This window comes from Allorhodopirellula solitaria, assembly GCF_007859855.1.
Taxonomy (GTDB): Bacteria; Planctomycetota; Planctomycetia; order Pirellulales; family Pirellulaceae; genus Rhodopirellula; species Rhodopirellula solitaria.
This window is the reverse complement of record NZ_SJPK01000004.1, coordinates 546,422-720,255: the sequence shown is the minus strand read 5'-3', so window position 1 is coordinate 720,255 and position 173,834 is coordinate 546,422. Positions and strand designations below refer to the sequence as shown.

Genomic DNA, 173,834 nt, shown 5'->3' with positions numbered 1-173,834 from the left:
GCAGCTTCTCGCTGGCAAGAAGCGTCGAGGCCCTCAATCGATCGGCGACTTGCTGATCGGCTTACTAATTCGTCTTGGAGTGAACCAGGAAAACACTGTAGAATCGAAACCGTCCGAAGCTCTGAAGCCTTAGGCTGAATTGTCGTGCTGCCAAGCACACTAACAACGTCGTCGCATGCCGAGGGTATCGGTGGAGCGTAGCTCTGCTGAGCAAGCCCGTGCTCGAGTGAGATGCTCTGTTAGCGGTTCAAACGCCGGATGAGACAGTGTGGGGCTCTCAGAGCTTCGGATATCTACCAGGGTGGCGAGACTGAACCACCAAAGCTAACCGAGCCGTGCTGGCTGGCCGACAAACAGTGGACTTTGAGTGTCGAAAAAGCTACCCTACTGGTGGTGCCGCTGAGCGTACGCACGCACTGCAAATTTTCGTTCTGGATATGACAGTACTCAAAAAACCTTCCGCTGGGCTCTGCGCACGCTTCCGTCGGATGAACCCCGTTTTCTCCGGCATCTACAAATGTATCGGAGTCGTCCCTGAAATGCAAAATTACTCAGCGCAGGAGCCCATGCCTGGAAAATCCACCACGTAGGATCCGAGAATCGATCGGTCCGACCGCGACTTCCATGCCACTAAATTCCGAGAAGAACCCTCAATGACAATCCAACCGAGAAGCCGGCCGGAAACAAGATCGACGATCCATCGCGTGCCCAGCAGATTGAGCAAATGCGTGACGAGTATTTAGAAATTCACAACAGCCGCCAACGCACTGTACCGGAGACTGAAATTTGATATCGAAACTAGCCTTTGCCGCAACGTTACTCGTTCTACTGTGCCACACGGCGGCAGATGCGGCGGAACGCCCCAATTTCATCTTCATCCTGACCGACGATCAATCGTTTGGCATGATGGGGTGCGACGGAAATGAAACAGCGCAGACGCCGAACCTGGACAAACTCGCACGCGATGGCGTGTTCTTCGATCGGGCTTACATCACGAGTGCCATCTGCACGCCCAGCCGCATCTCGATCTTGCTGAGCCAGTTCGAGCGGAAGCACGGGGTTAACTTCAATTCCGGGACAAGTGTTTCTCCGGAAGCCTGGGCACAGTCGTATCCAGTCGTGATGCGAGAGGCGGGCTACTACACCGGGTACGTGGGCAAAAACCACGCTCCGATCGGAAACGGTGGCTACAAGAGTGGTTTGATGGAGACATCCTTCGACTACTTCTATGCCGGTCACGGCCACATTCGGTTTTACCCCAAAGATCACCATGACATTTTCAAGACTGCAAAACGAGACACCCAGGTAGAGATCGTGGGTGAAAGCATCGGCGACTTTCTATCAAACGAGCATCGGCTCGAGGGAGCGTTGCGGTTTCTCGATTTACGTCCCAGCGACAAGCCCTTTTGTCTGAGCGTGTGTCTGAACCTGCCTCATGGTGCTGGCACGAGCACGATGCAGATGCGTGACAGCGACGACGAGATTTACAAGACGTTGTATCGAGATATCGAGGTGCCGTTGCCCGAGAACTACGTGGCCAAGGCTGACATCGAGAATCCGAAACTGCCGGCTGACGTATTGAAGGTGGAGAATCGACAGGCGGGCTACAACTGGGTCGACACGCCGGCGACAGCGCGCGAACGTATCACACGACAAATGCAAGCGATGACCGGGATCGACCGCATGGTGGGACGAGTCCGTGAAAAGCTGGCCGCTGAACGGCTGGATCAAAACACCGTCATCGTCTTCACGTCCGACCATGGTCTCTATTCGGGACAGCAAGGTCTCGGCGGGAAAGCGTTCTGTTATGAACAAACGACGCACGTTCCGTTGATCATTTACAACCCGTTGGTCCCCGAGACCGCTCGTGGACGACGTAGCGATCAACTCGTGCAGTCGATTGACATTGCACCAACACTCTTGAACTTCGCCGAAATCGAACCGCCAGAAGCATTTCAAGGGAAGACACTTCGCGGCTTGATCGAAGGAAGCGATCAGCCGATTCATGATTACATCTTTACCGAGAACCTGTGGTCTACCCACTTTGGCAATCCGCGAATTGAATCGGTGCAGGACTAACGATGGAAGTACATTCGTTATTACAAGAACGAGAACTTCCCGGCGTCCTGGAAGATTCGCGTCGCAAAGGAACTTGGTATTCCACAAAACAAGATGCTGTACGGCGTACACGATGATGCCATCGCCGTCTACCGCTACTACGCCGAGGCATCACTCGCCGGCGAGCCACCTGTCTACGAGGAGTTGTATGACATTCAAGACGATCCCGGTGAGCTGCAGAATGTCATTGACGATCCAATTCACGCGGCGACTTTGCAGCGGCTCAAGGTGGCGTGGAAACAGAAGCTAACCGAAGCACGTGGCACGGGATCCCCCAAAGTGCTTCGCTACACCGCCGACAGCGAAGAGGATTACAAATCAAAATGACAAGCATGAACTTGCCCAAATACGCGTTCCTCGTTGCTCTCGCTACGACGACCTATGCAATCGCCTTGCCTGCCGCCGAGCGTCCCAACATCATCTTGGTCTACGCCGACGATATTAGCGCTCGCGAGCTGCCCATCTACGGATCTTCTGTCTGGAGCAAACCGGAGAAAGGCGACACGACCGATGTTGCCTTTCGCGCAAAGACACCGGTACTGGATCAAATGGCCACCGAAGGTTGCTGGGTGAAGACAGCGTGGGCAGCTTCACCGAAATCACCAATTGGGACGACGTTTCCCCGGCTCATCGTGAAGAACGAGACAAGCTCAAGGCTGTGCTGCCGCGATTCGATCTATTTGAAACGGAGCAGGATGCACCGGGATCGGAGATTCCTCCCAGACCAGCGAAAGGTACTGCCAACAAAGCCGCGTCTAAATCAACGGAACCGAAATTAACGAGACCGAGCGGTGAAGCCCAAAACTGGAAGGTGACCTTTCAGGACGACTACGAGAACCGATCGGAACCTGGGGCGAGATACACAACCGCTCGCGGGCACGAGGATTCTTGGACGGTCGTCGATGGTGTCTTGGTTGGCAAACAAACCAAAGACGACCACGGTGCTGTGATCCGTACGGAGCTTGACTTTGATGACGTTGATATCCAGTTCGATTTTCGCTTCAATGGTGGAAAGAGTTTCAATCTTGTCATCGATGATGCGAACGAACCATCCGTTCATGCGGGACACGTCTGCCGCGTTTCAGTCTTCCAAAAATCGCTGAGAATTTCCGACGACAAAACAGGCAGCATGAATCTAGAAGTCCGAAAGCAACGGCAGAACAAGAACCTACCAGCAATGCAGGCCGAAGCACTTCGGAAGCTTCTAGCGCGAACTCAGTCCTCTGCCACGATTGACATCCAGCCCGCGGCTTGGCACACGCTACGAGTACGCATTCGAGGCGACATCATGAAGGCTTTTCTGGATGGCCAAATGGTCACCAATCGACGTTCACCGGGATTCGCCCATCCCACGAAAACGAAATTTGGCTTTACCGTCAACGGACAGTCGATCGAGTTTGACAACCTGCATGTGCGCCAGTTGAAGTAGCCTGCCGCCCACGCCTTGGGTGAATCGACGGTACACACCGTCTTCCGCGTCAACGACTACTTCTACTTCGAAGTTGACATTAAGGCCGCGCCTTCCTGCAGTTCACGGGCGACGGTGAGATAGTAGTTTCGTGCCGTCGCATTGACCATGTTGCGAGCCAGCTTCGTAAGCGCATCGGCTTTGACTTGCTTGGCATCGGCGTCGTCCCCATCGATCGCCAATAGATGATCGGCAAGCTGGGCAGCCCATTGATTGTCATCGGCAGCGAGCGCGTCAGCGGCAGATTGCAGCAATTTGTCTCTTCCACCAACGAGCTCAAGCATTCGCTCCGCTTCTGCCTTGGGCGGCAGCGGAAACAGGTTGGACGGATTGCCGTCGAACCAGCCCAAGTAGTAATGGAAGGTAGTGCGTACGCCCCAGTCGGGATGCCCGTAGAACGGTTGCAGATAGTCTTTCTCGGCAAGCTCTTTCGGAAGCTGCACGAACTCAACTAACTCGTCCGGAGTCAGCCCCTTGTTGATTCCTTCAATTGTTTTGTCGTGGATAAATTCAACGGCGTCACGGTAGTCGGTCAGCACTTGCTTGACTTGATCGGCTCCGACGATCGGGTTCGTGTGACCGCCGACTAAGACAGCAGCATTCGTGTCGGCCATCTTGCCCAGGCTTTCGGCCCACAGCCGGGTGCTGCGATTGGGAGTACCACGAATCGCATACAAGTTCGGAAATGATCGGTAGAAGTTGTCGCCTGCGAACAGGACTTTTCCCGCCGGATACCAAACGAACAGTTCGTCGTTGGTCTCGCCCGGCGCGGAAACCAGTTCGATCTCCGCTCCGCCAACGTCGATAGTTTGCCGGTCGCCTTCGAGGAAGTGGGTTGGGTTGGTTGAGTTTTTCTCCGAGAAGACCGCTCCACCACGCTTGGGATACCGAACAGGGGCCACGCCGTTGTTGATTCGTTGATCACGAGGCAGTTTGAAACCAGCTTGTCTTGCACCGCGAACCTTCTGAAACGTCAGTCCGCCGGCTTTCCACGGACGGGCTTCACTACCAAAACTCGCGTGCGCCCAAATCTTCGGTCGCTCGTCGCCGAAGAACGCAGCCGCACCTCCGGTGTGATCGCCGTGCGAATGGGTGAAGATGATCGCCTTGACCGGCTTGTTCGTGAGCTTGCGAAATTCCGCTAAAATTTGATTGCCGTCGTCGATCGACATTCCGGTGTCAATGATGACCACTCCGTCATCGCCCTCGATCATTGAAACATTGGCGGGACTGAAGCCGACAGCCACGTGAACTTTGTCAGCGACTTGGATGACTTGCCGCTCGAACTGTTTGGCCTGAGCGGCCAACGTTCGCCCTGCATCGGTATCCTGCGCCAGTAGCGGAGTCGCAACAAACAGAAAGAAATAGGAAAGCCAGAGTCGCTTCATTTGAGTCACCTCGATTGATGTGTGGATTCGGATGCCGATTGCTTCGCTTAGGTCAGATTGCGTCGGTTTTCAATCGCTTGAAGAAAGCTGGCCAACGTATGTGCTCACGACCTGCCGCGAGTGCATAGTGGCTTGCGTTGTTTGCCGCTCCGTTTCGTATCCCCTCGTAAATCCCCGCGATAATGTTCCCGAGAAATTCGCCAAGCTCCGTGATACGCTCGTCCCGATATTCCGCGACCGTCATGGTGCGATAAGTCAGGTTCGTACCGAACGCGTCGTTCAGGTGGCCGGCCAACTCTTGCTGTGTGATCGCTTCACCGTGCAAGTTGTAGGTCTGGCCGTCGTGTTTCGACTCCGTCAACATGCGGATGTACGCGAACGCTAGTTCAGTGCGAGCCGTGTACCCACACTCCGCATCACCGGCACAGTTGGCGATTTCGCCTCGCTCTTTATAAGTGTCGATGTATTCAATGTCTGGCTCGATGTAAATTCCGTTGCGACCAATCGTCCAAGACAGTCCGCTGTCACGAATATCCTGTTCGGTCTGCCGATTGCTTTGCACGATTGGGGAAAATGCCGTTCCCTCCTCCGCCCCTTGGATGCTGGTGTAGACCAGCTTGCTGACGCCCGCAGCCTTCGCGGCCTCGATGACGTTGCGATGCAGGCCTATCCGTTTGTCGGGTGCGTCCATGGCCGAGACAAGAAGCAAGCGATCGACGCCTTGCAACGATGACTCCAAGTCACGACGCGACGCATAATCGCCGGGGCGAACTTCAACACCTAACGACTCGGCTTTGCGGGGCGTTCTTGCCAGCCCAACAACGTATTCCTTGCCGACAGTATCAACTGCCGCACGGACGATTGCCGATCCAAGCTGGCCGCTGGCGGCCGTGATTCCGATGGTTTCTCTTGCTTGCACGATTGATTCACTTGAATTGTTTGGATTGCGACGATTCACGAACGTTTCTGGCACTTGAGAGGAAAAGGCGCGTGGGCAACCACTGAAAGGTGGCTGCTACGAGTTATCAATAACCACTTTGCCCATCGCCTTTCCGCTTTCCAGCCGAGCGTACGCTTGGCCAGCTTCTTCAAGCAAGAACTTGGATTCATCGAGCACCGGTTGTAGCCCGCCGGACTCAACGATTGTTGCCAGATCACTGAGTATTCTCGCGTGCTCTTTGCGTTGGAAGTTGTGCAACATCGGAATCAGCATGAAAACGACGTGCAGCGAGAGTCCTTTGAAGTGAGCCGTTGTCAGATCGAGTTCCACCATCGCGACGGTTGTGGCAACCTGGCCGTTGAGTGCTGCTGCCTCAAACGAGTTGGCTAAGTTCGCCCCGCCGACCGAGTCGAATACCAAATCGAAACCGACCCCATCGGTATGCTCATTGACATACTGCTCGATCGACTCCGTTTTATAGTTGATTGGTGTCGCACCAAGTTTTTCAATCAATGCCAGTTGCCGTTCGCCTCCACCAGTGGAATACACCCTGGCACCCCAGTGCTTGGCAAGTTGTACAGCGACATGGCCGACGCCGCCGGAGCCACCATGCACCAAAACTTTTTGGTCTGGCATGATGCCGGCTCGCTGCAATCCTTCATAAGCCGTGATCGCGACCAGCGGCAGTGCGGCTGCTTCACGCATCGAAAGGTTGCTTGGTTTTTTAGCGATCAATTCGCAGTCGGCGACGATGTAGTCGGCCAGCGTACCGGGCAGATCAGCAAGTCCGCCTGCACAACCGTAGACTTCATCGCCTCCGGCGTAGTCGTTTACGCCCCCGCCAACGGCTTCCACCGTGCCGGCAAAATCCATCCCGAGAATTGCCGGCGCCTCGGGTGAAAGCGGCAGTTCGTTACCCATCTTGCGGATCATGGTATCGACCGTGTTAACGCTCGACGCAGCGATCTTCACCAGAACATGACCTGCTTTGACTTCCGGTTTCTCAACTTCGGCGACTTCAAACTTTGCGTCTTCACCGTAAGATCTAATTTGCATCGTTTTCATCGTTCATGCTTCCGTGGAGAGAGAGTTTGTTGCAGTTGATGATTTTTGACCACGCGGCTAGCGGGGCGATCATTACGTTACGATCTGTCTGGTTAGGTTCTCTTGCATTGTTCGCAGAACCTTTTGAGTCGCGTCTAAGTCTGACTTTGAGATACTAGTCAAGGTTGAACTTCGCAGGTCGTCGAGCAGGGGAGTGACCGCACGAAGCTTTTCCTCGCCTTGGCGGGTCAGTCCAACCATCACCACGCGAGCGTCCTCGTCGCTTTGGCTTCGCCTAACGAGTTTCTGTTCAACTAAACGATCTAACTGCCGCTTCACCGTGGTCGGGTCGCGAACCATCTGCGTTGCAAGCTCGTTCATGCTGAGCGGCTGGCCATTGTCGAGTAACGTGATTAAAGTCTGCGTTTCTTCGGGCGAAAACGGCCAACCGGCATTTTTGAGAACCACCGCCATCGCTGAGCGGATGAGGTAGGCAACGCGGCCGATCGCAAACCCGGGCGAAGACTCGGAACCAAATGATCTATTCATCGCGATGCCGCTTTTGCTGGGATAGATGTCTGTTCCAGACACCCTGGTAGCTGTATCTTACAGCTAGTCAACAAACTGTATTCTACAGGCAGCAGCGTTTCTGACAACCGCCTCCCCGTGATAAATCACAAGAAGCAGATCAATGGCGATAGACAAAGTTCTTCTCAGGATTTTGCGGCATCCTTTTTTAGCAACGGCACACCTTGCAGTCCGCCGTGGCGACGAGGAACTCCGCTTCTTTCTGTGGGTCGGGTTGAGGAAGCTGGTCCAAGAACTCGCCAGCGTCGACGCCCATGCTGAGATTGACCTGCTCCATCGTGTCGACCGAGAACTTGCCACCGAGAACCAGTTCCAAATGGTCGGCTGCTTGATTAAAGGCCGCCTCGGCACAGAATGCCTGTGAAATCTCTTGAAGCAAGAAAGACCAAGCGAGTGGGCGGTAGTTGCATCCGAGCACTCACTGGTCGCAGTTGGATTGCTTTGTTCTTTCCAGGGGCGTAGGTGAACTCGTCGAAGGTGTGCATCCCACCGGCCCTTATTGGTCTCAAACCAATGGACCAGACCTCTCGCTTAATCCAGGCGAGTTGAAGATCCTTTCGTACACGGTCACGACGGCAAGCGGCGTTTGGCTTGGCCGCCACTTTGTTTTGCTAAGAATTCTGGAAGGTGAACAGGTTCGCGTCCTCGATCCGACCCGTCCGTTCAAAGACTACCAATACGGAATTCAGTTCAAGGGCGACGATACAGCTCCGAAGGGAACCGTCATCCTGGACAACTTATCGCGGAATGACGAAAACGAGCCGATCTATGAATTGAATACCGTCTTTACGATCAAGATCGTTGGTGCGCGGGACCATGGGAACAATTCGTCGACGGTCTCGGTCGAGCAGATTAAGACCGAAATTGACCGGCTCGCGAAAGAGCTGCAGGATGAAAAGAAGCTTACCTCGCCGAAAGAATGGCGACGGCGCGGTGCTAGATTTGGATTGCCCGGATTGGATCTGCCTACATCGGTAGGCGGCAGCGACTGGTCCGCCGAACAAATGCTGGAGGTCTTTCGTCACGCCGGGCGTTACAACTTAAACCTGCGTGATGTTGTTGGTGGCGCTCACGGTAGACCGGCTATCAATCTTGAATCCAACTTTGCCAAAGCAGCCGTAGACGATCTGATTGCCGGTCGCGCTTACTTTGCCGTCGCCATCACAGAAGAAGGAGCGGGCACTCACACGAAGAACATCCAGAGTCGAGCAACCAGGGATGGCAATGGCTTCAGGCTCACAGGATCAAAGCTCTGGAACGCCCGCTTGCGACAAGCAACTTACGTGGTTCTGTACGTGCAGGCTCCCAACGGTAGGCCTGGCAAGCAGACTGCGTTTCTTTTGCCGATCAACCACCCGGGTTTGGAGATTGTCGATCGGTATGCGCATGGGCTGACCGGGAATTCTTTTGGCGGACTCAAATTCGACCAAATGTATGTTGGCCCAGAGCACTTGATCGGTGAGGACGGGGACGGTGGCGATCTTTTTGAGGAGCATTTCCTCTACTGGCGATTGATGCAGTCCGCGGCGGCAATCGGATGTGGCGAACGACTGCGAAAAACGGGGCAGAAACGAAAGACGCCCGCTGGCCGACATGCGACCAACGGGCGTTAACTGGTTTGCGAGAGCTTTCGCGATTTCAAATTTTGCTCAAATTTGGTTTGGCTTGCCGGCGACAGGCGGGTTATCAGCCGCTTGCAAAACCACAGGTTTTTACGTGCTTTCTGTTCATTTGGCCGCGATCATGTTTGTCGGACGCAAACTTTCTGTTTCGTTTATTTCGCTTGCGTGTTAACCTGTTGGTGGAGGTTTCCGATGAATGCACCACTTTCTGATTCGCCGATGACCCTTTCACCCAGCGGCAATGATGCTGAAATGGCAAAGGCGTCTAGTCTCGTCATGACCGAACTCTTGGCCTGATCGTTGTTTACGACGCGTGCGTTTTGCATCCCGCACCGCTAAGCGACTTGCTGATGCAGATTGCTTTGTATGGTCTCGTTCGTGCTCGCTGGTCGGCGATGATTCACGATGAATGGATGCGAAGTGTTCTGCGTGACCGTCCGGATCTGACGGCGGAACGTTTGGATCGCACGCGAATATTGATGAACCAACATGTGCTCGACGCCGTGGTGACAGGCTTTGAATCCATCATTGAAAGTCTTGAACTACCCGACGTGGATGATCGACATGTTCTGGCTGCCGCGATTCATTGTGGGGCCGACAAGATTGTCACCTGCAATCAGAAAGACTTTCCGGCCGAAACGCTTTCGCAGCACGGAATCGGGACGGCTCACCCTGATGATTTTCTCGTTGGTCCGCTCGAAGCCGATTCGAAAACGCTACTTGCTGCGGTAAAACAGCACCGAGGACGGCTACGCAATCCGCCCAAGTCCGCTGATGACTACCTGCTATGCCTGGAACAACAGCGGTTGACGCAAACGGTCGTGAAATTGCGGCAGTCCATCGAGTCGATTTAGAAACTGGTCGTCGGCTGACGAAGTCTGATTGACGTGGGAGAGCGAAGCATGACGAACGATGATTCGTCCGCGTCCGCAAATTTGACGGTGGTGTACACCCGCCAGTCTCGATCTTCCGACAGTCACTTCAGTTCTTGTGACGCTCAATACGCGATTTATGCCGATACCGCCGCGTCAATGCGGTTCGCTGTCCACGACCATTTTCGCGATGAAGGTGAATCAAGCGAAACGCTGCAGCGACCGGCATTGGAAGAACTGATTCGGACTATTCGTGCACGGAATGAGCAGCGGCAGTGGCTACCGCGATTGCTGACCCGAGTGGTGTTCAATCCGGACCTGGGAACAGTCGAGATTCAGTGCAATGAAGACCGAGGTGAGAACGTTGATCAATGACTCGGCTCGGTCGCTGGATTGAGGACTTCCAACGCGGAAACTTGCGGCCTGCCCAGTCTAGTTTCGCCCGCAGCATTTCTTGTGTTTCTTGCCGCTGCCACAGGGGCACTTTTCGTTGCGGCCGACCTTTGTTCCCGCGCTACGAATCGTCGTTTCATTTTCTGATAGGAATCCGGCGCTATCGATATGGCTGTCCTGGGGGCCAAATGATTCTGATTCCGATGAATGTTGGTCGCGGTCTTCGTGATCTTGAAATGCGGCCCACTTGCTTAGATACGCGATCACGTCAGTTGGACGATGTAACTCGTTCATTGTTTGCTGGAAAGCTTCGTCGCCGCGAGCAATATCTCGCTTGACGCTCTCCAGTGTCGCCATCTGCGGATCAACAAGGCCGCTATTGAATGCGGTTTCGATCAGTGGCAAGGCGGACTTCGCACCGAGGCTTTCTAAGCGAATGATGATTCCCTCTGCGACCTCGTCGCCGTCTTGAAACGCTTTTTGGAGGTGGGCGGTCAGCTTCTCCACGACCGAATCACGAGTCATGCAGCCGTCACGAATCTGGTACAGCAGCGTATCGACGGCTTGCCAGCGGACGTAGAGATTAATCCGCGGGTCAGCAATCAAAGCGTCGAGCGCGTCGCAGCGATCACCAACAAGCGAGGCGAGTATGAATCCGAGATCCTCCGTGATTGCATCGCCAAAGAGGCCAAACGGCTTCTCACCGGGCAGTGAAATAGCAGCTAAAACGGCTGGCCACGCCTCGGTTGCGCCAAATTCCGCAAGAATATAGGTGGCGTAGAAGTGCCCGTTGTCCTCGACGTTCAAGCCTTGACGGCAATTGCGCGTGGCGTCTTCGATCAACCGAATGAGCAGTGGCGTGATCGCGTCGCGGTTTTCCCGTGCCGCTTCAATCGCTTCAGTGGGAAGCTTGATATCGGGGTCGACCAACCGATCAATGATCGCCTCGAGTTTATTGACTTCCTCAGCTTCCGACTTGGATTCAATTTCGTCCATGGTATCTCCGTGAGAGTTGGGGCGACAAAGTGATTGGTGTGTTTGGCTAGCTTTCAAGCACCGACTCAAGCAAATCAACGACACCAATTCGTTCAGCCCAGTGGTTCAGGTAGTCTCGCTCCAGTTCGTCGCCCGATACGAGATAGATGCCTCGGGCGTCGGTAAGCTGGCGGTCCGTTGGGCTAATCGTGTGCCAACGTAACTTGTTCAGCAACACGCCTTTGGCTGTTGCATTCCAGGCGGGCTGATCGACCAGAGTCACCCGTCTGCGACGGCGGAATCTTTCGAACTCGTATTCGTCACCGGCGAGGCGAAAGAAGCCCACTTTCAAGGCGGAACGATTCTCAAGGGCGTTGAATCGATGGGGTGGTCGCACCTCAGAAGCGACGCTGATGGGTTGAATGAAGAAGTTATCCTAAAACGCTTGGATGATCGCGTCGATTGGCGTTTCGTCGTATTCGATCACAGAGTCGATATCGTGCGTCGAGCGGGACACGCCCCAGTAGTTGCCTGCCATCGATCCGACCAATGTGTAGGCGATCCCTGCCGTTTCAAGTCGGCGGTAGGCTTCCAATTGAATTTGGTCAAGATTCGGCATCCTGTTCACCTATTCGTTGGCATTGGGCACGACTTCCCCTAACGGCCTAAGTCTTTCGTAAACCGGTTTGCCAAGCCAAACGGAGAACCCGAGAGTTCTCGGGGTTGATTTGACCAGACCGGACCCAAACCAGTGGGTTGGATTCGGCACTCCGAACCGAACTTACAAAACCGAGACATTTTGACGACCGCCAGAAAATCGCAAAACCATCGCGAAAAACGGGGCAGAAACGAAAAACGCCCGTGGGTCGCGGAAGACCAACGGGCGTTGACTGGTTATGCGAGAGCTTTCGCGATTTCAAAAAGCTCCCCCGGCAGGACTCGAACCTGCGACAAGGCGGTTAACAGCCGCCTGCTCTACCAACTGAGCTACAGGGGATTGGGACGCGAGGTTGTCGTTTTGCTTCAAAACGATCGCGCTCACGTGAGCTGGGAATGTTAGCGGGCGCGGCGTGTCGCTTCAAGGCGGGTTGGGGCACCTGGGGCCAACATTTTTTGTGGGCAAGTTTGTTTTCGGGTTTGCAGGTCGTTTCCTACAGCGGTTTTGCAAAATTTTCACAACGCCAGCCGGTCGGGGTGACCAAACGTGTCATCGGGTTCGCTGATACTAAGGATGTCGAAAGGGAGTTCCCACTGAAGATGAGTCTGTCTCACGTTGAGACGCCCTCTCGTTTTGACAGAAAAACTCCGTGAATTGCACGGCCATCGACCAGTCTGTCCGGCACACTTGTCGGCCAGCGACCACCAAATATTGAGTAAAACTTAGCGAAATGACTGTGTTTTTCGCAAGCAGCCCCAAGATTCGGAAGAAAAGCAGGTCGATGAGCGGTGTTTGGCCCGGTAAGTGCATTACCGCTCAGTCACGAAGTTTGAGATTAGTCCCGCACAAACAGAATTACTCGAAAGGATTCAGATATGTTGGTTCTCAGTCGTAAAGAAGGCGAAAAGTTGGTGATCGGTGACGACGTTGTGATCACGGTCAATCGCATTGCCGGGAATCGCGTGGCGATCGGAATTGAAGCCCCTCGGGAAGTTGCCATCGTCCGTGGCGAGCTCGCCCCACAGGTCACGAAATCGCCGAAAGCTGACACAAACGCTCCTTCAGCCGCCGCCTCGATGCTCGAGCGTGGCGTCTCTGTTGCTGGCCAAATGGATCGGTGAGTCCGCGTGGCGAAGATTCCGATTCTTGCACGCGAGCGCCCCATAGTACTGACCCATAGTACTGACCCATAGTACTGATACGGGTGTGCAGCTGGATAGCGTGCGAGTACGGCGTTGGCCCTCCTGTTTGGGCGGACACTGGTGTGAGTTCACGAGACCGCTTTCGTATTAGATTACCGGAGTCACGTAGGTGAAATTGACGAGTTCGGCGTTCGAAGATGGCCAAGCGATCCCTTCCCAGTACACTGGTGTCGGCGACGACGTCTCCCCTCCGCTGCAATGGTCCGATGTTCCTGAGAACACGAAGTCGTTTGCGCTCATTTGCGACGATCCAGATGCCCCTAGCCGAGCGAACCCGCGCCCAGAGGGGCCTTGGGTGCACTGGGTAATCTACAATCTTGCCGCCGATCGACGCAGTCTGCCTGAGGGCGTCGATTCCGCTGCGGAGCTAGCTGGTTTGGTCCCTGCGCGATAGGGGACCAATAGTTTCGATTCGAACAATGTAGGGTATCGAGGGCCGATGCCACCACCAGGTAGCGGCCCCCACCGCTATCGGTTTCACTTGTATGCGGTCGATCAGATAATCGACGTGGCTGCCGCCGAAGCGACGAAGGCGTCTGTGCTCGAAGCGATCGACGGGCATGTGCTCGAACAGGCTGTCCTGATGGGGACATTCGAGCGGCAGGATTGAAGGCTTGCCCTCACCCCGAGAAACTCTCGGCCCTCCGCGTATTGATCCTGCGGTTCTCCCATTTCGAAACGTCGCTTCGGTAGGTGGCTAGTACGCGAGGGAGGAAATTGGCGGATGGTCGTCGGTTCGTCGTAGACGATCTTCGGGGTCGAATGGGGTTGGCTCCTGCGTTTCGCGGGCGCTCCCCGGGGTGTTCGCTTCGTCCAAGTCACAAGCGATTTTCTGGAACGCCTTTCGGCGCTGGAAGCCCGTGTGGGTAAGGGGCAGCCCGTCGCTTCAGCTATCGCGAGACGAGGTTTTTTGAGAGGACTCGTCGCCTCCTTGTCATTACCCACAAAACCGGATCCCCTGTCAGCTTGTCTGACAGGATTCTCCGTTTTGTGATTAGATAAAGGTGGAGCATTCACCGCGCTCCCATGCGGGCTTGCCCCGCATGACAGCAAAGTTGATCGACTTGGTTTCCTGTCAGACAAGCTGACAGGGGAACATGTGTCGATACCGCGGTTTTCTAATTTCAAAACGTCGCTTCGGCGTGTGACAAGCACACGGGGAGCAAACTTGTGGGCTATGACCGCCTCGTCCACCACGGTTTAGGGGCTGTTTGCGACGTATCGGTCGAGTCGCTCGATCAGATCGTCAGCGAGCAGGGCGCGGTGGTCGAGCACGACGCAGCGTTTACCCAGTTCGCTGGCGTGGGGCAGGGGGACCGGTTTCTGGCTTCGCCGGTCGCTTGTGCGATGCATGCTGCGAAATCCTTCGCCGATCGGAAATCCGGCTGCTCGTAGCCGCCGCAGCAACGCGGGACGGTCTTGGGATTCGTCGGCCTGCATCGCAAATTTGTAATAGGCGCGTCGCTGTCCGAGTGTTTCGCTGGCGAGTGGTGATAGTCCGAACTGTGACCAATCCCACTCTCTTAAGCGGGTGACCGTCCGGCTGCGACGGCGATTGAACTCGGCGAGCGTTTCCCATTGCGGCAGCAGTACGGAGCATTGCAGGGCCGAGAGTGGAAACGTGTCACTGGGGCGATCCAGGTACGAGGGGAGGCGGGCGGCCACGCGGGGATTGCGAGCGAGCAACGCGCCGCCGTTTCCGGCCGACAATAGCTTACTTCCACCAAAACTCAGGGTCGCGCAGTCGCTGAGGCATCCCACGGGCAGAAAGGCGTCGGCAGTATCCCCTTCGAGTTCCCATCCCGCCCCAGGGACCTGGCAGGCATCTTCGATGAGCATCCAGTTCCGCTGATCACAGATCTCCCGGATGGCTGGCATGTCCGCCAATTCCCCGTAGAGATGCGACACCACGACGGCTTTGACTCTCGCGTTTTCGACCTGTCGCAGCGACTGTGGGTCCAGCGTGCTGCCGCCAGCCTTGACATCGACGAGGACGGGCGTGGCACCGAGCAATTCGATGGTGCGAAAATTGCCGGGGTAGTCGTAGGCGGCTACTGCGACTTGGTCGCCTTCGGTGACGCCACAGCACCGCAGAGAGAGTTCGATGGCAGCCGTGCCGCTGCTGCACAACCGCGTCAGTGGAGTAGCATGGATCCGAGAAGTGTCACGATCCCAGGGCGAGGGCAGTTTGGACGGTAGGTTCGAAATCGACATCGCCCGGGCGACCGCCTCGGTGCAATGTGCGTGAATTTCGGCGGCGTACTTGCCCCACTGCCCACTCGCCCAGAGTTGCTGCAGCGACTCCCAGATCTCCGGAGATTGGGGCGGCCAGACTGGCCAGCCCTGTTCATCTCGCTCCAGCGGGATCACAGTCCGCTGGTCTCATCGAGACCAAACATGACGTTCATATTCTGAATCGCAGCGCTACTGGCACCTTTGGAAAGATTGTCGATGGCGCACACGATGACAGCTCGACCGGGGGTCGTGGGTTCGCCTGAAACCCGTACCGTCATTTGAACGTGATTGGTCATCTTCACATGCTTGGTCGCCGGTAGATGGTCGACAACATGCACGAAGGGCTGGCCCTCGTAGGCACGGCGCAGGGCATCGCTCAACTTCGATTGAACTGATTCGGTCGTGTCACCGACGCTAAGTGTGGGACGCACATAGATGGTTGACAGAATGCCACGATCCATTGGGGTCAGGTGCGGTGTGAACAGAATCTCGACCGGGGTGCCCGCAATCCGGTGTACGAGATCTTCCATCTCGGGACCATGACGGTGGGCCGCGATGGCGTAGGCTGCGATGGATTCGTTGGTCTCGCAGTACAGGGTGCCTAATTTTGCAGAGCGTCCGGCTCCGCTCACGCCGCTCTTGGAGTCGACGATGATGTCGTTCGTTTCGATCAAGCCTTCTCGAACGAGAGGAGCGAGCGGCATGATCGCCGAGGTCGGATAGCAGCCTGGGTTGGCAACGACGTCGGCGGTCGCGATCTGGTCGGCAAAGAATTCTGGCATTCCGTAAACAACGTTCCCGATCCGCTCGGGCCACGGATGGGTCACACCGTACCAGTGTTCGTAGAGTGGCACCGAGGAAAGCCGGAAGTCGGCGCTGAAATCGATGACCCGTACGCCGGCAGCGGCCAATTCGCGGACGCTTTGGGCGGAAGCGCCGTGGGGAAGGCAGCACATCGCCACATCGGCTTGTTCGGCAATCTTTGCGGCATCAAACGGCTGCAGCGCGACGTTCGAACGGCCTGTCAGGAAGGGGTGGATCTCAGCCAGTGGTTTCCCTTCGTCCGAGCGGCTCGTTGCGACTGTCAGTTCGGCTTGTGGATGAGCCAGTAGCAACCGGGCAACCTCGAGGGCCGTGTATCCGGTCGATCCGATCAGGGCAACGCGTATCATAGAAATATAGTCTCAGCGACACAGGGATGAACGAAAAAACGGCTGCCGGTTTTTGGAGAGGTGCTAGGGAGTCAGTAGCCGTGGGGACAATCCTAACCGATAGGCGGCCGCAGCATCCAGCCTCCCCGTTCGGTAGATCGGTTCCGCACCGCAGCAATCCGCTCGGCATCGGATTGGGCGTACCTGTGCCGGCGGGCAGCAGGTGGGTGTGCTGCGTGAAGCGAACTAGTTTTCGCTCGGCGAATTTTTGGCTTTCAACCACCGGCGAAAGCGGTCTTGAAGCACGACGAAGCTCGGAACCAAGACAGTCCGAACGTAGAGGGTATCGATCAGCACGCCCAAGGCGAGAGCGAAGCCGAGTTCGGTGATCCCACGTAGAGTTGTTTGTTGGGATGCATCGGGTGTGGGTGGGGCCGCCAGTCCAAGCGAGGCACTCAGCGGAGGCCACCAAGCCGACGCCGTCATGCTGAGAAAGGTTGCTGCCATGACGATTCCACAGGCGGTGACGATGCCACCGGTCCGAGCCACGGCCCTGCGAACCGCGGCGAGTGATCCCAAACGCCGGCGTTCCTCAATGATTCGCGTCACGAGGTAGACGTTGTAATCTTGCCCCACGGCGACCAGGATCACGAACAGGAACAGCGGCAGCTTCCAGTCGAGTCCGAGGAAATCCGGACCATCCAAAGTGCGGAAGAACCAGTACGTTAGCCCCAGCGTGGCGTAGTAGCTCAGTAAAACTGTGGCGATGAGATACACCGACAGCACGACTCGTCGCAGTACGAAGATCAAGACGGCGAGCACCGCGAGGATGACGGCCATCTTGATCCGACCGGTATCGCGCAAGGTGACCTCGCGCAGGTCGACAATCGATGCGGTCGTTCCGGTGTAGAACAACTCCCAGGCGGTATCGGTGTCTCGCTGACGTTCCGCGAGCACCCCCCGCACCTTGGTGGCAATCTCCTCTAATTTTTGCGCGGCCGCTTGGGAGAACGGATCTTCTCGAACGATCACATCAAGCCGAATGAGGCGATGGGTAAAACTCGGTTCGTTGGCGACGAAGTGCATGCGGGCCAAGCGGTGATTCTGCAATGCTCTCCGCCGCCACGCCTCTTTGCTGAGCAACCCCATTTCACGGTCGGGCGGGAAATCACCGAGCGGATCGCTCAGTGACCGCACCCTGCGGACGCCATCGACGTCGTAGAGCGCGTCGGTCAAGAGCAGGCGAGTGGCGGCGAGAGACTCTTCGTTCTGGTCCGATTCGGCCAGCGTGAGCACGGAGATTGGGGCCAGTTCACCGACGCCGAAATTCTTGTCGAGAATCCTCATGCCCTGGCGGCTGCCCGCGGATTGTGGCAGTTGACCACTGAGGTCGTAGGTAACATCCTGTTCGTGGCGTCGCCCCTCGATCGCTGGCAAGATGAGCATCAGCCAACCCGCCGCGAGTGTCCAGATTGGGTAGCGAGTCAAGGCAATCGATGCCGCATTCCACGCTCGACTGCCGCTACTCAGGCGGGCGCTCGAAGCTGACCTCGCGCCACGAGAATCGACTTCGGTGAGGTTGCGGTTGGAAAGGAGCGAGATCGCCGACGGTCCCATCTCACTGGTGATTCGAGTCGGCCAAAAGACGACCGGGCCGATCAGGCGCAGGCATGCGGGAGTCAAGGTCATGCACACCAGCAATCCGACACTGAGGCAGATTGCGATAATCGGACCGGTATGATGAAACTTACCAAAATCCGCGAACCACAGCATGCCGAGCCCCACGATCGTCGTCATCGCGCTGCCGAGGAGCGCGCTACTGACGCTGCGGAGCGCCCGTTCGCAGGCGATCGGCCACGCGTGATTGACGGCTTCCTCACGTAGCCGCGAAATCAAGAACAAGCAGTAATCCGTGCCTGCACCGAACAGGATCACCACCACGAAAATGCGACTCGTCGTGTAGACCTTTAAATCGAGTCCGGGCCATTGGGCGTGCGCTGAAAGCTGGGTGAGCGCGGTGACCAATCCTGTGGCAACCATCACAGCCACTGCGATTGTGACCAAAGGGACGGCGACCAAGAGCGGCGCCCGGTAAACGATCGCGAGAATGATCAGGATCATGACGACGGTGAACCACTCCGTATAGGAGATCGCGGATCGGGCCGCGAGCAAGGTTTCGCCGCCGATCGCTGCCGATCCCGTGATGCGAACCTCTAGCTCGCGGGCCAGCGTGAGCTCATCGTCACTGAGATAGTCGCGGCGGTACTGAACGCATTCATCGACGATCTGCCGCAGCTGGGTGAGCAGCTCGATATTCCCCGTCGCAGCCAATTCGTTGGCCAGAGAAAGGACTGCGATCCGGGCATGGCCACGGCGCAGTTGCGGGCCGATTTCAGATTCTTTCCAGCTGTAGACGTCGAGCAAAGATTCCCACACCTCGAGGTCGCGTTCGGTGATCGGACTGGCAGTCGCTTCGATGCTGGGATCGAGGACCTTGGCCGACGCGATGTCCTCCTCGACTAATGTTGGGTCAGGGCCGCGGGCTTGGGCCAAGTGGCCGCGGTCCCAGTAAGCGATTGCCAACCGCGGTTGATAGGCAGTCGGTTGGCGCTGCGGCACGCGGTCGCCGAGCAGCTTGTAGAAGTCGGCATCGATCTCGATGGCTTGATCGAAGGCCGCCACAGCCACACCGAGCCAGCGCTGCGCCGACAGAGCGGTCGCGAGACCATCGTTGCCCGGGGGCCGCGGATGGGCCTCTTGATCGTCGCGTTCTCGCTCGGCGGCCGCTCCGTCATCGGGCACCTCTCGGTTCACCGCCGCAGGACTGGGCCGTTGTCCGTCGCTAGTTTTGCCGAGAGCGCTAGTTTCGCCGAGAGCGCTAGTTCCGCCGAGGGCGTTGGCTTCGCCGAGGGCGCTGGGGAGCCCGTCGGGCTGCGGGACCAAGATGTTGGCTGAGTCGACATCGCCACCGGCGATCCGTTCGGCCCGTTGCCAGCAGACTTCGCCTAGACGGTGGTAGAGCCGCCTCAGGATGTCGAGGCCGAGGAGGTGGTCGCTCGTCGAAAAACCCTCGCCATCTTTGGCAAAGACGAGCACCATCTGGCTGCGAGCTCTCGTGCCCATGAAGGCTTGATCGAGCAACCTCCCGCCAGCAACACTGACTTGCGATGCGGGTAGGTAGTCGAAGTCCCCATCCAAGGCGACGGACTTCCACGACGGTGCCAGTCCCTTGGCGAGCACTGCAGCGACCAGCCAAGCGATCAGGATGACGCCAGCGTGCTTGATCACGCCGTGCGCGAATCTCGCCGGGAGTGACTTGGCTTTCAATCGAGGTTCCTTCTCGCTCTTGTGATCGACATGAGATCGCAGTGTTTGACGTCGGCGTTGAATCGGGTCAACCCATCATACTGAATTCATGTCGAATCTTCGCCTACCTGTCGCGGCCTCGATCCCGGTCCCGGCCCCGATCACGATCGCTGCCGCGATCGTAACGTCGGTCCGAGCCCTGACGGCCCGAACGGTTGCTGCTGGAGGATTCACCCATGGATGTCGACCCCAGGGCCGACATGGCCTGGCGAAGCGTCTCGGCGGAGACATCGCCTGAGAACTGGACAATTTCAATCTCGCCTCCTGGCTGGGCAGCCAGATCGAGCTTTTCGATCATGGAGACAATCAAGTCGAGCAGTGACTCACCCTCGGCACTGACGAGTAGGGTATTGCCAATTTCGTCGACCCCGAGCGATAGTTTGCCGTTAAACGAAAAATCGCTTCCGCCGCCACTGCGACCGCTATCGGAGTCCTCGAGCCCTGAGCCTTCACTGCGATTGCTTGACCGCCGCCCGCCACCGTTACTCCCGCCGCCACCGCCCGAAAACGCTTTGTCATTGCTACTGAGCAAGTCCCGGTAGGCTTCCTTGACAGTCTCAGCGATCTTCTCGCTACGGCCGTAGCGAATGGTCACGAGTTTGGTGAAGCGACTGAGTTTCGGATTGACCGGTTCAGCCACATCCCAAAGCTCGATCAATTCACTGATCGTTCGCAATTGGCCACTGGTAGCACCTGTGACGATGATGGTCCCCGTATCAGAGTTGGGCAAGAATCGCAGTTCACTGCCCTTGGCCAAACCAGTGGGGCTGTTGTCGTCATCCTCCTCATCAAAGATCCAGCGAAAGAAGCGATCAGAATCATCGTCCTTGTCATCGGGATTCTCGAAATAGTCCTCGAGGTCGAGCGTGAGCAGCATCACCGACGCGTTTTTGATTTTGAAAACATGGTAGGACTTACTCGGCGGTTTGATATCGAGCATCAGGTTCTCGAGTCTGTCGAGTGCTTTAGTATCGCTGCTCGAGAGCACGAGATTCCCGTTCTCATCGAGCCGAATCTGCACCGGGGCGGGCTGGTCTTCGCTCGAGTCACTCTCCGGCCGTTGTTCGGTCGTCAACATGACCGCTGGGTTGAAATCGCGATACGCGGGAAAATCCTGCAAATTCTCTTGCGTGACAATGGGCTCGTCCTCGAGAGTCTCCTCCTCATCGTCGTGCGTACCATTGTCCGGTTTTGCAGGATCGGTGGAGGGACGATCTTTCGCAGCGCGATCGCTGCTTTCATTTGCGTTCTCTTCCTCCTCAGGCTCATCGAGGTCAGGTTGCTCGAATGCCTCGTCGCTGGGCAGCACCAATTCATTGGGTGACATCGCTTCCCAGCGGGCTTTGAGTTGTTTCAGGTATTCGAGAGTTTCTGGATTCGCCGAAGCTTCGATCACGCGCACGGTCTGGCCGCTGCCGCCGGGAGGTGGCAGTTCCCCCAGTTTGATTAACAGCGACCGCACCTCTTCCATTTCGGACTCGTTCGCCCACAGCAGCACTTGGCGGTAGCTCGTGTTGGCGGCGACACGGAATTCATCCTCTTCCTCGTCGTCGTCGTCATCGCCTCCCCAATACGAGTAGCGGCTGCGCCGACTGTCACCATCATCCTTGTTGTCTTGCCCCATTAGAAACGAGATCGAGTCGGCGACCGCGGTCGCATCGAGCCGGCGGAGCTGGAGGACTTCAAATCGGCGTTTGCCGCCGTCGAGTCGCTCGATCAAGGACTTGATGATGAATCGATCTGCCGCAGCCCCCGAGACGATCACTGCGTTATTGTCTTTGTCGACCCGGATCCGGGTTGTCGGTTCGAGCACGTTCATTTCCTGAGCGATCTCGATCAGCTTTTCGGGATCGAGGGACACCAGACGATAGACCTCCACGCGGCTGGTGGCATCGGTGAGTGAGCGTAGTGATCCGCCGGGGACATCGATCCGCTTGATGAATTCGGCGGCGATGGCAACTCGGTCAATCGGCGCCCGGACGAGCACGGAGTTTTGTCGGACGTTGGCGACGATCGAGATCTCGACTTCTTTGTCGGCCGCCGGCGGCTTGCCCCCATTCTGCTGCTGCATCCGCTGCATCATCTGCATTTGCTCACGGCTCATGGGGGCTGCGTCTTTCTTCTGGACGCCGAGAAACTCTTCGAGCAGCGATTTGGCTTCCTGGGCAGGGATGTGCCGCAAGCGGAATTCGGGTGCCAAGGCATCGCGACTGGCCGAATCACGCTCCTCGGCGAGCAAGCGGGCGACCTCGCGTAGATTTACCGCAGCGTCCATGGCCTCGATCCGGTTCGTCGTCGCTAGAGCTGTCAATTCTCCGGAACCGCTGAGCATGGGTGCCAATTCTTCGGCCAATTTCTCCGCTGATAGCCAACCGGCGTCAAGCATCGTTCGCACGAAGGAATGGTTCGGTAGGTTCTGCAGCTCTGCGGGACTCACCCAGTGCACCATCCCCGGATTGATCGCGTCGGTTTTGACAACCGTGATCCCACCTTCGAGTTCCAACATCGTGTAGCCTCGAGCGAGCAGGTGCCGATTGATCAGATCGGCGGTCTCCTCGACCGTCAGCCGGCCAGGGCTAACCAAGTTCACGACGTCGCCGGGGAGTTCCTGCCAGTCGATCGGCTGCTGGGAAATATCCGACAGCCAGCCGATCAGATCGACCCATCCCTGATTGCGGAAACGGAATCCGACTTTACCGTCGTCGCCAACGGCCGCGCGGAGTTCAGCCGGATCCCCCTCGGGAAGTTCCAGTCCATCGCGGCGGACTACCTTAGGGGCCTCGGACTGCTCATCCTCAGCCCCGTCTTTTTTCTCCGCGCCGTCATCGTTCGGAGCTTCGGGCTTGGCGTCCTCTTGAGCGGCATCGCTCGGGCCACCTGAGCTACTTCGTTCCGGGCGGCTTCCTCCTCGCGACGGCCGCGACATCCCCGGAGGACCACCGAACGCAGGGTCTTGCCCGTGGCAGGGCGTCGTCAACGGAAACGCGACGGCGCAGCCCGCCACCACGAGAGCACCCGTTAGGAGTCGTTTCCAAATTAATCGCACGGCTGAAGCAATTTGAGAGGAGTTCAAGAGCGAGGCCAAACAGAATCCTGTCTGGAACGAGCGTTCCATTATGCCTCAGCCGTCGCCATAAAACAAACGTTTTTGCGCAACGATCTCCCCATAGCGAATTCAAACCAGACCCCTCCGAGGAGGGAAGGCAGCTAGCGGCGCGGCAACCAGCCTGCCACCGAGGGCTGTTTCTTCAGGCCGATCTCCGATTCGCAGCGTAAATCACGCTTTTCGGTTACCAGCCGTGCAAAAAAGACGACCGCCTCGCCGGTGGGAACTTTCTTCTGCCAGCGAATCGGCACGGTGATGCCGTGACCGCTGGTCGGAACGGCGAGACTCGATGTTTCCAGCTCCCGTAGTTTCTCGGTGTCGAATTCCCAGCGACCGAGCTGTGCATCCTCTCCCGTTTTCGTCGGATCAAGGGCGAGAATGCTGAGCCGGGTTTTTCCGTCGGGGAGGGGACGAGGTGACGCGGTGTCGGGCGATCGCAATGGATCGGTCGGTGTGTGCGTCCGCCCCAACACCGCGATGGGATGCCCGTACTGGTCGTTGGCGCGAATAGTGAGGTCGACCCCTTCGGTCATCACCGGCGGCGCCTCGTCCGCGGAATCGTCCGGGGCAGCGGTGTTCTTGAGTTTGGCTTGCTGCTCAGCATCCACGCGGACGCGGCTGGTGGCAGCATCGATACTGATTCGGGCGGGCTGCAGTTCGATCTCGGGAGTCGCTCCGACGACCTCGCCGAGTCCGCCGAGCATGCTGACGCCGGGCAGTTCGATTTTGCTAGGGTCGTCCTCTGATTCGCCGTCGTTCGTGCCTGGCGGCATGGGGGTCCCCGGATCGATAGGTTCGACGTCCAATTCGGAGGCTCCCGGCGGTACGGGGCCACCCGGTGGAGGCAACAGATAGGAATCCGGGGCGGTTGGATCGCTTTGACGCGCGCCGCCCGCTGGATCTTTCTCAGGTGTGGGGATGGGGCGTTCGAGCGTCCCCGGCTCAACCAATGTCCCCGGATCGACGAGCTCACCCGGATCGACCAAATCGTCGGGTTCAACCAAATCGCCTGGATCGATCAAGGAGTCCAGGTCAGGCAAGCCATCGTCACCGTCGAGTGAATCGGTACTATCGTTCGGTGTGGCGCCCGATTGACCAGGATCCTCGAGCGGTTGGTCGCTGCCGTATTGTTCCCGCGCAGAATTCGGGGATTGCGACGAACTGCCCGATGATCCCGCCGCATCATCCAAGGGGAATTCCGGTGACTGGGCTGGCACGTAGCTGGGGTCGAGTTTCTGCGGATCGGCGGCCCGCCCCGATGTCGAGACGCCGCGGTCGTCGAGTTCATCGACCTGCGGTTTGGCTTTGCGTTCGCGGCGGAGTTTTTCAATCAGGATGCGATTTTCGTAGTCGGCTTCGTAGAGTTGGTCCTCGAGTTGGCGGACCTCACGCTGCAACGATTGCCGGTACATATCCTCTTGAGCCCGACCGCGACATCCTGTCGCAGGAAGCAGCAGGATCGCGCAGACGCATCCGGCGAACAGCCACGACCAGGTCGCCTGGGAGGCGTTGATGTCGGCTCCCTTCGCAGCGAGCGGGCGGTAGGCGGTGAGTCGTTTCAAGAGATGGGTTCGCGGGGCGAGTTCGCGGGCAAGTCAGCTGATGATTCATGTGGCTAGACTGCGAACTATCAAATTTCGCACCCTGCCGTCAACGCGGGTTGGGCGTTGACCTCTGCGGATCCCACTCGACGCCCGGCAGCCGATTCCACAGGCGGCAGAAAAGTGCCGCCACGCCCTTGACGACACCACAGACGACTCGATAAACTTCCCCGCTCAAAGGCAATCCAGGGCCACTTGGATCGCTTCACCCTCGGGGGATTAGCTCAGTTGGGAGAGCGCCTGCATGGCATGCAGGAGGTCATCGGTTCAAGTCCGTTATCCTCCACTTCGAGATTCAAAGCCGCCGATCAAATATGATCGGTGGCTTTTTTTGTGGGCTCTTCGAACGGAAAAGTAGCTCTCGATAGTTCAGTCCACCTGTTCGAAATCGAACCAGAACACGACAAGCGACCGCGAGTGAGAGACTCACCGAGTCCGACGGTCTGCTATCCTCACCGGCACTGCATGAGCTGTTTTCGGGCAGTTCGAGCCATTTTCAGGTAGCTTGCTGACGGGCAGGTCCTCCGTCACATCATCTTGTCGCCGGGTGCGACGGTGCTGTTCTTTCCCCATCGGTTTGCTCCCTCGTGCGCTCGTTACACGCCGAAGCGACGTTTTGAAAATAGAAAACCTGAGAAATACGCATGAAGAACACGATCAGTCCTGCCAGCGTCGTCATATTGTTGGCATTGCTATTTGCTCCGACGTTCGGAGTATGTGCCGAGAAAGACGTCAGTGCCGTCGCTAAATCGCCGCCGCTCATTCCAGCTCGATGGGATGCCGCTCTCGCTGGTGATCAGGTGATCAACGGGCTCGTCCGTGTATCGGCTCCGCAGGTCCAAGGGGCTCACGATGCCGAGTTCGTCTGCGTGGGGGACCACGCCTACATCGTAGAGCACGACAACGATGTGCAGCCAGGACACAGTGCGGGCCAGCGGATGTATTGTGTCCTTTCCATCGTGAATCTGACGTCACTGGAAGTTGAAGAGACGATAGCGTTCGCGAAAACGGAACAGGTTTTTGAAAACGTGACGCTTCCCGCCGGCGCCTGCTTCGTGCCGCGGATCCTGAAACTCGATGATCAGACGTTGCGCTGTTATTTCGCCAGCGAGAACGGAAGCCGACGCGAGGCTCAGACCTGGTACCGGGATTTTGATCTGCGGTCGGGGGCTTTTGAAGGCGACATCCACAAGATGAAGCTGAAGACTGCCGCCGGGGTGTTCGATATGCAGCCCCAGTACTTTCACGCCGATGCTGAGGCGCAGGGCTTTTCGAAGCCAGCGAAAGCATTCGGTCTGTACCTGTTCGATTCGTTCAAAGAGTTCGCAGGCAAGACCTACGTAGCGATCAACAACTGGCCTGGCAAGCAGAACGCTCTCGCGGTGCTGAATGAGGATCGAGATACCGTCGAAGTGATCGGTCATTTCAACGAACCACAGTCGCAGCAGCTCAGCGAGGCCGCCGTCAACCGTCTTCCCGATGGCACGTGGATGGCAATTTGTCGAAACGATGGTGGCAACTACCACTTCACAACGAGTTCAAACGGCGTGCAGTGGAGCGTGGCCAAAGAAATGCCGTTTGTAAAGAAAGGGCTCAATTCCAAGCCGACCTTCGACAAGTTCGATGGCGTCTATTACCTCGGCTGGCAGGAGAACACGCGCATCAATGGATGCAGGCGCAGCGTCTTCAATGTGGACATCTCCCGCGATTGCGTAACCTGGGAACGCAAGTATCGGTTCGAGACGCCGGAGTCCTTCCAGTACCCCACATTTCACGAACATGACGGGGCCATCTGGCTTTCCGTTTCACAGAGCGATCATGGCGGCTCGACGGATCGCATCATGTTCGGAAAGCTGGAAGACGTCGGCGTCTTTGCGTCTCAGCAAGGTCTCACCCGAAAACCAATCCCGCCGATGCCACCGGCGAAGATGGCTCTCGGCGCGAAACTGTTCAGCGATCGTGACTACACGCTCATCGAGGCCCCCAAGATTCTTCTTGGACGCAAATTCCTCCGAACCAGCATCGAGGGTTACACCCTCGAATGTGTCACGCCAGGCGACCTCTACGTGATGACGCTCAGCAAGGATCATTTCTCCAACCGACGCGGCGATCTGCTGGACCAGGGCTTCGAGCAAGTCGACACGCCCAAGTTCCAGCTCTTTCGGGGCGACCTCAACCGAGTCTTCGCTTACCGCAAGCGACTTGAGAGCGGCGAGCAGGTAACTTTTCGCAAGCTCGCCTTTGCGGTGCTCGGCGATGGGTTGCAGGTCAAGCTGCTGGCCGCCGGCAGACCGTAAACCAACGGCTGCTCTACCGAGAATTCTCGGCGAGCAGCGGGATCACGCTTCTGCTGCACGGCCCCGTATCTTGCATCGCCCGGTAAAAAAGACGTGACCGGACCATCGGCCGGTGCAACACGGGCTGTCGATTCATTGAACCGAGACGTGTAAGCGGCCGGGTGGGTGAGTGGCGTTACCCGGGGCCTTACAGCCTATGCCATCTATGTTGCCCCCGTTCGGGGCATCATCACGATGGTAACCCGACGCGTCAGCGAGGAAGATGCAGTTTTTCACGTGGCGAACAAGTGATCCTCGCTGACGCGTCGGGTTACCAAGACCGCTTCGCGGTCGAAAGTAGATGGCATTGGCCTTTCCGGCCCTCGGCTCACCATCGCGGGGCCAACGTCGATTGAATCGACAAACCGAACAGCGACCGGATGAAATCAAGGACACCGTTGCCGAGCACCTCGCGGTGATAAAATTTGCCGCCAACTGCAGACCGACGTGATTGGCTTGCGTTATCATAGGCCGCCATCATGAATACACTCTTACGACCAGGTCTTTTGACCGCCACTTTCTGTCCGCTACTGTTACTCGTGACAAGTAGCGGCAACGTGATGGCACAAACCACAGCGCCGAAGCCGAACGTAGTTCTCATTCTGGCCGACGACCTCGGCTGGAGTGATACCACTTTGTTCGGCACGACGAAGTTCTACAAGACGCCCAATATCGAACGTCTGGCGGCGCGCGGAATGACTTTCTCGCGAGCATATTCGTCGAGTCCTTTGTGTTCGCCAACGCGAGCGAGTGTGCTCACCGGGCTCAGTCCGGCGCGTCACGGAATCACGGCGCCGACGTGCCATTTGCCGAAGGTGATCCTGGAAGCTGTTCCAGCGACGAGCGGCCCGTCAAACCGATTTGCGACGCTTCCCGAGAGTGTCTCGCGACTAAACACCCGGTACTACACGCTGGCCGAGATGTTCAAAGACAACGGTTACGCGACCGGGCACTTTGGGAAATGGCACCTCGGTCCAGAGCCATATTCGCCGCTCGAACATGGTTTCGATGTCGATGTGCCACACCATCCCGGCCCTGGGCCGGCGGGCAGTTACGTCGCTCCGTGGAAGTTCAAAGACTTCGATCATGACCCGCATATCCCGGACGAACACATCGAAGACCGGATGGCGAAAGAAGCGGTCGCGTTCATGGAAAAGCACAACGACGAGCCATTCTTCCTCAACTACTGGATGTTCAGCGTTCATGCTCCGTTTGATGCCAAAGAAAAACGAATCGCCGAGTATCGAAAGCACGTCGACCCGGGTGACCCGCAGCGGAGCCCCACCTACGCTGCAATGATCGAGAGCATGGACGATGCCGTCGGGACTCTGCTTGATACGCTCGACCGGTTGGAAATCGCGGACAACACGATCATCCTCTTCGCGTCAGACAACGGCGGGAACATGTACAATGCGGTCGACGGCACGACCGCAACTAGCAACGCGCCGCTACGTGGTGGCAAGGCGACGATGTATGAAGGAGGGGTGCGCGGCCCAGCGATCTTCGTGCAAACGGGCTCGATCGAGCCCGGTTCCGAAAGTAGCGAAATCATTCAAAGCGCTGACTTCTATCCGACGCTACTGGAGATACTTTCGATCGATGCTCAGCCGGATCAGGTTTTTGATGGGAGCAGTATCGTGCCGGCCTTGCATGGCAAGTCACTCGATCACAAAGCCATTTTCACCTACTTCCCGCACGCCCCTGGTGTCCCCGATTGGCTGCCGCCATCGGTCAGCGTTCACCGAGGAGACTGGAAACTCATCCGCATTTTCCACGGTGGCAAGAATGGAAAGCACCGTTACAAACTATTCAATCTCGAAACGGATATCGGCGAACAGAACAATCTCGCTGACAAGTTCCCGGAGCGTGTCGAGCAACTCGACAGTCTGATCGAGCAACACCTCGTCGACGCTCAGGCTGTTCGCCCGTTGCCGAATCCAAACTTTGATCCCTCGAAATACGACCTGACTCTGGAAGGCAAGGCGACGCTGAAGGGTGGTGCGAACAATCCGAGAAAAACGAGACCGAAGGCTGCCGGCAAACGAGTCGCGGGCTGGCAACCTGGTGTTACGTGCACACTATCAGCCCCCGAGAGTACGCTGCTGGTCACTAGCACGGGCAGGGATCCTTATCTCGCCCATCGCCTGCCCAGGCCAATCGCTGGAACATCATTCACGTTACACGTCACGATGACCTCGGATTCAAGCGGTGAGGGTCAGGTCTTCTGGCAGACGCAGGATTCCGGTCCTTTCAACGCCAAACGTAGCCGGTTCGTCGCTGTCGAGCACGACGGCAACCAGCATGAGTATGCCGTTGGCTTCACAACGAAGAGCCCATTGCTGGCCGTCCGGATTGATCCGTCGCGAGGCCAGGGCAAGATCGCAATCGCCGACATTCGACTAGTCGGCGAAGACGGCACGACGCATTACCGATTGAAGTTAGGCGATTAGAAATTCGCCGAATGGAATCTGGGCGATCTGAACTTGGCGATGCAGTCCGATGAGACGAGTAGTCCGATGAGAAAAATCTTGGGCTGGAATCTCGACGAGAGGCGGAACATCCCAGCGTCATCGACAGGGCGGACCTGGAAGTTCAAGGAGCGAGTTGTCAGCTTGTTTCAACGAACTCAGGCTTCCCTACGTAATACACGAGTAACATGCAGCGTTGCTGTGGAGCTAAGAATACAATGGTACGAGAAGAAAACGTCCCAACCTATTCGAAGAAGTGGAATCCATGATGAACAGACTGAGTCGAATGATAAAAATCATGTTGCTATGCACCATCGCTATTTCGGCTACCGCTGCCGCAGAGCCACTGAAGCCTCGCATCGTGGTATTGACCGATGTTTCGACCTGGGAAACCGACGACAGTGAATCGTTGGTGCGACTCATGGCTCATGCGGACCTACTCGAGATCGAAGGACTGGTTTTCACCACTGGATGGAGCCTCGATGAAACGCGTGATGACTTCATGGATTTGATCCACGATGCAGTCGACGCATACGAAAGCGATCTGCCGAACCTGCGAAAACGATCGAGCCAGACGGAGCACGAGCAAGACGAATCGCAGCAGAGGATCGGTTACTGGCCGAGCCCAGAGTACCTACGTACGCGCACCCTGACGGGCAGCAAGAAACGCGGGGCCGAACATGTGGGTGAGGGCAACGACTCTCCAGGCAGCGAACTGATCATCAAGTTGGTGGACGAAAGCGATGATCGGCCGTTGTGGGTCACCGCCTGGGGCGGAGGCAACACGCTGGCTCAAGCGATATGGCGGGTGCAGCAGGATCGCAGCGCCGCAGAACTGAAGACCTTCCTGCAGAAGATCCGCGTGTACACGATCACCGATCAAGACCGTGACCAGAAGACTCCCTATGCGGACAGTTCACATCAATGGCTGCGACGTGAGTTTGAGAAAGATCTGTTTTTTATCTGGGATGAATGCGCTTGGAAGTTCCACAATGGCGCCGGCAAGAAGAACTGGGATCAATATGCAACTCATATTCAGGGGCATGGCAACCTTGGCAAGGTCTATCCGAAATACAAGTATGGTGTCGAAGGCGATACGCCCGCATTTCTACATCTGATCCCAAACGGGTTGAGCGACCCCAATATTCCGACCCACGGAGGCTGGGGCGGCTATTCATCGTGGGGCGTTAGTGCGGACGGTGAAACCCGTTGCTTCACCAATCACTCCGGTGAAAGTAAGACAACCTGCCAAACGCTGGAGAATCACCTTTACCCGGCCACCTTCAACAACTTTGCCGCGAGGATGGATTGGGCCGCAGGGGGAACCGGAAATCGAAATCCCATTGTTGCCATTGGTGAAAATAAGACACGCGAAATTCTAACCAGGAAAGCCCAGCAAGGGTCCCAGGTCACGCTCGACGCGTCAAACTCGTCAGACCCCGACGGCGATCGACTCACATTCCGCTGGTGGGTATCGCCCGCATCCGGCACGTTGAACCAGGATGTTCCGATTTCAAATAGCCAGTCGGCAATCGCCACCGTTGAGATTCCGTCGGGCTCCGCGGGGAAGACCATTCACGTCATTTGCGAGGTTACCGACGACGGCACACACAACCTGTCGGCATACCGTCGAATCATCTTGGAACCCACCAAATAATTTCGTTTCGGCTCGGTTCCATTCGTGTTCCTACGCTACGAAGCGACGATTGTTTCGTGCCGCCGATCTGTCGGCAGAAGGCGACAGAAGCGTTCACGTGAGAAGGGATCATTGCGCATCAGCGCTGTGAAAATAGCCGGTGGTTTGAACGCAGCGAGCACCACCGAAAAAATGCTCGGTGAGTTGCTTCTGCCGATCGGCGCTACCGCTTGTATCTGGTGTTTCGATCGTCAAAGTGCGTCGTAACTCGCTCTATGCACGAGCAACCCCGCAGAGTAGACTCGATCGTGACGCTCTCGAATTCCTCGCGACGACGATGTCGATGAACCGACTTGTTTCACTACTGCTGATTCCCATGTTCCTGCTGGGGCCTACGGCGCTAGTTGCGTTCGCTGGGGGTCATTCGCATTTGGGAACCGGCGTCGGGGAACCCAGCGGCCACGCACTTCGCCCGCATTTCCACCTCTCTGGGCATCATCACCACGATCACGGTAGCTGCGACTGCGATCACCGTCATGCGGACGACCGGAGTGATGCGGAGCATTCGAGCACCGCATCACCGGCCGCATTGTCGGTTCCCATCGACCATGACGCCGATGCGGTGTATGTATCGGATTGCGAATGGACGTCAAGCCGTACCTTTGCAGCTTCGCAGGATGAATCGGCGCCGCTCTTCTGGACACCGCTTGCGGTACCGTTGGTTGGCGCTTCCCGGCTGGCATTTCGGTGCAGCGATCCGCCGGACCGGTACGCTGGGCTAGCGATCTATCTTCTCACAGCCTCTCTCAGGCTATAGCGGACGCTCTTCACCGCAGGTGCAGCCATTGGTCATGCACTTTCTGCGGTGAATACTCGTGTTTCCCTAGCAGTGTGTCAATCTGTCTCGGCAGGTTCGTGCGCGCACCCCCGTGGTCTACCCCGGCCAGCGTCCCTTTGTGAAGAATTGAAATCGAGATGAGTCGTCCTCTAAAAGCACTCCAATTACTCATCGGTTCCGCGGTGGTGGTTGGCGGTATCGCTGCGATCTGGTATCTCCGCGATCGTGTATTCAGTATTGATGAAGTCTCCGCCGATCGAGCAGCCGACACGACCAGTTCGCCGGACGAAAAGCAAACGATCCTGGAAATCAGCTCGCAAGCACGAAAGAACTTGGGGCTGGTTTCCAAGCCTGTTCGGAAACAAGACTACTGGCGCAGCGTTTTGATCCCGGGCGAGATTGCGGATCGACCGGGACTCTCTGACCGCGGGATCACTTCGCCGGCGGTCGGGGTCGTGACGGAGATCCATGCGTTCCCAGGCGACACGCTACGACCGGGCAAGTCGCTGTTCACACTGCGATTGTTCAGCGAGTACCTGCAGTCGACGCAGACGCAGTTGTACAAAGCGACTCAGGAAACCGAGATCATTCAAGCGGAGATCGAGCGGATCTCACAATTGGCTTCGGTCGGTGCGGTATCCAAAAGCCGAATGATCAATCTGAGGAGTGACATCAGTCGGCAGAGCACACTGATTCAGTCCGCCAAACAGGAGCTGCTCACTCGCGGGCTCAGCCCCGATCAAGTTGCCCAGATCGAGAGTGGTACGTTCATTTCGACGGTGGAGGTAGTGGCCCCTCCGGTCAGGGAGATGAACGTTTCCGGCGAACGTACGGTGCCTCAGGCAAACTCGCCAGAAGACGTAGCATCAACGAGCGAAATCGCGTACGAGGTTCAGGAGCTGTCTGTCGAGCTTGGACAGCAAGTCCAGGCCGGACAGTTGCTGGCGAAATTGTCGAACCATCACTCGTTGTATGTCATTGGTCATGCTTTCAAACGCGAGGCACCGTTCTTAGAAAAGGCGGCGCAGGAACGTCGACCGGTTGACATCGAGTTTGCCGAAGACAGTGAGGGGCATTGGCCTGAGTTTGACCAGAAGTTTGAAATTCGTCACCTTTCAAACTCCATCGATACGGAGAGTCGAACGTTTGATTTCTTCATCCCGCTCGCCAATCAATCTCGTGTCTATGGCACGCAAGGGGAGTCGTTTCTTGTCTGGCGATTCCGTCCTGGCCAACGAACCCGGCTGCATGTGCCGGTCGAGAAGTATGAAGACGTATTCGTTGTTCCCGCCTCAGCGGTGGTTCGCGAGGGCCCAGAGGCATACGTCTTTCGCCAGAACGGCGACCTGTTCAAACAGATTGCGGTTCACGTCCTCTACGAAGATCGTCAGTCCGTCGTGATCGCCGACGACGGGAGCATTCAGCCGGGGACCTACTTGGCACAGAGTGCGGCGGCGTCATTGAACCGAGTCCTCAAGGCACAGACCGCCAGCGGCGAGCAGCCCGGTGTGCACGTCCACCCTGACGGCACCGTTCACGCTGCCCATTGATCGCCGACCCATGCGCCTTGCCCGGTTGACCGGGCTTCTCCCCAGTCCATTGGCATCCTTCCATCGACACGGTTCCATGCTTGATTCCATCATACGTTTTTCGCTTCGTTACCGGATGCTGGTCATCTTCGTCAGTCTCATGGTGCTGGTGTATGGATCGTATTTGGCGACCCAGATGTCGATAGACGTGTTTCCGGACCTGGATCGGCCCCGTGTTGTCATCATCACGGAGGCGCCGGGTTTGGCAACGGAAGAGGTGGAAACGCTCGTCACGCAGCCGATCGAGATTGCCCTGATGGGTGCCAGCGGTGTGCGGGCGGTCCGCAGTCAATCAACGGCGGGTTTGAACGTCATCTACATCGAGTTTGGCTGGAGCACTGAAATCCGCTCGGCGAGGCAGACCGTTCAGGAGCGATTGACGACGCTCGAGGGAATTCTGCCTGAGGGGATCCGCCCACAGATGACGCCGCCTTCCTCGATCATGGGCCAGATCGTGGTCGCGGGCATCTATCGCCAAGACGGCCCCAGCGGCGGCCGCCTCGCCCAGGTCGGCAGCACGGCGATGATGGCGGAAAGGGTGATCGGCGATGACGGGCAGAGCTTTCACGTGTGGCAGCCCGCCGACCGTCACGACGTCTCGACCTGGAGGAAAATTGAGGCCCAATCGATTCACTGGACGGACGATCCGGGGACCGATCTTTCATCGCACGAAAGCCCCGCCGGAACGGTGACCCTTGATATCGAAGGCAAATTCTACGAGGCGAGATTTGACACGGATGCGAAACGACAACTCGAGCTTCGCACCGTCGCCGATTGGGTGATTCGCCCCCATCTGCTGAAGACGACCGGAGTCGCAGAAGTGTTTATGCAGGGCGGCGACCGCAAGCAGTATCAGATTCTGATCGATCCCACCGCGCTCTTGGAGTACGACGTCACGCTCCAGGATGTCGAGCAGGCTTTGCGAGCGAGCAATCTCAATACGAGTGGTGGGTTCGCGGTGACGGGCGAGACGGAACGACCGATCCGTGTGCTCGGACGACTGGGTCCGTCGGCCAGGATCGTTGTCGAGGATCTCAAGAAAATTCCCATTGGCAATCACCCGAAACGCTCCGTGCTGCTCGAACAGGTCGCCCGGGTCGCCGAGGGGGCGCAGTTCAAACGCGGCGACGGCAGCGTCGATGGTCACCCTGGGATCGTATTCACGACCGTCAAGCAACCGCACATTGACACCCGCCAGCTGACCGACGACGTGGCTGCCGCTTTCGCTGAGGTCGAAGCGTCGCTACCCGCCGATATCGTCGTCAACTCGGAGCTGTTCCGATTGAAGAACTTCATCGACCGTGGCATCTTCAACGTCGCCGAGGCACTGGTGATTGGTGCGGCCCTCGTCATCGTTGTGCTATTCCTGTTTCTATTGAACTTTCGCACGACGTTTATCACCTTGACTGCGATTCCAATGTCGCTCGTCTTGACAACGCTCGCTTTTCGCTTGATCGGATTCCTCAGCGGTAGCGAGCTTTCGATTAATGTCATGACGCTTGGGGGCATCGCGGTCGCGATGGGCGAGTTGGTCGACGATGCGATCGTCGATGTTGAAAACATTTTCCGGCGACTGAAAGAAAACAACAAACTACCGATCTCCGACCAGCAAGCCGCGATCCGGATCGTGTTCAGTGCCAGCAAAGAGATTCGCAGTTCGATCGTGTTCGGGACGGCGGTCGTTATCCTATCGTTCTTACCGCTGTTCGCTCTATCTGGGGTAGAGGGTCGATTATTCACGCCGCTTGGTTTTGCCTACATCACGTCGATCCTAGCATCGTTCGTCGTTTCGATGACGCTCACGCCGGTGTTGTCGTACTACCTGTTGCCGCAATCCGGAGCCACTCACCGCGAGGGCGATGGCTTCCTGCTGCACGGCTTGAAGCGGATCGCTACCTATTGGATTCGCCTGAGCATGGCGATACCTCGGACGCTGTTGGTGTTGACTTGGCTCACGGTCGGGATCGCAGGCTGGCAAATGTCGCATCTCGGTAGGAATTTCCTTCCTCCGTTCGACGAAGGTAGCATCCAGGTCAATGTGACATTGCCGCCCGGGTCGTCGCTCGACGCATCGAACCGGGTTTCTAGAGCGATCGACTCGGTGTTCCAGTCGATGCAGAAAACCGACGACCGTCCGGGCGGTGAAATCTTGCATTTCGTCCGCCGCACGGGTCGAGCCGAGATGGACGAGCATGCCTCACCTGTCAATGTCGGTGAATACATATTGAGCATGAATCCAGAATCGCAAACACAGCGGGAAGAAATTCTGGCCGAGCTCCGCGAAAAAATCAGCGACGAGGCACCGGGCGTTGACATTGAAGTCGAACAGCCACTCGCGCACCTGATCAGCCATATGGTCTCGGGCGTCTATGCGCAGATTGCGATCAAGATCTATGGTGACGATCTCGATACGCTGCAGCGAGTCGCCGAGCAAGTCAAGACGACGATCCAGACCATCGACGGGATCACGCCGCCGATCGTCGAGCCGATCCGGGAAACCTCTGAACTGCATATCAAGTTGCGAGCAGATGACTTGGCGTTCTACGGATTGACTCGCCAGTACGTTGCAGATGTCTTGCAGACGGCATTGCAGGGGGAAGTCGTCTCGCAGGTACTCGAGGGCCAGCGGCGATTCGACTTGCTCGTCCGACTCGAAGAGGAATATCGAACGGACTACGCCAATTTAGGCCGGCTTCGAATTGACCTGCCCGACCGGGATGGTGAGACCGAACGCGGGCAGATTGAACTTCGCGAACTCGCCGACGTCGGTGAGGGCACGGGACCGAACTCGATCAACCGCGAGAACGCGCGGCGACGGATCGTGATTCGTTGCAACACCGAAGGCCGTGACCTTGCTGGGGTGGTGGGCGATATCAAACAACGAGTTGGCAACCAAGTACCAATGCCGGTCGGATATTTCATCGAGTATGGCGGGCAGTTTGAGAGCCAGCAACGGGCAACTCAACTGATCATCGTTCTGGCTGGCGTCTCGATCCTCGGTATGTTCGTCGTATTGCTTTTGCTGTTTCCGTCCGTGCGAGTGGTGCTACAAATCCTCAATGCGCTGCCGACCGCGTTCATTGGTGGTGTGATGGCATTGGTCATCACGGAGCAAACACTGACCGTGGCGAGCCTGGTCGGATTTATTTCGCTCGGTGGTATCGCTGTTCGCAATGGCATCCTGCTGGTCACGCACTACTTTCACTTGATGAAAGAGGAGGGCGAGGAGTTCAGCGAAGCAATGATTTTGCGCGGCAGCCTCGAGCGATTGGCTCCTGTGCTGATGACGGCACTCACGGCGGGTATCGGATTGATTCCCCTAGTCCTTGGTGGCCAGGAACCGGGACGCGAGATCCTCTATCCGGTCGCGACCGTCATTCTCGGGGGATTGGCAACCTCCACGTTCTGCGAATTCCTGATTCACCCTGGACTATTTTTGAGATTCAGCGGCAAGGATGCTGCGAGATTAGCGCAACAGGCAGACCTCGGAGAGGAAAGCCTGCTTGCCAATTGAGTGGATGCAATGGTTGCAGGCCACGGTGGTCTGTGCCACACACACGTTTCGATGGAGAAGTTTGATGAAGAGATTACAACCGTTTTTCGCACTGATGAGCGTCGTATGTTTGGTTGGCTTGATTGGCTGCCAAGGGAAGAATGATACGTCAACGGCAGGCTCTGAGTCCTCCGCAACCGCGTCCTCTGATGATCACGGGCACGAACACGCCGATGGCGAGGAAGGCCACGACCATAGCGTGGAAGGCCATGCTCACGGCGCCGGACCCCATGATGGAACGATAGCAGATTGGGGCGGCGGAAAATATCATGTCGAATTCACTGTCGATCATGACGAGCAGGAAGGTACCGTCTATGTGCTTGGCGGCGATGAGAAAACGCCGACGCCGATTGCAGCCGAGGAGATTCAATTGAGCATCACCGATCCCGAGATGCAGGTCACCCTCTCAGCGGTTCCCCAGGAAGGGGACCCGGAGGGATCTGCGTCCCGGTTTGTCGGTAACCACGAGAAGCTCGGTGTCGTGCAAGAGTACGCTGGCACGATCACGGGCGTGATCGACGGCACACCATACTCGGGTGACTTTGCTGAGGTAGCGCACGGGCACTAATCAACGCGTGATCAATTTCTGTCGCAGTGGACGAGGCGACGAGCTGGTCATTACCCACAAAACCAGATCCCCTGTCAGCTTGTCTGACAGGAATCACCGTTTTGTGATTAGATAACGATGGAGCATTCACCCCGCTCCCATGCGGGCTTGCCCCGCATGACAGCAAAGTTGATCGACTTGGTTTCCTGTCAGACAAGCTGACAGGGGAACGGGTGTCGATGCCGCGATTTTCTAGTTTAAAAACGTCGCTTCCCGTGTGACAAGCACACGGGGGAGCAAACTTGTGGGTAATCAACAGGAGGCGACGAGCTGTTGAGCCCCGCAAGTCTGGCTACGCCGAAGGCGTTGAAGACGTATCCGGTGGTGTTCGCTTGCGCTCAAACCGCCGGCTATTTTCTATCATCCCTGACGGGATACTCCTGGGGATTGAACAGTCCACCTACGGTGTATCCGTGGGTTGTATCGAAGCGAGGGTGGAAAGAATAGAATCTGGGCGAGGGGAACTCAGTGGTGTTTTAAGCCGACTCAATTGAGGATTTGCTATGAAGAACAGATACACAAAATATGCGTTTGCCTTGGCATCCTGGATGTTTCTTTGCCTGCCTCCCGCACTTGTGGCGCAGGACGAAGATACCCCGTCCCCATTGACCATCAGCGATGGCAGTCGTTTTGAGAAGAAAGATTTTTTCCCCAAGTTCAGTTGGGACGTGACGCCGCAGTACTTCATGTTTGGCGATACGAGGCGAGTTTTGCAGCCCGGTGAAGTCAAGTCGATCGCCGCGAAGACAGACTTTCTCTGTATCGAGAAATCACATGGATCTAGGCAACTCGGCTTCGCCGAGCTGGGGGCCAAGCACGAGGCTGCCGCCTTTAAAAAGATCAAGCCCGAGATGAAGGTGCTGTTCTATTTCAACTCGGCTTATGCTTGGCCGTTCACCTCATACAACCAAATGTTTCGGCGCAGCAAAATCGACGACCACCCGGAACTGAAGTCGTTTCTCATCGTTGACCCCGAGACTGGTGAACTGGCCCATCGCCGCAATGTCTTCTTCTTCGACGTACTCAACCCTGATCTGCGCAAATGGTGGGTAGACACCGTCGCCAAGGGTGTCGCTGAGTCCGGTTGTGATGGGGCTTTCATCGACCAGATGCATGGCTTCGTTTGGCTTCGCCAAGACAGACGCGAAGAGGTTGAAAAGGCCATGGGTGACATGATGGCCGCGCTCAAGAAGAGATTGGGCCCCGACAAGATTCTGCTTGGCAACAACGTTCATCAGAAGAGTGCCAAGGACGTTTTCCCGGCAGTGGATGCCATCATGTTTGAGCACTACAAAGCTGACCTGCTAAGCAAAGAGGCTCTGCTGCGAGACTGGAACGACATGCTGCGGATCGCGAAAGCTGGGAAGATGTCGATTTTTCGGATCGGAGTCGAAGCCGACCGCAGCATGGCTGAGAAGGACGATCAGCGAGGTGGAAATCGCGATCGAACTGAAACGCTGGCCACATTGGCGAAAGACCGACTGGAGTTTTATCTCGCTTGTTACCTGATAGGTGCGCAACCGTACTCCTATTTTCAATATGGGTGGGGTTGGACTCTGTCATCCGGGGCACTGCATGACTTCCCCGAGTTGCACAAGCCGCTGGGAGCTCCCGAGGGATCGTACCAGCGAACGACCCCGGACGGGTGGGAGTTCACCCGTGAATTTGAGCACGCTCGCGTTTGGGTCAATACGGAAAGCCAGCAAGCCAAGATTACTTGGCGCTAACAGCGCAATTTGTTCGCCACGACAGAAACTCGATTCATTCGCGTCGAAATAAGCAAGTCGTCGGCGAGCGAAATCCTATTTTCCTGCAAACACAGCCGCCTGCGGCAGGTGGTCGCTCAAGGCAAACGACGTGGCGTCGTCGACGTTCAGCCGGAAATTCCCTTCGAACAGCGGCTTCGATTCGAGCACTCGATCTGCGATGGGGCCACAGGCCATGATGTAATCGATCCGTCGATCGGGTACGTCCGCTAGGAACGTGAGTCCATCGCCTTCGCCGGCAGCCGAGAAAGTATCAACCCAACCGGCGTCCATCCAGAGCCGGTACTCCTCGGTATCGGGCCCGTGATTGAGATCACCGATCAAGAGCATCGACCGGCCGGCATCGATGTCGGGTTTCATCGATTCGATCATCGCACGAATTTCCTTCAGGCGAACCGTAGGCTCCCTGGTCGGGTAGAGGTGGGCCGAATGTACGATCAGGTTCTCCTCTCCCGGCAAGGTGATGGTGGCCCTCCCCCAGTGCCGAGTGAACAGTTCCTTGGGCCGCCCGCCTTGGACAGGGACGTTCTGTGACTCGTTCACTTGCGTTTTGCTCAGCAACGTGCCGGGCCAATTACCGCCGCTGGGGAATCGAACATGATTCATCCCCAGGATCTCAGCAACTTCCTTCGTCAATTCCTCCCGCGGTGATTCCGAGAAGTTGACGATGTCCGGCTGATGCAGGGCGAGTTCCATGGCCAGTCGCCGCGCCATCTGGCGTTGAGTGACGGCTTGTTGAGCGCGTGGTCGATCATGGGGCCAGCCCCTGAGGCCGAAGATGTTGTACGCGATGACCCGCAGCGGCGGACTTTGCGAATCCGCGGCAATCAAGGTGTGGTTGGCCAGAGCAAGGCCTGCTCCGATCGTGGAACAGAACTGGCGGCGTGAAATGGGCATGGTTTTTCCTTGGTGAGATGCATCGATGCGAGCTGGATGCCACCATGGTAGCCGACCCATGACTCGTGCTGTGCTACGACTGTGATTCCATAGCGGGTGCCAGTCAATGAGAAGCGGTTCGCCAACGGACGCCTGCGGATTTGCTAAACTGCATCTCACAGGGGGGCTCGGATTCCCCGCTCCTCTTTTCTATTCAGTTCCTAACTTCGACGGATCAGATGATGACGCGTTTACGAACCTCGATGCTCCCATTGCTGGTTGGATTGTGGCTGACATGCTTGTTGCCCGGTGGCGTTGGCGGCCAGGCAACAGCAGCCGATGGCCCTGCCGATTTGCAACCAACCGCAGCCACCCGGTACATCCCCGACGATGCGATGGCAGCCGCGATCGTCTCGCCCACTGAATGGCTGCAAAGCTCGATGTTGGAGATGTTTCCTATCGAGATCATGCGCGTTCAAATGAAGGAGCAATTTGGCATCGATCCGTACGATATCGGAGAGATCAAAGTCGTCGTATCGCTCGATCCCGCGACGATGCAACCGGCAGTGGGAGCGATCATCCAAGTCACCGGTGACGTGGACTTTGCCTTGATCCGAGAGGGCGTGCATGCCCGTGACGAAACCGTGCAGATCGACTCTCACGAGTGCTATCCCGTCGAGGGCCCCCCCGGGGCAGTGATCGCGAGAGTCGATGAGGAAACAATCTTCTACGGCACCGCCAACATGCTGCAAAAAATGCTTGACGCGGAGAACGGCACGGGAAAACTGCCTACGCTTCTGCAATCGATGGCTGCCGATTCAGGCGTGAAGATCGCAGTTCTGTTGGATCAAGTTCGTCCCATGGTCAGTCAGGTGGCGGCGCAGAGTGCGGGCAATCTCGCGCCAGATTTGCAGGCACTCACACAGATCCCTGGCCTCACCGAGGCGATCAAAGTGCAGATGGATCTGCGCGACGATGTCGGCAGTCTCCGCGTGGCACTCGTCGGCACCGATGAGGTTGCGGCGCAGCGGATCCAGTCCATCTTGATCGATTCGATTGCGGCGGCACGAACGCTGGGGATTGCTGAGATCAATCGCAGTCTGGCCGGATCAGGTGAATCCGATGCGATGCGCGAGGCAACGAACGAGTACGCCAACCGGATGGCGGACATGATTACCGAGGCACTGCAGCCGCACCTCGACGCAGACGAAGTCTCGATCGAAACCGAGTCCCAGGCGAGTATTGCGACAACGGGCGTGTTGGTCGGACTCCTGCTGCCTGCGGTTCAAGCAGCTCGGACCGCAGCCCGTCGGATGGGCACGTCAAACAACCTCAAACAAGTTGGTCTGGCGCTTCACAACTATCACTCGGCCTACAATCGCTTGCCACCATCTGCCATTACGGACAAGGAGGGCAAGCCACTGTTGAGCTGGCGGGTAGCAATCCTGCCGTTCATCGAGGAGCAGGCGCTGTACCAGAAGTTCCACCTCGACGAACCGTGGGACAGCGAACACAACCTGCCGCTCGCAAAGGAGATGCCTGTCTTCTACGACTCGCCGAATGTGAATCTAGCCGCCAGCGAAACGATCATTCAAGCAGTCGTGGGCGATGAAATCGGGATGCGTCCCCTGGAGAAAACCGCGTTCCGCGACATTCTTGATGGCTTGAGTAACACTGCGTTGGTTCTACAGGTCAATCCTGAGCAGGCAGTGGTGTGGTCGAAGCCGGAAGACCTCGAGATCGATCTGGACAATCCACTCGATCACCTTGGCAGCGCAGAACGCGGCGGTTTTTATGTTCTGATGGGGGATGGGGCGGTGAAGTTCTTCACCGAAAACATCGACCCCGAGCTGCTCACAGCAATTTTGACGCGTGCCGGCAGGGAAGTGATCGATTTCCCTTGAGGACGCGTCGCGCAGAGTCGAGCGGGTAGTGGTGAGACGATTACTCTACCCGCCCGGCTAAGAAGTCGTGGGCTTTGTCTGTCCTGCTTAAGCCGCTCGGCGGGCGCCGTGGTCTTGCTCGATTCTGCGGCGAGGGAACGCTGAGGCCCCTACTTCGCGGGAATTCGGGAACGCGTACCAGGCTCGTTCCTCGATCACATTGAGGACGGATTCGGCAACAGCGACGGCCCGAGCACCGGCCGCACCATCGACGACAGGTACGCCGCCGCACTGCACGCTGATCACGAAATCATGCAGCTCGTCGAGAATCGCATTGCGAGGCTCGAGTTCCTCGACGGCGCACTGCAGGTGCTCGTCGAACAGTGTATCAGCGTACTTCAGCGGATTTTCCGTCTCAGCATCGAGCGCGAACTCGCGGCGTGACAAAGAATCGCTCGAACGCACTGTGGTCAAGGCTGGTTTACCAAAGTCAATTTGTGCAAACCCAGCAGGACTATACAGAACCATGTCCCGAGCTGGTAACGGACTGATTCGAGACGCCTTCACGTTTGCGACGAGCCCGCATTGAAACTCAATGCGCGCCTCGGCGATGTCCTCGTGATCCGAGACCACCGACAGACCGCTGGCGGCGATCGACCGGACCGGTGCGTTGGTCAAGGACAGAATCAGATCGAGGTCATGGATCATGAGGTCCATGACGACACCGACGTCAAGACAACGGCCGGGAAATCGAGATGCGCGTGTGGCCTCGACATACTTGACATCGACGCCAAAGTCATTCAGCGCAGTGAAGGCTGGGTTGAATCGCTCGACGTGGCCGACCTGCAAGACAAGGCGTCTCGTCGACGCGAGCATTGCTAGCCGGCGTGCATCATCGGCATCATGGCTAAGCGGTTTTTCAACGAACAGATGCTTGCCCGCTTTGAGCAGCGTCGTAGAAATTTGAGCGTGATAATGGGTTGGCGCAGCAATGATCGCAGCATCGATGGATTCCACGCAGTCGCGGTAGTCCGCATAGGCCGTGACCGGGCAGTCATCGGTGGAGCGCGCCGACGCGATTGTTTGCCCGGCGTCGAGGTCGGGATCGCAGATCGCAACGAGCCGAGCTCCGTCAACCTGAGCAAGGAGTTTGGCGTGGATTCGTCCAAGGTGTCCGCCGCCGATGACGGCGACACGTAGTTCACGGCTCATGCTGCTTTCTTTCGGCGGTCCCGGCCACGTCCGGCCCGACCACCACTGGTGGTTTCTAAACAATCGAAGAGGTGCCGGAGGACTGGCCGAATGGGACCTGTCTTGAACATCTCAACGCGTGATGGCTCAATACCAATGCGTTGCCGGTACAGCAATCGGAATGCTTGTGTCAACACCGCGATATCCTCCGACGTGTAGTCATGGCGTTTCAAGCCGACCGTATTGATACAGCGGGGCTTGGCGTCGTAGCCCTCGATGATCACGTATGGGGGAACGTCCTGCAGAATCCGGCTCATGGCACCGACGAACGCCAAGGTTCCGATCGATACAAATTGATGAATCCCAGCACCGCCGGCGATCGTGACGTCATCGTGAATATGAGCGTGCCCACCAATCATGCAGTTATTGGCAAGAACAATGCGGTTTCCGATCGAACAATCGTGCGCGATATGGGTGCCTGTCATCAGATAGTTCTGATTACCAACTCGCGTAATCCCATCCTCTTTCTCGCTCGCGCGATTGATGGTGACCTGTTCGCGAAAGACGTTCCCATCGCCAATCTCCACCCGTGTGGGAGCGGATCGGTAGCTCACGTCCTGAGGATGCGATCCGATAGAGCAGTGCGAGAAGACCTGATTGTCATTACCGATCCGCGTCAGACCCGTGATGCTAACGTGGTCCTCAATGCGACAGCGATCGCCGATCGTGACATCCGGTCCGATGACGCAGAAGTGTCCGACACGAACATCTTTTCCCAACTTTGCTTTGGGATCGACTACGGCGGTGGGAGCGATCACGACACTCATCGGGAAGATCCTTCGGAGAGGAAGAAGTGAGAGTTCAAGAGAGATTATCTAAGTTGAATGAGATAGGCAGTGCGGCAGGGTTCGGTTCAGGCTGCTTTGTCGACACGATGGCCGTTTGAGCTTTTCATCGCCGAATCACTCGACGGTTTCTCCTCGTCGATCATCTGCGAGAGATGATTGGCGAGCATTCCGTTGAGACGGTGCCCTCCGCGGTCGGACCGAAACTGGCCCACGAAATCCACTCCGACCAGCGCAAGATCACCGACCATGTCGAGTGTCTTGTGACGGGCGCACTCGTTGCCAAATCGATACCGGTTCTCGACTGGCCCCTGAGGGCCGATGACGAGCAGTTCTTGGTTGGAGACGTGCTGGGCAACGCCCGACGAGCGAAGCTGTTCCGCTTGATCGAGCGTGACGAAGGTGCGAGCGGAGGCCACCTGCCGTACAAATTGCCGGGGGTTAAGTTCGAATTCGAAGCTCTGGTCTCGAATCTCGCTGACCTGTTCGTATGCCAACTGGTATCCGTAGGATGCGACCCCGTTTTGGTTCGGGATGACTTCGATCGTTGCTTCACCGAGCTGAATCGTCATGGGCCGTTCAATGACACATTGCCGCTTCGGTGCCCCTTGAATCACCAGGCCAGCTGACTCAATGGCGACAACATAGGCTTGACTGCTACCGTCGAGCCCAGGCATTTCCTCAGCGTCCGATTCGACATAGCAGTTATCAACTTCCAACCCAGCGAGCGCGGCCATGACGTGCTCGACCATACTGAATCGCGCGGCGCCACTTTCCAGGTTGGTACGAAACTGAATACTATCGGCATATTCGATTCGCGCCGGGCACTGAGGCGTGCCGCTAAGATCACTGCGTACAAACACAATGCCCGTCCCAGCGGGTGCAGGCTGAAAACGAAGCCGGACTTCCTGTCCGCTCCAATACCCGCGGCCCGTGACTTCACAGGGGGCTGCGATCGTGTGTTCGTTTCGATATCCGATCATGACGCGGGCCTCCTTGCCTCGTCTTGAGGGTGTTCGCACGGCGTGCGGCACCCTGATTCCTGGTTGACTCGACCAACACATTGTTGAGCGAACCGATTGGGATACATCGTCCGGCGTCGACTGCCGGACACGGCATCGGCATCATGCCTTTGCCGCTTACCCGCGTTGCATCGCTCGCAAACTCGCGAGCGGAAGCACCGTCGAGGAACTACTGACGCTCGGGAGCTGGATTGGTCGCGACCTTCAGTGCGCGGTCCAAGTAAGCCATCGTGCCGTTGGTCATATCAATGGCTTCGTCGTGATAGACGATGTTCTTCATGACGCCACGAATCACCGACTCACCTTGCTCGAGGTTCATCTCTTCGCTGTTGTAACGAAGCACAAGATTCACTTTGTGGTACTCGGCTAGCGTTTTGACGCCCGCGGCAATGATTTGGTAGTTGTCGAAGTAGATCTTCGCCTCGCGATCGGCGAGTTCTTTGCGCTTACGAGCCATTTCGAGGCGGAGTTTCGACTCCATCGAGGCGACTGCCTCTTCCTGCGAGATATAGTCCGCGGAGCCTGGCTGGAACGTCTTGAGCTTCTCAGCGGCCGACTTCAGTTCGTTGCGTTTAGCCTGCAGTTCTTCGTCAAAACTTTTGAGGCTGTCTTCGACCTGCTTCACTTGGGCTTTGATACCCTCGTTGTTTTTGAAGATGTAAGCAACGTCGACCACGGCAATTCGGTGGCCCGTATCTTGGGCGGTCGCGGCGGTTGAGGCGAGAACGGTGAAGGTGGTCGTGGCCAATGTTAAGGCCGAAAGTACTAATAGTCGCACGTCCGCTACTCCTTGCGTGGTGAATGCGAAATTTCGAAACCAGGATGGCGATCGACTGCGGCGTCCTTCGCCGCAACTGAATTGCCCGTCACGCCAGCATAGATGGAGGATCCACTACCATGCCAACGCAGTTTCGGATTGTGTCAATCGTGGTCGGAGGGGGCAATAGGAATCGGTCCATTTTCAGGTCCCCTGCGAGATTTATTTTCACTCGTTTTGAGCTGGCGTTGCTAGCGAGATTCTAACTCGACGTCGAAGGAATGTTCCTCGGCGTCACGGCGAACCGATACGCTGAGCACGTCGCCTGGTGAGCGGCGGCGCAACTGATCCATCACATCGCCGATCTCGTGAATCTCTTTCTTACCAACTCGAATCAATCGATCACCGCTGCGCAAGCCACCTTGCTCAGCGGGGCCAGCGGCGGCAATTGACGAGAGCACCACCTCGCCAGGTTGTTGCGACAGCGTCACCCCCATCGAAACCGTGAGTTGGCGTCGAATTTGGACGTTTTTTTCTGTCTCTGCATACACCGGACGCTCAGGCACTGTCGCCAATCGCTCGCTGACCTGTGAAACCATATCGGTTATCCGGTCCATGCCGATTAGGTTTAATTTGTCAAAATCGTCGCTCGGTCGGTGATAGTCGGTGTGGAGGCCTGTGAAAAAGAACAGGACGGGCACGCCGGCTTGGTAGAACGACGAATGGTCGCTCGGGCCATAACCACTCGAAACCTGTGTGAGACGAAAGTCTGCTTCCCGATTGAGATCGTTCAACATGGACTCAAACCCGGCGGCCGATCCGGTACCGTAGACAGTCAAATCGTTGTCCGTGAGCCGTCCGACCATGTCCATGTTGATCATCGCCACGGTGGAGGAGAGCGGGAAACGAGGCTGCTTGATATAGTGCTTGCTACCGAGCAAACCTCGTTCTTCTCCCGTGAACGCGATGAACACGATCCGCCGGTGACTGGTTGGCCCGCCAGCTCTGCTGAATTTGCTGACGAGGTCACCGGCAACCCGCAGCATGGCCGCCGTGCCGCTGGCATTGTCGTCGGCCCCGTTATGGACAGCGACCGTTCCCGGAGCCAGTGACCCAAATTCGCCCATGCCAACGTGGTCAAAATGGGCGCCGATCACGATCGTCTCGTCGGCCAACTCCCCCCGGCCTGGCAAAACGCCGATCACGTTGGGGCTGCGTACGGTCGACGGCGTCAATCCAACCCCCAGTAGCCCGCGTTTGCCTGCCAGCTCGCGGGATCGGGGTTGCCAGTCGGAATCAATCGCCGCCTCGATGCTCGATAGTTCGTCAGCCAATAGGTGATCAGCCAGGTCGCGAGAGATTGAGAGCACAGGAATGGGTGGCCGAGTGGCGTCGGCGTCCTCGGACGTCTCGGCTCGCCGCTCGTCACCGCGTTTGGACTGCGTACCCGCTTCAACGATCCCCAGCAGCCCTCGCGCTGCGGCGCTCTCCGCGTCGGATTCTTCCAACATCGCTTCAATTCGTGCGATTTGTCTGTTGAGTTTCTCGCGGGCATGAACCGCTTCGGCGGGTAGCTCGAGGACGCGTTTGCGTATCTTAGCGATCCGGGAAAGCTCTCCCTGCCGGCGTTTGCGAGCCTCGGCAACCATGTTCTCAACGCTCGCGGCATCATTGACCAGCAACACCGCCGCCGCCCCCGCGTCGATTGCCGTGGCCACCTTGGTTTCAAAGTAGGCGTGCCGTGTATTTTCGAGGCCATCAAACGGGCTGGCGGGATCCTTGGCGCCCGGTTCTTTTCGCAGCATGATCACGATCTTGCCCTCGGGGTCGACCTCTTCGTAATCGTCGTAGTCGTGTTCGGGAGCCCGAATACCGTAGCCCACGAATACGAGATCACCGCTTGTCTCTCCTTCAGAAGCACCGATTGCCAGCGGCGTGAAATCACGGGCCAACTCCCAGTCCCGGGAGTTGCCCCGAGCCTCGGCCGCTGCGTCACGTGATTCGGTTTGGAAGAAATTCGCGTCTCCCGATCCGATTTGTGGACCGACGGAAATATCGAGAAACTGCAGCGCGGTGCCGTCGAATAAGTCTGTCTGTAGCCCCAGGGATTGAAAGCGGGCAGCGATGTAGTCGGCCGCGTCGAGGATGGTGGCATCAATGCTGCTGCGGCCTTGCAACTCGTCGCTGGAGAGGAACTTCAAGTCATCCACCATGGCGTCGTGCAACTCGCTCGCCGGCGTCCCATCGATCGGCAGCGGTTGCTCATCGCGTTCGGTGGCGGACGATTGCAGGGTTGCTGCACAGGCGATCCACACGATCGGCAACAGCAATTTCAGTTTGGGGGCGATGGGAAACGAAAAAGTCATCGAGTAGCCAATGGGAGCTGGAGCGAAGATAGAAGGCATCATGGGTGCAGCAGGTGATAGCTCAATCTACTGCATAAACGAAAATTGAATCACGGGGGAAACAGCTAAGAAGTTTACCTGATCTGATTCAAACTCGATGGGATGCTATGGCGAATGAGGGGGGATTTGTCTATGTTGGCGCGACAAGCCTCAGTCACTCACCGGCGGCCGAAAATCACCATTCGGCCGCCGGCGCGGGACTGAAACCACGAAGAATTCTCTTCGACTTATCTCTTTTAAAAAATGGTTTTGCCTTGCCCGCCTCTCCTTCCGAGCCGGAATCCGCTGACGATTTGCGCGATTCGAAACAACTCGCTAGCTCTTCTCCGGACGATGTCCGTCGAGAGTCTGCGGCGAGCCAGGCGTCCGTTGATGACCAGCAGTCTACGAAAGTGCGGCAAACCGCCCCAGGGCGTCGATCCGACGAGTACGAAGATTCCGACGAGCATCGAGCTGGCCCAGGCCCCTTCATTGCCGACCAACGCGTCGCCCATCCCGGTTCGATTCATCTAGTCGACGCCGCTGCGGTCGATCAACCCTACGCCGATTCGGATGCCAAACTGCAGCGGTGCCAAGAGATACTCGAGTACCGATTCAAAGACATTGCCCTGCTGAGATCAGCCTTAACTCACGCTTCGGGCGCCGCCAATCGACTCTCGAGCAACGAACGGCTCGAGTTTCTCGGCGACGCTGTGCTGGGGATGACCGTTTGCCAGTGGCTGTTTGAAGCCTACCCGGAATACAACGAAGGTGATCTCACCAAGATCAAGTCGGCCGTCGTCAGCCGCCGCACCTGCGGGCGGACCGCGACCAAACTCGGCTTAGACGAATGTTTGATTGTCGGTCGCGGCGTTACCCGGAACCGCAGCTATCCCCGGTCCTTAGTCAGTGATGTATTCGAGTCGATCATTGCGGCTCTGTATCTCGATGGTGGCAATGACGTGGTTCGAGACCGGCTCAGAAAATGGCTTGCCGACGAAGTCCGTCTATCGGTCGATACACAGGGATCGGGGAACCACAAGTCGGTGCTCCAGCAGTATTCGCAGCGAGAGCTTTCAGCAACGCCGGTTTACAAATTGATTCGCGAAATGGGGCCCGACCATCGCAAGGCGTTTTTGATCGGAGCGGTTATCGGTCCTCAAGCCTTTCCAGCGGCATGGGGCAACAACAAAAAGGATGCTGAACAGCGAGCCGCCGCCAACGCGCTCGCTGAACTGCATCACCTGCCCATTCCACATCTCTGTGATTCGGTCGAGGAACCGACAAAGTCGAGTGATTGATTGAGGCGTTTTCAAACCTCAAACGTCTTGCCGTCCTCTTCATAGACAATCTTGTAAAGATCCCGTTTGCGATCATTCCAATTTTGAACCGAGCCCTGTTCGCGGTGACGGCGGAGTTGTTCGAAATCGAGGTCGTGAATAATCAGGGTCTCGACGTTGGGATTGCACTCGGCCGCGACTGCCTCGCGAGCGAACTCCGCGTCCGCCGGTGTGAAAATCCCCGATTGGGCATAGTGAATGTCCGAGTTCTCGACGAAGGGGAGATTGCCCGTGCAACCCGAGATCGCGACATACAGATGGTTTTCGATGCAGCGTGCTTGCGAACAATACCGCACACGCAGATATCCATGCTGCGTATCGGTGTTGAACGGGACGAAGACGATCGATGCGCCCTTTTGAGTCGCGATACGTGTGAGCTCGGGGAACTCAATGTCGTAACAGACCTGAATCGCGATCCGGCCGCAGTCGGTGTCGAAGACCTCAACCGACTTGCCTGGATTCACTCCCCACCATTTCCGTTCACTCGGTGTGATGTGAAGCTTGTATTGCTTGCCAATCGATCCGTCACGGCGAAATAGATAGGCAACGTTATACAACGTGTCATTCTCAATCACGAATTGCGACCCGCCAATCACATTGAGGTCATACTTGACAGCCATCTCGGTAAAGAGGTCGAGGTACTGCGGGGTGAATGCGGCGAGTTGCCTCGCGGCTTGACCGGGCCGACTCGCGTCGACGCACGATAGCAACTGCGTCGTGAACAGTTCGGGGAACAGCACAAAGTCGCACTTGTAGTCCGAGGCCGTATCGAGAAAGAACTCGCACTGCTGAGCAAACTCATCGAAATTCTGGATCGTTCGCAACTGGTATTGCACGACGCAGACGCGGATCGGTTCGATCACGTGGTGAAAACGGCGTTTGGCCCCTGGGATGTGCTCCAGGTTCGTCCACACCGCGTACGTTGCATAGCCGCCCGATTCGGTGTCCGAAGGTAGGTAATTTGGTATCAACCCACGCACGATGAACCCGTTGGACAACTGCGCCGTCAACACGGGGTCATAATTGTTCTTCTCAAGCACACTGTCGATATACTCTCGAGCCGAAATTTTGTCAGCGTGGCGGTGGTATCCTGGGATCCGCCCCCCAATGATGATCTGGGCCAAGTTCATTCGGCGACAGAGTTCTTTCCGCGCGTCGTAGAGACGCCGGGACAACTTCATTCCACGAAACTCGGGATCCACCATGATCTCGATCCCGTACAGCGTGTCGCCTTTGGGTTTGTGATTGCGAATGTATCCCGAGTCAGAAATTTTTTTCCAGTTGTGCCATTCCAGTCCGTCGTCGTACTCCAGGATCAAACTCGATGAGGAGGCAGCGATCTTACCGTCGATCTCGACAATGATCTGACCCTCGGGAAAGATCTCCAGTTGGCTCTCGAGTTCTGCCCGTCCGAACGTGGGCATGCCAGGAAAGCATCGAAGAGCGAGCGCGGACAGCGCCTCGAAGTCGTCTGCGGTCAATTGCCGGACAACGATTTTCCATTCAAACTTGGCCAGATCGAGCGGTTCCATCGAGTGATGCCTTGGGGGTCGAGATTGATCAATGAGGAGGCAAGGTGCCCCCAGCGAATCAATAGACACGACGCTGCATAGTTACCATATAGGCCATCTGCGCCAGCTTCGTTTTATCGTGTCCGAACGCTGATGCTGGGCCTGTTGTCGAGTCCGGAGGCGACCACGAGAACAGCGAGACAGGGGACGAATACAAACGTCGGATCGGTGAACCGGCCAATCGTCGGACTCGTGAGTGCAATAAACGCGATCCCGAAACCCGCAAAGCTGATCGCGATCAGAGTCATGGCGCGGCACGCCGGTTCCAATCCCCTCGCTCCAGCAACGGGCAGTGACTCTGCCGGAGAGGCGAAGTCGGCGCGCCGACGCACACTCCACACCACGGCAGCGGCTGCCGCAAAAACGATCACTGGAAGAAAGATCGGGTGCATGAGGATATTGGCAAAGGATCCCCAAATCCCGCGCCGGACCGCTAGCAACCACCAACGCGCATACCGCAATGGATAAGCCTCAACGATCTCATGATCCAAACGCGATAGCAACCGATGCTGGGCAATCGGATCATCGCCCGCCACCTGGGCTGCCGCCGGGATCACAACGAGATAGGTCATCGCATCCCAGCGATTCTCCAAGGTCATGTAGGAGTCCGCACGGAGCGATGGATCGCTCGTGACCCGCAAATCCAATCCATCCCGAGGGAGTGAACCGGCGTCGGCCAATGAGCGGGCCCCGCTCTGCGAGACCACAACACGGCGCTCGCCAATCTCACTGGCAATCTCCCCGACGCGTCCCAGCAGGCGTTCAAGTTCCTCGTTGTCGAGCAGCTGCGTGGTGACCGCCGCCATGTTTTGATGGCCGAATGGCAACAACGAGAAATCGCCAGCAACGTGGTATCGAAACGCGCACCACCCCAGCAGAATGATCAGCGGCAAGGATCCGAAGACCACGACATCTTGACCACGCCCGCGCCAGGAAACCGGCGCCCGATCACGAGGGCGAAACAGCAACATCGCGATCACCCATGGAATTAAAAACAGTGAGGCTGGCCGCAGCCCGATAGCCAGCACCACTGCCATTCCGATCCCGAGGTTGAGCCACCGAGAAAACCCTTTCCGCCAACCACGCATCACGGCGACAGCGATCATCACGCCGACCGACATCGCTAGGCAATCCGTTGCGATCGTTGAGACATTGTCCCAAAAGGGACAGCCAATCGCGACGGTTGCCGCGGCCGCGATGGCGGTCGGTCGCGGCACGCCCCAGTTCCGCAGCTCGGTCATTAGCATAGCGACGGCGACGGCGTGTAGCAAAATTTGTATCAACACCACGGCCTGCAAGCCGGCGGCCTCGCTCGGCGATACCGCTTGGACCGCCTGCAACAGCGAGGGATAGGCGGGCAGGCGTGTGTGACGAGCCATCTCAGCGAGCGATGAGAAAGGATACTGTTGATAGCTTGGCGAATCCGAAACGAGATGAGGTCGCCACCTTCCCGTGCAGAAACACACCGTCAACAGAATCAATGCCCACCCGAGCACGCCTCGAACCCCGGTTCGACGAGCAGCAGCACTGGGTGACCGTCGAGCGGGCACGATCTCATCTCGTCCGCTCACTCGTCGCTTTCCTCTCCCACGCTGCCGCCCTCCCACTCTTCTTCACCTTCGTAAAAGTCCTCGGCGGCGGGTGTCTTTGGGTCGATGGGGGCCCGTTTGCGGAGTTTGCGTTGCAGCGATCGGCGGTGAATCCCCAGACGCCGCGCCGCTTCGGAAATGTTGTTGTTGCAGTCGGCGAGGACGCGATGAATGTGTTCCCATTCGTTGCGTGCCAACGAAGGCGCGGGGAATGCCAACCCACCCTCGGGAACGATCGGCTCATCGCCGCGAACAAAAGCCGACAAGATATCGTCTGCGTCTGCTGGTTTGCTGAGGAAATTGACCGCTCCGGCGCGCACCGCATCGATGGACGCAGGGATGCTGCCAAAACCCGACAACATGATGATTCGGCAATCCGGCTTCAACTGCAGCAACTTGCGAAGAAGATCCAATCCGCTGCGACCCGGCATGCGCAAATCCAGCACTGCCAGATCAGTCGGCCTACGCGAAAAAACACTGACGGCTTCATCAAAATTGCCAGCCGTTTGGACCTCCAGGCCTCGGCTTCGCATCGCGACCGCCAAACGCTCGCGGAGCACCTCGGTGTCATCAACCAACAGTATCGATTGAGCCCCCACGGTTTCCGCGGTGCAGGCTTCCGATGGATCAGAATACTCAGGAGGCAGAGTCACGACCAAACCCTCAATGAAATGAAACAATGTGTCGGGGGGAACACTGTTTAGCATCGTCGCCTGAGCCATTTTTTTCAACATGCCCACCACCCTTGAGAAGGGCAGAGCGATGAATTGCGCGAACGGGCACATCCCTCTTCCCGAACCTTGTTTTGCTCGGTCCGCCCCTCCCTCACCTTGTCGGCGGCGGCCGAAGTTCTTCCATTTCTTCACGGCAGCTGTGAGCCTGGAGGTGCGTTTAAAAAAATGCCCCCTCAAACCCAACAGACCGGACCTGGGCCACTACAATCGTTGAAAAACCAGCTAGATAGGAAACGAACCGTGATTCAGGCAATTCCGTTAGACCTGTTCTGCTCGAGCATTCTGATACCGCTGGCCAGTGTCGGCTTGGAAGGTGTTTTTCAGTTCCTCGGGGAGCAGCAATGGGTGTTTATCTTGGTCGCTCTCGCAATCGGCTACCCGCTCGGACGGATCCCGTTCGGCCCGATTTCTTTGGGGTCAACTGCGAGCGTTCTTCTGGTCGCTGTCGTGTTGTCGATGATCGCGCAGGTAGCCTATGGATTGACCTACTCCATTCCCGGCATCGTCTCGACCATTTTCTTAACACTGTTCATGTACGCGTTGGGGCTGGGGACGGGGCCCAAGTTCTTTGCCGGGCTGAAGTCCTCCGGGTTGGCCGCGATCGTTGTCGGGTTGATCATTTGGGCATTGAACTGGTGCATTTGCTTCTTCGGCGCTGAACTGGCAGGTTTAGACTCCGGGTTCGCCGCCGGGCTGATCTCGGGCAGTTACACGATCACCGCGGTGCTGGGCGTGGCTCAGTCAGCGGTGCAAAGCGGGACGGCGACGATCCCTCCCGGCATGACGGCAGATCAGATCGGTGCCAATATGGCGGCGGGCTACGCGATCAGTTATCTCTTGTCGAGCGTCGGAATCATCGTGCTCCTGCGCTACCTGCCGGCGATGTTCGGACATGACCCAGTCGCAGACGCGAAACGCGCCGAGCAAGATTTTTCGGGTTCAGGGACGCATCCCTTGCCCGGCACGCCGCAATCGCTGCTCTTGGGCCATTCATCGGTCGATATTCGCGCCTATCGTGTCACACACGAGAACCTGGTCGGCAAGACCGTCAATGAATTGTTTCGAGCGCATCCGGAGGCTCCGATCCTGCGGTTGGTTCGCGGCGACGAGATCATCGATCTCGCGGAGAACCCAACACTACAGATCGGGGACATTGTCGCCGCTCGCGCTGATATTGGCGACTTGATTCTCGACGGTGCCCAGGTTGGTGAGGAGGTTGACGAGGATCGCGCCCGCAACATCCCCATTGAAGCTGCCGATATCGTCGTCGGGCAAACCGATATCGCTGGCCGGACGATTGCTGATCTCGCCGGAACTGAACTCGCCTATGGATTGAGAGTGACAGCGATCTTTCGCGCCGGCCAGGAGATTCCCTTGGGGCCAGACACCGACCTTCGCCATCACGACGTGATCCGCTTGACCGGCCCAGAGTCCTGCATTGACCGCGCCGCCAAGACCCTCGGTAGCCGCGCCATCACTGAACGCAATCTCGCTACGACGGAGGTCACCTCTCTGGCCCTGGCGATGACCGCTGGTTACATCGTTGGCTCGCTCAGTGTCACCGTCGCAGGCATCCCGTTCGCCCTGGGAACCTCCGCGGGCTGCCTGTTGGCCGGCATCGTGGTTGCTTACCTCCGCAGCCGGAATCCCTCGTGGGGCGGCCCCGTCTCCGAAGGTGCGCGGAGTTTCCTGCAAGACATTGGTCTGAATATTTTCGTGGCGGCCCTGGGCGCGAACGTTGGTCCCAAAATTGCCAGTGCTCTCTCCGGCAATACGGTCATCTGGCTGGCCATCATCGGAACGACTGCCGCCTTGCTGCCTGTGGTCGTGGCTTACTTTGTCGGCGACCGACTGCTCAAGATGAACTCAATCATCAACGCGGGGGCATGTGCAGGCGGACGAAATTCAACACCCGCCCTGAACGCGATCCTCGACCAGTCCGAAAGCCAAGTCGCAGCCGTCCCCTTTCCGGTTTCCTACGCAGTCACCACCGTGCTGGCGCTAGTCGGCGGATATATCGCCCAAGTCCTCTCGTGATTCAATCGGTCGGTCAAAAAACCGTGTTCTCGAAGGCGACGACCAACTCTTCGCCGAGGGGCCTGCCGATCTCAACGAAAGCGAACCGTGAGACCACTTCCTGCGAAATAGTCGTCGGCTCGATCGTTCAGCCCGAGGCCGCCGCGTATGTCCCACTGCACGTTGTCGCTGAGCAAGTACAGAAAGCCGGCATCGAAATAGTGCTGCGCGCCAGCGGTGTCGGCGTTGCTCGGGTAGAGGCCGTAGAACTCTCCAAAGCTGCTCGCACGATCCGAGAGTGAGTAGGAAGCCACGCCGGACTGCGCCCACTGGTTGTAGGTTTCGTCCGTCACGCCATCGATAGCTCGGTTGAACTGCGAACTGCCAGTCACGGCGAGTGAATCACCGATGCTCCAACTGTAGATCCAATTGATCCCAGGTAGAACATCTTCATTCGCGCCCGCCCCTCGATCCACACCGACATTCATTTGTGAAATCAAAGCCATCTGCGGCCGCCAATGGTCCTGCGGCGTCAAGCCGAACTTAAACCCCAGGGCGAGATCGTTGGCACTCGTTGAATCGATTCCATTGATTGATTGACTGGTGAAGTCAAACGCACACTGAAGTTCCAACCAGTTCGCGAAGACCCCGTAGCGAAACTGCGTATTGGGGTAGGTGCTCGAATGTTTCCGTTGGCCTCCGCCGTCGTCGGATGTGTATTGGTAACCACTCTCTATTTGGAAAACCCCCAGGCCGACCACGCTGCTGGCGGCGGTGAAGCTTGGGCGATTACTTACCAATGGCGAGTCGGGTTGCGGCAGCTCTCCGGCACCAGGCCCGGCGGACCAGCGAAACAGCGAACCCACTGTCCCTCGTTGGTGCGGACGATTGGCGTTGCAGGTACCGTCTCGATCCAGTGAGTCACAGGCCCCGAAATCATCATCAGAGTAGCAAGCAGTGTCACACGATTGAGCTGCCGCTACGCCGCCCAGCATCACAGCACCGAGCGACGCGGCAAGGATCAAGCGTCGGAGTGACGAAGTGTCCAGAAGAACACTCACGCGATTCAATCGAACCAACGTGGGAAGCGAAACAGATTTCGACATGGTGACTTCTCCGGCAGGCTCGATTGGTCCGGACGCTGCACTGACTGATCAGATGGCGTGCCGGACGAAGTGACAGCGAACCGACACAACTCACTCGTCGTGTACGTATGTCCTAAAGTTGCGACGCAGTTTTTGATCGATCTGCGTTTGGGTGTCGCATGAGAACGTCCATCACGCCGCATGATTTCGTTCGGCCCGCCAATACTCCTTCATCGGGTGGTTCACGCGCCGTCGATTGGTGGATTTCGAAATTCCAATGCGAAAAAGGCGTTCGCCCCGACTGGCGTGCCGGCGTGAGCGACGGCGTCGCCAGTTGCTACTTCGTGACGAAGAACGAGCCGTTGTCTGCGACGTTGAACATGGGGCGGAGGTAGCGGTTCGTTGACGTCCGGCAGCCAGGTCGGTAGACCATGCTAATCCCCAGGTTCCAGCCTTCGGCTTGGTATTTCGGAACCGCTGTATCGCCTGTCGGGGCGAAGTAGGTGGAGGCGATTTTCATCGAGATACCTCCCTTGAGCGGAACGTCCATGTCACTGCCAATCAGGAAGTGGTCACTGTCAGTGCCGCCGATATAAGACGTCCATTGAGCGGTCGGGCCAAAGCAATATCGATAGAACGCGCGGTATTGGTCGGTAGCGGTTGCGGTTTGCGTGCCCGCGAAGAGAGCACCGGCTGGATCGTTGACGATGGTGGGAACTGTATCGTCATTGAGCCCGGCCATCCATCGAAAGCCAAAGTTATGGTTGCGGGATAGTTTCCAGCTCAGCTCGCCACGCAGCTGCAAGAGATCCGCGTGGTAGTACCAATCCTCGTTGAGGTAATCCAGCACCAGGCCGTATTGCAGTCCATAGTCGACCCGGCGGAAAAGGCCGCCGGTGATGAAGATTTGGTTGCGATGCTGGTCGGTGAAGTGCTGGCCCTCGAGATTGTTCTGTGTCGCTCGCAGCCCGAGCTGAGCCGATAGATCGGCACCGAACAAATTTTTCAGATCGCGTCCCTCATTGAATCCCTGGTGAAAGCCAAAACTCCCACTGTTGGCGTTCGTTCCTGAACCGGTACTGGGAACATTGAGCGGGTTGAGAAACGCTTGACTACCGAAGTAGAACTCAAAGCGACTCCAGTCCACACCAAGGACAGGCAGGAAGAGTGGGAAGCGAGGGTGCTCACACGCCCCGATGCCACTACTGCACGCGTCACAGCCGCAAGGATCACCCTGCAGTGGCTCCAGTCCGCAACCGGGTTCGATCCCACACGCCGGTCCGTACCCGCCTTGGCTTTCGAGACCACAATCCGGTTCGACGAGGTAGCCGCCCTCCATCCCGCAATTGGGCCCGTAGGAGGCGCACTCTTGACAATCACAGACAGAGCTGTGAGCGCCATAGTCCTCGAGGAATCCCACCTGCTGCACCTCTCCACTGGCTTGCCGCTGAGGCGACGCAGCGGTATTGGTGGCAAGACTCGTCCGCTGGGCACTTGAACGCGGCACGAGTTGCGGTGCCCGTTCGACCACCGCCGAAGCGTCGGCGGACACCCGAGCGGGTGACCACGCCATTGACGTTGACGCCTGCTGTTGACGCGAGTAGGTGTCCGCTGCCGACGCGGTCGAGACGCATGCGATCGCAGCAAGAACCCGAGCGAGTCCAACAAAACGGCCGTCAGAAGCGAGCGTGAATTTCGTCAAGAGATCGGTGGCAAGCATGAAAAGATTCCAAAGTCGCAGACGATCGCCATCGGCCATCATCGTGCTGTGGTAGTTTCGATGTGTTTTAGCATCGGATCGCTACAGACCATCTCATTAGAAAATCCCACGCAATCGTTACAAACTATCCAACCCGAACGGTTTTCCCGCGTTTCACGGCGGTCGGACTACCCCTCGCCCGCACAGTCGAACACCAAAAAGGAAATCTACTGCATCTGCGGGGTTTCTTCCGATTACACAGCTGAACCGCCCTTTCATGTTTTCAGCACATCGCGAGACAGGATGTCAACGAACCCCCTCAACCGCACTCGACGCCATCGCATCGCCGTGGCCCTCGCGATCCTGGCTCCCGGTATCGCTTGTTCGACGGCAGCAACACGTCCCGCTCTAGCGGTGGAAGTGCCTCTGCTAGTGTCCTCCGAGACCTTTCATGCGGGGGAGGCAATCGTTTCAGAAAGCGTAGCGACGTACACTTTGTCTCAGGTGATGCAATGGGCCGCAGCGCACTCGCCGGCAGCAAATCAGATCGAGGCGGAGTCCACCGCCGTAATGCGTGGCATCGACACCAGCGATCCCGATCGCTGCTGTGCGGCTCGGTATGCCCAGAGTGTTCTGCAAGAGCTTGCCCTGGCACGTCGCAGTGACAGCGCGACCGAAGCAGCGATTGCCTACCATCAGCTCATTGCGGCAATCCGGGCCCGAGATCTGGCGGGCGAAGCGATCTCGGTGCAAGACGAATTGATCGCCATGGCGACGGAGGCCGAGCGTCTCGAACTCCCCGACGGAAACCCGCTCAAGCTGAAACAAACGCGTCTCGATCTGGTCGATGCCCAGCTGGAACACACGTTCGTAGCCCGCAAGCTCCGGCAAGAGCTGTCGCGCCTCACCGGGCGGAGTGAGACGGAGGTCGCCGCGGCGATCATGGTGGACGCGCTCCCCGAAGATGCGCCCCTGATCAACGCAGCCGACGAAGTTGCCGACGCGCAGGCGCGGCGACACGACCTCCGCGCCGTTGATGTTCTGTGCCGAGACCTACGAAGCTGTAATCTCGATGCGGCGAGAATCTTGATGAGCACGATCAGCCCCGGGGCGGGCATGTCGCTCGCCACCGCGGCCACGGGGATTCTCAAGTGCTTTCAGCACGACACGGGCGACAACGAGTTAAGCGTGCGACGATACCAGTGCTCGGAACTGAAACGCTCTCTCGAGAACGTCGTCCGCAATGAGACGCTGCAGGCTATCCTCGATGTGCGTTGCGCCAGCGAGCGATTGAAATTGGTCGACGAGCAGTTGCAATTCGCCTCGGAGCGCCTCGATCAGACCCGTGGGCGAATCCAAATCGATGAATCCGCACCGGGTAGCGATCTCATCGTGGAGCTGGAAATTCATCAACTCCGCGGCGATCGATTGGCGCGACAGAAAGACCTCGCCGTCGCCATCGACAATCTCCACCACGCAACGGGTGCCTACTAAGCATCGCGTGATCGGCTACACGGTGCACTGGGCGACCGCTTTTCGAAGCCCTGTCATCGGATCGCCGGCGGGGATGAATTCATGGGCGAAGTATCCCTGGTAGCCGGTCTCGGCGATGGCCTGGGCGATGGGTGGATAAAAGAGTTCCTGCGTGTCATCGAGTTCGTGGCGACCGGGGTTGCCCGCAGTGTGATAGTGACCGTAGTAGGGATGATTTTTTTCGATCGTGCGGATGATGTCACCCTCCATGATCTGCATGTGGTAGATATCGTAGAGCAGTTTAAAATTGTCGCTGCCGACCTGTTTGACGAGTTCCACTCCCCATTCGCTGTTGTCGCACATGTAGTCGGCGTGGTCGACTTTGCTGTTGAGCAACTCCATTTGCAGCGTCACATTGGCTGCTTCTGCGACGGGCACAACTTTGCGGAGGGCATCGACGCAGTTTTTCATCCCGGTCTTGCGATCGATCCCCCGCGCGTTGCCGCTGAAACAGATCACGTTCTTCCAACCTTCGGCGGATGTCGCTTCGATTGCTGCATTGATCTTCTCAATGGCTTGGTCGTGATACTTGGTGTCACAGAGCCCATCGGTGAGTGCGTGCGATCCGACCATCGTGCAGACCAGACCGTGCTTTTTCAGCGTGGGAAAATCCGCGGGGCCGAGCAGATCGATGCCGACCAACCCGAGTTCGGCAGCTTGAACTGCCAAGTCCTCGAGCGACATGCTGCGGTAGCACCACTTGCAGACGGACTGATTCAGCCGTCCCGATTTTGCGTTGACGGGAGTGTTCGTCGCTGAGCCCGATGCCGATTCCTCGCCATGGAGTGTCGTCCCGGCAATGGTGGCGGCGCCTGCTGCCGAGGCGAGGGTACGGGTGAGAACGCTGCGACGTGAAAGTGGCGTATTCATGATGGCGTGTGGGGAAAGTGTATCAACCGGAGAATGAGTTGCAGTCTAGCCTATTGCGTACCGGCAAGCGAGAAAGTGGAGTGAGCCAGAGAGCAGGTGTGATCGATTGCCCGCCTTCGAAACGGATAGGATCTTATTTCAGTTGGAATACGGTCCATCCTGAGCGGATCGCTTCCCGAAAACTCAGCTTGCTCTCGCCACGTACGCGCTCGGTGAAGGTGATGGGAACTTCGGTGAACTGGGCGCCAGCGTGAAAGAGTCGCATCAGAACCTCCTGGATAAACGCGTAGCCCTCATAAGATTCGTCGCTCAGATCGAGCTCTGCGAGTTTACTGACGCGGTAGCAACGAAACGAACCGCTGGCGTCGCGGACCGGCAGTCGCAAGCGACGGCGGGTGACCGCATTGATGCAGCGGCTCATCCATTTCCGCCGCAGGGGCCAGCCAACGATTTCGCCACCGGCAACGTACCGTGAACCCACGGCCACGTCGGCTCCCGCCTGAACGGCGGCGACGAGTCGAGGCAGGTCGGCGGGGTTATGCGATAAATCGCCGTCGAGATTGCAGAACAAATCATAATCGCCCTCGATTGCCTCCGTCATCGCAGCCCGAATGGCTCCGCCGAGACCGCGTTGTTGCCGCACGTGGCACCGAATCTGCGTCGAACCGTGACAGGACGACGCGTATTGGCGTACCGCAGCGGCGGTCCCATCGGGTGAATTATCGTCCACGACGATCACATCAGCCGAGGGCAGCGCAGCGGTGATCTGTTGCAGCAATTCGCGGACATTGCCGGCTTCATTGAACGTGCAGACACCGACGAGGATTCTTGGGCTCGCGGGCAGGCTGCTGCCCACGGCGTCGTGCGGATTGGAAGGGCTAGTCAACGACCTTGCTCATTCGAGTTGCGGTCGGTTCTACAGGCGCAGAACCGACATCCAGCCTGTTCTCTTGGACGAGCACCAGGCTAGACGCTCCACGGCACAACGGACTACAGCGCCAACAACAAACGGCTGGGTGCCTGCAGGTATCCGATCACGTCATTGAGGAACCGAGCGGCCGTGCCACCATCGACGAGTCGATGGTCATAGGACAAGCTCAACGGCATCATCAGTCGCGGCTGGATCGAGTCGTCGGGCATGACGACAGGCAACTTGCGGCTGCGGCCGACCAACAGAATCGCGACCTCGGGAATGTTGACGATGGGGGTGCTGTACTGGCCACCGATCGCGCCGAGATTACTGATCGTGAACGAACCGCCCTTCAGATCGCTGACCGAGAACTGACCGCCCCGGACCTTGCCCGCCGTTTCAGCGAGCCCGCGGGCGATATCAGGGATCCCCATCCGATCGACATCCGGCAGCACGGGGACGACCAGGCCACGATCGGTGTCCACGGCAATCCCGATATTCACGTAGTCTTTGTAGACGATCTGTTCGTTTTCACTGTCGATCACCGCATTGATCGAGGGATGTTGACGCAGGGCGGTGGCGACGGCTTTGATCAAGAACGGCATCGTGGTCAATTTCAGGCCTTGAGCGGCGTAGTCTTCCTTGCTGGATTGACGCAGTCGTTCGAGGTCCGTGATGTCGGCATCGTCGAAATTGGTAACGCGTGGCACGTTGGACCATGAGGCGTGCATTTGAGCCGAGATCGTTTTGCGAATCTTGCTCATCCGCTCGACGCGGATCGGCCCAAATTCATCTTGATCGGCTTTCCCGGGCAGGTCGTCGGAGACGGGAGCGGCGGGCCGAGCGGGTCGCGAGGGGCTGCCCGCAGCGGGTGCCGCTGGCGCGGCCTTGGCTTGGCTAGCCGATCGAACCGCAGCGAGAACATCGTCGCGTGTGATCCGTCCACCGGGGCCAGTGCCACGGACATTGGCGAGATCCACGCTCGTTTCGCGAGCGAGTTTACGGATCGCTGGGCCAGCAGGGATGGAGCTGGCGTTGGCCGGTTGAGTCGTCGCCGGTGCTGCGGGCGCCGCGGGAGCGGCGGGCTGACTCGGTGGTGCAGGAGCGGGCTCCTGCTTGGCTTTGGGCTCGTCAGCTTCGGGCTTGTCGGCTTCGGGCTCGGGCTCGCTTTTCTTTTCTGCCTTCTCTTCTGGTTCGGGCTTCGCCTCTGGCTCAGCCTTTTCCTCTGGCTCAGCCTTTTCCTCGGGTTCCGCTTTGCTTTCCGCGGGTGGCTCAGGCTTCTCCTCGGCAGGAGCGTCGGCTCCCTCAGCAGCTTCGACTTCCAACAGCACGCCACCGATCGGCACGGTATCGCCTTCACTGACGGTGATCTTCGTAATCTTGCCGCCCGCATCGGCGGGAACCGGCACAGTGGCTTTATCGGTTTCCATCTCGACGATGTCTTGGCCGGCCTCAATCACCTCGCCGACGGAGACGAAGATTTCGAGGACGTCGCCGGATTCGATACCGTCGCCGAGTTCAGGAAGTTTGATTTGCATGGGGAAAAAGAAGAATGAGGGTTCAGATGGGAGGGTTTCGGGTTCAACGAGCGGCGTCGGGATTCTTTCACTGAACCCTGAAACACTGAACCCTTACTTTCTCGTCGCTAGTTTAGGCGAAGTATGGATCGACCTTATCGGGATTGTAATCGAGATCCTTGATGGCTTTTGCGACATCGGACATTTCCATCTCTCCGGCCTTAGCGAGCCGGTAGAGCGTGGCGATCACGATCGACTCGGCATCGACCTCGAAATGGCGACGCAGAGCTTCGCGGGTATCGCTGCGGCCCATTCCGTCGGTCCCTAACACGAAGTAGTCACCTGGAATCCACGGTGTCAATTGCTCTCCGAGTGCCCGCACGTAGTCGCTGGCCGAAATGAATGGGCCTTCGACACCCTCGAGTGTTTCCTCGAGGTAGCTGCGACGTGGCGTCTCGGTCGGGTGCAAACGGTTCCAGCGTTCGCAGGCACCGGCATCGCGGCGAAGCTGCGTATAGCTGGTCACGCTCCACGCGTCCGAAGCGATCGAGTATTTCTCAGCCAAGATCTCCTGCGCTTTCAGGACGCAGTTGAGAATGGCACCACTGCCGAAGAGTTGCACGCGTTGTTCGCCACCATCGACCTCGACGCTCTTGAACCGGTACATCCCCTTGATGATGCCTTCCTGACAATCTTCAGGCATTTCGGGGTGCATGTACTCTTCGTTCTCGGCCGTGATGTAGTAGATGCACTGTTCACCATCGACGAACATCCGCTGCATGCCCTCTTGGACAATCACGACGACTTCGTAAGCGAAAGCGGGGTCGTAGGCACGCACAGTCGGGAATGCGATTGCGTTGAGCAGGCTATGGCCGTCTTGGTGCTGCAGACCTTCGCCGTTGAGCGTCGTTCGGCCGGCGGTACCACCGACGAGGAACCCCTTGGCACGCATGTCGGCGGCGGCCCAAATCGAGTCACCGATCCGTTGGAATCCGAACATGCTGTAGTAGATAAAGAATGGGATCATGCTCACGCCGTGGCAGCTATATGCGGTGCCTGCGGCGTTGAAGCTGCTCATCGAGCCGCATTCAGTGATGCCTTCTTCGAGGATCTGGCCGTCCTGGGCTTCCTTGTAGTAGGAGATCTGATCGGAATCGGCGGGCTCGTAGTTCTGGCCCGCATGCGCGTAGATTCCGAACTGGCGAAACATCCCTTCCATGCCGAACGTTCGCGACTCATCGGGGACAATCGGGACGACGTACTTGCCAATCTTTTTGTCGCGGCACATAGCGATCAGGGTCTGAACGGCAGCAAACGTGGTGCTGATGCTCTTGTTCTCGAGTTTCTTGACGAGCTTGCCAAAGTCCTCCATCGTGGGGACTTCCAGCGTGGGATGCGTCGTCGGGCGACTCGGCAGGTAGCCCCCGAGCTCTTCACGTCGGGATTGCAGATACTTGATCTCTGCACCGGCGGCCGGCGGTTTGTAGAAAGGTGCGTTGCCGACTTCCTCATCGCTGATGGGGATGCCGAATCGCGTGCGGAATTCGAGCAATTCGGCTTCGTTCATCTTCTTTTGGTTGTGGGCGACGTTGCGCCCTTCGCCCGCTTCGCCGAGGCCATATCCCTTCACGGTCTTGGCCAAAATCACTGTTGGCTTGCCGTTTTTCAAGTCCGCGGCTTTCTTGTACGCCGCGTAGACCTTCTCGGGATCGTGTCCACCGCGGCCGATTTTTTCCAGTTTTTCGTCGGAGAGATGTTTGACGAGGTCGAGCAGTTCGGGGTACTTGCCGAAGAAGTGCTCGCGAATATAGCTGCCAGGCATCGATGTGTACTTCTGATACTGCCCATCGACGACTTCGTTCATGCGTTTCGCGAGCAGTCCCGTCGTGTCGCGAGCGAGCAGTTCGTCCCACTCACCACCCCAAATGACTTTAATGACATTCCATCCCGCACCGTGGAAGATCGACTCCAGTTCCTGGATGATCTTACCATTTCCGCGAACGGGACCATCGAGACGCTGCAGGTTGCAGTTGATAACGAAGATCAGATTGTCGAGCTTCTCTCGCGACGCCAAACCGATGGCGCCGAGGGTTTCAGGTTCGTCACATTCGCCGTCACCCAGGAAAGCCCAGACCTTTTGGCCGGTGGTGTCGCGGAGGCCTCGGTCGTTGAGGTATTCATTGAACCGGGCTTGGTAGATCGCCATGATCGGCCCGAGGCCCATCGAGACGGTCGGATACTCCCAGAAATCGGGCATCAGCCAGGGGTGAGGGTAGCTGCTTAGGCCGCCGTCCTCTTCCAACTCACGTCGAAAATTCTCGAGCTTGTGCTCATCGAGCCGGCCTTCGACGAACGCTCGCGAGTACATTCCGGGCGAGGCGTGGCCTTGGAAATAGACCGAGTCGCCTGAGTAGCCGTCTTCGCCACGGCCTTTGAAAAAGTGATTGAACGCGACTTCATACAACGTCGCGCTGCTGGCGAAGGTGCTGATGTGCCCTCCGACGCCTCCCCCGCGTTTGCCCGCTCGCACGACCATCGCCATCGCGTTCCAGCGAATAATGGACTTAATGCGTCGTTCGAGCTCCCGGTTGCCAGGATAGGCAGGCTGTTCGTGCGCGGGAATCGTATTGACATAGGGGGTGGAGGTGTCCGCACTCAAAGCCACGCCATGCTCGGCCGCACGGTCGCGGAGTTGGTCGATGAGAAATTTGACTCGCTCGGGCCCTTGGCTGTCGAGCACATACTCAAGCGAACTGAGCCATTCCTGGGTCTCGTAAGTATTGACATCTACGTCAGCGGATCTCTGCAATTCGCCAAGCTGCTGGGCGACTTCGTTCTGAGCGACTTCGACTTCGGCGACGTTTTTGGAATCGGACATCAAATACGGGAAAAACCCGGCCTCTGGGATCGTGTTCAAAATCAGCGGTAGGTGCACATTTTCTGGAAGGGCCTACTTTACTCACTCAACCACGTTTTCAACAAGGCATGTAGTCTGCCCCACTGTCATAATCGACCGCCTCGGCCGCGATCGCTCAAACCTGGCCAATCCAGCCGCGCCGAGCACGCCCGGCGGACGATGCGGCAATCGGCCACGCCCCCCGAAATCGAATCCGCGGAATCGGCCCGGTGGCCGCGACGCGGCAACGACGCCCAAATCGATCAGGTGTAGCGAACGTTCTGGTGCTCGGGCTCGAAAAATGCCGAGAGGAGCGAATCGACACGGAGCAAACCTTCCCGCGTCAAGCGAATTTCACGCTCGTCAATTTCGACGAGCCCCTGTTCGATGTAGCCGGTCCAAACGTCGGACCAGTCCGCGACGATGTCGGTGTCGAACTTGTCTCGGAAATAGTCGCGTTCGAGAAAGCCCCGCTTAAGCAACAGAATCATTTCGCGGATCAGGGTTTGGTGCGGGGTGGGGACGTAGCCCCGGCCCAGCGGCAGGTTTCCTGCTTCCACCGTCTCGAGATACGCCGGCATGTGGGGCAAGTTCTGATAGTGCACACCGCGGACGTGCCCGAAGCTGGCGATGCCGGTGGCGATCAGGTCGGCGCCCCGCCACAAATTGTCGCGGTAGGAAAAGTTTACTTTGCCTGTGTCTTTGACGAGCGTGTAACCGCTGCTGACCTTGTATCCCGCGGCGATCATCTCATCGAAAGCGAAATCGACCCAGTCGCGTTTGGTTTGCCACGGCGCCACGGGGCTCTCGGTTTGATTGCCGAGCATGTCTTTGCTGTAGATTGTGTTAAACGGCAGCTCCATCTGGTAGATCGTGACGCTTTCGGGAGACATCTCGATCGTGCGGCGAATGTTGTCGCGCCAGTTGTCCCAGGTCTCGCCGACCATTCCAGCAATCAGGTCAATGTTTACATTGGGGAACTGCGCCGCCTCGATCCACTCCCATGCCGCATAGACTTGCTTGGAAAGGTGTGCTCTGCCGTTCTCTTCGAGCAAAGTATCGTTGAAGTTCTCGATACCGAGGCTGATGCGGGTCACACCGAGCTTCTCTCTAAGCGTCTTGACCTTCGTCTCGCTGAGCGTTCCTGGCTCGCACTCAAAGGTAACTTCCTCCGCTCCATCCCAGGTGATGTGCTCATGCAGGCGATCGGCGAGCTTGGTGAGCTGTTTCGGAGACAGAAAACTCGGTGTCCCGCCGCCAAAGTAAACGAATCGAAACGGCCGCTCGCCCATCACCGGCAATTTGCTGACCATGGAGATCTCGTTGCACAAGGCGTCCACATAACGCTGCACATCGGGTGCTTTGACGTCCGTGAACACTTTGAAGTAACAGAACTTGCAACGCTTGCGACAGAATGGGATGTGCAGGTACAGCCCGAGCGGGTTGTCGTTGGCGGGCGGGGACTCCATCGCGCCGCGAACGTCGTCGAGGGCCTCCGCGTTCCATTGGCTAAACGGTGGGTAATTAGAGATAAAGACACTGCCTACTTCGGTCTTGTCGTCGCTCGATGTGCTCGTCATGGCAGGGAGTTCCAGGGTGGTGAGGTAGGGTCAGGTGGGATAGTGATGCCGGTCGTGTCAGCGAATAGCCGCACGCGGGACGATTGTTCTAATAATGTTCGGCGTCAGCGTTCGTCATGCCCGTCAAACAAGCCTGAGCTATCAGCAGCCAGCCCCGAACACTTCACAAAGACAATCCAACTGTCGATCACCCGCCACTGAATCGGCGACTACGACGGCCCGAAACAGCGGACAACGCCGTCGTCATCAGCAATGATCAAGCGATCGCCGACGACAGCAGGAGCTGCCATGAATTTGCCTCGCGACTCAAACGACCATTTCTCATCGCCATCGGCAAGAGACAATCTTAACAGCAATCCGGCGGTCGATGCGATCCAAACATCATCACCGGCGATCAGCGGCGAGGCATCGGCACGCCGGCGGAGTGTTTTTCGCCAAATCCGCTCGCCCGACGCTCGCTCGATCGCATCGACGTGCTTGTTTTGACTCGAAACGACGATCCGGTCGGCTCCGATGGCGACGCTGCTGCGGAATTCATCGGGTCGATCGGGATCTTCGAACTCCCAGCGAACGTCGCCTGTGGAGGGATGGAACGCAAACAGCGTGCCAGCCATAACCGGTAAAAACACTTCATCGCCGCTGACCGCAGGCGTGCTGCCAGTGGGGCCGCCTAGCGGCAAGGGTTCGCGGGCAGGCTCGCCCGTCGCGAGGTCGATCACATGCAATTGGCCGTCGCAGCCGCCTAGAAATGTTTTCCCAGCAGCGATCGAAGCGGAACAACGGATCTGGTCCCCCGTCTCATATTTCCATACCAAGGCTCCGTCGGCAGCCGATAAACAGTACAAGTTTCCGTCCTGGCTCGATTGCAGCACCCGCACTTCGTAGGCATCCCCTCGGGGCACGGCGAAAAACGTGGGAGCGGCGCTAATTTGCCCCTCGGTCGCGTATTTCCAAACTGACTCCCCGGTCGAGGGGTCGAGCGCCACAATATTTCCATAGACATCGCTGACGACGAGGATCGCCCGGACGGCCGCGTCTGCCGCGGCAGAATCCTCTGCTGGGTTACCGCTGGCCGCTTCGATCACTGGAATCTGGGCAGTCGACTCGGCGGCGTTGGCGTCAATCGATTCGGGTAAGAAAAGCCCGGGCGACGCCTCGAACCCTGTCTCGAATTCGCGCCGCCAACGCGACTCACCCGAAGCGAGATCGAGTGCTTCGACGCCTCCCATGACATCGGCGACGTACACGTTGACACCGTCGCTGACGGGCGTCGATTCGATCGCTTCGGCAGTTTCGGCCTCCCAAAGCAATGTTAGCTGGCTCGGCAGGTTCCGCCCGATCGCGCCGCTCGATCCGCTATCAGCGCGTGCCATCGTCCAGGTAGGAAGGTTCGCGGCGGGGGGCGACTGCGCTGGGGCGACCGTGGCGAACAAGCACGCCCCCAGCAACAGCCCCGCGGTGACGGGGGCCGAGCGGTTCGTCTTTCCAATCTGCATGTTTCCATTTCCGTTTTGAATGACTACCAGAACCGATGACTACCAGAGCCGCGGCCCACCCGAGCGATGGGGGGCGAGGCATCTCGCCCCGAGCGGGCACGCGCCGGACGGCTCACTCCGAACGGCAGCAGTGGGATGTTCCCTACGGCAGCGGCGGCCGGGATTGTTCAGCGGCGAAGACCTCCTGGTCAAAATCAGCCCGACTAATATAAGCTGTTTCGCATCAGGTTTTGCCCCGCCAGGCGGGGGCCTCCCCCAATGTTATTGAGTTTTTTGAATGATTTGTGTCAGTCTTGGCCGTGCCCGTCATAAAAGAATGATCGCCGAACACCAGTTCTTGGTTGAGCAGGGAGCTCAATTGGTGGAATTGCGTCTGGACTATATTTCCCGGGCGGTCAACCTCAAGCGGCTCGTGGGCGACCGGCCTGGCCCGGTCGTGCTGACGGCGCGGCGAAAGGAAGACGGGGGACGCTGGGAAAAGTCCGAACAGGAACGCCTGATGCTGCTCCGCAGCGCGATCGCCACGGGTGTCGAGTACGTCGACATCGAGGCTGACGTGGCCGCCCAAATCCCACGTTATGGCTCCACCAAACGAATCATCAGCTACCACGACTTCAGCGGCACGCCCGACGAACTCGAGGACATTCACGCAGCGATGGCTGAGGAGGATGCGGACATCGTCAAGATCGCCACCATGGCCAACACATTCTCGGACAACATCCGGATGATTCGGCTGGTCGAACAATCCGACATCCCCACGATCGGGATTTGCATGGGCGAGATGGGCATGATCACCCGGATCCTCTCCAATCGGGTCGGATCCCCCTTCACCTACGCCACCTTCAGCGCCGACAAGAAACTCGCTCCGGGGCAGATCAATTGGAAGGAGATGAACAACACCTACCACTATGAATCGATCAAGCCTGACACGGCATTGTTTGGGGTGATTGCGGATCCGGTGGGACACAGTCACAGCCCGCTGATTCACAATGCAGCGTTCGTCGATTCGGAGATCAATGCTCGCTACCTGCCACTGCGAGTCCCCAAAGATGACCTGCAGACGTTCATGAACGGTTGCCATAGCATCGGCATCGAGGGCATCAGTATCACGATCCCCCACAAGGAAGCGGCGTTGGATTACTGCACCCAGGCCGAAGCGAGCGCAACGGGGATCGGGGCCATCAACACGATGATCTTCAATGGCGAAGAGCGACTCGGTTACAACACCGATTACCGCGCAGCGATGGACTGCATCGAAGAAACCTTCGAGATCGAACGTGGCCAGGAGAACTCGATGCAGGGCAAGGTCGCACTCATCCTTGGCGCCGGCGGAGTGTCACGAGCCATCGCTTGGGGGCTGCGGCAACGCAAGTGCGATGTCTATGTGTCCTCACGCACCGAAGAACGCAGCCAGTTGTTGGCTCATGAAATCGGTTGCCAGAGCATCGCGTGGGACCAACGCCATGAAGTCAAAGCGCACCTATTGGTGAACGGCACCCCGGTCGGAATGCACCCGGACGTGGACGTGTCTCCGTATAACATGACGTCCATCAACGAATACATGGTCGTCTTTGACACCGTCTACAATCCCGAGAACACGGTGCTGATCAAGTACGCCAAGCAAGCCGGGGCTCGCTTGATCACAGGCGTGGATATGTTCGTCCGCCAAGCTGCCTACCAATTCCGGTTGTTCACCGGCAAGGACGCGCCGACGGATCTGATGCGGGCCAAGATCAAACAAGCCACCAATCCGGTCCAGATCAACTGAAGCTCCCGGGGCTATCGGAAATCTGCAATTCCCGTCGACTTGATGCCCCAAGGCGTCTTTGGGACGTCGCCTCAGGGGGTGCTACAACGGGGCGGGGGTCTCCGTTATCCTGGGGCCACTGTCCATTGTCACCTCACCCACCGGAGTCTTTCATGCCCCGTCCCGTCACCCTGTTTACCGGCCAATGGGCCGATCTGCCGATTGAAGAACTCGCTGCGATGACAGCCGACTTCGGTTTCGACGGTATCGAACTGGCCTGTTGGGGCGATCACTTCGAAGTCAGCCGAGCGCTTGCCGAAGACGACTACTGCGACAAGAAACACGCGTTGCTGGCCAAACACAACTTGCAGTGCCACGCCATCAGCGCTCACTTGGCGGGCCAGGGCGTGCTCGACATCATCGACGAGCGGCACAAAGCCATTCTTCCCGAGCATGTTTGGGGCGACGGCGACCCCGCTGGGGTCAACGCTCGTGCGGCCGAGGAGCTGGCCAATTCCGCCCGCGCGGCCCAGAAATTCGGCGTCGATGTTGTCAACGGATTCACCGGCAGCAGCATCTGGCACCTGCTTTACTCATTCCCGCCCGTCCCGGAAAAAACGCTCGATGCTGGGTTTGACCTGCTCGCCGAGCGGTTCAATCCGATCCTGGATGTCTTCGGTCAGTGCGGTGTCCGCTTTGCCCTGGAAGTCCACCCCACCGAGATCGCCTTCGATATCTACACCGCACAGCGTGCGCTCGAAGCACTCGATCATCGGCCTGAATTCGGTTTTAACTTCGACCCCAGCCACTTGATTTGGCAGGGGATCGATCCCGTTGAATTCATTCGCGCCTTCCCCGATCGCATCTACCACGTGCACATCAAAGACGCGATCGTCACACTCGATGGTAAGACTGGCATCAACTGCAGCCACCTGAACTTCGGCGATCCGCGGCGAGGCTGGGACTTCCGCAGCCCCGGACGCGGTGGCGTGAACTTTGAAGAGATCATTCGAGCGCTCAACGTCATCGAGTACGCTGGCCCGCTGTCGATCGAGTGGGAGGATTCGGGCATGGAACGCACCTTCGGTGCTCGTGAAGCCTGCGAGTTTACGAAGAAGCTCGATTTCTCGCCATCCAACGTGGCATTCGACGCCGCTTTTGACGAAGCCTCATGATTACGATCACCGTCAACGGCACGACTACCGAAGTCGATCATTCAATGTCAATCAGTGAGCTGATTGAGCAAGTTGACGTGCCCAAGAATTACTTGGCCGTCGAGATCAACGAAGAGGTCGTGCCGCGCGAGCAACACGGTGAATACATGGTCGCCGAGGGTGACCGTGTCGAAGTGGTGACTCTAGTCGGTGGCGGTTGAGCCCCACAAGTTTTCCTAAGCCGAAGGCGTTTTAGAAAGAGACACCGTCGGTGGCGCTGCGCTGACCTACGGCTATTCTCTTTAATCCCTGAGAGGATACTTCTGGGTATTGAGCAGCTCGTTGCTTCGTCCAATAGGACACTTACTACTCCCGCGTTACTAAACCTGTGCGGGCGGAACGCTGCGGTGCAGCGTTCCGCTCGTTGTTCTCGGCAAACTACGTCACTGCCAAGACGGTTTACTCGGACTCAGGGGCAGCTTCTTCAGCGGCGGCCTCGTCATCGCCAGCTTCCGTATCGGCGGGCTCTTCAACTTCAGGGGGAGGCCCGAGCAATTCTTCGAGAGATTGGTCCAACCGCGCCCCGCGGGCAGAGAGCGAGATCACTTTACCTTCCCGGTCGACGAGGATGGCTGTCGGGATGCCTGAGACGCCGTAGTGTCTCGCCATCGGATGGTTCCAGCCAGCACCGGACTCCTCGTCACCGACGATGTTAACCCAGCTGATATCCTCTTGGTCGAGATACTTCTGCATCGCCTCAGGGGTGTTGTCCATGTTGATCCCAACGATCGCGAAATCGTCACCATAGGCGGCAAGGTTGCGCTTCATGTTGGGGATTTCGCCACGACAGGGGCCGCACCAGGACGCCCAGAAATCGACGAGGACCACCTGTCCTCGATAGTCCGACCAATCAAACTCCTCACCGCTCCCGGTGGTACCGGTGAGCGTCATGGAATTGCCCATCAGATTCAATCGTCGGGCAGTCCCTCGGGCCCGTTCGGCCAGCGACTGCAATTGTTCATCATCGGATTCCTCCATCCGCTCGGCGAGTCCGTTGAGAAGACTGACCGCCATCTCGGTTTGATCATCGGAACCGAGGCGACCGGCGAGCTGCGAGGCGAGTGAATAGAGCTGGGAGTTCAGGCTGCCTTCATCGGCCATGGCATGAATGCGGTCGACAAGGCCCTGCTGTTCTTCTTCTTCCATCGAGGCCACGTCACGGACCTGCGATTGAAGTTTCTCCATGACGGCGAGGTTGCGGATGGCGGGATGCTCGCTGTTGGCGATTGACTCACGCAGTGCATCGAGTTCGGCAGTCAGCTCTTTGTCTTGGCCGGAAAGAAATTGCAGAGCGTTTAGCTGCAGCGAAACTGCTTTGAGCCGCTGGGGCACGGTCACGTCATCGAGAGTGCGGATTTTTGCCGCCGTGTCGACGACCCCGCGAGCGGCGCGGCGGACTGACTTCATGTTGCCCCCGCGATTCTGCATCGTCTCGGCTGCGAAGGCAAACAATTCGTCCGCATCGCCATCGGGAACTTCGATCGCTGCGGCTTCTTCGGTCGGTTCCTCTTCGGCGGAGTCTGCTTCCGCTGCGGCCGTCTGAGTGTCACCCTCATCGGCGTGGGCCCCGGACGGTAACATGACCTGTCCGGTGGCGAGCAGGGCGCAAAATGCAAGCGACGATGGCTTGAGAGCGGGGAATCGGGACAACAAATGGTCTGTGCTGAGTGGTCGGATCATGAGAGGCTCACAGGGTTAAATGATGGGTTGCCCAGAATTCTGGGGGGCACACACCCTTGAGCATAATGAATCTCAGCGCGGTCGTGGTGTTCGCGACAGGCGGAAAGCCTGGTCGATCTCCGACGCGTGCTCCTTAGCCAGGCAATTGGAAGCCATCGGGCAGGATGCCTTGAGCGACTTCGGCGTCCCATTGGTCCATCAGTGGCCAATCCTCTGCCAGAGTGCCGAAATCGGCCATGTGCAGGTAGCCTTCGACTCGCTCGATCACCTTGTCAAGCATGACGTCATCCTTGGCAAAGATCGGTCCGTGACTCGGGGCGAGCCAGCGAACGTCGCTATCACGGATACGCCGAAGTGAGCGGAGAAAGGCCTTGATATCGCTGCCATGGTGGGCGTCGATGGCACCGATGCAGCCATCGCGATAGACATTGTCGCCCGAGAACAGCACATCGCCCAAACGGAATGCCAACTGGCTGTCGGTATGGCCTGGCGTGTGCCAAACCTCCACCTCGAGCTTGCCGACGCGTATCACATCACCGTCATTGACCAAGTGATCGACTTGGACCGGCGGCATCTCCAAACGCAGGTCCTGGGCTTCGATCAATGCCAGGGTCTTCAGCGTGTCCCCGCTCTGCAAAGGCTCGACCGCGTTGGGGTGTGCCGTCACGGTGGTTTTGAACGCTTGCTTGGCCTTGGCAAGTCCTTGAATATGATCGACGTCCGCGTGGGTCGCGATCAATGTCTGGCAACGGGACAGAGGGAAATCCAAATCGCGGATGATCTGGATATAATCGTCAACCGTTTCTTCGTACCCAACGTCGATCAAAACCCATTCGTCTTGGTCGTAGATGAGGTACAGATTGCAACCGAGTACCTCACCCGCCTGAAAATTCAGCTCGATGACACCGGGGAAAATGGGTTTGCGAGAGATCATGGAGAGATATCGGCCGGGGGTTACAGGAACGGATGACGGGACCGCAGTATGGTGAAACCGCAGTGTAGATCGTTTCTCGGTTCCTTCGTACCCGTCGACCAGTCGAGACCACGCTCCGGCGGAGCGTGGTGACCCGACGACTGACTACCACATGTATTCCGCACCGACAGTGAAACCTTGCAGAACCACATCGCTGAAGCCGGCAGGCGGTGGTGTCGTGACCGCACCGCCGCCACCAAGAGTGGTCAGCGACGAGCGGACGTAATCTGCTGAGGGAACCGTGTCGACGATGTCGCTGACTGCGAGCAAGTGATACGAGGTCCGGAACGACCAGGAGTGGGACAAGCGGTAGACCAGTTTGGTCTCAAACTCGCCCATGACGCTCCCGCGGCGGTCCCGGTCGCTAATTTCCGCCGAGCCAGCAGTGGCTCCGGGGCCGATGGAGTTGGCGTACACCGAGGTGCCGCGTTCCCAATCGTTTTGCCCCCAGCCCCCCTTCATGCCCAGGCCGAGCTGGATACCAGGAACCATGTTCCACCACACGTCATAGCCGATTTGGCCCATGAAGAGATTGTTCTTGGTGTTGTTGACGGAGTCGTAGTACCGCAGTTGGTCGTTGCTACCGCCGCCGAATCCGCCGGTTCCGTCGTTGAACGTACCGATCGTGCTGTATCCGAAATCGTTATCCAAGCGGATGTAGCGAGCTCCAAACAACCACGATCCTTGGAAGCGGCAGCCCGGGCCGACGGCACGACGGCGATAGTTGACTTCACCGCTGTGGAACCGCGACTGGGTGTAGGCCTGTTGGATGATCGAGCGGTCAGTATCATCGTATCCCCCGATGGGGAACGTTCCGAAGTCCGAAATGTAGGAGTACAGGTCGGGGTTGTTGGGATCGTCCGAGACGACTTGAGCACTGTTATTCCATTCTTGGCCACCCATGTAGGTCGCCTCCACGTTTCCACCGACTCCCAGGATCAACGCCCCCGAAACCCGCACACCGGCTTCGAGATCGCTAGCTCGCACATCGTCAAGGCTCATCACGGTTGGCCCATCAATGCCCCGAGTGGTCAATACCGTGTTGCCTTGCGAGAAGTTATTGCCGAGGAACAAACCCTCGACCGACAGATCGTACCAACGCTGGGCACATTTACCCGCTTCGCTGTAAGGTCGCAGGGCGTCGATGCAGCCGACTGTTCCGCCGTAGATCGTTCCCAGCAGGATGCCCATGTCGCCCTGCATGCACTTGCCGCTGCACCAGTCGCCGAGCATTCCGCCCCGTCCTAGACATCCGCTCTGGTAGAGCCGTGAGCTGCAAACGCCGCAGCCTTGTCCGTTGCAGGCGTGGCAACTCCCCATGATCGCGGGCAGGATCCCCTGGAAACCGCCGGGGCCCGCACAGCTACATCCGCTGCCGTACCCCGCACCACAACCACAGGCGCCCTCTGCATACATGGGTCCTGCGTAGGGCCCAGCATAGCCACCGGCGTAGCCACCGTCGCAACCGCAGCCACCGTCGCCACATGAATCACACGCGGGACCGTAGTTGCCTGAATACTCCAGCAGACCTCCCTGGTGGCCGACGGGCATGACCTGCCCGTAGGGATTTTGCATCGCCGACTGGTAAGCAGCCGTGCCGATCGGCCCTGGCAGCCCAGTCGAAACCGGCATCCCCGCTTGACCGCCCGCCGGCATGCCGGGGATCGGTCCCGACGGGAACGATGTCGGAATTTTCTGTGAGAGGGGCGTGTTGCCCATCATGGGGCCCGCCATCGGGCCGCCCATCATGGGGCTGCCCATCATTGGGCCGCCCATCGTCGGGCCGCCCGCCATGGGGCCACCCATCATGGGGCCGCTGATCGCTGGCTGGCTGGCGTAGTTGATCCCGCCGGCAGCACTGACGCGGGCCGCCGTGGCCCAGTCCCCGGGGTGGACCCCAGGAGGTAAACGAAATCCGCTCGCGGCGTAATCGATATCGTCCTCGGGTGTCGGCGGAGCTGCGAAAACCATCGCGGGCGAGAGGATGACGAGCATCCCGGCGGCGACGATGGACCGCAGTGAGGTCACCGAAAATCTCGTCGGTATCGAGGCGAGTTGTGAGTGAGTGTTCATCCCTGCATTCCTGAAACAATGACTTGCCTGAGTACGCCCCCGCCGATGTCAGCAGAACCGCTTCAAGCAGAGTTATCGGCACAACCTGCCCCCAACATTCGACAATTCCCGAACAATCGCTACCATCCGAACCGGATCGGCTCGGCCGCGTAGAGTAAGAAGATGGAAAATCGCGGTTGCCTGACTTTCCATCCTTTCCTACTATCCCCTGGTATTCTCTCCTCCGTACTCGTGCTCGTAGGCATCGAATCGCTCCGTCAGCAGCCTGCTAAACGGGGATCGATGTCGGAGATCGCGATCACTTTCCCCCACGCAGAACTCTTATGTCGCAACGCCTCGGTTCGCATCCCCCTCGGTTCGCAGCAGTGACGCTGGGCCTCCTCACGGGTTTCTCCGGTCTGCTCTCGCCACTCCACGCTCAGGACACCGACCAACTGCGAAACGCGGTCCCCGCCGGCCAACAGCCTGCGGTCAACCCGGTTCCCATCCAAAGCGGCACGCAGTCCGCCCCGCCCGCGGCGGAGCAGCAGGCCGCGCCTGCCCAACTGCCTAAACCCGCCCCCCAGGACAGCGTCGTGTCGCGGCTGATCGCCCGGCTGATGCCGAGCGAGCACGTCTCGGGCAAGGATCTCGATGACGCACTCAGCGCCCGCGCCCTCGACCTGTATATCCAAACACTCGATCCACTCAAGCTCTACTTTCTGCAGAGCGATATTGACCAGTTCAATCGCTATTCGGCCGTCGTCGACGACCACGTGCGGGCCGGCAACCTTGACCTGGCGTACTACATCTTCGAGCGGTTTACCCAGCGGGTCGATCAACGCGTGGCGAAGATCCACGAGCTTCTCGAGAGCGACTTCGATTTCACGATCGACGAAGAGGTGATCGTGGATCGGGATGCGGCCCAATATGCTCACAATGCCGAGGAAGCCACCGACCGCTGGCGGCGGCAGCTGAAGTTATCGCTGCTCGATTTGAAGGATTCCGACGAGCCCGTTGTCGGCCAGGAAGCCCGCGATCAATTGTTGCGTCGTTACGACCGCTACGCCAAACGCTGGCGTTCGACCAGCAGCGACGACATCCTGGAAATGTTTTTGACCTCGGTCACCAATAGCTACGATCCCCATTCCACTTACATGTCGCCCGCCACGCTCGATGATTTCAACATCAGCATGGCTCTCAACCTCGACGGGATCGGCGCATCGCTCGGCGAGAAAGACGGCACGACCCAGGTCAAAGCGATCATTCCTGGCGGTGCCGCTGATCTGCACGGCAAACTCAAACCCGATGACTCGATCGTTTCGGTGGGCCAGGGCAAAGACGGCGAGATGGTCGACATCATCGAAATGCCGCTCAAAGACGTGGTCAAGCTGATCCGCGGCAAAGCTGGTTCCACGGTGCGTTTGGGCGTTCGTCCCGGCGGCAGTGGGAACACTGAGATCATGGAGATCGTTCGCGCTCATATCGAACTAAAAGACTCCGCGGCGCGTGGCAAAGTCATCGAGCACGAGGTGCCCGGCCAACCCGGTATGCTCAAGATCGGGTACCTGAACCTGCCTAGCTTCTACATGGACATGGAAGGTGCACGGCGAAACGATCCGGACTACCGCAGTAGCACCCGAGACGTCGCCAAGATCCTCGAAGACTTTAAACAACAAAATGTGGCTGGCGTGGTCCTCGACCTGAGCCGCAATGGTGGTGGTTCACTGACCGAAGCGATCAGCCTGACGGGACTGTTCATTGATCAAGGACCGGTTGTGCAAGTCAAAGACTCCAACGGATCGGTACAGAAGTATGACGACGATCATCCCGGTACCGTTTGGGATGGGCCACTCGTCGTACTGACGAGCAAGCTCAGTGCAAGTGCCAGCGAGATTCTCGCCGGTGCGATCAAGGATTACCACCGCGGCATCATCGTCGGTGATCCACAAACCCACGGCAAAGGCACCGTGCAAACGCTGATGGATATCGGCCAGTCACTGTTCCGGATCCGGCGTGCCAACTATGGCGCTCTGAAGGTCACCCTGCAGCAGTTCTACCTGCCCGACGGCGAAAGCACTCAGCTCGATGGCGTCGCGGCGGACATCGTTCTGCCAAGCGTGATCGCAAAGATGCCTGTCGCCGAAGGCGATCTCGAGTACGCACTCGCCAACGACAAGATCACACCAGCACCGCACGATCTCTACCGAATGGTGCCGGCAGATCTCGTCAACGCACTGCGAGTCAGTTCCCAGAAACGGATTTCTGAAGACGAGGAATTCACGGAATTGATGCGGCGAATCGGTTTGTACGTGGACCAAAAGGACCTGCAGACGATTTCGCTCAATGAGGAAAAGTTCATGCAGCGACGGGCCGAAATGAAGGCTCAGAAAGATGAGCAAGAAAAGGAGATCGAGGCACAACTGGGCACTGAAGAGGTCTTCCACGACACCTTCTACAACCAAGAGGTCCTCAACATCACCCAGCAGTACATTGAGGGACTGCGAGCTCAGAATTTGGCGCGAGCCAACTGAGCTTGAGCGACGTGATTGCCCATCTGCCCCGATTGTTCCCGATTGCCGTCGCGGCCTTGTTCGCCTCCGCCCCACTTTGGGCTGAGGCAACCTCGCCCCAGGTGGTCGAAACGTTCGAGAACCTGCGTTTTAGTGCTTCTCCTGAACTGCAATCGGGCAGCGCGGGCTTAGCGGATCTCTACGTTCCTGTCCTGCCAGGTGACTCCATCGATAAGGTGGAGCAGGCTGGAACTGCCGCTGCGACTGCCCCGAGCGAACCTCCGGTCCGGGTCGTCGGCAAACTGCGGCCAGCGATCGTCGTGGTTCACGGTGGCGGTTGGCTAGCGGGCAGTAAATGGACGATCAGTGGCTACGCCCAGCAGCTCTCCCAAATGGGGATCTGCGTTTTGAACATCAACTATCGCCTGGCCCCCCATGCGAAGTTTCCGGCGCAAGTCGATGATGTTCGCGAAGCTCTTGTGTACCTCAGCGACCACGCCGCTGACCTCGCCATCGACCCGCAGCGGATCGGCCTGTTCGGCTATTCTGCTGGCGGGCATCTTTCAGCACTTGTCGGTGTACTGGCCGACGAGTCCCGCCAGGAGCAAGCCGAGGCGAGTCGGTGGTCGCTCATGGATCCCCGTTGGGCGCGTCTGCCCAAGATAGCGGCAGTGTGTGCGGGTGGCCCGCCCTGCGATTTCCAAAACTTGCCGCTGGACAATGATTCGTTGTCGTACTTTCTCCGAGGATCCCGGCGACAGTTCCCTGAGCTCTACGCCGCCGCGTCCCCGATCGCGCATGTCTCGGCAGCTGACCCGCCGATCCAACTGATCCATGGCGAAACCGACATGATTGTCCCGATCACCAATAGCCGCCGTTTTGCCGAGGCCTTGGCCGCAGCAGGCGTCTCGGTCAACTTGACCGAGATCGCCAAGCAGGGCCACATCGTGACCCTCATGCACCCCCAAACCCAGGCCCAGGTCAGTGAGTTCTTTCGGGAACAGCTACGATTGCACCCGTAGTTCGAAGGCACGGTGCGCGACTACGCAGCCGCGATCGCCTTCTTGAAATGCGATGACCTTTTCGAGCGTTTCGACCGTGGTTGAGGTCGAGGTTGAGATCGTGGTGTGTGTGGCCGTCAGCCTGACGAAATCGAGCCGCAAATCATGCCCCCAGTCAGATTTCTGGGCTAGAGAATCGACTTGACCACGCCTCCATCAACACGCAGTGCCGCGCCATTGGTGGCCGAAGCGAGCCCTGAGCATAGGTAGCAAATCATCGCCGAGACCTCGTCGACCTCGATGAATCGCTGAATGATCGAGGTCGGCCGAACGTTTGAGAAAAAGTCTTTTTCGAACTGCTCGAGGGTAACCCCTTGGTCGCGGGCCATTTCCTCGACGAAGGTACCGACGCCTTCGGACTTGGTCGGCCCCACCAAGACACTATTGACCGTCACACCGGTTTTGGCTGTGGTTTCGGCAACACCGCGTGCAACGGCCAATTGAGCGGTCTTGGTCATGCCATAGTGGATCATCTCATCAGGAATCTGAACTCCCGACTCGCTGGAGACGAAAATAATGCGGCCCCAGTCCGACTGCAGCATCCCGGATAGGTAGTGCCGCGTCAGGCGCACGCCGCTCATCACGTTGACGTTGAACATTTTCGTCCAATCGTCATCGGGAATCTCCGCAAACGACTTGGGTTCAAAGATCCCCACGTTGTTGACGAGAATATCAACCGCTGGAACTTGCTGACAAAGAGACTCGCAACCTGCTGCGGTGCCGAGATCGGCCACAACGTACTTCACGTCGGCGCCCGCTACCGTCTCGCCGATCGTTTTAGCGGCAGCTTGAAGCCGGTCTTCGGAGCGACCATTGATCCAGACCTGGGCCCCTTCGGCGGCCAGCCGAGTGGCTGTGGCGAGCCCAATCCCAGCGGACGAGCCGGTTACCAATGCCGTTTTCTGTGAAATTCCAAGATCCATGAGGTGGTCCTCTGTGCGGGGGGAGCGGTTGAAGGAAGTTTGCCATCGTGTGGAGTCGGCATCGTATCAGATCCGTCCAGCACTCCCATGTCGGAGCGATACTGCCGAGACAAGAGTGGTGCCTGGGTCGACGAATCCACCTCCAGCAGCGATAACATGGGCCAGATCCCTTTTTGATTTTCGTCCCCCTCGCTTCATTCCCCCTCCCACAAAGGTATTCGATGGAAGCCGGAATCGTCGGCTTGCCGAATGTAGGCAAAAGCACCTTGTTCAATGCCCTGACCAGCAGCGTCGCGGCCCAGAGTGCCAATTACCCATTCTGCACGATCGAGCCCAATGAGGGCATCGTCAGTGTGCCTGATGCACGTCTGACCCGCATTACCGAGTACATCGTGCCCCAGAAGATCATTCCGGCGGCGTTGAAACTCGTCGATATCGCGGGCATCGTCAAAGGTGCCTCCGATGGTGAGGGGCTGGGGAACAAATTCCTCAGTCACATCCGTCAAGTCGACGCGATCATGCAGGTCGTCCGCTGTTTCGATGACCCCGACGTGATTCACGTCTCGGGTAACGTCGATCCGATCGCGGATATCGATACGATCGAAACGGAGTTGGTCCTGGCCGACATGCAGACGCTCGAGAACGCGTTGCCGCGAGCCCAAAAGAGCGCGCGGGGGGGCGATAAAGAAGCCAAGCTCCGCGTTTCAGCAATCGAAAAATGCAACGCTCACCTAGAGAGTGAGCAGCCTCTGCGGACGCTCGAATTGCCCGAGGCCGAAGCGGCAGCGATCAGTAGTTACGGCTTGATGACCGGCAAACCCATTCTGTACGTCGCCAATGTCGACGAAACCGACTTGGCCGGCGAGCACGAACTTGTCCAAAGAGTTCGCGAGCACGCCAAGAAGTCGGGCGCCAGCGTGGCCTGCGTCTGTGCCAAGTTAGAGGCGGAGATCGCGGAACTCGATGAAGACGATCGAGCCGAGATGCTCGCCGACGTAGGGTTAGAGGAACCGTCACTCAACGTGATCGCCCGCCAGACCTATCGCACTCTCGGATTGCAGAGCTATTTCACCGCCGGTGAAAAGGAAGTGCGTGCCTGGCCGTTCCGGATCGGATCGACCGCCCCCCAAGCCGCTGGGGTGATTCACAGTGATTTCGAGCATAAGTTCATCCGCGCTGAAATCTACAGCCTCGCCGACCTCGAAGAATACAAAACCGAGAAGGATATTCGCGCCGCTGGAAAGCTTCGCGCTGAAGGCAAAGCGTACGTGATGCAAGATGGTGATATCTGTCACTTCTTGATCAACCCGTAGCCCGTCTTCGACGCCTACCCGAAAAGGGGCCTGTCCGAACAAGGGCCTGCCCCTCTCCGGTGAGACCGTTGAAAACCACGTCAAATGTTCGCCTCCAAAGGGTCAGCCTCCTTTTCGGATAGGGACTCACTGTTTCGAACCTCACCAACCACCTCCTTTGAGAGATTCATGAACAAAATGTTAGTACCCATTCTCTTCGCAATCGGCACGGCAGTCTTTTGGGGATGCTACGGTCCGACGATCGGCAACGCCCATGCGCCACGTGTCGATGGCGTGCCACTGTGGTCCCCTTTCAAGCCGTACGTGTTCATCGGTCTCGCTTACCTGGTCATCGCGATCTGTGGCGGCTTGGCAATGATGGCAGTCAAAGGCGATTCGTTTAGTTTTACGGGCCAGTATTACCCCACGATGAAATGGGGGTTCCTCGCCGGACTACTCGGAGCGTTCGGCGCGTTGTGCTTGACCTCCGCGATGATGACCAGCCGCGGCAACGCCTTGCTCGTCATGCCGATCGTCTTCGGCGGTGCGGTCTCGGTCAGCGCGATCGTATCCATGTTGAAACTGCATGCAGAGACCACCGTCAGCCCGATGCTATGGGTTGGAATGGCTTTGACCATCGTGGGATTGGTGATTGTCGCGATGAATACTCCGCAAGCTCACGCGCCCGCGAAACCGGCCGCCGAACTTGCCACCCCGGTCCAGGCGACTGGTAGCGACGATGAGGGACTCAGCAGCGAAGCGAGCGATTCCGACCCCGTTGAAGAATCAACGACGTGACTTTGAACGACCTCCCCAACACCGACGACAGCCCGCAGGACGAGCAATCGCCGTTGGCGAAAATCCACGGGATCGATGACCAAGTCACGCATGTGTGGATGGTACGGACCTTCCTCAAGCATTGTGATGAAGCCGAGGATGACGAGGATCTGCGTGAGATCGTACGGGATCTGTACGATTTTATCCTCGCCGTGGGCCCCGTCGACGACTCGGTCGATCCAGCTACCTACCTGAAAATGGCGAAAAAAAAGCTGCGTCGACTCGTCGGTGCCACCGAACTGTACGAACAGATCCAACCCGAGGTCAGTGGCCACACGAACTTCGTCATGGCGGCGCGGTCCTTGCGGCTGGCCGTCGACCGGATCGCGGCGTCGATCCGCTCCTAGAAACGCTTCGCTGAGATTCGATGAGAGCCGACGAACCTCCCAAAGCAGGCTGGATTTCATACACAATGGGCTGCCATTGAGTTACGATAGGGCCTCGCGCCCGCACCGCGTTCGGCCCCAAACCGCTACGTATCCTAACCTGGCTGTTCGATATCCATGATCCTGACAACTGAACTGTTTTCTGACTGGCCCACGATCTCATCCTGGGGACAGGCGCTGATCGCACAGCCCAGCCTCTTGGCACAGCAGGCAAAGCCAGGCACGTTCTATGCGATTGCCTTCACGGTCGGGATCCTCGTCGCGATTGCAGTCGCGGTGGTTTTGGGTTTCTTCCTGTTGCAGTACGGCAAACTGTGGTTCCAGGCTTACATGTCCGACGCGGACGTGAAGCTGGTGAATCTGATCCGCATGCACTTCACGAAGGTCAATCCCAACGTGATCGTGCACGCCAAGGTGATGGCAGCGCAGGCCAAGTTGAACATCAGCCGAGTCGATGGAATCAGCACCCATCGGCTGGAGGCCCACTATCTCGCTGGTGGGAATGTGATGAACGTGATCCACGCAATCATCGCGGCTCACCGCGCCCGCATCCCGTTGGATTTTGACCAAGCCGCTGCGATCGATTTGGCAGGCCGTGACGTGCTCGATGCTGTACAAACAAGCGTCTATCCCAAGGTGATCGATTGTCCGGACCCGAAACGCAGTGGCAAAACCACACTCAGCGCCATCACCAAAAATGGTATCGAGCTGCGTGTGCGAGCTCGCGTTACCGTGCGAACGAATATCGAACAATTGATTGGTGGGGCCACTGAAGACACGATTATCGCCCGGGTGGGTGAGGCGATCATCAGTTCGATCGGTTCGGCCGCGTCGCACTTTGACGTTCTCGAAAATCCCGACATGATCACGCGTGTTGTGCTCTCGCGGGCGCTCGACGCCCAAACGGCGTTCGAGATCGTTTCCATCGACATCGCGGATATCGATGTGGGTGAAAACATTGGTGCTCGCTTGCAGAGCGACCAGGCCGAAGCGGATACCCGGGTGGCACGCGCCAAAGCGGAGCGGCGGCGGGCCGAAGCGATCGCCGAGGAGCAACAGATGAAGGCCCGTGTCTCAGAAAATCGCTCGCGGCTTGTACTCGCCGAGGCCGAAGTTCCCAAAGCGATGGCGGCGGCTTTTGAAGCCGGACGGATTGGCACGCCCGACTCCAAATTGCCATCGGATGGCTCAGCGTGAGTGGAAGGGACGCCAACCACATCGGCGGCTTTCAACGCCGCTCCAATCGAGTTCGCTTCGAGGGTGGCAATGGATTCGCCCTCGCCGGAATTGTCGATCGCCCTACGCCGGTAGACGAACAGGGCTCCGAGCCCGCACCGCTGCCCTATCCCGTGGCGGTCTTCAGCCATTGTTTTACCTGCAATAAAGACCTCAAGGCGATCACCCGGATTTCTCGCGGCTTGGCCGAACGTGGGATCACGGTCCTACGGTTTGACATGACTGGTCTCGGTGGCAGTGAGGGCGACTTCTCCCAAACAAACTTCTCCACCAATCTCGCCGATCTCGCTGCCGCGATTCGCTTCGCAGACGAGTCACTCGGGCCGGTCAGCGCGTTGATCGGACACAGCTTCGGTGGGGCCGCTTCACTCGCAACAGCCGCCGGGATGCCGATTCCATCAGGCATATCACTCCCCGAGGAACTCCGCCTCCAACTCAAAGCCGTCATCAGCATCGCGGCCCCGAGCGACACCAAGCATCTCGCCGATCTGTTGGAGCGGATGAACCCCGAGATCGAGAGCCAGGGGCGGGGGGACGTCGTGATCGGTGGAATGACGTGGACCATCTGCCGCGAAATGCTGGCTGATTTCCGCAGCCATTCGCTGGCTGATCACCTCAATCGGATCCGCTCTCAGGTGCTCGCCTTTCATTCCCCTGTCGATCAAACACTCGGCTACGACCACGCCCTACGAATTTCCGGCTTGATCGAAGATGAGAAGGGTTTACCGGGCTGCAGCTTGATTACGCTCAGCGGTGCCGATCACCTGTTGATCAAAAATCCCGCCGACGCGGAGTTGATCACCCAGATGAGCGCCGCGTTTCTGCATCGTTACGCCACAGACCGCTGACGGCGAGAGCTGCCGAGGTGGGGCGTGAGACAATCTCTTCAGAAAGGAATCGAACATGGAAAATGAAGCTGATCCGACCCCCGGTCCGATCCAGCCTACCCGGCCGCGACCACCCGCGCTTCGTCGGCGAGGCCTGCGTTTGCTGGTTCTCATCCTGATTGGATACGCGGCGATCTGCGTGACCTTGGTATACATGGAAACACGACTGGTCTTTCCCGGAGCGTTTCTCGAGGCAGCGCCACAGGCGACGGCCGATCGGTACTCATCGGAACAGCCGATCCAGGATTCCGTCACGACACTCGCCTATGAGGCTGTGGACGGCAGCGAACTGCTCGGTCGCATTCTCGTTCGCAAGAATCCGGATCGTGTGATTTTGTTTTTGCACGGCAATGAAATCCGGGCGACCGAATTGGATGGATGGACAGAGCAACTCTCTCACGTCGCCAACGCGACCGTGCTGACCGCGGAATACCGCGGATTCCAGCCTGACGGGTTCACGCCGACGGAAGCCAGCGTGATCGACGATGCCCTGTCGTCGGTCCGCGCTCTGTCCAAGGTGACCGATGTGGCACCTGAGGAGATTACGATCTACGGTCGATCGCTCGGCGGAGGGATCGCCGCTGGCCTCGTGGAGGCGATGGACGCTCCACCCCAGTCCCTAATCCTCGACCGGACCTTTGACAGTGCCATGGAGATTGGCGCGGAGCAGTACTTTTGGCTGCCGGTGCGGTGGCTAATGAGCAACCCTTTCAACAGCAGCATCCGATTACGAGGTTTTTCGGGAAACGTGGTCTCCGTCCATGGTACCCCCGACCAGATCGTCCCGATGAAAAACGGCCGCGCCCTCTTTGATTCATTGACCACTCCCCACAAGACATGGATCGAAGTACCTGGGCTATACCACAACGATTCGATGTCCACGCAGACGCTCCGGCAAGAATTCGAAGCGCTGCGTGCGCTAGAGGCAGCGAGGTCGACGACGGCTGAAGAGCCCAGCGGCGCGGCTCCCGTCCTTTGACGTTGCCGCGCATCGGTCCATGCTTAAGGCAGTTCGCGAATTCGTAGCTTACGGAATTGGATCGGTGACCCTTCACTTTCCAGGCATAGGTAGCCTTGAGCCGGATCGATGTCGGTGCCGCCGGAGACTTCTTCACCATTAACCCACAACCGGACCTCGCCGTTGATGGCTCGGACGTAGTACTGGTTCCAGTTCCCGTGCCCCTTGGCGAGGTGTTTCCGAGGGAAGCTGCGACTGCCGTTGGGCGACAGCGGGGGGAAGGGAGTCATTTGGACTCGTACGGCGAAGACATCGCCGTTGGTTCCAAACCAATCTGTTTTCTGGCCACGCGAGGCGACCATGTCAGTGTACCCATGATCCAAAATTTGAACTTCAATACCCGCAGGCAATCCTGGCTCTCCACTCTCGGTTAGCTTTTCGATCGATTCGGGGGTGGTCCAGACGAAAACTCCTGAATTTCCCGCCGCTCGCTCATGCATCCACTCGACGACCAGTTCAAAGTTCTTGACTGGTTCCCGGGTCCGCAGGACGCTGACCGGACGCCCCGTGCAGTGCAGCACCCCGTCCTTCCACGACCACGTATCGGGAGCGCTATTGACGGCCGCAAAATCCGATTCCGTCAGAGAACGCCAACCGGGCCCCGTGTCATCGACCGCGGCACGAACGGCGGAGCTTGCCGGCTGCGTGGTCGGGGCGGCATCCTCCTCGGCGGCGGAAACCGATTGAAAACCTGCGGCAATCGCGAGCAGAAGTAAGGATGGAACAGTCATTCGCATGGGCTTGTCGTCCGTCATTCAAGGTAGGAAAGCGTGTGATGGCAATCATTCTATCCGACCGGAGGAGACGCCGAGCGTTGCAAACACGCTCGAGCGGGCGGCGGATGCAAAATTATAGCAGCACGGCTGTGACGAAAGCTGCTCGGCGTTACGCGTTGTCGTTGGGGACACGGCGGGGGGTACCGCGTTTGATGGCATAGAGCCAACCGAGCGAAAAGATGACGGCGGCGGCAGCCATTGCGTAGCCCGCACTACCGTGGAGACCGATCAGCTCATGCAGGGTTTCGGTTCCCGCCATGGGCAGCATGGAAAGGAACATGGTCACCGTGGTGAGGAAACCGGTCAGGAGCAAGGTCCAGTATCCCACACGCGTGAGTACCACACGCTTGGCTGGGTCACTCATCGGCCACAGCCAGGCGATCGCGAACAGAGGCAACACGGCAACGAATGCTCCGCTGGCAAGCATATGGGCCATCAGGGTGTTGCCGTGCAGCGGATGGGGGCCGAGTGAAGTGACCAACAGGGCGGCCACAAGCACCAGCAGCGCCCAACCTAACAAAATTCGGATGACTCTTTTCATGATCCTTTCTCCGCTTCGATGCCATGGTGGCGGGTCAACTTGGTCGCGACCGACGCAAGTCCGATCAGCAGGATAGCCAATACCACAGCGAGCGACACAGCGACGAGAACCTTGAAGCTCGATCGCCCGGCAAACAATTCGTTCCATCTCGCCCGCTCAAACGCGTCCAGTCCTTGCAAGCTAGCCATCGTGACCGGTTCGGCTTGCAGCGGAGCCGGCCCCAGTGGAGTGACCGTCGAGGCGAAAATCGGAGCGTCGCTGGAATGGCATTCAACACAGCCATCGACGCCCAGGGACCAACCAGCGGGGCGTACATTGTGGGCGATTGGCCATGCCACCATCTTCGCCTCATCAAAATCGTCTTCGAGCACCTCCAGCGATTCGTTGCCGCTCTCGTCGGTGTCCCGGGCGTAGACCTTTCCTGATGACACGTACACAGCTTGATCCGCGCCCGTTTCCTCCTCGATCGCAGCGAGCGCCTCGGCGACCTTCTCGTTGAACTTTTCCGGATCGCTGGCGAGTTCCTCTTTCAGATTCTTGCGAACTCGCAGCGGTCGACGCGTCCAGGTGTAAACGTCGTCGGGGTTCAGCGGCGTGATGGCACCCTCTTCACGAATCCCCCAAAACGCGGGCCAGGTCACCTTGTGCGGATAGATCTTCCCGTCGTCGAGTTTGGCGTAAACGGGACCGAGAATTTGCGGAGGTTCGTCACCAGCCCGTCGCTCTTTCGCCCCCAAAGCGTGGGCGAGCGAGGTCATCAGGCGAGTCGCCTCCTCTCGCGGGACGGGACCTGAGTGGCAGGCGGTGCAAGCGAGTCGTTCAAAGTGCACCGGCGGCAATCCCGCATGAACCGGCTTGGGCGATCCGAGTCGTCCCGCCCGCCGGGTGAGTTCATGAGACATTGGGTCGTCATCGGCAGCGGAGGATTCGTCACCGAGATGACAACCGCGGCAGGACAGCGTGCCGATCGAAAAATCATCCGCGTGCGTCTGGCCCGAGAAACCTCGCACGATGTCGTGATCGATCCCGTTCCGGTGGCAATCAACACATTGCATGCCCGCACGCAGGTGTACGTCGTCGTCATGAATCCACCGGGGCTCGATCCCCTCCTCGTTGACCTGCACCGTACTATGGCATTGGTAGCAGGCATTGTTTTCGGGTTCGCGGACGAGATCGAAGAATACCTTCCCGTCGGGTGAGAATCGGGACGCATCGTAGCTGACCTGAGGCACTGCAGCTTGCGTTTTCTCATCTTCGGGATCGGAACCCTCTCGGATTCGAGACACCCGCCCATCGACGGTGGCGAGATGCAACGCGGCGGTCGGCGCCCAGGCAAAATTTTCGTCTTCGATCTGATGACGACGCGACTCGAAGTCGTATTGGCTCGAGGTCGCATGGCAGGCCATGCAGTCAATCTCGAGCGAACCCGTCAACGCCCAGCGGGGCGAGAGGGCGTCTGCGGTTGCATCGCTCTCGGTCGTTTCGTTGTCAGCCGCAGTCTTCTTCTTTTCGGTGGACTGGTCGGCGGTGCCGAACCCGCCTCCCGGGAATCGTGCGCCGAACTTCATGGTCATCTGCCACGGCGTCAGTCCAACCTCGCGCGGATCGAACATGCTCTTTCGCGATTCGGGTTGCTCGCGATAGGACATCGGAAGCTGTGTGCCGGTCCGGGAATCCGTCCAGATCCAAGGTTCGCTGGGGCGTCCCTGCTGACTCTCGAGTGCAAAGGCATTGAAATGCCAACCATGAGAGATGGACTCGTCGTCATGACATCGCCCACAGGTATTCTGAGGCGAGTAAGGCAGGGTGGAGTCTTTCGTGATCTTTCGATTCGATGTGTCGTAGAGATCGATCCAGTGATCGTAGCCCGAGTCCGAATCGCTACTAGCGTACCGTCCCGCCTCCGCCGCACTCGCATCGTGGGGCAGCATGATTCCCACTGCGCCGATGCAGATGAGAATACGAGCAACCGAATCAATCATCGAGCTTTCTCCACGTGACAGCTATGGCGACCTTGGTAGTGTGCGGCACCGAATGGGCAGGTACCTCGCCAGCCTTCGACGTTCCAGCATGACGAGCATCGTCGAATCCTCAAACGAGACGCTGACTATGTGATCGCACGGGTACCATAATACAAGCCCGCCTTAGCGTGTCGATCCCCGGCCTCACTTGGGCTCACTGACTTTCCCACGCTGACATCGACTTGACAGGTCCGGTGATCACAGATCAGCCTGGATTCGATTTGCCCGATCCGCATGACAAACATGGAACGAATCCTTTGGATAATCCACTCCCTGACCAACCCATCGATAAATGGTTGCGGCCTTTCGTCCGATATTTGCAGTTCCAAACGACCAGCGGATTCATGCTGGTTCTCTGTGCCGCAATTGCGTTGATCGCAGCCAATTCGGCTTGGTCGGAGTCTTACCTCGCGTTCTGGGAAACCGAGGTCACGCTCGGTTTCGGCGACCTGATCTTTCGTCACAGCCTTCATCATGTCATCAACGACGGCGTGATGGTGATTTTTTTCTTCGTCATCGGTCTGGAGGTCAAACGCGAGCTGGTCCATGGGGCGCTGTCGAATCTCAAACAGGCATCACTACCGATCGCCGCCGCGATGGGAGGCATGTTGGTTCCCGCCGGGTTGTATCTATCCCTGCAATACGGCGAACCCGGAATGCGGGGTTGGGGGATCCCGATGGCCACCGATATTGCCTTCGTGGTCGGCTGTTTAGCGATCCTCGGTCCCCGAGTCCCACATCGCCTGCGGATTCTGCTGCTCTCTCTGGCGATCGTCGATGATATCGGTGCGATCGTGGTGATCGCACTTGGGTACACCGAGTCACTCGATGCCCAATACCTCCTGATGGCGGCGATCGCAATTGCTCTCGTTCACATGATGTCGCGATTGGGTGTGCGCCGGTTCCCTCCCTACATTGCCGTCGGCGCGATCGCCTGGATCGCCCTCCATGAATCCGGCGTTCATGCGACCCTCATCGGCGTGATCCTCGGCCTCATGACCCCAGACAAATCGGTCTTGGTTCCAGAGCGATTCCGCGACTACTTGCACGTTCGAGAAGAAGACTTTGGCGATCGACGCTGGGCCGAACGCAGCCACCGCGCCGAGATCGTCCAAGAGGTCCAGCGTTTGACGCGTGAGACTGTTTCGCCCTTAGAATATCTCGAGATGACACTACACCCATGGGCAGCCTATGTAATCATGCCGCTCTTCGCGCTCGCCAATGCCGGGGTACCCATTGAACCGCAAAACATCGGTGACCCCGTCGCAATCGCAGTCATGCTGGGACTCGTCGTGGGCAAACCGGTCGGAATTGCCCTCTTTAGCTGGATCGCAATTCGCATCGGATTGGCCGAACTGCCTCAGGGTGTTAGCTGGCCGGTTCTCCTATCGGGGAGCTGTCTGGCCGGTATCGGGTTTACCATGGCACTGTTCATCGATGGTCTCGCCTTCGGTGCCTACGGACTCACAACGGCCAAAACCGGTGTTATCGTCGGATCGGCAGTCAGCGCTGTGGTCGGGATGGGGCTGTTGCTCTGGACGCTGCCCAAACAAAAGCCAGCCAGTTCCGCGCCGCCACCGCCAAACCTCTAAAATCCAACACGCTGGAGTTACCCATGACAAATCCGGTTGGACCGAGAACAGCCGGTGGTCAGCGTAGTTTCGCGTCGCTGACTATGAGAGAATATCCTGGAGCGGGTGACCGTGAACGTCAGTCAGACGAAAACGGCGGCCTTGGTACTTGAAGGTGAGACGTTCGTGGTCGATTCCCATCAGGTGCAGAATCGTCGCGTTGAAGTCGTGAACATGCACACCATCGCGGACGATATTGTAACCAAACTCATCCGTTTCCCCGTAAGTGACGCCTGGCTTGATTCCACCGCCAGCCATCCAAGTTGTAAAACAGCGAGGATGATGGTCTCGCCCGTAGTTGTCGCTCGTCAACACGCCTTGAGTGTAGGAGGTGCGGCCGAACTCGCCGCCCCAGATGACGAGCGTATCGTCGAGCAGACCGAGTCGTTTGAGATCCTTCACCAAGGCAGCTGAGGCCTGGTCGGTTTCTTTAGCTTGCCCTTTGATTTGCTTTGGCAGGTTGGAGTGCTGGTCCCAGCCTTGGTGGTAGAGCTGAATGAAACGCACGTCCCGCTGCGCCAATCGCCGGGCCAGCAAACAGTTTGCCGCAAACGTGCCCGGTGTTTTCGAGTCTTGTCCGTACAACTCGAAAGTGGATTCTGGCTCGTCCGAAAAGTCTGCCGCATCGGGGACTGAGGTTTGCATCCGATATGCCATTTCGCACTGCACTATTCGCGATTCAATCTCTGGATCGAGTTCTTTGGCGAACTGGTGCTGGTTGAGGCTATTGATCGCGTCGAAATGCGCCCGGCGACGCGACGACGGGATGCCTTCCGGATTGGAGAGATACAATACGGGGTCGCGGCCGCCACGAAACTGAACGCCTTGATACTTCGAATCGAGAAACCCGTTACCCCATAACCTTGCGTAAAGCGGTTGGCCACCCTGGCCAGCCGAAACCAACACGATGAATGCGGGTAGGTCCGCGTTCTCGCTCCCCAGCCCATACGATAGCCATGAGCCCAACGAGGGGCGTCCCGCAATTTGCGAGCCGGTCTGGAACATCGTGATCGCGGGGTCGTGATTGATCGCTTCGGTGTGCATGGACTTGATAAAGCAGACATCGTCAACGATGTCACGATGGTGCGGCAGCAGTTCGCTCAGCCATGCTCCCGATTCGCCGTGCTGCGCAAATTTGAAAGCCGAACCAGCCAACGGAAGAGACGATTGGTTGACCGACATTCCGGTCAGTCGTTGCTCGCCGCGGACCGCGGGCGGAATCTCCTTGCCATTCATTTGATTCAACAGCGGCTTGTAGTCAAACAAGTCCTGCTGGGCCGGACCACCGGATTGAAACAAGTAGATAATCCGCTTTGCCTTTGGCGCAAAGTGCGTACCGTGAGGCAGCCCGCTGGTCGCCGCCTGGGCCGATCCCCCGCTATCGTGACCAAGCAGGCTGGCAAGTGCAGCGGCGCCCACGCCAGTTGAGCTGGACCGGAAAAAGTGTCGGCGATTGAATGTGAAAGATGATGGGTTCATGGAGAGGCTTTGCAAAAACGCGGTCGAGGATCTGGGATGTGGAAAACGGCTAGCGCTTCCAGATCGTGGCATCAAGATTCAGGATGGACTGGCAGACGTTGGTGAGCGCGGCAACCTTGGCGCTGTCGACGTCTGGGCTCGTCACCGCCTCGCCGAGTGCCAGCAAGTTCTCTGCTGCCTCCGGATGAGTGGCGTAATAGGCCTCTTCTTCAGCGAGCAGATCGCCAAGGATCTGTTGCTCCCGCTGGTCGGGTGAGCGACCGGTGAGTCGCAGAAATGCAGTTTCGAGTCGGTCGCTCTTGGGCATCTCGACAAGTTCTGCTGCGAGCACCCGCGACGCTTCGATAAATTGCACGTCGTTGAGTAACACCAGCGCCTGCAACGGCGTATTCGTCCGCGAACGCTCTACCGTGCAGACTTCTCGCGTCGTTGTGTCGAATGCCATCATGTTGGGCAACGGAGCGGTTCGTTTCCAAACCGAATACAGCGACCGTCGATACAAGGCCTTGCCGACGGATTGCTGATACGGAGGCGACATGCCATTGGACTCTTTCCACAAATCCTCACCCGGCTGATAGGGCGAGACCGGCGGTCCGCCCGATTTTGGATTCAGTAACCCCGACGCAGCGAGTGCCAGATCGCGGATCTGTTCGGCGCCCAAACGGTGAGCCGGACCGCGGGAGAGCCACTGGTTCGTCGGATCGAACGCGAGCCGCTCAGGCGTTGCCGATGAGTCCTGTCGATAGGTCGAGGAAAGCACAATCGCCTTGCACAATCGTTTGACGTCCCAACCGTTGTGGACAAAATCTCGGGCCAGCCAATCGAGCAACTCAGGGTGTGTTGGCAAATCGCCTTGTGAGCCGAAATTCTCCGGGGTGCGGACCAACGGCGTTGTGAAGAAGCTCCCCCAGAAGCGGTTGACGGCAACCCGCGCGGTCAACGGATGCTGCGGGTCGGTCACCCAACGCGCGAGGCCAAGGCGATCGCGCGGAGCACCCTCGGGCATGGCGACTGAAAGCCCCGAAAGTGTTCGGCGGTCAACGAGCGTGTCATTGTTCTTCGGCGCATCATACTCCCCTCTCGCTAGAACGTGAGCGAGCCTCGGGGTGTCGCTTTCTTTCATGATCGGGAGCTCATCCATCACTTCTTCGGCCATCACGAACTCCTTGCGGGCCTCGGTCAGCTTGGACATTGCAGCACGCGTCTTTTCGTCGATCGCCGAAGCATAATAGCGGAAGCTTGGTTTGCCTCCGGCGGACGGTTGTTGCCCGAAAGCCAGGGTCGTCAGCTCGACGGCTGTCAACGCGCGGTCATACACACGGACATCGTCGATTAGGCCGCCAGCCAAACCTCGAGCACGAAACCGCTGTCCCACCACAAACTCGCCGCCATGATCAACCTTCACGTTGCATCTCTTCTTCAATTCATCGCGAACGACTTTCGTCTCCAACTCCTCACCGCTGAGAAAGAGCTTCAGCCCTGCCGCTCGGGATGAGCCATCGTAAGTCGCACTCACTTGATGCCACTGGTCCACCGGAATCCGCTGAGTCGCGCGCACACTGATCGCGTTGCCCGGCCAAACCCGAGCCATGCGAGATTCAAGGTGTCCGTCCTCGATGGTCAAATCCCAACCGTTGTATCCGCAGTCCGTGCCGCGGGTGTGATGGGCGATCAAACTACGCTGCGGTGACCGCCTCGTTTCTCGAAAGGTCACGACGACCGACATCGGTAGCCAACGGTCAAACGGTTCGATCCCCTGCGTAGTGATCCCGCGTTCCCCGTCGAGCTGAAGTGCCTGCCGGCTTGGCAAGGCAACATCACCGCGTGAATCCGCGGCAAGAGAAGGATCCAAACGCTCAATCGGGTTGTTTTCGACGGGCAACAATCTGGGCATTTGTGCCCAACTGCGATCGGATTGGGAGGGATGGTAAACATCCTTCATCGAGTTATCGAAATCCTCGTCCAATGCTAACGCGAGTCGCAGATCAGGGATGGTGAGATTGTTGTCCGGCTTCGGTGCCCATTCCTGGTAACGGTTTCGAGCTCCCGCAAGGGCGCCTTTGTATTCACGTTCGGATTCTGCCAACTTGGTCTTGGCATCCTGCAACGCCGTCGCCTGCTCGGGCGTCGGCAGTAGTATCGAAGGGCACGGCACCTTCTCCGTCCGATCGTACACACCGCTTTCGTCGATCGAATTGAAGAAAGCCGATAGCGAGTAGTAGTCTCGCATCGGAATCGGGTCGTATTTGTGATCGTGACACCGACAACACTCCATCGTCAGCCCAAGCACAGCGGTCCCAAATGTGTGCACGCGATCGGCCACATTTTCCAGGCGCCACTCCTCGAACACCGCCCCACCCTCATTGTTCAAACGATGGATCCGATTGAATGCTGTTGCGACCAGTTGTTCGCGCGTCGGGTTTTCCATCAGGTCGCCGGCAAGCTGCCAGGTTAAGAACTGGTCGTATGACAGGTTGTTGTTGAAGGCGTCGACGACCCAGTCGCGGTACGGCCACTGGGTATTGAGCTTGTCGGATTGATAGCCATAAGAGTCGGCGTAACGAGCGGCATCGAGCCACGCGACGGCCATCTGCTCTCCAAACGCCGTGGAACCCAACAGCCTGTCGACGACATCAACATAAGCTTGTTGATGATCGGTCTGCAGCGACTGCTCGAATGCGCGGATCTGTTCGAGCGTAGGAGGCAATCCGGTCAGGTCGATCGTGACGCGGCGCAGCCAACGAAGAGGGTCTGCATCGCTGCTCGGTGATAGTCCATGCTGCTTCATCTTCGATAGCACGAATCGGTCGAGCGTCTCTCGCGGCCAATCCGAATCTTCAGGATCTGGCACATCGACCGCCAGGGGCAGTTTCTCAAAGGCCCAGTGCCCAGCGTACGGCGCCCCTTCGTCGATCCACTGCTCCAGGAGCTGTTTTTCCTGCTCCGTCAGTGGCACTTTCGCCCGGGGAGGCGGCATGATCATGTCGGGATCATCACTGCGGATGCGGTCCACCAACTCACCCGCCTCGATGATGTCGATCGCCTCCTCGCGGATGTCGAAGCGAAGTCCCGCCTCCCGGTTCTCGTCGTCCGGTCCGTGACAGAAATAGCACTTGTCCGATAGGATCGGACGAATGTCTCGATTGAAGTCGATGTCGCCTGCGGACAGTCCGGCTGCGGTGCACGGTATCGCCAGGAGGAGTAAGATTCCAGTGAAAGTATGTCTCATGATTTGGAACTGAGAGTACAAGCAGATTGAGATGTTGGAGCTTCGCTGATTCTGCCCAAACGCGACGGGCTTGTCTTGCACGAGGGAATCTTTCTCGTGTAAAATTCCGGCATGAAAAATACCGACTTGCGTGAGAGGTTTCTTGGCAGCTTGGGGCCTGACAGCCAAGCATTCTTGCTGTTTGACTTCCTTCCTGGCCTGTCGTTCTTCGTCAAGGACCGCCAAGGGCGTTTCATCGCGTTGAACCGGCGGGGCTGCGAGTACTGTGGTGTCGCTTCGGAAGAAGAGGCGATCGGACGAACAGACTACGACTTTTTCCCCAAGTCACGAGCCGATGAATACAGGGCCGACGATGCGGCCATCATGGAATCGGGCCAGCCGATTGTGGACCGGGTGGAGAGTGCTCCCGAAGATGCAGGGTCACCACGTCTCGTGATGACCAGCAAAATACCTCTGCGGGATAAACGAAATCGGGTGATCGGGGTCGCCGGTTTTTCACGCCAGATTGAACGGATCCAGACACCGTCGGGGACAGTCGATGCGTTCGCCAACGTCATTACGCACCTCCATGAAAACTTCGCCGACAGGCTTTCGACCGACGAGCTTGCCGAGATGGCGGGGCTGTCGGTCAGCCATTTCGAGCGACGTTTCCGTCGAGCGTTCAGTGCTTCGCCCAGACAGTATCTGGTGCGCATTCGCGTTGAACACGCCGCGCGAATGCTAAGGGAAACGGACAAGACGGTTTCCGAGATCGCGCACGAGTGCGGTTTCTACGACCACGCACACTTCAGTCGCAGTTTCCGGAAGATCATGCAGCTCTCACCAAGCGAATATCGCTGCCGATAGACCGGCGGCCTCGACAGGGAGAGAGGTGCCCCGACGCCAATCGATTTTCCAACAGTACCGAGCAAGCAAAGCCCACCGGTCACGTGTCCAGCCAGCCAGTCCAGAATCATTGTGTCGGCGGATTCTCCAAGAGAACCTCAGTAAACGCCTGGCCTGCTTGTGCGTAAAACTTGGCACTACCGTCGACATGCACGAATCCGCCACGGCCGGTGGCTCACTCTCGGAGACTGAGTGCTTCCGGCACGAGCGTCTTGGCCGTGTACTGCTCGATGAAGTTCTTCCTCTCCGCCACAGTCCCTGCTCAGAATCCGGCGAGAACCTGCCGCCGAAGAAGCCTTGCTCTCATTCAGTTTGAGGTTTTGACCAGACGTGTCACGCCGTGTCCTATACTAGATCATCGACCTTTCCAGCTACCAAACCTCCACCAGTGATCGGAATGCCCGATGTGGCTCCAAACGCAAACTATCCATCACCCCAAGCCTGACGATCCCCAGCAAAACATCGACAACCATATTGTCGAGGTCGTTTTCGGTACCGAGGACGACGCGGAAGTGGTCGCCGGCCGCCTTGCGATCGACTATTTGGATTGGACGCGAACCAAGTTTAGCAGTGGCGACATCCTTCAGATCGCTGACGCGGATTCGGGCGGATGGGAAGGTCTTTGCGCCGTAACGTTGGATCTCCACCAAAGCGAACCCAAGATTCGAGATGACTTCGATGTACAGGACTGCGTTCACGGTTTCGGATTTATCTACGAAGCCTGTTTCCACTCTTCGCTACGACCGTTGCAGCCGTTCATCATCGACGCCGTCTGCCGGATGTTTCCCAAAGAATCACTGATCTTCACACTGGATGATTGCACCGACCTATCGCCCACTGAACGCGCAGAACTGGGGTTCCGCAGGGTCGCCACGACGAACTATCAATTTCGGCCCAACATGCTGAGAACGGAATATGATCCTTCGTCGGACGAACCGGATTCCGTCACGGTCCCTGAAGATGCGGAGGACTATCTCGACGAATATTGGTTGTGATGATCACGCTGCCGAGACGACTGCGTTGTCGCCTTGGTCGCGGAGTCGCCGCGAAGAAAACCGTGTTCATCGATTTGAAGAGCAGTCTCTCGCCAAATGATCGATCGCATCGCCATTTCCGGATATCGATCCATTCGTTCGATCATTCTGCAGCTTGGACAACTCAATGTGGTAACCGGCGCGAACGGGTCAGGAAAGTCGAACCTGTATCGAGCTTTACGCCTGATCGCAGATGCCGCTGAAGGACGACTGGCCGAATCGCTCGCTCGGGAAGGCGGTTTTGGTTCGGTGCGATGGGCGGGCCCCAAGAAGAGCGGAAAGGAGCCCGTCAGTCTCAGGCTGGGACTGACGGCCGATCCGCTGAGTTATTGCCTCGACCTCGGTCTTCCACCGCCGAGTGAGTCAATGTTTCGCGGTGACCCTGAGTTGAAACGCGAGTGTTTGTGGCGCGGCATCGGTCTGGAAGCCAAGAATCTTTGTGCCGACCGCCGCGTAGCAACGCTGCGGTGCCGCGGCGAGCGAGGAAAGTGGCAAGACATCCATGTCGCTCTACCGCGTCAGGCCAGCATGCTCTCGGAATACGCCGATCCGATCGCCGCCCCAGAGCTGATCATCATGCGTGAGACACTTCGCAGCTGGCGCTTCTATGACACCTTCGGAGTCGATGCGAACTCGCCAGCACGTCGGCCCTGCGTCGCAACTTTTACCCCGATCATGTCGGGCGATGGTGCAGATTTAGCTGCTGCGATTCAAACGATTCGTGAGATTGGCGACCGAAGTGGACTCGCCCAAGCGATTGAGGATGCCTTTCCAGGATCGCGCATCGATGTCGCCGCAACTGACGCTGGCCTGCAATTGATGTTCGAGCAGTCTGGAATGAGACGCTATTTATCAGCGAGTGAACTTTCCGACGGAACACTGCGTTTTCTTTTGCTGGTGGCGGCCTTGATGACCCCGCGTCCCCCCGAACTGATGGTGCTCAATGAACCCGAGAATAGTTTGCATCCTGATCTGATCCCCGCACTCGCTCGGCTCATCACGCTGGCGGCCGAAAACAGCCAAATCATCGTCGTCAGTCACAATCAAAGACTGGTCGATGCGTTAAAAGCAGACGACGTCTGCGTTTCCATCCGGCTGGAAAAAGAAGATGGCGAAACGGTATTGAAAGATGCCGACCTGCTCAGTCAGTACGGCTGGAAGTGGCCGAGTCGATAAACGTCGCGCCGAAGCGAACCTCCTTGCGCAGGTTCATCCGACGGAAGCGTGCGCAGAGCACAGCGGAAGGTTTTTTGAGGCATGGCTCGAGTATCCAATGATCGTTCAAAAATGCGTCCCTGACGAACAAACGCTCGCCAGGGACCGACAACACCATTGGCGTACCGCTTTTGCAGGGAAACGCTGGCGACCGAGCTATCTCTTGCCAAGCCAGCACCTCTGCAGAGCTCGGCTCCGTTTCTCCCGGCAGGGCCAGTCTAACATTGATAATCACATCCCACAAATAAATCCTTGGATACTGGAGCCATGCCTTGAAAACCTCGGGCGCTCGCTTCCGTCGGATGAGCCGTTAAGAATCACGATCGCTGCCATGCCGAGGGTCAATAGCTCAATGGCGTGAATCGAAATCCACTTGGCGGCCAAGCAGACCAGAGGCATCGCGGCCATCTTCAGTCCCAATGTGCGACGGATGTTGGATCACGCAGGTCACCACAAGTAGCACACGCTACACTTGACGCGACTGTAGCTACAGCTACACTTTGGAGGAGACGTGTCCCAAGAGACCCATTGGATTCGCCGGGGAGGAATTTCACGATCATTCCTCGCAGGCAGTCCGGATCGTTGTCGCGCTTCATTTACCAGCACAATCTAAGAGTCAAAATAGCATGCCCGCATTCCAACAGCCGCCACTTCCCTACGCGATGGACGCTCTGAAAGGGTACATCTCCGAGGAGCAGATGAGTTACCATTACGAAAAACACCATGCCAGTTATTTCACGAAACTGAACAAGATACTGGAGGACGATCCACTCTCGGAGGAATCTCTCGAGGACGTCGTGATTGCTAGCAGTGGCGGCACTTTTAACAATGCGGCGCAGGCATGGAATCACGCATTCTTCTGGAACTGTATGACACCGTCTGCTTCGCAGGGTCCGTCTGGACCGCTTGCCGACTTGATCGACCGGGATTTTCGCGACTTTGATTCGTTCAAGCGACAGTTCTCGGCCGCGGCAACGACACTGTTTGGTGCCGGGTGGGCTTGGCTGGCGATTGACCCGACTGGCAAGTTATCGATCTTGCCGCTGGGCAATGCGGACACGCCGCTGAAGCACAACCAAACCCCGCTGCTTACCTTGGATGTCTGGGAGCATGCATACTACGTCGACTATCGGAACGAACGACCGAAATTTGTTGACGGTTTCTGGGACGTTACAAATTGGGATTTCGTCGCGGAGCGATTGGCCGGAGCAGTCGCATGAGCACGCACCCACGGCGCGAAGTCAACGCGGTCATGCGTCGCGTTGCGAACCATTTTCGCCGCGAGAGCTACTCATCGGCACTCCGTGAGATGCATTCACTCGACATGCAAAACCGGCGAACGTCCGAGATCATGTACTGCGAAGCCACGGCATTGATGCATTTGAACCGGTGGCCGGAGGCGCTCGATTTGCTAGACCGATTGGCAGATGACGACCCGAGCCGCGAAGTGGTACTGTTGGACTTGGCGACGTGCCTGATCGAAATGGAACGCGACCGAGAGGCATTGAATATTCTGGCAGTCAACCAGGAAAATTTGTGCGAACTCGCAGCGTACCATGTGTTGCTCGCTCGCGTTGCAGCACGACATTGGAAGATCGCCCAAGCCTTGCAGCTAGTCCGGAAAGCGATCGACATCAATCCGAATGCTCGGCGCCTGATCGACAAAATCCCGGACCTAAAAGCGGTACTCTAGCGAATCTCTTTCGAATCGCTCGATCTGCCCTGTAGTCGGCTAGGTGATTCCAAACAATTCCACCACAGCGATGTGGTCGTCCCGTTCACGCTCAGAGATCATTGGAGGTACGCCGATCGGCCCCGATTGTGAGATGACTCACAATCGCTGAAGCGAGTTCTGGTAGACTCAACGGCACCTCTTTCTGTGCGTCTGGAACTGAATGGAACGATCCGAATTGACCAAGGCCGACCAGAACCGCGACCCCGCGACTTGGGTAGACACCTATGGCGACGCTCTTTTTCGCTATGCTCTCTCGCGGCTGCGCAAACCGGAATCTGCCGAGGAAGTGGTGCAGCAGACTTTTTTGGCCGGCATCCAGCATCGACACCAGTTCTCCGGTGCTGGCTCGCAGCAAGGCTGGCTGATGGGTATTTTGAAGCGCAAAATCATCGACTTTGTCCGGCAACGTGATCGATCGGCCCAACCGGCGGCGCGGGCGGAAACGCTGGATACACGGGATTCACTGGACTCGTTTTTCGACAGTAGCGGCAAATGGAAGCAGAACGTTCGCGAAACGCTGCTGGAACCACTGGATTCAGTCGACCGCCAGGAGTTTTGGCCTATCTTTCACGCCTGTTTGAAATCTCTGCCCGAGCGGCAGTCGAGCGCGTTCATGCTTCGAGAAATGGAGGATCTGGACTCGGGCGAAATTTGTAAGGAGTTGGAGATCAGTGCGTCTAATTTGTGGGTGCTTCTGCATCGTGCACGCCTCAGTCTCGCCAACTGCATGAAACGGCATTGGCTCCAGGAAAAAGCATAACCGGACTACGCCGTCATGTTGTCATGCAAAGAAATTACCAAGCTCGTGTCCAAGTCGCTCGACCGTCCCTTGCCGCCAAGCAAGCGGATTATCGTTTGGATGCACTTGCAGATGTGTCGGCTTTGCTCTGCGTTTCGTCGTGATCAGATTCTGCTCAAAGAACGAATCGCGCAGGAGGTGAGTCGCGAGTCTGGTAAAGAAATGCCCCAAGAGGTGACGTTGTCCGCCGCCGCGAAGCAGAGAATTACGAAAGCGATGGACTCACAGGGTTCGTGAAGTCGGCTTAGGCGGTTCCCAATGGATGGTCCAGACGGGATGATCGTCTGCATTCTGTCTGCTCTCCTGGCAACATTTGATTCTGGTAACGTTGACACTGCTGAGCATGAGCAACGATTCAATCGAGTCGCAGCATCTGTTCAGTATTGGCCTGACCAACACCGTCGTTTCCATTACATCGACGTATTCAAGTGTCACTGCGTTAGAAAGTTCTGTAAGGACAACGCGACGTCAGCGTCATCTTGATACGACAACAAGACGGTGGCTCCCAAGCTGCCAATCCCCGCAATCCAAAGGCTACCGGCGTGGAAACAATCGACGACCCGATCAGCTCGCCGGCCAGTGACGCCGCCGGGCAGCGAACGCAACGACGCAGCGACCCAGGTCCCAACAGAGCTTTATCGGTCATCCGCTGGGTGTCGATCTTGTGCATTCTAGCTGCACTCTTGGCGATCATCGGTTCGCTGCCGTTTGACCAAGCCATGTCAGCGGCGAAGGATTGGATTGGTGGACTGGGGTATTGGGGACCAGTTGTTCTGGTGCTGCTGTACATCGTGGCGACCGTCTTGTTTGTCCCGGGAACCATTCTCACGCTTGTCGCTGGAGCCATATTTGGTCTCGGACTCGGTACGGTAATCGTTTCAGCCGGATCGACAATCGGCGCGTCGCTCGCGTTCTTGATCGCACGCTACGCGGCCAGAGACAAGGTCGCGGCGATGGCGAAGAGAAATCGGCGATTCGGCGCGATCGACCGCGCGATCGCGGAGGGTGGGTGGAAAATCGTCGGGCTATTGCGACTGTCACCCGCTATCCCGTTCAACGTGCAAAACTATCTTTACGGCCTGACGCCCGTGCGATTTTGGCCCTACGCATTGACCAGTTGGATAGCGATGCTTCCGGGTACGTTTCTATACGTTTACCTCGGTCACGTCACCGGTGTAGCGGTCGGCGCCGATCGCCAACGTTCGACTGCGGAGTGGGCGATGCTTGCGGTCGGTTTAGTGGCAACGGTTATCGTGACTGTTTACGTAACACGCTTGGCGGGGCGGAAACTCAACGAACAAGTCGATGAACCATCGCAGAGCAATGAGACCTCTGCGGCTTCCCAAGAGCCCGCGCCCCAATCGAGCGTTCGCGGGACGCTGTTGCTTGCCGGCCTAGCGGTTGCCGCTGTCGCCGCAGCAGTCTTTGTCTCTCTGCGTGCAGAGCAAATTGAGCGGTCGCTCACCAGCACGTTTGAGCCTCCGAAAGTCGCCATGAAGAAGACCGACGCGGCCATTCCCGCTGGCCCGTCCGTCGATCACACGGCACTCCGTTGCGAACCGGCGATTCCACGGCAGCGGCTGACTGACGGTATCATGGTCTCGTTGGTCATCTTATGCCAAAGTGCCTGAGCTTCCCTGAATTCACTAGATGGGAAGCTGCTTAAAACTCTCCGCAACTTGAATTGTCCATGAGGCTCAATCCGTGAATCGACTATGTTTCTCTATTATGGCCGGAACCGCTGTACTGCTCGGCATGATTGGGGTAGCTCAGCCAATTGCCGATGCTCAGCAACCGGACACTACGTCCGTGCAGCCTTCGTTTACCCAAGGCGAGGCTCAGTCGGGCATCACCATGCTCTACCAATGGAAGGGGAACAACCCACGCACGGCCAACGTTGGAACAATCACGTCCCCAGACGGCAGGGAGTGGATGGTGCCAGCCAAGACGCATTTCCAAACCGCCATGAAAGCCCCCGACTTGTACAACGAAGCAAACGGAGTCGAACCAACCGGAATTGCCGACGTGGATCTGGAGTCGATTCCGGTGATTGATGCTGGCGGAGACGAGCTTTTTGCAGCCTACGTTTTCGGCGACAACTACTTCGAGATCTACGTGAACGGCGAACTGTTGGCAATCGACCCTGTCCCGATGACACCGTTCAACAGTAGCGTGATCCGGTTCAGAGCGCAGCGTCCGTTGACAATCGCAATCATGGGGGTCGATTGGGAAGAACGTCTGGGGTTGGGGTTCGAAAAGTTCAAAGGTGCGTCCTTTCACCAAGGTGACGCCGGTTTGGTTGCGGTTGTGAAAGACGCTGCTGGCGAGACCATTGCCGTGACGGACGCCAGCTGGAAGGCACAAACGTTCTACACCGCGCCTCTGAAAACAAAGGATTGCCTGGTACTGAAAGGATCTCTCCGAGACAGTTCGAGATGTAGCACCGACGACGTTGACGACGGCACCACTCACTTCGCTGCCCACTGGCCAATTCCTAAAAATTGGGCCGCGGTCGACTTTGACGATAGCGGTTGGCCGAACGCGGCGATCTTTACGAACGAATTTGTCGGCGTTGATAATAAACCCGCCTACACAAACTTCACCGACTTGTTCGACGATCCGAAAGCGGATGGGAAGTTTATCTGGTCATCGAGTCTTGTACACGACAACCTAGTTTTGATGAGAAAGACGATTGGAGATCGGCACAATGAGTAGGTAGCTTGGAGCCCGAGAACAGAATCTGTCAATTATGGTTCATCCGACGGAAGCGTGCGCAGAGCACAGCGGAAGTTTTTTTGAGGCATGGCTCTCGTATCCAATGATCGTTCAAAAATGCGTCCCTGACGAACAAACGCTCGCCAGGGACCGACAACACCATTGCCGTACCGCTTTTGCAGGGAAACGCTGGCGACCGAGATATCCCTTGCCAAGCCAGCACCTCTGCAGAGCTCGGCTCCGTTTCTCCCGGCAGTGCCAGTCTAACATTGATAATCACATCCCAAAAATAAATCCTTCGATACTGGAGCCATGCCTTGAAAACCTCGGGCGCACGCTTCCGTCGGATCAGCCTCAATTATTCCCAACGCGTTTCTGTCGCGGTTAAGTATCTGCACACCATCCTGTGTGGCGTCCACGATCGAAGGCTCGAGCAGTCCCTGATGGAAAGATTCGCCGCCGACGACGGTGAATCAAACAGCGTTGGTCTCCCTCGGGGTGTTTTCACTGGCGGGTCGATTCGGCAACCAGTTTTCCGGCGCGTCAGCGCTGAGTCGGTATCACGCACGTTCACCATCGATAACAGCAAACTACCCAACAACCGCCCGCTCAAATTGATATTCAATGACATCTGATCTCATCCAGCTCCAGCCCAACGACGAACACAACCAAACTCTTGAAGCGAACGTGCATCCGCCCGAGTGGACCAATCCAACACCGAGGCGTCCCTACCACCTGGTCGTGATTGGAGCTGGTACAGCAGGGTTGGTTGCCGCCGCGGGCGCAGCGGGTCTGGGAGCACGCGTCGCGTTGATCGAACGAGAACTAATGGGCGGCGATTGTCTGAACGTCGGTTGTGTCCCTTCCAAGGGGATCATCAGTGCTGCTCGCGTGGCCGCGAACGCGAAGAAAGCGAGTGAGTTCGGAGTCAACGTGCCGGATGTGGATGTCGACTTTGCTTCCGTGATGCAGCGAATGAGGAAACTGCGTGCGGGTATCAGCGATAACGATTCAGCAACTCGATTTCGTAACTTGGGCGTCGACGTGTATTTTGGACAAGCAAGCTTCGTCGATTCGAGCACCATCGAGGTCGATGGAACGAAGCTCGACTTCAAACGAGCCGTGATCGCCTCCGGCGCTCGCGCAGCTGCGCCTCCAATCGACGGGCTCGATGACGTCGACTACTTAACCAATGAGTCCGTGTTTTCGCTCACCGAGTTACCTCAGCGACTCGGTGTGATTGGCGCCGGTCCGATCGGTTGTGAAATGGCGCAGTCGTTCGCTCAGCTTGGCAGCGAAGTTTTGTTGGTCGAATCGGAGCACGGGATCATGCCTCGCGAAGATCGTGAAGCGGCCGAGCTTGTCCAAAACGCGATGGTACGCGATGGAGTCAAATTGCTTTGTTGTGGTCGCAAACTCAAGATTCACAGCCGGGGGGGGATTCGCCTGACAGTTGATTCGCACGGCCAAAGCTACGACGAACCCGTCGACCAATTGCTAGTGGCGGTCGGCAGAGCACCGAACGTTGAAAATCTCAACCTGGACGCCGTCGGAGTCGACTTTGATAAGAAGGGTGTGAAGGTCAACGATCATTTACTAACGACCAATCCGAATATTTATGCGGCGGGTGACATCTGTTCGAAATTCCAATTCACTCATACAGCGGATTTCCAAGCTCGCATCGTGATCCAGAATGCTCTGTTCGCCCTCGGTCCGTTTGGCAAGAAAAAAGCCAGTGAACTGGTGATCCCGTGGGCAACGTTTACCTCTCCTGAGATCGCGCACGTTGGTATGTATGGAAGTGACGCGAAAGACGCCGGGATCGAAATCGACACTTACGTCCAGCAATTAGCCGAGGTCGATCGTGCGATCCTTGAAGGGAAAGACGAAGGCTTCGTCAAGGTTCACACGAAACAAGGAACCGATACGATCGTTGGTGCGACGATTGTCGCCGAGAACGCGGGTGACATGATTTCCGAACTGACCCTCGCGATCACGGGTGGCCTGGGGCTATCAAAAATCGGCGGCGCCATTCACCCCTATCCAACTCAGGCCGAAGCAATCCGCAAGCTAGGTGACCAGTTTAGCCGCACGAGGTTAACACCGTTTAGCAAAAAGCTGCTCGGCATGTTGCAACGCCTCAACGTCGGGTCGTAGCCTAGGCTTCCAGCCTGGGTATCAAAGTGGGGGCGTAGCCTAGGCTTCCAGCCTGGGTACTCGAAATTTGATACAATCAATCGCTTCTGGCGAAACAAAGATCAAGACCCAGGCTACATTGGCGGAGCGTCTGACATGCTAGGCATCTTTCGGCGACGCAATTTACCTCATTGGGATGTTCCCGGTCATCCCGTATTCATCACAGGATGCTTGAAAGGTTGTTTCTCCGCCATCGGACTGAAGCAGATTGACCAGTGCCGCGAGAAACTAGATCGTCGCCCCAAACCCGGAAAGTTCTCTGCAGACCAGTGGGAACACCACAAGCAAAAGCTGTTCTTTTCCTTCGTCGACAGCCTCCTTGATCATCACTCGCCCGTACATCATCTCACCGATGAGGAACAAGCGAAGATCGTCGTCAATGCATTCCTCCACTTCGCGGACGAACGCTACAAATTGCTGGCGTTCGTCGTCATGCCTAGCCATCATCATTGGCTCTTCCGTATCAACGAGGACTGGGCGGACACAGAAATACAGCGGCTACGACGACTGGGTAAGAAAGATCGCACACCGCGCGAGATCATCTCTCACAGCATCCAGAGTTTTACCGCGACGATGTGCAATCGCTCGCGTGGTGTGGAAGACACATATTGGCAGCAGGAGACCTTCGATCACTGGGCACGCACGGAAATCGAAGCGATTCGTATCATCCGCTATATTGAAAACAATCCAGTCAAAGCAGGCTTGTGCGCTGCGGCGGAAGACTACCGTTGGTCATCCGCTAGAATTCGCACCGATCTGAAGATCGAGGAGTCTCAACCCATTCCGAAGATCGTGCTCCCGTAGCCTAGGCTTCCAGCCTGGGTTCCGTAGCTTCCAGCCTGATTTGTCCTGTGGTCCCCGTCCCAGGCTAGAAGCCTCGGCTACGAAACCTCAACCCAGGCTAGAAGCCCAGGCTACGAAGGCAGTCTATTGAAAACAAATTCCATTGTGCTACTAGGCATTGGCCATACAAATGCTGAAATCCTCAATCTCTGGGTTGATTCCCCGATTCCGAATTGTCGCTTGGTCTGCATCTCGAAGTTTCCGACAGCAACCTATTCGGGCATGTTGCCTGGAACTCTTGCGAACCAGTTTTCGCGTGAAAGCATGGAGATTGAACTGGCCCCGCTGGTTGCGCGAGCCGGAGCGGAATTGATCTTGGACGAAGTCGTCGGACTCGATGCCCAATCGAATACGATTCACTTCGCTGCTAGAGCACCGCTTACTTTCAACGCGCTATCGGTGGGTATCGGTTCCGTCCCCGCCGGGTGGGAGCATTTTGATTCATCCAACTTGCTCCCGATCAAACCGATGCAAACGTTCATCGAACGACTCGATGAACGATTCGAGCGATGCTGGAATGCGGGGGACGAACCACCTAAAATCGCAGTTGTTGGCGGCGGTGCGGCTGGGGTGGAAATTGCATTCTGCGTCCGCGCCCGGCTCGCTCAGTTTTTCCCGAAGAACCCTCCGTCGGTCCACATCGTCAGCGCCAGCGACGAGATTGCGGGAGGCATGAATCGCCGAAGTATCCGTAAGTTGCGTCGCGAACTGTCGAGGCAATCGATTGGTGTCACCACCGGGTTTCGAGTAACGGAGGTAGGCGAGAATGCGGTCGCCGACCAGAACGGACGCATGCTCGCTGCCGACGTGGTCCTTTGGGCAACCGACGCAGTCGCTCCCCCCCTGCTCGGCAAGCTAAATTTGCCGACTGACAAACGTGGTTTCCTTGCGACCGAAGCGACACTTCGCACGACGGCAGGACACCCCATTTTTGCTGTCGGTGACTCCGGCACCATTCTCGCCAACCCTTCTCCCAAAGCAGGTGTCTACGCTGTTCGCCAAGCCCCAGTCCTATGGCACAACCTGCGCGCGTTGATCGACGGCAGCCCGATGATCGATTTCGATCCGCAGCAAGACTTCCTGAAGATTCTCAACACGGGTCAGGGTCGCGCTTTGCTACAATACAAAATACTCTCCTTCCATGCGGGTTGGTGCTGGAAGCTCAAAGTGCGAATCGATGAAGGCTTCGTCAGCAAGTACCGCGTTTAGGAAGAGACCGGACCAGTCGATCGAATCGTCGGTGCTGAAAAATCGTCAACCTGGCGTCGGTGCTGGCGGGTCGGCGACGCGTGCGACGCCACCTGGTGGTCCCGGCACACGTTGAGCGATCGAGGAAGGGACGAGATGACGCTTTCGCAGTCGGCTTGTCCGCTGAGGAATGTCGCACCATTGGTTAGTCTGCGATACATTAGAAACACATTGCATCACGTCGCAGTGGAACGCGGGGACGGCGAAAAACTTTTCTTGAATTTTGTAAGGATCGCGTAGGTTAACCGTCTTCTCCTGCGAACTGCCTCGCCTTGCTCCGTGCGGCAAACACTACTCGCATCCGAAAGGAAGTCGGTTTTATGAAAACAGTCTCGTCCAGCGATCAGCAAGTCGCTGAGTCCTCGGTCTACCAGCGATACGCCGCCGCCGCACAAGCAGTCGAACCTGCGCTGTGTTGCCCAGTCGAGTACTCAACCGATTTGCTCAAGGCGATCCCGGACGAAATCATCGAGCGTGACTATGGCTGCGGCGATCCCACGCCTTACGTTCGCCCCGGAGAAACCGTGCTGGATCTAGGCAGCGGCGGCGGCAAGTTGTGTTACATCGCCGCTCAGGTCGTTGGTGCTCAAGGCCGCGTGATCGGTGTCGACTGCAACCGTGAAATGCTGGGGCTCGCTCGAAAGCACGCGCCAGCAGTGGCGGAAAAACTCGGCTATGCGAACGTGGACTTTCGGTATGGTCTGATCCAGGATTTGGCTCTCGATCTGGACCAACTCGCTGGCGAGTTGTCAGCACACCCGGTAAACGATCCCGCAGCGTACCTGGCTCTTCGCCATACCGAGGAACGGTTGCGCCGCGAGCAACCACTGGTCGCTGACGAATCCGTCGACTGTGTATTGTCCAACTGCGTGCTGAATCTGGTCCGTCAGCAGGATCGCCGGATCTTGTTCGCTGAGATCTTTCGTGTCTTGCGTCGCGGTGGCCGTGCGGCGATTAGTGATATCGTGAGCGACGAGAGCGTTCCTGAGCGACTGCAACAAGACCCGGAGCTTTGGTCGGGCTGCATCACAGGAGCATTTCGCGAAGATGAGTTTCTCAGCGCATTCGAGGACGCTGGGTTTCACGGAATCGAGGTTGTCAAACGACAAGCTGAGCCGTGGCGGACTGTCGAGGGAATCGAATTTCGCAGTGTGACCGTTGTCGCACACAAAGGAAAGCAAGGTCCATGCCTGGAACGCGGGCAAGCAGTGTCATATCGTGGCCCATTCAAGAGGGTCCAGGATGACGACGGTCACACGTATTTTCGTGGCGAGCGGATGGCAGTTTGCGACAAGACGTTCAAGCTGCTTCAGCAAGAACCGTACACGAACATGTTTGACGCGATTGAGCCTCGCGAGGTTGTACCATCGGAAGACGCGAAGGCGTTTGATTGCCGACGCAGCACGCGGCGTCATCCGCGCGAAACGAAAGGGCTGGAATATCACGCGACCACCGAATCGGCGGACGACTGTCGTGACGAAGGTCCGTGCTGCTAGATCCTCGTCCAGGCTTCCCGCCCCGTTTTATTCATCTATTCGATTGCCCCAGGCCAGAAGCCTCTTTATCCTACACATCTTTTCGGGTAGATACACAGGCACATAAAGGATCTCAGTGTGCTCAGGGAGGGCTGCGGCGATGGAATGGATTGAATCGGAGTTCGCTTGGCTTGAATTAGGCGACCTGAGACGAGAAAAACGCGTTAAAACGATTGTCGAGCAGTTTTCGAGAATCGCTGAGGCAGCTTCTCGCTGTCAAGAAGCGTCGAGGCCCTCAATCGATCGGCGACTTGCTGATCGGCTTACTAATTCGTCTTGGAGTGAACCAGGAAAACACTGTAGAATCGAAACCGTCCGAAGCTCTGAAGCCTTAGGCTGAATTGTCGTGCTGCCAAGCACACTAACAACGTCGTCGCATGCCGAGGGTATCGGTGGAGCGTAGCTCTGCTGAGCAAGCCCGTGCTTGAGTGAGATGCTCTGTTAGCGGTTCAAACGCCGGATGAGACAGTGTGGGGCTCTCAGAGCTTCGGATATCTACCAGGGTGGCGAGACTGAACCACCAAAGCTAACCGAGCCGTGCTGGCTGGCCGACAAACAGTGGACTTTGAGTGTCGAAAAAGCTACCCTATTGGTGGTGCCGCTGAGCGTACGCGCGCACTGCAAATTTTCGTTCTGGATATGACAGTACTCAAAAAAACTTCCGCTGTGCTCTGCGCACGCTTCCGCCGGATGAACCCAAAATAAGATTCTCAGGTGGTAGTTCTTGAACGAACGAAACCGCCGGACGGCGGATTTGATCGACTGAATTTTGCTGTTGAATCCTTCTGAAAGAGCATTTGTGACGCCGTGATTGAAGTAGCTTATCAGGCCCGGACAATGCCCCTTGAGCATCCTGGCGACCTTCTTGATCGATTCCAAGCGACTGCGAACTGCCCAACCGTACCAGCCATCAAAGAAACGCTGCCCAGCAGCCGCGTTGCCACAGTCCCAGAAGTGTCGAAAGTTCTCCTTCAGAGCCCAGGCTCGTCTCGTGCGCAGGTCGCTCTTCTGCAAGATAGGAAGCTCGATTTGCTGGTCCTCACTCAGGTTCTCTTCATTGTAAAGAAGCATCTGGCGAAGCCCTGTTAGGCGCTCGTCGCCCTCGGCTTTGAGTTCTCGCTCTTCTCGACGGCGCACCTTGTCGACCGCTACGCCGAGATACTTGCTGACGTGAAATTGGAACGGGAAAAGGGGAAGGAACGGGAAAAGGGGAAGGAGCGGAAAAAGGGGAAGGAGCGGGAAAAGGGGAAGGAGCGGGAAAAGGGGAAGGGGGTCGATTAAGCGACTGCAGTCAAAACGCCCCCCTTCCCCTTTTCCCGTCGCTTGTCAGCGGTAGTCATTCCAGCTCGAGTGTGGAAATGTTTAACTGAATGCGAATGGTCTCGCGCTGGTCGGATGGCAATCGGTCGTCCCAATGTTCAAAATCGTGAGCCTCGTCGACGAGTGCTACGGTTTCGCCCTCGGAAATCTTGGCAAACCTTCGGGATCCACGCGGGTTTTCGCTTCTTGATGTGTAGGAGCCAACGCTAGCAGGATAGATCTCCTTGATCGGCTTTCGTATTGTTTCCCTGACAGCTCTACGACCTATCCCTCTGCCACTTGTCGGATCATACCCGAGTTTCGTCGTGATGATTAGATCCTCCTCAAACTGCTGCTCCGGGGACACGGGATCAGGCAAAAGAAGGACAACGGAGCCGAACGCTCCGTTGCTCGAGTCCGCCGAACGGTTCTTTGCGTAAAATGACTGCGAGGATTCTAAGTAGCTTCGTTGATAGACAATTCGACTCCTCCGATTTTTTCCTTTTGGCCGATGGGAAATCGTTACTTCCCACGTCCAAGGCACGCCAGTCACTTCAAAAGCCCATGCGTCCAATCCTAGGTCCGAAAGGATCGTCTCGACGTCCATATTGCGTTTAACCGTCAACTGTGCTCCGGATTGCTCCGGGTCCTGTGACAGTCGCTGATTATGCGGAATCTGGCTTGTCTCAAGCGGCCCCGAAGATCTTCCACAACCACAAGTCATTATCGCCAGAAACGCAAGCGACGAAATGTTTTTTTGGAAAGATCGCATGCGTGAGAGCTTCCTGTTGTTCACGGGGTAACGCTAAGAATCACGAGGTATGCGGACCAAATCGCAAGAGGCGGAACTGCGACGGAATTTAATGAATCAAGAAAGGTCGAATTGCCGCGTGAGCAGCATACTCCCGTGCATTCGATTGTTCTGGCCAAAGAAAAGGGGAAGGCCAAAGAAAAGGGGAAGCCAAAGAAAAGGGGAAGGGGGTCGATTAAGCGACTGCAGCCAAAACGCCCCCCTTCCCCTTTTCCCGTCCTTCCCCTTTTCCCGTCCTTCCCCTTTTCCCGTCCTTCCCCTTTTCCCGTCCTTCCCCTTTTCCCGTCCTTCCCCTTTTCCCGTCCACCTTCCCCTTTTCCCGTCCAAACAGGTTGACGTGAATGCCCGCTCCCGTTCAACCGCTTTGTTATCCGCCGTTTTGGGGCCAGCCGGAGGTATTCGGAAAAAATCCACGATGCCCGGCAACATTGACCATCTCAGGAGTATCAGTCAATGCGAAGAATGCAGGAATCACTGAGATCTGTGGCATTTCTAATCCATTGACCGAGAAGAACGCAGCGGAACCGAGTCGATCACATATGGTTACGAGTATGCCGACCAGCTTGAAATCTTCCACCTTCGCTGCGCTATCTGAATCGGCTTGCAAGCTATGTGAATGCAACTCAACCGCAGACTTCTCCGTCAAATCTTTATTTAGATTTAAAAGCGACGCCGAATGTTGCTTGTATTCCTCTGATGCTCGAACTGCGAAAGGGTCTTCGGAGTGTGCGTATAGATTTCTGATTTTACGAACCAATTCTAGCGCGTCGTACATTTGCTTCGTAATAAATCCGCATGCGTAAGCGACACCAATTTTGGTCGCGAAATTGGAAAAAAGACGAGAAAGCAAACGCTTTGCGTTTCCTTGTTTGTGCAATCCATTTTTGATGATTGTTTCTAGTTCCGCATCCATTCGCGTTCCGAGAACCAACACCGCATATTCCTCTGGAAACTGCAATGCAGCAATCGTAGGGTGAACATCGCGGGTCGCTTGTTTTTTAGCAACGGAGTTGCCTCTGGCAAAATTTGATATGGACTCGCCGAAAATCTTTTCGGCAAGTTCATCAATCGGTGAGTTTGGGATGCTGGTCATGATCAATGTATTTTCAGTCGGATAACGTTGGCCATCAGTGGGGACGGTAGAGCGACGTTCACCTGCCAAGACGTGAACACCGTCCTCCATTGCATGGCATTGTTATTTGCAAGGGCGTTGGTCTGTTTTGTCTTCAGCGAAACGCCGTGAAACGTTCAGCGGCAAACGGTGCTTCGTGCATTGTATCGGTGTGGGATTCACGACACAACTTCGGGCGTCGGAGTTGTCAGGCGTCGGAATTGTCAGGCACTGGAATTGTCAGGCACTGGAATTGTCAGGCACTGGATTTGACAGGCGTCGGAGTTGATCGGCGCTGGCTTCCGCAGCGTCACGCCGCTTGTTCATCGTCGTCTCAACGTCATTGAATCGAAGCACTACCAGGAGCGCAAATTCGACAGGCGTTGGACGAGCTCGCTATCACAAATAACGCCAAGGTCACCGGGTAAGGGCGTTCGGCAAACATTGGAATCGGGAAAGAGATTGACGACCTTACTCCGGTGCACCGAAATGTTCCGCATCCGAAGCGGCGGTCAGCGCAAGGAATCGTCTGTCTCGGAGCCTGAATTGTAGCAGCATGGATCGGAGCATGTGCGGAGCCTGGAATCGATGATGGTCAACGGCGTTGAACTCCGTGTTCAAGTTGGCGGTCGAACAAGCTGATCCGAGCATGGATCGAGCATCGGGATCACGAGCATCAGCCGAGCGCACCGATCACAAGCCTGGATCGAGCGCACCGATCACCGCGGACGACGGAGCGTGAGGTTTCAGTCACCTGCGGAACGGCGGCGTTCACCCGGCCGCCGCGAGTGACTTTGGCTTCAGAAAATGCGATCGGCGGCTCGGCGTGCAGCGTTTTGTTATCCGATAGTTTTAACCAGAAATATGACATCACTCAAAGATACGAAAGATTAGATTGGATGCAAAAATCACGCTTGCGATGACCGATGCAATGATGCCGAGTAAAAAGCCGATCATGTAGCCGGGGAGCTGCGCCCGAAAACTCCTTGATTGTGCAAGTTGATCCGACATGTCTTGAACCACCTGCGTCAGTTCCGCAATCGAATTGCCGATGTCAGCTTCAGCAGTGCCTTGGATGTCGCCTAGTTTCGTACGCAATTCGTCTGCTGTCAAAGGACGCATTCGATCAGCCTCTCTGATGAATGCACCACCCGCGGAAACGACGGCTTGCGTGGATGGGCGAACTACAACGACGCCTACGTCACCATCCGAAGTTGATACGCGATGGAGGTAGATATTCGGTCCGCCGCTGAGAGAGGACATTGCCCGATCGAATACACGAGACAGAGTCGCCCAATCAACGCCCACGATTTGATCCGGTTCCCGAATGCCGAGGAGCACGACGCCACCATCGGCGTTCGCGAATGCAGAGATGATCTGCCCAAGTGCAAAGAAGCTAGGAACGTTCGATTTGAACTCCGTGTGTAGGTCTTCCCCTCGTGCAATGCAGTCACGAACAAAAGCTTCGTCGGGAGCAGAAGGTAGGTCAGCCAATTGTGTCACTTTCCTTGCGGATGTTCGTCAACGTTCTTTCGGATAACGTCGACATTAACCGGGTGGCGACGGTTGACGTTGATTTCAAAAACCGGCATGTTCGCCACTCCGGTTCAATGTTTTGTTATGTGACGTCTTGGGACAGTGGTTCGAACATTGCCTCTTCCGGATTTTTCAATGCCGAAAGGATGTTCTCTGCAACCTTTGCCATGAGCTTCTGGCCCCAAAATGGATCACTGCAATCGTAGTAGATTACTCTGATGTGTCGAAGATCGAACGGGACGTCATCTTCGTTGGATGAGACCAAGACGACAGGTTTTTGCAGTGCGTGAGCAAGGCCTAATTCATAAAACACATTGGGATTCTTACCGGTCAGTTCCGCAACCAATATCTTGGCATTGTTTATACCAAGCCAAATTTGATCCATTATTTTGCCAGCGCCGAAAATCTCATCGTCGGCACGCATCGGTGTTAAGCCTGCTTTTTCAATCGCGGGCTTATATACGGAGTCGTAGTATTTTCCGATCGGAGCGCCGAAAGGCATCATTACAAAACAGGTGTCGGTTGATTTGACACCTGCACCCTTACCGATTTTTTCAATCCTTTCATCACCATCCAATGACACCTCTTCATCGGAGGCTGCAGAGTGCAATATGCGCACACGGCCATCGTGTTGCTCCGAAAGTTTTGCAACCGTTAAACATTGCGTAAAAACATCCTTAAACTCTGAAAGCTTGTCCCGGGGGATTTTAAAAGTGTCTTCGAGCGCGTTGTCGAAGAACTGTCGGTCGGGGAGGTTCTCCCCACGGTAATGCATGTACACATCTGAAATTGTGGGTGCGTTCAGCACCGCTTGCTGGTATCCGTTGGCGATGTCGTTCGATGACTTGGGCCTCAAGATTTGCTTGGCAAGTTCCGTGACCTCTAGCGTTCCCGTAGAGGGACGATTCAGGAACCCATATTTGATGCCGGAGCTAATCTCAACAGCGAATGGTCCCTTGGCGGACTTGAGGTTAAGGAATTCGGCAGCCTGTGCGTCGCTGCTGGGTTTGCCAGCATTTTGGTCGAGGATGGCTTTCGGGATTCGTAGTGCTGCCTCTGAACTGTGGCGGGGGTAAGTAGGCGCGCTTGATGGCGCAGGCTTCGATTTCTTCTTGGCGGCCTTCTTCGGTGCTTGTGATTTCTTCGCAGTTTTCTTTGCCATTCAATATCTCAGTTAGTCACATAACGCCAAGGTCACCGGGTAAGGGCGTTCGGCAAATATTGGAAACGGGAAAGAGATGGACGCCCTTACGCCGGTGCACCGAATTGTTCCGCATCCGAACCGGCGGCCAGCACAAGGAATCGTCTGTCTCGGAGCCTGGATTGTAGCAGCATGGATCGGAGCATGTGCCGAGCATGGGATCGATGATGGTCAACGGCGTTGAACCCCGTGTTCGAGTTGGCGGTCGAACAAGCTGATCCGAGCATGGATCGAGCATCGGGATCATGGGCATCATTCGAGCGCACCGATCACCGCGGACGACGGAGCGTGAGGTTTTGATCAACTGCGGAACGTCACCGATCACGGGGCGGCGACAAGTGATTGTCAATTGTAAATCCGCCCGACTTCGCCGCTCCCGTGCATCGGATTGTTCGTCGGATTTGTGCGGCGGCGGAAGAGTCTCCATTGGTATTTGCAGGTTGCCAGAATCGTGTCGTCATGGTACATCGAGCGTTTCTTGTTCGCTGACGATTACGCGGCGGATTTGTTCCGCGATCTCGTCGAATTCAGGATGTATCCACAATTGGCCGGTAGATGTACCGCCACCCATACCGCCAGCAACGCCAGTTCCAGCGGGTTTGCGTTCGTAGTATATGGACGCCCCTTCGTTTTCGTTGCACGACCAAGCTTCGGTGTCGAGGTCCAGCAAAAGCCTTTGCAACGTTTCGAGCGAACAGCGAATCATTTGGACTGGGATCACGGCATAAATCTGTCCGGCCCAATCTCCTTGCAGGATGGCGACACCATCATCATGTTGCCGAGCTTCATCGAGAGTCCGAAGTGGATGAAACGGTGTCCCATGAGCGTCCGCCATCATGCGACGAACCGGACTTTCGTGTTCGGGGATGTCGTGTGATTCGCTCATGTGTGTACGAAGATGCCTGTCCGACGAACAATAGCTTCAACCCTTGTCAGTAGGGTCGTATTCGGGAATCTTGCCAATACGACCTGGGTGAGTGGGGGTGTTTGCCCCATACCCCGCAGATCATTTTGGTGGTAGTTGATGGTAGTCTTCTCGGGCCGCAAAAGCAACCTCGCTAACTCGAAGGATCATTCTGATGACACTTTGGAAGCTTGAGATCGCGGTGGCGTCTGCCGATGGCGTGGGGGAGAGCGACCGGGTTTGGTTCCCGAAGTGGCTGCGGCGGTATGCGATGACGTTCCCCCAGGGCCTGGTAAACGAATTGGCTGTCAATCGCGAAACGACCCTGCAATTTTCCCGCATGGCCGGAGAAAACGGACTGCCGAAGAAAAGGGGAAGGGGGTCGATTAAGCGACTGCAGTCAGAACGCCCCCCTTCCCCTTCTCCCGTTCCAGCACGGTAGGGCCGGTTCCCACCGGCCGCATGCACCAGGGAGCTGCCTCCGACTTCAGCGGACACGCCTGGGGGATGGCCGGTGGGAACCGGCCCTACGAGCGAACATACTACCTGCTTGAAAGCAAAGGTTCTTCGGGGAATTTAGTGGCATGGAAATCGCTGTCGAACCGATCGATTCTCGGATCCTGCGTGGTGGATTTTCCAGGCATGGGCTCCTGCGCTGAGTAATTTTGCATTTCAGGGACGACTCCGATACATTTGTAGATGCCGGAGAAAACGGACTGGCGCCAATGCGGGGACGTCATCCACGAATGACGAGATGCACGCTGCGATCGAGGCGAGTCGGCAGATACGTACATGGCTTGAAGCCCGTGGTTGGCCTACGCCAATTCGCGCGATGGCCGGCAATGGTTCGGCATTGTTCTATCGAGTCAATCTGCCGAATAATGACGAAGCAACCAAGCTGGTTTCATCAGTTCTTGCAGTTCTTGGAGATCGATTCAACAGCGATGAAATCGACGTAGATCAAAACCTATTTAATGCGTCCCGAGTTTTCAAAATCGGTGGAACCTACGCACGCAAAAGCGATGACCTACGTGGCATCGACGGCGTAGAGAATCGACCGCATCGGCGATCCTGCTACGTAGTGGATGGTCCGATCGAGGTTGTGGACCAGTAGCTAATCGAGGTGCTAATCGCGGAGTTTGCCGATCTGGGAAAAGACTTTTCAGAATCTGCGGGCAACCCGGCGAACCGAATTGCAAGAGATATTCCAGGATCACGTTGTAAATGCGTGGCTAGGCCATCGTTCAGCGACCGCGGCCAAGTATTACGTCCGAGTGACGGATGAGCACTTCGCGTCTGGATTGAGCACCGAAACGGGCGAGCCAATGAGCACCGCCGATTCTGGCGGTCCCATTCCTGCTGATATGGGCCACTACAGAGAAAACCCGAAAACGAAAAAAGCCCGTAAAACACTTGGTTCTACGGGGTCTATGTCGGTGCATAAAGGTAGTCTAGCTACCCCTCGGGGGGGCTCAGTCACGATTGCGTCACGATTGACGCGTTCTCACAGCACTCGGCGTACGACGGGGGCATGCCGTTTCTGAAATGGTTGTTTGCAAGACTTCACCCGCCCCCTGCGCTCAGGCCGATTCCGGGTGATCTCCGAATTACTTTCGCAGCTCAGCCGCTTCGGCCTCGAGCTTGCTGATCTCGTTCTCGAGCTCTGCCAGTTCCGATGGATCATCGGCTTGCTCTTTCGACCCAGCCAGACGGGGGCGGAGTGTCTGCAGCTTCTTATTGATCACGTCGAGTCGCTTCTTGGCTTTCTTGTCCATACCGGCTGCGATAATGAATGGGGGGTGGTTATTAAAACTCGAACAAGGCTATCACAAAATGCACAATCAAGACAGACAGCGTCCCCCACAGGACCGTTGAGGTGATGCTATGGCTGACGTCGCTCGCAGACTGCTTGGCCGTGATGGCACTGTGGTAAGCAATCGCGGCCGTCCCCACCCCACAGAGTAGGTTTTTCAGCAGGACCCATCCCCAGCCCTTGCCTAGCAAGAACACGCCCAGCACAGGCAGATTGGATCCCCACACGGATTGTCCGAGCGAATCGGGTGGCAGCGTGACGGCGCGGAAGAAATGCTGACGCCAAAAGTGGATCCCGATTTCGGGATAACACAGCACAAAGGTAAGCCGGCTGACCCAGTGCGACGCGGTGAATGCGAGCCACTCCAGGATCGGCGTGGCGATCAAGAATGCCCCCAGGATGGGCACCAAGAGGTAGGCGGGGGCGCGAATCCCGAATGTCTTCAAGGCATCGATCTGCCCACCATACTGCTTCACGCCCACGTCGGCCGCGACGGCAGCGCCACAGCGAGCGGCGATCAACACCGTGGCCAGAATCGGGACGAGGATGCGGTAGAGAGCAAAGCCGATGGCAGCGAGCAGCTCGTCGATCAGGAGGGGCTGCGTGTACAAGCGAAACGGCAAGAAACGCAGCGTGAAATAAGTTGTCGTGAAGCCCGCGATGATCCCCGCGATCACGAGATACACGCAGGCTGTCGGCCCACCGATCAGACCGAGGTAGTGAAGTAAAAAGCGTCCTGCCCAACGCGCCCGTGGGACGATGGGAAACGCATCGATCGGCAGTCGTCCCATCGCCAACACCGCGGCACCGGTCGCACCGAAAAAGCGACTCATCGCGTCAACACATGCGGCCCGAGCGCGGCTGCCAAGGGAACGCTTCGTTTCGGTGACTCCGTGGTGCGTCTTCGCCGATACATTCGCTGAGTTGGCGCGCATGCGTTCGGCAATCTCCGGCCATTGCTCGCGAGGAACGGGCACAATGGTCGCGTTCTGCGAATCGAGCAGCAGCACTTCATCGGCGATCGGCAATAACGTCGAATAGTCGTGCGTGACCACGAGGCTGGTCCGCTCAAAGCGACGCTGGGTCTCCTGGATCAGCTCAGCAACGCGTTGGCCGGTGACGGCATCGAGTCCCGAGGTGGGCTCGTCATAGAGAATCAGCTCTGGATCGGCGGCCAACGTCCGTGCGATCGCAAGCCGTTGTTTCTGGCCACCGCTGAGGGCGGCCACCGGTGGCCAGGCTGGCACACCGAGCAACTCCAACCACTCCGGCGCGCTGTACCGTGGCGGCTGGGTACGGTCGGCTCGATGGTCGATCGCGAACTGCACATTGGCGGTCGGCGTCAGCTCATCGAAGAGTGCAAACTGCTGGAAAACAATCCCCGTTCGCCCAGGCGACCGCGAATCGGACATCGCCTCTCCAACCGAGACGTCGCCCTTCCAATACACCGGCAATTGCTCGGGCGGCAGAATCCCAGCGAGCAACCGCAAGAGAACCGACTTGCCAGCACCGCTGCCGCCCACCAAGACCGTGATCTTGCCACCGGGAATGCTCAACGACACATCGCTGAGCAGATCGTTTCCCGCCACCCTCACATCGAGGTGAGAGATCGCCAGTGCTTTCGCTGCCGATTCACTCATGGCGACGGGGGACAACCAATGTAGCGACTGAAGTGACGCCAATAGCCACTGTGGTGAGCGAGCGCTTTCACAGGATGAGGCAGCACGCTGCTGATATTTCGGTTGATCAGCCGCTCAGTCGTCAAGCGTTTGTCACACAACCGCTGAACTTCGCCGGTACCCACGACACGATCCCAAACCGGCGCGATCGACAGGATGCTATCGCGCGGCGAATAGAGATTGATCAAGCGGCCGGCGAACCGCTCCGCCAACGGTTCCCATCCGCGTCGCGAGGCCATCCCCCCCATCAAAATCACATCCTCGATCCGGTAACGATGCTCGTCGAGTGACTCCAGCGCCGATCGAGCGACGACAGTGCCCAACGAGTGCCCATAGAGAAACAGGGGGCGATCCCCAATCCCTGGGATTTCTCGCAATAGACCCGGCAACAACGCACCGTCGCGTCGGGCGCAGAAATAGCGATGGCGAAACTGCCCGGCACCCATCATCAGGGCTCCGCCCGCACCTCCGGCGAGCGTCCCGACGCCAAGCAGCGTTCGTCCGGCGCGGAGAGCGGGGACGCCAAAGCGGATTCCGCGGGCAGCGACACCCACCGATGCACCTGCCTCACTCCAACGGCCAGATGCCCAGTGCACCGCATAGATAGAGCCGACCAAGCCAGCCGCCTTGATAAACTCCAATGACGGGCGAGATCGGTAGCCACCGATGATTAAATGAATCGGTCCGTTGGAGGATTCCTCAAGCGGATGCAGCGTGACGGACAAGCAAAAATTTCCAATACGGGGAAGAGAGCGGGGCACGGTCGTGCAAGGCAACGCCATGCCTCGCGGCCATGCCACCAATACCCACTCCAATCAGTTTACAAAAAAACACGCTGTTTGGCGAGCTTCTTCGGACTCAAAGGGTGACCGCAAAACAAACCTCGCAACGATTCCTCGCGAGATGGCGGACTTCGAGTTTCTTCGGCCGCCAACGTTGAACCTCTCGCTGCCAGCGTGGAATCTGTTCCGCCCGCTCATAGTCGCCCAGCTTCATCGTGATCAGACAGCCCCGAAAGCTCGTATCGCGGCTATCGATCAAGTTGCGGACCGTGCTGAGCGTCGCGTCGGGTTTGACTGTTGAGTCGACCAGCAACCACTTCGCGCCGCGAAAAACGCGCCGCGGCAGATCTCCCGCCCGAGCGGCATAGTGAATGAACCGCGGATGGTCAGCGATCCTTGGATCCATGTCCGCGGGATCGACACCGATGACATGCAGCCCCATTTCGAGCAACCGGCCGCACGCCCCGCCCGGGGCACTGCCCACCTCGACGGCCAAGTCATCGGGGCGTAGGTCAAACCCACTCCAAGCGATCGATTCGGCGGCTTTGAAGTATGCACGTGAAATCGGTTCATAAGCGGGAGACACCGGCTGCACGCCGCCGGGCCAGCGACTCGGGAGCGTCGTCGCGGTATGGATGCCGAAAAACCACTGCGAGGGATCGACCAACACTACATCGAGCACACGCTGGGACGGTTGTGCGATCTCGTTGGGCGTGGCGCAGCGAAGCCGCTCGGGACCGAGCCTGGCATGAATCCGATCCGCCACGGCCAGCGAAACTTCATCGGGGCCGGGTTCGAAATCAAACCGCCCGATCGGCGCTCGATCACGCGGCCAGACATGAAGGTGATCGACGGGTAATTCAAGCGAATCGGTCGCCTCGAGCAAACGATCTATCAATTCATCAGCATCGCCCGACTTGCCACTGCCGAGCGATTGAGATGCGGTGCGAATGAAGATCCCACTCGGTGGTGAGTGTGCTTGATCGTGCTTGGCCGTGACAAATCCAGGTCGTGAAAACGAAAGTCGCCAACCCTCATCGGCGATCGTGGATTTGACAAGCCCTTCTGCTCCATGGGCGCAGCTCAGCATCACGTAGCTCGGCCCTGTACGGCGAGCGGTGCCAGCCTGCGTGCTAGGATCGGTGCCGGCAGCAGAAGGAGAGGATTGATTCATTCTAGTTGTTTCGTTTCGCTGGTGGTCGCAGGATCCGCTGCGTCCGTGGGAGGTTGCACCCAGGGACCCGACGTCTCACCACGGACCTGACGGAGGTACTGGCTAATCTTCGATTTCGCATACGCCGTCCCGCCACCTCGGCGCATCAGCGCAGCCATCGCCGAGAGATGGTTTCCAAAATGGGTCGGTCGGTTGTAGCGGATTCGACGTGGGCGACCGAAAGCAGGCAGAAGCATGAGGCATAGAACGATTCCGAGAAAGGCCACATGCATATTAATCAGACTCAGTGGCATCTCAGTCATCAATTCCCATCCCTTCGTCTTTGGGAATCCAGCCTTAGCCTGCGAAATCGGCACGGGAGAATAACTCGACGAGAGAAACCCAACGTCGATCGATGCTTCCACCGGCAAGTCACTCGCTCGACGAATCTCATTGGCCAATCGGCCTGCCATCGCCCGAGCCGAGACATCGGTCATCGCAAAATTGGTCAACAGAGAACCGCTCGGAACCAATAGGACTTGAGAGCCTTTCCAGCGTCGACTCGTTAGTCTTGCCAGCGTCGTCAACTTGCTCGATCCAGACGGTGCGTCAACGCTCTCTTGCTCGAGCACCTCCAATGCATGTGTCTGTTCGGTGGCCGGTGGAGGCGGCGGCGCAGCATTGCCGGCCGTGACTGTCGGATTCGCCACCAGGGAGAAATCGACGAACCGTCGGTCCGAGAGCGACACCCGGAAAGGTAGCGACTGCGCCGTGAACCATCCGCCAAGCGTGACGTCGCTGCGATTGGCGTCGGCGAGTATGCGCTCGTTGATCTCCTGAGCCAGGCGGCGGCGATAAGCCAAACGCTGGTCCGGCGGAGCCGTATCAGCAGCCTCGCGAAAATAAGCCTCGTCACTCCCCGCGTCAGGGACGATAAAAATCAGCGTGCGGCCATCCTGGGCGAGCCAGCGATCGAGCCATTGCTGGACTTCCTGCCGATTGATGGGCGGCCACGCGGTCGGTATCCAGACAAGAGCTTCGTTGTCTACTTCACGTTGAGACAATCTCGCCACCTCGTGAGTTTGAATCTCCGGCAGCACGTTCGCAGACGATCCCTCCAACGCGGCTCGCAAGGCACCGAACCCATTGAGACTCTCACTGCCTGATACACCCTCGCTGGCTCCATATTCGGTCTGGAAACGCGCGCAGCCCGCCAATTGCACCGAGACAAATAGCAGTATCCAGCACAGACACCTCGCCCCTGGACAATCCGCAACCATCCGGCAACGCAGTACCATCACTTCGCACCTCCGCTCGCGGCAAGGAACGATTCCATCGCTAGATTCTCATCCCAGAGCCGCTGAAACTGCTCGCCACTGAGACGGTGTTTGCCGAAATACGATTGCTCGAAAGCAGCCACCGTATGCCGCAGCGGAGTACTCGCCGATTCACTCGATTGCTGCGCCTCGCGAAGATACTGACGGTTGGTCTTCCACCGTGAAAGTCGAATCCAACCGATCCGGTCGAGCATCAACAACTGATGCCCGTACAGATAGATGATCGCCTGATCAAAGTCTCCGAGTTCCATCAGTCGCTCCAGCTCCGCTCGCGGACTGACGTCGGTAGTCCGCAACTCCGACGGCAGCTCGGAAATCCGTTGCTTTGTCTGTTCATCGAGAACGCTGCCCTTCGCCACCGCGTCGCTGGGCAACTCATTCCCAAAGTCAAACGTGCTGTTCTGAAATACATACAACAACAACGCCGCCAAGGCGCACACCAACACGATCAGCAGCGTCCAACCCACGATCTCGTTCAGTCCCATCGTGGCCGTAGACGTCGATGAAGACGCCGCCTTGGGCTGTTTCGGCTTGGCTGTCGCGGGAGTCGCCTGCCACCGACTCTCGCGGTTCTCTGTGTCCACCCTTTCATCCCGCAGTTCAATGGACCGCAATTCTCCCTGGTTGGAGTCGAACCAGGCCGAGTCAGCGACCACCGGGGCGGACGCGGTTTCGGCAGCCGCCGCTGAAACCGAAACCATCGCCACCTGACTCTCGGCCTGGAGCGGACCGATCGACGAGACTGTCGCGACGAGTCCGGCGATCAACAGCGACAGCGTTTTGGACCGGGCATCAGCTCCAGTCGATGACACACTGGTTTCGCGTATCGCAGTGGGCTGACTCGGGAAGGTCGACATCGAATCCTCGCCGAACTGGCGGATCGCTTCCGCCCGAATGGCGAGTTCTACCTCCCATCCTTCCAATCGAATACGCGCATCAAGGTAGCCTAACAGTTTGACAATCACGCTTAATGACGCGACCAGCCATAAAGCCAGCGGAAAGAAAACCAGCATAGCGAACGAGTCGACCGACCAGTTCCCCAGTGCGATGCCGCGCGACCATAACAACGCGAAGAAAATACACGCCAATAATACCGCGATTGTCGTGGTCACCGTCAAAAACCGACCGCCGAGTTCACTCGCCATCGGCGAGTGCAGGGCCTTGGATCGTCGCCCAAGCGTGATGTCTCCCGGGTTCTTGCTTCGCAGCGGACATCGCTCGAGCAGGATCATCTCAGCGACAAAGGGACGACTGCTGCGCACCAAGGCAACAACCATCACGAAGGTAGCTGGCAGAAAAACGTCATAGAACGCGTTGGATTCTGCGTGCCAACGCATCGCCACGACCACCATCGCCGGGATCGCCATCCGCCGGATGCCCAGCACCCAAATCAGCTGCCAAAAAACAGGTCGAATTTCGCGGATTGCGCGGGAGACCGAAATCTGCTGCTCAAAGATCGATTGACCGAGCAGATAGGTCGACACGGCCCCGGCGAGCGGCGTCTGCAAAAACACCAGCGTCATCATCCAGAAGAGATACCGGAATCGCTCCGCACTCGCATCGCCTTCCCGGAAGGCCTCCTCCGTCGCTCTCCAGGGCAACCATCCCAGCAGCAACAGGTCAGCCACGATCCAGAAAGCTGCGCCGGCGAAGAACGCAGAAAAGAATGCCCTCGGGTAACGGCGAATCATCACAAGTGACAAATCGCCAATCTCCGAAAGCGTTCTCACGCGAATCGCGACATGGGTTCGGTCAAGTTGCACGGATGACTATTCGCGTTGCGACGGAGGACGTTGGCGGGCGCGGGGAAACCCCAACACCACGAAGTAAAAACTGATCAGGGCAGACGACATAATCGCCCAACCCGCTTTGAGCAGATAGGGAGCTGGGCTGGGCGAGAGGAACCCCTCCGTGAACGCTGCCAAAGCGAATAGCGTCGCCGCTGCAGCCATGATCGGCACACTGCGATGAGCCGATCGACGCATCGAATCGATCCGCGTGAGCCCCTCGGTGTGGAAAAAACCAATTCCCAAACGCAACCCAGCGGCAGCCGATAAGGCGATCGCAGTCAGCTCAAACGGGCCATGTGCCGTGACAAAGTGAAAAAAGTTATCACTGCTGACGGTACTCTCCCGGGCCATGTAGCCAAACATCGTCCCGAGCGCCACACCATTGTACGCCAACAGGTAAAGGCACGGTATCAACAGGATGCCGTAGGCAAAACACTGCAGACCAATGCCAGTATTGTGCATGATGTAAAAGCCAGACATCCGCACGTAGTGATCCAGCGATCCCTCTAGTTTTTTTTCGTACATTCCTTCCAGCGTATCCAATTCAACCTGGCCGATCACATTGGCGGCAAAATGAGGAAACAAGGACTGCTCGTAACCGAGATACATCGACAGCGAAAACATGCCAAAGAATACGATCGTCGCCACGCGGACACAGGGGTCTGCAAAGATCTGCTGCGGCGCTTCGCGGAAAACCAGGTCGAAGAAACTGACCGGAGAAAACTTGCCGCTACGGTAGAGCTGGTTGTGGGCACGTGCGACCAATCGATGCAGATAAGCGACCGTCGCAGGCGGCAACTGGTAGGCGTCCGCCAAGGCCAAGTCCGCGCACGCTCCGCGATACAAAGCAGCAAAGCGGACGATTCCCTCCGCTCCCTGATACTGTTGGCCCGCTTTGCGTGTCTTTCCAGTCACCTCCATCGCGTCGCACAAACGATCCAGTTCGGCCCAGTTGCTGCGCCGCTTGTCGAGTAGCTTGGCGATGTTCATCAGCGGAATCCAAATTCGCAGGTCGAGACTGCTCTCATGATAGCGGAACCTCGACCGCTGAGGCGAAGCCATGCTCCGCCCGGAGTGCGTATCCGAATGGCACCACGCTCACCCGAGGTTTGGCCGCGAAACGGACCATCGTCTTGGCAATCCAACGCGTCAGTGAAAAGCAAAATCTGCCCCGTCGCTAAGCAACACACGACGAATAAGTGTCGGATTTAACAGTGGACGAGGCGACGAGTCCTGCGGCTTTGGACTCGTCGCCTCGTCCACTACGACAGAAATTGATCGTGCGTTGCTAACCGGGCAGTCGGTCAAAGCTACGGATTCGATGTGATCTCTCGCTCACGCATCGGGCTATGATGCTCACGCTAATTCGCTGGCAGTGAATGAATCGACAGCCTGAAGCGTTGCGGATTCACTGCAAACCGTGCCTCCCCAGAAGACAGCTTCATCAAACCCTACTCGGCTTCGGACGCCTTTTGCGGGGGGGTATAGTCGCGCACCCAGATGTTGCGAAAACGAACTGGGTTGCCATGATCCTGCAGAGCGATCGGTCCTTTTCCACCGATGTCTTTGTACTGCGGGGCGCGGTTGAAGGGTGTGTCGCCGCGCAGTTCGAAATGGTTCAGCACCAACACGCCATTGTGGGTCGCCGTGATGTAGGCAGGCGATTCTAAATTGCCGTCGTCATCGAAGCGCGGCGCTGTCCAAAAGATGTCGTACACGTTCCATTCTCCAGGCGGACGCATGGCGTTCACGGCCGGAGGCGTCTGCTTGTAAATCGAGCCCGCCTGACCGTCAAAGTAGGTTTTGTTCTCGTAGGAATCGAGCACCTGCATCTCATACACCCCCATCAAGAACACGCCACTGTTGCCACGTCCTTGCGAACTGCCTTTGGGAGGGTTGGGTGCTGACCATTCAATGTGAAGTTGGCAATCACCGAACTCGGCTTTACTGCGAATCATCCCGCTTCCGGTGATCAACACATCACCGTCGGTCTTCCAGCGATCGGCTCCCTTCCATTTCGAAACGTCCGCCGCCTCGCCAAACAAAACCGTGGCGTCCGATGGCGGATCGTTATCAGTCTCGCCCGGCGTAACAACTTCCGGCTCAGCCCAATCGATACCCGTCAGGTACTCCTCTGCAGCACCCGGGCGGAAGGAACAAACAATCGCGAGAAGCGCGAGACAGAAAGCGTGATATTTTTTCATGATAGGTGAGCACTGAAAGTGGGAGGTGGGGGAAGAAAGGTGAGGAGCTACTGGATCTCAAAAATGGCTTCGATTTCAACCGCCATATCCGCTGGCAGGGCAGACGCACCGATCGCACTGCGGGCACCAATCCCTGCTTCGTTACCAAAGACTTCACGCAGCAACTCGCTGCATCCATTGATCACAGCCGGCTGGGCATCGAACTCATCGGTGCATCGAACGAGGCCGAGCAGTTTCACCAAACGCGTGACGCGATCCAGCGATCCGAGGTGGTTGCGGAGTGTGGATAGCATTGCCATCCCAGCCAAGCGAGCAGCAGCACGACCACTTTCAAGATCCATGTCGGCACCGAGACGGCCCGATAGGGGATACCCATCGCTCTGCAGCGGGCCATGACCGGACAGGTAAACCAGATTGCCGACTTGCACGATCGGCTTGTACAACCCCATGGCCTGAGGCGGTGGCGGGAGTTCGAGATTGAGTTGCTCGATTCGGGCGTCGTGACTCATGGTGCAGCGTTCCGGGGTGAAGGGTTACTGAGGAGAGTATTTGGATGGACATGGCCTCCGAAGAGGATGCCTAGTCTTTGGATCCGTTCGCTTTGGTACCGGCATCGTCCTTTTCCAATCGCGACTTTGCGAAGGCGGCGGCGCCCATCACGCTCGCATCATCACCTAGTTTTGCAGCTACGATTTTGAAACGATCCTTATACACGGGCATCACGCAGTGGTGTGCCGTCTTGCGAACTCGATCAAGAAACAAGTCTTCCATAGCTTCAACCAGCCCGCCGCCCAAAATGATTTTGTCGGGACAGAGCATGTGAACAACGTTGACGACTGCGTAACCGATCACGGTCGCGGCTTCCTCGATCACTTGCTTGACTGCTTTGTCGCCTTTCTTGACTGAATCAGCCAACGACCCACTACGAATCGACGATAGATCTGTCCCAGCATCCTTCAAGAGCGCCGGTGCCTCGCCGCGATAGGCGAGCTTGGCTGCCTCCGATGCGATCGCCAGACGGCTCGCTTCCGTTTCCAAAGTTCCGGGAATCTCACCACCGCTGCTGCGAACGCCCGAGCTGATTCGGGTGTGTCCAATCTCCATGCAGGAGATGCCCGCTCCATGCAAGATATTGCCTTCGTAAACACAACCGCCGCCGATACCTGTCCCGGGGAAAATCCCCACGACGCAGCGACTGCCTTCGGCGGCCCCAAAGCGATACTCTCCGTAGACACCGGCGTCGACATCGTTGACAACCGCAACGGGGCAATCAAACCGCTTGTTGAGCACCTTGCGGACGTCGACCGTGTCCCAGCCAAGATTGGGTGATGCGAGTAATCGGCCGGCTTCTAAGTCGATCGGGCCAGGACAACCGATGCCAATCCCCGCCACCCGGTCGGGATCGATTTTGCTATCGTCGAGCAAACGTTCAATCGTCGAAACGATCCGAGACATACCCGTGTCGCTGCCACGAGTTTTCCGCCGTCGTCGCCCTACCGGTTTCATGTCGCTGTCAAATGCAACGGCTAGCATCTTGGTGCCGCCGAGATCAAAACCAATCCAAATATCTTTCAAAACGATCCTCGAGTGATGGAAGCAGACGGTTTGCTGGCATTTCTTTTCGGCGCCAGCATAATCAGAATCAACTCCAACGGATACACGGGCGCACGAGATATGTGGGCGCCGCGAGTCACACCGCCCGCTGCAAGAGCACGACAACTCGGGCCGCAATCGCTTCGCTTCGCCCCACAGAATCGACCCCTTCCCCGGTTTTCGCTTTCAAGCCAATCGAGTCGATTGGACACTGCAGCAGCCCTGCGATCCGCTGCCGCATGGCATCGATGTGTGGCGCCATCTTGGGCTGTTGAGCCAGGATCACAGCATCCAAATTCCCGATTGCGTATCCCGCCTCGTGCACCTTCGCGAGCGCCGCGGCAATGAATTCGGCACTGTCGCGATCGCGATTGACTTCGGCATCATCGGGAAACAAACGCCCGATATCAGCTGCCGCGATCGCTCCGAGCAACGCATCGGTTACTGCATGCAGCAACACGTCGGCGTCACTGTGGCCGATGGCGTGGAAACACTCAGGAGCCTCATCACCGATACTCACTCCACCGATCCGCAACGGACCACCACGGCCGAGCCGATGAGAATCGTAGCCGAGGCCGATGCGAAAGGGAGGTGCAGGATGAGCCATCAGTCAGCCGGGGTGGCGGGAACACGCCGCAAGCGTTTTAGGGATTCGAGCAAGCGAACGTCTCGACGATGTTCGCAACCGACGAGACTTCCTGGTTAGGAGGTCCCTCAGTTTCAAAGTTCTTTGTTGGCGAACGCCTGCGAGACTTCACCCGCCACCGACGAAGTTAGAGCGAGGGTGAAGTAAATCGCTCACTCGCTAGCACTCGAAATCTGCACGACCGCTCAGCTTGGCGGGGTGAACTTCGGAGCAGACGGTTCGGGCGCGTCGTCCTGCTCATCATCGTACATCGCGGTCTTGCTACCAGACTTTGGGCGATCATCGACCGCCATGGCCTGGTCCACATCTCGCTGCGCCTCACGGAACTGCTGTTGCACATCGTGCAGGCTGCGCCGCAACTGGCTGTACGAATGGCCGAACTTCCTCGCGACTTCCGGCAGGTTGCCGCCGAACAAAACCACCGCAATGATTCCGATCACGGACATCTCAAAAAAACTGAGACCAAACATCTCAGACCTTTTCGTGAAGCTTTTCCGACTCGTCAACGTCATCCGTCGATTCCGCCATGCCACGCTTGAACTCGTTGGCACTCTTGCCAAGGTTTCGCATCAGCGACGGCAATTTGGAACCACCGAAGAGCAGCAGAGCGATGAACAGGATGATCAAAAGTTCGGACGTACCCGGCATGCCACCGATGAAAGCAAGCAGAAGGGCGGGTGAGGTAAAGGCAGTCAACATGGCAATTGTCCCGCTAATGGGTTGGATTCTTCAGACGTGATAGGGTGGACCAAAATCATCTGTTGTCAATGAAATTGGCGTCGTTCGCATCAAGTCGCTTCTGATTCGACGCAGCAGCTTACCTACTCGTTCGAGTAACGAAAGCAGTGTCGCCGGATGAGCGATTTCAGTTTGAGCAAACAACCTCGGCGAAAGCGGGTAGATCGAGAGCAAATCGAGTCCATCCTGCACACAGACAGAACCACTCGTTTGCAAACATCTCCGGGACCGAAGAACGCGGGACATCCGCCGCTATTGGCAGCGAAGGTTACCCGTGCAAGTCACTCATTATAGACAGCTCGGACGACGGCGTCAAAGGCACTCTCGCCCGGGCGTCCTGGATGCTGGTCCGGGAGCTCTTTCGAGACATTCCTTCGACGCCAATTTCGTTCGGCTCCGGCATTGTCACTTCTCTCACCGGAACAACCACCGCAGCCGACCAAATCGAGAAGATGTTGCGACGCAACTAGTTAACAACCGCTGTGCCTGGGCACGCTCAGCAGCAACCCGTTTTGCAAGCAACTCCTGGCCTCACAGACAGTCTCGCGAACTTGATGCTCTTGGTCGAATCGGAGTTGACAACAGGGTGGCGATGGCACTAGCCTTCACGTCGTCTCACCTTCGCGGTCCAACGGCTTCATGCTCTGCTGTTTGACTGCTTTGTTTCCTCTGCAACAAGGCCTTTCGATGAGTGGTTCGCTGTCACGCCGTTGGAATCTAGGACCACCCGCTGAGACCACGACGTCTGACGAACCCGATGGCACCGCGTTGCTAAGCGATCATGCCGCCTTGCAGCACGACACATCGGCGGCGGACCTTTCACTGGCCCCTCGCAGCAGCCTGCAGTTGCTCTCACCGCTGCACTACCAAGCCGGTTATCAGTACCCGCTGCTGGTCTGGCTACACTCCGCCGGCCACAACGAGCGACAGATCGAACAGGTGATGCCGTACATCAGTACGCGAAACTACGTTGGCTTAGGCGTGCGAGCCCCACGCGCCACCGATGTCCGCGGCTTTGGGTTTGACTGGTCAACCAACCCAGGCGCGGCAGCCAAGGCATGTGAACATGTTTGCCTTGCCATCGAGCAGGCGCAAGCGGCTTTCTCGGTTCACCCCGATCGCATCATCCTCGCCGGCTACGGCAGTGGCGCCGCGATGGCGTGCCAGGTGGCATTATTGCACAGCGATCGGTTCGCGGGTGTCGTGCGAGCAGGCGGCGAGTTCCCGAGCTCCGGTGATGCCGCATTGGATTTCAAACGGCTTCGCGCCCGACGGCTGCCGATGCTGTGGCTCCAAGCCGCCAACGGAGTCGACGACGAGCCGCAAACACTGGCTCGCGATATCAGCATGGCACAAATGATTCGCGCTCAGGTTGAAATCCGCCAGTATCAAGATGATGATGTGATGAATACGACGGCCCTGAAAGACATTGACCGCTGGTGTTTTGATAAGATCATCTCACCGAGGCCCGACGCAACCCGCGTTGGCGATTCGGTGGTGGACGATGCCGACCGAACCATGGTGGGCTTTTCGTCGAATTGAGCCCACCTCTTTCCCAAGCCACATCATGAACGCAACGACCGATCCACAGCCCAAGTCGGCCCCTCAGTCCGATCAACCGAAACCGACGGGCCCGAAGGTGCTACTGGTCGACGACGACATGGAGATTGTCGAAACAGTGAGCTATGCGCTCGAGGCGGCGGGCTACCAAGTCGTCATCGCCCGCGATGGCAATCAAGGCCTGGCTCTGGCCGAGCGGGAGAACCCGCAATTGATGATCTTGGACATGATGATGCCTAAACGTAGCGGTTTCCTTGTGCTCGAAAAACTACGCCGAGAACTTGACCTGCCCCTGCCCGTGGTCATGATCACCGGCAACGAAGGCAGCCGGCACCAAGCCTATGCCGAACTGCTCGGCGTCAACGAGTACATCCGCAAGCCGTTCTCGATGGACCGCCTGCTCGAGGCGGTCTCTCGACTGCTGACCCAAGACGCGTCCTGAGCAGGAAACGGGGAAGTCATTCTGCGCAACCCGGTGAGACGGCGAGCGACAGGCCCGACTTCCTCTCGCCAAACGCGAGCGACGTCGCTCTAACGGCTTGTCGATTCAATCGGCGTTGGCCCCGCAGTGGTGAGCCGAGGGCCGCAAGGCCTCGGGTGACGCCGCCCACCGGCCCGCTTACGCGTCTCGGCTCAATAAAACGACAGCCCGCTGAGGCCCCGGGCGGATGCCCTTCGGCTCATCTAGCGAACAAATTGCTCACACGGGCTTGGGCCACCTCAGAGGATTGCCCTCCGAACCCATCGATGGCGTCGCTGCTCGTATTGCTATCCCCCCCCGTACCTCTTGTCCAACATCGAGATTCATGACCGCACCCTCTGACGTTCCCAACTCGCTTTACGCCACTGCCCTCGAGAATGACCCGCGAATCGCCGAGGCCAAGCGGCTGATCGCGGCGGCTGTTGGCGAACATTCCGCCAAGATCGATGACGTTTCGCCACCGCGGAGCGGCCTATCTGAGTTCTACGAGTCGATTATTGCCGACTACACACGCGAGCGAGGCGCAGCACCGATCTGGCCCTACTTCGCCTCGGGGATCGGCAACGGCCCCTATGTCGAACTGGCCGACGGCAGCGTTAAGTTGGACTTCATTGGCGGGATCGGTGTCCACGGCTGCGGCCATTCGCACCCTGAAATCATCGACGCCAGCATCGACGCAGCAATTGAGGACACGGTGATGCAGGGCAACCTGCAGCAGAACGTCCCCAGCGTGCAGATGCTTAGGCGGTTGACGTCACTAGCGAGTCAATCGGGGGCGCCACTCGAGCACGCGATCCTGTCGACCAGCGGCGCGATGGCGAACGAGAACGCACTTAAATTCGCGTTTCACCATGCCCAGCCGGCCGACCGCGTGATTGCGTTCGACAACGCCTTCGCTGGGCGATCGATTGCACTGGCGGCGCTGACGGATCGCCCCGCCTATCGAGACGGGATCCCCATGGCGATCAACGTGGATTACCTGCCATTCCTGGACCCGCACGACCCAGCGGGCTCGACCCGCCGCGCTGTCGAGGAATTGACTCAACTGCTCGCCCGCTACCCCAAAAAACACGCGGCTTTCTGGGCGGAACTGATCGCGGGCGAAGGGGGATACTATCCAGGTAGCCCGGAGTTCTTCACCGCCCTCTGCCAACCACTCCGCGATGCAGGGGTGCCGATTATCTTCGACGAAATCCAGTCATTTTCGCGGACGAGCCGCCCGTTTGCTTTCCAGCACTATGGGCTCGACGAGTTCGCGGACATCGTCACGGTGGGCAAGATCACCCAAGTGTGCGCCACCTTGTACCGGAAAGATTTCCATCCGACGGCGCCGATCATCAGCCAAACGTTTACCGGCTCGACCGCCGCGATCCGCACAGGATTGAAGACCCTCGACTTGCTCGAATCCACCGGATGCTTCGGCCAAACGGGTGCCAACGTGCAGCGACACGAGTATTTCGCATCGCAGCTCAAGAAACTTTCGCAAAAGCACACGGGATTGATTGACGGTCCTTTCGGCGAGGGGATGATGATCGTTTTCACCCCTGGTGACGGGTCGTTCGAGCAGGCGAAGCTATTGATGGGGCTGCTATTCGACTTGGGGCTGCTCGGTTTTCTTTGTGGAGCGGATCCCGTGCGCCTGCGTTTCCTGCCTCCGCCAGCGATCACGACCCACGCCCACATCGATGCTGCCATCGAGTTGCTCGATGCGGGATTGACGCAGATGAAGTCCAAACTAGGCTGATGGACCCTGAAAAGGGCCAGAAAACCGTTTGCTCTCCGGTTTCTGGGGGGTATCTCCGCTTGAGGGGTTTTTGGTAGGCCACTATTATTCGCTCATGAAATACAGTCAGCTTGATCGCATCACCCTGCTCGAACCCGGCCAAAGGCTGGTCGGCGAACGCACGTTGAATGCCGACGAAGAGTACCTGCAGGACCATTTCCCTCGGTTTCCGGTCATGCCAGGCGTGATGATGCTCGAAGCCCTGCATCAGGCAGCGGCTTGGCTGATTCGAATGACGCCCGAATTCGATGAGGCCCTGGTGCTGCTACGCGAAGTCCGCAACGTTAAGTTTGGAGATTTCCTTTCGCCCGGCGAAACGCTCACCGTGGAAGCAGAAATCTTCAAAGTCAACGGCCCGTTAACGACGATCAAAGCGGTGGCTCGCAAAGGCGATCGCACAACGGTGGCCGCCCGGCTAATTTTAGAAAGCTGCTCTAGTGGCGATCCCGAACATCTTGATACCGACGACGACCTGAAACGACTCGCACGCGAGCAATTTTTTCAACTTTACGGTGACTGCCCATGCGTGGCTGCCCTGCGGCGGCCGGGCGAAAAGTCGACACCGACGATGACTCCCTAATTGGCATTCAGAGAACAACGATCTGCCAGGTATCGACGCACACGCATCGCCCAGCAATCTCTGCCATTTCGAATGCCACTGAAATACTCACTCTCTCAGTTTATCCCAGAATAGGAACACACGATGTCGCTTGATCAAGACGAAATTTTTGAAAAGGTCCAAGCCGCTTTGGTCGACGCCCTCGGCGTCGACGAAGACGAAACGACCCGCGACGCCACCTTGGTGGGCGATCTCGGTGCCGAATCGATCGACTTTCTCGATATCGTTTTCAAATTGGAAAAAGCATTCGATATCCAGATCCCACGCGAAGAGCTTTCCCCTGAAGACATCTTGACCAACAGTGAGTACGTCCAAAACGGCGTTGTCACTGCCGATGGCATGAAGGAGTTGAAGTCGCGGATGCCATGGGCAGACCTCTCCAAGTTCGAACAGAACCCACGGGTTCAAGACTTCGGCAACCTACTCACCGTGGGCGACCTGTGCAGCTACGTCGATAGCAAGGTCAACGCGTAACCATGCGTTGGTTTTGGGTCGATCGTTTCACTGAATTCGTCAGTGGCTCTCATGCGAGTGGCATCAAGAATGTCGCGCTCGATGAAGAGGTGCTCGACGGCTACAGTATCGGGTATCCGGTGTTGCCGCCGACGCTGATTATTGAAGGGCTCGCGCAAGTGGGCGGGATTCTCGTCCACGAGCACTTTCAGTTCACCAAGCGTGTTGTGCTGGCCAAGGTAGCGTCGGCCAAGTACCACGCCCCGGCCAAACCGGGCGATACACTGAACTACCACGTCGAACTGGGACGCACCCAAGAACTCGGTGCCGTGGTCAGCGGTACGAGCCATTGCAATGGCGAACTGCAGGCCGAAGTGGACCTGATGTTCGCATTTTTAGAAGAGGGGCATCTGGTTGATGGCTCTCTGTTTCATCCGGGCGATCTCCGTGCGATGCTGCGATTGATGAACTTCTTTCACGTCGCCGTTACCGCCGATGGCAAGCCCATTCCTTACTACAAGAATCTTTGAGCGTCCATGTCGCCGCGTCGCCGAGTCGTCGTTACTGGGATCGGAATGATCAACCCCATGGGTTGGGATGTCACGACGGTCTGGTCAGGTCTGAAAGAAAGCCAGAGCGGAGTCGCGCCCACGACTCTGTTTGATGCCACGGGGTTCCCCACACGCATCAGCGCTGAGATCAAGAACTGGGATATCACCCTGGCCGTCGATGACGGGGACCAACACACCCGCCGGGGCCGGCATACGCAGTTCGCAATCGCAGCTGCCTCGCAAGCGGTCGCCGATAGCGGTGTGCTCGACACGGTTGATGATCCAACGCGAATGGGTGTCTACCTCGGCAGTGGCGAGGGGAACCAAGATTTCGGCACGTTCAGCCGCATGATGGTCGAAGCACTCTCCAAAGGCGAGTACGACGTCAAACGATTTGTCGCCGCTGGCATCGACCTGCTCGACCCCGCCAAGGAACTCGAGCAAGAACCGAACATGCCCGCCGCCCACCTGGCGACACGCTTCAATGCTCAGGGCCCGAACTTCAATTGCTTGACCGCCTGCGCCGCGAGCAGCCAAGCGGTGGGAGAAGCTACCGAAATCATTCGACGAGGCGAGGCCGACGTGATGCTTGCCGGCGGCACCCATAGCATGATTCACCCGTTCGGCGTAACAGGATTCAATCTACTGACAGCCCTCTCTGAAAGCAACGACGAGCCCACCCAAGCTAGTCGCCCCTTCGACGCCGGACGCAATGGCTTTGTCCTCGGAGAAGGCTCGGCCATGGTGATCCTTGAGGAACTCGAAGCGGCCAAGAAACGTGGCGCCACGATCTACGGTGAGGTCGCTGGCTACGGGACAACCGCCGATGCCTATCGGATCACAGACATCCCGCCGGACGGACACGGCGCCATCGCCGCCATGCGGATGGCCATTGCCGATGCCGGCTTGTCGCCCGCAGAGATCGATTACGTCAACGCGCACGGCACGAGCACGAAAGTGAACGACCGGGTGGAATCCAAAGCCTGCCACGAAGTCTTTGGCGAGCTCGCGGCGACCACGCCGGTCAGCAGCACCAAGAGCATGATGGGACACTTGATCGCCGCAGCAGGGGTGACCGAAATGATTGTTTGCCTGATGGCGATGCGAGACGGTGTCCTGCCCCCGACAATCAACTACGAGACTCCCGATCCGGATTGCGACCTGGACTACGTCGCCAACGAAGCCCGGGAGGCAGACCTGAAATACGTGCTCAACAACAGCTTCGGTTTCGGCGGCCAGAACGTAACGCTCTGCCTCAGCCGGTTTGGTGGCTAACAAGGCGACAGCACGCGCGTTCGCGGACGTACCGCAGTCTCGTCCGGCAGTCACGACGCGACCGGTCCGTACACGCCGCGACCTGAAGGACTTCCTTAACGTCCCCTGGTCAATATACGGCGATGATCCGCAGTGGGTCCCACCGCTGCATGCGGAGATACGATCACGACTCAACCCGAAAAAGAATCCGTACTTCGAGCATGCCAACGCAGCGCTGTTTCTGGCCGAACGAGGCGGTCGAGTGGTGGGTCGAATCTCCGCCCAAATCTGCCAACTCGCCCAGAGACACCATGGCACGGGCGATGGACATTTCGGATTTTTTGAATGTGATGATTCTTCGCAAACTTCCGACGCCTTGTTCAACGCCGCAGAGACATGGCTGGCGGAACGCTCCATGAGCCGGATGGTTGGGCCGTTCAATCTTTCGATTCACGAAGAGGCCGGTCTGTTGATCGATGGGTTTCACCGCCCACCCTTCGTCTTCATGACGCACAATCCCCCCTACTATCAACGACTATTCGACGAGGCGGGCATGCGTCGAGAAATGGACGTCTACGCCTACTATCTCGACATCACTCTGCCGTACCAGGAACGGATCGCAAGAATCCTGAAGGCCGCTGGCCGTAACAGCAAAATCAGCCTGCGTAACGTTGACAAGGGAAATCTGAAGGCTGAACTCGGCTTGCTGCTGGAGCTGTTCAACGAGTCCTGGGCTGAGAACTGGGGACACCTACCCATGACGCAGGGTGAGGTCGATGAACTTGCGATGCTCGTTCGGCGACTATTTTCCACCGACGCTGTGGTATTGGCGGAAATCGACGGTAAGGTCGCTGGGTTTATGGTCGTTATCCCCAACCTGAACGAGCTGACAGCCGACCTCAATGGCAAGCTTTTTCCATTCGGGTGGCTACGGATGTTTTACCGCATCCAACGCAAAAGCTGCCGTTCAGTGCGTGTGCCGCTGATGGGAATCGCGAAAGAGTATCAAAACACTCGCACCGGCGCCGCAATCGCATTCTCGATGATCGATCGGTGCCGCACAGCCAGCGTCCGTCGCGGCGCAACGCACTGCGAGATGTCTTGGATCCTTGAAACCAACACAGCGATGCGATCGATTCTCGATGCATCCGGTTCGACCCTCGACAAGACCTATCGGCTGTATTCCAAATCTCTTGCCGATGTCGACCGTCCTGACGAGTAAGCGAGCTCATCGGTCGCCAGCGTGTTGCCCGTCGTGTGCACTAGCATCGCGTGATCATTCTTTTGCACCAGCGGGCTCGGCCGCTTGCTGAGCCACGGGGGCAATCGTGAACGCCAGGCTGTAGGGCTGATCTCCCGGCAGAGTGTACTCGCTGTGCGTGCGAGCTCCCCAGCTCGTATCGCCACCGACACCATGCAGTTTCAGGTCGACAAAGACCGAATTGAAATCGCTGCTTTGCAGTTCAAAGGGGTGCGCCGCTGACTCAACGTCCGACATTGTGTACGGCCAAACACTCATGCTCAGTGGTTCGTCCGCCGTGATCGCGAGGCCATTCCCAGCGTCATCGGTGACCTGCATCCAACGCACATCAGAGCGATTGGCAGTGTCTTGGGGACGGAGATAGCGGTAGAACATCTTCTCGGGAGTCGATTCGTAGACGGCAATCTCGCCACCGGTCTTGCGGTCCCAATAGGTCTCCTGAGGACCGCGACCGTACCACCTGACCTGATCGAACTCGCGGTCCACTGCGAACTTCAACCCAAAGCGTGGCAGCGATGGAATCTTGCCATCACCTGGTCGATAGCTCGCCTGCACGTGAATGACTCCGGCGGCGTAAACCGTGTACGTCAACTCACACTGAGATCCACCAACGCTTAAATCTCCGAGCACGCTGACCTCGACGCGGTCCTTTTTCGCTTCGACATCAAATTTGGTAACCGCAAACTGCTCCGCCGCATCCTGCCAAGCACCGAGTCGGTTGACGTATTTGTTGCCGTACTGATTATCGTTGGGGATCTTCCAAAAATTCAGTGCTAGCTCCGTCTGCAACCGTTCTTCGCCGCCGACTTTCAGTGACGTCAGGGTGCCGTGATGAGTATCAAAGGTGGCTTGCACACTCCCGGTTGCGATGATGCGGTGGTCGTCGTCAGGAGAGGTCACTGTGATCTCTTCATCGGATACCGGCGGCCCGCTTTGCTCGGCTCCGCTCAACTGGAATTGGTCCCAGGCGACGCGGTGTCCAGCGGCAGCCCATGGCGTGGGCGTCGCGGTTTCAAAGGCGATACTCAGCAAGGCTTCCCCTTGCATAGCGGCTGTCTTCATTGTCGGAATGACAATGGCCTGATCGCTGCCGGGTTCGATATCAAAGGGTTTGAGTGTCGCTCGGCCGACGATCTTCCCGTCCAGACGCAGTATCACGCGGGGAATGAATTCGTTCGTATTGGTGAACGCGAACTTGTTCTCAACCCGAAACTTACCTGAGGCCAGGTCTTCGGCAGTCACCTTGATGTTCTGATGGACCTTTTTCACTTCCCACAAATGGGGATTGGGGTTCCTGTCAGGACTAACCAGTCCGTTGGCACAGAAATTCCCGTCGTTGGGCCGGTCTCCAAAATCGCCGCCATAGGCCATGAAGGTTTGCTCCGCGTCAGGCGAAGGCTCCTCACGCTCGGTAGCCAACAGATCCAAATCAACAACCAATCCTTCGCTGCTGCGACTCTCGACGTCGCTAACCTGCGATGCCGAAAGAGCACGATCGTAGATGCGAGCGGCGCGAATGGGCAGGGTCGATGTTCTTTCGGGAACCTCCGAGTTGCGACCAATGTTGACTGGAAAACCACTCGACGCGATCGGTTCGGCAAAGGGCTGCTCTTTCACGAGCGTTGCATTGACATAGAGCCGCATGGTCGCGCCATCGTAGGTTGCGGTAATCCGGTTCTCGCCGTCGACCAGCCCGGCTTCCTCATAGGAGGCTTGAATGCCTTTCCAAGCGTCCGAGAACAAGGTGAAATTCACGCCGCCAGAATCAACTCGCAACAGGTATTGATGGTCGCCTTTGGAGATCAGCGGATTGAACCCGTCGGCCCGATTGCCAACCACGATGGCTTCCAAGGTGAGTCCACCGGTGGGATTGAGGTCCTCACTTTCAGGCACCACGACAGCGCCGGTAACACCGTTTTCCTTGTCGACGCTACCGATCACACGGGCCGTTCGCTGCGTGTTTGCTTGATCGACGACGGTATATTGCGGTGGGATGGGCTTGCGGAGACCCTGGTCGACCCAGTCCCAGATGAACCCGCCCTGCAACGCATCGTGAGCTTCGATCGCGGTCCAGTAATCTTGGAAGTTCCCGACACTGTTGCCCATCGCATGGGCATACTCGCACAGGACCAGCGGGCGATCCGGTTGTTTCGTGGCATAGTTCACAATCCGATTGATGCCAGCATACATGGGGCAGCGGATGTCGGTATTGCGGTCCCGAAACCCGGCTTGCTCGTACTGGACTGGTCGCGACGGATCACGTTGCTTCACCCAATCGTAGTTGGCCATGAAGTTCACCCCATTGCCAGCTTCGTTTCCGAGAGACCAGATGATGATCGATGGATGGTTTTTGTCGCGTTCAACCATTCGCTGCACCCGGTCGAGGTGCGCTTTGCCCCAGCTTGGGTCTTTCGCTAAGGATTCCTTGCCGTACCCCATACCATGGGATTCGATATTGGTTTCATCGACGACGTACAAACCGTACTGATCACAGAGCGCATACCACATCGGCGTGTTGGGATAGTGGCTGGTGCGGACTGCGTTGATATTGAACTGCTTCATCTTTTTGATGTCAGCAATCATCGACTCTCGAGAAACCGTATGGCCGGTGTCCGGGTCATGTTCGTGCCGATTGACGCCCTTTAAGTAAATCGGCTTCCCATTGACGTGCAGGAGCCCGTCTTGAATCTCTACCTCGCGGAAACCGATCTGGGTACTGACCACTTCGACGGTTTGTCCATCGGAATCGCTCAGTGTCAACAACAACCGGTACAGACAGGGCTTCTCCGCAGACCACAGCGCAGGAGCTTCGACAAGCGTCTGCAGAGTGAGGTGCCCTGATTGAGCTTGGTCGCCCGTGGGAGATTGGGTTTCGCTCGCGACGACTTCTCCGGCTTCGTCGAGCAGTTCCATCTGCAACGACCAATCGCTCTGCTGCTGAGCCGCATCGGCAATCTCAACCTCGACCCGCAGCGAGGCGTCGCGGTATTCATCATCGAGATCGGTGTGCGCGAAATAGTCGTGGATGTGCAGTTGGTCCGCCGACCACAGCGACACGTCGCGAAAGATTCCACTGAGACGCCAAAAATCTTGATCTTCGAGATAGCTGCCATCGCAGTAGCGATACACTTCTGCAGCGATGGTATTGACCCCGGACTGCACGTACTGAGTGATATCGAAACTCGCGGGGGTGCGACTGCCTTGGCTATATCCCACCTTCTGTCCGTTGACCCACAGATAGAATGCGGAGTCGACGCCATCAAACTGCACAAAGATTTGGCGTCCGTCCCACGCCTTCTCAATCTCAAACTCGCGGCGGTAACAGCCGACCGGGTTCCGAGCGTCAAAGTTTGTGTAGTCCTCCGGGGGAGTTCCCATCACACGCGGCGGGTCTTTTTTAAAAGGATAAGTGATGTTCGAGTATAGCGGCACGCCGTAGCCATGCAGCTGCCAATTGCTCGGCACAGGGATCTCGTCCCACCGACTGACGTCGAAGTCACGGCGGTAGAAATCCGCGGGCCGGCTATCGGGATCCTTGGCCCAGTGGAACTTCCAGGGCCCGTTGAGGCTCTGAAAGAACGGGCTCGACTCGGGATCGTCTGAAGTCGCGGTTTCACGGTCCAGGTGAGGCACCGAAGTGGCCCGCGGTGGCAGCTTATGAATGCCAATGACCTGTTCGTTCTCCCAGTCCGGTGCTTCGCATCGGGCGGCAACTGGGCAGAGTGACGCCAGCAGCAGGACTACAAGCGTCATCCCAACCGGGAGTTTGGCAGTTCTCTTCATGACATCCATCATCGATTCCAGGCGTGGGTGGTTCGTAACGCAATCACGCCTTCAAATTACGGGCGAGCGTTGCTTTCGACAACCGGTTGCCCTCCGCGCACGTCGCCGGAAGACTCCGAAACATCGAGGTTTGTTAACCCGCGAACGAGTCTAACTCGCCAGGAAACGGACCCTGCGATACCGAGGGCAGCTAGCAGCGTTCAATGATTCCGCCGCTCAGACGCACTGGCGATCTGCCGAAGTTCTTCGATGCACTCACTCATCACGGGCAGGTCGATTTCGTGGACGTTGACGCTCTCACCGATGTCACGGAGCATCGTCACCGTAAGACGGCCGCCAAGGTGTTGCCGAAATTCTTCGAGTCCTTTCAGCACGGCTTCGCGGTCGCTTAGAGCGTCGCACCAAAGCGGTGAACCGATGGCCGCGATGCAGTCGCACACACGTAGCGCGGTATCATGATCCAAACCCAAAACGCGAGCCGAATACAGTGTGTCCAACGCAACCCCGATCCCCACCGCTTCGCCGTGACGCAGTTGGTAACCTGTCATCGGTTCGAGCCGGTGTGCGGACCAATGCCCGAAATCCAGTGGCCTCGCTTCGAGAGCTTCAAACGGGTCGCCACCGAGCGTGATGTGGTCGAGGTGCAATCGACACGACCGCGCGATCGCCTCTGAACTGACCTGAGACTCTCGCTGCCGGATGGAGGCTGCGTTCTTTTCGATCCAATCGAAGAACGAGGTGTCCTTGAGCAGTGCCACCTTGATCGCTTCGGTCAGCCCCGAGTGAAAATCGCGGTCGGGTAGCGTCTGTAGAATTTCGGCGTCATTGATGACCGCCCAAGGCACGGCGAAGGTACCGATCCAGTTCTTCTTGCCGAATTGATTGATGGCGTTCTTCACACCGATCCCCGAATCGGCCTGGGCGAGCGTCGTCGACGGCAATCGAATCAAGCGAATGCCGCGGTGGGCAATCGCCGCGGCGTAGCCGGCCACGTCGAGTACGGCACCGCCGCCAGCGACGATGATGTAGCTGCGACGGTCCATGTCAAACTCGTGGATCCGTTCCAGCAATCCCTGAAGAATGGCGGGCGAATTTTTACACGCTTCACCGCCAGGAATGGAGTAAGGGAGGCCAGCCAATTCCACGGAGGCACACCCGGCGAGTCGCTCGCCAAGCCGATCCGTAAAATCGGACCCTCGTTCCGCTACCGCACCCAGGTTGGAGTCCACCCACAACTGCACCTTCGCTGGGGTACTGGGATCACTCGCCAACAGATCCGTCAAGACATCAAAGTCGGCGTCACTGACATCGCTCGTGTGTCGCAGTCGATGAGTGAACGTCACGGCGAAGGGCACATCCACATCGCTCACCGGGAGCTGCTCCTGCGGCGGCTGCGGGTCGGCGCGCCGCGGTCCACAGCTGCTCTTCCCCCCTCCGCAGACCGGGCGAGTACTCGGGGCCGCAGAGTGGGCAGGCACGATAGAATCAGCATGGTCAGACACGAGGCAGGCGGTGGGGAGTGCGAGGAGGGAGTGTAGGAGCGGGTGTGGGATTGATGCTTGGCGTCAGAACGCTACAACCCAACAACCGTTCATTGTAACTGCAAACCGACTCCTTCCCAAGGAACCCATGACGATGCAACAACGACGACTAGGCAGCAGCGGAATCACTGTTTCGGATATCTGCATGGGGACGATGACGTTCGGTAGCTCATGCGACGAAACACTTTCGCACGCCATTTGCGATGTGGCCGCCGATTCCGGAATCAATTTTTTCGACGCCGCTGAGATCTACCCGGTCCCGCCACAGAAAGACACAGTTGGCGTGACGGAGGAAATTTTCGGCCGTTGGCTCGCGGGCAAGCCCCGCGATTCGATCACTGTGGCAACCAAGATTACGGGCCCCGGCCACGGTTGGTTCCCTCCCCCGGTGCGTCATGGCCGGACGACCTTGGACCGTCATCAGATCCTCCGATCCTGCGACGATTCGCTCCGCCGGTTGGGGACCGACTATATCGATCTTTATCAGATTCACTGGCCCGATCATGGCTTGCCCTATGAGGAAATTCTCGATGCGTTGACGCACCTCAAACGCTCCGGCAAGGTGCGGGTGATCGGCTGCAGCAACGAAACCTCGTGGGGGCTGATGAAGAGTTTATGGGCCGCCGACGTGTGCGGCGTCGAGCGGTATCAAACCGTGCAGAATAATTTCAGCCTGATCAACCGTCGCTGCGAGAGTGAGCTGGCACAGGTTTGTCGCCGAGAAAACGTCAGCTTACTGCCGTACTCACCACTCGGCGGAGGCGTGCTGACGGGCAAGTACAATGGCGGCCCCCCGCCAGGGGCTCGCTTCACCGATTATCTCGTCGGCGACGGAGAACGCCAGAAACGCATGGCCGAACGCTTCGTCAACGATCGCACGATCGAGACAACACGGCGATTGATGAATATTGCCGAGTCGATCGGTGTCTCCGTGACCGCCTTGGCGGTGGCCTGGAGCAGGCAGCACGATTTCGTCGCCTCCACGATCATCGGCGCCACCTCGATCGAGCAGCTGCGTGAAAGCCTCACTGCCGCTGACCTGATTCTCGATGCCGAGACGCTCAGCCGGATCGACGAGATCGATACCGAAATCCCGACACCGATGACCGAGGATGGCTTGCGGCGATTATAAGTGGCGGTCGAATAGGATTCATTCAAGTTTGGTCTAGCCAGCCGATCCCAACAATTGCTAGTTCGGATGTATTCTGCGACTTTGATCATGACCTCGCTTGGGCCCCATCGTGTTTCACGCTCAGCAACATACTCACCCCACGTCCTTGACGTGTTCGCACCGCTCCGTGCGTTCGGCTGCTTACGCTGCCGCGGCGATCGTCGTCATGTTGTCTTGCCTCAGCAGCGGGTGCGTGCGGCGGCGTATGACGGTACGTACCTCCCCTCCCGGTGCAACGGTCTCGATCGATAACCAGCTGATCGGGACCAGCCCCGCGGCCACCAGTTTTGTGTACTATGGAACACGAGAGATTCGGGTAGAAAAAGAAGGCTATCGCACGGAAACAATTCGCCGAAAAATCAAGCCACCCTGGTATGAATGGCCCGTGGCAGAATTCGTCAGCGAAACACTCTGGCCAGGCGAGATTCGCGACGAACGCATCATCGACGTGGAACTGGTCCCCGCCGTGACAGAATCTTCCGACGAGGTGCTCGGCCGCGCCGAACATCTCCGCAGCCAAGCGATCGGTGGCGGGTAAACTTGTGCTATCGTCAGCGAGGCCACAAGCTGTCGCTTTGCAACGCGTGATCAAAAAGTGGCGGATTTAGCGAAAGCTTCTCTGTAGTGGTCGAGGCGACGAGCTGTTGAACCCTGCAAGTTTTCCCACGCCAAAGGCGTTGAAGAAAGTAGCCGGTGGTCAAGCGCAAGCGAATACCAACGGAAACGCTGAGAAACACGCGTGCCAACCCCGAATGGGGTGGAAGATCATTCTCGACGAGGTCTGCGACCCACTTCGGGGTCGACGCTCCATCTTCAACGAACAACCGTAGGTGGCGCTGCGCTTACCTACGACTATCTTCTTTCATCCCTTGCAGGATACTTGTGGGTAATCGAAAGCTCGTCGCCCCGTCCACTTCCAATTCGCCGCTTATGGATCACGCGACATGACGGAACGCTTAGCAGAAATGCTTCACCGCGTTGGTAGACGGATCCAAAGGAAGTGCCATTCGGCGCTAGCCGCGGGTACCCGCTGTTACCCGCTCACAAGAGTTGTGCGGATTCATTTCTCCTGATGTGCTTAGAAACCGTTCGATCCTGCTCATGACATTGGGCTGCATGATGATGCTCAGGTGAGTCGCAGCGACTCGATGGACCGCGATATGGGGTAAACGGCTGAGATCAATTTCACTGACCCCCAGGTCGATTTTGGCCCAGAGCACCATTCGATCGACATTCGGGTCACACTCGAGATTCTCAGCCGCGCGATCGGGATGAGAGACGATCGCGATTTCAGGAATGAGGTCACCACCGGCATAGTGGATTGCCTTGATAATGCAGCCGCTGCGCATCACAGGCGCGACCGAAGCAAGTGCGATGACGCGGTGTCCAGGTGTTCGTGCGATCGCACGACGCGCCAACCAATCTCCAAAACTATGAGTAACGATCGCGATCGACGAGCCACTACCATCGTCTTCGATCCAACGCGAGAGTCGGGTGACGGTGGCGTCGATGTCGCGAAAGATCAGGCGGTCTCGCCAGATCTCAACAGGATCCCAGCGTTTGCTCAAGACGCGCCGCAGCGGCCACATGGCCATCGGCGGTTCCAAGAGTCCAGGGATCAACAAAACGCGGTCGATGGTGGCATCTCGCTCGGGCATCGACGCAACAATTCACGGGGTTCAAGGGGCGGTAAAAAAGCCTGCCAGGGGAGCTCGTGACAGCCGAGCCTCAGTAGCAGGGCTGTGCTCACGAAGCTCTCCGTCGCAGCCAATCTTACCCGAAAAAACCTGCAGCGCGGCTGAGGGGGAGTGATCTCCATCGTGCTCAGGCTGAGAATCATCGTCAAACCGTTCGTCATCACTGTCTTTTCCAGCGGCGACCATCTCGTCAGCCGACATCAGCCCATCGACAACATGCTTGCCTCGTGGTTGACGCGGCCGCGTGTCAGCCTCAGTGGAATGGTCAGCGAGAAACTCTCGCACTCGATTGCTCGGGACAGCGCGGTCAGCATTGCTTGACTCGACAGCCGCTACCGGTTGAGCGTCCGATTCGTCGCTGCGGACGGCGTGCTCCAATTCCGCTCGCAGTACGCGAACGTCGCGAGGAGCCTCGATACCGATTCGGATCTGATTGTTTCGCAGCTTGATGATCGTGATCGTTACGTCGTCACCGATTTTGATTTTTTCGTTCAGTTTTCGTGTCAGAACCAACATGGCATTCTCCTTAGTGCCCAGGCCCCACTGCCGCTCGAAAGATGAGCGGCAGTGAGAAACCAGGATTGAAACTCGAAAAGATGGGAAAGGCGGGGGCCGCCGCTGAAGTCCTCGCCTCAGCCGGCAACGAAAGAGTGGTAATGCAACCGGGATGCCAAAACCGACACCTGGCAACCTCGAAAGGTCGTAAGTCTCTTCGCAACAATCACTTAGAAACATTCGTTTAAGCGTTCGAAAATTCCAGACCGGGCGGAAACGGAAGGATTTACAAGGACAAATCCCTGCTTTACAAAAGTTCCTGATTTACAAAGGACATTGCGTCGTGAATGTTACTGCTATTTCGTTGGCGAAGAATCAATGGACAGCCCGCGAAGTAGGCGAGTCCGAGCTGCAAATAGGCGGGCCCAGCCGCTATACTTGCACCCCGCGTCCCGTGGCCACCGTCGCGTAGTCGGTGATTGAGACTATGCTCTCATCTCATCGACTCCGACGAACTGCGGTACCCCTGCCAGAGTCTGTCAGTGAGTACAAGGTTCGCGGCAGGCGGACTCGACTCGATTTTCTTGCTTACCCTGAATTGAAAGAAAGCGGCGCGAATGCCTCTTCCGGACCCCGTGCGTCAGCATGGTTACTACCGCGTAACGGCTGCTTCCCCGGATCTGCGGGTGGCCGACCCAAAGTTCAATGTGCAGGCGTCGATTGTGATGCTGCAGCAGTCTGAAGACTCGGATCTGATCGTGCTGCCCGAACTCGGTTTGACCGGCTACACCTGTGGCGATCTGTTTGCCACGGGGACGCTGCTCGATGCCGCCCGAGACGCCCTACTGGAGTTGGTCGAAGCTACCGCTGCGATGCATGCGATCGTAGCCGCCGGTTTGCCTTTGGCGGTAGGGACGAGCGTCATGAATGTGGCCGCAATCGTCGGGCGTGGCCGGTTGTGGGGGATCGTTCCCAAGACGTTCCTGCCGACCTACCGCGAATTTTACGAGGGACGGCATTTCCGCGCCGCCAGCTCCGGTGACCCCGAGAGCGTATCGATCGGCGGCGAAGAGATTCCTTTCGGCACCGATCTGCTGTTTCGCGATCGAGACGCGGTGCTCGCTGCGGAGATATGTGAAGATCTCTGGGTGCCTGTCCCACCGAGCTCGCACGCAGTGATCGCCGGCGCCAACGTCGTTGCGAATCTGTCGGCGAGCAATGAGACTGTGGGCAAGGCACAGTGGCGGCGCGATCTCGTCGTCAGCCAATCAGGGCGGTTAATCTGCGGCTACGTCTATGCCTCCGCAGGCGGCGGCGAGTCGACGAGCGACCTCGTTTACGGAGGCCACTGTCTGATTGCTGAAAACGGCGGACTGCTAGGACAGTCCCGCCGCATCGGCGATGGCGAGCACCCGATCTTGCCCGAGCCAGCCCAGTTGACTCGGGATCTCGATCTGCAGCGTCTCATGCATGATCGGCGAGTGATGGGATCCTTCGACGATTTTCGAGATTCACTGCCTCGCCGGTATCGCTGGATCGATGTCGAACCATCCACCCCGCCGCAGACCGCTGCGAAATCTCGCGTGAAGCTGCAGCGACGCATCGACCCGCATCCCTTCGTGCCCGATGAGGCGTCTGAGCGAGAGGCGCGCTGTGCCGAGATTTTAGCCATTCAAACCGGCGGATTGGTCAAGCGCCTCGCGGGGCTGCCGGAAGACCTCACGCTCTCGATCGGTGTTTCCGGCGGTCTCGACAGCACGCTCGCTCTGTTGGTTGCGATCGGTGCCGTCGATCATCTGCAGCGTGACCGGAGCGTGATCGAGGCGCTCGTCATGCCGGGTTTTGGAACCACGTCACATACGCGCAACAACGCCGTTGACCTTGTCGAACGACTCGGGGTGACCTGCCGAACCATCGACATCCGGCAACTCTCGCTCGACACATTCACAGGGCTAGAGCACTCACCGATGGGAATCGAGGTAAGCGAGCAAACCGACATTGCGAACCTCCAGCAAGCACTGGAGTCGACCGACGACGACGCCTCGGACCTGGTCTTCGAGAATGTGCAGGCCCGGATGCGAACGCTGCTGCTGATGAGCCGTGGCTTCGTGCTCGGCACAGGCGATCTCAGCGAGCAAGCGTTGGGGTGGAGCACCTACAACGGCGACCACATGTCGATGTACAACGTCAACTGCTCGATCCCCAAAACGCTCGTTCGATACCTCGTCCGTTATATTGCCGACCATCGCTACGAGGGCGAGATGAGAACACTCCTGCATGGCATCGCCGATACCCCGATTTCGCCGGAACTTTTGCCGCCGACGAGCGATGGTCAAATCCGGCAAAGCACCGAGGCGTCTCTCGGCCCTTATGAATTGCACGACTTCTTTCTCTATCACTTTGTTCGTGGCGGCTGCGATGTGGACAAACTCCGCTTCCTGGCCGGCACCGCGACATTCGCCGAGCCCCATAGCGATGATGTGATTGAACAGACCTTGCGGACATTCATCCGCCGATTCTTCGCCAGCCAGTACAAACGCAACTGCGTCCCCGATGGCCCCAAGGTCGGTTCAGTATCGCTCTCGCCCCGTGGCGATTGGCGGATGCCGTCGGATGCTTCCGCGGCAGCCTTTCAATCCGAGCGGCCGAAATCATGAAGATCTGGGTCGATGCGGACGCCGCCCCGACGGACGTCAAAACGATCGTGTTTCGCGCCGCCACGCGGCGAAACATTGAGACGATTCTCGTCGCCAACCAACCCATCCCGATTCCACCGGCTGCCGCAGCGACGGCACGATCGGTTGTCGTCCGCGAGGGAGCCGACCAAGCCGATCGGTATATCGTCAAACACGGCCAACCGATGGAACTGGCCATCACCGCCGACCTCCCGCTGGCCGCCGATCTCGTCGCCAAAGGCTTGCTCGTCATCGATCCACGCGGGGAAGAGTATTCAGCAGCGAATATCGCCAGTCGCCTGTCGATGCGCAACTTCATGGATTCTCTTCGCGGTACAGGCGTCGTTACCAGCGGCAGCGCCCCGTATAACGAAAAAGACAAGAAAGCTTTCGCAGCCACGTTCGATCGCCTACTACAGAAAGCCACCCGCTGGCACCAAGATCATCCCGACGGCAAACAAACGTAGCATTTTGGGTTCATCCGACCGAAGCGTGCGCAGAGCACAGCGGAAGGTTTTTTGAGGCATGGCTCTCGTATCCAATGATCGTTCAACAATGCGTCCCTGACGAACAAACGCTCGCCAGGGACCGACAACACCATTGGCGTACCGCTTTTGCAGGGAAACGCTGGCGACCGAGATATCCCTTGCCAAGCCAGCACCTCTGCAGAGCTCGGCTCCGTTTCTCCCGGCAGTGCCAGTCTAACATTGATAATCACATCCCACAAATAAATCCTTCGATACGGGAGCCATGCCTTGAAAAAAAGCTCGGGCGCACCCTTCCGTCGGATCAGCCACACTAATTGATAACGCGTTACTTACTGATCCAAGCTTGCCGTTTCGTCGGCACTGCGAGTTCCCATGGCGCCCCAGACCCCGAAAGGACTTTTCGAGCCCGGCGCCTTGTGATTTCCGCCGATCGACACCGTCCACGCAGCTGCATCCTCGCCGCTATCGACCGATTCGGTAACAAAGCGAACTGCGCCATCACAGAGCAAGACATGCGCTCCACCGGCATGGTAACTGCCTGCCGAATAGACTCCTGACATCCCCCCCAACGCTGTGCTCGAGGGCATCCGGCAGGTTGGCGAATTCGGTGGCAACACCGTCGTGATCCCCGTGTAGCCGATGTGACCCTCCGCCCAACGCCGACCGCGAGGATACAACGTCCCCGCCGCGTACCGCCGCGGGTTCTCGGGGTCCGTGACTTGGCCTCCCTGTTCATTCTTGCATCCGAGAATAGGTTGTCGAGCATAGAGCGCGTTATCGAGTTGGAACTGATACGCTATGATTTCTCGCCCCTCGGGGGTACTGTCGCCAACACCGATTTCAGCCATCGCGATCGTATTGGATAACCCATCGCGAATGTCTCGAAAACCAAACTGGTACTCTCGCGTGAACGCACCACGCTTGGATGCTTTATCACCGGTATTGCCCGTCCATGAACTGTTAAAGCGAGTGTGCGTGTCAGCGTAGGCGCAACCAACGAATCGCCCACCGTCACCGTAATTGAACGCGTAGTTCGTTTGGGCCATTCCGCCGTGACGTGCCGAGTCACTCGGACAACGAATCGTCGGCGATTGTTGTCGGAACGGCTCATAGGCAGCGCCTGCGAACACAGGATCATTGGATCCGGGAGTCGGTCCCATCGCAGGGAACATATAACCAGCTTCGGATTGGAACGGATTGGAAATCGCTTGCCAAAGCGCTTGCTGTTCCATGTAGGGCAACATCGCGATCAAGCCACTCAAACGCAGATTATTCGCATCGGGAGAGTTGGTGTTGCTATCGATACCCGTCCCGCCACTTCCCATCGGAAGTTTGTCATAGGCGGAGTGGTAGTTGTGCAGGGAAAGCCCGAGCTGCTTGAAGTTATTACTACAACTCATGCGCCGTGCCGCCTCCCGAGCAGCTTGGACCGCAGGTAGTAACAATCCCACCAAAACACCAATGATGGCGATCACGACGAGGAGCTCAACCAGGGTGAAACCCTGTCTTTTGGAATGAAACGAATACATATCAACCTCAAAAATGATGACTAAGAGCCTATCCGCAAAAGGGGTAACCCTCTCCGGCGAGGCCGTTAAAAACATGTCAAATGACTCGCGTCCAAAGAGTCAGACCCGTTTTCGGGTCGGCACTTGAAGCGGGAACTGTGATTGCCAAGATCCTTCTCGTCTGAACGAGTTCGACAACCGCAAAACGTCATCGAACATCGATTAAAAACTAGTCCTCAGACCTCCGATGCCGGCACACGGACTGGCTTGATGTTCTCTTCTTCCATTCCCATTTCTTCACTGGGGTCCATGGCACCTAAGCTTGTGGTTTCTGTTGTATTGCCACATCCGGCAATAAAGCCGCACGTGAGCAGTGAACAAAGAACTTGCAGATAGAGAGGACGCATCAACACGACTCCTTTGAAAGGTGGAAAAGCAGGTGCCTAAAAACTCGCAATGAGCGAATCAGCAGGAAACTTCTAAGCAAAACATGCCAATTTTCTGAAACGGAATTAGGATAAAGAAGCCACCGCTCCACGCGTTTTTCGTGAAAAGACGGCCCCCTTCCAATGAAAGACGTCACCCGGGAGCGTGAACTTACTATGCCAAAACGGAATTTTCCTAATTTCCTTGATGTGAGGGCATGCCCGTGGTCGGTGGCGACTATCAATCGCAGTATTCACGACTGTGTCGAAGAATCATTCGGTAAGTTCGATGACGAGCTGACGTACTTCTATAGCGGGCCCAATACAAAGCACTTCCTTTTGCCGCGTCCGGAGGTTTCTCGATCCAATGTCAACTATCTCAGCAATCAAATGCGATGCGGTCGCCGAGCCAGCGGCCAACGTCTGTGACGAGGCTCTACGATATGAACGTTTCCTGGATCTATTCACGTCTGAGCGTGACGGTATCTACGGCTATATCTTCTCGATTCTCCCCAACCATGCAGACGCCGAAGACGTCTTTCAGAAATGCTGCATCGTGCTATGGCGGAAACTCGATCTCTATGTGGAAGGAAGTTCGTTTCTAGGCTGGGCATGCACGGTAGCTCACTATGAGGTTCTCAATTTTCGCCGATCTGAGCAGCATGACCGACACTACTTTAGCCAGGATCTTGTCGATCAATTGTCTCAGCAGTACCAAGGACCACGTGATTCGACGAACCCAAAGTCGGAGGCACTTCGTGCCTGCCTGCAGAAGCTCCGAAATGTCGATCGTGAACTACTCGACAAGCTTTACTGCTCTGATCAAAGCTTGGCTGATCACGCCAAGACAACTGGGAAAGCCCTTCAATCGCTATACAATCGTGCTGGAATTCTCCGCCGTAAACTCTGTGAATGTGTGCAGCGATCCATGGAATTTTCAGGAGCGGACTCGTGAACGAACCAAGTGAAAAGGCGCGGTTTGAATTCTTGGTCAACTCGCTCATCGATCAAAGAATCACGCGTGCGCAGACTGAGGAACTGGAGCGTTACCTATTGGATTGTCCAGAGCGTCAGCAGCGTTACCTCGATCGAATTGAAGTGCACGTGACGCTGACTCGGATCCTCGGCGGAATGCGGTTCTCGCCATCGCCGGCCCGTGTGTCTCTGGCAACGAAGCAGCCCCGGTGGTTGCGAAGGACGCTCATCGGTCCGATCGCAGTCGTGGCCGCAAGTCTGCTCGTCATCGCCACCGCAAGCCTACTGCAGCACTGGCAACCGAACGTTGACGTCAGCCGCCCCGTGGCGATGTCAGGCAATTCAAGGAATTCTGATGCGGAGCCGACCGACAACGGTCTCTCACACGCGACAAGTGTTGTCTTTGCCCAAAATTCTGGTGCAGAGTTCTTTGGCTCGCTGGCGCCCGAGGTCGGTACAGTGCTTGAGATGAATCGTCAGTTCATCCTGACAGAAGGCATGATCGAACTGGCGTTTCCGAAAGGTGCAACAGCGCTCGTCGATGCACCTGCCATCTTTTCGGTAGTTTCCAGTGAACGATTGTTTTTGGAAGCGGGGCAGTGTTCGGTCCACGCGCCCGAAGGGGCGCAGGGATTCGAGGTCGAAACGCCACTGGCAAACGTTATCGATCTTGGGACTCGTTTTGGCGTCGGAGTTGATAGTTCGGGCGAAACGAACGTGCAGGTAATCGAAGGTGCTGCCGAAGTGATCGAGAAAAGCCCGGATGGCGAGGCGATCTCTGCACCGGAGCTCCTGACTGCGAATGATTCCGCGGTCTACCCGCACGACCTACAGCGGTCGCGAGGTGTGTCAGCTTTGAATCCGCCCATCTATCGGTATGGACTGCCAGATCGGATTCTCCAGTATCAAGCCGCCCCGGCGCCCAGCCCTGACGCCCGAGGCGTGCAAGAACTGCTATCGATTTCGGTACAGCGAGGTGGCACGCCGTTTCAGTACGAAATTGATGACATAATTCCCACGGAAGTGACTTATTTTCGCTCGACACAGCGTGACGAGGTCCAGCCGGTTGCTTACCGCTATGGCGACAACCGACCGATTGCGGAGTTGCTCCAATCGGACAATTCGCTCGATACCGGAATTTTCAACCCGGGTGCGTCGAAACAGGCTCTGACGTCGAGTCCCACCGAGAACACAGTCGGGATGACGTTTCGTTTCGACAGACCGGTGGTGAACTCGATCGGCCCCGACATCGTCTTCTTTGAGCTCCAGAGCTACAGCAATCCCAAGATGGGAGACGCGTTTCATGTCAGCCCGCTCGAGTTCCGTCGAGGCCTGCACTCGCACACAGTTCGCGAGTTCGATATACCCATGAATTCACCTGAGGCGTTGAAGGTGGCTGGTTTCGGAGTGCTCCGCTTCGAACATCAGATCGATTCGATCGCGGACCTCTATTCCGGTCGTCATTCTCAACGGTATCGACACTTCAACTTTCGTGCCTTGGCTGTCGGCATCGACCTCTCGGATCTCGGATACGATGAGAACGAAGTCGTCGATGGCATCTTCGTGCAAGATGCCGATGACGATGAAACGCATAATGGTGGGTCGATGGTGGACCCGGTGTATGTAGGCGGATTCCCTCCGATCGACACCGATCTCCGGCATGTGGAGTCAACGACTTCCGTGCACCAAATCGATTCGAAAAAGGATCTGCCGCTCTTCGGTGCGGCCGTTAAGAATCAGGTAGAATGATTCGCCTCCGAAGGGTCAGCTCCATTTTGAATAGGCTTTTAGAGAAGGAAACTCTCTGGATGAATGAAACCTGTATCTATCGACGTGCCGTGATCACGGTGCTGTTGACCGTATTGCCGATTCCCTGCTTCGCTGATCCGGTGGCGCAGTGGGAATTTGGTAGCGAGGCGGGGATGCCATTGGAATTGCACGGTGATGTTTCTCGCGATCAGAAAGGACCGCGGCCACCTGAGTTCCCTGATTTCTCCAGCGACAACACGGCGTTACGTTTTGACGGAAAAGGCTATCTGACGCTCGAAGACCCAGGACCCAATAGTGACTTCGACTTCACCCAGGGCGACGAAATCACCCTGGAAGCTTGGGTTCGCCTCGATGCCAACGGAGGCACGTCACCAATGTATATCATCGGGAAGGGGCGTAGCGGTCGAGCTTCCGTTGCCCGAGACAACCAGAACTGGGCGCTACGTGTCGTTTCCCAAGCGGAACTGATCAAAGGAAGCTTTCTTTTTGCGACTCCGCGATCGGCTCAATCGGCTCGAGCGGACGGTCACTGGCATCGCTGGACCACCGACGCTGGTTTCACCCCCGGCACAGGTTGGCATCACGTGGCGGTTGCTTATCGCTTTGGCGAGCCTGAATCGATACGCGGATGGCTCGATGGCAAGCCGACTGGAGGCAAGTGGGACATGGGTGGCCCAACCCGCGCCGAGCCCGTGGTCGATAACGATGCGATTTGGATCGGATCGGCCAGCGGCGGTAACTTCGGAAACAGCTTCAAAGGTTGGATGGATGGCGTGGCGGTGCACCGCGTGGCGCTTGACGACGAAACTATGGCATCGCGGTTTCATCGCCTGGGTGGCGCACGCGTGATCGAGCCCCAGCCTGAAACAGCCCCGCGGCTCGGGACCATTCCCGCCGGTCAGGTCCTCGTGAGTGTTGCCGAAGGCTTCGCCAGCAATACACGTTGGCTGCACGAGAACGAGGATTGGCCGGAGGAGAACACGCGTTATTTCACGGATGCATTCTTGATGTCACGCATCCCGCTTCGATACGACGATTGGGGGATTCGAAGTCGCTGGGAAGGCCCATTGCTTGTCAGAATCGCGGGCGATGTCGACTTGCCGCTCGGCGAACATTCGTTTTTGGTCAGAACCCGCTCGCTGAGTCGATTGTGGATCGATGGTGAACTTGCGGCGCGAACAGGATCGGTGAAACGTCGGGGCGGGAATCTCCAGCCAATCGTACCGATCCCTGATCCCGTAGTGCCCGGTGCCCGATTGCTACCGTTCCCGCAGCAAGAGGTGATGTTCGATCATGTCGTCTCGCCGCCGAAGGGTGACACGCCCGAGAACTCGGCCGATACCTCACTAGCCTCGGTAGACTCAGCTGAGCCCTCTCGCAGCGAGCATGGCAGTCGCCGAGTCCGCGTCGTTTTGGAGTTGATTGTTGGTGGCGGTGGCCAGCGAATTGAATCCGGAGAAGTCTGTGTAGCGATCCAACCCAACCGGCGTGGTCCGCTCTTCGTACTGACCCCCGATTCGGTTTCACCTTTGCCCCTGACGGACGAATCCATCGAACCTCAATTGCAGGTTCTCGAGCGGAGGGTGCAGGCTACCGACGACGCGACGCGTAGGCAGGCCGCACGTTCTCAAGACGCGTTTTGGCAGAACCGTCATGCACTGGCGCGGGATTGGTCGCATCAGCGTTTTGATCAGCACTTCGCAGAGTCGCTTCCCCCGAGTGCAGATGGGGCCAACGGCGGTCAGATGATTGATTTGCTGTTAGACCAGAAGCGGTCGATACGGCATTCCGATCAATCAAAATCGGAACCGGCGTCGACGCTGAATTTTCACCAAGCGGTGCTGCCCATCTTGCAAGACCAGTGCTTCCGCTGCCATGGGAAGAAGATCCAAGGAGAGCTTCGCTTGGATTCGCTCGAGCACGCCCTCGCCGGTGGTGAATCCGGTGAACCCGCCATCGTGCCAGGCGATCCGGACGCGAGTGAATTGATTCTACGTGTCCGTGACGGAGACATGCCGCCGACCGATGATGGATTGAGCGACGAACAGATCGCTGTCTTGGAACAGTGGGTCCTTGACGGGGCGAAGTGGCCAGCAGCGACCGCTGAGCTGGCAACCCTTGCCGAGGTTCCCTTGGTGGATGATGCTGCGTTCCTCCGCCGCGTCTATCTCGACACAGTGGGTGTCGGCCCAACATCCGATGACGTCCGCAGATTCCTGGCCGACGATGCTTCTGACAAGCGAAGCGAGCTCGTCCAGACTCTGCTCCAAGATGATCGCTACGCAGATCATTGGGTCAGTTTCTGGATGGATCTGTTGGCCGAGAACCCGGGGCTCCTCAATGCGTCGCTCAATAGCACAGGCCCCTTTCGTTGGTTCCTGTACGATTCGCTGCGTGATCGCAAGCCGCTCGATCGCATGGTCACCGAATTGATCATGATGCGAGGAAGTGTATCTGACGGAGGGAGTGCAGGGTTTGCAATCGCGGGTGAAAATGATTCACCGATGGCAGCCAAGGCACATATCCTCGCGTCAGCGTTTTTGGGCGTGGAGCTGCAGTGCGCTCGGTGTCATGATTCCCCCTTCCACAGCACCACCCAAGAAGACCTCTTTTCGATAGCCGCGATGTTGAATCGCAAGCAGCTCTCACCGCCCAAAACGAGTCGCGTTCCAGCAGCGTTTTTTGAGGGCATCGGTCGTGAATCGCTGATCAAAGTGACCTTGGCACCCGGCGCCCAGGTCAAACCAAAATGGCCATTCGCGGACTTGACGGGGATCGAGAACTCCGACATCTTGGATGAGTGGGTGCATCAGCCCGACGACAGTCGCGAGCGACTCGCCGCGTTGATCACTGGGCCGCAGAACCAGCGATTTGCGAAGGTCGCCGTCAACCATCTTTGGAACCGATTGATCGGCGCCGGGATCGTCCAACCTCTGAACGATTGGGAGGGTAGCGTCGCTAGCCACCCCGAGCTTCTCGACTGGCTAGCCTACGAATTGGTGACCCATGACTATGACCTCGGCCACATCCAACAATTGATCATGACGTCGCAACTTTATGGGCGTCAGGCAGTGGGTGAAAACCGGACAGCTACCGCCGAACAAAGGTTCTTCGGCGCACCTGACCCCCGGCGATTGACCGCCGAGGAGATCGTCGACTCTCTCTACGAGTCGAGCGGCAAACAGATGGATAGCGAAGAATTAACGTTCGTGCATGATGGGTACACCACCACGAAAAGTCGCATGACACTCGGCAAGCCCCGTCGCGGCTGGATGCTCGCTGGGTTGAATAATGAACGCGACCGCCCGAGTCTTTCGATGCCGCGTGCCCAAGCCATCACCGACGTCTTGCAGGCATTCGGATGGATTGCCGAGCGGCAACAACCACTTGCCCAACGGAACACCGCCGCCAACGTGCTGCAGCCTGGGATCTTGGCCAACGGCAATCTGACGATGTCGCTCACACGCGCCAGCAATCGCAGCGAATTGGCACAAATCGCCGTGGACAGCGATACGCCTAGCGAATTGCTCGACGAGCTATTCCTGCGCTTCTTGGCCCGATATCCCAGTCCCTCCGAACACGACATGTTCGTCGGTGCACTCGCTGAGGATTTCGACGATCGAGTGCTACCACGCGAAGAGATCGTGCCCGTTGAAGATCCCCCGCCATTGCCGCAGTCCACATGGACAAATCACCTCGTCCCCGAGGCCAATCGCGTGCAACTTCAATGGCAGGCGAGGGTACGACAAGGCCCCGCCGCTGACCCACGTCTGGAGTCGACGTGGCGATTGCGCTACGAGGATGTCATTTGGAGCCTCGTCAATGCGCCCGAGTTCGTTTGGGTACCCTGAACCCCCGTCCGCACTACCCCCTAGGTCAAAGATGTCACAATCCACACGACGCCGATTTTTACAAACCAGTGCAGCGGGAGTGGGAGCTCTATCGTTGCCCACAGCAGCCTTCGGTGAAACCGCCGACACGCACTTGAAAGGAAAAGCCGAACACGTCATCTCGATCTGGCTCGGAGGCGGGATGGGGCAGATGGACACCTTCGATCCGAAACGCCGTGGCGATCCGAAAGCCAAGGTGGCAGGCTCCTATTACGACGCGATCGATACATCCGTTCCCGGCGTGCAGGTTTGCGAACACCTGTCCGGCGTCGCCCAACAGATGGATCACGTCACGGCCGTCCGATCAGTCCATCACGACGTCATTGATGAACACGCTGCGGCAACCAATCGCATGCACACCGGTCGTCAGATCAGCGGCACGGTCACCTATCCATCGCTTGGATCGATTATCTCGCACGAGCGAGGTAGCGCGGGTGATGGTGCACCACCCTATGTGCTGATCGGCTATCCCAATGTCACACGGGGACCTGGGTTCCTCGGTGCCAAACACGGTTACCTCTACTTGACCGATACCAGCCAGGGTCCAGCAGGATTGTCGCCACCGCCCGGGATCAGCGATTCGCGTCGGGAACGCCGGCAAGCCTACCTGACTGAGCTGCGCAAGACCGCGTCGGCAGCCGACATTAAACAGATCGCAGAGTATGACGAAGTGATCCAAGAGAGTTGGAAGCTCAGCGGCCCGCATTTCGGATCGGTATTCCAGCTCGACGAAGAACCTGATGACCTGCGAAATCGCTACGGAGGGGAATTCGGCCAACGCTGCTTACTCAGCCGGCGGTTGGTCGAACGGGGAGTGCGGTTCGTCGAAGTCAGCCATAATTTGAACTTCCTCAATGGTTCGGGTTGGGATGTTCACAACAACGGCATCGTCAACCAACACAAACTGATTTCTGAACTCGATCAAGCTTTGGCGACGATGATCGAGGACCTGCGCGAAAAACAAATATTGGATAAGACCCTGATTCTTGTTACCACTGAATTCGGGCGTCCATCGGACTTCGATAGCGGTGGAGGCCGTGGTCACCAGGGCACCGCGTTTAGCTGCGTGCTTGCTGGGGGAGGTCTGTCACACTGCGGCGCCTATGGGGAGACCGACGAGATGTCCAAACGCGTTGTAACGGATCCGGTCTCGGTTCCGGATCTGTTCGCCACCGTCTGCGCCGCCGTCGGTGTCGACCCAGAGAAAAACCTCTACGATGGTGACCGGCCCATTCCCATCACCGATCGGGGCGTTCCGATTGCGAAGTTGTTTGGGTAGGACTCGTCGCCTCGTCCACTACGCCAGAGCCTGGGATTTCAAAGTATCGATCAGTAGCGAATTTTGAATCCCTTCCGATCGGCAAGCGGTTCTCGGGTGTCGACGAGGGTTTCGTTGATTTTGAACTCCATCGAAGCAGCGACTCTCTGCGCGAGTTCCTCGACGCTCTCGACGGGGCCTTGCACGTCCATCGTCACATCCCCGTCGGGTTCGTTTTTGACGAAACCAGCGACACGGAGCCCTCGCGCCTGCGAGATCGCATTGGCGCGAAACCCCACCCCCTGAACGTCGCCTCGATATCGAAAGATTTTTCGCTCTGTTTTCATCGGGTAATCACTCCAAAGATGGGGAAGAGCGCGGTCAGAATTGGTGTATTTTAATGCGCGGCCCGTTGACATCCTACGCCCTTTTCAGGGATGTTATCAGGCATGTCTACACGCCGACGCGCCCGCGAAATTGTCCTGCAACTCCTTTACGAAGCCGATCTGAACGATTGGCGCGACGCGGATGCCTCACGCCGTTTCATTCGCTCTCGCTTACAGGGGCGAACGCTGCTGACGAATTTCGCTCGAGAACTGCTCGACGGAACCATCGCCCACCGCGATGAAATCGACCAGGAACTGAAGCGGTTGTCTACCAATTGGGCGCTTAGCCGGATGCCGGTCACCGACCGAAACGTGCTGCGACTCGGGGCGTATGAGATTCTGTATTCCCAAACGCCGGGCCAGGTGGCGATTTCGGAAGCGTTGACATTGGCACGGCGCTACGGCGGCGAGCACAGCCCTCGATTTATCAACGGCGTGCTCGATCGATTGTTCAAAAAGTCCGTCGCCGAGAAGACGACCGTCGCCTCGGAATAGCCCACCATGCGTTCCGCGTATGCCGAAGTGCTGCGAGTCGCGGTGCCCCTGATGATCAGCACGGGCATGTTCTCGCTCGTGCTGTTTGTCGATCGGACCCTGCTATTCCAACATGAACCGTCGCAGATGGGGGCGGCGATGGCTGCCGGGAACCTCTTTTGGGTCTCTATCTGCGTCTTTGTCGGGATCGCTTCGATGACCGGTGCGATCGCCAGCCAGTATGTGGGGGCAGGGCAGCCGCGCCGTATTGGGCGATTGCTGTGGCAGTCGGTCTGGTTCTCTCTCGCCACGATGCCGGTGTTCTTGCTGGCTGCCTACTTTGCTGAACCGCTCTTTCGTTGGACCGATCAAGCACCCTCACTTATCCCTGCTGAAACGATCTATTTTCAGATTCTGATGTGGGGCGGCGCCGGTGAGGTGATGCAAACCGCCCTCTCGGGTTTCTTCAGCGGCACCCATCGAACTCGCACGATCGCCGTCGTCAGTGTCGTTTCCGGTGTGATCAATCTGCTACTGGACTATCTGCTCATCTTTGGAGTCGATCCAGCGTGGTGGGGTGCCGCGGGGCCGCGGATGTGGGAGCTGGGGATTGCCGGAGCGGCCTTAGCGAGCGTGATCGCGTTCTGGTTCAAAGCCGTCTGCTACGCCGCGATTCTCCTCCGCCCGCAATATCGCTTCACCTACGGTATCCTCCAGGGGATGCGTCTGGACCGGCGGATGCTGCAGCGATTGATTTACTTTGGATTTCCCGCGGGGCTGATGTATGCTACCGAAGCGACCGCATTCACGGTGATCGTGTTGATGATCGGCCGGCTCGGTGATGTCCCGTTGCAGGCCACGACGATGGCGATCAATTTCAATATGATTGCCTTCATTCCGCTGGTCGGATTGTCGATCGCTGCATCGGTCTTGGTGGGCCGGCATTTGGTCGGCAGCGGTCCCGATCGCGCCGTCCGCTGCGTCTGGGCGGCGTTGACGATCGCCTGGTTGTATTCAGCCGCCTGGGCGCTGATCTACTGGTTTGGCGCCGAGACGATGATTTCACTCTACTCGGTCAACCCAGCCGCATCGACGATTCCAGCCGATGCAAGGTTGGCCCTGCAGACCGCGCAAGGACTGCTAGGGTTCGTCGCGATCTACGTGCTACTCGACGCAACACAGCTGATTCTCGCCGGCGCCCTACGGGGGGCTGGCGACACGTGGTTTGTCATGATCGCCGGACTCGCTGTGTCCATCGTGACATTAGGCATTGGCTTGGCCTGGGAGCCCGACTGGCAACCGGCCCTCTGGGGAGCCGATGCGACTGCCCCCGCGAGCGAAGAGGGGTCGATGTCCGCTTCGGTGACCGCCGTATTGATGTGGTGGTGGTGGATCATCACTGCCTTTGTCGTCTTGCTCGCCGCCGCCATGACGCTGCGGTATGCGCAGGGGTCCTGGAAGAACATGCGGATGATCTAGAGCGCTACCGACGCGTTGGCGTGGGAGTCTCCGCGGTCGTGGAGCGGATCATACTTGGGAACCAAGATTCCAACGTTTGACTGACACCACTGAGGGTCCGTCGCTGAATCGTCGGCCCCGAGATCGGCCCATCGACCTCCACGGTGAAGAACGTGTAGCGGTTGTCACGCAGAGGGCTGATGACCTTGCTGAACAAGTTGGTGGGGCTGACCTTGGTATTGAACGTGAGATCGAGATGCTCCAATCGTGTCAGCGTTCCGCTGCCATCGAGTGCGATCAAGTCGCCCCACAGGGACAGACGATTGAAATTCACGTCTTCACCGAAGATCGCAAATTCAGTTTGGGCATCAGTAAACGCAACGTCTTCGGTAGGAGTGATGCGGAGCAGGTTGAAGAACTGCACCAACATCGGCAGCTCGTACATATTGGCACCACTGACGCGCGCCGTCCCGGCTCCCTTGAGCAGATCCGAATCGCCCAAGCGTCCATCGAGCCTCGAATTCATGTCGAAACGCCCAGTAATCCCTGATCGTGTTTGCCCCATCTCAGCGAGGATGGTGGCGAGCTGGGCGTTGCCCATCGACACTCCGACATCAAAATCGCCGCTCGACATGGCGAGGATCCCGCTCACGTCGAGCTGGCCGTCGAACATGGTCCCCGAGATCGGTGGCCGAGACGGCTCACCGTCGGCCCCGCCCCTGATCTCACCAGGGATGTTCAGCTGCATACCGGAAATCGGATCCACGTCACTAGCGAGTGTCCCCAGCCGTAATTCCTCCCCCACGATTGAAAAAGGTCCTGTCAGCGAAGTGACCTGGAGCCCATAGGCATGCAGTGAATCTATCGCAACCTCACCGCCGGCCCGCACTAGTTCACCGTCCTTGATGCCGCGGATCATGATCTCACCGCGGAGGGAATGAACCGGACCGACGTCGGCGATCCGATTGCCCTCGAGCTGCAGAGCGAGATCCCACTCGATGACAGGCGATGTGTTTTCGTCTTGAGGCAAAAGGATATTCGTGACGCCGCGCAGCCCCAAGGGTCCACGCAGGTCCAAGCCACGCATCGCCCAACTCATCTGGTCCGGCATCGCGGCAATAAACTCTTCATCGGGAATCAGCCGACTGCCACTCTGCAAATCCAAGGAGAGCAGCCATTGCCCCGACGGCTCCGCCTGACAGACGCCGTCGGCGATCAAACGCGACGCGTCATGTCTCCCGCGAAGGTCCTCAATGCGAATGACACCGTCGTGCAATCCTACTTTGCCTCCGACAATATCAACACGGTAGGGAATGGCCTTGGGTCGGATGCTCAACGGGTTCGGGTTGGCCCGTGATTCCGTTTGATGCGATGCATCGAGCGACAGTGCGATCGGAGAGGTACCTGATTGTCGGATTTGCACGTCGAGTTTATCCAACGTGCCCGCCGGCGAGAGCGCATCCCAAGCCGATCGAGAAGATTCTGGCAGCGAGACGCGAAGCGAATGGTCCATCGCTAAATCGGCTACGCGGAATCGCAGATTCAATTCCGACGGTGCCTGCTCGCGAGGCATCTGATACAAGCCGTCGCAGGCAATCTTGGCCGCTCCGGCATTGTTGCCGGTGAATCCGATCAAACGGACGAGGTCATCCTCGACTTGGATACGACCGGCGACATTGTACAGCGGGTAGGCGAACTTTTCGTAGCGCAGCGTTCCGCCAATAACCCGTAGATCGATCTGTCGACTCGTCACACCCGCTGCATTCGTCGAGATCGTCGCCGAGGCCAACTCGATCGCCCCACGCGGCTGTAAAGAACGAACGAAACTCTCGAGTCCGGTCGGCTCGGAATCCGCTGCCATTTCTCCGCTCGCCGGTAGCACACGTGGGCTCAAGGCCGATAGCAGTGCATTGTTGATTGCGATCGCTCCATCGGATTGGATCACAATCGTCTTCTCGGGCGAAGTGTCTGCGCCGGGGTTTACCTTGCGTGGCACGTCAAAGCGGCAGTGGATCGGTCGCCCACCTGCGACCCCCGTCAGATGCTGGGCGATCACGCGGTCATCGGCGATTTGGATCTTCCCATAGAGTTTTTCAACGGGGTAGGGAAACTTGTCAAACCGGACTTCCACCCCTTTGCACTGCACGTCCGCCTGGATCCCCCAAGGCTGGCCATTGAACGGGTCTGGATGTGCCCACTGAGCAGCCATGTCGACATAGCCGGCTGGTCGAAAACGATCGAAGATGAGTGCGGAGCGAGCGGGTAACGAGCGGCGGAGTCCCTCGTTAAGCTGCAGATTCTTCGTCCCCATTTGGAAACGGGAATTGGACAGCGATGCGGTCAAATGAAATTCGCCAATCGCTATCGAAAATACCTCCGGCCGCTGATGCAGTGGCTTCAGGTAGCTCGATGTTGTGGATGCCGGATCGATCACGGCGACTTCGATATCGCTCGAACCCTGCACCTGGCAGGTGGCGGATCCAAACTTAGCTTCGGTGGGAAACAACTCCAACTTTGTCGGTGTCAAATGCACTCGCCCATGGAGCTGCTCAATCCTGTCGGGCAGACGCTTGTCGGCGTATCCACCCTGCCGGATCACGTAGTCAATATCATAGTCGAGCGTGTGCGGCTGGGCCGGGACATCGCCGCTGGAGAGTGTGCCCAACTGCACCTGGACATCCAAATCACCGGCCACGCTGAACTGAGCGTCCGCGGGCAGGCGAATGGGTAGCCAGGTTTCCATCCGCGCATACAATTCATCACTGAGTCGCAAATCGGCGACGCGTGACTGCACGAGCGTCTGGACGACGCTTTCGTCTCGGAGCATCTGCGAGAACTGCATGTCACAGTGACGATAGAGATCGCTACTGCCCCGGAACGTGACCCTGCGACTGCCGTCCCCTACCCCAAATCTGTCGGGTGTGTTTTCAATTCGGATCTCTGACCAATGAAACTGTAGCGGTGCCGTGCTGGTGCTCGCGGCGATGTCACGACGCCCCCCCCCATCTTGGAGGTCTGCCGAAGCGTCGTCCTTGGCAGCATCTTTGGCCTCGATTGTGACGTTCAGCCCGACGTCGCGGAGTTCGATTAGAGGACACGTGGGGCCAAGCTTAGGTGGTGGCCATAAACCCGCCAACGAAAACTCGCCGTCGGACTGCAAACTCGCGTCGGCGGTCACACCGTCGATGACCACCCGCCGGGTCTTCAACGGATTGCGACGGTCAAGCAGTTCCTGGATATCAATGTCGGAGAAAACCGTGATTCGTTTGATCGCGACAGCTGGCTCAGCCTGCCAACTCTGCAAGATCGTGTCACGGAGGATGGCAACGCGACTGTGCTGCGAATCAGTCGCAGCACTGAACGAGGTGCGCGGCGAGAGTCGAATGTTTTCAAACTGCAGCCCTATCCCCGGGCGAAAAACGCCGCGTCCAATCGACACGTTCCAGTCCACGTAATGCTCGGCAAGTTGACTCTCGAAGATCCGCCGCGCTTGCTCGCCGAGCGTTTGCGGCCCGATCGTTCGGATCACGACCAGCGTCGCCAGGCATATCAACACCACCACCAACAACGTCTTCAAACGGTTGCGGCCCGCGTGAGGGCGTGAATCGGATTCCGATGAAGTCAACGGAGGCGTCTCATCCGTGAGAGCAAAACTCGGCCAATGAATGTGTGCACATCGAGCCGATACTAGCGGCTTTTTTCCTAGCTTATCCAGCCCAAAAATGAGGCAAACTGATAGAGCCAGGGACTCTGCCAGGGCGACTCGAGGCTCGCCGAGACCGAAAAGACACTGGCGGCAAGCAGCCCCAACACGACAAGCCCACCGGCCCAATTATCCGTCAAGCGGTCGAACTCCGTCACAATCGCGTAGACCCACAGCGGCGTGAACCAGAGCATCCAGCGAAAACACACACTCACCCCCCCATAGTTGCGGTCTATCTCCGGCCGAGCAACGTAGAAAAGAAAACAGACAACGGTCGCTGTCACGATTGCCGCCGCGAGATATCGCCGATCTCGCGGCCCGTGCGAGATCCGATGGATCAAGCCCGACGGTACCAATAGCCAAATCGGTGTTAGAGAAAACAGCCCATAGTACCCCACCGTCGCCTGGAGCGCGTAAACCACGCGGCTGGGTTCGCCGCGATCCACGCCCGATCGCCGGCCCGTCCTCCAGTAGCTGCCGGGGTAGTCGTACCAGTCATCCCACTCGACGAGCTCCCACTTCGCGTTCTCTCCGCCCGTTTCTCCTCGCCTGACCTTCCACTGCTGCTGCTCGATTCTGCCGTCCTGGTGGAAATCGGCGACGACCTCGAATTCCGCAGCGTCACCGTTGAGTTTGCGAACGGCGATCGAGTCCGCACCGCTGAGTGGATCGAGTCGCTGCAGTGACCCCTCCAACGTCGCCCGGAGCTCGTTATCGGTATCGGCTGCTTCGAGATCCTTCGAGGAAAAAACGGTGACCACGCTGCCGTCACCTCGATGGGCATACGGCGTCTTCCAGGTTTGGTGCGCCCAATAATTAGTGCCGAAGATCCCCACGGCAACCAGCCCTGCGCCCGCCAAGAAACCGATCATGCTGCGCCGCATGAGCAGCGCGAATAACACCGCCCAAAGAGCAAACATCGAGAGCGCAGGCAGTTCGCAGGCAACCGCAAAAGCAGCCGACATGCCAGCGACCGCCCAAACCAAGAACGTGGGCCGATAAGTGATCCCCGCAAACGAGTCGTGAATTTTTTCGCTCGCACGTAGGTACAGATACAGCGTCAAGGATGTCGCCGCAGCAGCAAACAGGTGATTGTTCAGTGCGATGGCGAACGGCGTCAGCATGGTCGCAAAGCAACTCGCGATCACAGCCAGTCGCTTCGCCAGATCCTGGGCGCTCGACAATTCAATACTGAGCGTCATCGTGATCAGAAACAACGCCAACAGAGGCAGATTGATCAATAGCAACAGCAATCGTGGAACGTAAATCGGGTGCTCGCTCAAGTTCAGCCCGGTTATTCGGCGGACACCCCAATACACCCCGGCAACCATCGTCGTTAACAGGGTTGGTTTGCTGCTGTAGTAGTGCAACCGCCCGTCCTCGCCGATATGACGAACCTTGTCAATCGTGTCCCATAACCGGTGCCCGCGGTCGGTCTGGATCGAGATCAGCTCATCAATTTCAAATGTCTGTTGCTCCACCAACGCGGCAACGGTCACCCATCGGCTGCGATCATTCGCACTCAGGAATGCCGCATCGCCCTCGGGGTTGATGACCGTTGCGATTCGACCGGCAACCAATGCCAGCGCGATCACGATCAGAATCCCGTGCATCAGCAACCGCTTGTTTCGCGGTTCGTCATGTTTCCGCATCAACGTCGGCCCACTGTCTCGGAGACGCTATAGAGCACACTCGAGCGAGGCAAAGACTCGTCAGCCACACCGCGCTGAGCCCCGGTCGCATTGCCCTGCAGCGTTCGCAGGGAACGATCGCGGGCCGCTGAAACAGAAACTATCAACTCGGCAATCAGGCCCGCCAAGACGCACTGGGCCCCCAACAGCACAGCCAGGATGCAGTAATAAAACACGGCCGTTGCGTGCAGATGCAGAGGCTCGCCGCTGCCCAACCGCGTCAGTACCCACATCACGCTGAGGTAGATCATGCCGAGAGATCCAACGGCAAAGCACATCAACCCAGCGGAACCAATCAAATGCAGTGGCCGGCGTGCGTATCCAGTCAACAAATAGATACTCATCAAATCGAGAAATCCCTTTCCCAGTCGCGACAGACCATACTTGGATTGCCCGTGCACACGTGGGTGATGCAGTACCTCGATCTCGCCGACCTTCCAGCCGCGGGCGGCCGCGAGAACGGGGATGAAGCGATGGCGCTCGCCATACAGATCGACTTCATCCAACACATCGTGCCGGTATGCTTTAAAACCACAATTGTGATCATGCAGCCGCACGCCGGTCAGCCCGCTGACCATGGCATTGAACACACGGCTCGGCAGGACCTTGTGCCAGGGGTCATGACGCACGCGTTTCCAGCCGCTGACAACGTCGAGAGACTCCTTATCGAGCGTCTCGAGGAACCGTGGAATCTCGTCCGGATCATCCTGCAGGTCGGCATCCATCGTGATCACGATCTTGCCGCGAGCGACCGAGAATCCGGCACTAAGGGCGGCCGCTTTGCCGAAGTTGCGACGCAGCCGAATCGCCCGCGTGCCGCGATGCGCGGTCGCTAAATCGCTCATTCGGGCCCAGGTCGCATCGCTCGAGCCGTCGTCGATAAAGATTACTTCGACACGCTGATCGGCGCGTTGGCAGACGTCGAGAATTCGCTCGTGCAGAGTGCCCAGCGATTCCTCCTCGTTCATGGCTGGAATCACGATGGACAAGTCCGGAGTCGGCGCGGGGTTACGCACCGTTGCGGGCTGACTCTGCGGCTCGACCGGATGACTTGCCAGAACCACGGGATCCTGTGCAACGGGAGCCTGTGCTGCCCACGATTGATCGGTTGGAGTATTCATCAGGGTACTTCAAAAATGGATCGGACGCGTACTTCGCGTGCTCACTACCTTAACCCCAACACAGCTGCTCTGCATCAAAGATGGGGCCATCGACACAGGTTCGTTTGTAATCCCACTCGCCATCTTCCTGGATCACCTTGGCCACGCATGAAAAACAAATACCGATGCCGCACGCCATCGGCGTTTCCATCGAAACCTGCACATCGACACCCTGTGCCGCGCCGACTTCGGCGACCTTCTCCATCATGATTTCGGGGCCACAGGTCAAAACTCGGATCTTAGCGTCCGGCGATTCCTGCTGCAGCGTTTGAATTCTCTCGGCGAGTACATCCGGCACGAGCGCTTGGCGGCCTTCGGACCCGTCGTCGGTGCAAGTCGTCACGGCAAAACCTGCGTCGCGAAAATCACTGACTCCGGCGAGTAGTGAGGAGCGACGGGCCCCATAGATCATCTCGACGTGGTCGGCCCATCCTCGCTGCAGGGCATCGCGTCCGGCCATCAGCATGGGTGTTTGACCGATTCCACCAACCGCCATGATCAATCGCTCACAAGGATCATCGCGAAACGCATTGCCGAGCGGCCCCCAGAGCGAGACCATCGTGCCGACGGGGGCTTCGGACAGCGGCCGCGTCAACGCTCCTTTGCGGAGATAGATCAGATCAACCGAATCGGCGGCATTGCTTTCCGGATCGGGATGCACGTCGTAGATCGCAAAAGCGCGTCCGATCAGCGGCGCGTCGAGCCCCGCCAGTCGAATCATCACGAACTGCCCCGGCTTCGCGGTTGCCGCGATCGCGGGCGCCCGCACCCGCATCAAGTAGGTGTTCTCAGCAACCTGCTCATTGAGCAGCAAGGGTGCGTCGAGATGTGAGATCGCGTCGGCGTAATGTTTCGCGTGCAGAGTCGCCATGGTGGTCTATCGTTTTCCTTTGCGTTTTCCAGCTGCCTTGCCGGATCGTCCAGCCGTCTTGCCGGATTTTCCTGCCCGTCCATAACCGCGTCCGCTCCGTTGACCAGAGGTTTTCGTCTTCGCGGATCGCTGTTTTGTTTTGCTCTTCGTCTTTTCCTGCGGCTTCTCGTCGAGGACTTCGTCGCCCACAATGATCGTGCCGACCCGGTTTTTGTCCCGCTCGGGCAGCTTGGTCGGGCGCCGCGTCGCCTTCACTGGCCGCCGGTTTTCCTGGCGTTGGTCGCCTCCGCCGGCGCTCTTCTTCGCAGACCGTTTGGGTGACTTGCCGCCGCTCTTTTTGCCTGCCGGTGGTAGGTCGCGAGGCTTGCCCACACCCGGGCCTCGCCCGTCCGCACCACCGCGACCGGCTGCCTGTTCGGCGCTCGGCTTCTCCGGAGGTGCCGCAGCGGCTTGATCAGCGATCGCGTGCAGTTTGTCGATCTCGGCGCGGGTGAGCGTGCGATAGGCACCCGCTGGCATATCCCCCAGTCGCAGCGGGCCGATGGCAATCCGCCGCAGCGTTTGCACCTTGTGTCCGAACTTCGCCAGAATCCGCCGAATCTCGCGATTCTTTCCCTCACGCAGCCGGATCTCCATGTCCGTCGCCTTCTTCTTGGCCTTGAGAATCTTGGCACCATCGACGCGAACGAGCCCCTCGGCGATGTAGATCCCCTGCCGCATCTTCCGCATCGTCTCCGGCTTGACCTCACCAGCCACCGTCACCCGGTAGATCTTCTGCACACCGAAACGGGGGTGAGCCAACGACTGAGCCAAATCGCCATCGTTGGTGAGCAGAATCAACCCATCACTGCTGCGGTCGAGACGGCCGACGGGATAGACCCGCTGTGTCGGCGGGACCAGATCGACCACCCGAGGCCGGCCCTGAGGATCGGAATTGGTGGAAACCACCCCGGCCGGCTTGTGGACGGCGTAATAGACGAGCTTTTGAGGTTTCAGAGGCACGCCATCGACCCGCACCTTCTGCGTCGTTGGGTCCACGTTCACCGCGAGCTGGGTGACCGTTTCACCGTCGATATCGACACGTCCTTCCCGGATCAATTCCTCGCAGTGCCGTCGGCTACCGAGCCCCGCCGAGGCGAGGACCTGGTTGAGACGCTTGGCACTTGTCGACGATTTGGGACGTGCTCCCGACTTCGCACGACGGGGTTGCTGCTTGCGAGGAGCGGGTTGGCGAGGCATGACAGCAGACTTGACGGGAGAACAGGAACAGAGCAGGAAGACGAACGGATCGCCTGGAGAGATCGACTACCTACCCAGTTTAGCAGCCTCGAGCGTTTTGTCGCAGTGGGCCACCCCAAAGGACGTTATTTCCGGGACCTGAAGTCGACGCGGTTCCAGGTTTCCGACCAGAAACGTCAGTCGCGAGGTTAAAAGGAAATCGGATCACTCACGATCAGATTCTCATCCTTGATCCACGTCAACGCGAATGGCTGCCACCGTGGGAAGACTTTACTGGAAGCCCCTCGCGCTGAGCGACCACGTCCGCAGCGACCAACGGGAGCGAAGGTAAGCTGGGAGCGGGACACGCCCGACGACTGGTCGGCTTGCCAAGTCGGTTTCCTAGCCTATTCGCAGCGACTGAGCATACCAAAAGAACCCCTTCCCCTTGCATACCAAAAGAACCCCTTCCCCTTTTCGGGCACTGTTCCCAAAAACCAGTATGCTGAGAACACTAATCTTCGCTAATCGCACCCTAATCCACAGCTGCTGGTCCCCGCCGCCCGGAAGTGCAACGCTCGAATTTGCTTGCGTGCGTGTGAACGACTCGATACGATTGCGTTATCGCCGGTCGCGTAGTGTGTTGCTACGCGCGCGATCGCGGGTACGCTACGAACAACTGCAGTGCACCGGTTAACGCGTCACCTCCACTCCGGCGGTTGGCTTCGCCAGTTCTCCGCCTCCGCTGCGGTGCCACGTTGCCCGGTGACCTCTACGTTATCCGACTCATATACCATGACATCCCCTAGCGACCACATCGTTACATTTGTTCAATGGATACCATGGGCGGATCACCGCATATGTGACGCGATGGGTCGGCATCCGGAACTGCTCAAAAATGCAGTCCCGATTTTTTCGCATTTGCTTGCCGCAGAGCATATCTGGCTATCCAGAATCAATGGTCATGATCCACGCTTGGCAGTATGGCCGACGCTTACTTGGGACGATTGCATCTCATTGCTAAACGAAAATGAGGTTGGCTATGGAAGATTATTGGAGTCGATGGCGTCGAACCAAGTTGATCGCGTCGTGAGTTATTGCGATTCCAAAGGCAACGCAAACTCCACCGCCCTAATTGACATAATTTTCCATGTCGGATCACATGGCTCATATCATCGCGGTCAGATTGCTAAAATGATCGGCTCTGTTGGTGGGCAAGTGCCCTACACAGACTATTTCGTGTTTGTCAGTGCACTCCAAAATGGCGGATAACAAAACAATGCAATTGAGTCGCGAAGAGCAACCCAAAAGACCCCCTTCCCCTTTTCGGGCACCCTTCCCCTTTTCGGGCACCTTCGAGAAGAACCTCCACAAGAGGCAACGAGCCCTTTCGCTTTGCGTGGCTGATTGGCTTGAGAACTCGTCGCCTCCTGTCAGTTACCAACAAGTATCCCGTTAGGGATTAGAGAGAATAGCCGTAGGTCAGCGCAGCGCCGCCTCATAGGCATCAAGTTAAGGATTGATCTATAAAAAAAGCGGAAAACCGTTCATAAAGTGACTTGAATTACAACCTCGTCACCTCGGAGAACGGAGTTTCCGCATGGACAGAGTAACAGCGCTGGC

133 protein-coding genes, 2 tRNA genes and 3 pseudogenes are annotated in these 173,834 nt (G+C 57.6%); 66 read left to right on the top strand and 72 right to left on the bottom strand.

Annotated elements, in window-relative coordinates:
• Positions 1-786: 786 nt before the first annotated feature.
• The 3 genes from CA85_RS11380 to CA85_RS11375 all read left to right on the top strand — a co-directional run bounded on the left by CA85_RS11380 (position 787) and on the right by CA85_RS11375 (position 3,547).
• Positions 787-2,079, top strand: a complete 1,293-nt coding sequence (locus CA85_RS11380) for a sulfatase-like hydrolase/transferase (protein ID WP_315852710.1) — start codon at positions 787-789, stop codon at positions 2,077-2,079.
• Positions 2,080-2,172: 93 nt separating this feature from the next.
• Positions 2,173-2,445 (top strand): hypothetical protein, encoded by a 273-nt coding sequence (locus CA85_RS26020; RefSeq protein ID WP_315852709.1) that lies wholly within the window; start codon positions 2,173-2,175, stop codon positions 2,443-2,445.
• A 253-nt stretch (positions 2,446-2,698) separates the two neighbouring features.
• Entirely contained in the window at positions 2,699-3,547 is an 849-nt protein-coding gene (locus CA85_RS11375; protein WP_246112701.1) for a family 16 glycoside hydrolase, read from the top strand.
• Positions 3,548-3,609: 62 nt separating this feature from the next.
• On the opposite strand, the gene CA85_RS11370 is transcribed toward CA85_RS11375, so the two are convergent.
• From CA85_RS11370 to CA85_RS11350, 5 genes and pseudogenes are all read right to left on the bottom strand, one after another.
• A complete protein-coding gene (locus tag CA85_RS11370) occupies positions 3,610-4,974 on the bottom strand; it encodes an alkyl/aryl-sulfatase (protein ID WP_146391412.1) in 1,365 nt (454 codons plus the stop codon).
• A 52-nt stretch (positions 4,975-5,026) separates the two neighbouring features.
• Positions 5,027-5,893, bottom strand: a complete 867-nt coding sequence (locus CA85_RS11365) for an SDR family oxidoreductase (protein ID WP_246112700.1) — start codon at positions 5,891-5,893, stop codon at positions 5,027-5,029.
• Positions 5,894-5,989: 96 nt separating this feature from the next.
• Positions 5,990-6,979, bottom strand: a complete 990-nt coding sequence (locus tag CA85_RS11360) for a zinc-dependent alcohol dehydrogenase family protein (RefSeq protein WP_146391411.1) — start codon at positions 6,977-6,979, stop codon at positions 5,990-5,992.
• Between the two features lie 72 nt (positions 6,980-7,051).
• On the bottom strand, positions 7,052-7,507 hold the full coding sequence (locus CA85_RS11355; protein WP_146391410.1) for a MarR family winged helix-turn-helix transcriptional regulator: 456 nt from the start codon (positions 7,505-7,507) through the stop codon (positions 7,052-7,054).
• Between the two features lie 170 nt (positions 7,508-7,677).
• Positions 7,678-8,034, bottom strand: a pseudogene (locus CA85_RS11350) (ISKra4-like element ISRma1 family transposase); the annotation flags it as partial.
• A 516-nt stretch (positions 8,035-8,550) separates the two neighbouring features.
• Here CA85_RS11350 and CA85_RS25670 point away from each other — a divergent pair.
• From CA85_RS25670 to CA85_RS11335, 3 genes are all read left to right on the top strand, one after another.
• Positions 8,551-9,159 carry an acyl-CoA dehydrogenase family protein gene (locus CA85_RS25670; RefSeq protein ID WP_246112709.1) on the top strand — a complete coding sequence of 203 codons (609 nt, stop codon included), beginning with the start codon at positions 8,551-8,553 and terminating at the stop codon, positions 9,157-9,159.
• A gap of 302 nt (positions 9,160-9,461) precedes the next feature.
• Positions 9,462-10,022: a PIN domain-containing protein gene (locus CA85_RS11340; protein ID WP_146391408.1), complete on the top strand. Its 561-nt coding sequence runs from the start codon at positions 9,462-9,464 to the stop codon at positions 10,020-10,022.
• Positions 10,023-10,070: 48 nt separating this feature from the next.
• A complete protein-coding gene (locus tag CA85_RS11335) occupies positions 10,071-10,415 on the top strand; it encodes a recombinase family protein (RefSeq protein ID WP_146391407.1) in 345 nt (114 codons plus the stop codon).
• A 57-nt stretch (positions 10,416-10,472) separates the two neighbouring features.
• Here CA85_RS11335 and CA85_RS25665 read toward each other — a convergent pair whose 3' ends face one another.
• The 4 genes from CA85_RS25665 to CA85_RS11315 form a co-directional block, all read right to left on the bottom strand.
• The gene (locus tag CA85_RS25665) at positions 10,473-11,429 is read right to left on the bottom strand and encodes a DUF1186 domain-containing protein (protein WP_246112697.1); all 957 of its coding nucleotides are present in this window, start codon (positions 11,427-11,429) and stop codon (positions 10,473-10,475) included.
• 46 nt (positions 11,430-11,475) lie between these two features.
• Positions 11,476-11,805 carry a hypothetical protein gene (locus tag CA85_RS11325; protein WP_186774875.1) on the bottom strand — a complete coding sequence of 110 codons (330 nt, stop codon included), beginning with the start codon at positions 11,803-11,805 and terminating at the stop codon, positions 11,476-11,478.
• Between the two features lie 39 nt (positions 11,806-11,844).
• Positions 11,845-12,027, bottom strand: coding sequence for a hypothetical protein (locus tag CA85_RS11320; protein WP_146391405.1), 183 nt, complete (start codon positions 12,025-12,027; stop codon positions 11,845-11,847).
• 305 nt (positions 12,028-12,332) lie between these two features.
• Positions 12,333-12,405: transfer RNA gene (locus CA85_RS11315), tRNA-Asn, on the bottom strand.
• A 536-nt stretch (positions 12,406-12,941) separates the two neighbouring features.
• Between CA85_RS11315 and CA85_RS11310 the strand changes: the two genes are divergently transcribed.
• Both CA85_RS11310 and CA85_RS25660 read left to right on the top strand, forming a co-directional pair.
• On the top strand, positions 12,942-13,187 hold the full coding sequence (locus CA85_RS11310) for a carbon storage regulator (protein ID WP_146391404.1): 246 nt from the start codon (positions 12,942-12,944) through the stop codon (positions 13,185-13,187).
• Positions 13,188-13,377: 190 nt separating this feature from the next.
• Positions 13,378-13,878, top strand: a pseudogene (locus tag CA85_RS25660) (YbhB/YbcL family Raf kinase inhibitor-like protein).
• A gap of 590 nt (positions 13,879-14,468) precedes the next feature.
• Here CA85_RS25660 and CA85_RS11300 read toward each other — a convergent pair.
• The 5 genes from CA85_RS11300 to CA85_RS11280 all read right to left on the bottom strand — a co-directional run bounded on the left by CA85_RS11300 (position 14,469) and on the right by CA85_RS11280 (position 24,688).
• A complete protein-coding gene (locus CA85_RS11300; protein WP_146391403.1) occupies positions 14,469-15,638 on the bottom strand; it encodes a DegT/DnrJ/EryC1/StrS family aminotransferase in 1,170 nt (389 codons plus the stop codon).
• Positions 15,635-16,675 (bottom strand): N-acetyl-gamma-glutamyl-phosphate reductase, encoded by a 1,041-nt coding sequence (gene argC / locus CA85_RS11295; RefSeq protein WP_146391402.1) that lies wholly within the window; start codon positions 16,673-16,675, stop codon positions 15,635-15,637. Before argC ends, CA85_RS11300 begins: the two co-directional genes overlap by 4 nt.
• Positions 16,676-16,900: 225 nt before the next feature.
• Positions 16,901-19,981, bottom strand: a complete 3,081-nt coding sequence (locus CA85_RS11290) for an MMPL family transporter (protein WP_246112696.1) — start codon at positions 19,979-19,981, stop codon at positions 16,901-16,903.
• Between the two features lie 103 nt (positions 19,982-20,084).
• On the bottom strand, positions 20,085-22,946 hold the full coding sequence (locus CA85_RS11285; protein WP_146391478.1) for a secretin N-terminal domain-containing protein: 2,862 nt from the start codon (positions 22,944-22,946) through the stop codon (positions 20,085-20,087).
• 281 nt (positions 22,947-23,227) lie between these two features.
• Positions 23,228-24,688, bottom strand: coding sequence for a hypothetical protein (locus CA85_RS11280; RefSeq protein ID WP_246112694.1), 1,461 nt, complete (start codon positions 24,686-24,688; stop codon positions 23,228-23,230).
• 252 nt (positions 24,689-24,940) lie between these two features.
• Here CA85_RS11280 and CA85_RS11275 point away from each other — a divergent pair.
• The 4 genes from CA85_RS11275 to CA85_RS11260 all read left to right on the top strand — a co-directional run bounded on the left by CA85_RS11275 (position 24,941) and on the right by CA85_RS11260 (position 31,188).
• A tRNA-Ala gene (locus CA85_RS11275) sits at positions 24,941-25,013 on the top strand.
• 358 nt (positions 25,014-25,371) lie between these two features.
• The gene (locus CA85_RS11270; RefSeq protein WP_146391401.1) at positions 25,372-27,024 is read left to right on the top strand and encodes a sialidase family protein; all 1,653 of its coding nucleotides are present in this window, start codon (positions 25,372-25,374) and stop codon (positions 27,022-27,024) included.
• Between the two features lie 518 nt (positions 27,025-27,542).
• A complete protein-coding gene (locus CA85_RS11265; RefSeq protein WP_146391400.1) occupies positions 27,543-29,513 on the top strand; it encodes a sulfatase in 1,971 nt (656 codons plus the stop codon).
• Between the two features lie 316 nt (positions 29,514-29,829).
• The gene (locus CA85_RS11260; protein WP_222435430.1) at positions 29,830-31,188 is read left to right on the top strand and encodes a DUF1593 domain-containing protein; all 1,359 of its coding nucleotides are present in this window, start codon (positions 29,830-29,832) and stop codon (positions 31,186-31,188) included.
• 379 nt (positions 31,189-31,567) lie between these two features.
• Here CA85_RS11260 and CA85_RS24870 read toward each other — a convergent pair whose 3' ends face one another.
• Entirely contained in the window at positions 31,568-31,732 is a 165-nt protein-coding gene (locus CA85_RS24870; protein WP_186774874.1) for a hypothetical protein, read from the bottom strand.
• A gap of 410 nt (positions 31,733-32,142) precedes the next feature.
• Here CA85_RS24870 and CA85_RS11255 point away from each other — a divergent pair, with 410 nt between their 5' ends.
• The 4 genes from CA85_RS11255 to CA85_RS11240 all read left to right on the top strand — a co-directional run bounded on the left by CA85_RS11255 (position 32,143) and on the right by CA85_RS11240 (position 39,481).
• On the top strand, positions 32,143-33,555 hold the full coding sequence (locus CA85_RS11255) for an efflux RND transporter periplasmic adaptor subunit (protein WP_146391399.1): 1,413 nt from the start codon (positions 32,143-32,145) through the stop codon (positions 33,553-33,555).
• A gap of 76 nt (positions 33,556-33,631) precedes the next feature.
• Entirely contained in the window at positions 33,632-37,108 is a 3,477-nt protein-coding gene (locus tag CA85_RS11250; RefSeq protein ID WP_146391398.1) for an efflux RND transporter permease subunit, read from the top strand.
• 64 nt (positions 37,109-37,172) lie between these two features.
• The gene (locus CA85_RS11245; protein WP_146391397.1) at positions 37,173-37,715 is read left to right on the top strand and encodes a C40 family peptidase; all 543 of its coding nucleotides are present in this window, start codon (positions 37,173-37,175) and stop codon (positions 37,713-37,715) included.
• A 542-nt stretch (positions 37,716-38,257) separates the two neighbouring features.
• Positions 38,258-39,481 (top strand): putative glycoside hydrolase, encoded by a 1,224-nt coding sequence (locus CA85_RS11240; RefSeq protein ID WP_146391396.1) that lies wholly within the window; start codon positions 38,258-38,260, stop codon positions 39,479-39,481.
• Between the two features lie 75 nt (positions 39,482-39,556).
• On the opposite strand, the gene CA85_RS11235 is transcribed toward CA85_RS11240, so the two are convergent.
• The gene (locus CA85_RS11235) at positions 39,557-40,417 is read right to left on the bottom strand and encodes an endonuclease/exonuclease/phosphatase family protein (protein WP_146391395.1); all 861 of its coding nucleotides are present in this window, start codon (positions 40,415-40,417) and stop codon (positions 39,557-39,559) included.
• 242 nt (positions 40,418-40,659) lie between these two features.
• Between CA85_RS11235 and CA85_RS11230 the strand changes: the two genes are divergently transcribed.
• Complete coding sequence (locus CA85_RS11230; RefSeq protein ID WP_246112693.1) at positions 40,660-42,300, top strand: DUF1559 domain-containing protein; 1,641 nt, start codon at positions 40,660-40,662, stop codon at positions 42,298-42,300.
• Between the two features lie 87 nt (positions 42,301-42,387).
• Here CA85_RS11230 and CA85_RS11225 read toward each other — a convergent pair whose 3' ends face one another.
• From CA85_RS11225 to CA85_RS11205, 5 genes are all read right to left on the bottom strand, one after another.
• Positions 42,388-43,491: a Gfo/Idh/MocA family protein gene (locus CA85_RS11225; RefSeq protein ID WP_146391393.1), complete on the bottom strand. Its 1,104-nt coding sequence runs from the start codon at positions 43,489-43,491 to the stop codon at positions 42,388-42,390.
• Positions 43,488-44,297, bottom strand: a complete 810-nt coding sequence (gene lpxA, locus CA85_RS11220) for an acyl-ACP--UDP-N-acetylglucosamine O-acyltransferase (protein ID WP_146391392.1) — start codon at positions 44,295-44,297, stop codon at positions 43,488-43,490. Before lpxA ends, CA85_RS11225 begins: the two co-directional genes overlap by 4 nt.
• A gap of 86 nt (positions 44,298-44,383) precedes the next feature.
• Positions 44,384-45,298, bottom strand: a complete 915-nt coding sequence (gene lpxC / locus CA85_RS11215; RefSeq protein ID WP_146391391.1) for a UDP-3-O-acyl-N-acetylglucosamine deacetylase — start codon at positions 45,296-45,298, stop codon at positions 44,384-44,386.
• Between the two features lie 208 nt (positions 45,299-45,506).
• On the bottom strand, positions 45,507-46,115 hold the full coding sequence (locus CA85_RS11210; protein WP_146391390.1) for an OmpH family outer membrane protein: 609 nt from the start codon (positions 46,113-46,115) through the stop codon (positions 45,507-45,509).
• A 230-nt stretch (positions 46,116-46,345) separates the two neighbouring features.
• A complete protein-coding gene (locus CA85_RS11205; protein ID WP_246112692.1) occupies positions 46,346-48,460 on the bottom strand; it encodes a M28 family peptidase in 2,115 nt (704 codons plus the stop codon).
• 509 nt (positions 48,461-48,969) lie between these two features.
• Between CA85_RS11205 and rnc the strand changes: the two genes are divergently transcribed.
• Positions 48,970-49,779 (top strand): ribonuclease III, encoded by an 810-nt coding sequence (gene rnc / locus CA85_RS11200; RefSeq protein WP_186774880.1) that lies wholly within the window; start codon positions 48,970-48,972, stop codon positions 49,777-49,779.
• An 11-nt stretch (positions 49,780-49,790) separates the two neighbouring features.
• Here the strand turns inward: rnc and CA85_RS11195 are convergent, their stop codons facing one another.
• The 3 genes from CA85_RS11195 to CA85_RS11185 form a co-directional block, all read right to left on the bottom strand.
• Positions 49,791-51,350 carry a bifunctional GNAT family N-acetyltransferase/carbon-nitrogen hydrolase family protein gene (locus CA85_RS11195; protein WP_146391388.1) on the bottom strand — a complete coding sequence of 520 codons (1,560 nt, stop codon included), beginning with the start codon at positions 51,348-51,350 and terminating at the stop codon, positions 49,791-49,793.
• Positions 51,351-51,463: 113 nt separating this feature from the next.
• Positions 51,464-52,960, bottom strand: a complete 1,497-nt coding sequence (locus CA85_RS11190; RefSeq protein ID WP_146391387.1) for a hypothetical protein — start codon at positions 52,958-52,960, stop codon at positions 51,464-51,466.
• Positions 52,957-53,712 (bottom strand): response regulator transcription factor, encoded by a 756-nt coding sequence (locus tag CA85_RS11185; RefSeq protein WP_246112690.1) that lies wholly within the window; start codon positions 53,710-53,712, stop codon positions 52,957-52,959. The genes CA85_RS11190 and CA85_RS11185 overlap by 4 nt, the downstream gene beginning before the upstream one ends.
• Positions 53,713-53,952: 240 nt before the next feature.
• Here CA85_RS11185 and CA85_RS11180 point away from each other — a divergent pair, with 240 nt between their 5' ends.
• Positions 53,953-55,749, top strand: a complete 1,797-nt coding sequence (locus tag CA85_RS11180; RefSeq protein WP_222435429.1) for an aspartate:alanine exchanger family transporter — start codon at positions 53,953-53,955, stop codon at positions 55,747-55,749.
• A 71-nt stretch (positions 55,750-55,820) separates the two neighbouring features.
• On the opposite strand, the gene CA85_RS11175 is transcribed toward CA85_RS11180, so the two are convergent.
• Together CA85_RS11175 and CA85_RS11170 are read right to left on the bottom strand one after the other, a co-directional pair.
• Positions 55,821-56,789 (bottom strand): transporter, encoded by a 969-nt coding sequence (locus CA85_RS11175; RefSeq protein WP_186774873.1) that lies wholly within the window; start codon positions 56,787-56,789, stop codon positions 55,821-55,823.
• Between the two features lie 361 nt (positions 56,790-57,150).
• Positions 57,151-58,533 carry a DUF6666 family protein gene (locus CA85_RS11170; RefSeq protein ID WP_146391384.1) on the bottom strand — a complete coding sequence of 461 codons (1,383 nt, stop codon included), beginning with the start codon at positions 58,531-58,533 and terminating at the stop codon, positions 57,151-57,153.
• A gap of 282 nt (positions 58,534-58,815) precedes the next feature.
• On the opposite strand from CA85_RS11170, the gene CA85_RS11165 reads away from it, so the two are divergent.
• Positions 58,816-60,006 carry a TolC family protein gene (locus tag CA85_RS11165; RefSeq protein WP_146391383.1) on the top strand — a complete coding sequence of 397 codons (1,191 nt, stop codon included), beginning with the start codon at positions 58,816-58,818 and terminating at the stop codon, positions 60,004-60,006.
• Positions 60,007-60,021: 15 nt separating this feature from the next.
• On the opposite strand, the gene CA85_RS11160 is transcribed toward CA85_RS11165, so the two are convergent.
• From CA85_RS11160 to CA85_RS11135, 6 genes are all read right to left on the bottom strand, one after another.
• Entirely contained in the window at positions 60,022-60,915 is an 894-nt protein-coding gene (locus tag CA85_RS11160; RefSeq protein ID WP_146391382.1) for a hydroxypyruvate isomerase family protein, read from the bottom strand.
• 133 nt (positions 60,916-61,048) lie between these two features.
• Positions 61,049-61,801: a polyprenol monophosphomannose synthase gene (locus tag CA85_RS11155; protein ID WP_246112689.1), complete on the bottom strand. Its 753-nt coding sequence runs from the start codon at positions 61,799-61,801 to the stop codon at positions 61,049-61,051.
• A 104-nt stretch (positions 61,802-61,905) separates the two neighbouring features.
• Entirely contained in the window at positions 61,906-63,363 is a 1,458-nt protein-coding gene (locus CA85_RS11150) for a 2-oxo acid dehydrogenase subunit E2 (RefSeq protein ID WP_146391381.1), read from the bottom strand.
• 112 nt (positions 63,364-63,475) lie between these two features.
• Entirely contained in the window at positions 63,476-66,220 is a 2,745-nt protein-coding gene (gene aceE, locus CA85_RS11145) for a pyruvate dehydrogenase (acetyl-transferring), homodimeric type (protein WP_146391380.1), read from the bottom strand.
• Between the two features lie 281 nt (positions 66,221-66,501).
• Positions 66,502-67,818, bottom strand: a complete 1,317-nt coding sequence (locus CA85_RS11140; protein ID WP_146391379.1) for a coproporphyrinogen-III oxidase family protein — start codon at positions 67,816-67,818, stop codon at positions 66,502-66,504.
• 209 nt (positions 67,819-68,027) lie between these two features.
• Positions 68,028-69,314 (bottom strand): outer membrane protein assembly factor BamB family protein, encoded by a 1,287-nt coding sequence (locus tag CA85_RS11135; protein ID WP_146391378.1) that lies wholly within the window; start codon positions 69,312-69,314, stop codon positions 68,028-68,030.
• 277 nt (positions 69,315-69,591) lie between these two features.
• Here CA85_RS11135 and aroE point away from each other — a divergent pair, with 277 nt between their 5' ends.
• From aroE to thiS, 3 genes are all read left to right on the top strand, one after another.
• Positions 69,592-71,082 (top strand): shikimate dehydrogenase, encoded by a 1,491-nt coding sequence (gene aroE / locus CA85_RS11130; RefSeq protein ID WP_146391377.1) that lies wholly within the window; start codon positions 69,592-69,594, stop codon positions 71,080-71,082.
• A gap of 152 nt (positions 71,083-71,234) precedes the next feature.
• Positions 71,235-72,236, top strand: coding sequence for a sugar phosphate isomerase/epimerase family protein (locus CA85_RS11125; RefSeq protein ID WP_146391376.1), 1,002 nt, complete (start codon positions 71,235-71,237; stop codon positions 72,234-72,236).
• Entirely contained in the window at positions 72,233-72,436 is a 204-nt protein-coding gene (thiS, locus tag CA85_RS11120; RefSeq protein WP_146391375.1) for a sulfur carrier protein ThiS, read from the top strand. Before CA85_RS11125 ends, thiS begins: the two co-directional genes overlap by 4 nt.
• A gap of 238 nt (positions 72,437-72,674) precedes the next feature.
• Here the strand turns inward: thiS and CA85_RS11115 are convergent, their stop codons facing one another.
• From CA85_RS11115 to CA85_RS24865, 3 genes are all read right to left on the bottom strand, one after another.
• Positions 72,675-73,955, bottom strand: coding sequence for a TlpA disulfide reductase family protein (locus tag CA85_RS11115; protein ID WP_146391374.1), 1,281 nt, complete (start codon positions 73,953-73,955; stop codon positions 72,675-72,677).
• Between the two features lie 133 nt (positions 73,956-74,088).
• Positions 74,089-74,889 carry an MBL fold metallo-hydrolase gene (locus CA85_RS11110; RefSeq protein ID WP_146391373.1) on the bottom strand — a complete coding sequence of 267 codons (801 nt, stop codon included), beginning with the start codon at positions 74,887-74,889 and terminating at the stop codon, positions 74,089-74,091.
• Between the two features lie 144 nt (positions 74,890-75,033).
• Entirely contained in the window at positions 75,034-77,001 is a 1,968-nt protein-coding gene (locus CA85_RS24865; protein ID WP_186774872.1) for a hypothetical protein, read from the bottom strand.
• Between the two features lie 323 nt (positions 77,002-77,324).
• On the opposite strand from CA85_RS24865, the gene CA85_RS11100 reads away from it, so the two are divergent.
• Positions 77,325-79,514 (top strand): carboxy terminal-processing peptidase, encoded by a 2,190-nt coding sequence (locus CA85_RS11100; RefSeq protein ID WP_246112688.1) that lies wholly within the window; start codon positions 77,325-77,327, stop codon positions 79,512-79,514.
• 11 nt (positions 79,515-79,525) lie between these two features.
• Entirely contained in the window at positions 79,526-80,515 is a 990-nt protein-coding gene (locus CA85_RS11095) for an alpha/beta hydrolase (protein WP_246112708.1), read from the top strand.
• Between the two features lie 167 nt (positions 80,516-80,682).
• Here CA85_RS11095 and CA85_RS11090 read toward each other — a convergent pair whose 3' ends face one another.
• The gene (locus CA85_RS11090) at positions 80,683-81,477 is read right to left on the bottom strand and encodes an SDR family NAD(P)-dependent oxidoreductase (RefSeq protein WP_146391372.1); all 795 of its coding nucleotides are present in this window, start codon (positions 81,475-81,477) and stop codon (positions 80,683-80,685) included.
• A 221-nt stretch (positions 81,478-81,698) separates the two neighbouring features.
• Between CA85_RS11090 and ychF the strand changes: the two genes are divergently transcribed.
• The 6 genes from ychF (at position 81,699) to CA85_RS11060 (ending at position 87,094) form a co-directional block, all read left to right on the top strand.
• Positions 81,699-82,790 (top strand): redox-regulated ATPase YchF, encoded by a 1,092-nt coding sequence (ychF, locus tag CA85_RS11085; protein ID WP_146391371.1) that lies wholly within the window; start codon positions 81,699-81,701, stop codon positions 82,788-82,790.
• A gap of 168 nt (positions 82,791-82,958) precedes the next feature.
• Entirely contained in the window at positions 82,959-83,567 is a 609-nt protein-coding gene (locus tag CA85_RS11080) for a hypothetical protein (protein WP_146391370.1), read from the top strand.
• On the top strand, positions 83,564-83,953 hold the full coding sequence (locus CA85_RS11075; RefSeq protein WP_391564852.1) for an amidohydrolase: 390 nt from the start codon (positions 83,564-83,566) through the stop codon (positions 83,951-83,953). The genes CA85_RS11080 and CA85_RS11075 overlap by 4 nt, the downstream gene beginning before the upstream one ends.
• 156 nt (positions 83,954-84,109) lie before the next feature.
• Positions 84,110-85,189, top strand: a complete 1,080-nt coding sequence (gene floA, locus CA85_RS11070; RefSeq protein WP_315852708.1) for a flotillin-like protein FloA — start codon at positions 84,110-84,112, stop codon at positions 85,187-85,189.
• Complete coding sequence (locus tag CA85_RS11065) at positions 85,186-86,076, top strand: alpha/beta hydrolase family protein (RefSeq protein ID WP_146391369.1); 891 nt, start codon at positions 85,186-85,188, stop codon at positions 86,074-86,076. Before floA ends, CA85_RS11065 begins: the two co-directional genes overlap by 4 nt.
• A gap of 55 nt (positions 86,077-86,131) precedes the next feature.
• Positions 86,132-87,094, top strand: coding sequence for an alpha/beta hydrolase (locus CA85_RS11060; RefSeq protein WP_146391368.1), 963 nt, complete (start codon positions 86,132-86,134; stop codon positions 87,092-87,094).
• A gap of 23 nt (positions 87,095-87,117) precedes the next feature.
• Here CA85_RS11060 and CA85_RS11055 read toward each other — a convergent pair whose 3' ends face one another.
• The 3 genes from CA85_RS11055 to CA85_RS11045 form a co-directional block, all read right to left on the bottom strand.
• On the bottom strand, positions 87,118-87,864 hold the full coding sequence (locus tag CA85_RS11055) for a 3-keto-disaccharide hydrolase (RefSeq protein WP_146391469.1): 747 nt from the start codon (positions 87,862-87,864) through the stop codon (positions 87,118-87,120).
• A gap of 154 nt (positions 87,865-88,018) precedes the next feature.
• Positions 88,019-88,450, bottom strand: a complete 432-nt coding sequence (locus CA85_RS11050) for a hypothetical protein (protein ID WP_186774871.1) — start codon at positions 88,448-88,450, stop codon at positions 88,019-88,021.
• A complete protein-coding gene (locus tag CA85_RS11045; protein ID WP_146391367.1) occupies positions 88,447-90,432 on the bottom strand; it encodes a cytochrome c3 family protein in 1,986 nt (661 codons plus the stop codon). Before CA85_RS11045 ends, CA85_RS11050 begins: the two co-directional genes overlap by 4 nt.
• A 335-nt stretch (positions 90,433-90,767) precedes the next feature.
• Here CA85_RS11045 and nhaA point away from each other — a divergent pair, with 335 nt between their 5' ends.
• The gene (nhaA, locus tag CA85_RS11040; RefSeq protein WP_146391468.1) at positions 90,768-92,063 is read left to right on the top strand and encodes a Na+/H+ antiporter NhaA; all 1,296 of its coding nucleotides are present in this window, start codon (positions 90,768-90,770) and stop codon (positions 92,061-92,063) included.
• An 81-nt stretch (positions 92,064-92,144) separates the two neighbouring features.
• Here the strand turns inward: nhaA and CA85_RS11035 are convergent, their stop codons facing one another.
• Both CA85_RS11035 and CA85_RS11030 read right to left on the bottom strand, forming a co-directional pair.
• Complete coding sequence (locus CA85_RS11035; RefSeq protein ID WP_146391366.1) at positions 92,145-93,581, bottom strand: DUF1501 domain-containing protein; 1,437 nt, start codon at positions 93,579-93,581, stop codon at positions 92,145-92,147.
• A 49-nt stretch (positions 93,582-93,630) separates the two neighbouring features.
• On the bottom strand, positions 93,631-96,810 hold the full coding sequence (locus CA85_RS11030; RefSeq protein ID WP_146391365.1) for a DUF1553 domain-containing protein: 3,180 nt from the start codon (positions 96,808-96,810) through the stop codon (positions 93,631-93,633).
• 111 nt (positions 96,811-96,921) lie between these two features.
• On the opposite strand from CA85_RS11030, the gene CA85_RS11025 reads away from it, so the two are divergent.
• The 14 genes from CA85_RS11025 (at position 96,922) to CA85_RS26120 (ending at position 111,355) form a co-directional block, all read left to right on the top strand.
• Complete coding sequence (locus tag CA85_RS11025; protein WP_146391364.1) at positions 96,922-97,656, top strand: AraC family transcriptional regulator; 735 nt, start codon at positions 96,922-96,924, stop codon at positions 97,654-97,656.
• 443 nt (positions 97,657-98,099) lie between these two features.
• On the top strand, positions 98,100-98,690 hold the full coding sequence (locus CA85_RS11020) for a hypothetical protein (protein ID WP_146391363.1): 591 nt from the start codon (positions 98,100-98,102) through the stop codon (positions 98,688-98,690).
• A 96-nt stretch (positions 98,691-98,786) separates the two neighbouring features.
• Entirely contained in the window at positions 98,787-99,905 is a 1,119-nt protein-coding gene (locus CA85_RS11015; RefSeq protein ID WP_146391362.1) for an AAA family ATPase, read from the top strand.
• Positions 99,906-100,570: 665 nt separating this feature from the next.
• Positions 100,571-101,164, top strand: coding sequence for a superoxide dismutase (locus CA85_RS11010; RefSeq protein WP_146391361.1), 594 nt, complete (start codon positions 100,571-100,573; stop codon positions 101,162-101,164).
• Positions 101,161-101,637 carry a tetratricopeptide repeat protein gene (locus CA85_RS11005; RefSeq protein WP_146391360.1) on the top strand — a complete coding sequence of 159 codons (477 nt, stop codon included), beginning with the start codon at positions 101,161-101,163 and terminating at the stop codon, positions 101,635-101,637. The genes CA85_RS11010 and CA85_RS11005 overlap by 4 nt, the downstream gene beginning before the upstream one ends.
• Before the next feature lie 202 nt (positions 101,638-101,839).
• Positions 101,840-102,439: a sigma-70 family RNA polymerase sigma factor gene (locus CA85_RS11000; RefSeq protein WP_146391359.1), complete on the top strand. Its 600-nt coding sequence runs from the start codon at positions 101,840-101,842 to the stop codon at positions 102,437-102,439.
• Positions 102,440-102,454: 15 nt separating this feature from the next.
• Positions 102,455-102,715: a zf-HC2 domain-containing protein gene (locus CA85_RS10995; protein ID WP_186774870.1), complete on the top strand. Its 261-nt coding sequence runs from the start codon at positions 102,455-102,457 to the stop codon at positions 102,713-102,715.
• Between the two features lie 242 nt (positions 102,716-102,957).
• On the top strand, positions 102,958-104,109 hold the full coding sequence (locus CA85_RS10990; RefSeq protein ID WP_246112687.1) for a TVP38/TMEM64 family protein: 1,152 nt from the start codon (positions 102,958-102,960) through the stop codon (positions 104,107-104,109).
• A 73-nt stretch (positions 104,110-104,182) separates the two neighbouring features.
• Complete coding sequence (locus CA85_RS10985) at positions 104,183-105,193, top strand: hypothetical protein (RefSeq protein WP_186774869.1); 1,011 nt, start codon at positions 104,183-104,185, stop codon at positions 105,191-105,193.
• A gap of 624 nt (positions 105,194-105,817) precedes the next feature.
• Positions 105,818-107,350 carry a mercuric reductase gene (locus CA85_RS10975; protein ID WP_146391356.1) on the top strand — a complete coding sequence of 511 codons (1,533 nt, stop codon included), beginning with the start codon at positions 105,818-105,820 and terminating at the stop codon, positions 107,348-107,350.
• Between the two features lie 135 nt (positions 107,351-107,485).
• Entirely contained in the window at positions 107,486-108,193 is a 708-nt protein-coding gene (locus CA85_RS10970) for a hypothetical protein (RefSeq protein ID WP_146391355.1), read from the top strand.
• A 126-nt stretch (positions 108,194-108,319) separates the two neighbouring features.
• A complete protein-coding gene (locus tag CA85_RS10965; RefSeq protein ID WP_146391354.1) occupies positions 108,320-109,441 on the top strand; it encodes an FAD-dependent oxidoreductase in 1,122 nt (373 codons plus the stop codon).
• 359 nt (positions 109,442-109,800) lie between these two features.
• The gene (locus CA85_RS10960) at positions 109,801-110,976 is read left to right on the top strand and encodes a methyltransferase domain-containing protein (protein ID WP_146391353.1); all 1,176 of its coding nucleotides are present in this window, start codon (positions 109,801-109,803) and stop codon (positions 110,974-110,976) included.
• 139 nt (positions 110,977-111,115) lie between these two features.
• The gene (locus tag CA85_RS26120) at positions 111,116-111,355 is read left to right on the top strand and encodes an IS4/Tn5 family transposase DNA-binding protein (RefSeq protein ID WP_146391352.1); all 240 of its coding nucleotides are present in this window, start codon (positions 111,116-111,118) and stop codon (positions 111,353-111,355) included.
• 155 nt (positions 111,356-111,510) lie between these two features.
• Here the strand turns inward: CA85_RS26120 and CA85_RS10950 are convergent, their stop codons facing one another.
• From CA85_RS10950 to CA85_RS10920, 7 genes and pseudogenes are all read right to left on the bottom strand, one after another.
• A complete protein-coding gene (locus tag CA85_RS10950) occupies positions 111,511-112,293 on the bottom strand; it encodes a transposase (RefSeq protein WP_146391351.1) in 783 nt (260 codons plus the stop codon).
• A gap of 58 nt (positions 112,294-112,351) precedes the next feature.
• Positions 112,352-113,086, bottom strand: coding sequence for a hypothetical protein (locus tag CA85_RS10945; protein WP_246112685.1), 735 nt, complete (start codon positions 113,084-113,086; stop codon positions 112,352-112,354).
• Between the two features lie 406 nt (positions 113,087-113,492).
• Entirely contained in the window at positions 113,493-114,308 is an 816-nt protein-coding gene (locus tag CA85_RS10935) for a hypothetical protein (protein ID WP_186774868.1), read from the bottom strand.
• Between the two features lie 798 nt (positions 114,309-115,106).
• Positions 115,107-115,349, bottom strand: coding sequence for a hypothetical protein (locus CA85_RS25655; protein ID WP_246112684.1), 243 nt, complete (start codon positions 115,347-115,349; stop codon positions 115,107-115,109).
• A 9-nt stretch (positions 115,350-115,358) separates the two neighbouring features.
• A pseudogene (locus tag CA85_RS26115) lies at positions 115,359-115,739 on the bottom strand (AlbA family DNA-binding domain-containing protein); the annotation flags it as partial.
• Positions 115,740-115,854: 115 nt separating this feature from the next.
• Positions 115,855-116,934 carry a TIR domain-containing protein gene (locus CA85_RS10925; protein ID WP_146391347.1) on the bottom strand — a complete coding sequence of 360 codons (1,080 nt, stop codon included), beginning with the start codon at positions 116,932-116,934 and terminating at the stop codon, positions 115,855-115,857.
• A 496-nt stretch (positions 116,935-117,430) separates the two neighbouring features.
• Entirely contained in the window at positions 117,431-117,859 is a 429-nt protein-coding gene (locus tag CA85_RS10920; protein WP_146391346.1) for a hypothetical protein, read from the bottom strand.
• A 193-nt stretch (positions 117,860-118,052) separates the two neighbouring features.
• On the opposite strand from CA85_RS10920, the gene CA85_RS10915 reads away from it, so the two are divergent.
• A complete protein-coding gene (locus tag CA85_RS10915; protein WP_146391345.1) occupies positions 118,053-118,319 on the top strand; it encodes a hypothetical protein in 267 nt (88 codons plus the stop codon).
• A 1,165-nt stretch (positions 118,320-119,484) separates the two neighbouring features.
• Here the strand turns inward: CA85_RS10915 and CA85_RS24860 are convergent.
• From CA85_RS24860 to CA85_RS10855, 13 genes are all read right to left on the bottom strand, one after another.
• Positions 119,485-119,652 (bottom strand): hypothetical protein, encoded by a 168-nt coding sequence (locus tag CA85_RS24860; RefSeq protein WP_186774866.1) that lies wholly within the window; start codon positions 119,650-119,652, stop codon positions 119,485-119,487.
• A 31-nt stretch (positions 119,653-119,683) separates the two neighbouring features.
• Positions 119,684-121,330, bottom strand: a complete 1,647-nt coding sequence (locus CA85_RS10910; protein WP_146391344.1) for an ATP-binding cassette domain-containing protein — start codon at positions 121,328-121,330, stop codon at positions 119,684-119,686.
• Positions 121,327-122,094, bottom strand: coding sequence for a DUF726 domain-containing protein (locus CA85_RS10905; RefSeq protein ID WP_186774865.1), 768 nt, complete (start codon positions 122,092-122,094; stop codon positions 121,327-121,329). Before CA85_RS10905 ends, CA85_RS10910 begins: the two co-directional genes overlap by 4 nt.
• A gap of 133 nt (positions 122,095-122,227) precedes the next feature.
• The gene (locus CA85_RS10900; RefSeq protein WP_186774879.1) at positions 122,228-123,241 is read right to left on the bottom strand and encodes an SAM-dependent methyltransferase; all 1,014 of its coding nucleotides are present in this window, start codon (positions 123,239-123,241) and stop codon (positions 122,228-122,230) included.
• Between the two features lie 80 nt (positions 123,242-123,321).
• A complete protein-coding gene (locus CA85_RS10895; RefSeq protein WP_146391342.1) occupies positions 123,322-124,605 on the bottom strand; it encodes a hypothetical protein in 1,284 nt (427 codons plus the stop codon).
• Positions 124,602-126,404: a DUF4129 domain-containing protein gene (locus CA85_RS10890; protein WP_146391341.1), complete on the bottom strand. Its 1,803-nt coding sequence runs from the start codon at positions 126,402-126,404 to the stop codon at positions 124,602-124,604. The genes CA85_RS10895 and CA85_RS10890 overlap by 4 nt, the downstream gene beginning before the upstream one ends.
• A gap of 6 nt (positions 126,405-126,410) precedes the next feature.
• On the bottom strand, positions 126,411-127,421 hold the full coding sequence (locus CA85_RS10885; protein ID WP_146391340.1) for a stage II sporulation protein M: 1,011 nt from the start codon (positions 127,419-127,421) through the stop codon (positions 126,411-126,413).
• Positions 127,422-127,882: 461 nt separating this feature from the next.
• A complete protein-coding gene (locus CA85_RS10880; protein ID WP_146391339.1) occupies positions 127,883-128,635 on the bottom strand; it encodes a 3-keto-disaccharide hydrolase in 753 nt (250 codons plus the stop codon).
• Positions 128,636-128,682: 47 nt separating this feature from the next.
• Positions 128,683-129,144 carry a RidA family protein gene (locus CA85_RS10875; RefSeq protein ID WP_146391338.1) on the bottom strand — a complete coding sequence of 154 codons (462 nt, stop codon included), beginning with the start codon at positions 129,142-129,144 and terminating at the stop codon, positions 128,683-128,685.
• A 70-nt stretch (positions 129,145-129,214) separates the two neighbouring features.
• Positions 129,215-130,210 carry an ROK family protein gene (locus tag CA85_RS10870; protein WP_146391337.1) on the bottom strand — a complete coding sequence of 332 codons (996 nt, stop codon included), beginning with the start codon at positions 130,208-130,210 and terminating at the stop codon, positions 129,215-129,217.
• Positions 130,211-130,325: 115 nt separating this feature from the next.
• Entirely contained in the window at positions 130,326-130,835 is a 510-nt protein-coding gene (gene ispF, locus CA85_RS10865) for a 2-C-methyl-D-erythritol 2,4-cyclodiphosphate synthase (protein WP_146391336.1), read from the bottom strand.
• 224 nt (positions 130,836-131,059) lie between these two features.
• Positions 131,060-131,344 (bottom strand): Sec-independent protein translocase subunit TatA/TatB, encoded by a 285-nt coding sequence (locus CA85_RS10860; protein WP_146391335.1) that lies wholly within the window; start codon positions 131,342-131,344, stop codon positions 131,060-131,062.
• A 1-nt stretch (position 131,345) separates the two neighbouring features.
• On the bottom strand, positions 131,346-131,573 hold the full coding sequence (locus tag CA85_RS10855; RefSeq protein WP_146391334.1) for a Sec-independent protein translocase subunit TatA/TatB: 228 nt from the start codon (positions 131,571-131,573) through the stop codon (positions 131,346-131,348).
• A 726-nt stretch (positions 131,574-132,299) separates the two neighbouring features.
• Between CA85_RS10855 and CA85_RS10850 the strand changes: the two genes are divergently transcribed.
• The 8 genes from CA85_RS10850 (at position 132,300) to CA85_RS10815 (ending at position 139,535) form a co-directional block, all read left to right on the top strand.
• Positions 132,300-133,154, top strand: coding sequence for an alpha/beta hydrolase (locus CA85_RS10850; RefSeq protein WP_146391333.1), 855 nt, complete (start codon positions 132,300-132,302; stop codon positions 133,152-133,154).
• 25 nt (positions 133,155-133,179) lie between these two features.
• Positions 133,180-133,614, top strand: a complete 435-nt coding sequence (locus tag CA85_RS10845) for a response regulator (protein ID WP_146391332.1) — start codon at positions 133,180-133,182, stop codon at positions 133,612-133,614.
• A 364-nt stretch (positions 133,615-133,978) separates the two neighbouring features.
• Complete coding sequence (locus CA85_RS10840) at positions 133,979-135,397, top strand: aminotransferase class III-fold pyridoxal phosphate-dependent enzyme (protein WP_146391331.1); 1,419 nt, start codon at positions 133,979-133,981, stop codon at positions 135,395-135,397.
• A 94-nt stretch (positions 135,398-135,491) separates the two neighbouring features.
• A complete protein-coding gene (locus CA85_RS10835; RefSeq protein ID WP_146391330.1) occupies positions 135,492-136,016 on the top strand; it encodes a 3-hydroxyacyl-ACP dehydratase FabZ family protein in 525 nt (174 codons plus the stop codon).
• 123 nt (positions 136,017-136,139) lie between these two features.
• A complete protein-coding gene (locus tag CA85_RS10830; RefSeq protein WP_146391329.1) occupies positions 136,140-136,529 on the top strand; it encodes an acyl carrier protein in 390 nt (129 codons plus the stop codon).
• Positions 136,530-136,531: 2 nt separating this feature from the next.
• Entirely contained in the window at positions 136,532-137,038 is a 507-nt protein-coding gene (locus tag CA85_RS10825) for a 3-hydroxyacyl-ACP dehydratase FabZ family protein (RefSeq protein WP_146391328.1), read from the top strand.
• A 6-nt stretch (positions 137,039-137,044) separates the two neighbouring features.
• The gene (locus tag CA85_RS10820) at positions 137,045-138,334 is read left to right on the top strand and encodes a beta-ketoacyl-[acyl-carrier-protein] synthase family protein (protein WP_146391327.1); all 1,290 of its coding nucleotides are present in this window, start codon (positions 137,045-137,047) and stop codon (positions 138,332-138,334) included.
• Positions 138,327-139,535 (top strand): N-acetyltransferase, encoded by a 1,209-nt coding sequence (locus tag CA85_RS10815; RefSeq protein ID WP_146391326.1) that lies wholly within the window; start codon positions 138,327-138,329, stop codon positions 139,533-139,535. The genes CA85_RS10820 and CA85_RS10815 overlap by 8 nt, the downstream gene beginning before the upstream one ends.
• A 54-nt stretch (positions 139,536-139,589) precedes the next feature.
• Here CA85_RS10815 and CA85_RS10810 read toward each other — a convergent pair whose 3' ends face one another.
• Together CA85_RS10810 and CA85_RS10805 are read right to left on the bottom strand one after the other, a co-directional pair.
• Positions 139,590-143,357: a glycoside hydrolase family 2 TIM barrel-domain containing protein gene (locus tag CA85_RS10810; protein ID WP_246112683.1), complete on the bottom strand. Its 3,768-nt coding sequence runs from the start codon at positions 143,355-143,357 to the stop codon at positions 139,590-139,592.
• Between the two features lie 200 nt (positions 143,358-143,557).
• Positions 143,558-144,727 carry a 3-dehydroquinate synthase gene (locus CA85_RS10805; protein WP_146391465.1) on the bottom strand — a complete coding sequence of 390 codons (1,170 nt, stop codon included), beginning with the start codon at positions 144,725-144,727 and terminating at the stop codon, positions 143,558-143,560.
• A 265-nt stretch (positions 144,728-144,992) separates the two neighbouring features.
• Between CA85_RS10805 and CA85_RS10800 the strand changes: the two genes are divergently transcribed.
• Together CA85_RS10800 and CA85_RS10795 are read left to right on the top strand one after the other, a co-directional pair.
• Positions 144,993-146,030: an aldo/keto reductase gene (locus tag CA85_RS10800; RefSeq protein WP_146391324.1), complete on the top strand. Its 1,038-nt coding sequence runs from the start codon at positions 144,993-144,995 to the stop codon at positions 146,028-146,030.
• Between the two features lie 166 nt (positions 146,031-146,196).
• The gene (locus CA85_RS10795) at positions 146,197-146,607 is read left to right on the top strand and encodes a PEGA domain-containing protein (protein WP_246112682.1); all 411 of its coding nucleotides are present in this window, start codon (positions 146,197-146,199) and stop codon (positions 146,605-146,607) included.
• A gap of 475 nt (positions 146,608-147,082) precedes the next feature.
• Here CA85_RS10795 and CA85_RS10790 read toward each other — a convergent pair whose 3' ends face one another.
• A complete protein-coding gene (locus CA85_RS10790; RefSeq protein WP_146391323.1) occupies positions 147,083-147,727 on the bottom strand; it encodes a lipase family protein in 645 nt (214 codons plus the stop codon).
• Positions 147,728-147,748: 21 nt separating this feature from the next.
• On the bottom strand, positions 147,749-148,282 hold the full coding sequence (csrA, locus tag CA85_RS10785) for a carbon storage regulator CsrA (protein WP_146391322.1): 534 nt from the start codon (positions 148,280-148,282) through the stop codon (positions 147,749-147,751).
• 596 nt (positions 148,283-148,878) lie between these two features.
• Between csrA and CA85_RS10780 the strand changes: the two genes are divergently transcribed.
• Positions 148,879-150,918, top strand: a complete 2,040-nt coding sequence (locus CA85_RS10780) for an NAD(+) synthase (protein ID WP_146391321.1) — start codon at positions 148,879-148,881, stop codon at positions 150,916-150,918.
• Entirely contained in the window at positions 150,915-151,403 is a 489-nt protein-coding gene (locus tag CA85_RS10775) for a YaiI/YqxD family protein (protein ID WP_146391320.1), read from the top strand. The genes CA85_RS10780 and CA85_RS10775 overlap by 4 nt, the downstream gene beginning before the upstream one ends.
• A 350-nt stretch (positions 151,404-151,753) precedes the next feature.
• Here CA85_RS10775 and CA85_RS10770 read toward each other — a convergent pair whose 3' ends face one another.
• Positions 151,754-152,953 carry a DUF1559 domain-containing protein gene (locus tag CA85_RS10770; protein WP_146391319.1) on the bottom strand — a complete coding sequence of 400 codons (1,200 nt, stop codon included), beginning with the start codon at positions 152,951-152,953 and terminating at the stop codon, positions 151,754-151,756.
• Positions 152,954-153,724: 771 nt separating this feature from the next.
• On the opposite strand from CA85_RS10770, the gene CA85_RS10765 reads away from it, so the two are divergent.
• Genes CA85_RS10765 through CA85_RS10750 form a run of 4 tightly spaced genes read left to right on the top strand, consistent with a single transcriptional unit; the run spans position 153,725 to position 161,271 of the window.
• Positions 153,725-154,312 (top strand): sigma-70 family RNA polymerase sigma factor, encoded by a 588-nt coding sequence (locus tag CA85_RS10765; protein WP_146391318.1) that lies wholly within the window; start codon positions 153,725-153,727, stop codon positions 154,310-154,312.
• On the top strand, positions 154,309-156,081 hold the full coding sequence (locus CA85_RS10760; protein WP_186774863.1) for a FecR domain-containing protein: 1,773 nt from the start codon (positions 154,309-154,311) through the stop codon (positions 156,079-156,081). Before CA85_RS10765 ends, CA85_RS10760 begins: the two co-directional genes overlap by 4 nt.
• A 59-nt stretch (positions 156,082-156,140) precedes the next feature.
• Entirely contained in the window at positions 156,141-159,953 is a 3,813-nt protein-coding gene (locus CA85_RS10755) for a DUF1553 domain-containing protein (RefSeq protein ID WP_146391316.1), read from the top strand.
• Positions 159,954-159,984: 31 nt separating this feature from the next.
• Positions 159,985-161,271 (top strand): DUF1501 domain-containing protein, encoded by a 1,287-nt coding sequence (locus CA85_RS10750; protein ID WP_146391315.1) that lies wholly within the window; start codon positions 159,985-159,987, stop codon positions 161,269-161,271.
• 50 nt (positions 161,272-161,321) lie between these two features.
• On the opposite strand, the gene CA85_RS10745 is transcribed toward CA85_RS10750, so the two are convergent.
• Positions 161,322-161,597, bottom strand: a complete 276-nt coding sequence (locus tag CA85_RS10745) for an acylphosphatase (protein WP_146391314.1) — start codon at positions 161,595-161,597, stop codon at positions 161,322-161,324.
• Between the two features lie 90 nt (positions 161,598-161,687).
• Here CA85_RS10745 and nusB point away from each other — a divergent pair, with 90 nt between their 5' ends.
• Positions 161,688-162,131, top strand: a complete 444-nt coding sequence (gene nusB / locus CA85_RS10740; RefSeq protein WP_186774862.1) for a transcription antitermination factor NusB — start codon at positions 161,688-161,690, stop codon at positions 162,129-162,131.
• A gap of 6 nt (positions 162,132-162,137) precedes the next feature.
• Positions 162,138-163,589, top strand: coding sequence for an MATE family efflux transporter (locus CA85_RS10735; RefSeq protein WP_146391312.1), 1,452 nt, complete (start codon positions 162,138-162,140; stop codon positions 163,587-163,589).
• Positions 163,590-163,593: 4 nt separating this feature from the next.
• Here CA85_RS10735 and CA85_RS10730 read toward each other — a convergent pair whose 3' ends face one another.
• From CA85_RS10730 to CA85_RS10710, 5 genes are all read right to left on the bottom strand, one after another.
• A complete protein-coding gene (locus CA85_RS10730) occupies positions 163,594-167,193 on the bottom strand; it encodes a hypothetical protein (protein ID WP_146391311.1) in 3,600 nt (1,199 codons plus the stop codon).
• Between the two features lie 77 nt (positions 167,194-167,270).
• A complete protein-coding gene (locus tag CA85_RS10725) occupies positions 167,271-168,923 on the bottom strand; it encodes a cytochrome d ubiquinol oxidase subunit II (RefSeq protein WP_146391463.1) in 1,653 nt (550 codons plus the stop codon).
• On the bottom strand, positions 168,923-170,083 hold the full coding sequence (locus tag CA85_RS10720) for a glycosyltransferase family 2 protein (protein ID WP_146391310.1): 1,161 nt from the start codon (positions 170,081-170,083) through the stop codon (positions 168,923-168,925). The genes CA85_RS10725 and CA85_RS10720 overlap by 1 nt, the downstream gene beginning before the upstream one ends.
• A 49-nt stretch (positions 170,084-170,132) precedes the next feature.
• Positions 170,133-170,993, bottom strand: a complete 861-nt coding sequence (locus tag CA85_RS10715) for a dihydroorotate dehydrogenase electron transfer subunit (protein WP_146391309.1) — start codon at positions 170,991-170,993, stop codon at positions 170,133-170,135.
• 6 nt (positions 170,994-170,999) lie between these two features.
• Positions 171,000-172,232, bottom strand: coding sequence for a pseudouridine synthase (locus CA85_RS10710; RefSeq protein ID WP_146391308.1), 1,233 nt, complete (start codon positions 172,230-172,232; stop codon positions 171,000-171,002).
• 774 nt (positions 172,233-173,006) lie between these two features.
• Between CA85_RS10710 and CA85_RS10705 the strand changes: the two genes are divergently transcribed.
• Positions 173,007-173,483, top strand: a complete 477-nt coding sequence (locus CA85_RS10705; protein WP_146391307.1) for a DinB family protein — start codon at positions 173,007-173,009, stop codon at positions 173,481-173,483.
• Positions 173,484-173,834 lie beyond the last annotated feature (351 nt).

Coding starts and splice junctions, on each gene's coding strand:
- CA85_RS11010 (WP_146391361.1), top strand. CDS start 100,571: ATGCCCGCATTCCAACAGCCGCCACTTCCCTACGCGATGGACGCTCTG.
- CA85_RS11230 (WP_246112693.1), top strand. CDS start 40,660: ATGCTCCCATTGCTGGTTGGATTGTGGCTGACATGCTTGTTGCCCGGT.
- CA85_RS11320 (WP_146391405.1), bottom strand. CDS start 12,027: ATGCCGAATCTTGACCAAATTCAATTGGAAGCCTACCGCCGACTTGAA.
- CA85_RS25670 (WP_246112709.1), top strand. CDS start 8,551: ATGCTGGAGGTCTTTCGTCACGCCGGGCGTTACAACTTAAACCTGCGT.
- CA85_RS10780 (WP_146391321.1), top strand. CDS start 148,879: ATGCCTCTTCCGGACCCCGTGCGTCAGCATGGTTACTACCGCGTAACG.
- CA85_RS11060 (WP_146391368.1), top strand. CDS start 86,132: ATGGAAAATGAAGCTGATCCGACCCCCGGTCCGATCCAGCCTACCCGG.
- CA85_RS26120 (WP_146391352.1), top strand. CDS start 111,116: ATGGAATGGATTGAATCGGAGTTCGCTTGGCTTGAATTAGGCGACCTG.
- CA85_RS10945 (WP_246112685.1), bottom strand. CDS start 113,086: ATGCGATCTTTCCAAAAAAACATTTCGTCGCTTGCGTTTCTGGCGATA.
- CA85_RS10745 (WP_146391314.1), bottom strand. CDS start 161,597: ATGAAAACAGAGCGAAAAATCTTTCGATATCGAGGCGACGTTCAGGGG.
- CA85_RS10750 (WP_146391315.1), top strand. CDS start 159,985: ATGTCACAATCCACACGACGCCGATTTTTACAAACCAGTGCAGCGGGA.
- CA85_RS11160 (WP_146391382.1), bottom strand. CDS start 60,915: ATGAATACGCCACTTTCACGTCGCAGCGTTCTCACCCGTACCCTCGCC.
- CA85_RS11080 (WP_146391370.1), top strand. CDS start 82,959: ATGAACAAAATGTTAGTACCCATTCTCTTCGCAATCGGCACGGCAGTC.
- CA85_RS11050 (WP_186774871.1), bottom strand. CDS start 88,450: ATGAAAAGAGTCATCCGAATTTTGTTAGGTTGGGCGCTGCTGGTGCTT.
- CA85_RS11360 (WP_146391411.1), bottom strand. CDS start 6,979: ATGAAAACGATGCAAATTAGATCTTACGGTGAAGACGCAAAGTTTGAA.
- CA85_RS10845 (WP_146391332.1), top strand. CDS start 133,180: ATGAACGCAACGACCGATCCACAGCCCAAGTCGGCCCCTCAGTCCGAT.
- CA85_RS11100 (WP_246112688.1), top strand. CDS start 77,325: ATGTCGCAACGCCTCGGTTCGCATCCCCCTCGGTTCGCAGCAGTGACG.
- CA85_RS11285 (WP_146391478.1), bottom strand. CDS start 22,946: ATGTCGCGGCCGTCGCGAGGAGGAAGCCGCCCGGAACGAAGTAGCTCA.
- CA85_RS11000 (WP_146391359.1), top strand. CDS start 101,840: ATGGAACGATCCGAATTGACCAAGGCCGACCAGAACCGCGACCCCGCG.
- CA85_RS10875 (WP_146391338.1), bottom strand. CDS start 129,144: ATGAGTCACGACGCCCGAATCGAGCAACTCAATCTCGAACTCCCGCCA.
- CA85_RS11370 (WP_146391412.1), bottom strand. CDS start 4,974: ATGAAGCGACTCTGGCTTTCCTATTTCTTTCTGTTTGTTGCGACTCCG.
- thiS (WP_146391375.1), top strand. CDS start 72,233: ATGATTACGATCACCGTCAACGGCACGACTACCGAAGTCGATCATTCA.
- nusB (WP_186774862.1), top strand. CDS start 161,688: ATGTTATCAGGCATGTCTACACGCCGACGCGCCCGCGAAATTGTCCTG.
- CA85_RS11115 (WP_146391374.1), bottom strand. CDS start 73,955: ATGATCCGACCACTCAGCACAGACCATTTGTTGTCCCGATTCCCCGCT.
- CA85_RS11265 (WP_146391400.1), top strand. CDS start 27,543: ATGAATACACTCTTACGACCAGGTCTTTTGACCGCCACTTTCTGTCCG.
- CA85_RS11170 (WP_146391384.1), bottom strand. CDS start 58,533: ATGCTTGCCACCGATCTCTTGACGAAATTCACGCTCGCTTCTGACGGC.
- ispF (WP_146391336.1), bottom strand. CDS start 130,835: ATGGCTCATCCTGCACCTCCCTTTCGCATCGGCCTCGGCTACGATTCT.
- floA (WP_315852708.1), top strand. CDS start 84,110: ATGATCCTGACAACTGAACTGTTTTCTGACTGGCCCACGATCTCATCC.
- CA85_RS10850 (WP_146391333.1), top strand. CDS start 132,300: ATGAGTGGTTCGCTGTCACGCCGTTGGAATCTAGGACCACCCGCTGAG.
- CA85_RS11150 (WP_146391381.1), bottom strand. CDS start 63,363: ATGCAAATCAAACTTCCTGAACTCGGCGACGGTATCGAATCCGGCGAC.
- CA85_RS10770 (WP_146391319.1), bottom strand. CDS start 152,953: ATGTATTCGTTTCATTCCAAAAGACAGGGTTTCACCCTGGTTGAGCTC.
- CA85_RS10755 (WP_146391316.1), top strand. CDS start 156,141: ATGAATGAAACCTGTATCTATCGACGTGCCGTGATCACGGTGCTGTTG.
- CA85_RS10970 (WP_146391355.1), top strand. CDS start 107,486: ATGCTAGGCATCTTTCGGCGACGCAATTTACCTCATTGGGATGTTCCC.
- CA85_RS11245 (WP_146391397.1), top strand. CDS start 37,173: ATGAAGAGATTACAACCGTTTTTCGCACTGATGAGCGTCGTATGTTTG.
- CA85_RS11135 (WP_146391378.1), bottom strand. CDS start 69,314: ATGCAGATTGGAAAGACGAACCGCTCGGCCCCCGTCACCGCGGGGCTG.
- CA85_RS11015 (WP_146391362.1), top strand. CDS start 98,787: ATGATCGATCGCATCGCCATTTCCGGATATCGATCCATTCGTTCGATC.
- CA85_RS11270 (WP_146391401.1), top strand. CDS start 25,372: ATGAAGAACACGATCAGTCCTGCCAGCGTCGTCATATTGTTGGCATTG.
- CA85_RS11260 (WP_222435430.1), top strand. CDS start 29,830: ATGTTGCTATGCACCATCGCTATTTCGGCTACCGCTGCCGCAGAGCCA.
- CA85_RS10775 (WP_146391320.1), top strand. CDS start 150,915: ATGAAGATCTGGGTCGATGCGGACGCCGCCCCGACGGACGTCAAAACG.
- CA85_RS11205 (WP_246112692.1), bottom strand. CDS start 48,460: ATGACTTTTTCGTTTCCCATCGCCCCCAAACTGAAATTGCTGTTGCCG.
- CA85_RS11185 (WP_246112690.1), bottom strand. CDS start 53,712: ATGTTGAAAAAAATGGCTCAGGCGACGATGCTAAACAGTGTTCCCCCC.
- CA85_RS11335 (WP_146391407.1), top strand. CDS start 10,071: ATGACGAACGATGATTCGTCCGCGTCCGCAAATTTGACGGTGGTGTAC.
- CA85_RS10825 (WP_146391328.1), top strand. CDS start 136,532: ATGCGTTGGTTTTGGGTCGATCGTTTCACTGAATTCGTCAGTGGCTCT.
- CA85_RS10835 (WP_146391330.1), top strand. CDS start 135,492: ATGAAATACAGTCAGCTTGATCGCATCACCCTGCTCGAACCCGGCCAA.
- CA85_RS10790 (WP_146391323.1), bottom strand. CDS start 147,727: ATGCCCGAGCGAGATGCCACCATCGACCGCGTTTTGTTGATCCCTGGA.
- CA85_RS11240 (WP_146391396.1), top strand. CDS start 38,258: ATGAAGAACAGATACACAAAATATGCGTTTGCCTTGGCATCCTGGATG.
- CA85_RS11025 (WP_146391364.1), top strand. CDS start 96,922: ATGAAAAATACCGACTTGCGTGAGAGGTTTCTTGGCAGCTTGGGGCCT.
- CA85_RS10765 (WP_146391318.1), top strand. CDS start 153,725: ATGTCAACTATCTCAGCAATCAAATGCGATGCGGTCGCCGAGCCAGCG.
- CA85_RS10880 (WP_146391339.1), bottom strand. CDS start 128,635: ATGAAAAAATATCACGCTTTCTGTCTCGCGCTTCTCGCGATTGTTTGT.
- CA85_RS10935 (WP_186774868.1), bottom strand. CDS start 114,308: ATGGAGGACGGTGTTCACGTCTTGGCAGGTGAACGTCGCTCTACCGTC.
- CA85_RS10725 (WP_146391463.1), bottom strand. CDS start 168,923: ATGCGGAAACATGACGAACCGCGAAACAAGCGGTTGCTGATGCACGGG.
- CA85_RS25665 (WP_246112697.1), bottom strand. CDS start 11,429: ATGGACGAAATTGAATCCAAGTCGGAAGCTGAGGAAGTCAATAAACTC.
- lpxC (WP_146391391.1), bottom strand. CDS start 45,298: ATGATCGGATATCGAAACGAACACACGATCGCAGCCCCCTGTGAAGTC.
- CA85_RS11030 (WP_146391365.1), bottom strand. CDS start 96,810: ATGAGACATACTTTCACTGGAATCTTACTCCTCCTGGCGATACCGTGC.
- CA85_RS24870 (WP_186774874.1), bottom strand. CDS start 31,732: ATGCTCCGCATCACTCCGGTCGTCCGCATGACGGTGATCGCAGTCGCA.
- CA85_RS10735 (WP_146391312.1), top strand. CDS start 162,138: ATGCGTTCCGCGTATGCCGAAGTGCTGCGAGTCGCGGTGCCCCTGATG.
- CA85_RS11310 (WP_146391404.1), top strand. CDS start 12,942: ATGTTGGTTCTCAGTCGTAAAGAAGGCGAAAAGTTGGTGATCGGTGAC.
- CA85_RS10840 (WP_146391331.1), top strand. CDS start 133,979: ATGACCGCACCCTCTGACGTTCCCAACTCGCTTTACGCCACTGCCCTC.
- CA85_RS10820 (WP_146391327.1), top strand. CDS start 137,045: ATGTCGCCGCGTCGCCGAGTCGTCGTTACTGGGATCGGAATGATCAAC.
- CA85_RS10855 (WP_146391334.1), bottom strand. CDS start 131,573: ATGTTGACTGCCTTTACCTCACCCGCCCTTCTGCTTGCTTTCATCGGT.
- CA85_RS11005 (WP_146391360.1), top strand. CDS start 101,161: ATGAGCACGCACCCACGGCGCGAAGTCAACGCGGTCATGCGTCGCGTT.
- CA85_RS10715 (WP_146391309.1), bottom strand. CDS start 170,993: ATGGCGACTCTGCACGCGAAACATTACGCCGACGCGATCTCACATCTC.
- CA85_RS11125 (WP_146391376.1), top strand. CDS start 71,235: ATGCCCCGTCCCGTCACCCTGTTTACCGGCCAATGGGCCGATCTGCCG.
- CA85_RS10885 (WP_146391340.1), bottom strand. CDS start 127,421: ATGAACATCGCCAAGCTACTCGACAAGCGGCGCAGCAACTGGGCCGAA.
- CA85_RS10710 (WP_146391308.1), bottom strand. CDS start 172,232: ATGCCTCGCCAACCCGCTCCTCGCAAGCAGCAACCCCGTCGTGCGAAG.
- aroE (WP_146391377.1), top strand. CDS start 69,592: ATGATTTGTGTCAGTCTTGGCCGTGCCCGTCATAAAAGAATGATCGCC.
- CA85_RS11165 (WP_146391383.1), top strand. CDS start 58,816: ATGTCAACGAACCCCCTCAACCGCACTCGACGCCATCGCATCGCCGTG.
- CA85_RS10860 (WP_146391335.1), bottom strand. CDS start 131,344: ATGTTTGGTCTCAGTTTTTTTGAGATGTCCGTGATCGGAATCATTGCG.
- CA85_RS11225 (WP_146391393.1), bottom strand. CDS start 43,491: ATGAGCCGTGAACTACGTGTCGCCGTCATCGGCGGCGGACACCTTGGA.
- CA85_RS10830 (WP_146391329.1), top strand. CDS start 136,140: ATGTCGCTTGATCAAGACGAAATTTTTGAAAAGGTCCAAGCCGCTTTG.
- CA85_RS26020 (WP_315852709.1), top strand. CDS start 2,173: ATGCTGTACGGCGTACACGATGATGCCATCGCCGTCTACCGCTACTAC.
- CA85_RS11090 (WP_146391372.1), bottom strand. CDS start 81,477: ATGGATCTTGGAATTTCACAGAAAACGGCATTGGTAACCGGCTCGTCC.
- CA85_RS10900 (WP_186774879.1), bottom strand. CDS start 123,241: ATGCTGAGCTGCGCCCATGGAGCAGAAGGGCTTGTCAAATCCACGATC.
- CA85_RS10920 (WP_146391346.1), bottom strand. CDS start 117,859: ATGAGCGAATCACACGACATCCCCGAACACGAAAGTCCGGTTCGTCGC.
- CA85_RS24860 (WP_186774866.1), bottom strand. CDS start 119,652: ATGGACAAGAAAGCCAAGAAGCGACTCGACGTGATCAATAAGAAGCTG.
- aceE (WP_146391380.1), bottom strand. CDS start 66,220: ATGTCCGATTCCAAAAACGTCGCCGAAGTCGAAGTCGCTCAGAACGAA.
- lpxA (WP_146391392.1), bottom strand. CDS start 44,297: ATGAGTGTCGTGATCGCTCCCACCGCCGTAGTCGATCCCAAAGCAAAG.
- CA85_RS11055 (WP_146391469.1), bottom strand. CDS start 87,864: ATGACTGTTCCATCCTTACTTCTGCTCGCGATTGCCGCAGGTTTTCAA.
- CA85_RS10915 (WP_146391345.1), top strand. CDS start 118,053: ATGACACTTTGGAAGCTTGAGATCGCGGTGGCGTCTGCCGATGGCGTG.
- CA85_RS11250 (WP_146391398.1), top strand. CDS start 33,632: ATGCTTGATTCCATCATACGTTTTTCGCTTCGTTACCGGATGCTGGTC.
- CA85_RS10800 (WP_146391324.1), top strand. CDS start 144,993: ATGCAACAACGACGACTAGGCAGCAGCGGAATCACTGTTTCGGATATC.
- CA85_RS10960 (WP_146391353.1), top strand. CDS start 109,801: ATGAAAACAGTCTCGTCCAGCGATCAGCAAGTCGCTGAGTCCTCGGTC.
- CA85_RS10705 (WP_146391307.1), top strand. CDS start 173,007: ATGACATCCCCTAGCGACCACATCGTTACATTTGTTCAATGGATACCA.
- CA85_RS11110 (WP_146391373.1), bottom strand. CDS start 74,889: ATGATCTCTCGCAAACCCATTTTCCCCGGTGTCATCGAGCTGAATTTT.
- csrA (WP_146391322.1), bottom strand. CDS start 148,282: ATGTTGGTTCTGACACGAAAACTGAACGAAAAAATCAAAATCGGTGAC.
- CA85_RS11195 (WP_146391388.1), bottom strand. CDS start 51,350: ATGGAACCGCTCGATCTGGCCAAGTTTGAATGGAAAATCGTTGTCCGG.
- CA85_RS10810 (WP_246112683.1), bottom strand. CDS start 143,357: ATGAAGAGAACTGCCAAACTCCCGGTTGGGATGACGCTTGTAGTCCTG.
- CA85_RS10720 (WP_146391310.1), bottom strand. CDS start 170,083: ATGAATACTCCAACCGATCAATCGTGGGCAGCACAGGCTCCCGTTGCA.
- CA85_RS10910 (WP_146391344.1), bottom strand. CDS start 121,330: ATGAGTGAATCGGCAGCGAAAGCACTGGCGATCTCTCACCTCGATGTG.
- CA85_RS11035 (WP_146391366.1), bottom strand. CDS start 93,581: ATGAACCCATCATCTTTCACATTCAATCGCCGACACTTTTTCCGGTCC.
- CA85_RS11140 (WP_146391379.1), bottom strand. CDS start 67,818: ATGACGAGCACATCGAGCGACGACAAGACCGAAGTAGGCAGTGTCTTT.
- CA85_RS11355 (WP_146391410.1), bottom strand. CDS start 7,507: ATGAATAGATCATTTGGTTCCGAGTCTTCGCCCGGGTTTGCGATCGGC.
- CA85_RS11020 (WP_146391363.1), top strand. CDS start 98,100: ATGTGGCTCCAAACGCAAACTATCCATCACCCCAAGCCTGACGATCCC.
- ychF (WP_146391371.1), top strand. CDS start 81,699: ATGGAAGCCGGAATCGTCGGCTTGCCGAATGTAGGCAAAAGCACCTTG.
- CA85_RS11045 (WP_146391367.1), bottom strand. CDS start 90,432: ATGATTGATTCGGTTGCTCGTATTCTCATCTGCATCGGCGCAGTGGGA.
- CA85_RS11255 (WP_146391399.1), top strand. CDS start 32,143: ATGAGTCGTCCTCTAAAAGCACTCCAATTACTCATCGGTTCCGCGGTG.
- CA85_RS10925 (WP_146391347.1), bottom strand. CDS start 116,934: ATGGCAAAGAAAACTGCGAAGAAATCACAAGCACCGAAGAAGGCCGCC.
- CA85_RS10995 (WP_186774870.1), top strand. CDS start 102,455: ATGTTGTCATGCAAAGAAATTACCAAGCTCGTGTCCAAGTCGCTCGAC.
- CA85_RS11235 (WP_146391395.1), bottom strand. CDS start 40,417: ATGCCCATTTCACGCCGCCAGTTCTGTTCCACGATCGGAGCAGGCCTT.
- argC (WP_146391402.1), bottom strand. CDS start 16,675: ATGATACGCGTTGCCCTGATCGGATCGACCGGATACACGGCCCTCGAG.
- CA85_RS10975 (WP_146391356.1), top strand. CDS start 105,818: ATGACATCTGATCTCATCCAGCTCCAGCCCAACGACGAACACAACCAA.
- CA85_RS24865 (WP_186774872.1), bottom strand. CDS start 77,001: ATGAACACTCACTCACAACTCGCCTCGATACCGACGAGATTTTCGGTG.